Below are 230,686 nucleotides of genomic sequence, written 5' to 3' on the forward strand. Positions count from 1 at the left end.
GACGCGCAGCCCGGCGAGCCGGCGGAATTTCAGCCGCGCATCGACCACGCTTTCCATGTCCGACCCCATGCGCAGCGTGCCAACGGGGTGGAAGATGGTGGTGCCGATATCGCCGGCCGCCTTGGCGAGATCGTTGTCATTCTCGAAAGACGGGCCGGGCCGGTATTCCTGCGGCTTGAAGCGCGCGAAGGCCGGCTGGGCGACGATACGGCGCGTCAGCCGCATGGCGTCGATGGCCACCTGGCGGTCGCCTTCGGTGGAAAGATAGTTCGGGCGGATTTCCGGCTGCATGGCGAAATCCGGTCCTTTCACATGCACTGAGCCGCGGCTTTCCGGCCGCAGATTGCAGACACTTGCGGTAATGGCCGGAAAAGTGTGAACCGGATCGCCGAACTTGTCGAGTGAAACCGGCTGGACATGATATTCCAGATCGGCGGTTTCCTTTTCGGGCGAGGAACGGGTGAAAACGCCGAGCTGGCTCGGCGCCATCGACATCGGTCCGGAGCGTGTCAGCGCATATGCGAGGCCGATCCTCGCCTTGCCGAACAGGGTGGAGGCCCTTTCATTCAGCGTCAGGACGCCGGAGACCTTGTAGACCATGCGCAGTTGCAGATGGTCCTGCAGGTTCTCGCCCACACTCTGAACCTCCGCCACCGTGTCGATACCGGCCGCCTGCAACACATCGCCACGGCCGACGCCGGAAAGCTCCAGAATATGCGGCGAGCCGATGGCACCGGCGGACAGCACCGTCTCACGCCGGGCGCGTGCCTTTTTCAAAACGCCGTCATGGTGGAATTCGACGCCGGTGACACGGCCTTCTTCGATGATAAGACGCTTGACATGGGCCTTGGTCAGAACCGTCAGGTTCTTGCGGCCGAGCGCCGGTTTCAGGAAGGCTTTCGCCGTGTTCCAGCGCCAGCCGGCCCTCTGGTTGACATCGAAATAACCGGCGCCTTCATTGTCGCCCCGGTTGAAATCATCGGTTGCGGGAATGCCGGCCTCGCCCGCCGCCTTCTGGAAGGCGTCCAGCACATCCCAGCGCACACGGGCCTTTTCCACGCGCCATTCGCCGCCGGCGGAATGCATCTCGTTCTTGCCGCGATAAAAGTCTTCCGACTTCAGGAAATAGGGCAGGATATCGTTCCACCCCCAGCCCTCGCAGCCGAGCTGCCGCCACATATCGTAATCGCGCGCCTGGCCGCGCATATAGATCATGCCGTTGATGGAGGAGCAGCCGCCAAGCACCTTGCCGCGCGGATAGATCAGCGAGCGGCCGTTCAGCCCCGGCTCTTCCGCCGTCTTGAAACACCAGTCGGTTCGCGGATTGTTGATACAATAGAGATAACCGACCGGAATATGGATCCAGTGGTAATTATCGTTGCCGCCCGCTTCCAGAAGCAGCACGCGGTTGTTCGGGTCTTTCGAAAGGCGGTTGGCGAGAACGCATCCGGCACTCCCCGCTCCGATGACGATATAGTCATATTCGCCCATGCTCTTCTCCATGCGCCGCCCTTGCCGCACCGTCCCGGACGCGGAGGAGGCCTTGTCTGTGTTTTCAAAAATGTCTAGCTGCGGTGCTGAAAGCCGAGTTTTCTCCCGAGCCGCGACGCGTAAAATTCGCCGATCAGACCGCGCCGGAACACCAGAACGCAGGCCATGAATACGAGGCCGGTGATGATGGTGACCGGGAAATCCGATGTCGCGAGATAGTTCTGCAGGGTGACGACGAGACCGGCACCGAAGATCGGGCCGATCATGGTGCCGATGCCGCCGAGCAGCGTCATCAGGATCACTTCGCCGGACATCTGCCAGGTCACATCCGTCAGCGTCGCGAACTGGAAGACCAGCGCTTTGAGGCCACCCGCAAGACCGGCCAGCGTCGCCGACATCACGAAAGCGCCGAGCTTGTAGCGCTGCACGCTGTAGCCCAGCGAAATGGCGCGCTGCTCGTTTTCGCGGATCGATTTCAGGATCATGCCGAAGGGCGAATTGACGAAACGCCAGATGACAAGAAGCGCCAACACAAAGGCCGCCAGCACCGTGTAATAGATATTGAGCGGTGCATTGAGATCGAGAAGACCGAAGAGATGGCCGCGCGGCACGCCCTGCAAGCCGTCCTCACCATGGGTGAAGGGCGCCTGAAGGCAGAAGAAATAAAACATCTGCGACAGCGCCAGCGTGATCATGGCGAAATAGATGCCCTGGCGGCGGATGGCGAAGAAACCGATGACGAGACCGAGAAGGGCCGCACCCGCCATGCCGATGACAAGGCCGATCTCGGGGGTGACGCCCCATTCTTTAACGGAATAGGCGGTGAAATAGGCTGCACCGCCGAAAAACGCCGCATGGCCGAAGGACAGAAGGCCCGTGTAACCGATCAGCAGATTGAAGGCGCAGGCAAACAGCGCAAAGCACAGGAGCTTCATCAGAAAGATCGGATAGACGAACATCGGTGCGGCGATGAGAACGGCGAGACCCGCCAGTATGAGCACGGTCTTGATTGTTCCGGCAGTCGTCGAAACTTCCGTCTGCGGCATCGTGCCGGCAGTGGGGCTATGGGTGGCTTTGGACATATCAGGCGTCCTTTCCGAAAAGTCCGGCGGGGCGGATGAGCAGCACAAAGGCCATGATGACGAAGATGACGATGTTGGAGGCTTCCGGGTAGAACACCTTGGTCAAGCCTTCGGCCACGCCCAGCATGTAACCGGTGACGATGGCGCCCATGATCGACCCCATGCCGCCGACGACGACCACGGCAAAAACGACGATGATGAGGTTCGTGCCCATCAGCGGCGAGACCTGATAGATCGGCGCGGCGAGAACCCCGGTGAAACCGGCAAGGCCGGCACCCAGCGCGTAGGTCAGCGTCAGGAGAACAGGCACATTGATGCCAAAGGCCTGCACCAGCGTCGGGTTTTCGGTGGCAGCGCGCAGATAGGAGCCAAGCCGCGTCTTTTCGATCAGCGCCCAGGTGGCGATGCAGACGATGAGCGAAATGACGACGACGAAAGCGCGGTAATTCGGCAGGAACATGAAGCCGAGATTGGTGCCGCCGGCAAGCTCACGCGGCACCGAATAGGGCTGGCCGGCAGCGCCGTAAAGCCAGCGGAACGTGCCTTCCACCACAAGCGCCAGGCCGAAGGTGAAAAGCAGCCCGTAAAGCGGGTCGAGATCATAAAGCCGCGACAGCAGGAAGCGTTCGACGATCGCACCGAACAGCGCCACGACGAAAGGTGTGACGATGAGCGCCACCCAGAAATTGATGCCGAAATATTGCAGGCCAAGGAAGGCCACGAAAGCGCCGAGCATATATTGCGCGCCATGGGCAAAATTGATGACGCGCAGCAGGCCGAAAATGACGGCAAGGCCAAGCGACAGCAGCGCATAAAACGAGCCATTGATAAGGCCCACCAGCAATTGCCCGAGCAGTGCCTGAATTGGAACGCCGAAGATCATCGTCATCGTTAAACCCCCAGCACCATGTTGAGCTCGCCCATGCGGCCGGAAAGCTCGCTGACCGGAAAATTGCTGACCATCTGGCCGTGATCCATCAGGTAGAAACGGTCGGCGATGCGGCTCGCAAAACGGAAATTCTGTTCGACCAGAACAACGGTCATGCCGCGGCTCTTCAGCTTTTGCAGCACCTCGCCGATGCGCTGCACGATGACCGGAGCGAGCCCCTCGGTCGGTTCATCAAGCAGCAGCACCTTGACCCCGGTGCGCAGGATGCGCGCCATGGCGAGCATCTGCTGCTCGCCACCGGAAAGCTTGGTGCCGGGGCTGGTGCGGCGTTCGTAAAGATTGGGAAACAGCTCGTAGATTTCATCGAGCGTCATGCCGCCGGATGCGACGACGGGCGGCAGCTTCAGGTTTTCCTCGACGCTCAGCGTCGCGAAGATGCCGCGCTCTTCCGGCACGAAACCGATGCCGTATTTCGCCGTGCGATGCAGCGGCACCGGCATCAGATCCCTGCCGCCCAGCTTGATGACGCCCTTGCGGTTGCGGATGATGCCCATGATGGTGCGCAGCGTCGTGGTCTTGCCCACACCGTTGCGGCCGAGAATGGTGATGGTTTCGCCCTCGCCGACCGTCAGATCGACACCGTGCAGCGCCTGGCTCTCGCCATACCAGGATTTCAGGTTGGAGACTTCGAGCATTGCCGCCATATCAAGCCTCCTCCGTGCCCATATAGGCCGTGCGCACACGCGGATCGGCGGAGACAGTGGCATAATCGCCCTCCGCCAGAATTTCACCCCGTTGCAAGACCGTGACGTGGTGGCAGATATCGGCCACGACTTTCAGATTATGTTCGACCATCAGCACCGCGCGTGTCTTTGCCACCTCGCGGATGAGTTCGGCGACGTGGGAGACATCCTCACCGCCCATTCCGGCCATCGGCTCATCGAGCAGCAGAACCTTCGGATCGAGCGCCAGCGTGGTGGCGATTTCAAGCACACGCTTGCGGCCGTAAGAAAGATCGGCCGCAAGCGCATGTTTTTCCCGTGTCAGGCCAACCGTTGCGATCAACTCCTCGGCGCGGGCGTTCAGCCTGTCGAGCGAGGAGAGCGGCAGCCAGAATTGCGTTGCGAGGCCATTCGGCCGCTGCAACGCCACCCGCACGTTTTCCAGAACCGTCAGATGCGGAAACACCGCCGATATCTGGAAAGACCTGACGAGGCCCAGTCGCGCCACCTTGTCCGGCGGCGTCCTTGTTATGTCCGTTCCCATGAAGGTGATCGCCCCGCCTGTCGGCTGGAGAAACTTGGTCAACAGGTTGAAGACCGTGGTTTTGCCGGCGCCGTTCGGACCGATAAGCGCATGCACGCGGGCATGGTGGACGTCGAGATCGACGTTTTTCACGGCCGCGAATGCGCCGAAGGTCTTGGAGAGACCGCGCGCCGAAAGAACGACGCGAGGTTCGGCCTGCCCGGCAAGGGCGGGAGCGATCGTCATCAAGCTTTCCCCTTTTTATTCTTCTTTACTGCGTTACCAGCGGGCAACCGCTCTTTGCGGGGTCCATGAAGGCTTCCTTGCCGGGGATGGTGGCCAGAACCTTGTAATAATCCCACGGCTGCTTGCTCTCATCCGGCTTCTTCACTTCCATGAGATACATGTCGTGGATCATGCGACCGTTGGCGGCCACATGGCCGTCCTTCGAGAAGACGTCGTTGACCGGCATTTCCTTCATGGCCTTGGCGACGGCATCGGCATCATCCGTACCAGCCTTTTCGATGGCCTTCAGGTAATGCAGCACGGCGGAATAGGTGCCGGCATGAACCATGTTCGGCATGGCGCCGGTGCGTTCCTTGAAGCGTTCGCCGAACTTGCGCGATTCATCGTCGCGGTCCCAATAAAAACCTTCCGTCAGCGTCAACCCTTGAGCCGCCTCAAGACCGAGGCCGTGGACTTCGGCAAGCGTGAAGAGAAGCGCCGCGAGCCGCTGGCCGCCGGCGACGATGCCGAATTCGGCCGCCTGCTTGATGGCGTTGGAGGTGTCGAGACCGGCATTGGCAAGGCCGATGACCTTCGCGCCCGAGGACTGCGCCTGCAGCAGGAAGGAGGAATAATCCGTCGTGGCGAGCGGATGGCGCACGGAACCCAGAACCTTACCGCCATTGGACTTGACGAAATTGGCGGTATTTTCTTCCAGCGAATAACCGAAGGCATAGTCGGCGGTCAGGAAGAACCAGCTGTCGCCGCCCTGCTTGACGAGCGCGCCGCCGGTGCCGACAGCCAGCGAATAGGTGTCATAGGCCCAGTGGAAACCATAGGGGCTGCACTGCTTGCCGGTCAGTTCGGTGGTTGCCGCACCCGTATTGATGGTGATCTTCTTCTTGTCCTTCGACAGCGCCTGCACGGCAAGGCCGACCGACGACGAGGTCAGTTCCATGATCGAATCGACCTGTTCGGTATCGTACCATTGGCGGGCGATATTGGAGGCCACATCCGCCTTGTTCTGGTGGTCGGCGGTCACCACTTCCACCGGCGCATCGAGCACCTTGCCGCCGAAATCCTCGACCGCCATCTTCGCGGCTTCATAAGAGTATTTGCCGCCGAAATTGGCGTAGACGCCCGACTGGTCGTTCAGAATGCCGATCTTGACCTTGCCGTCCGAAATCTCGGCGGCATAGGCGGCGGTGCCAGCGGCCAGCGCCATGGCCGTGGATAAAACGATACTCTTGCGCATGACTTCTCCTCCCAGAGATGATTGCGAGCCTCAGATGGGTCTGTGCAACGGTGAACGAAACCGCCTGCGGGCTTCCATGCCATTGCACCTGAACGGTCACACCGCCCTCCTCAAAGCGATGCATCCTGAGCCTAGACTTCTCGAATTCGGCCGTTGACACAAGAGCGGGGCATCATCAAATTGCGAACAGGAACTGTTCATTTTTGAACAGAACTCTTGATGGGAGACAAATATGGCCACCCCCTTCACCTGGGACGACCTGCAATATTTTCTGGCCGTGGCCCGCACCGGACAGCTCTCATCGGCAGCCAGAAGCCTGCGCACCAGCCACGCCACCGTCTCCCGCCATATCGACCGGCTGGAATTTTCCCTGAAAACCAAGCTGTTCGAGCGAAACCCGCGCGGTTATGAACTGACGACGGTGGGACGGCGGCTGGTCGATACGGTCGAGCGCATCGAGGCGGAAGCCGAAAGGCTGCAATCGGATATTTCCGAAAGCGGCAGCCTGCTGCGCGGCGTGGTGCGGCTCAGCGCGCCTGAAGGTTTTTCCAATTTTTTCTTCGTGGAGAGGCTGAAAGACTTCGCCGTCACTCATCCCCATATCATGGTGGAGATGGTGACGATCCAGCAAATCATGGCGCTGTCCAAAAAGGAGGCGGATGTGGCGGTAACGCTCGATCCGCCAAAGGCCGGTCCCTACATCAATGAACAGATCATCGATTACACGCTGCATATCTATGCCTCGCGTTCCTATCTCGCCGGGCGGCCGAAAATCGTAAAACGCGAGGACCTGCTCGACCACTTCTTCATCGGCTACGTGCAGGACCTGATCTTTTCACCGGGCCTCGATTATATGCGTGACGTGCTGCCGGGTCTGCGGCCAAGTTTCCAGTCCTCGAGCATTTTTGCGCAGCTGACCGCAACGCTGAGCGGCAGGGGGCTGTGCATCTTGCCGAATTTCATCGCCGCCCGCTTTCCGGATCTGCAAATGGTGCTTCCCGGTGAAGTGGAGCTGCGGCGAGGCTATTGGCTGACGAGCCACCAGGACCTTGCCAACGTGCCGCGGGTGCGCTCGCTTATGGATTTCATTCTCACCACGGCCCGCGCCCACCAAAATCTCTTCGTGCTCGACAGAAAGACGACCGCCTGAGCGGCAGCGTTCACATTTCGGCGACACCGTGTCTACCGGTGGCGAATTGGAGAATGCGCTCAACTGCTTATATGACTGACAACAACGAAGCCGGTTTGTGAAGACCGGCATCCTCCGACATCTGGAAGGTCATCATGAAAAAGATCGGATTCCTGTCCTTCGGCCACTGGACGCCCTCGCCCCAGTCGCAGACCCGCTCGGCTGCGGACACGCTGCTGCAATCGATAGACCTCGCCGTCGCGGCGGAGGAGCTGGGGGCCGACGGCGCTTATTTCCGCGTGCACCATTTCGCCCGCCAGCTTGCCTCGCCCTTTCCACTGCTGGCCGCCGTTGGCGCGCGCACGAAAAAGATCGAGATCGGCACCGGCGTCATCGACATGCGTTATGAAAACCCGTTCTACATGGCGGAGGATGCCGGTTCGGCCGACCTCATCGCCGGCGGACGCCTGCAGCTCGGCATCAGCCGCGGCTCGCCGGAGCAGGTGATCGATGGCTGGCGTTATTTCGGTTACCGTCCGGCCGAGGGCCAGAGCGAAGAAGACATGGCGCGTCAGCACACCGAAGTCTTCCTCGAGCTTTTGAAGGGCGAAGGTTTCGCTGAACCGAATCCGCGCCCGATGTTCCCCAACCCGCCGGGCCTTTTGCGGCTGGAGCCGCATTCCGAAGGGCTGCGCGAGCGCATCTGGTGGGGTTCGAGTTCCAATGCAACGGCGGTGTGGGCGGCAAAGCTCGGCATGAATTTGCAAAGCTCCACCCTGAAGACGGATGAAACGGGCGAGCCTTTCCATGTTCAGCAGGCGCAGCAGATCCGCATCTTTCGGGAAGCATGGAAGGAAGCAGGCCACACCCGCGAGCCGCGTGTATCGGTCAGCCGCAGCATCTTCGCCCTCGTCAACGATCGCGACCGGTCCTATTTCGGTTACGGCAACGAAGGCGACGACAAGATCGGTTATATAGACGACAAGACACGCGCGATCTTCGGACGCAGCTATGCCGCCGAGCCGGAAAAACTGATCGAACAGCTGAAAACTGACGAGGCCATCGCCGAGGCTGATACGCTGCTCCTGACCGTGCCGAACCAGCTGGGCGTGGATTACAACGCCCATGTGATCGAGACGATCCTGAAGCAGGTGGCGCCGGCTCTCGGCTGGCGCTAAATTTGGAAAAATTGCATCATCCACACTCCGTCACCCCGGACTTGATCCGGGGTCCAGCGCGATCAAGTCCTTGATCGCAAAAGACTCTTTTCACGGCGCAGACGCGCCGTGGCTGGATGCCGGATCTAGTCCGGCATGACGGAGGACGGGCTTCCCTCCCTTAAAATCCGGGCTGTGTACCGCTGCTCATTTTACCGATTTGCCATAACGGGCGAAGCTTTCAGCCAATGGCGTCGTGCTGGCGCCGGGGCGCTCCGGGCGTTTGTAAACGCCATCCCGCACATGGATCGGCTCTTCGAAATGATCCTTGATCCAGGGAATATATTCGAGAATGGTCGAGGCCGGGTGCCAGTAGCTCAGATGCACATGCACCTGGCTCATCTCGCCGGCATGAGGCACCACGGGCAGGCGATGGGCGAGCGCGAGATCGGCGACCTGGATATATTCGGTGATGCCGCCAAGTCGGGTCACATCCGGCTGGACATAGGCCACCGCGCCGGCATCGATAAATGAGCGGAACGCATCCACCGTGTAAAGCTGCTCCCCGAGCGCAATCGGAATCGACGTATTGCGCGCCAGCCGCGCATGGCTCGTCACATCGTCATACCAGAGCGGCTCCTCGAACCAGTAGATATCCAGATCTTTCGCCGCCGCGCAGAAACGCCGGCATGTGGGTAAATCCCACTTGCCGTTGCCGTCGATGGCGATGCGGATGGAAGAACCGACACGCTTGCGCACGGCCGCAAGGCGGGCAATGTCGATATTCGGATCGTCATGCCCGACCTTGATTTTCAGCCGGGTGAACCCGTCTTCCTCCACCGCCCTTGTGCTGCCCGCGAGCAAATCCTCCAGCGTGAAGGAAAGCCAGCCAATATCGGTATTATAGGCCTCCACCGCCGCCGTGCGCGCGCCGCCGAGATAGTGCCAGAGCGGCACGCCCACCTTTTTCGCCTTCAGGTCCCAGAGCGCAACGTCAACTGCGGCCAGCGCCAGATGGGTGATGCCCGCCCTGCCGACCCATTGCAGCGCCGGATAACGGGCCAGTTTCGTCCACAGCCTCGAATGTTCCGATGCATCCTCCCCCAGAAGCAGGGGCGCGTAACAATCGCTGATGCAGGATGTGATCAGCCTGTCCGACGGCAGATGCGCGTGGGTGCCGGTAAAACCATAGCCCTCAAGGCCATCGCTGGTGGTGATCCTTGCACCAACGACGCCCCAATGGGTGATGCTGTGGGTGGAATCGGAAATGGACTCCGATGTCAGCGGCAGATGCAGGATGAAAGGTTCGACAGCGGTAATTTTCATGATCGGTCATTCCTCGATTGCTGATTGCTTGCGGGGAGGAATAGACGCCGCGTCCCCGCGACCACGGGCCGCGAAGATGGCTTTCGGGAAATTGCCAGACCGCCCTCCTCCAGCAGCCTGCTTCCGCTGACGGATAGAGCTAAAGGAAAAACGGCTCTTGTAAAATAAAAAATTTTTTATTTTTAATATTCGACCATTGCCAGTCCTTCGAAGCTGGGCAATGATGTCGCCATGAACTCGCTGGTCAAAGTCACGCTCGCCGAACAGGCGCATCAGGAACTGCGCGCACGCATCGTCAGCGGCAGATTGCGCGGCGGCGAACGCCTGCTGCCCAATGAGCTTGCGGCCGATCTCGGCATCAGCCCGACGCCGGTGAAGGAAGCCTGCCTGAAACTCGAGGCCGATGGGCTGGTAGTCAATTCCTCCCGGCGCGGCATGGTGGTGCGCGATTTCACCGTGGAGGACGTGGAGGAACTTTACGCCGCCAGAATGCTGCTCGAGAAAGGCGCGGTGGAAGTGGCTTTCGACGCCGGGCAACTGGATGGAGCGCTGCACGCGGAACTGCTGGAAAGCCTTGCGAAACATCGTAAATTCGCCAAAGGCTCGACGCTCGACGAATTGTCGAAAGCGCTTTTTTATGATCGCAGCTTCCATACGACCCTTGTGTCGGCAGCGCGCATTCCGGTCATTTCCGGCTCGCATGAGCGCATTCTCGACCAGACCCACACGGTTTTCGTCTCGATCCTTGGCGACTACGCCCGCTCGGTCGAGGAGCATCAGAATATCGCCGATGCCATCGCCGCCGGCAGCAAGGCCCAGATCGTCGATGCCCTGTGGCGGCATCTCGAGCGCAGCCGCCAGAATACGCTGCGCCAGGTCCGGCTGCTCAAAGAGGCCGGCGCCTGATCATTCCGCATATAAGGGGAGGAACTGCCATGATGCGCCACAAGCCGGACGCCGCAATGAGAGCGGCGCGAGCCACAACCGTCCCGTTCCACATGGGGATTTCGCATCGATGACAGACCGGCTTTCCGCTGCAACGCTGCCCCGCCTGCCGCAATCCGTCACGACACCCGCCTATGACCGCCAAAGCGTCACGCCCGGCATCGTGCACCTCGGCGTCGGGGCCTTTCATCGGGCGCATCAGGCGGTTTTCATCGACGATTGCCTTAATCGCGGCGAAACCCGATGGGGCATCGTCGCCGCATCGCTGCGCAGCCCGGATACGCGCGACGCCATCGAGCCGCAGGATAATCTCTACACCTTCTGCCTGCGGGACGGTGAGAGCGAGCGCCTGCGCATCATCGGTTCGATTCTCGAAACCATCGTCGCGCCGGAAGAGCCCGAACGGCTGGTGGAGCGGATGGCCGATCCGCGCGTCCTCATTGTCACCCTGACCGTAACGGAGAAGGGTTACCTGACCAATCTCGCCTCCCGCAGCCTGCTGCGCGATCATCCCGACATCGCCCATGACCTTGAAAACCCGGAGCGGCCGCGCTCCATCTTCGGCTTCATCCTTGCCGCCACACGGCTCAGGCGCAGGCAAGGTTCTCCGCCCCTGACGCTCCTGTCCTGCGACAACCTACCCGCCAACGGCCATGTGTTGCAAAAGCTTCTGCTGGAATTTGCAGAACTGGCCAATCCGGAACTGGCATCCTTCATCGAAAACAATATTGCCTGCCCCTGCTCGATGGTGGACCGGATCGTTCCCGCCACCACGGATGCGGACCGCGAGGCGATTTCGGCCGCACTCGGCCTCAGCGATGCCTGGCCGGTGGTGGCCGAACCCTATTTCCGTTTCGTCATTGAAGATCGTTTTCCGCATGGAAGGCCGACGCTCGAGAAATCGGGTGTGGAATTCGTCGGCAATGTCGAGCCATACGAGCATATGAAGCTCAGAATGCTGAACGGCTCCCACAGCGCCATCGCCGCCATCGGCCAGATTGCCGGCCTTGCGACGGTGGCGGATGCCTGGGGTGAAAAGCCCGTGCGCGATTTCGTCGACGCCTATTGGCGCGAGATCGAACGGACGCTCGACCCCGCCGTTAACGGGGCGGAATTCGCAGCCGGCCTGCGGGAGCGTTTCGCCAATCCCTCATTGCAGCACAAGACGATGCAGATCGCCTCCGATGCATCGCAGAAAGTGCCGCTGCGCATTCTCGCCCCGTTGCGCGAGCTGCTGGAGGAGAAGGCTGAAAGCCGGACGGTCATTTTCGCCGTCGCGCTCTGGATCAGGTCCTGCGCGGACAAGAATGAAAAGGGGCAGCCGATCACCATTCTCGATCCCGCTTTCAAGGAGTGGGATGCGCCGGATCAACTGGCAATGACGCCGGATGCGGTCGTCGACCATTTTCTGACTTTCGAACGCACATTTGGCAGCGACCTGCCCAGGAACGAAACCTTCGTCACAACCCTGAAAGCCGCCTATCGCGACATTCGGGAACAGGGCGCACTTGCGGCAATCGAGCGTTTCCTGAAGTCCTGAAAAAGAACAGGCCGGAAATCCGGCCTGTTCTTACCCTCGGTCGTCGGCCTTCAGGCTGTCGCTGCCAGCCGTGCCGCCTTGCGGCGTTCCACGCGGGCGCGGATGGCATCGACATCCGTGATCGGTGTCGCAGCGAAAAGCTGGCGGGTATAGGGGTGCTTCGGATCGGCGAAGAGTTCCTCGCGCGTGCCCTGCTCCACCGCTACGCCCTTCGAAATGACCATCACATCGTCAGCGATGTAACGCACCACAGAAAGATCGTGGCTGACGAAAACATAGGTCAGCTCGAATTCTTCCTGAAGGTCGGCGAGAAGGTTCAGCACCTGCGCCTGTACCGAAAGATCGAGCGCCGAGACCGGCTCGTCCAGCACCAGCAGCGCCGGGTTCAGCATCAGTGCCCGCGCAATGGCGATGCGCTGGCGCTGGCCGCCGGAGAACATGTGCGGATAACGGTTGAAATGCTCAGGACCGAGGCCGACCTTCACCAGCATGGCTTCGGCCCGCTCGCGGCGCTCGGAAGCCGGTATTTTGGTGTTGATGACCAGCGGTTCCATCAGCACGTCACCCACCTTCTGGCGTGGATTGAGGCTGCCATAGGGGTTCTGGAACACCATCTGCACTTTGGAACGCATCTCCGTATCGGGACGGCGTCTGGCGATATCGACCGGCTTGCCTTCGATCTTCAGTTCGCCGCCGGATGCCGGATCGATCAGCGCGATGATGCGGGCCAGCGTCGATTTACCGGAGCCGGATTCACCGACGATAGCGAGCGTCTTGCCGCGCTCGACGGCAAAGTCGATGCCCTTCAGGGCCTGCACCGTCTTGGCGCCGCCGAACAGGCCGCCGGGAACATGATAGTCGCGGGTAATGCCCTTGCCTTCGACAACGATACTCATTGAACGCCCTCCTTGCCGAAGAAATCGGAAACCGTGGGCAACCGGTCGCCGGTGGCATTTTCCGGCAGGGCCGAAAGCAGTGCCTTGGTATAGGGATGCTGCGGGGCCTCGAAGAGGCTCAAGACATCCGCCTCCTCCATTTTGCGGCCCTTATATTGCACGACGACGCGGTCTGCGGTTTCCGCCACCACGCCCATGTCATGGGTGATGAGGATCAGCGCCATGCCATATTCCGCCTGCAGGTTCATCAGCAGATCGAGGATCTGCTTCTGGATCGTGACGTCGAGCGCGGTGGTCGGCTCGTCGGCGATCAAGAGGCGCGGCTTGGAGGCGATCGCAATCGCGATCATCACACGCTGGCACTGGCCGCCCGACATCTGGTGCGGATAGGCCTTGAGCTTGGTTTCCGGCTCGGGAATACCGACAGCCCGGAACAGTTCCAGGGCGCGGGCACGCGCGGCAGCGCCGCTCATGCCGAGATTGAGGCGCAGAACCTCCTCGATCTGGAAACCGACCGTGAAGGACGGGTTGAGCGAGGCTACCGGCTCCTGGAAGATCATGGTGATCTCGCGGCCGATCACCCTGCGGCGTTCCTGCGGCGACATGGCCAAAAGGTTCTTGCCGTCGAAGGTCATCTCGTCGGCGGTGATCGTCGCCGTGTCGGGCAGAAGCCCCATGACGGCGAGCATCGATACCGACTTGCCGGAACCGGACTCGCCGACGATGGCCAGCACCTCGTGCTTGTCCACGGAAACATCGATGCCGTTGACGGCCGTGAAGGCGCCGGTGGCGGTGGCGAATTTGACGGTGAGGTTCTTGATTTTCAGCAGGCTCATCGCTCAGCTCCGCTTCAGTTTGGGATCGAGCGCATCGCGCAGGCCGTCACCCATGAGGTTGATGGCGAGCACCGAGATCAGGATCGTCAGGCCCGGAAGGGTCACGACCCACCAGGCGCGCAGGATGAATTCACGCGCTTCCGCCAGCATCGTGCCCCATTCGGAGGCGGGCGGCTGCGCGCCCATGCCGAGGAAGCCGAGAGCGGCGGCATCGAGAACCGCGGACGAGAAGGAAAGCGTCGCCTGAACGATCAGCGGCGCAAGGCAGTTCGGCAGGATGGTCTTGAACATCAGCCGGATATTGCCGGCGCCGGCCACGCGGGCGGCGGTGACATATTCGCGCCTGAGTTCGCTCATCACGGCAGCACGTGTCAGACGCGCGAAATGCGGCTGGTAGACGATGGCAATCGCGATCATGGCATTGGTGAGACCCGGCCCGAGGACCGCGACCAGAACCAGCGCCAGAAGCAGGGACGGAAACGCCAGAATGACGTCCATCACGCGCATGATGACGGTATCCACCCAGCCGCCGAAGAAGCCGGCGACGAGACCGATGACGATACCGCCGACAAGGGCGATGGAGACGACGACAACGCCGATGAACAGCGAATATTGCGCGCCGTAGATCAGGCGGGACAGCATGTCGCGGCCCACCGCATCGGTGCCGAAGAAGAAGCCGGCGCGGCCGCCTTCCTGCCAGACCGGCGGGACGAGCAGCGCATCGCGATATTGTTGTGTCGGATCATGCGGGGCAAGGATGGGCGCGAAGATCGCCACCAGCACAAGCAGGATGAAGACGGCAAGCCCGATGACGGCGCCGCGGTTCTGGCGGAAATAGAACCAGAAATCGGCAAGCATCCGGCGGCGGATGGCGGCGTCCGAAAGGCGGACGCCGGGGGTGGTGGTCACATCGGTCATTTGTGACGGATCCTCGGATTGATGAGGCCATAGGTCAGATCGACGAGCAGGTTGACGATCATCACCAGACCCGCGATCAGGAGCAGGCCGCTCTGCACGACCGGATAATCACGGCGCGAGATGGAATCGATCATCCACTTGCCGATACCCGGCCAGGAAAAGATGGTTTCGGTCAGGATGGCGCCCGCCATCAGCACGCCGATCTGCAGGCCGATGGTGGTGATGACCGGGATCATCGCGTTGCGCAGCGCATGGATACCGACGACGCGGGCGGACGACATGCCCTTGGCGCGGGCGGTGCGCACATAATCCTCACCCATGACTTCCAGCATGGCCGAGCGCGTCTGGCGCGCAATCACCGCCAGCGGAATGGTGGCGAGCACGACGGAGGGCAGGATGAGATGCGAAAAGGCCGACGCGAAGGCGCCCTTCTGGCCCGAAATCAGGCTGTCGATCAGCATGAAACCGGTGACGGAGGGGAAGAAATACATCAGCGAGATGCGACCCGACACCGGCGTCCATTGCAGGATGCCGGAGAACATGATGATGAGCAGCAGCCCCCACCAGAAGATCGGCATGGAGAAGCCGACGAGCGCGGTCGTCATGGAAATCTGGTCGAACCAGGAGCCGCGACGGATGGCGGCGATGACGCCGACCGGCACGCCGATCAAGGTTGCGATGATGATGGCGACGAGACCAAGCTCGACCGTCGCGGGGAAGAGCGACAGGAACTCGGTGAGAACCGGCTTCTTGGTGACCAGCGAATTGCCGAGATCGCCCTGAAGCAGCCGTCCGAGGAAATGAAGATATTGCTGCCAGATGGGCTGGCTGAAGCCGAGCTGTTCGGCAAGCTGCGCATGCCGTTCGGGTGAAATGCCGCGTTCGCCCGCCATCAGCAGCACGGGATCTCCCGGCAGGACGCGCACGAAGGAGAAGGCGACAAAGGTGATCCCGAGAAATGTCGGAACGAGGTAGAGAAGTTTGCCGAGAATGAACCGGATCATGGCTTTTTCCTGAAAAGACGCGCGGAAGAACAGGGTCCTTCCGCGCGTCCGTTGTTTGGGATTATTCCGCGATGTCGACGTTTTCGAAGGTGAAGTCGCCAAGCGGGCTCATGGTGAAGCCGGAAACCTTGGCGGACATCGGAACGAACTGCGTGGAATGCGCAAGCGTCGCCCACGGAGCCTGTTCCTTGAAGATCACCTGCGCCTGCTCGTAAAGCTTGGTGCGCTCGGCAACGTCAGTCGCCTGCTTCGCCTTGGAAATCAGCTCGGAGAACTCCTTGTTGCACCACTGCGCACGGTTCGTGCCGCCTTCACCTGCCGAAGCGCAGGAGAGCAGAACGCCCATGAAGTTGTCCGGGTCACCGTTGTCACCGGTCCAGCCGAGGATGACGGCGCCGTCGCGGTTCACTTCGGTCGACTTCTTGAGGTATTCACCCCATTCATAGGAGACGATCTCGGCCTTGACGCCAACCTTGGCGAAATCCGCCTGGATGAGTTCGGCGGTGCGGCGTGCGTTCGGCATGTAAGGACGCTGAACCGGCATCGCCCAGATCTTCATCGAAAGATCCTTGACGCCGGCAGCTTCGAGAGCCTTCTTGGCCGCTTCCGGATCGTACGCATCGTCCTTGATGCTTTCGTTATAGGACCACATGGTCGGCGGGATCGGGTTCTTGGCAACCTGACCGGCGCCCTGGAACACGGCGTCGATGATGGCCTGCTTGTTCATCGCCATGTTCAGCGCCTTGCGGACTTCCGGCTTGTCGAAAGGCGCAACGGTGGTGTTATAGGCGAAGTAAGCGACGTTCAGACCCGACTGTTCATCGAGCTTGAGGTTCTTATCGGCGCGGATGGCGGCAAGGTCAGCCGGTGCCGGGTAAGGCATCAGGTGGCATTCGCCGGCCTTCAGCTTCTGCAGACGAACGGCGGCGTCCGGCGTGATCGCGAAGATCAGGTCGTCGATCTTCGGTGCTTCACCCCAGTAGTCGGCGTTCTTCTGGTAGCGGATGACCGCGTCCTTCTGATAGGCGACGAACTTGAACGGGCCCGTGCCGATCGGCAGGTTGTTGAAGTCTTCCTTGGTGCCGGCCTTTTCCAGCGTATCGGCATATTCCTTCGACACGATGGAGGCGAAAGGCATGGCGATATTGGCGAGGAACGGCGCTTCCGGACGCGTCAGCACGAACTTGACGGTGTAATCGTCGACCTTGACGATTTCCTTGATCAGCGACGGCATTTCCATGGAGTTGAAATATTCGTAGGTGATGCCTGCGATATACTGGTTCCACGGGTTCTTCGCATCGCGCTGGCGGTCGTAGCTGAAGATCACGTCATCGGCGTTGAATTCGCGGCTCGGCGTGAACTTGTCGTTGGAGTGCCACTTCACGCCCTTGCGCAGGTGGAAGGTGTATTCCAGACCGTCGCTCGAAACTTCCCATTTTTCGGCAAGGCCGGGCTCAACTTCTGTCGTGCCCTTCTTGAACTCGGTCAGGCGGTTGTAGACCGGATGCGCGGAAGCGTCGAAGGTGCCGCCAGCGGTGTAGGGCGACGGATCGAAGCCTTCCGGCGATGCCTCGGAGCAATAAACGAAGGTCTTCGCCATGGCGGGCATGGCGGAAGTGATCGCAATCGCAGAGGCGATAAGCAAACTGCGGGTCAGCGTTTTCATCTGGTGGTCCTTTCCCTCTTTTTCTGAGTTCCTGCGGCCCCGTCCGGGGGCCTACCTCTTCTGGTCAGCAGCGACGCGGGAGCTCCCATGTCGCCGTTCGGTCCTTTGCCTCCCGACCAATTACCCGGCGACCGGTTGAAACAACCGGTCGAGGTTCTTCTCCGGTGGGCAGAACCAGCGTGGTCCCGCCTCCGTCATATAGGCTATATCCTCGAGACGGACGCCGCATTCGCCATAAACGCACAGCATCGGCTCGATGGAAAAACACATGCCCGGCTCCAGCGCCGTGGCATTTCCTGCAACGATATAGGGTTCTTCGTGAATATCCAGCCCAAGCCCGTGGCCGGTGCGGTGCGGCAGGCCGGGAAGCTGATAATCCGGGCCGAAACCGGCCGCTTTCAGGCTGTCGCGCGCGGCCCTGTCCACATCCGAGCAGGCAGCGCCGACCTTTGCTGCGGCAAAGGCCGCCGCCTGCGCGTCGCGCTCGGCGTTCCAGAGGAAACGCTGCCGTTCCGTCGGTTTGCCGAAGACGTAGGTGCGGGTGATATCGGAACGATAGCCGTGAAGAATGCCGCCGAGATCGACCAGCACCATATCGCCTTCGCTGAGCGTCTGCGCATTGGGCACGCCATGCGGATAGGCCGTCGCCTCGCCGAACTGCACCGCCACGAAAAGCGGCTTCAGGCCAAGGGCAATATGCGCCGCATTGACGAAATCAGCGACTTCCGTAGTGGAAACGCCGGGACGCAGCCCCTCGAACACGGCCTTCTGCACGCCGTAACTCGCGTCCATCGCCGTCTGGATGATGGCGATCTCGGCTGCGGATTTGACCTGCCGCTGGGCGACGATCATCGGCTGGGCGGAAATGATGCGCCCTTCAAGACGCTGCATGAGGGCCGATGCGAAGACAAAGGGGGTGGCGGGATCGATGGCGACAAGATGGCCGGGACAGGTCAGCGCCTCAATGCGCCTTGCCATCAGGTCGAAGGGGCTTTCATCCTCTTCCCAGACGGCAACCTCACCCGCAATGCGGATGAGCGTCTGAAGCTTCGGCTCCTCGAAGGTCGGGCTGACATAGACCGGTACGCCTTCCGCCGGCACCAGCGCGCCGTGAATACGCTCGGAAAGACCAAGCGACAGGCCGGTATAATAGGTCAGCGACGATGATGCATCGAGCCAGACCGCCTTGATATTTTGCTGGATCATTCGCGCCTGCAGGCCGCGTAGTCGCAACCTGAACTCGTCTTCAGCGATCGATGAAACCGCGATCGGCTGAAACCGCTTCAGCGCCTCTTGAAAGTCTGCCATTCTCTCCCCGCCGCTTTCGGGCCGCAGACACAGGCGTGCCGGCAACCTCCCAAGCGTTCTTTTGCCCATGCTTAAACACAGGGCGGGGGGTAAGCAATGGCCCGGCATGGCACGCCACCACAAAACTGTGCAAATTTATCTAGACATAACGAAAATGTGATCGACGCACGCCTGATTTCAACGCTCGTTGCCTTGACGCAGAAATTCAAAATCCCCCGGAAATCCAAGGGGGAGACTGCGGACCGTCTTCAGCACCGAGCCGGTGCGCTGAAAGTCGACAGCCAAAAATATTCAAGGAAAAGACGCCCAGAAAAGGAAAAAGCCTGCCGCGGGAGGAGGTGCGGCAGGCTTCAAACTTGATCGGTGATTGGGAGGAGGAGTACCACCGATCCACATCGAGCGACGCTGGGAGGAGGAGTGCGTCGCTTCGATGATTTGAATATAGCGGTATCCGTGATTTTTAACAGAGCAAGTCTCGCAATGCAGCATTGCATTTCTGCATAGCTCGAAAATTCCTGCCCGGTTTTTCAGCACTCCCAAAAATCGCGGGAAAATCAGCTTTCCCGATAGACCTGGAAACCGGCGAAGGACTGGTTGACCGGCATGAGTTCGAGGCTGTTGATGTTGATATGCTTGGGCTGCGAGGCAACCCAGTGGATGGTGTTGGCAATATCGTCCGCCGTGATCGGATTGACGCCCTTGTAGAGATTGTCCGAGGCTTCCTGATTGCCGCCGGTGCGCACCAGCGTAAATTCCGTTTCGCACATGCCGGGCTCGATGGATGTCACCCGCACACCCTTGCCATGCAGGTCGGAACGCAGGCCGAGCGAAAACTGCCGCAGGAACGCTTTGGTGCCGCCATATACATTGCCGCCCGTATAGGGGTAATGCGCGGCCACAGACGAGAGGTTGACGACAATACCCTTGCGCCCGATCAGCGTTGGCAGCAGATGGTGGGTGATGTTCAGGAGACCGGTGATGTTGGTGTCCACCATGATCTGCCAGTCTTTCAAGGGCACCTGCGGTGCGGGCGCAGTGCCGAGTGCGAGACCGGCATTGTTGACGAGAACGTCGATATCGCGGAAGCCTTCCGGCAATCCGGACAGCGCCTTGCCTGTCGCCTCCTCGTCGGTGATATCGAAGGCGAGGCCATGAAAGGCGGAACCGAGCTCAGCGGAAAGCGCCTCCAGCCGTTCGGCCCGCCGGCCCGTGCCGATGACCTTCCAGCCCTCCTTGACGAAGCGCCGCGCCGTGGCCTGTCCGAAGCCGGATGTCGCGCCGGTGATGAGGATGGTTCCGCTCATGATGATGCCTCCACTCTATTGGTTTTTTCAGGGTCAATCGGTGTCAGTAATTTTTCGGCCGCCGCCGCGAGACAGCGCCTGTAGGCCTCGAGATCCGTATACCAAGCCTCTTCGGGAGCATCGCCAACGATGATGACGCCGCCGCGCCGCAAAATCCCGCCATGCAGCATGAGATTGTCGACCATGTCGAAATTCTCGATCGACAGCCCGTCTGGCCCGCGATAACGGCCCGTTTCATCCAGGGTGGCGACGCCGTCATAATGCGACTTGATGCGGGTGAAGTGATTGGCCGCGACATTGGTATAGGCGAAAACCGGCTTGCCCAGCGCGCACATGAAGCCCAGCTCATAGCTGGTTCCCGTATCGGCGGCGATGCCGCGGAACGGCGTGAGATTGGCAATCACCGCATCCGCTTCCAGCATCATCCGCTCATCGACGGCATTGATATTGCAGCCGTGACCGACCCTGGTATCCGCCGGCGGAATTTGCAGATCGCCCGGCGAAAGCGGCGTGAAACCGGCTTCCCGCGCCAGCGAGGCCTTGAGATCGAGCATTTCGCGCGCGTTCGGGAGGAAGACTTCCGGTCCGGCGAGATAGATTTTCTTTGTCATCGGGAATTCATGCGATTTGTCAGGAAAGGATTTCCCGACCCTAACCCGGGGACTTTCGCAAAGGCAAGTGCCAAGGGCATGCGGCGTGACGCACTGGGCGAGCCGATAAAACGGTATCGTCCCGCCGCTCTTTCCGTTATAGCCGGAGCAGGAAACTGGAATTTCTGGAGCAGGACATGGCAGCACCCATCCGTTACCACGAAGGCGATATTTCCGCCGAAGATGCCGCGCGTTACACCGGCGCCATCGCAATCGATACGGAAACGCTGGGGCTGGTGCCGCGCCGCGACCGCCTCTGCGTCGTTCAGCTTTCGCCGGGCGACGGCACGGCGGACGTCATTCGCATCGCCGCCGGCCAGAGGCAAGCGCCGAACCTCGTGCGGATGCTTGCCGACCCCGCCCGCCAGAAGATCTTTCACTATGGCCGTTTCGATATCGCCGTTCTGTTCCACACATTCGGCGTGACGACCACGCCGGTCTTCTGCACCAAGATCGCCTCGCGGCTGACCCGCACCTATACGGACCGGCACGGGCTGAAGGATAACCTCAAGGAAATGCTGGAAGTCGATATTTCCAAGGCCCAGCAATCTTCCGACTGGGCGGCCGAGACCCTGTCGCCGGCGCAGCTCGAATATGCCGCCTCCGACGTGCTGCACCTGCACGCGCTACGCGACAAGCTGACAGGTCGTCTCGTGCGTGACGGCCGCCTCGAGCATGCCGACGCCTGTTTCGCCTTTCTGCCGACGCGCGCGAAGCTCGACCTCCTCGGCTGGGAAGAAACCGATATTTTCGCCCATAGCTGAGCGAGCTCGCATCTGCTTTAAGCACTGATTTACCAGAATTGCCTATTCTCGGCCGCAACTTTGGCGGCCGGGGACTTTGAGGGATGATTACTCCGCTACAGCAGACGGCGGGCATTGCAGTCAGCGACCTCATGCGCTCGATGGTCGAAACCATCGAGGAACGCCAGCGCGAAGAGCAGGAAAAGGCCAACGGCACCAAAAAGGACGATGCGGTCAAGACGAACCCGCAGCCGGACGAAAGCCAGCGCGCCGCCAATGAGAAGATAAGCGCCTATCTCTTCGGCGTCATGAAGCCGGATGCCGATGCCTTCGCCTCGCTTGTCTCCCGCTTTTCCTCCGCGCTGGGCATCACACAGGAAAAGGACGAATCGAGCTTTTCCTTCGCGCGAAGACTTCAGGATGCGCTGACCCTGACCGATAGTTTCGAAAAAACCGATGCGCAGGGGAAAGCCACGAAGATTTCCCTGAAATCCTTCGGCGTTTCCGAGGCTGAGGTCGTGGACGTGCTGAACAATGGCGTCAACAGCAAGACCGATCCGATGGCCGCCCTTGCCGCCCGCATCGCAAAGGGTGCAGGCCTCACAGGCACGGAAGAGGATTTCGGCGAGCAGATGTCGAAAGCCATCATGGCCGCGCGCGCGACCCTGCCGAAAAACGTCGACGATCTGGAAGAATCGACCGGCCTCAAACAACTCGGCGTCTCCGCCCGGCAGATGATCTCCGCCATCGCCAACCCCCATGGCGATGAGGCGCGCGCCGTGAAGGATGCCTTGGACGAACAGGCGCAGGGCACCCGCTTCATGACGCGTGAAACCCTGAAGGTCATCCAGCGTCTCGAAGATGTCGCCGATCCGAAAACCAGGGAAGAGTTGCAGGCCGAACGCGGCAAGGATCGTATCGGCGAAATCAACGATGCCGAGGTGAAGGCCGAGCGGGAACAGGATATCCAGGCGCGCGATGCGCAGGGCAAGCTTGAAGACGTGCAGGAGCTCCAGGACGTCGTGAAGGAGCATATCGATGCTTCCGGCGACGAAAAAACGGAAGGCGTCGATCCGCAGGCGCCGGCCGACACATCGTCGGAAACGGCCCTGATCACCGTGCTTGCGGCTGCGCCTGCTGAGCAAGCCGCCCCGGCGGAAAACGAAAATGAGCCGACGGAGACAGACGCGGTCACCGATCCGGCCGATGCGGAAGACGACGGCGAAAAACTGCTCGATGCGCAGGCGCTTGTCGAAGATACCCGCAACGCCATTTTGCCGATCTCGATCGACGACAATGGCCTTTATGAACTGCTGAAGAAAAAGGCGGCATGATTGCCGCTTCCGATCGTCGCTTGAGCGAAACATGATGTGAGTTCAGACATGACCTATATTTCCGGCCTATCCGGCAGCGCCGTTTACGACACAGAACCCAATGCGGCGCAGGCGCTGCTATCCATGGCCGCCCCGTCGCTCGTTCCGGATGACGCGGCCTTCACCGCGCCCGCTGAGGAAGACAGCCTCATCGACCCCGTCAACATTCAACCGGATCGAAATCTTCCCAAGGCAAGCTGGCTCGATGCCATGCCGCCGGGAGCTTTTGCGACGGCACCCAGCGATCCCGACCATATTTCCTCGGTCAATTCCGACGATAACGGCCTTTACCGCATGTTCATCGGCGTTTCGCCCTGACCGGACGCGCAATTCCTTGGTTAGCCAAATCTTAATATCTGCAAGTCAAGATTGAGCCTGATGATTCTGTATGCGCTGCAACCGGCATTGCGGTGAGAAGCGTATACGGCGCTCCCGCATGAGCGGGCGAGATGACACCTGTCCATCACCGGCGCGGCGATTTTTCAACATTCAAGCCAGAAGCGGATCACAGAGCCAATGGGGATTGGCCCTTTCGCAGCCAGCGGCGGTCACCGATAGAAACGGAGCGCAGCATGTTACCGCCTGTACCGAAAATTGCGGCAACCGATGCCGCCTATGGAACCACGGTTTCACTGACACCGCGCGAGCAGGTGAAACAGACTACGCCGCCGCAACCAAACACTCCCGCCCCTGAAAACAGCAGCCTTTTTGCCCGCGCGGCAATCGCCTCCCTTACCAGCGAATTTCAACTCTCGCGCAGCACCGCCGTTCTGGCGGAAGCGCTCGGCAAGCTGATGAACCTGCCCCGGCGGGACGGCGAAGCGATCGAAACCTATGTGACGCGGCTGACGGAGGCGCTCCGCACCCTGCCCGCGCCACAACGTCTGGCGCTGGAACAGCAGGTCGGCAAGGCCCTGCAGGGCCTGACCCTTTCAATGCTTGCCGAAATCCTGAAACAGCCGACCGGGCCGGATGCTGCCCGCCTCGCGCTGCTGATCGAGCTTTCCCGTTACAAGGGAACGGACCTTGCGGCAAAGGCGGTGGTTTCCTCCTATCAGCAGAACAATTCCTCCAATCCCGCCCCCACGCAATCGGCCCAGCCGAAACAGCAGAACGCGCCGGGCCAGAATGCGGAAGCTCGCCCGTCTCCGGCCGCGACAGCGCAGGCCGCAAATTCCGCCACCGTCAGCCGGCTTCTGCCTCTGCTCATTGGGCCTCTCGCCCTCAGTGGCGCAGCGATGAAAGCAACGGTGGCGGCGCTGACGGCGCAACTGGACCCCCGGCCCACGCTTTCCACTCCGCCTGCCGACACACATGATACGCCGACCGTTGCCGCAAAACCGGATGGAAGAGCCGAAAACACGGCACGTCCGCTTCCGCCACAAATCGGCAGCGTGATGAAGGAAGTGTCGGCCGAGGCCCGCCCGGCAAATCCGCCCCGCGCCGAAACCGGCGAAGCCCGCCCGGCCCTTCCGCATCGAGAGACGATGAAGCCGGAGCAGAAAGAAATCCGCACGGGCCTTACCCCGCCATCCGGTTTGTTCGCAGACGACGCCGAGACCGTGAACAGCCTGCTGCTTGCCGCCACCGCCGGCAAACTTCCGCTCAAGCCGACCGGCACGCACGAGCCTCCGCCCGCGCCGCAGGGGGTTGCGCAGCAACCGCCCGATGATCAGCCCGCCGAAAAATCGTCCCTCGCAACAGCCGCCGCCCGCCCCTCGGGTGAGGAAACGGAAACTGCGGCCCATCGCCCCGAAGCCCAGCCGCTGCCGCGGGCCATGCTGGACCCGGAAGCGAGGATGGCGATGCTGGAGCAATCGGCTTCGCAATCGTTGATCGCCGCGGCTCTGGTAAAAGACGGCACACCGCTGCCGCTCGTCGCCTATCCTCCGGCGGATGAGGACTATGAATCGGAAACGCCGCCGCGCGGAGGCGGCCCGTTTTCCGAGGATGAGGCAAACGACGAGGCCGAAGCCGGCGCTGATAATTCCGACGCTCAGGACGAAAAAGAAGAGCGCATCGCCGCCAATGACGGGATCGACACGCAGGAAAGCCCGACGACGGTGGCTTCCGATGACAGTGCGGAAAATTATTATCTGAAGATGAGCGGCATGCTCTGAGGAACGCGCCGCTGCCCGCGCGCCGGTGCAAGCTGGAACCAACAAAAAACCCGCCGGAAAATTCCGGCGGGTTCTTCATTTCAAAGGATCGAAGCGATTATTCGCCGCGGTTCTTCAGAGCCGCGCCGAGGATGTCGCCGAGCGAAGCGCCCGAGTCGGACGAACCGAACTGTGCGACGGCTTCCTTCTCTTCAGCGATTTCCAGAGCCTTGATCGAAAGCATGACCTTGCGGTCCTTCTTCGAGAAGTTGACGACGCGGGCGTCGACAACCTGGCCAACCGAGAAGCGCTCAGGGCGCTGCTCGTCGCGGTCACGGGAAAGGTCAGCGCGACGGATGAACGAGGTGAGGTCTTCGTGGTTGACGAGCTTCACTTCGATGCCGCCATCGTTGACGCCGATGACTTCAGCGGAAACGACTGCGTTCTTGCGCAGGTCGCCGGACGAAGCGGCTTCGCCGACAGCATCCTTGCCGAGCTGCTTGATGCCGAGCGAGATGCGTTCCTTCTCAACGTCAACGTCGAGAACGACAGCCTTGACGACGTCACCCTTGTTGTACTCTTCGATGACCTGCTCGCCCGGACGGTTCCAGTCGAGATCCGACAGGTGAACCATGCCGTCGACATCGCCTTCGAGGCCGATGAACAGACCGAATTCGGTCTTGTTCTTGACTTCGCCTTCGACTTCAGTGCCGGCCGGATGGCTGTAGGCAAATGCCTGCCACGGGTTTTCCAGCGTCTGCTTGAGGCCGAGCGAGATACGGCGCTTGGACGGATCGACTTCGAGAACGACAACGTCGACTTCCTGGCTCGTGGACAGGATCTTGCCGGGATGGACGTTCTTCTTGGTCCAGGACATTTCGGAGATGTGGATCAGGCCTTCGATGCCCGGCTCCAGCTCAACGAATGCACCGTAGTCGGTGATGTTCGTGACCGTACCGGAGATCTTCTTGCCAACCGGGTACTTGGCGGAGATGCCATCCCACGGATCGGACTCGAGCTGCTTCATGCCGAGCGAGATGCGGTGGGTTTCCTGGTTGATGCGGATGATCTGAACCTTGACCTGCTGGCCAATGTTGAGGATTTCCGAAGGATGGTTGACGCGGCGCCATGCCATGTCGGTGACGTGCAGCAGGCCGTCGATGCCGCCGAGGTCAACGAACGCACCGTAATCGGTGATGTTCTTGACGACGCCGTCAACAACCTGGCCTTCTTCGAGGTTCTGAACGATTTCAGAACGCTGCTCGGCACGCGACTCTTCGAGAACCGTACGGCGCGAAACAACGATGTTGCCGCGACGCTTGTCCATCTTGAGGATTTCGAAGGGCTGCGGGTTGTGCATCAGCGGGGTAACGTCGCGGATCGGACGGATGTCGACCTGCGAACGCGGAAGGAAGGCAACAGCGCCGTCCAGATCGACGGTGAAACCACCCTTGACCTGGTTGAAGATAACGCCTTCGACGCGCTCGCCAGCTTCGAACTTGGCTTCGAGCTTGACCCAGCTTTCTTCGCGGCGAGCCTTCTCGCGCGACAGAACGGCTTCGCCGAGGGCGTTTTCGATGCGCTCGACGTAGACTTCGACTTCGTCGCCGACCTTCAGCGTGCCGTCCTTGGACTTCGCGCCGAATTCCTTCAACGGTACGCGGCCTTCAACCTTGAGGCCGACGTCGACGATGGCAACGTCCTTCTCGATTGCCGTTACGATACCCTTGGCAACATAGCCTTCGGCAAGATCGTTGGAGGCAAAGGATTCTTCGAGAAGCGCTGCGAAATCTTCGCGCGTGGGGGTAGATACTGACATGAAATCTCCTGATTGCATCCGCGCTATGGCGAATACAAAAGCGCCGGTGGGCTAGTGTTGTTGATACCCGACCCCATGCCCGCCTTTTCAAAAGGCTTTCCGGCGCAAGGACATGTCTTCGGGCAATTCCGGACTAAACGCGGACCGAAATGAAGCGGTTCCGCGAAAAACCTATTTCCTCAGGGCGGCGTCGATGATCGCCCGCGCGGCCTGAAACGCCGCCTCTATACTCATTTCCGACGTATCTAGCAAGTGCGCGTCTTCAGCCGGCTTCAACGGGCTGTCGGCGCGGCCCATGTCGCGCTCGTCACGTTTTTTCACTTCAGCGAAAATGGCATCATAATCGCCGCTGCCGCCATTGGCCAGAATTTCATCGTAACGGCGTCGCGCCCGCACATCCGCAGAGGCCGTGACGTAAAGCTTCACCGGCGCCTCAGGGCACACCACCGTGCCGATGTCGCGGCCGTCGAGCACCGTGCCCGGTTCTTTCGAGGCAAAACGCTGCTGCGCCTTCACGAGCGCACGCCTCACCGGCGTCATCACCGCGATTTTGGATGCGGCCTCGCCAATATCGTGCCGGGAAAGAACGGTGCGATCGAGCCCCGCAAGATCGACTTCCAGCGCGATCTTCTCAGCCACGGCCTCATCATCGAGCGGCAGGCCGGCATCCAGAAGCGCCTTGGCGGTCGCCCTGTAGGTCAGCCCGGTATCGAGATGGTGGAAACCATAGGTCTCGGCAATCCTGCGCGACAGGGTTCCCTTGCCCGCCGCAGCCGGCCCGTCTATGGCGATCGTGAAGGTCATGAAGCTTTCCGCCTGTGCATTCGTCATTCATATAATAGAGTGCGCAACGCCTTCCTATTTATATCAGCATCCCCGCATAGGGGTTGCGCCGAGGCGGGCGACACCCGAAGTTTGTCTTTGACACGAAAGAGCGCAACGATTAAGGGGACCGGCTATAAATTTTACCGTCTATGCCGGTTTTACGGCGTACACACCGAAACTCATTCGACAATTTGAGGCTTAGACAGTGGCAAAAGCGGAACTTGGTACCAAGCGCACAGACCCCGATACCGGCAAGAAGTTCTACGATCTGAACCGCGATCCGGTCGTTTCTCCCTACACCGGCAAGTCCTGGCCGCTCTCCTTCTTCGAGGAAAGCACCGCCCAGGCGAAGATGGAGCAGGCTGAAGAAGAGGAAGTGGCGGAAGTCGATACCGAAAACACGGAAGTCGAACTCGTCTCGCTGGAAGATGCCGATGGCGACAACAACGGCGACGATATCCCCGATCTCGGCGACGACGATGACGTCGAAATCGATGACGACGACGACACCTTCCTCGAAACCGACGACGAAGATGACGACGACGACATGTCCGGCATCATCGGCGTATCGGGCGACGACGAAGAAGCTTGATTTTACTTGATAATTCGGCCCGACGACAAAAAAATGACGCCGGGCCGTTTTTTATGCTTGCACTCGTCGGAAAGCCGCAGTAGTAAGCCGCCACCGAACGGAACAACAACCGCTTCGGTTCCCGGAACCGGAAGAAATGCCGGAACCCTTATGGGGCTATAGCTCAGCTGGGAGAGCGCTTGCATGGCATGCAAGAGGTCAGCGGTTCGATCCCGCTTAGCTCCACCAAACCTTCCCAGACAAAAAATATCTTCCCTTCGGCCAGTCGCTCTCGCGCATCTTGCAAGCCGCTCGAGCCGATCGCCTATTGCAGCAACGCCCGCACATCCTGCCCGTTGATCCGGCACTCCACGGAACCGCCGGCACCACCTTCCTCCACCGTCCGACATTCCAGATATCTGCCGCGCAGCCGGTTCTCCAGTGCTTTGAAAGCGTTGAGGCCGCAGGCGTAACGGCGACCGTCGGCGCCGGTGCAGACGCGATTGCGTTCGACATCCTCCACACCGGCGAGACGGAATTCCTTACCCTTGAAGGTGAAGCGGCTGCTGGAAATCACGCGCAGGCGCTGGTCCGCATGCATTTTCAGCGGATAAAGATCGGGAGGCGTCGGAATGCGTTCGTAATTTTGGCTACGCGGATCGACCCGCACCGGTGAGGTCGTCCACAGCAGTTCCGTATTGGCAGCAAGGCCTGCTGGCGCCGGGGTTGCCTCGCCATTGACGAGCGAGGCGATGCGGATGCCGGCCATGCCGAGGCCAACGGCCAGGACGATCTGAAACAGCAAAATTGCGATCTGCCGGACCATGTCACCGCAACATCAAAACAATGAACGACATAAAATAAATCGGCCGTCTCGCTACGAAAGAGACCGGCCGCATGTCACATCAACAAAACCTTGCCTGCACTCACATCCCGCACCGTACCCATGGCCATGATCGGAATCCGGTCGCTGTCCAGGATTACCCGTCCCGTTGTCCGCAGCCAGCGAAAACCGCCTGCCTTGAGCTGAATGCGGTATTCCTGATCATAAAACACGCCATTTGTCAGCGAATTATAAACCGCCTTGGCGACACGCGCCCGCGAGCCGCTTTCGATCTGCGCGATGAAATGTTCGACGGGAATGCCGCAGGCGGCCTTATCGGGGGAAACTTCGCGCAGGTGAGCGGCCACGGCATCGAGATAAATCAGGTTTTGCCCGATGTTCCAGCTATAATAACCTACAAGTGTCTCTTCCAGCGATATATTCTCCAACATCGGCCTTCTACCCGTCTGAAATGCTTGTGCGGGTCTGTAACATACCAGACGATAGACGGCTAACCACAAGAATTCATCCTTTTGTCTGATGCGACGCGGTTTTGCGGTCGGCGGATTATCGACAGCCCTTTTCGGCCACCATGTTGGCGAAGCAACCTTCCTGTGCCAAAGAAGATTGATCTTGCGCCAACGACCAGAGGAGCCGCCGTGACCATCGGGCTTGCCCATGCCGAACTCATCGCCGTCGTCACCGCCATCACCACGGATGAGCCGCGGGTCATGACCGTTCGGGAAGGTGCAGCGCTTCCGTCGGGACCATTCGAATTCGGGCACAGAACGCTCCAGAGCGGCTTGCGGGAATGGATTCACGAACAGACCCATCACCCCGTCGGTTATCTCGAACAGCTCTATACTTTCGCCGATCGCGACCGCAATAACGACATTTTAGGCGGCAGAACCATCTCCATCGGTTATCTCGGGCTGGTTCGCGAACAGGAAGCCTCCGGCGGCAAACGCCCGCTCTGGCACGGCTGGTACGAATATTTCCCCTGGGAGGACCACCGCCAGGGACGCCCGGAAGTTCTGGACAGCATCATCGACAGGCTGCGCGCCTGGGCGGATTCCGATCCCGCCTCCAAAAGCCAGCGCCATTTGCGCGCCGATTTCACCTTCGGCCTCGATGGCGGCGGCTGGAACGAGGAATTGACCCTGCAGCGTTACGAGTTGCTCTATGAAGCCGGGCTGGTCGAGGAAGCGCAGGGCGAACCGCGGATTAATTTCGGCAGGCCGATGTTTGCCGATCACCGCCGCATCCTTGGCACCGGCATCGCGCGTCTGCGGGCCAAGATCAAATATCGCCCCGTGGTGTTCGAACTGATGGCCGACGCCTTCACGCTCCTGCAGCTACAGCGCGCCATCGAGGCGCTGGCCGGGCTGACCCTGCACAAGCAGAACTTCCGTCGGCTGATCGAACAGCAGCAGCTGGTGGAAGAGACCGGCGACATGGCGACCGAAACCGGCGGACGCCCGGCAAAGCTTTTCCGCTTCCGCCAGACCGTTCTCGATGAACGCGCCCTTTCCGGAACGAAACTGCCGCTCTCCCGCAATTGACATATGCTCACAATGAGAATATGTCTTTGCCCTAGATATACTCAAAAAGAGTATAAATGGGAGAGCACCGTGAACGAGCAGATTTCCGCCGCAAGCCTTTACGACCGCGTCGCCCGCGTCATTCCCAAGGCCGAATGGATGGGCTTTCAGGACGATGTGGAGGCGATCCTGGAGCTGAAGCGCAAGCGCAACGCCGTCATCCTCGCCCATAATTACCAGACGCCGGAAATCTTCCACGGCGTCGCCGATATTGTCGGCGACAGCCTCGCCCTTGCCCGCAAGGCAATGGAGGTGGAAGCGGATGTCATCGTTCTGGCCGGCGTCCATTTCATGGCCGAGACGGCAAAGCTGCTCAATCCGGAAAAAACCGTGCTCATTCCGGATATGGCCGCCGGTTGTTCGCTGGCCGATTCCATCACGCCCGAGGACATCGCGCTTTTGCGCAAGGCCTATCCCGGCGTTCCGGTCGTGACCTACGTGAACACGTCTGCGGCGGTGAAGGCGGCATCTGACATCTGCTGCACCTCCGGCAATGCCCGCCAGGTGGTGGAATCGCTCGGCGTACCGCGCGTGCTGATGTTGCCGGATGAATATCTGGCGAAGAACGTGGCGCGGGAAACCAATGTCGAGCTGATCGCCTGGCGCGGCCATTGCGAGGTGCATGAACTTTTCACCGCCGATGATATTCGCGAATTGCGCGAAAGCCATCCGGGCGTCACCGTGCTGGCGCATCCGGAATGTCCGCCCGATGTCGTCGAGGCTGCGGATTTTTCCGGCTCCACCGCCGTCATGTCGGATTATGTCGGCCGCGAGCGCCCCGCCCGCGTGGTGCTTTTGACGGAATGCTCGATGAGCGACAATGTCGCCGTGCATCACCCGGATGTCGAATTCATCCGCCCCTGCAATCTCTGCCCGCATATGAAGCGCATCACGCTTGGCAATATCCGCACGGCGCTGGAGGAAAACCGCCACGAAGTGACGGTCGACCCCGCCATCGCTGTCGCCGCCCGCCGCGCCGTGGAAAGGATGCTGGAAGTATGAGCGAACGCCTCCCGTCGCATACGGGCTGGACGGTCATTGTCGGCAGCGGCATTGCGGGCCTGATGGCGGCGCTGACGCTTGCGCCGCAGCCCGTGCTGCTTCTCACACGCGGCGTTCTCGGCGGCGAGACGTCCAGCGCCTGGGCGCAGGGCGGCATTGCCGCCAGCCTTGGTCCGGATGACCGCGCGGCCCTGCATCTTGCCGATACGCTCGCTGCGGGCGATGGCCTTTGCGATGAAGATCTGGCAGTTGAGATTATATCCGCCGCCCCCGCCGTCATCGATGCACTGGAGCGGGCGGGCGTTCGCTTCGACCGTGACGCCTCAGACAACTATGTGTTCGGGCTCGAAGCCGCCCATAGCCGACGACGCATTCTCCATGCCGAAGGCGACGGGTCGGGTGCGACGATTGTGAGGGCACTTGCAGCCGCCGTTCTTCGCACGCCGTCCATAACCGTTCTGGAAGGCACGGAAGTACGCCGCCTGCTGACGGAAGACGGCGTCATCGCCGGTCTCGCCTGCATCGGGCCAAAAGGCTGCTTCACTTTGCCGGCAAGCCAGGTCGTTCTCGCCACCGGCGGCCTCGGCGGGCTTTATGAAGCAACGACCAATCCCTCCGGCAATTTCGGGCAGGGCATCATGCTTGCCGCCCGCGCCGGCGCCATCCTCGCCGATATGGAATTCGTGCAATTCCATCCGACGGCGCTTTCCTCGCCCAGACGGCCGCTGGCGCTGGTGAGCGAGGCGGTGCGGGGCGAAGGCGCGCTGCTTCTCAATGAAAACGGCGAACGTTTCATGGCTGCCGTTCCGGGTGCGGAACTCGCCTCCCGCGATATTGTCGCCCGCGCCATCGACCGCGAAATCCTGCGCGGCGGCAAGGTCTTTCTCGATGCCCGCAAGGCGCTCGGCTCCGGCTTTTCCGCCCGCTTCCCCTCGATCGACCTGCTCTGCCGCGAAGCCGGGATAGACCCCGCCCGTGAGCTCGTTCCGGTGCGCCCGGCGGTGCATTACCATATGGGCGGCGTCGCCACCGATGGTAAAGGCCGAAGCTCGGTGCCGGGCCTTTGGGTTGCCGGCGAAACCGCCTGCACGGGTCTGCATGGCGCAAACCGGCTTGCCAGCAATTCCCTGCTGGAAGCGGCGGCCATGGGCATGCGCGCGGCAGAAGACATTGCCGGCAGGCAGGCATATGCGGGAAAACAGGCAGCGGATATCGCAACACTCCCCGTGCCTGATTTGCCGGCAGCCGACCTCTCCCCGGTTCGGCCCATCGTTTCCCGCCATCTCGGCATCGTAAGACATGCGGAAGGGCTGACGGGCGCGATCCGCGATCTTCTGCCACTGGCTGAGCGGAACGGGCCGGCATCCGATCCTGCCCTTGTCGCGCTGGCCATCGCCGTCTTTGCGGCGCTGCGCACGGAATCGCGCGGTGCGCATTTCCGCGACGATTTCCCTGAAAAACATGCGACGGCGACAAGGCGCAGGCTGAACCTCAGCGACGTCCTCACCATCGCCCATGAATTTTCCTCTTCCAGCCATTCTTCGGCCAGCCTCGCGCGGAGCGCCTGACATGACCCTTTCACCCCTGCCACGCCTCATCATCGAACCGCTCGTGCGCAACGCCCTTCTGGAAGACCTCGGCCTGGCGGGCGACATCACGTCCGCCGCCGTCATTCCCGCCGATCATCGCTCGGTCGTCGTCATGGCCGCGCGCGAACCGGGCGTTATTGCCGGTCTCGACGCGGTGGAACTTGCTTTCCAGCTCGTGGATCCGGCCATCGTGATGAAACGGCATGTGCAGGATGGGGCCGCCGTGACGCCCGGCGATATCATCGCGACGATCGAAGGCCCCTCGCGCGGCCTTCTGACGGCGGAGCGCACGGCGCTGAATTTCCTCGGCCACCTGTCGGGCATCGCTTCCGTCACTGCAAAAATCGTTGCCGCCATTGCCGGCACCAGGGCCTCGGTCGCCTGCACCCGCAAGACGACGCCGGGGCTGAGAGCGCTGGAAAAATATGCCGTGCGCGCCGGCGGCGGCACGAACCACCGTTTTGCGCTTTATGACGCTGTTCTCATCAAGGACAACCATATCGCCGTGGCCGGCGGCGTGCGCGACGCCATCCGCCGCGCCCGGCAGGGCGTGGGGCATCTCGTCAAGATCGAGGTGGAGGTCGATACGCTTGCGCAGTTGCGCGAGGTCATGGATGAGGGCGTCGATGCGGTCCTTCTCGACAATATGACGCCCGAACAGCTGCGCGAGGCGGTGGGGATCGTCGCCGGTCGCGCCATTACCGAAGCGTCGGGCCGCATCAATCCGCAGACGGCCGCAGCCATCGCCGCAACCGGCATCGATCTCATCTCCGTCGGCTGGCTGACCCACAGCGCGCCGGTTCTCGATATCGGCCTCGACTTTCAAGGCCAGAGCTAAAGAATATGCGGCGCATGGGTTCGCCGCACGGAACCAATCGGCCATATCGCCGTTATTGCTCCGCCTGAGGTCTATTCAAGGCGGGGGGATCAGTGCGCGCAAAAGCCTGTCCATATGCCTGCGGACCTCTCTCACAAAGGAAAGGCTTGTTATGGAAGACGCACAAGTTGGCTGGATTGCAGCAATCATCATCGGCGGCGTGGCCGGTTGGCTCGCCGAACAGTTCATGAAAAGCAATATGGGTCTTTTCATGAACATTATCCTCGGCATTGTCGGCGCCATCGTCGCCAATTTCCTTCTGGGGCTCGTGGGCATTTCGCTCGGAGGCTGGATTGGCTATCTCATCGCCGGTTTCATCGGCGCCTGCATTCTCATCGCCGTCGGGCGGGCATTTCGCCGCTAAGGAGAGGACACCATGAGCTTTTTCGACAAGATCAAGAACGCTATTTTCGGCAAGGCCGAGGCCGCACCGCAGACTTCGGCTCCGGCCGGCACGCCGGCACCCACGGCAAGCCCGGCCGCACCGGCCGCACCGGCAGCACCCGCTCCGACAGCCGCGGCTCCGGCTCCCACCGGCAATGTCGACGTCGCTTCGATCCTGGATGCGGCGGTCAAGCAGAACGGCCAGAAACTCGACTGGAAACATTCGATCGTCGACCTTCTGAAAGCGCTCAATCTGGACAGCAGCCTCAGCGCCAGAAAGGAACTGGCCGGCGAACTCGGCTATACCGGCGACACCTCGGATTCGGCGACCATGAACATCTGGCTGCACAAGGCTGTCATCAAGAAACTGTCCGAAAACGGCGGCAAGGTTCCAGCCGACCTTCTGGATTGAACCGATAAACGGGAGCGCCGCGATGGACGACTATTCCAGCCTTCGAGAGCAGATCGGCCAGGACCTCGACACCCTGCACAGGACCGAGAATCCGAAATCGATCTTCGAGATCGCCGACGACTATCTTCTGGGAAATCCAAATCTCAAGAGGGCCATCGTCGAAGACATCATCAAGGAAGAAGCGGACAAGCGCGGCATCGCGATCCACTGACGCCGCGCGTCGCGCGCACGGCTGTTGTACCCAAAAGGGCGGCATCCCAACCGGATGCCGCCCTTTTATATCTGGCGGAGTTGCATCATCCGCACTCCGTCACCCCGGACCAGATCCGGCATGACGGAAGAGAGGCTTCCGCCAAAGCCCTATTTATCCAGCTTCGCTTCGGCCTTTTTCGCGTTTTCTTCCATCAGCTCATACCACATGGCGTTCATGACGGCGAAGATGGCGGCGAGAGGCAGGCCGAGCAGCCAGGCGAAATACCACATGTTCGATCTCCTTCTTTCTCAATCAATAAGCATGACCGCTGTCGTCGCGGATCGCCTTTTCATCCACCTTGCCCCACAGCACGCGATAGACCCATGACGTATAGGCGACAATGATCGGGATGAAGATGAGGGCGACGACCAGCATGATGAACAGTGTCATATGGCTGGACGACGCATCCCATACCGTCAGGCTCGATTTCGGATCGACCGAAGACGGCAGGATGAAGGGAAACATCGTCAGCCCCACCGTTGAAATGATGCCGAAAATCGCGAGCGAGCTGGAAAGCAGCGCCAGCACTTCCCTGCGGGCCCGGAGCAAGACGAAAGCGACGAGCGGGAAGACAAGACCGAGCGCCGGCGCCAGCATCATCCAGGGATGCGCCGCATAATTGGCAAACCAGACACCGCCCGCAACCTCGACCGTCTTCGACAGCGGATTGGACGGACCGTCGGTCACGACCTCCGAGGTGAAGCGATAGCCATCGACACCGAGCCACAGAAAGACGCCGCCGAGCGCAAAAAGAACGGTGGTGGCAAGCGCCGCGATGCTGCCGAAACCGCGCGCGCGGGTCGCGACCGGACCATCCGTCTTCAGCACCAGCCATGCCGCACCGTGCATGATGAGCATGGCGACGGATACGAGGCCGCAGAGGATGGCGTAGGGGTTCAGAAGCTCGAACAGCGTCGTGCCATCGTAGAAAATCCTGAGGTCGTCATTGAGGTGGAAGGGAACGCCCTGCAGCACATTGCCGATGGCCACGCCGAAGATCAGCGCGGGAACGAAACCACCGATGAACAGGGCCCAGTCCCAGCCGGTGCGCCAGGCGGCGCTTTCACGCTTGGAGCGATATTTGAAACCGACCGGCCGCAGGATCAGCGCAAACAGGGTGGCGAACATCGCCAGGTAAAACCCTGAAAACGACACCGCATAAAGCGGCGGCCAGGCGGCGAAGATCGCACCGCCGCCGAGGATGAGCCAGACCTGATTGCCTTCCCAGACGGGGCCGATGGAATTGATGACGACACGCCGCTCGATATCCGTTTTCGCGACGAAGGGCAGGAGCGCGCCGGTGCCGAGATCGAAACCGCCGGTCACGGCAAAACCGATCAGCACCACGCCGAGCAGCAGCCACCAGATGACGCGGAGAATTTCGTAGTCGATGAGTTGGTGCAATATCATGATCGTTTACTCCGCAGCGACGAGTTTTTCAGGAACGAGCGGCGCTTCCGGCTCATGGTCCGGGTCCGGCCCCTTGCGGATCGCCTTCAGCATCAGCCCCATTTCGACGATGAACAGCACCGTGTAGATGGCGATGAAACACAGGAGCGTGATGAGGACCGTGGAGGCGCTGAGGCTGGAGACGGCCGCGGCCGTGGGCAGCACGCCTTCGATGATCCATGGCTGGCGGCCGAATTCGGCCACCACCCAGCCCATTTCCGCCGCGATCCACGGCAGGGGAATGGCGAAGACCGCCACTTTCAGCAGCAGCGGATAATGATCCAGCCGGCGGCGGGCCGAAAGATAAAAGAACGTCGCCGTCAGCAGGATGAAGAAGATGCCAAGGCCGACCATGATGCGGAACGACCAGAACAGGGTCGGCACATGCGGAATGGTATCCGCCGCCGCCTTGGCGATCTGCTCTTCATTCGCCTGGCGCGGATCGTCGACATATCGTTTCAGCAGCAGGGCATAACCGAGCTCATGGCCGAGTTCGGCAAAGGTGCCGCGCACCTCTTCGGGCAACTCCGCGCCCTTGCCGGTGGCGCGTATCTGCATCAGCGCGTCATAGGCCTTGATACCGTCACGGATGCGGGTCTTGGCCTGCTCAACCAGATCGTTGATGCCCGGAATTTGCGTGTCGAGCGAGCGGGTGCCGATGAGGCCCATCACCCACGGGATCTTCACGGCGAAATGCGTTTCGCGCGCTTCCTGATCGGGAAACCCGATGGCCGTGAAGGGGGCCGGCGCCGGCTCGGTTTCCCACATGGCCTCGATGGAGGCGAGTTTCATCTTCTGGTGTTCTGTGGAGAGATAGCCGCTTTCATCACCCAGCACGACGACCGACAGCGCGGACGCCAGACCGAAGGAGGCGGCAACCGTCATCGAGCGCTTGGCGAGATCGATATGACGGCCCTTCAGCACATACCAGGCCGAAACGCCGAGCACGAAGATGGAGGCCGTCACGTAACCCGCAGAAACCGTGTGAACGAACTTCGCCTGCGCCACCGGGTTGAACAGGACCTCGAAGAAGTCAGTCACTTCCATGCGCATGGTCTGGGGATTGAAGGCGGAGCCCGTGGGGTTCTGCATCCAGCCATTGGCGATCAATATCCATAGCGCCGAAAAATTCGAACCGAGCGCCACGCACCATGTCGCGACGAGATGGCCGAGTTTAGACAGCTTGTCCCAGCCGAAGAAAAACAGCCCGACGAAGGTGGCTTCCAGGAAGAAGGCCATCATGCCCTCGATGGCCAGCGGCGCGCCGAAAATATCGCCGACATAATGGCTGTAATAACTCCAGTTCATGCCGAACTGGAATTCCATGACGATGCCGGTGGAAACGCCGAGCACGAAGTTGATGCCGAACAACGTGCCCCAGAATTTCGTCATCTGCCGCCAGACCGTGCGGCCGGTCATGACATAGACCGTTTCCATGATGGCGATCACCACCGATAGTCCGATCGTCAGGGGAACGAACAGAAAGTGATATAAAGCCGTCACTGCAAATTGCAGGCGCGACAGCGCCACTATGTCGAGTTCCATAGTCCTATCCACCTTTTCCGGAAGGCCGGCCTTCCATTTCAAAGACGACGCCGGCTCTCAAAAAATCTCAGTCCGGGCGCAGTGTCTCCAGCACTACGCCGTATTCCGGGGTGCCGCTTTGACATTCATCAAATTGACGCCCCTCTTTCAGCACGATGATGCGATCGGCAAATTCCGCCTCGCGGCGATTATGGGTGATCATCACGACAGTCTTTCCCTCTGCCCTCGCAAACAGCCGGGTGAGCACGTCACGGGCGGTTTCGCCATCCAGCCCTTCCGTCACCTCGTCGAGAAGCCAGAGCGGCCGGTTAGCCAGCAGGAAACGGGCGAGCGCCAGCCGGCGCGACTGACCGCCGGAAAGCCCCTGGCCCGCCTCGCCCAGCCTTGTCTCCAGCCCGGCTGACAAAGATTTGACGTGTTCGGCAAGGCCTGCCGCCTCAAGCACGTCCCATAACTCGGCCCCGGTTGCGGCGGGTTTCGCCAGCCGCAGATTGTCGGCGATGCTGTCGCGGAAAAGCTGGCTTCGCTGCGTCATGAGAGTGGACGGCAAGGCGTTGACCGTGCCCGCAGCCGGCCGCAATTCACCCGCCAGAAGCTGGATGAGGCTTGTCTTGCCCGCACCGCTCTGGCCGATGATGGCAACCCGTTCCCCGGAGGCGATTGCAAGGTTGATATTCGTCAGGACAGGGTTGTCGTTCCCGTCCCGCTCCAGACGCACGTTTTTGAGCTCTGCCGCCATGCCGTTGACCGGCGAGACGGGACAGCGGCCCTCAGCCGTTGCTGAAAGACGCGGCGCGATGCGCCTTGCGGAAAACAGCGTGCGCCCAAGCTCCATCGCCCCACGACGAAGCGCCGTGAAAGGCTCCAGCGCGGCAAAACAGACGAGCAGCCCGAGCGCCGCGGCCGGCGCGCTCACCGCCCCCTGTTCCGCAAGCCAGGCCATGCCGAGAAGGGCTGCACTCAAAAGAACGGCCGCTGAAACCCCGAAGGAAAAACCGGCACTGGTTTCGATACGGTTCAGCGTATCATCGCAGGCAGAGAGGTAATCATCCGCCCGTTTCACCGCCGCGACCTGCGCGGAAAGGCGGCCGGTGGTCAAGAGCTCCGTCTGCCCGCTCACGAGGTCGGCCGTGCGGGCCCGAAGGGCTTCCAGCCCGATTGCCCGGCGGCGCGAGAATGTTTCTGCCTGCAAGGCGGCGCGAACCGAAATTCCAAGCCCCGCCGCGACGAGGAAAACCGCCGCCAGAATGCCCGCCAGAGGATGGAGAAAAGCAAGCCCGAGACCTGTCGCAATTGCGGCAAGGATCGCGACAGCGGCGGGAACCAGCACGCGCAGATAAAGCGAATCCAGTGCATCGATGTCCGCCGTCAGCCGGTTCAGCAGGCGCGCGGGCCTCGCCTCCAGGGATTTCGCGGCCTGCGGCGCGGCAAAGCCGCGAAACACCTTTTCCCGAAGGGCTGCAAGCACGGAAAGCGTGGCGTCATGGGTCGTCATGCGTTCGCCGTAACGGGCGGCGGTGCGCGCCAGCGCCAGAAGGCGAATGGCGGCCGAAGGCGCAAAGACATCGAAGGCATAGGCGGTTGCCGGCAGAAGACCGGCAATCGCCGTTGCGGTGATGAACCAGCCGGAAACACCGAGAAGACCGATGCCCGCCAGCACCGTCGTTACCGCCAGAGCCGCGCCCGCCATCAACATGCCGCGCCGTGCCGACCAGAACAGGCCGATAATGGGTTTCAATATCGCAAAACGTGCGATCATGGCTGCCCCCTCGAATGGATCTCCGTCATATCCACGATCCTGTCCATGCGCGCCGCAAGCACCGGATCATGGGTCGCGACGACCAATGTCCTGCCATTTGCCAGTTGCAACAGGTTATCCCTGACGAGAGCAGCCGTTTCCCGGTCGAGATGGGCTGTCGGCTCGTCGGCCAGAACAAGCTGCGTTGCGGGGTCAGCGAAAGCACGCGCAATGGCAAGCCGCACCGCCTCCCCGCCCGAGATTCCATATCCGCCATCGCCGATCTGCAGATGCCGGCGCGCATGTGACAAGCCCTCGAGCCCGGTGCAGCGCAGCGTCTCTTCCACCATGCCCTCAGTGACAACCGAACGGCCGAAGCGAATATTCGCCTTCAGCGAACCAGCAAAAAAGAACGGCTTCTGGCTGACCCAGCCAATCGTCCTGCGCAGCCCATCCGCCGTCGCATTATCGAGCTTGACGCCGCCGATCCTGATCGAGCCCTCTCCAGCCTCGGCCAGCCCGGCAATCAAGGAGAGTACAGTGGATTTGCCACAACCGGAAGGCCCAAGAATTGCTACCCGCTCACCCTGTTGAACGGTCAGGTTGAGATTTTGGATGACAGGTGGGTTGCTCGGATAAGCGAAGGAGAGATTAGCTATCTCCAGCAGGCCGGGCGTCGGGGCTGCGACAGACGCCCCGTCCACGCCCTCGCCCGCGATGGTCGCACCGCCGGCCGTCAATTTGCCGAGCGCATCGAGCGCCGCTTCACCGGCCGCGCGGTCGTGCCAGACGGCGGAGAGTTCCCGCAGCGGTTCGAAAAACGCCGGCGCCAGCAGCAGGATGAAGATGCCTTCGGCAAGCGTCAGCTTGTGGCCCCAGGCCCCGAAATCGAGAAAACCGAGCAGATGAAAACCGATATAGACGGCAGTCATGGCAACGCCGAGCGCTGCGAAAAGCTCCAGAACCGCCGAGGAGAGAAAGGCGATCCTGAGCACCGCCATCGTCCGCTTCTTCAGGTTCTGCGCATCGGCGCTGAGACGCTCCGCCGTCAGATCGACGGCTTTGAGCGTGCGGATTGTCTCCAGCCCGCGCAGGCGATCGAGCAGGAAGGCATTCATATTGCCCGTCTCGGCAAGCTGCTTCTCGCTGGCGGCCTTGGCCTGCCAGCCGATGAGCGCCATGAAAAGCGGGATGGTTGGCATGGCGAGCAGCAACACCAGCGCCGCAATCCAGGTAATGGGCAGGATCGCCAGCACAAAAACCAGCGGCACGACGGTCGCCTTCATCCGCGCCGGCTGGAAACGGGAAAGATAAGGCACCAGCGCTTCCGCCGCCTCGGCCACGACGCCTGCCGCCTCACCGGAGGCGGTGCGCGACAGATCGAGCGGGGAAACCTTCGCTACGGCCTGCAGCGCTTCCAGCCGCCGCTGCGACAACGCCGCGCGAGCGGCACGAAACGACAGCCGCGCCGCGATTTTTTCCAGCCATGCCTTGATGAGGCCGAGGATGAGAACCGCGGCCGCAGCCGGCACGATCGCCATCACCGGCGCGCCATCGGCAATTCTTCCGACTGAAAAGGCGAGCAGACCTGCCTGCGGCAACCAGAGCAAAGCCGCCAGCACATGCAGCAGGGCAACGGATCTCCCAACCGCCGGCGAGCGTGTCATTTTCGCCCGGCCGGCAGCCCTGTCGTGGGAGGTTTTGCGATTGCCGAAGAAGCGCCGACGCGTTGCACCGGGCAAGACTGTAACCGGCGCAGGACAGGCCGCCCCGTCACCATCGGCCCCCTGGCGGATTTCCACGGACATGCTCACGGCCGATCTCCTCACCCGTCCTTCTTCGCGCCACGGGGTCTGGCGAGGGAGACGATCTTGTCCTTGGCCTCCAGAAGCTTCGTGACCTTCGAACCGAGCGCCAGAAGCGAGGCCAACCTTTCCGTTTCCAACCGCTTCACATCGTCATACCAGCCGGTGAGTTGCTCGATCAGCGTTTTCATCTCGTCGATGCGCTTCTGCGCATGCCGCTCATCTTCGTTTTCCGGCGTTTCCATCAGAATTTCGCGCAGCACGCTGAGCGTTGGATCGATCTCGCGCTTCTTGCGCTCTTCGGCAAGGGTGCGGAGAATTTGCCAGACATCGTCAGGCGTCGTGAAAAAATCGCGCCGGTCGCCGGGAAAATGCTTGAGAATTGCAAGGTTCCACGCCTGCAACTCCTTCAGGCTCATAGACACGTTGGAACGGGAGATGCCGAGCGCCTCCACAATCTCGTCCGCACACAGAGGTTGCGGCGAAATATAAAGCAAAGCATAGACTTGGCCGACGGTGCGGTTGATGCCCCAGCGGCTGCCCATCTCACCGAAATGCAGCACGAAGGACTGAACGAGCGGGGACAGGCTGGTCGGCATTTTTACGTTTCCTGAATTTTCAGTAATTTCTGAAATTTCGATAACGCAAAAAACAGCAGGCGGCAAATCACCTTTTTGACCTGCGTCAAAATGTGCAAATGGGGCAGAGACGACGCCGGTAAAGACGGCCGTGGGTGCAGCCCCGAGCAAAATATGCGGCAGTCGTGTTAGGGGTATGAGCTGGGGCGTTTGCTGGCGTCCGTCACTTTCCCTCCGTCATTCCGGCCTTGAGCCGGAATCCAGCCAGCCCAAGTCCTTGGGCTGAAAGGACTCTCTCGCCGCGCAGACGCGCGTCTGCTGAATTCCGGCTCAAGGCCGGAATGACGTATCCAAAGCAGTTGATGATATCGATAACATCTTCAGGAGTCGCCACGGGCAAGAACCCGCCGAAAAAAATCTGCGGCGGGATGACCCGCCGCAGATCGAAACGTCGACACATTCGCGCGTAGAAACCTTGCTTACGAAAAAGCGATCTGCACCTTCATCGCACGGCTGCGGTCCGAGGCGAATTCGAAGGCCGAGATGGCGTCGGCGAGATCGACGGTCTGGGTGATGAACGGCTTGACGTCGATCAGGCCCTTGCGCATCAATTCCACACCGGTGGCGAATTCCTCGTGGAAGCGGAAAGAGCCGCGCAGATCCAGTTCCTTGGCGGTGATCGCCATCATCGGCAGGCTCATATCGCCGCCAAGACCGAGCTGGACGATGATGCCGCGCGGACGAAGCGCCGCAATACCGCCGGCAAGCGCCACGGCCGCACCCGAGCATTCATAGAGAACATCGAAGGTTCCCTTGTTCGCACCATAGCCGGCAAGTGCGTCGGGCTCATCCTTGCTGTTGATGACACGATCCGCACCCGCCTCACGCGCCTTGGCAAGCGTGAAATCGGAAAGATCGGTCGCGACGATCTCAGCCGCGCCGGCACGGCGGGCGGCCAGAATGGAGAGGATGCCGATCGGGCCGCAACCGGTGACGAGCACGCGTTTTCCCAGCAAATCGCCGGCGCGGCGCGTGGCATGCAGCGTCACCGCCAGCGGCTCCGCCATGGCGGCCTCGCCGGCGCTGAGCCCATCGGCCGGCACGCATTGCAGGGCGTCCGCCACCAGAACCTCGCGAAAAGCACCCTGAATATGCGGGAAAGGCATGGCGCTGCCATAAAAGCGCATGTTGAGGCACTGGTTGTGCAGGCCTTCCTGGCAGAAACGGCAGGTTCGGCATGGACGGGACGGCGAAACGGCAACCAGACCACCGACCTTCAGCCCTTCCACGCCCTCGCCCAGTTCTTCGATGATGGCGGAGACCTCATGGCCGAGCACCATGGGTTCACGAAGCCGCACCGCGCCGAAACCGCCATGGTTGTAATAATGCAGATCGCTGCCGCAAATTCCGCCCCGGACCAGACGAAGCCGCACTTCTCCCGGCCCCGGCGCTTCCTCCGGCCGCTCCTCGATGCGCACATCCTTTGCCCCATGGGCAACAATCGCTCTCATAAATATCTCCCGTTCGACATCGCACCTGAGCGGTGCGGCAAAATAATCCGCATCCCTGTCACCGCCGCCTGCCGCGCATTTGCACGTCGTGCGCCTCCCCAACCGCCCGATCCGTACCGATACCGGGCGTTTAAGCCTTGACATCCACGTCTGAAAGGGATGAATGTTATCGATAACATAAACCTGTATGAATGCAATGTCGAGAGACTGGAGGAAACAGTGGGCCTTAAATTGTTCGATCTTTCCGGCCGCCGCGCCCTGATCACGGGTTCGTCCCAGGGCATCGGCTTCGCGCTGGCGCAAGGGCTGGCGGAAGCGGGAGCGGAAGTGGTGCTGAACGGGCGCGACGAGGCGAAGCTGAAAGCCGCCGCCGCCGGCATCAAGGGCGCCAAAACGCTTGCCTTCGACGCCACCGATCATGAAGCGGTGCGCAAAGCCATCGACGGTTTCGAGGCGGAAGTCGGCCCCATCGATATTCTGGTCAACAATGCCGGCATGCAGCACCGCACGCCGCTTGAGGATTTTCCGGCGGATGCCTTCGAGCGCCTGCTGCAGACCAACATCGCCTCGGTGTTCCATGCCGGACAGGCGGCCGCGCGCCATATGATCAGCCGCGGCCGTGGCAAGATCATCAACATCGCCAGCGTTCAGACCGCCCTTGCCCGCCCCGGCATCGCGCCCTACACCGCCACCAAGGGCGCCGTCGGCAACCTGACGAAAGGCATGGCGACGGACTGGGCCAAATATGGCCTGCAATGCAACGCCATCGCACCCGGTTATTTCGATACGCCGCTCAACGCGGCCCTGGTGGCGGACGAGACCTTCTCGGCATGGCTTGAAAAGCGCACGCCCGCCGGTCGCTGGGGCAAGGTCGAAGAGCTTGTCGGCGCCTGCATCTTCCTGTCGTCCGATGCCTCGTCCTTCGTGAACGGGCATATTCTCTACGTCGACGGCGGCATCACCGCTTCGCTTTAAAAACACCGAAACCGGATGGCCGGCTGCGGCCGCCATCCGGTTTTGAACCGACGATACCACGACACTTTGGGAGGAGGCCGTGAACACCATGACCGAGAAGAACAAAGTCGCCCTGATCGGCGCCGGCGCCATGGGCGGGGCAATCGGCACACGGCTCATCGAGACCGGAAATCAGCTGACGGTTTTCGATCTGGATGCGGAAAAGGTGGCGGCGCTGACGAGCTTCGGCGCGCAAAGCGCGGGTACGGCGGCGGAAGCGGCTTCGGTTTCCGATGTGGTGATCCTCAGCCTCAATTCGCCGAAAATCGTCCGCATCGCCGTCTTCGGCAAGGATGGCGTCGCGGCGGGGGCGAAGCCCGGAACGCTCATCATCGACATGTCCTCCATCGACCCGGAAGCAACGAAGGAACTGGCGGCAGATGCTGCCGAAAAAGGCCTGCGCTGGGTGGACAGCCCGCTTTCGGGCGGCGCGCCCAAGGCGCTCATCGGGGAATTGACGCTGATGGCCGGCGGCAGCGAAACGGATGTGGCCGATGCGCATCGCGTGCTGCGGCATGTGGCCAGCAATTACACCCACATGGGACCCTGCGGCGCGGGGCAAACGACGAAACTCATCAACCAGGTTCTGTGCGGGCTGAACTTCCTTGCGGTGGCGGAAGCAACGCAGCTTGCGCTGGATGCCGGCGTCGATGCCGCCAAAATCCCGCAGGCGCTGAAGGGCGGCCGCGCCGACAGCGCCATCCTGCAGGAATACATGCCGCGTTATGTGGCCAAGGATTACCGCCGCACCGGCCGCATCGACAATATGGTGAAAGACCTCAACGGCGCGCAGGATCTCGCCCGGCGCACCAACACGGCCATGCCGCTGACGGCGGTTTGCGCCGAGGTGCACCGCATGCTGACGGCGGCCGGGCTGGGTGGGGAGGATCAGGCCGCGCTGATGGAGTTTTTCAGCGGCGCGAAACGGACCTTCCCGGACTGATTGCCCGACAGACATGGGATGGCAGGAGCCTGTTGATACAGCCCTTGCGGACCCTTAACGGCCATTGCGAAATTGTCCTTCACCGAAGATGATCGGGCGAATCGGCACGGCAGCCGCCCCGATTGCCGCAGACGCATGCATGCAAAGGACAATTTCCCGATGACACCCTCCACCACAGGCACGGGGATTGCCGGTCTGACCGTTTCTGGAAACGGTTTCATTGCCGAAATCGCTTACGAGGGCGCGACGCTTTTAAGCTGGCGGCCGGTCTCTGCCGATGGCGGCGAAGGCGAAAATCTTGTCGACGGATATTCGACGCCCGCCGAAATGCAATCGCAAAACGGCGTGAGAAACGGCATTCTCGCACCCTTCACCAATCGCATCCCGGATGGTCGGTTCAGCTTTGGCGGGCAGATGCACCGCCTTGAGCCGGTGCTTGCCCATGAAGCCCTCGTCTTCCATGGATTTGCCAGAGCCCTGCCCTTCGCGCTTGCGCAGTCTTTTGAGGAAAACGGCGCTCACATTCTCGTCTTCCGCGCCGAAATAGCGCCTGCGGATTTCAAGGGTTATCCCTACCGTCTCGCCATCGAGGTGGAATATCGTTTCGCCGGCCATGAGGTCACCATCGACATACGCGGCATCAATCGCGATGACCGACCCTTGCCTTTCGCCGCCGGCTGGCATCCCTATTTCCGCCTGCCCGGCACGACGCCTATCGACGATCTTCTCCTCACGCTGCCCTCGCGAACGGCGATTGAAACCGACGAGGACCTTATCCCCCTGCGCAACCCCCAGGGCGGGATAGTCAAACGGGACGACACCCGCTTTCTCCATGCGCCGCTGGCAGGCCATGTGCTTGATGTCTGCTTCACCGACCTCATCGCATCCGAAAACGGGCTTTACGAGACGAGGCTCGAAAACCGGCACGACGGTTCGAGCCTGACGGTATGGCAGGAGCGCGGGCACATGCATGTCTTCACCGGCGACACGCTCGCCCGCGACAGGCGACAATCCATCGCGCTCGAACCGGTGGAAACGCCGACCAACGCCTTCAACCAGCCGGAACTCGCGGATGCGATTGCGCTGCAACCGGGCGAGACGCGAAGCTTCCGCTTCGGTGTTCGTTTCGTGGCGGGGCGCTGATCAAGGCTCTAGATATGTGTCGTCGGCAGCGAAGACGATAGCTTCACCGTCTCCATGGAGATATAGGCGGACATGTCGTAAAGCTCGACGCGGCGCAGGATCTGTTTGTAGATCGTGTCGTAATATTCGACATTCGGCAGCACGAGTTTCAGAATATAGTCGAAATTGCCGGTCAGCCGGTGAACCTCGACAATTTCCGGTATGGTGCTGACGGCGGCATGGAACCGGTCCAGCCAGTCCTCCGCATGCAGGCCGGTTCTCACCAGCAGGAAAACCGTGGTCGGCAGGTTGATCTTGCGCCGGTCGAGCAGCGCCATCGTACCCGTCACATAACCTTCCGCCCGCAACCGCGTGATGCGCCGCGAACAGGCCGATAGCGACAGCGACACTTCCTCCGCAATGTCGGCAAGCGGCGTTTCAGCATTTTCCTGGAGAATCGCAAGGATTCGGCGGTCGCGATCGTCAATCATCGATAAAGAATGCACAGGTTAACGCAACAGCGCAAGAAGTTTGCGATATTTTGATAAATAGCGCCTCAATTTTGCATATATGCCGCGAAATCCCTGCAAAAACGCATGCCGTTTTCGCCCCGACGATGGCATTCTTATTTCCAATCAAACTTGATAAGGGAACTCTTATGAAACGGATCGGCCTGATCGGCGGCATGAGCTGGGAATCCACCGCAACCTATTACCGCATGATCAACGAGGCCGTGCGCGACAGCCGCGGCGGGCTGGTTTCGGCCGACATCGTCATGCATTCGCTCGATTTTTCCGAGGTCGTCGCCCTTCAGAAGGCCGACCGCTGGGATGAGGCCGGTGCGCTTCTGGGTGCGGCCGGCGCGCGCCTTGCCAATGCGGGCGCCGATTGCGTGCTGATCTGCACCAACACCATGCATCTGGTCGCGGACACCGTGGAGAAGATGTCCGGCGTGGCGTTGATCGACATCATCGATGAAACCGCCGCAGCCCTGAAGGCGGACGGACGCCGCAAGCCGCTGCTGCTCGCCACCCGCTACACGATGGAACACGGTTTCTACACCGACCGCATGCGTCGCCACGGTGTCGAGGTGGTCGTGCCCGATGCGGAAGACCGGGCTGCGATCCACGACATCATCTTCGGCGAACTTTGCCAGGGCGAAATCAAGTCCTGTTCGCGCGAGCGCTATCTCGCGGTCATCGAGAAGGCCCGCGCACTCGGTGTCGATTCCGTCATCCTCGGCTGCACCGAGATTTCGCTGCTGATCGATCCCGATGCCCTGCCGCTGCCGGGTTACGATTCGACCGCCATTCACGCGAAGGCCGCCGTCGGCTTCGCGCTCGGAAACAAGGCCCTGAACAGAGCCGCATGAATGTGCCGCCTCTTTGCCTATTCCGGTAAACCGGTCTGGCTCGACAGTCTGCTGATCGAGCCGGAAGCATCGCTGGTCAGCCAGTCCATGGCCGCGCGGGAAGCAAAGACCGTCGTCAATGGCGATGGCTGCGGCCTTGGCTGGTATGGCGAACGCGGAACGCCCGGCGTTTTTCGCGATACGAGGCCCGCCTGGTCGGACGCCAATCTGGCGGCGCTTTGCCACCAGCTCCGCTCGGGCATGTTCATGGCCCATGTCCGCTCCGCCACGTCGGGCGAAGTGTCCCGCGCCAACTGCCATCCCTTTGCGCATGGGCGATACCTGTTCATGCATAACGGCCAGATCGGCGGTTATGAGCAGATCAGGCGCGACATCGATTCCCTCATCCCCGACGATATCTATGCATCCCGGCGCGGCACCGGCGACAGCGAAGCGATCTTCCTCATCGCCGCCGGGCATGGCCTCGACACCGAGCCGGTTCGCGCCATTTCCACCGCGCTACGGCTTTGCCAGGAAAAGATGACGGCGGCAGGCGTGTCTTCCGCGCTGCGATTCAGCGCCGTCCTGATGGATGGCGATTGCCTGCATGCCTTCCGCTGGTCGAGCGACGACAAGCCGCCGACACTCTACTGGCGCGGGCTCGATGAGGGCATCGCATTGAGTTCCGAACCCTTTTCCTTCGATTGCGCACCCTGGTGCGCCGTTCCCCCCAATACCAGGGTGACAATCCGCGCCGGCGAGATGGCGATGGAACCTTTTCTCCTGCCGTAAACAGCACCATTGGCGACAATCGCAGCCGGTTTTTACGCCCGCGCCACCACGGGTCGGCGCGGCAGTGGCGCTGCCCTGTTTATTTTCCCTGTTTATTTTCATTGAATTTTCGCAACCGCGAAGGCTAGTGTGTGATCCGATAGTTCGAAACAGATTTCAGGACCGGTGAACCATTTCAGAAGTATTGCAGCCTCTTCCCCTTTTCCGCGCGATGCCCGGCATCGCAAGGACCAAGAAAATCCGCTGAAGAACGGCGCAGACAGGGCGATCAATGCCTTCGGCGATCCTTTGGACGCCGAGAAAAACACTTATTTTTCATTGCGCTAAGCTGTTCAATTTTCCGAAAAAATTGCTGTTGCCACGCCTCCATATCGATGCATAAACTGGCATCAGCAAAGGCAAACCGGATCGACCTCATCAGACCCTCTCCTCCCACCAAGGTGCTGACCGACCAATGATCAATAATCTTAACGCCGCCGATCTTCCCCGTCCCGCCCCGCGCAGTTCCAACCCGGAAATCATGGCGTCGGAAATCATCGAACGCCTCACCTACCGTATCGGCAAGGATGTCAAGGTTGCCAAGCCCCATGACTGGCTGACCGCAACCATCCTCGTCGTGCGCGACCGCATCATCGACAAGTGGATGGAATCCACCCGCAAGGCCTATGCCAACAATTCCAAGCGCGTTTATTACCTGTCGCTCGAATTCCTGATCGGCCGCCTGATGCGCGACGCCATCTCCAATATCGGCCTTATGCACGAAATCCGCGATGCCCTGTCTTCGCTCGGCGTCGATCTGGATGTCATCGCCGGGCTGGAGCCGGATGCGGCGCTCGGCAATGGCGGTCTCGGCCGGCTTGCGGCCTGTTTCATGGAATCCATGGCAACGGTCGACATTCCCGCCTATGGCTACGGCATCCGTTACGTGCACGGCCTCTTCCGCCAGCAGATGGCGGATGGCTGGCAGGTGGAACTGCCGGAAACCTGGCTGGCGCACGGCAACCCCTGGGAATTCGAGCGCCGCGAAAGCTCCTATGAAATCGGCTTCGGCGGCTCGGTGGAAACCATCGGCGGTTATGAAGATCCGCAGCGTTTCGTCTGGAAACCAGCCGAACGCGTGATCGCCATGGCTTACGATACGCCGGTCGTCGGCTGGCGCGGCACCCGCGTCAACACGCTGCGCCTGTGGTCGGCGCAGCCTATCGACCCCATTCTGCTGGCCGCCTTCAATGCCGGCGACCATATCGGCGCATTGCGGGAAAGCAACAAGGCGGAAAGCCTGACGCGGGTTCTCTATCCTGCGGACGCGACGCCCGCCGGTCAGGAACTGCGCCTCAGACAGGAGTTCTTCTTCTCCTCGGCCTCGCTGCAGGACATTCTGCGCCGCCATTTGCAGCAATATCCCGATTTCACCTCGCTGCCCGAGAAGGTCTCGATCCAGCTCAACGATACACATCCGGCCATTTCCATCGCCGAAATGATGCGTCTTCTGTGCGATGTGCACGGGCTGGAATTCGAGGAAGCGTGGAAGATCACGCAGGGCACGTTCTCCTATACCAACCACACACTTCTGCCGGAGGCGCTGGAAAGCTGGCCGGTGCCGCTGCTCGAGCGTCTTCTGCCAAGACATATGCAGATCGTCTATGCGATCAACGCCAATACGCTGGTCTACGCCCGCAAGGAAAAGAAGATGGCGGATCAACAGATCCGTTCGATCTCGCTGATCGATGAAGGCGGCGAGCGCCGCGTGCGCATGGGCAACCTCGCCTTTATCGGCTCGCATTCCATCAACGGCGTTTCCGCCCTTCATACAGACCTGATGAAGGAAACGGTCTTTGCCGACCTGCACAGCCTTTATCCTGACCGTATCAACAACAAGACCAATGGCATCACACCGCGCCGCTGGCTGATGCAGTGCAATCCGGGCCTCACCAGCCTGCTGCGCGAAGCAATCGGCGACGATTTCCTCGACGATGCGGAAAAGCTGACAGCGCTCGACCGTTTTGCCGACGATGCCGGTTTCCGCGAAAAATTCGCCGAGGTGAAGCGTCTGAACAAGGTGCGGCTTGCCAATACGGTGGCGCAGCGCATGGGCATCCGCGTCGATCCCTCGGCCATGTTCGACATCCAGATCAAGCGTATCCATGAATATAAGCGCCAGCTTCTGAACCTCGTGGAGACGGTCGCGCTTTATGACCAGATCCGTTCTCACCCGGAACTGGATTGGGTGCCGCGCGTTAAGTTCTTCGCAGGCAAGGCGGCGCCGAGTTATCACAACGCGAAGCTGATCATAAAGCTTGCCAACGATATTGCCCGGGTCATCAACAACGATCCGGCCGTGCGCGGGCTTCTGAAAGTGGTGTTTGTTCCGAACTATAACGTCTCGCTTGCGGAAATCATGGTTCCCGCCGCCGATCTTTCCGAACAGATATCGACGGCCGGGATGGAAGCTTCCGGCACCGGCAACATGAAATTCGCACTCAACGGCGCGCTCACCATCGGCACGCTCGATGGCGCCAATGTCGAAATGCGCGATCATGTCGGCGCGGAGAATATCGTCATCTTCGGAATGACGGCGGATGAAGTGGCCAAGGCGCGTGCCGAAGGCCACAATCCCCGCGCGATCATCGAAGGATCGGCGGAGCTGTCGCAGGCGCTGTCTTCCATCGCCTCCGGCGTCTTCTCGCCGGATGACCGCTCCCGTTTCGCCGGCCTGATCGACGGTATTTACAACAGCGACTGGTTCATGGTCGCCGCCGACTTCGACGCCTATGCCAATGCGCAGCGCGAGGTGGACGCGATCTGGAGCGATCCGGACAGCTGGTATGCCAAGACAGTGCGCAACACGGCGCGCATGGGCTGGTTCTCGTCCGACCGGACAATCCGCCAATATGCCACCGAGATCTGGAGAGCCTGATGAAAAAACCGCTCAATTCGGCCGAAGAGAAAAAGACTGGCGAAATCACGAAGGCTGAAATCGAGGCGATCAAGAGCGGTTTGCATTCCAATCCCTTTGCCCTTCTCGGCGTTCACGAAACGCCGGAAGGGTTTTCCGCCCGCTGTTTCATTCCGGGCGCCGAAGAGGTTTCCGTCCTGACGCTGGACGGAAATTTCGTGGGCGAATTGAAGCGGCTCGATCCGGACGGCTTTTTCGAAGGCCGGATCGATCTTTCGAAGCGCCAGCCGGTGCGGTATCGCGCCAGCCGCGACGATGCCGAATGGGCGGTGACCGACCCTTACAGTTTCGGCCCGGTTCTCGGCCCCATGGACGATTATTTCGTCCGCGAAGGATCGCATCTGCGGCTCTTCGACAGGATGGGCGCGCATCCGCTGAAGCTCGAGGGCGTCGAAGGCTTCCACTTCGCCGTCTGGGCTCCCAATGCGCGGCGCGTTTCCGTCGTCGGCGATTTCAACAATTGGGATGGCCGCCGGCATGTCATGCGGTTCCGCAAGGATACCGGCATCTGGGAAATCTTCGCGCCCGACGTCTATGCCGGCTGTGCCTACAAGTTCGAAATCCTCGGCGCAAACGGAGAGCTTCTGCCGTTGAAGGCAGACCCCTATGCACGCCGCGCCGAGTTGCGGCCGAAGAACGCCTCCGTTACCGCGCCGGAACTCACCCAGAAATGGGAAGATCAGGCTCACCGGGAACATTGGGCGCAGGTGGACCAGCGCCGCCAGCCGATCAGCATTTACGAGGTGCATGCCGGCTCCTGGCAGCGCCGCGAGGACGGCACGTTCCTGAGCTGGGACGAACTCGCCGCCCAGCTCATTCCCTATTGCACGGATATGGGCTTCACCCATATCGAGTTCCTGCCCATCACCGAACATCCCTATGACCCTTCCTGGGGTTACCAGACGACCGGGCTTTATGCGCCATCCGCCCGTTTCGGCGATCCGGAGGGCTTTGCGCGTTTCGTCAATGGCGCCCACAAGGTCGGCATCGGCATCCTGCTCGATTGGGTTCCGGCGCATTTTCCAACCGACGAGCACGGCTTGCGCTGGTTCGACGGCACGGCGCTTTACGAGCATGCCGATCCGCGCCAGGGTTTTCACCCCGACTGGAACACGGCCATCTATAATTTCGGCCGCATCGAGGTAATGTCCTACCTCATCAACAATGCGCTTTATTGGGCCGAGAAATTCCATCTCGACGGCCTGCGCGTCGATGCGGTCGCCTCGATGCTCTATCTCGATTATTCCCGCAAGGAAGGCGAGTGGATTCCCAACGAATATGGCGGGCGGGAAAATCTCGAATCCGTCCGCTTCCTGCAGAAGATGAATTCCCTCGTCTACGGCACCCATCCGGGCGTCATGACCATTGCCGAGGAATCCACCTCCTGGCCGAAAGTATCGCAGCCGGTCCACGAAGGCGGCCTCGGCTTCGGCTTCAAATGGAATATGGGCTTCATGCACGACACGCTGAGTTATTTCTCGCGCGAGCCGGTGCATCGCAAGTTCCACCATCAGGAGCTGACCTTCGGTCTGCTTTACGCCTTCAGCGAAAATTTCGTGCTGCCGCTTTCCCATGACGAGGTGGTGCACGGCAAGGGATCGCTGATCGCCAAGATGTCCGGCGACGACTGGCAGAAATTCGCCAATCTGCGGTCCTATTACGCCTTCATGTGGGGTTATCCCGGCAAGAAGCTGCTGTTCATGGGGCAGGAATTCGCACAATGGAGCGAATGGAGCGAAAAGGGCTCGCTCGACTGGAACCTGCGCCAATATCCGATGCATGAGGGCATGCGCCGCCTCGTGCGCGATCTCAACCTCACCTACCGTTCAAAACCCGCTTTGCACGCCCGCGACTGCGAACCGGAAGGTTTCCGCTGGCTTGTGGTGGATGATCACGACAATTCCGTCTTCGCCTGGCTGCGCATGGCGCCGGGTGAAAAACCGGTGGCGGTCATCTGCAATCTCACGCCGGTCTATCGGGAAAACTATTATGTGCCGCTTCCGCTTGCGGGGCGGTGGAGGGAGATTCTCAACACCGATGCCGAAATTTATGGCGGCAGCGGCAAGGGAAATGGCGGACGCGTTCAGGCGGTCGATGCCGGGGGAGACATCGGGACAATGCTCGTGCTGCCGCCACTCGCAACGATCATGCTCGAGCCGGAAAACTGACAGACAGAGAGGGAGGACACCATGTCGGAAAAAAGAGTTCAGCCTTTGGCACGCGATGCAATGGCCTATGTCCTCGCAGGCGGCAGAGGAAGCCGCCTGAAGGAATTGACGGACCGCCGGGCAAAACCCGCCGTCTATTTCGGCGGCAAGGCGCGCATCATCGATTTTGCGCTCTCCAACGCGCTCAATTCCGGCATTCGCCGCATCGGCGTCGCCACGCAATACAAGGCGCACTCGCTCATCCGCCACCTGCAGCGCGGCTGGGACTTCTTCCGTCCCGAGCGTAACGAAAGCTTCGATATTCTGCCGGCCTCCCAGCGCGTTTCCGAAACGCAATGGTATGAAGGCACGGCCGACGCCGTCTACCAGAACATCGACATCATCGAGCCCTATGCGCCGGAATATATGGTCATCCTCGCCGGCGATCATATCTACAAGATGGATTATGAATACATGCTGCAGCAGCATGTCGATTCCGGCGCCGACGTGACGATCGGCTGCCTTGAAGTGCCGCGCATGGAGGCGACCGGCTTCGGCGTGATGCATGTGAATGAAAAAGACGAGATCATCGATTTCATCGAAAAACCGGCCGATCCGCCGGGCATTCCCGGCAATCAAGGCTTCGCCCTCGCCTCGATGGGCATTTACGTCTTCCACACGAAATTTCTGATGGAAGCCCTGCGCCGCGACGCCGCCGACCCGACTTCCAGCCGCGACTTCGGCAAGGACATCATTCCCTATATCGTCGAGCACGGCAAAGCCGTCGCCCATCGCTTCGCCGATAGCTGCGTGCGCTCGGATTTCGAGCATGGCCCTTACTGGCGCGACGTCGGCACCATCGACGCCTATTGGCAGGCCAATATCGACCTGACGGATGTGGTGCCGGACCTCGACATCTACGACAAATCCTGGCCGATCTGGACCTATGCGGAAATTACTCCGCCGGCGAAATTCGTGCACGATGACGAGAACCGCCGCGGTTCGGCCGTGTCTTCGGTCGTCTCCGGCGATTGCATCATTTCCGGCGCCTCCCTGCAGCGCAGCCTGCTGTTTACCGGGGTGCGCGCTAATTCATACTCCCGCCTTGAGAATGCCGTAGTACTGCCGAGTGTGAAGATCGGGCGTCATGCCCAGCTCAGCAATGTCGTCATCGACCATGGCGTGGTCATTCCGGAAGGACTGATTGTAGGAGAAGACCCAGAACTGGATGCTAAACGTTTCCGCCGCACCGAAAACGGCATTTGCCTTATCACCCAATCGATGATCGACAAGCTGGACCTGTAGAGCCCATGAATGTCCTTTCGGTTTCATCCGAAATCTATCCCCTGATCAAGACCGGAGGGCTCGCCGACGTTGCCGGCGCGCTCCCCATCGCGCTGGAAGCCCATGGCGTCAAGACGCGCACATTGATACCCGGATATCCGGCGGTAAAAGCCGCCGTGACGGACCCCGTCAAATGTTTCGAATTTACCGATCTGCTCGGCGAAAAAGCCGATGTGCTCGAAGTGCGGCATGAGGGGCTCGACCTCCTCATTCTCGATGCGCCCGCCTATTACGAGCGCTCCGGCGGCCCCTATCTCGACCAGACCGGCAAGGATTACCCTGACAACTGGAAGCGTTTCGCGGCGCTGTCGCTGGCTGCCGCCCGCATTGCCGCCGGCGCGCTCCCCGGCTGGCGGCCGGATATGGTGCATGCCCATGACTGGCAGGCCGCCATGGCGCCGGTCTATATGCGTTATGCCGAAACGCCCGAGATTCCGAGCCTTCTCACCATCCACAACATTGCCTTTCAGGGCCAGTTCGGCGCGAATATCTTCAGTAAGCTTGCATTGCCCGCCCATGCCTTCGGCATGGAAGGCATCGAATATTACAACGATGTGAGCTTCCTGAAGGGCGGCCTGCAGACGGCAACGGCGCTCAGCACCGTCAGCCCGTCCTATGCCGAGGAAATCCTCACCCCGCAATTCGGCATGGGCCTGCACGGCGTCATCGGCAGCCGCGCCCATGTGCTGCACGGCATCGTCAACGGCATCGATGCCGATGTCTGGAACCCGGCGACGGACCATCTGATCCACGACAATTATTCGGCGGCCAATCTCAAGAACCGCGCGCTGAACAAGAAGGCTGTCGCCGAACATTTCCGCATCGACGATGATGACAGCCCGCTTTTCTGCATCATCTCCCGCCTCACCTGGCAAAAGGGCATCGACCTCATGGCGGAAGCCGTGGACGAGATCGTTTCCCTCGGTGGCCGCCTCGTGGTGCTTGGCGCGGGCGAAGTGGCGCTGGAAGGCGCGCTTCTGGCGGCCGCGTCCCGCCACCATGGCCGCGTCGGCGTTGCCGTGGGTTATAACGAGCCGCTGTCGCATCTGATGCAGGCGGGTTGCGATGCGATCATCATTCCCTCGCGTTTCGAACCCTGCGGGCTTACCCAGCTTTACGCGCTGCGTTATGGCTGCATTCCGGTCGTCGCCCGCACCGGCGGCCTTGCCGACACGGTGATCGACGCCAACCACGCCGCCATCGCCAATAAATCGGCGACCGGCGTGCAATTTTCACCCGTCACGCTCGATGGTCTGAAACAGGCGATCCGCCGGACCGTCCGTTATTACCACGACCCGAAACTATGGACACAAATGCAGAAACTCGGAATGAAATCCGATGTTTCCTGGGAAAAGAGCGCCGGTCTTTACGCCGCGCTTTACAGCCAGCTTATTTCGAAAGGCCATTGAAACAATGATCAAGACCGTTCAGACGAAGCCCTATCAGGACCAGAAGCCGGGCACATCCGGCCTGCGCAAGAAGGTGCCAGTCTTCGCCCAGGAAAATTACGCCGAGAACTTCATCCAGTCGATCTTCGACGCGCTTGAGGGCTTTCAGGGCCAGACGCTGGTGATCGGCGGCGACGGCCGTTATTATAATCGCGAAGTCATCCAGAAGGCGATCAAGATGGCCGCCGCCGCCGGTTTCGGCAAGGTTCTGGTCGGTCAGGGCGGCATTCTCTCCACGCCTGCCGCCTCCAACGTCATCCGCAAATACAAGGCCTTCGGCGGCATCGTGCTTTCCGCCAGCCACAATCCCGGTGGCCCGAACGAAGACTTCGGCATCAAATACAATATCGGCAATGGCGGCCCCGCACCGGAAAAGATCACCGATGCGATCTATGCCCGCTCGAAGGTCATCGACAGCTATAAAATCTCCGACGCCGCCGATATCGATCTCGATAAGGTGGGCAGCTTCAAGGTGGACGCCCTGACGGTCGAGGTGATCGACCCGGTTGCCGATTACGCCGCCCTGATGGAAGAGCTGTTCGATTTCGCCGCCATCCGTGCGCTGATCGCCGGCGGTTTCAAGGTCGTGGTCGACTCCATGAGCGCCGTCACCGGTCCCTATGCCGTGGAAATCATCGAAAAGCGCCTCGGCGCGCCGAAGGGCTCCGTCCGCAACGCAACGCCGCTGCCGGATTTCGGCGGCCATCACCCCGACCCGAACCTTGTCCATGCCAAGGAGCTTTATGACGACGTCATGAGCCCGGAAGGCCCCGATTTCGGCGCCGCTTCCGATGGCGATGGCGACCGCAACATGGTGGTCGGCAAGGGCATGTTCGTCACCCCGTCCGACAGCCTCGCCATCATCGCGGCCAATGCCAAACTGGCCCCCGGTTATGCCGCCGGCATTTCCGGCATCGCCCGCTCGATGCCGACCAGTGCGGCAGCCGACCGTGTTGCCGAAAAGCTCGGCCTTGGCATGTATGAAACGCCGACCGGCTGGAAATTCTTCGGCAATCTCATGGATGCCGGCAAGGTGACGATCTGCGGCGAAGAAAGCTTCGGCACCGGCTCCAACCATGTGCGCGAAAAGGACGGCCTGTGGGCCGTGCTCTACTGGCTGAACATCGTCGCCGCGCGCAAGGAAAGCGTGAAGGACATCGTCACAAAGCACTGGGCCGAATATGGCCGCAACTATTATTCCCGCCATGACTATGAGGAAGTGGATTCGGACGCCGCCAACACGCTGGTCGCAACCCTGCGCGAAAAACTCGCCACGCTTCCCGGCACCAGCTACGGCAATCTGCAGGTCGCGGCGGCGGATGATTTTGCCTATCACGATCCGGTCGATCAGTCGGTGAGCAAAAATCAGGGTATCCGTATCCTGTTCGAAGGCGGTTCGCGCATCGTGCTGCGCCTCTCCGGCACGGGTACTGCGGGCGCCACGCTTCGCCTCTATGTCGAGCGTTATGAGCCGGATGCGGCCCGTCACGGCATCGAAACGCAGGAGGCGCTTGCCGACCTGATTTCCGTTGCCGATACGATCGCCGGCATCAAGGCCCATACCGGCCGCAACGCACCGAGCGTTATTACGTAAGGGCTTGCCGCCCGCTCATGAGGGACGCACTGAAAGCGTCTCTCACTCGGCCTTGCCTCCCTTTCCATTCTGGAAGAGAAACACCATTTCCCGGAGAGACAGACCATGCAGACACCTTCCGTTTTCCCCAAAGGTGCAATCCAGACGGAAAACGGAACGGAATTCACGGTCTATTCCCGGCACGCCTCGCAGATCGATCTCTGCCTTTTCGATGCGAAGGGCGAAAAAGAAACGGCCCGTTTGCCGATGACGCGCGGTGAAGATGACGTTCACCGGTTGGCCGTCTCCGATGCCGGCCCTAGCACAAGATACGGCTTCCGCGCTCACGGCATTTACGCCCCCGAACACGGCCTCTGGTTCGATCCTGCGAAACTGCTGCTCGACCCCTATGCCACGGAGATCGACCGCCCCTTCCGGCACGATCCCGCGCTTTACGCCTTTGGTGCGGAGACTGGCGGGATCATGCCGAAGGCGATCCTTTCGCAGCATGAGCCGGTCCGGCGTCAACCGCCGCTTTTTGCCGAAGGCGGGCTGATTTACGAACTCGCCGTCAAATCCTTCACCCGGCTGCATCCTGAAGTGCCGGAAGAGATCAGGGGCACCGTTGCCGCCCTTGCCCATCCCGCCATTGTCGCGCACTTAAAAAAAATCGGCGTCGATGCGGTGGAATTGATGCCGATCACCGCCTGGATCGATGAGCGCCACCTGCCGCCGCTCGGCCTTTCCAATGCCTGGGGTTATAATCCCGTCGGCTTCATGGCGCTCGATCCGCGCCTCTGCCCCGGCGGCGTGCGGGAATTGCGGGATACGGTTGCGGCGCTGCATGCGCAAGGCATCGGCGTCATTCTCGATCTGGTCTTCAACCATACGGGCGAAAGCGATATCGAAGGTTCGATCCTGTCGCTGCGCGGCCTCGATAACCTCACCGCCTTCCGCCACCCGCCGGGAAAGCCGGGCGTGCTGGTCAACGATACCGGCACCGGCAACACGGTTGCCTGCGACCATCCCTATATTCGCCAGCTCATCGTCGATTCCCTCCGGCATTTCGTTCTGAATGCCGGGGTGGACGGCTTCCGCTTCGATCTCGCGCCCGTGCTCGGGCGAACGGCCAATGGCTTCGATATGGCAAGCGAAACGCTCGTGGCCATGCATTCGGACACCTTGCTTTACGACCGCCTGCTGATCGCCGAACCATGGGATATCGGCCCTGGCGGATATCAGCTCGGCAATTTCCCCGAAAGCTTTCTGGAGTGGAACGACCGCGCCCGCGACGATATGCGCCGCTTCTGGCGCGGCGACGCCGGCACCACCGGGGCGCTGGCCGACGCGCTTTCCGGGTCTTCGCCGATCTTTTCCCGCCATGGCCGGTCGAACAGCCGCAGCGTCAATTTTCTCGCCGCCCATGACGGTTTCACCCTGTTCGATCTCGTCAGCCACGAACACAAGCACAATGAGAAAAACGGCGAGAACAATCGCGACGGCCACAATGAAAACCACTCCTGGAACAATGGTTTCGAAGGCCGGACGGATGACCCTGCCATTGTCGCCGCCCGCATTGCGGATGTGAAGGCGCTGCTTTCCACCCTGTTCGTCAGCCGCGGCGTCTTGATGCTGACCGCCGGCGATGAGGGCGGCCGCAGCCAGCATGGCAACAACAACGCCTATTGTCAGGACAATGACATCACCTGGGTCGACTGGTCTTCGCTTGTCCCCGAACTGATCGATCACACCGCATTTCTCGCAGCGCTTCGCAAACGCTTCGGCGTCTTTTCCGAGACCGGCTTCTTTTCCGGCAGCGGCGATGTGACATGGCTTGCCCCGGGCGGGGAACCCATGACGGTTGCGGACTGGGAAAACCCGAATGGACCGGCCTTCGCCATGATGCTTTCAACATCGGACCGGGAAACGGGCGACGAGGTCGAGCTTGCGGTTCTCATCAATCGCGGTCGCGAAGTCGTTCCTTTCACGCTGCCCGGCAATGGCTGGCATGCGATCGGCACGGATTTCGGCAATCCCGCCTTCCTGCCAGCCCGCTCCGTGGTGTTTTATCTGCGCAGTTGATCCCTTCGCGTCGCCAGCCGTATAAGTCCCTGGAAACAATGCGGACGAGGTAACATGACAAAAGAAATTGCGCTGGCGGAGATGAAAAATCTGGTCGGCACGGAAATGGGCGTCTCCGACTGGATCACCGTCGATCAGACGATGATTGACGCTTTCGGAAAAGCGACGCTGGACGAACAGTTCATCCACACCGACCCGGAACGCGCCAAAGCGGAAAGCCCCTTTGGCGGCACCATCGCACATGGATTCCTGACGCTGTCTCTGCTTTCGGCGTTGAATTACGATGCCCTGCCCCGCATCCGCGAACAGACCATGGGCATCAATTACGGCTTCGATGCCGTTCGTTTCGTTACGCCGGTCAAAAGCGGTGCGCGGGTGCGCGGCCGCTTCACGCTGGCGGAGGCGCGTTTTCGCGGCGCGGCCATGTTGATGACGACCTATGACGTGACGGTGGACATCGAAAACGAGAAAAAGCCGGCGCTTACCGCCCGCTGGACCACCATCAGCCAGTTCAACCCGGAGGACAGGCCGGAAGACGCCTGAAACCGCAGCAAGGGAGAGACCGCATGCATGACGAAGCCGTAAGGAATGCGTTTCTCGTGCAGGCAAGAGCCTGCGACAGCCTCGGCTCGCCCTTTACCGCGCGGCTCTGCCGCGCCATGGCAGCAAGACTCGACCGCGATACCGAGGTGGGCGAGCGGATTTTATCCTGGCCCGGCGATGTCGGCCCCTCGGGCGATTCCGTTCCCCTGCGGCTGGCAGGCGCCCTGCATGCGCTCGCCATCGAGGAAAAGATCGCGCCGCTTGCCGATATCCCGCCGGAAGACGAAGAAGCGCTCTGGCAGGCCTGCGCCAGCGCCCTGCGGTTTCATTCCGCCTTCATCCTCGAAAGGTTGAAATCACCGCCGCAGACCAACGAGGTTCGCCGTTCCGCCGTTCTGCTGCCGGGCTTTCTTTCGATTGCGGCACTGACCGGCAAGCCGCTGGTGCTTTCCGAAGTCGGAGCGAGCGCTGGCCTCAACCTGCAATTCGACCGTTACCGATATCGCCTCGGCGACCTCACCTGGGGTGAACAATCCGATGTTTTCCTGTCACCGGAATGGCGCGGCGACACCCCGGCCCATGAGCGGATCGAAGTTATCGAGCGCGCCGGCTGCGATCTCAACCCGCTCGACCCGTCATCCGCCGAAGATCGCCTGCGGCTGATGTCCTATGTCTGGGCCGACCAGACAGACCGGCTGGAGCGAACCGCCGCCGCCCTGCGGATAGCGGTGGAGCATGGTCTGCATGTCGAAAAGGCAGACGCGGTCGACTGGCTGAAACGCCGCCTTGCCACGCAATATCCGGGTGCTGTCCACGTCGTCTATCACTCAGTCGCCTGGCAATATTTGCCCGATGGACTGAAACAGGCAGGCGAGGCTGTGATTGCCGAAGCTGGAACCCGCGCCACGCCGGATGCCCCGCTTGCCCGGCTGCAAATGGAGGCGGACGCGACACCGGGCAGCGCCGCCATTACCCTGCAGATCTGGCCGACCAGCGAGAAACAGGAAATCGGCCGAGCCGATTTCCATGGACGATGGGTGGAATGGCGGGGGTGGACAACAAATTAAGACGAATTGACTGCCCAAAACCAACTAGTACTTGTAAAATGAATACAACCATGCTCCTCTTCTCAATATCCTATCTAGAGGGGAATTTTAATTGCATACCAAACCCCTGAAAATCATAACTATTCTTATGTTTTGGACATCAATTGCGGCTCCAGCGACCGCCCAGCAACAAATGGGATCGCAAGCCGCCATGAATGCATGTGCAAATATTGCCACCTTGCTGCAAATTGGAGGACCGCAACTACAATCCGCATTTGGTCAGCAGGCACTATTTGCAATTTTTCAACAAACAGGCGGAACAGGTCGCTATCCCCCTCTAGTTCAACTTGGACCTGTTCATAATGTAATGATAGGCGGAGAAAACGTACTTCCGTTGGGCAGTTTTTTGACTTGCCGAACCGTTCATCAAAATGGATATGCGGATTGGCAACTTGCATTTTCTCAGATGACGCAAAGGTTTGAGAATTTTCAGTTCAATTCGGTGCCTGGCGGAAATCCGAATCCGACACCGAATCCGAATCCGGTACCCAATCCCAATCCGAACCCCGCGCCCAATCCGGTGCCCAAACCACCTTCGGATAATCAGGCCTGTCAAAAATTTCCCGAACTTTGCCCCTGAGGTGAACGCCATGATCACGAGACGCGGCCTTATTGTCGGATGCGGCGCAAGCCTCGCACTGCCCGGGATATGTCAGTGCCAGACATATAACGGATGCACGCTAACCGCCGCGGAGATTGCATCCGAAACGAACAACAAAACGATGGAGTTCTCCTATGTCGACGGCCAGACTCCAATCGCCACGTCTGGAGACAAAGACTTTGACTATGCGCTGGCACAGACTCTGAACTATCTCAGCAATCTTTTCGATGTCCTGCCCGGCTTCACTTATCTAGACGACGCGAAGGGAAAAAATGCCTATGCCAGTTCGGCCAACTATATGGGTCGCTCGGACGGCACGGTTCTCTTTGGCCTGCGTTTTCTTCAGGAATTCCTCAGTCAACCAGCCTACCCCGCCGCTTACATCGCAGCCGTATGTGCCCATGAATTTGGGCACATTGCACAATATAAGTATGGAATAGACGACCGGTTGCGTGGGCAGCCGACCGTAAAAAGAATAGAATTACATGCGGACTATCTAGCAGGATATTTCGCAGGCCGTCGCAAACTAGATAATACGAATTTTCCAGCAGCGGTTATCGCTCAGGCACAATTCAGCGTCGGAGATCACGCGGTTGATAATCCCGGGCATCACGGCACACCGGATGAACGCGGTAATGCCGTAAAAGCGGGTTTTCTAGCCAGTTATCATCAACGCCTAACATTCAAAGATGCGCTGGAAGCCGGCGTTGCATATGTCCAAACCCTCTAAGTTGAAACAGCATGCCTGATACTGGTTTGAAAACCCATATCACGCATGCAAGCCGATCTCTTTTCAAGGCGCGTGAAAAGTTCAAACCGCCACGTCCTCAGCCGCTTCCTGCAACAGCCCGCCGACATATTCCGCAAAGGAACGCCAGCATTCCACCCGGAACGTATCGTCCGCCGTGCGCAGCAGCACCACTTCCGCCTTGCCGAAAACGGTGCGTGAGCAAGCGCCGACCGGGAACTTTGCGAGAGAAAGATCCTGCGGGCAGCCGGCATTGAGTGCCGCTTCCGCACCGGCGCCGGAGACGATGACGGCCGTGTTGCGGTGGGAAATATCGGTTGCCGAAAACAGGCCGGAAACGCCGGCGAGAGCCGCCATCAGGTCGCTCTCGCCCTGATCGATCACCAGCCATTCATCCGGGCCGAGCCACAAAGCGGACCGCAGGCCCGAGGTGATGGAGCTCTTCGGGCGGGCAGGCAGGGCAAGACCGAGCGCTTGCGAAAGTGCCGGCAGGGCGCTTTCCCGGGCGCGCAGCGACAGCCGCGATGCGGAAGCCGCGGGCTTCAGCGAAACGAAGGGAGAGCCGCCGTGAAAATCCTCGAGCACGGATTTGCGTTTTGCGTGAAGTTTGTCAGCCATTGAGACGGGCTCCTTCCTTGTCGAGGAAGACCATGTCGGTCACTTCGACGGCAATGGTTTTATCGGCGAGCGGAATATAGAGCGTTTCGCCCATGCGCGCCCTGCCATCCGCCACCAGCGCGAAAGCGATGGAATGGCCAAGATTTTCCGACCAGTAGGCGGAGGTGACATGGCCGAGCATGGTCATGGGTTTCGGCTGGTTCGGATCGACAACGATCTGGCCGCCCTCGTCCGGAACGATCAGCCGGTCTTTCGTCTTAAGGCCAACAAGCTGTTTGCGGCCGGAGCGCGTGAGATCGGGGCGTTTCAGCCCGCGAATGCCGACGAAATCCGTCTTCTTCTTGGAAACGGCCCAGGCAAGCCCGGCATCGTCTGGCGTCACCGTGCCGTCCGTATCCTGGCCAACGATGATATAGCCCTTTTCCGCACGCAGGATATGCATGGTCTCGGTGCCATAAAGGCAGCCGCCCACGGCTTCCGCCCTTTCACGGATCGCCGACCAGACGGCTGCGCCGTAATCAGCCGGAACGTTGATTTCGAAACCCAGTTCGCCGGTGAATGACACGCGGAAGAGCCGCGTCGGCACACCGCAGAATGTGCCTTCGGCCACCGCCATGTGCGGGAAGGCCTCCGGCGAGAGATCAATGCCCTCGACGAAGGGCGCGATAACCTCGCGCGCTTTCGGCCCCTGCACGGCAATCACGGCCCATTGTTCGGTGGCCGAGGTGAGCCAGACATTGAGATCGGGGAATTCGGTCTGGAGATAATCTTCCATGTGTTGGAGAACGCGCGGCGCGCCACCCGTGGTCGTTGTCACATGGAAACGGTCTTCGGCAAGACGCCCGACAACGCCGTCGTCGTAAACGAAGCCGTCTTCGCGGGTCATGATGCCATAACGGCAACGGCCGGGTTTCAGCGTGTCCCAGGCATTGGTGTAGATGAGGTTCAGGAACTTCGCAGCATCCGGGCCGACCACTTCGATCTTGCCGAGCGTGGAGGCATCGAACACGCCAACGCTTGTCCGAACCGTCTTGCATTCGCGGTTGATCGCCTCATGCATGTCCTCGCCCGCCCGCGGGAAGAACCAGGCGCGCTTCCAGTTGCCGACATCCTCGAACACCGCACCGGCCGCAAGCTCTTCCTCGTGCATCGGCGTCTTGCGGGCCGGGTCGAACAGCGCACCGCGCGAATGGTTGATGAGCGTGCCGAAGGTAACCGGCGTATAGGGCTGGCGGAAGGTGGTGAGACCGACCTTGGGCAAATCCCGGCCAAGCGCTTCAGATGCGATGGCAAGGCCATGCATATTGGACATCTTGCCCTGATCGGACGCCATGCCATTGGTGGTGAAGCGCTTGATATGCTCGACGGAATGCATGCCTTCGCGCACGGCAAGGCGGATATCCTTGGCGCAGACATCGTGCTGGAAATCGATAAAGGCCTTGACGCCGGTGCCCTCACCCGCGCCTTCGGCCGCACCGATCATGCCGCCTGTCCAGGTCCTCGCATTCTCGCCGGAAAACTCCACGCCGCCGCCACCGGCAGCCGTAGCCTCGGCAATCAGCGCGGAAAGATCGTCCGTGCCATTGCAGGCGCCGATGGAGACACCGTTCTGCACATGGATATCCGGCAGGAAACGCTGGTTAGCCGCGTCAAACTTCAGCTTGCCGCGCGATTGCGAGAAGAGATGCACCGAAGGCGTCCAGCCGGCGGAAACGACAAGCGCATCGATGGCGATCTTGCGCTTGTTGGAGCCGCCATTGCGGCCGATGGTCATCGAGGAGACGCGCAGGCGGCCGGCGGTGTTGTAAACGCTGTGGCCCGCCAACACTTCGATGCCGAGCGCGCGCGCCTCATCCAGCAGGCGCTGATCCGGGTTCTCGCGGCAATCGACGATCGCGGCGATCTTCACCCCGGCCTGCTTCAGATCGAAGGCCGTCTCATAGGCCGAATCATGGGCGGTGTAGACCCCCACATTTTGGCCCACGGCGACGCCGTAGTGGTTGAGATAGGTGCGTGCGGCCGAGGCCAGCATGATGCCGGGACGGTCATTATTGGCAAAGACCATGTGGCGTTCGATCGCACCCGCCGCCAGCACGACCTTTTTGGCGCGCACCTGCCACAGCCGCTCGCGCGGCTGGTGTCTGGCGGGCGTGGCGAGATGATCGGTCACCCGCTCGGCCAGCGCCACGAAATTGTGGTTGTAATAACCAAAAGCGGTGGTGCGGGTCAGAACCCGCACATTGGGCAGGGACTTCAGTTCGGCAAAAACCTTCTGCGCCCATTCGTAACCGGGCAGGCCGTCGATGACAGTACCAGTGTCGAAACGCAGCGCGCCGCCGACTTCCGCATTTTCATCGACCAGAATGACGCTGGCGCCGGTTTTCGCGGCAGCAAGCGCCGCGGTCAGACCAGCGACGCCGGCGCCGGCCACCAGCACATCGCAATGGGCATAACGGCCGGAATAATGATCCGCATCCGGCTCGCTCGGCGCCTTGCCAAGACCGGCGGCGCGGCGGATCAGCGGTTCGTAAACCCTGTGCCAGACGGCCTTCGGCCACATGAAGGTTTTATAATAAAACCCGGCCGCGAACATCGGCGACAGGAGGTCGTTGATCGCGCTCAGATCGAAGGATAGCGACGGGAAACGGTTCTGCGAGGCGATGATCGCGCCGTCGAACACTTCCTGCACCGTGGCGCGCACATTGGGCTGCTTGCGCAGACTGTCGCGGGAAACGTCGATCAGCGCATTCGGCTCTTCCGGCCCGGCCGACAGGAAACCGCGCGGCCGGTGATATTTGAACGAGCGGCCGATCAGATGCACGCCATTGGCCAGAAGCGCGGAGGCGACCGTGTCCCCCTCCAGCGCCTGATAAATCTTGCCATCGAAGGTAAAGCGCGCGGTTCTGGCCGGGGTGAGACGACCGGCCCCCTTGATACGATAATCGCCGCTCATTGCCCGGCTCCCTTTTCTGCGGAAAGGACCGTCTCAGTATCGGGTTTCGGCTCACCCGCCTTGTAGGTCATCAGGAATTTGTCGCTGACCGAATCGCGGGCGGCGTTAAAGAAGCGGCCGCAGCCGTGAATGTGACGCCAGCGCTCGAAAACAAGGCCCTTGTCATTGTCGCGAATGAAGAAATATTCGGCGAAGGCCTCGTCGGAAATATCGGCGATGTTTTCCGGTCGGGCAATATGGGCTTCGCCCGCCCAGCGGAATTCCAGTTCGGAACGGTCTTCCCCGCAATAGGGGCAATGGATCAGAAGCATCGTCGCTCCACCTAGAGAGAATTTTCCGGAAGCGCTGTTCCGGCGGGTTGGTCACACAGCCGCTTTCCCATTGCTACGAAAGGGGAAAGCCGCTTTAAAAGCTGCTCGAAATTATCGAAAGGGCGTAGCGCCGAGGCCCGGCCCATATTGACGATGGCAACCGCCATCATGTCGGTGTCGATTGCGAAGGGGTAATCCTGCTCGCCATCCTCCTTCTCGCCGACAAAATAAACCATTTTGTTCGCGAGACTCGGAGCACAGAGAAGCAGGCCTTTTTCCGCCGTGAAGGGCCAGTCTTTCTCACCCTGCATCTTCGCAATCTTCTGGCTGCGAAAATCCCTGGCCTCGGGAATGACGCTGCCGACGGGCACGGCCACGGCCGCGCCTGATATGTTGATCGCAAGCATGGCCGCCGCCAGCATCAATGCGCCACCGCGGCAGCGGCAGCCTCATCGATAAGACGGCCGGTGCGGAATCGGTCGAGCGTCAGCCCCGCCGCCAGACGATGCGGTTCGCCGCGCGCGATGAGATGCGCGAAAAGATTGGCCGAACCCGGCGTCGCCTTGAAGCCGCCCGTGCCCCAGCCGCAATTGACGAAGAGGTTCGGCACCGGCGTCACGCTCTGGATCGCCGAGCGGTCGGGCGTGTTGTCGGTAATGCCGCCCCATTGCCGCATCATCTTGACGCGGCGGAAGATCGGGAACAGCTCGCAGATCGCGTCCAGCGTATGGGTGATGATCTGCAGGCCGCCGGTCTGGGAATAGGAGTTATATTGATCGGTGCCCGCGCCGATGACCAGCTCGCCCTTGTCGGATTGCGAAATATAGGCGTGGACCGTGTTGGACATCACGACGCAGGGGAAGATCGGCTTCAGCGGCTCCGAAACCAGCGCCTGCAGCGGGTTGGAATGCAGCGGAACGCGCACATCCGCCATTTTCATGATGACGGAGGAATGACCGGCGGCGGAAACGCCGATTTTCTTCGCACCGATGAAACCGCGATTGGTCTCCACACCCGTCACCGCCCCGTCCGGCCCACGGCGAATGCCCGTAACCTCGCAGTTCTGGATGATGTGCACGCCGCGATCGGAAGCCGCGCGGGCATAACCCCAGGCCACCGCGTCGTGGCGCGCCGTGCCGCCGCGGCGCTGGAGCGCTGCGCCATTGATCGGATACCGCGCATTGCCGGAAATATCGAGCGGCGGGCAATAGGCCTTCGCCTGCTCCGGCGTCAGCCACTCATTGTCGATGCCGTAAAGACGGTTGGCATTGATATGGCGGCTGAAGGACTGCCGGTCATGGATATTGTGCGACAGCATCATCACGCCGCGCGCCGAATACATGACGTTGTAATTGAGATCCTGGCTCAGGCCTTCCCAGAGTTTCAGGGAATGCTCGTAAATATCCATGCTCTCTTCATAGAGATAGTTGGAGCGGATGATGGTGGTGTTGCGGCCGGTATTGCCGCCGCCGAGCCAGCCTTTTTCCAGAACTGCGACATTGGTAATGCCGTGTTCCTTGGCAAGATAATAGGCAGCCCCGAGCCCATGGCCGCCGCCGCCGATGATGATGACATCGTAATCCTTGCGCGGCTCGGGCGAAGCCCATTGCGCATCCCACCCCTTATGACCCCTGAGCGCCTCACGCGCCACGGCAAAAACGGAATATTTGCGCATTCGCAATCTGCTCCTTAAGAACCGGCCAGAGGCCGGAAACATGGCTCCGGCCCCCATCATACACATGGCAAATCGGGATGGGAGGCAATATCCATTTTGCGACGCCGCAATGATTTTGTTTCGACATCGCAGGCGGAATTCCGGGCAAGCCGCATTTTGCTGGGTGATTATGCGCTACCGGCTGGACTTGCTGCAAATGATCTGTTATTGCACGTCACCAATCGCCCGGCTCGACAGCCGAACGAACGATTTTTTATTTGCGTGCGAATGCCTTATTCACATAGCAAATTAACCAAACCAAAGGAACGGGATTCACGTGCAGGTACTAGTCCGCGACAATAACGTTGATCAGGCGCTCCGCGCCCTGAAGAAAAAGATGCAGCGCGAAGGCATTTTCCGTGAAATGAAAATGCGCGATTACTACGAAAAGCCCTCCCAGAAGCGCGCTCGCGAAAAGGCTGAAGCCGTTCGCCGCGTTCGCAAGCTGGCACGCAAGCGTGCACAGCGCGAAGGTCTGGTTGCAGGCCCCCGCGCAGGCCGTTAATAGGCCGTCTTTTGGACGTTTTTGAATGCTTGTTGGGCGGGGGCGATCAATTCGCCGCCGCTCTTTGTGTTTGTGGCCGGAGAACGCTCTTGAAAACGACCGTGAGACCGGCCTGCGAGGGAACCCACACCGAATGATCGCTGTCGACGCCTGTGTTGTGAAAAACTCCGATGCCTCCACGCGCCGGGTGCCATTGAAAAACAACAGAGGGTTCCGCGCTTCTCTGGTCGTCTGTACCGTCCTTGCCGGTCTTTCCGGCTGCGCGACATCCAACCAGACCGAAGATGTATTCAGGATCGACCGTGCCCAGGGTTCGCAGGAAAACATCGCCTCGCTCACCTCGGTCATCAACGCCAATCCGCAGGATCCCGAAGGCTATAACGTCCGTGGCTCGGCTTACGGCCGCGCCGGCGATTCGCGCCGCGCCATCGAGGATTTCAACAAGGCGCTTCAGCTCAACCCGCGCTTTTATCAGGCCTATGCCAACCGCGCGCTGGTCTATCGCAACTCCGGGCAGCAGCAGCAGGCCCTGCAGGACTACAACGCCGCCCTGCAGATCAATCCGAGCTACGATGTGGCGCTGATCGGCCGTGGCAATCTTTACCGCCAGTCCGGCCGTGTGAACGAAGCCTTCAACGATTTCTCCCGCGCCATCGAGCTTGAAACCACCGACGGACGCGCCTGGCACAATCGCGGCCTGATCTACCAGCTGCGCAACCAGCATGCCCAGGCCATCGAGGACTTCTCCAAGGCAATCTCGCTGTCGTCAACCTCGCCGGAGCCCTATAACGGCCGCGGCCTTTCCTATGTCGCCTTGAACGACGATGAAAACGCCTTCGCCGATTTCAACCACGCCATTTCGCTGGATGGCAATGTGGCGGAATCCTGGGCCAACCAGGCGCTGGTCTATGAGCGTCGCGGCGAGATGGCCAAGGCCGCCAAGTCCTATGGCCATGCGGCCCGGCTCGACCCGAAATACAAGCCCGCACTCGATGGCGTTGCCCGCACACGCGGCGCCAGCGCTTCCTGATCAAACGGGCATGAACAAAAAAGCCGGCAGGTTTGACACCTGCCGGCTTTTTTATGGAAAACGCTGAGGCCTCAATGGCTGTCGCGGCGTGCCTCTGGCGTGGCATCGCCCGCCCACAATTCCGCCTGCACCGCGTTTTGAAATTCCATGACCTCACGCCGCATGGCGGCGTCCTCATAGCCAAGCGCCGTCAGACGGGCGGCCAGCTCGCGGCACTCCCTGCGCCAGAAATCATTCGCCTCCACACCATGCAGCCGGTCGAGCATGGTTGCACATCTTTTTACGTCGGCAATACGGTTCTTTGCCGGAAAGGCGATTACTTCTGAACTCGTTGTCACGCGGGCACCTTGCTCTTGCTGAGGAATCAATACCGACTTTTTAAAGGCGAGATGGTTAACGAAGTCTGCAGAGGGCGTAAGACAGCCGACAATGGCCGCAAGAGAACGATTTTACGCCTCTCAAAAGCAGGAAATCGCCTGGCAAGGCAGCCCCGTTTGGGGGAAGTCATCGATTACCGAGGAATTTACCAATCAAGATTACCGAAATTTCATGCCGCAACCGTTAGAAGAAGTATATGTGTGTTGAAACAGCACCGGTCTCATCGTATATTTCTTGCAAAGAAGAAAAATGCCGCAGCGCAGTCAAAAATGGAGAAATCGTTCTCGGGAGGAGAGCACCATGTATGCACCTCGTGTTTTTTTCAGCATGATCGGTGCATTGCTTACCTTTGCGGTTGCGACATATTTCATTCACGGCTCGTTCTATACGGCATTCATCCAGACCCTCATCTGCGCGGTCATTCTGCAAGTCGGTTATTTTATTGGGATTCTCGTCCTGGTCGCCCGGGAAAAGCGGCGGATGCGCGAAACCTTCGCGCGGGACCGTGGCGCCGAGGCAATGCAGGCGGACGCGGTAAAAAGCCCGCCGCCGCACGGTGCAAAACTGACCGATATGTGAGCCTTCACGCAGCTTCATTTATTGCGTCGCAAAAAAATCGCTTGCATCCATACCCGTGACACTTTCTGCTGGCCAAATCCTGACGGTTGGTCAAAGCAGAAGGACAATACATGGTGAGCGGTTCACAGCCCATTTGCGTCATCATCGCTGCGAAAAATGCATCCGAAACGATCGATATCGCCATACGTTCCGCCCTTGTGGAGCCGGAGGTCGGCGAAGTCGTGGTGATCGACGATGGTTCCACCGACACGACGAGCGATGTGGCGCATGCGGCGGATGACGGCACGGGCCGTCTGCGGGTCGTGCGATTCGAGGTCAATCGAGGCCCTTCGGCTGCGCGCAACCACGCCATCTCGATTTCATCGGCGCCGCTCATCAGCATTCTCGACGCAGACGACTTCTTTTTCCGGGGTCGTTTCGCCGCCATGCTGGCCGATGACGACTGGGATCTGGTGGCCGACAATATCGCCTTCATCCAGCAATCGGTCCCCGGCGCATCCTCCATGCAGCCGGCCCGCTTCGAGCCGCAGGCGCGGTTTCTCTCGCTCACGGAATTCGTGGAAGGCAATATTTCTAGGCCCGGCGTCGAACGCGGGGAAACCGGGTTTCTGAAGCCGGTCATACGCCGCGCTTTTCTCGACAAACATGCGCTGCGTTACGATGACGGCCTGCGGCTCGGTGAAGATTACGAGCTTTACGTGCGGGCGCTGGCCGCCGGCGCGCGTTACAAGGTCATCCGCCATTGCGGTTACGGCGCGATCGTGCGCGGCAACTCGCTGAGCGGCCGCCATCGCACCGAAGATCTTCGCCGCTTATATGAGGCGGACAAGGCCATTCTCGCCGGCTGCCGGCTTTCGGCAGAGGAAACGGCGATCCTGCGCGAACATGAAAAACACATCCGCGCCAAATTCGAGCTTCGCCATTTTCTCGATGCGAAAAAGCAGAAGGGCATGGGCGGCGCGCTGAGCCATGCCCTTGCGCGGCTCCCCGCCCTGCCCGCCATCACGCGCGGCATCTGGAGCGACAAGACCGCCCGGTTCCGTAAATCGCCGCCGGTGCGGGATGTGCGTTATCTGCTGGACGGTACGCCGGTTTCATAAGGGCAGATCCACTGCCGCAAGAACCGCGACAAGTCCGCCTTTCCCGCTTCCGTCATGCCGGTCCCCGGAACAAGCCCGAGGATGATCCGGCATCCAGCCACGGCGCGTCTGCGCCGTGCAAGAGTCTTTCGCGATCAATGACTTGATCGCGCTGGACCCCGGATCAAGTCCGGGGTGACGGCCTGCGGATTCTCTGCTTTTGCCAAACGCATAGGTGCCGCTGCACTTTATCCGCGGCGCGAAAGGAAGCACCGCCGCAGACTATGTTAGACCCTCAGAGATAATCCCGCTTCACCGTTTCCAGAACGGCGGCAAAGCGCTCCTTGCGCTCTTCCAGCCGGCCATCCGGGCTGAGACGCGGCTCCGCGCGGCTTGCCTGCCAGAGCGCCAGCGTGGAAGGCGCGGCCAGCACCTGCTTGGCCAATTTGCGCAACGACCGGGATTGCGTTTCCTGCGGCCGCACCAGCACGTCACCCTCATGCGCCGCGCCCTCATGCGCCGGAACGGAACCCGTCTCGGCAATGACGGGGCCGGGCGGCGGCGGGAAGCTCATGCCCCAGAAGCGCGAGCCCTTTTTCGCCGCCTCGGCGCGGGTCGAAACCGGCACATAGCGCGGCTGATAGTCGACACCCACGCTGCCGGCCCAGTCGCTCCATTTGAAGCTGTTGATCGAAGGCGAGGTACTGACCGCGACCCATGGCACGCGGAAGGCATCGGCAAGGATTGCGCCGTGCATGGATTCGGCCACGATGAATTCCGATTGGGCGATGGCGCGGATCACCGCTTTCGCCTCGCCGCGCGGGTCGAGATAGGTCAGCCCCGCCGGTTCGCAAACGGTTTCCCACATGCCGAATTCCGCCGATTCCCAGTGCGGAACGAAGGTCTTCTTGTAGAGCTTCGGCAGGCCTTTGAAATCAGGCATCTCGGTGACCATGACGGCCGGGTCGACAATGCCCTTTTCGGGCGCGAGCCCCAGCTTGGCGGCGGTTTTTTCGCCGCGCACGCAGCGAATATCCCAGAACTCGGTGCTGGTATCCGGCACCGCGCCATAACCATAACCGCTGCCGATCACCAGCTTGCGCTGCTTTGCGGGCAAAAGAACATCGTTCAGCACGGTGCCGACGCCGACGAGCATGACGTCGTCATGCACATCGCGCAGGCCCGGAAGCAGAAAATCCCACAGCCACAGGTTGAGATCGTCACCGAAATTTCCGTGATGAGATTCCCAGTGGTAAGGTTTCATGAGGTCACTCCTGGGTGAAAAAACATATAAATTCTTGCGGGCGAGAATTCGCTCATCTGGAGCGGACGATTTTTCCAGCACCGAGTTCAAACGCGGCGCGCAGCAGTGCCGGATCGCGCATCGCCCATTTCAGGAGCAGCCCGAATTCTGGCGCCTTGCGCCGTTTCAGATTGCCCGCCTGGCTCCACAGCGCCTGTTTGCGCGCCGTGTTTTTATAGGAAGCGATGGAGGCGACATCGTCCGGCCGGCGTGAAAAACGCCCTTCCAAAGTGTCGAGCGCCACCCAGGTATTGAACTGCTGGCGCAGGAACTCCGGCGAGGTATTGTCGATGCTGTGGAAGATATTGACCCCCATGCCGCGCATCGCGCCGGCGTCGTCACAGAGAAGCGTGCGCTTCGATGCGAGGATGGAATCGCAGAAAAACAGCACATCTTCCGCCGCCAGACGAAGCGCCGGGTCAAAGCGGATTTTCTCAAAAAGAGGACGGCCGATCACCATGCAGGAGAGATGCAGGAAGCTCCAGTTGCGCAGCATCACACTTGCCAGATCCGGCAGTTCGATCACCAGCGGCTTCTCGGAAAGCCGTGCCGCACCCTCATTCTTCTCCAGCTCGGAAATGGCGAAATGGTAATAAAATTCGTCACTTGCCTGCATGGATGCCCAGTAGCACTCGCCGCCATAGGTCTGAAGCGCAAAGGCCGCATTCTGCAGATGATCGGGTGTCCAGATATCGTCGGAATCAAGAAAGGCGACATAGTCGGTGCCGTCAGGCACATTGTCCAGACCGGTGTTGCGGGCGCCGCCCGGGCCGGCATTGGCCTGTTTAATGACGAGAATCCGGTCTTTCTCCCCCTGCGAAAGTTCCGCAAGTTCCTGATCGATCGGGTATGGCGATTCGTCATCGACGATGACAAGATCGAAATCCTGGTAAGTCTGCGCAAAAACCGATGCGAGTGCACGTCCCAAGACACCGTGCTGCTTTTGGTAGTAGGGAATGACGACAGTAAATCTTGCCATTGTTTCGCCCCTTGCGTTGATCAAGAAGTGTCGGGCCCGATCCTAAAAGCGGCCCCGATGGTATCGGCAACTCCCAACCGGCTTTCCTCCCGCCGGCCTCCAGAAACAGGATGCTTGTATGCCCCCAGCGCCAAATGTAAAGACCATCACCACGAATGTCGGCTGGAGCGTTTTATCAAAAACAGGGACATTCGGGCTTAAATTTGTCACGGTCCCAATTCTCGCAAGACTACTTTCCCCGGAGGAATTCGGGGTGGTGGCGGTAGGACTAACGGTTGTACAGTTCCTGACGATGATCGCCGGCGCGGGGCTGACCTCTGCCCTCATCGTCGAAAAGGAAGAGGATATGGAAACGATCCATACCGTCTTCTGGGCCAATCTCGCCATCTCCTGCACCATGGCCGCCGTCCTCTACATCTTCGCGGAATTTTTCGGCGGGCTGCTGGGCGCGGTGGAAAGCGCTTACCTGCTGCGCATCATGGCCTTCCTCATTCCGCTGCAGCTTGCCGGCGATGTCGCCTATTCGCTGCTCGCCCGGCGCATGAATTTCAGCAAGGACGCGCTTTGGAGCATGGCGTCGGAAAGCATTGCGGCCATCGTCGCCGTCGCGCTCGCCTTCATGGGCTTCGGCGTCTGGGCGCTGATCATCCAGCTTTTTGCCGCAGCCCTCATCCGGCTTGTCGGGCTTTATGCCGTTTCGCGCTATTGCCCGCGCTTCGTCATGAAACCGCGCCGGCTGGTGCCGCTTCTCGGCTTCAGTTCGGGGCTGATGGGCTCGGAAATCGCCAATTTCGTTACCTTTCAGTCGCCGATGGTGGTCATTGCCCGACACCTGGGTCTGGCGGATGCCGGCGCCTATTCCGCCTCCAACCGCTTTGCCAGCATTCCCAATCAGGTGGTTCTGTCGGCCGTCATGGGTGTCCTGTTTCCCGCCTTCAGCCGCATGATGGACGATCCGCAGCGCCGGCGCGATGCGCTGATGTTCAGTACGCAGGTGCTGACCGTGCTCCTGGCGCCGATGATGTTCGGCCTCTGGGCCGTGGCGGAGCCGGCCATGCTTGTCATCTTCGGGCAGAACTGGGCCTATGCCTGGCCGGTCCTCGGTCTGCTCGCCCTGTCGAAGGCCATTCTGACGCCATGCAGCACCTTCATCCCCTATCTGAAGGGGGCAGGTTACGGCCGCGTGCTGTTCTGGTCGGCAACGATCCGCGCCATCGTCACCACCGTCGCGGTCTGGCTTGCCGCGCTTTATGGCACCCTGATCGACGCGATGGTGTGGCTCTGCATCGTCAATGCGGTAACGCTGGTCGCCTATTCATGGGCCGTATTCAAGGCAAGCGACACGCCATTTTTCCGTGGCCTCTATGTCAGCAGCCGGCCGATGATCGCGGCGCTGGTGATGGCCGTTTCGGTGCGTTATCTGCTTCACCTTCTGGCTGAGCGCGTTCCCAATGCCACGCTTCAGGTCCTCATCGGCGCTGCCGTCGGCGGGCTCATCTATGCGGTGCTGATCCTGCTGACCGAACGGGCGCTGCTGGGGAAAATCCTGGGGATGGTAAAGTCGCGGCGGATGCGCGACGCCGCAACCCAGGGTTAGGAAATTCATAAAAAAACGCGCCTCATTTCCGCCGTGAACCGGCTTTTCCGCGGTGATTTCATTCGCCGCGGCAAGGGCGTGCAGGCACGCTTTTTGCAGCGCAACATCACGACAAATGACAATTTCGCACGCTTCAGCGATTTTTAACGATGCGGGAATTTGTATAAAATAAAGCAATTCCAATTGGTTGATTTTTTATAGCCGCCGGAATGGCGTTAACGCCAGACATTCACCCGCAAAATCTAATCTTGTGTTTTTCCCGCGTCGCCACATTTTATCCCAAAGTCGAAACCAGACTTTCCAGTGCGGGCTTAAGTTCGCTCTGGTTGCAACGCGGCGTGGGTGGACGCCGCCCAATAGGGGTGACTGATGTGACTGTCGATCAGAACCTATCCTCCCGTATCAATTTGATGCGCATATTGCTGATCTCCGGGATCGTGTTCGTCCATGTGCCGCACGATGCCGAAACCAGCCCTTTTCTCGGCCTTTACGGCTTCTTCGACTGGCTGCGGGTTTTTCTGGGCGATGCGCTGTTTCGCATCGGCGTGCCCTGTCTCAGCGCCATTTCCGGTTACCTGCTGTTTCGCCGCGGCATGAGCGGTTTCGATTATCCGGCGACGATCCGCTCCAAGTCGAAAACCGTGCTGCTGCCTTTCCTTCTGTGGAATGGCGCGCTGTTTGCGGCCGTATTGCTGATCCAGCTCTTCGATGTCGGCGTGGGATATTTCCCCGATCTGTGGAACGCCAGCCCGCGTGAAATCATCAGCCATGGAACGGCGCTTGAGGAGCTGCCGGTGAATGTGCCGCTTTATTTCCTGCGCGACCTCTTCGTCTGCATCCTGCTGTCGCCGGTGCTCGCCTTTCTGATGCGCCGTTTCGCCCTGCCGACGCTCGCCATCCTGCTTTTCATCACCGCCATGCCTGACCTGACGATTTTCATCGTCCAGAAGAAATCCATTCTTTTCAGCTTCTCGCTCGGCATTGCGCTCGCGCTCCACCGCGTCGACGTCAAGGCGCTCGACCCCTATGCCGTGCCGATCATGGCGCTGACCTTCGCCGCCTCTGCCATATTGGCGACAGGACTTTATTTCACTGGCCCGGAATTCACCTTCTGGCTCAACATGTCGCGCAATCTGCTTGCCGTCTTCGGCGCGCTCGGTTTCTGGGCGTCTTCCGCCCTGTTGATCCGCAGCCGGCTTGGCCAGCGGCTTGCCGAAACCGGAAGCCTGAGCTTCTGGATTTTCTGCGCCCATTATCCGCTGCTCGTCATCATGTGGATGGTGTGGAACAAGGGCGGGCCGGATTTCTACCCTGCTTTTTATATCAGCGCGACGCTTTCCGCCTTCGTCATTCTGGTGATCAGCAATGCCCAGACCCGCAAATACCTGCCGGCCGTCTATGCCGTGCTGACCGGAAGCCGCAGCGGCAAAGGCAAGACGAAGGCCGATTTTGCGGCAAAACGGGCCGCCATGATCGGCCCACCGACATCCGAAACGCTTTATTCGCAACGACAGAGGTGAACCAATGACAACATTTGTCACCCGCGTTCAGACACGCATTCTTCTCGCCGCGGCCCTTCTGGCCGCCCCCTTTGCGACGCCCGGCCAGGCACAGGAAGGCAATGGCGCATCCTTCATCGAGAACTTCGATTCCATGGACAGAAGCTTCTGGTACGTGTCCGACGGCTGGAACAATGGCGCGCATCAGAACTGCACCTGGTCGAAGAAACTGGCGACGGTGGAAAACGGCCAGCTGACACTCGGTTTCGAAGAAGCCAAGGCCGGAGACCGCAAATTCGCCTGTGGTGAAATCCAGACCAAGGGGCGCTATCGCTACGGCACCTATGAAGCACGCATGAAGGCCGCCACCGGCTCGGGCCTCAACTCCGCCTTCTTCACCTATATCGGCCCGACCGACAAGAAGCCGCACGATGAAATCGACTTCGAGGTTCTGGGCAAGAACACCGGCAAGGTGCAGCTCAACCAGTATATTTCCGCCAAGGGCGGCAATGAGAAGCTGGTGCCGGTGGAAGGCGGAGCCGATGCCGGCTTCAACGATTACGCCTTCGTCTGGGAACCGCAGCGCCTGCGTTATTACGTCAACGGCAAGCTCGTCCATGAAGTGACGGACGAGTCGAAAATTCCTCAGAATGCCCAGAAGATTTTCTTCAGCCTGTGGGGCACCGACACGCTGAAGGACTGGATGGGCGCCTTTTCCTATGCCGGCGCAACGCAAATGATCGTTGACCGGTTTGCCTTCACGGCGCTCGGCGACAAATGCCAGTTCCCGGAATCCATTGCCTGCGCCCTCAACTGATTTTTTTGAACCAAACCGTCATCCGCGGCGTCTCTGACGCATGAACCAACCGGACCCTTGCATGACCCATGTTCTATATCTCGCGCATGATCTGTCGGACCCCGCCATTCGTCGGCGGGTGCTGACCCTGCTTGCGGGTGGGGCGCGGGTGAAACTGGCGGGCTTCCGGCGCGGACAGAACCGGCTGGCAGAGATTGAAGGCGTCGTACCCGTCGTGCTCGGGGAAACCGCCGACCGGCAGTTTCTGCAGCGCATGGCGGCGGTGGCGAAAGCCAGCCTCTCGCTGGGCAAGACCCTGAACGGTATCCCCGCCCCTGATGTCATTCTTGCCAGAAATCTGGAAATGCTCGCTCTGGCAAAACGGGCCATGTCGATCTATGCCGGGCAGCCGGCGCTGGTTTATGAATGTCTCGACATTCACCGCCTGCTTCTCAATACGGGCAAGCCCGGACAGCTGCTGAATGCCGCCCAGCGTTATTTCGCACGCGACGCCAAGCTGCTTATCACCAGCTCTCCGGCCTTCGTGGAGCATTATTTCAAGCCCGTGTCAGGCCTGGACCTTCCCGTCCTGTTGCAGGAAAACAAGGTGCTGGCGCTCGACGCCACCGTTGCCGCCACGCCGCAGCCACGCGCACCCGCCCCCGGCGAACCGTGGAAAATTGGCTGGTTCGGCGCGCTTCGCTGCCGCAAGTCGCTGGAAATCCTCGCCGAATTTGCCCGTCGAATGGAGGGCAAGGTCGAAATCATCCTGCGCGGCCGGCCGGCCTATTCGGAATTTGCCGATTTCGACGGCTTCGTGGCTGCCGCTCCGCATGTCCATTTCCATGGGCCTTACAAGAACCCCGAAGACCTTGCCGCGATCTATAACGAGGTGCAGTTCACCTGGGCGATCGACTTTTTCGAGGAAGGCCAGAATTCCAGCTGGCTGTTGCCCAACAGGCTTTACGAAGGCTGCCTTTATGGCACCCTGCCGATTGCGCTGGCCGGCACGGAAACCGCACGCTTCATCGAAAAGCGCGATATCGGCTTCGTCCTGCAAAATGCCGGCGCTGAGGATCTCACCGCGCTGTTTAACTGGATGAACCCGCAAACCTATGCGGACGCCTTCAACACCCTCTCGGCGCTCGACAGGAAACAATGGCTGACGGACCGCGACGATTGCCGTCAGCTGGTGCAGCACTTGTCCTCTCTCGCCAAATCCGCTTCCGGCCATGCCCGCGAAGCGCAGTTTTCACCCGTGTAGTGCGTAGGGGGCAAATCATGGAAGGTCTTGGTCATTCCGGCATCAGAACGCTGATCGTCATTCCCTGCCTCAATGAGGCGAAGACAATCGAGGGGCTGCTTGTCAAATTCACCGGTGCGATGCAGGGGCGTCTCTTCCGCATCGTGGTTGCCGATGGCGGCAGCACGGATGGAACCCGCGATATCGTTTCCGCCTTTGCGGCGACGGATGACCGCGTGACGCTTCTTCCCAATCCGAAGCGCATCCAGAGCGCCGGCATCAACCTTGCCGTCGCCACCTTCGGCGAGGATTTCGATTACCTCGTCCGCATCGACGCCCATGGCGATTATCCCGATGATTATTGCCAGCGGCTGATCGAGGATGCGGAGCGCATCGGTGCGGATTCCGTCGTCGTCGCCATGGATACGGTCGGCCACGGTCTGTTTCAAAAGGCGACGGCCATCGCCCAGAATTCCAAGCTCGGCAATGGCGGCTCCAAGCACCGCGAAGGCGCGAAAGGCCACTGGATCGACCATGGCCACCACGCGCTGATGCGGATCGCCGCTTTCGACGCGGTCGGCGGTTATGATGAGAGCTTCAGCCATAATGAGGATGCCGAACTGGATTTCCGGCTGCGCAAATCCGGTTTCCGCATCTGGATGACCGACAAGACCCGCATGACCTATTATCCGCGCGCGAGCGTCATGCCGCTGTTCAGGCAATATCTCGCCTATGGCCGCGGCCGGGCGAAGAACCTCCTGAAACATCGCTCCATCCCGAAAATCCGCCAGATGATCCCGCTCGCCGTGCTGCCGGTTTTCATCCTCGCGCTGCTGTCGCTTGTGCATTGGGCGGCACTTATTCCGCTCGGCCTCTGGATCGCCGCATGTGTGGGTTATGGCTTGTGGATGGCAATAGGTCAGAAAAACCCATACGGCCCGCTCGCCGCCTTTTCGGCAATGGTGATGCATCTGGCCTGGTCCACCGGCTTCTGGCTGGAACTCCTGAAATTCCGGGGAAGAAAGGCTGTTTCATGACCGACAACACCGTCACCCGCACCGATGATTCGAGAACCGTAGATATCGGCATCTGCACCTACAGACGCCCCGCACTCGTCGCCACACTTCTGTCACTCTTCGAGCTGGACGTGCCGGAAGGCGTGAAAGTTCGGCTGATCGTTGCGGATAATGACGAGGAGCCGAGCGCCAAGGCCAGTGTGGACCGCCTGCGCGAAACAGCACCATTCGAGATTACCTATGTGCATTGCCCGAAATCGAATATTTCGATTGCCCGCAATGCCTGCCTGTCAGAATGCAGGGCGGATTATCTGGCCTTCATCGACGATGACGAGACCGCCCCGCCGCACTGGCTCTCCGCCCTTCTGGAAAAGGCCGACGAGACAGGTGCGGAAGCCGTTCTCGGGCCTGTGACGGCGGTTTACCGGGACAATGCGCCGGGCTGGATGAAACGCGGCGATTTCCACTCGACCGTTCCGGTCTGGGTCAATGGCGAGATCATCACCGGCTATACCTGCAACACATTGCTCAAGATGGATGCGCCCTCGGTGAAGGGCCGGCGCTTCGCGCTGGCGCTCGGCCAGAGCGGCGGCGAAGACACCCATTTCTTCTCGCATCTTCACGCCGCCGGTGGGCGTATCGTCTTTGCGGAAGATGCCATGCTGTCCGAACCGGTGCCGGAAAATCGTGCAAGCTTCATGTGGCTTGCCAAACGCCGCTTCCGCTCCGGCCAGACCCACGGCCGCGTGCTGGCGGACAGGAAACCCGGTATACGCCGCGTGGTGCAGGTGATGAAAGCGGGATCGAAAGTGCTGTATTGCGCCGTCTTCGCCGCCTTGAACGGTTTCAACGCCGTGCGCCGCAACCGTTATGCGCTGCGCGGTGCATTGCATATGGGCTCGATGAGCGGCGCTTTCGGCGTGCGTGAAATCCGCCAGTATGGCGCGGTGGAGGCAACCTAATGGAAAACCTTGCCTTGCCGCCCGATATCAGCTTCGTCATCGCCGCCTATAATGCCGCCGATACGATTGAAGCCGCCATTCAAAGCGCGCTCGACCAACAGGGTGTGACGCTGGAAGTGATCGTCGTCGACGACCGCTCCGCAGATGACACCATTGCGCTCGTGGAAGGTATCGCCGCCATCGATCCGCGCGTCCGCCTGCTTGCTCTTGCCGAAAATCTCGGTCCTGGCGGTGCGCGCAATGCCGGCATCGAAGCCGCGACAGGACGCTGGATCGCCGTGCTCGATTCCGACGATGTCATTCGCCCGGAACGCTCCGCCTGCATGATGTGCCGGGCGGAAGCCGCCAACGCGGCGATTGCGGTCGATAATCTCGATGTCGTCTATACCGACGGCAGGCCGATGGAGACGATGTTTCCGGAAGAATTTCTGGAGGAACGGCCGGTTCTCACGCTGGAGGACTTCATTTCCTCCAACATTCTTTTCCGCGCCACCTTCAATTTCGGCTATATGAAACCGATGTTCCGGCGCGATTTCCTCAATGTCGAGGGACTGCGCTTCCGCGAGGATATCCGCATCGGCGAGGATTATATCCTGCTCGCCTCGGCGCTCGCCGCCGGCGGCCTCTGCGTCATCGAACCGAAGCCGGGTTATGTCTACAATATCCGCGAAGGCTCGATTTCGCGCGTGCTCGAACTTCATCACGTCGAAGCGATGATGCGGGCGGATCAGGAATTCCTGAGCCATTACACATTGCTGCCCGCCGCCATGGATGCGCAGCAGGCGAGAGCCCGCAGCCTGCGGCTGGCGCATAATTTTTTGACATTGGTGGAAAACATCAAGAGCCGTTCGGTACTCGGCGCCTTGAAGACCACGATAAGGGATCCTGCCGTACTGGGGCACTTAAGAATGCCCATTGCAGTACGGCTGAGGAGGCTGCGGGACGCGATGTTTGCGCCCCCGGCAAATACTGGGGTGAAAAGACAGATTTCGTGAAATTTGCGCGTGGACGAAATCTGCGCGGGGACTGGGGACAGATCAAACCTTGATGAAGGAGAACGCGATGGACCTGAACAAAACTGTCAGAAAAGCCGTCATTCCCGTAGCTGGCAACGGCACGCGGTTTTTGCCCGCCACCAAGGCGATGCCGAAGGAAATGCTGACGATTGTCGACCGTCCGGTCGTGCAGTATGCCGTTGACGAGGCCATGCAGGCCGGTATCGAACACATTATTTTCGTGACGAGCCGCAACAAGACCGCCATCGAAGACTATTTCGACAGCGCGCCGGAACTCATCAACACGCTCACCCGCTCCGGCAAGACCGTGCAGGTATTGCAGCTTGAAAAGATGCTGCCGGTTGCCGGCACTGTCAGCTATACGCGCCAGCAGGTGCCGCTCGGTCTCGGCCACGCCGTTTGGTGCGCGCGTGAACTGGTGGGCAAGGAACCTTTCGCGCTGCTTCTGCCTGACATGGTTTCCTACGGCGCACGCGGCTGCATCGCTGGCCTGATGGAGCTTTATGACGAAGTTGGCGGCAATATTCTCGGTGTCGAGGAATGCCTGCCGGAAGAAGTGTCGTCCTATGGCGTCGTCGGCGTCGGCCAGAAGGTCAATCATGGCTTCGCCGTCACCGAAATGGTCGAAAAGCCGGAACCATCCAAGGCGCCTTCGAATTATTACCTGAATGGCCGTTATATCCTGCAGCCGGAAATCTTCGATATTCTCGCCAAGCAGGAGCGCGGCGCGGGCAATGAAATCCAGCTGACCGACGGCATGAAGCGGCTTGCCGAAAAGCAGTCTTTCCATGCGCAGAAATATAGCGGTCGCACCTTCGACTGCGGCAGCAAGCAGGGCTTCATCGCCGCCAACGTCGCCTTCTCGCTGCTGCGCGCCGACATGGAAGCCCAGGTTCTCGCTTCGGTGAAGGAACTGGTTGCGAACCACGAAAGCCGCGTCCAGGCGGCCTGACTTTAATCGCGCCGCCGGGGAGGCGGCCGGCGCACCAATAACGGGGGGCGGGAAGGCGAGTATTGTTCGGCTTCCCGCGTACCATTTTAATTCACAAGGTAGGTCCATGCACCACAAGACCTTTAAATCCAATATCGGTTTTCCGGAGTCCGGCAAGGATTCGGACACGTTCATCGACCTCGACCGCCTGTGGGCCGCCGTGGTGCGTCGCGCCAATGTCATTGCCGCCTCCGTCATTGCCGCCGTGGTTCTGGCCGGCCTTTATCTGGTGCTTGCGACCCCCGTTTACACCGCAATGACGCAGGTGCTCCTGGATGAAAGCCTTTCCCGTTATGCGGAAGAGGAATCGCCGGTGCCCGCCGCGCAGATCGTCGACAACCGCATCGCCAGCGCCGTGGAAATTTTGAAATCCAAGGAAATGGCGCTGACCGTGGTCGACAAGGCCAGGCTCGATGAGAACGACACCATCGTCAATCCGCCGATGTCGCCGGTCGAACTCGTCAAATCCTCCGTGCGCGGCATTCTCGATCTCGTCCTGCCGGGCGATCCGCCGGTCTCCGAAGCCGCAATCCGCGCCGGACGCCGCGAAAAGGCCGCCGCCGTTCTGCAGCAGTCGCTGACGGTGGAACGTGTCGGCCGCAGCTCGGTCATCGCCATTTCCACCCGCTCGACCGACCGCCAGCTTGCCGCGCAGATCGCCAAGACCTATGCGCAGGCTTATCTTACCGAACAGCTGAACGCCAATTTCGACGCCAGCGAGCGCGCCTCCGTCTGGTTGCAGGAACGTATGACGGACCTGAACCAGCGCGCCCAGGCGGCTGAACTGGCGGTGCAGAAATTCAAGTCGGACAACAACATCGTCTCCTCGCGCGGCGAGCTGATGTCCGAAGGCCAGCTTGCCGACCTGAACGGCCAGCTTATCGCCGCGCAGGCCGATGCCGCGACGGCCTCTGCCCGTTACAACCAGTATAAATCGATCATCGACCGGGGACCGGATGCGGCCGTGGACAATGCCGTCGTTTCGGCCCGCGATACCGATAATTCGGTCATTCAGGATCTGCGCAAACGCTACATCACCATTTCCGACCGGCAGCAGGGCATCGTCCAGCAATTCGGCGCCGACCATCCGCAGGCGGTTGCGCTGGACGCCGAGAAGAAAGAGGTTTCGCGGCAGATCTATCAGGAACTGCAGCAGCTTACCGGCAGCCTGAAGAACGAATACGACGTCACAAATTCCCGCGTTCAGTCGCTGCGCGACAATATCGACCGGGTGGCAGGCCGCAATTCCGAAGCCAACATCACCATGGTGCAGCTGCGCGAACTCGAGCAGCGGGCGACGGCGCTGCGCACCCTCTACCAGTCCTATCTCGGCCGCTTCGAGGAGGCTTCCCAGAAGCAGTCGCTGCCCATCGCCAAGGCGCGCATCATCTCCGAAGCGGGCCTGCCGACATCGCCTTCCAGCCCGAAAAAGACCATGACCATGGCGCTTTCGGTCGTTCTTGGCCTGATGCTCGGCGGCGGTATCGCAGCGCTTCTCGAATTCCGGGATCGTTTCTTCCACACCGGCAATGACGTGCGTGACAATCTGCGCATGCGTTTTCTCGGTTACCTGCCCTTCATCGGTGAAAGGGGCGTGGAAAACGCCAAGGCGGGCAACAGCGCCGCCACCCCCGGCGGCGAGAACGCCACGCTTGACGAAAGCGGACAGGTCTCGTTCCAGAAAATGCTGCGCCTTGCCGTCGACAGCCCGCGCTCCAGCTTTGCGGAAACGCTGCGCAACGTGAAACTCACGGCAGATGTCGTCATTCAGGAACGCCAGTGCCGGGTCATCGGCGTCATTTCCTGCCTGCCGAACGAAGGCAAGTCGGTCGTGGCGCTCAATCTCGCCGGACTGATCGCCTCCACCGGCAAGCGCACGCTGGTGGTGGATGCAGATATCCGCAATCCCGGCCTCAGCCGCATGCTGACGACACGGCAATCCGCCGGTCTGGTGGAGGTCGTCCTCGACGAAATCCCTTGGACGCAGGCGGTGAAGGTGGATACGCGCACGAAAATGGGCATCCTGCCGGTTTCAACCAGCAACCAGTTCGCCCATTCGAGCGAGCTGCTGTCTTCCTCCGGCATGCGCAAATTCATCGACTCCGCTCGCGAGGCCTGCGATTACATCATCGTCGACCTTGCACCGGTGGTTCCCGTCATCGACGCCAAGGCCTTTGCGCCGCAGGTGGACGGTTTCGTCTTCGTCACCGAATGGGGCAAGACGCCGATCCAGATGGTGCAGAACCTGATGGCCAACGAACCGCAGATCGCCAACAAGACGCTCGGCATCGTGCTGAACAAGACCGACATGACGGAATTGCAGCGTTATGCCGGCCCCGGCGGTTCGGAGCATTATCACGAGAAATTCTCGGCCTATTACGGCGATGCGAAGCCCCCGGTAAAGGAAGATGCGTAATGGTGGAGATTTAACAGGCCGGTTGCATCCACACTCCGTCACCCCCGGCCCCGGAGCCGGGGTCCAGCCAGCCCAAGTCCTTGGGCTGAAAAGAAGTCTTGACGCCGCGCAGACGCGCGGCGGCTGGATGCCGGATCTAGTCCGGCATGACGGAAGAATCACAAATTGCCCCATTCCACCCATGGCATTACCCGCCGAAATTGCGCATTGATGGCGTGAAGCTAAAATCGCAAGCAGGATCAGTCCCATGCCATCACCCATCGCCTTTGTTTCACGGATGAATGCGGAAACGGAAACCGTCTGGAAACAGGTGCTGCGCGCCGCCATGCCGCAGGAGGACATCCTCTCCTTCTCCGAATTGACGGACGAGCAGCGACGGGCAGTGGACTTTGCCATCGTCGCCAATCCCGATCCCGCCGATATCGCCGCTCTTCAGGGCCTCAAATGGATCCACAGCCTGTGGGCGGGGGTCGAGCGGCTGGTGCTGGAGCTGGGCGACAAGGCTCCCCCCATCGTTCGGCTGAAGGACCCGGAGCTTTCGCGCGTGATGGCCGAAGCCGTGCTGGCATGGACCTACTACCTGCAGCGCGACATGCCCGCCTATCGCGAAAACCAAAAAAAGGCACTCTGGCAGGAGCTGGACTACCGCCACCCCGACGAGATGACCGTCGGTCTCCTCGGCCTCGGGGCGCTCGGCACGGCTGCGGCGGAGCGCCTCATCCATGCGGGTTTCAACGTCGCCGGCTGGAGCCGCTCGGCCAAGGCGATAGAGGGCGTGGAAACGCTGACCGGTGACGACGGGCTGCAGGCATTGCTGGAAAAGAGTGACATCCTGGTCTGCCTCGTGCCGCTTACCGATGCGACGCGCGGTCTTCTCGATGCCGACCGTCTCACCGCAATGAAACAGGGCGCGGCGCTCATCAATTTCGCCCGCGGCGCGGTCATCGTCGCCGATGACCTGATTGCGGCGCTTGATTCCGGCAGGCTTTCGCATGCCGTTCTCGATGTCTTCGAGCAGGAGCCGTTGCCCGCCGCTTCCGCCTTCTGGCAACACCCAAAAGTTACGGTTCTGCCGCATATTTCCGCGCCGACAAGCCGGGAAAGTTCGGCCCGGATCGTCGCCGGCAATGTCCGCACATGGCGGGAAACGGGCGGGCTGCCGGAGACGGTCGACATGGCCCGCGGTTACTGAGGCGGCGGCAAGGCGGCCTATTCGGCCGCCACCGACTTGCCCGTATGGGCCTGTTCAACGGCGGAGACGATCTGCTGTTCGTCATAGGGTTTGGTCAAGAGAACCGCGCTTGCCGGCGCTCCTTCCGGCAAATGGCTGTCTCCCGTCGCAAACACAATGGCAAGCCCCGGCTTGCGGCGCAGGGCCTCCACCGCCAGTTCGCCGCCCTTCATGTCGGGCAGGCCGATATCGGTGACGAGAACGTCGATCTGATCCGCTTCGATAGCCTTCAGCGCCTGCGCCGCATTTCCGGCTTCGACGACGGCAAAGCCGCTCTCCGACAGCATCTCCGTCGAATTCATCCGGATCAACTCGTCATCCTCGACCAGAAGAACGCGTATGGACCGGTTTTGATTTTCGGCTGCCCTGACCGGCTCGGAAAGTTTCGAAGAACCCGGCGCCGATGTCGGCCGCGCTCTCGACAACGAAACCTGCTTGCGGTTGGCGATAACGTGGCGAATGCGCCGCGCCAGCGCTTCGCGCGTATAGGGTTTGGAAAGCAGCTCAACCCCGGCATCCAGCTTGCCGCCATGCACGATGGAGTTTTCGGTGTAACCCGAGGTGAAGAGAACGGCGAGATTGGGCAGCCGTTCCTGCGCGCGGCGCGCCATTTCCCGGCTTTTCAACGGTCCGGGCATCACCACGTCGGTGAAGATGACATCGATCGGAATGCCGCTTTCCACCACCGTCAAACCGGCCTGTGCATCACGGGCGGTCAGCACGCGGTAACCGAGATCGCTCAAGGTCTCGACGACGGTGTTGCGCACTTCCTCGTCATCTTCCACCACAAGAATGGTTTCCGTGCCGCCCTCCACGGGGCCGGTCGGCATCACCACTTCCCTGTCCTCATCCGCGGCGGAGCGCGGCAGATACATCTTCACCGTCGTGCCCTGCCCCACCTCGCTATAGATGTTGACGTGCCCGCTGGACTGTTTCGCAAAACCATAAACCATCGAAAGCCCGAGGCCGGTGCCCTTGCCTTCCGGTTTTGTCGAGAAGAACGGCTCGAAGACCTTTTCGAGAATCTCCGGCGACATGCCCGAACCCGTATCGGTGACGGCGAGCATCACATATTGCCCCGCCGAAACTTCCGAGTGCTTGCGGGCATAATCGCGGTCGAGAACCGCATTTCCGACCTCGATGGTCAGCTTGCCCTGCCCTTCCATGGCGTCGCGCGCATTGATGGCCAGATTGAGAAGAGCGTTTTCCACCTGGTTGGGGTCAGCATAGGTGTTCCAGAGACCACCCGAGGTGATGACCTCCACCTCGATCGCCTCGCCGAGCGAGCGGCGAAGCAGATCGTCCATGCCGGTTACGAAACGGGCGATATTGATGACACGCGGCTCCAGCGCCTGGCGGCGGCCGAAGGCCAGAAGCTGGCTGGCCAGCTTTGCGCCGCGATGAACGCCGGCAAGCGCGTTTTCCAGCCGCCGCTCCGCACGTTCATTGCCGATCACATCCTTTGACAGCAATTGCAGATTGCCGGCGATCACCTGTAGCAGATTGTTGAAATCATGCGCCACGCCGCCGGTGAGCTGGCCGATGGATTCCATTTTCTGCGCCTGCTGCAGCGCCTTTTCGGTCTGGCGGCGCTCGGCCATTTCCGCCTCGACACGCGCCTCGAGGCTCTCGTTCAATTGCCGAAGCTGCTCTTCCGCCCGGATGCGGTGGCGAATTTCGCGCTCGAGATTGCTCGCATGTTCCTTAAGGGTGTTTTCGGCCCGCCGCTGTTCGGTGACGTCCGTATGGACGCCGACCCATTCGGCAATGGCGCCGGCCTTGTCGAAAATCGGCACACCACGGATCGCGAACGTGCGGTAAACGCCGTCATGGCGGCGCACCCGATGTTCCCAGATATAGGTCGACTTTTCCGCGACCGCCTTGTTCCAGCTGTCGACAGACCCCTGCCTGTCGTCGGGATGGACCGCATCCGCCCAGCCAAAACCCCGATATTCTTCCGGAGTCTGGCCCGTCAAAGCGCTCCAGGCGGGTTGTTCGCCCAGCATCATTCCTTCGGCGCTGTTGGTCCACAGCACGCCGTGCACGGCATCCACCGCAGCACGGAAACGATTGTTGCTGATGAGGATTTCCCGCTCCGAGCGCTTGCGCTCCTCGATATCGATAATCAGCACATAAATGCCGTCGATGGAGCCATCTGCAATGTAACGCGGAACATAGCGGATTTCGGCGGCGCGCGTGCTGCCGTCCGGTCTGCTGATCACGGTATCCGAAACGATCTTCTCGCCGTTGAGTGCGCGGTCGAGATAGGCCCTGCGGGCCTCGAAAAACGCCTCGCCGACGATTTCGGGAACGCTGCGGCCGATCACGTCCTCGGCGCGGCGGCCGAACCATTCCAGATAGCCGTCATTGGCGAATTTATAAACGTAATCACGGTCGACATATCCGACCAGAATGGGCAGGGCATTGGTAAGCCGGCTCAGTTCCTTGCGGCTCTGCTCCAGCGCCTCCACGGCCTTCACCTTGTCGGTATTTTCAAGCACGGTGCATAAAACGCCGTCTACGGTGCCGCCCTCATTATAGATCGGCGTGTAGAACAGATCGAAGATTACCTCTTCCGGCAGGCCATGCCGCATCAGCGTCATCGGCTGGTCGCGATAGGCCATGACCTCACCGCGAAAACCGGCTTCGAGAATGCGGCTGTTCCAGTCCCATATTTCCGGCCAGATGCCGGGCACGGTTCCGCCCAGCGCCTGCGGGTGATAATTGCCGGCGATCTCCGCATAGCTGTCATTGTAGATCATCACATGATCCCTGCCCCACATCAGCACCTGCGGAATGGGGGAATTGACGACGGAATTGGCTTTTTGCCTCAGATTTTGCGGCCATTCGCAAATAGGACCGAGCGATGTCTTCGACCAGTCGAAGCGGCGCACAAGCTCACCCGTTTCACCGCCACCGATCGGCCATACCGGCGCAGCACCAAGATTGGTCATTCAACATCACCACAAAAACCGAGAGAAAATCTCCCGTAATACAGAACAGGATAAAAGTCCAAGAAAACAGAAACTTCCGCTTATTGTTCCCAAGCTTTTCAGAAAATTGAAAAAGTTCCATCACGGCGTAAATGTCGCAAGGCGAGTGCTAAACCATCAGACATTTCAGGACCTTCGTGCGAGAAATTTCTCCAATATATCCCTGCGACCCCGCCTTCGTTTGACAATTGGCATCCTCAATACGCCAGAAATTGCCGCAAACGGGATGGCGACAAAGGAATTATTAAGCCTCAATAAGGGTGCTGGCGGTCGCGGTGCCGTCAGCGCCCGGGTCTTCGCCACACCGCGACCAGAGGGAACAACAATGAAAATACTTTTGGGTGCCACAATTCTTTCCGCCGGCTTCGCCTTTTCAGGCGGCGCAGCCTATGCTGCCGACTGCGGAAACGTGACAATCGCCAGCATGAACTGGCAATCCGCCGAAGTTGCCGCGAACCTGGACAAGTTCATTCTTGAAAAGGGCTATGGGTGCTCCGCCGAAATCGTGACCGGCGACACCGTGCCGACTTTGACCTCCATGGCCGAAAAAGGCCAGCCGGATATCGCGCCTGAGGCCTGGGTCAGCCTGCAGCCGGAAATCGTCAAGCAGGGTCTGGAAGGCGGCAAAGTGGTCGCGGCCGCAAAAATCCTTTCCGATGGCGCTGTTCAGGGCTGGTGGATTCCGAAATACCTCGCCGAGGCAAACCCCGATCTCAAGACCATTCCGGATCTCTTCAAACACCCCGAACTCTTCCCCTCGCCGGAAGACAAGTCCAAGGGCGCCGTGTTCAACGGCCCGCAGGGCTGGGGCGGCACTGTCGTCACCGCGCAGCTTTTCAAGGCTTTCGGCGGCGAAAAGGCGGGCTTCACCCTCGTCGACACCGGCTCCGCCGCAGGTCTCGACGGTTCCATCGCCAAGGCTTACGAAGCCAAGCAGCCATGGGTCGGCTATTATTGGGCGCCCACCTCGCTGCTCGGCAAATACGAGATGGTAAAGCTCGAATTCGGCACCAATTATGACGCGGCCGAATGGAAGCGTTGCACCTCGGTTGCCGATTGTCCGGACCCGAAGCCTAACGCATGGCAGGTGGACGACGTGCAGACGCTGGTCAGCAAGTCCTTTGCCGACCGTGCCGGCCCCGCCATGGACTATCTGAACAAGCGCGCCTGGAGCAACGCGACCGTCAACAAGCTGATCGCCTGGATGACAGATAACCAGGCGACCGGCGAAGATGGCGCCAAGCAGTTCCTGAAGGAAAACGAAGCTCTCTGGAAGGGCTGGGTTTCTCCCGAGGTCGCGGAAAAGGTCAAGGCCGCCCTTTAACAGCCGGTCCTTACATATCTGCCCGGCAACCGGCGTCCGCCAGCGGCGACGCCGCGCCCGCATCGGCCCTGGAATGCCTCCCGGCTTTCCGGTGACGATGCGCCGGTTCAACAGAGCGTTCCGCCCTGCATCCAGAAGGATGCGCGGCGCTCTGACGATTTTACTCCCGGAGCGCGGAGGACATCGATCCCCGCCTCCGGTTCGTCATGGAGAACAGGATATGGAATGGCTTTTCAAATTTCCGACCATGAATGACGATGCTCTGCGCGCGCTGAAAAAAGTCATCGACGAGGGGTTCCGGGCTTTCACCCGAACCTATGGCGGCGCAATCGAGGGGTTGTTTACCCCCCTTCAGAGCTTCCTCATCTGGGCGGAAAGGCTTTTGATCGGCGCACCCTGGCCGGTCGTTATTCTTATTGTCGGCGCGCTTGCCTGGTTCGGCAGCCGCAGCGCCACCATTGTTGCGCTCTGTTGCGGCATTCTCTTCGCCATCGGCTGGTTCGGCATGTGGGAAGACACGATGAAGACGGTCTCGATGATCTTCGTCTGCGCCGTGCTGTCCATCGTCGTCGGCCTGCCCATCGGCATTGCCATGGCACGCTCCAACCGCCTGCAGAGCGTGGTCAATCCGGTTCTCGACGTGATGCAGACGATGCCGAGTTTCGTCTACCTCATTCCCGTCGTCATGCTGCTCGGCATCGGCCGCGTGCCCGGTGTCATCGCCGTCGTCATCTATGCCATTCCGCCGATGATCCGGCTTACCAACCTCGGCATCCGCATGGTCGACCGCGACGTGCTGGAGGCCGCCGACGCCTTCGGCTCTTCCAAGCGCCAGAAGCTTTTCAAGGTGCAGCTGCCGCTCGCACTGCCCACCATCATGGCCGGCATAAACCAGACCATCATGATGGCGCTCGCCATGGTCGTCATTGCCTCCATGATCGGCGTTCAGGGCCTCGGTCAGCCGGTGCTGAAGGCCATCGCCAACCAGTATTTCACGCTCGGCGTGTTCAACGGGCTTGCCATCGTCGGCATCGCCATCATCTTCGACCGCATCAGCCAGGCCTATGGCCTTCGCCTGCAAAAACACCGGGAAGTGGCGCATGGCTAGTCAATCGATCGAAATTCGCAGCCTCTACAAGATTTTCGGCCCCAAGGCGGGAGACTATGTCGAACCCGTCAAGGCCGGCATGTCCAAGGCGGATCTCAACGCCAAACATGGTCATGTGCTCGGCCTGCGTGATATCAACATCACCATGCCGGGCGGGCAGATCACCGTTATCATGGGCCTTTCCGGCTCGGGCAAATCGACGCTGATCCGCCACGTCAACCGGCTGATCGACCCGACAGCCGGCGAAATCCTCTATGGCGGCACCGATGTTTGTCGCCTCAACGAAGCGGATCTGCTGGAATTCCGCCGCCACAAGACGGCGATGGTGTTCCAGAAATTCGGGCTGCTGCCGCACCGCAACGTGCTGCAAAACGTCGTCTATGGCCTCGAGGTGCAGGGCGTCGACAAACGCGAGCGCGAAGAAAGGGCAGAGGTCTGGATCAGGCGCGTGGGGCTGGAAGGTTTCTCCAACCATTATCCCAACCAGCTCTCCGGCGGCATGCAGCAGCGCGTCGGCCTCGCCCGCGCGCTCACCAACAATGCCGAAATCCTTTTGATGGACGAAGCTTATTCGGCGCTCGATCCACTCATCCGCGTCGACATGCAGACGGTGCTGCTGGAACTGCAGAAGGAACTGAAGAAAACCGTGGTCTTCATCACCCACGATCTCGACGAAGCGCTGCGGCTCGGCGACAAGATCGCCATCCTGCGCGATGGCGAAATCATCCAGCAGGGCACGGCGGCCGAAATCGTCATGTCGCCCGCCGACAGCTATATCGAGGCCTTCGTGGAAGAGGTCAATCGCGGCCGCGTCATTCGCCTTGGCGCCGTGGTGCAGCCGGAATTTGCCGGCCAGTCCCGCCTTCAGCTCGATGCGGACATGACGGTTGAAGAGGGCCTGCGCGCCCTCGTCCGGGAAAATGTCGGCAGCGCCACGGTCGTCGGAGAAAACGGCAAGGCGCTTGGTGCAATCACCACCGATGCCATCATGCGCTGCCTCGTCCGAACCGCACATGGTGAGGAAGCAGGCACGGCTGAACGTTTGTCAGGCTGAGCCTTCAAGCCACGCGGCCATGCCCTTTGCGGCGGCCTTGCCGGTGGCGAAACAGGCGGTCAGGAGATAACCGCCGGTGGGCGCTTCCCAATCCAGCATTTCCCCGGCAGCAAATATGCCGGGGAGCTTTTCCAGCATGTAGTTTTCATCAAGGCCGCCCCACGCGATACCGCCGGCGGACGAAATTGCCTCGGCAATCGGCCTCGTCCGCAAAATCGGTATCTCCGCATGTTTTATTCTCGCGGCGACGAATTCATCCGGCATGGCCGCGATATCGGGAAAGATTTCCCGCAGAAGCCCGACCTTCACAGCCGATAAGCCGGCCGCCTTGCGCATGCGGTTTGCAAAGCTCTCTTTCCGTCCGAGTTTCGCCAGATCGCGGCTGAGGCGTTCGACCGTACGTCCCGGCGCAAGATCGATTGCGAGCGATACTTTGCCCACCTCCTCCAGCCGGTCGCGCAGCGCGGCGGAATGGGCATAGATCACGCTGCCCTCAATACCATGTTTCGTGATCACGAATTCGCCCTGAAAGGCTCCGGCTGGCGAAATGGTGATGGTGGATTTCACCGCTTCACCGGCAAAACGCGCGCGGAAGATATCGCTCCAGTCAGCGTCGAAACCGCAATTGGCGGGGCGGAACGGGGAAAGCGCCACGCCTTTCTCCGCCAGCGCCGGAACCCATGCGGCATCGGAGCCGAGACGCGGCCAGCTTGCGCCACCGAGCGCCAGAAGAACGGCATCGGCCTTGATGATGATCTCGCCCTCCGGTGTCGCGAAAACCAGGTGCTCGCCGGAAAAACCCGTCCAGCGATGCCGCGTCCTGATGGTCACCCCCTGCGCCTCCAGCCGGGCGAGCCATGCCCGGAGCAACGGCGAAGCCTTCATGACGGTGGGAAACACCCGGCCCGAAGTGCCGACGAAAGTTTCCTGCCCCAGCCCCTGCGCCCAGTCGCGCAGCATATCCGGCGTGAAATCATCGAGAGCGGCGCGCAGCCTCGGTTCCGCCTCGCCGAACCGGTGACGGAAGCTGTCGTAATCTTCGGCATGGGTGATGTTGAGGCCGGATTTTCCGGCCATCAGCAATTTGCGCGCCACGGTCGGCATGGCCTCGAACACCGTCACGACATGGCCTGCGGCCGAAAGCATCTCGGCCGCCATCAGCCCCGCCGGTCCGCCGCCGATAATCGCGACCTGCCTCGCCTTTGCCAAAACCCTCTCCATCGCCATCTTCGCCGTTCCGAGCCTTATACCGATTTCCGCATGCGAATATATGCGATATTGAAACGCCCATGTTCACGCTCGACCGACCCGTCACCTTTTCGCAGGATATCAAGAAAAGCCGCTTCATCGCCTTTGCCGCGCCGGTGACGGGCGAAGAGGATGCGAAAAACTTTCTTGCGGCGCATTCCGATCCGGATGCCAACCATAATTGCTGGGCCTGGCGAAGCGGCCAGACCTATCGTTTCAGCGATGACGGCGAGCCTTCGGGCACGGCCGGGAAACCGATCCTTCAGGCCATCGACGGTCAGGCGCTGGACAATGTCGCCGTTCTCGTCATCCGCTGGTTCGGCGGCATCCTGCTCGGCAGCGGCGGGCTGATGCGCGCCTATGGCGGCACGGCAGCCGCCTGCCTGCGGCTTGGCGAGACGTCACCGGTCATCGCTTATGTCAGCGCGACGCTGAGCTGCCCTTTCTCCGATCTGGCGCTTGTGAAATCACGCCTTTCCGCCACCCAGAACCTGCGTCTGGAAAGGGAGGATTTCACCGGCACCGGCGCGGATATGCTGCTCTCGGTTCCGGCCGAGGAAGCCGAACGGCTCACCCGTCTTCTCAGCGACCTGACCAGTGGGCGCGTCAATTTGCATATTCCCGACTAGAGTTTTTTCGCTTTTCTTCGAATCGCGAAAAAACTCTAACTCTTTGCTTTGGCGCATTTCCGGACGGAAAACCGGGGTCCACTTTTCCTGGAAATGCTCTAGCGCCTGTCCGAATGCGCAATTCGTGCTAAGGAAGCGACATGTCTCCAGAGCTTTCCAACCCCAACTACAATCCGCCACTCGAACCCTGGCTCACCATCGTGCACCGCGACGACGATCTTCTGGTGCTCGACAAGCCAAGCGGGCTTTTATCGGTGCCGGGGCGCGATCCGGCGCTTTCGGACAGCCTGATGACGCGTGTGCAGAAACAGTTTCCGAAAGCGCTGATGATCAACCGGCTGGACAAGGACACCTCCGGCATCGTGCTGATGTCCTTGAACCGCAAGGCGCATGCGGCGATTGCATCGCAGTTCGAAAACCGCCAGACGCGCAAATCCTATGTCGCCATTGTCTGGGGAGAGGTTGCCGGAGAAGCGGGGGAAGTGGACCTGCCGCTCGCCATCGATCCGGAAAACAAGCCTCGCCACCGGGTCGACCACGAGAACGGCAAGCCGGCGCAGAGCCTTTGGCGGGTGCTGGAACGATTGCCGCTTCCGGCAACGCGGCTTGCGCTGACCCCGCTTACCGGCCGTACCCACCAATTGCGGGTGCATATGAAGGCGCTCGGCCACCCCATTCTCGGCGATGAATTTTATGCCGAAGGCGAAGCGCTCGCCGCTGCGCCGCGCCTGATGCTACATGCGCAGGAGGTCGGGTTCCGCCATCCCGATGGCCGTGACGTCACCTATACCGTCCCCTGCCCCTTCTGAGGTCCAAGATGAAGGAACAAAACGAAAGCTTCGTGGTGGATTTTGTCGGCGGCGCGGTCGGGCACCGTTTCCGCTCCGGCGAAGGGCGCGGGCAGGCCCTGCCGAAAGCTGCGGGTTTCACCAAAGGCCGCACGCCAAAGATCGTTGATGCCACGGCCGGGCTCGGGCGGGATGCCTTTCTGCTTGCCTCACTCGGCGCGGAGGTGACCCTCATCGAACGCTCGCCGGACATGCATGCTCACCTTGCCGATGGCATTCGCCGTGCACTGGCAGCAGGCGGCACTTATGCCGAGGCGGCAGCGCGCATGACGCTGCTCCACGGTGACTCCCGATATCTCCTGAAGGAGCTTTCACCGGAGGTGGTGATTGTCGACCCCATGCATCCGCCGCGCCACAACACGGCGCTGGTGAAAAAGGAGATGCGGGTGCTGAGAGAACTGGTTGGTGCCGACCCGGATCAGGTGGAGTTGATGGAGGCTGCGCTGGAGAATGCGACGAAGCGGGTGGTTCTGAAATGGCCCCTGAGAGCCGAGCCGATGCCCGGCATCCGCAAGCCTTCGCATCAGATAATGGGGAAGAACACCCGTTATGATGTCTTCATGATCTTCGGAAAATCTCTCGACGACGGGGAATGATCAGCGGAAGGTCGGCTTGCGCTGCGCATTCATCAAAAGCTCATGCCGCGAGGCGAACTCGCCGAACAGTTTTCGGAGCCGTGTCTCCTCGGCCTTGTCCAGCCGGTAACGCCGGCAGAATTCCGCAACGTTGAGGATCGGTTTGGTTCTGTTCCCGTCAATGGTCTTGTTGTCGATGATCTGCATGGCGCCCTCCGTATAACAGAGGCCAAACGTCGCTTGCGCCTTGCGGTTCCTTATGAATTCGCATGGATGAGAAAAGAGCGTGCCGCCTGCACACGGAGTGATCAAGTTTTCTTGAAACTATCGCAGGAAACGAAATCCTCCCCAAATGGTTCTCTGCCTGATGTAAACCATGGAAGGGAGACCCATGTTCCATAACAACCGATTTCTGAGTTCGACGATCCTGTGTGCACTGCTCGCCGTGCCGCTCGCCGGTATCGCACAGGCCCAGACCCCGGCCGCCGAAACGAAACGGCCGAATGCGCCGGATCAGAAACCGGCTTTTGAGGGCCAGACCCGCGCGCCGCAGGCCGCCACCCAGCCACGCGTCGAAAAAACCGTGATCGCGGACGGCCTGCCGCATCTGTGGTCGATGGAGTTTCTGCCCGATGGCCGCATGATCGTTGCAGCCAAGGAAGGCGCCATCCATATCGTCGCCGACGGCAAGGCCGGCCCGGAGATCGCCGGCGTGCCGGAGGTGGCGTCCGATGGGCAGGGCGGACTTCTCGACATCGCGCTGGCTCCCGATTTCGAAACATCGCGCACCATCTTCTTCTCCTTCTCCGAACCGCGCGATGGCGGCAACGGCACATCGGTAGCCTCGGCAAAACTGACCGAGGAGGGAGGCGCGGCAAAGCTGGACAATGTCTCGGTGATTTTCCGCCAGACGCCGACCTATGACGGCGACAAACATTTCGGCTCCCGCCTCGTTTTCGGGCCGAACAACGAGCTTTATGTCACTGTCGGCGAACGTTCGGATTCGAAGCCGCGCGTGCAGGCGCAGGATCTGTCGAGCGGGCTCGGCAAGGTCTTCCGCATCGATGCGCAGGGCAAGGCCTTTGAAGGCAATCCTTTCGCCAGCCAGCAGAACGCCCTCCCCGAAATCTGGAGCTATGGCCACCGCAACCTGCAGGCCGCGGCACTCGATGGTGAGGGCAGGCTCTGGACCGTGGAACACGGCCCGAAGGGCGGCGATGAGCTGAATATGCCGAAAGCCGGCCTGAACTACGGCTGGCCGGTCATCACCTATGGCGTCGAATATAGCGGAAGGTCGGTTGGCGAAGGTGTTACCGCAAAAGAAGGCATGGAACAGCCGGTCTATTATTGGGACCCGGTCATCGGCCCCTCCGGCATGGCCTATTATGATGGCGACCAAATCCCCGAATGGAAGGGCGCTTTCATCGTCGGCGGTCTGGTAAGCCAGGGTCTCGTCATCCTGCATATCGATGGCGACAAGGTTGTCACCGAAAGCCGGTTGCCGCTGGAAGCGCGCATTCGCGACGTGAAGGTCGGTCCGGATGGCGCGATCTATGCCGTGACCGAAGAGCGCGGCGGGAACTCGCAGATTCTGCGCATCGCCAAGGCTGGCTGATTAAAAAAGCCGGCTGAGAAAACTCGCGATTGGAGCGACAGGCCGCCGGAACGAAGGCGGCCTGTTTTTCGTTTGCCGCAGCGTGAAACCTGCCGGAAAAAACCATGCCACAACCGCCCACCCGCCTTCTTGCCAAAATCGGACTTGCCTATGTCAACGATCAGGAGCCGGGTATTTCCCGCGAGAAACGCGGGCGCGGTTTCTGTTACCGTCTGCCGGGAGGCGAACTTCTCTCCGACAGCGTCGAACTGAAGCGCATCAAATCGCTCGGTGTGCCGCCCGCCTATAAGGACGTGTGGATATGCATCGACCCCGCCGGCCATCTGCAGGCTACGGGTTTCGATGCCCGCGGGCGAAAACAGTATCGGTATCATCCCGGCTGGCATGCGCTCCGGGGCGAGACGAAATTCTTCCAGCTCAAAAGCTTCGGCAAGGCGCTGCCCGCCATCCGCCGCCGCGCCATCGCCGATATCGAAAAACAGGATCATGGGCCGGAAATGACGCTCGCAGCACTCACGCTGCTGCTCGATGCCGCCTATCTGCGCGTCGGCAATCGCTCCTATCTCGAAACCAACGGCACCTATGGTGCAACGACATTGCTCAAGCGGCATGTCTCCTTCGGCGAAACCATCGAGTTGCGGTTTGCCGCCAAGGGCGGGCAGAAGGTGAAACGGCAATTGCGCCACCCGCGCCTGCAGAAAATCCTCGAGGAAATCGCCGATCTGCCCGGCAAGGAACTCTTCGTCTGGCAGGACAGCGAAAACCGGGTGCATTCGGTCGATTCCAGCGATCTCAACGCCTACCTCGCCCGTATCGGCGGGCAAGGCATTTCCGCCAAGACCTTCCGCACCTGGGGCGGAACTTTGGCGGCCTTCTGCAACGCGATGGAACATGTGGCGGCGGGCGACAAGCCGAGCATAAAGGGCATGTGCCAGGCAGCGGCGACGGAGCTTTCCAACACGCCCGCCATCTGCCGCAAGAGCTATGTGCACCCGGCCGTCCTCGATATCGCCGCGGAAGAGAAAGCGCAGAAAAAACTTGGCCGCATCCTGAAGGTCGGGGCAAAGCCCGTCTCCGGCCTCAGGGCCGATGAAAGACGGCTGCTTGCCTTCCTGCCCTGAGGATCAGCGGCCGCCCGCCCATTCCGCCAGCTCCCGCTCGGCTCTTTCCAGCGCGCTGTAATTCAACAGCTTGCGCAGGAAAGCGACGGTAACGGCGCGGGTTCTGAGATTATACCGGCCTTCCGCCTCGTCGTCGCCGGCCGCCTGATGCACGTTCAGCTTCTCATAGAGGCTTTGCAGCCGGTTCTGCACGCTGCGCAGCGACAGGTTGCGGCGGCGGGCAATCGCCTTGTCGGTGAGGCCGAGCGCGACATCGACAAGGATTTCATATTCGGAATCGGTAAAGCCATGGGCCTTGCCGAGGCTCTTTTCCTGCAGGCCGCGCACTTCCCGGTCGATCACGCATTGCGCCTCGATGAAGATGCTGCGCAGCGCCAGCCGCAGGCGGTCATCCGACGCCGATTTCAGCACGTAGCCATAGGCCGCCCCCTCCGGCACGATGCGGGAGACACCGCGCACATAGGCCTCGTCGGAATAATTGGACCAGAACAGGATGCGGGTATCGGGCCTTTCCTTCCAGATGGTGCGCGCCGCCTCGATGCCGTTGCGCTCATTCATCTGCAGATCCATGACGATATGGGCGGCCCGGTTTTCCCGCGCGAGCTTTTCGCCGGTTCTGCCATTGGCCGCTTCCAGCACCTTGTCGCATTCCGGCAGCGCGGCGCGCACCGCCTCGTTCAGATAGGCGCGGTGCAGCGCATCGTCTTCGACGATCAGCACATCCATGTCACAACTCCTCCCGCCGGTCGAAAGCGCCTGCCGGCAAGGTGACGGTGATGCGGGTTCCCGCTCCCGTGCCATTGCCGCCAATATCGAATCTCGCCGAAATCAGCCTCGCCCGCGTCTTCATATTGCCGATGCCGAGGCCACCGGAGGCCCCGCCTTCGCCGCCGCCGCTGCCGTCGTCGCTAACCGTCACCCGCAAGCCGCTGTCGATTGCGGTCAGTTTCACGGCAATCTCTTCGGGCTGGGCATGGCGAATGGCGTTATTGACCGCCTCCTGCACGATGCGGAACAGCGAGATGGCCACCGTCTTGTCGAGCTTTTCCACCAGCCCATCCGTCTCATCCGTCACCGACCAGTCGATTGCCGATCCGCTGTCGCGCACGGAGCGGTCCACATAGGTTTCGATGGCTTCAACGACGCCGAACAATTGCAGGATCGAGGGTTTCGCTTCCTCGATGATCTCGCGCAAATCCTGCATGCAATGCTGCAGGCTGCGCACCACCGGCTCCAGCATCTCGCCTGACAGGTCGGGGGTATGGCTCATGCGCTCGATGCGCCGCGCCAGCCGCGTCAGGTCCGCCAGCGTCTGGTCGTGCAGATCCATGCCGATGCGCTGCCGCTCGGCCTCCAGCGCCTCGGTCAATTGCAGCGCGCCTAAACGCAGGCCCTCCTCGCGGGCATTGGCGCGCGCCTCCTCGATGGCGGAGCGTTTGGCCTGCTCGGCGGCGCGGATGGCGTAGAAATAGGGCGCCAGCAAATCGGCGACCGCGCGTGCATTCGCCACATCCTCCATCGTATAGGCGTCCGACCGGTGCGAGGAACAACTCAGCGCGCCGATGATATCGCCATGCACCTTCATCGGCACATGCAGCCGGCTATGCAGGTTGAGTTCGATGATCGGGCTCGAAAACGACCCTTCGAAATGAAAGCGCGGATCGGAACAGGCGTCGCCGCTCAAGAGGTATTCCACCTCGCCTGACAGCAGCGAACGGATCGGACTGCCGGTCAGAAGGGCGGGCGGCTGCCGGCTCCAGGCACTGACGAGACCGCTCTCATAGGCGATGTGATATTTGTCATCCAGCTGCTTGATGCAGACATCCATATGGTCATGCGGGATGATGTGGCTGATCTCGGTGGCGACCGCCTGGATGATGGCATTAAATTCGAGCTGCCCGGCAAGCAGCCGCGAAATGCCCATATAATGATGAAAAAGAGCGCTTTTCGGCGTATCCAGCATGTGCGGACGCCCTCCCAAGCGCCTGCCTTCGACCATCGCGGCGAAGATTCAACCCCTTGGGCGCCGCATCACCCATTCTGCGCCCGGCAGTGGCGTTTCGTCCTGCGGGTTCCCGCAAGCTTTCTGCGGAAATCCGCAGGAAGATTGCCGCGATCCGCCTATACAAGCCAAATCTTCTTGGTCATTCTCGCTTCTACTGGGGAAAGGAGCTCCAGTGCAAAGGAATTCCACCTGCCGCCGAGGAGATTTGCGGCGTGCGAGAATTCCGGGCTCGAAAAGGGCAAGCCACGAGGGAGGAAATCAAATGGCTTTCAGGAAGATGCTTCTGGCATCGGCCGCTGTCGTATGCGCAGCTCTGCCGATCACCGCTCATGCCGACACGTCGGCCAAAAAAATCGCGCTTTCAAACAATTATGCCGGCAATTCATGGCGTCAGGCGATGCTGACGAGCTGGGACAAGATCACCAAGCAGGCGGTTGCCGACAAGCAGGTCGCCGCCGCTGACGCCTTCACGACAGCCGAAAACCAGGCGACCGAACAGGCCGCGCAGATCCAGAACCTCATTCTTCAGGGTTACGACGCCATCGTCATCAACGCCGCTTCGCCGACTGCGCTTAACGGCGCGGTGAAGGAAGCCTGCGATGCCGGCATCACCGTCGTATCCTTCGACGGCATCGTCACCGAGCCCTGCGCATGGCGTATCGCGGTGGACTTCAAGGCGATGGGCGAAAGCCAGATCGACTATCTGGCCAAGGCCATGCCGAAGGGTGGCAATCTGCTCGAAATTCGGGGTCTGGCCGGCGTTTCAGTGGATGACGAAATCCATGCCGGCATTGCCGCCGGTGTCGCCAAGAACCCACAGTTCAAGATCGTCGGTTCCGTTAATGGCGACTGGGCGCAGGATGTGGCGCAGCGCGCCGTCGCCGGCATTCTGCCGAGCCTTCCCGAAGTCGCGGCCGTCGTGACGCAGGGCGGCGACGGTTATGGCGCGGCGCAGGCTTTTGCCGCCGCCAAGCGCCCGACGCCCACCATCGTCATGGGCAACCGCGAAGACGAGCTGCAATGGTGGAAACAGCAGAAGGACGCAAGCGGTTACGAGACCATGTCCGTCTCCATCGCTCCCGGCGTCTCGACGCTCGCTTTCTGGGTGGCGCAGCAGATCCTCGACGGCAAGGATGTGAAGAAGGACCTGACCGTGCCCTTCCTGCGCATCGATCAGGCCAATCTCGAGGAAAACCTGAAGACGACCCAGAAGGGCGGCGTGGCGAATGTGGAATATTCGCAGGAAGATGCTGAGAAGGCCATCGCATCGGCAAAATAGGCCGGATCGGCCCAGAGCCTGACTATTGCGGCGCTCCCGGAACGGGTGCCGCAATAGCCACACATTATCCGATTTTCACATCACTGGCGTAATTGCTCATGAATGACATCATCGAGGCGGAAGAGGTCGTCGCTGCGCGCGGCGTGAAGGTCGTGTTCGGCGCGGTAAGGGCGCTGGATGGGGCCGATCTCGTCATCCGCACGGGGGAATGCCTCGGGCTCGTCGGCCATAACGGCGCGGGAAAGTCCACCATCGTCAATGTCATCAATGGCGGGCTGACGCCGCATGAGGGTTCCGTTTCCTATGGCGGCAACGAAAGCCGCCACGGCATTGCCGCCGCGCGCGCGAACGGCGTTCGCTGCGTGTTTCAGGAACTGTCGCTCTGCCCGAACCTGACGATCGGCGAAAATGTCCGCATCATGCATGCCGCCACGGGTGGGCGAAACTGGCGCGGCCGTGCGCTGACGACGATCCGCCAGACACTGGACGAGATTTTTCCCGGCCACGGCATCGATTGCGAGCTGACCATCGCTGAACTTTCCATCGCCGAACGGCAGATGGTGGAAATCGCCATCAATTTCTGCCGCATACCACACGCGCCGAGACTGGTGATCCTCGATGAGCCCACCTCTTCGCTGGATGCCGGTCTTGCCGAGCAGTTGATGGATTACGTCCGCCGTTTCGTGCGTGAGGGCGGCGCGGTTCTGCTGATCTCGCATATTCTCGGAGAAATTCTTTCGACGGCCACCCGTATCGTGGTGATGAAGGATGGCCGGGTGGTTGCCGACCGGAAGGCCGCCGACTTCACCACCCGCTCGCTGGTTGAGGCCATGGGCAGCGTCGTCAAGGAACAGGACAGGCGGCGGGGCGAAAGCCGCAAGGCAGGCGAAAAAGTGCTCTCCATGCCGGCGCGGCGTGGTGAAGGCCTCGCCTTTGAGGCCTTTCGCGGCGAGATCGTCGGCCTTGCCGGTCTCGGCGGCCATGGCCAGACCGAAGCGCTTCTCGATCTTTATCTCGCGCAGAACAGCAGCTGGCTGCCCGCGCGCAAGACCGATATCGCCTTCGTGGCGGGCGATCGCAGCCTGAACGGCACTTTTCCGCTGTGGAGCATCCTCAAAAACCTGTCCATCGCCTCGCTCAGGGATATTTCAGCCGCAGGCATGGTGGACAGGGGCAGGGAAACCGAGCTTGGGACGCAATGGAAAAAGCGCATCGAAATCCGCACGCCCGACATGAGCAACAAGATCCTTTCGCTCTCCGGCGGCAACCAGCAGAAGGTGCTTTTCGCCCGCGCGCTCGCCACCACCGCCAGCACCGTCTTGATGGACGACCCGATGCGTGGCGTCGATATCGGCACCAAACAGGAGGTCTATGACATCTTGAGAACCGAAGCCTCCCACGGCCGCACCTTCATCTGGTACTCCACCGAAATGGACGAAATCCGCCTTTGCGACCGGGTCTATGTGTTCCGCGACGGCGCCATCCAGGCGGAACTCATCGGCGACGATATTACCGAGCAGAATGTGCTGGCGGCCTCCTTTGCCGGAGAAGACCACGCATGAAACTCTCGGCAAACGCGCTCCGCCTCATCATTCCTGCCGCCTCGCTCGCCTTCCTGCTTGCCGCCGTCTTCTACATGCAGCCGCGCGCCATGAGCTATACCGGCATGAACCTGCTGTTCAATCTGGCCGTGCCGATTGCGCTCGCCACCATTGCGCAGATGCTAATCATGTCGGTCAACGATCTCGATCTGTCGATGGGCACCTTCGTCAGTTTCTGCGCCTGTGTGACCGCCACTTTCCTGCAAACCACGCCCATCCTCGGAATTGCGATCTTTGCCGGTGCGATTGCGGTCTATGCATTGCTTGGCGCCATCATCCATATCCGCGCCCTGCCCTCCATCGTCGTCACGCTCGGCATGAGCTTCGTCTGGGGCGGCCTCGCCGTCCTCATTCTTCCCTCGCCCGGCGGCCAGGCCCCCGCCTTCATCCGGGCGCTGATGACGGCAAAACCGCCTTTCGTGCCGATCGCCATCGTCGCCAGCATCCTGATCGCGGTCGTCGCTCACTATATCGTCATGCGCTCTTCCTTCGGCGTGCTGATGCGAGGCGTCGGCGGCAATTTCCGCTCGGTCGAACGCTCCGGCTGGTCGGTCGTCGGCATTCGCGCCGCTACCTTTGCGCTCGCCGGTTTCTTCGCGGTGCTGTCCGGTATCGCGCTCGTCGGGCTGACGACATCGGCCGACGCCAATATCGCGCTGCGTTACACGCTGCTCTCGATTGCCGGCGTCATTCTCGGCGGCGGCGAATTCGTCGGCGGCCGGGTATCGCCCATCGGCGCGGTCATCGGCGCGCTGACGCTGACGCTTGCCGGTTCGTTTCTCTCCTTCATGCGCATTTCACCCGACTGGCAGATCGGCGCGCAGGGGGCGATCCTCATCATCGTGCTGGCGCTGCGCATCCTGCTCAACCGTCTTGAAAAGCGGGAGAAAAACCAATGAACGGGCTGTCTTCCCTCACCAGAAAACCATGGATCTGGTCCTTTGCCGCAACGATTGCGGTCTGGATCGTCACCGTGCTCTTCACCGGCGGCGCAAGCTCTTTCGGCCTGTCGCATGCCGCACTCACCTTCGCGGCCTTTTCGGTCATCGTCGGCATCGGCCAGATGTTCGTCATCACGCTCGGACCGGGCAATATCGACCTCTGCGTACCCGCCACGATGACGCTGTCAGGCACGCTGGCGCTCAAATTCATGGATGTGTCGGACGGTCTCATCCTGCCCGGACTGCTGATCGCCATCCTGATCGGCATCGCCATCGGCATCGGCAATTATGCGCTGATCAAGCTCCTGCGCATCCCGCCGATCATCGCGACGCTCTCCATGAGCTTCATCGTGCAATCCATCGCCATCTGGTCGAACCGCGGCCTGCGCATCAAGCCGCCGGAAACATTGGCCACATTCGCCACGTCAAGTTTCTTCGGCATTCCGAACGTCGCCCTCGTGGCCCTGCTGCTTTCCGTCATCGCCTGGCTGCTGCTCGACCGCTCGTTTTACGGACGCTGGATTTCCGCCATCGGCCAGAGCACCTTTGCCGCCCGCATGACCGGCATTCCGGTGGATGGCACACGTTTCGTCACCTATGTGCTCTGCGCGGTGCTTGCTGCCATCGCGGGTTATCTGCTCGCCAGCTTCTCCGGCGGTGCTGCGCTCAACATGGGCTCGGAATATCTGCTGATGTCCATCGCCGTCGTCGTCATCGGCGGAACGGCGGTGGCGGGCGGCGATTCCAACGTTCCCGGCATCTGGGGCGCTTCGCTCTTCATGTTCCTGGTGGTTTCGATGCTGAATACCTATGGTTTCGGCGCCGGCATCCGCCTCATCCTCACCGGCCTCATCATCATCTCCGTCATTCTTCTGGCAAGCGGCCCCAAGGCCACGCGCTGAACCCATAACGACAAGCCCCCAAGCGGACCACGCTCATGACCACAGACAAGACCTCCCCTTACGAAATCCACGACGACCGCTTCCGCCATCTGATCGTCGGCAATGCCGAATTGGAAGAGCTTTATTCCGGTTGCCGCTGGGCCGAAGGCCCGGTGTGGTTTGCCGATCTCAACTGCCTGCTGTTCAGCGATATTCCCAATGAGCGCATGCTGCGCTGGGTGCCGGATGGTGGGATATCGGTGTTCCGCCAGCCCTCCAATTTCACCAACGGCAACACGCGCGACCGGCAGGGGCGGCTCGTTTCCTGCGAACATGGCGGCCGCCGCGTCACCCGCACCGAAGTCGACGGCTCCATCACGGTGCTTGCCGACAGCTACGGCGGCAAGCGGCTGAACTCACCCAATGACGTGGTGGTGAAATCCGATGGCAGCGTCTGGTTCACCGATCCCACCTACGGCATTCTTTCGGACTACGAGGGCTACAAGGCCGAGCCGGAACAGAAGACGCGCAATGTCTACCGGCTCGATCCCGCAACCGGAAAGATCGAGATCGTGATTGACGACTTCGTGCAGCCGAACGGGCTTGCGTTTTCGCCTGATGAAACGAAGCTTTACGTCGCCGACAGTTCCTACAGCCATGATGTCTCCCGCCCGCGCCATATCCGCGTCTTCGACGTGGTGGACGGCGCGAAGCTCACCACCGGCCGGGAATTCTGCAATCTCGACAATGGCCTGCCGGACGGCTTCCGTCTGGATACGGCCGGCAACCTGTGGACCAGCGCCGGCGATGGCGTTCACTGCTTTTCCCCCGAAGGTACGCTCCTCGGCAAGATCAAGGTGCCGCAGACGGTCGCGAACCTCACTTTCGGCGGCCCGAAAAAGAACCGCCTGTTCATCACCGCGACGAAGTCGCTCTATTCGGTCTATGTCGCCGCAACCGGCGCGCAAACGCCTTGAGCTACTGAAAAACCGGAGGAAACGGGCCGGGAGGGAACTGGCAAGACGGGTTCACCGCGCTATAAAAGCGGAATGAACGACGATTCCAGCCCCTTCCTGACCGACGACATGGCCGTGGACGACGCACCGGCCGTTGAGCCCACCAGCCGCATGCTTTCCTGGGCCCGCAATTCCGCTCTTTACCGGCTGGAACAGCGCATGATGACGGAAAAGCAGCTGCGCGACGCCATCATGCGCAAGGCGCGGGAAAAATTCGAGGATATCAGCCCGGCGCAGGTCAGGGCGCTCGGCGAATTTGCCGTAACCTTCGCTTATGGCATCAAGGCGCTCGATGACACGGCCTATGCGGAAATCGCCGTGCGGAGCGGCCAGCGCAGCGGCAAATCGAAACGTGGGCTCGCGCAGAAACTTCAGATCAAGGGCATTGCCCGGGAAACGGCTGCGGTCGCGTTGCAGGAGACCAATGATCTCGTCGCGGCCGTCATCTTCGCCCGTAAGCGCGCCTTCGGGCCGTTTCGCCGTGTCGAACTGGACGAGAAGCGCAAGGCCAAGGAATTTTCCGCCTTCGCCCGCAACGGCTTCAGTTTCGAGATCGGCGCGAAGGTGATGGAGATGACCTTCGAAGAAGCGGAAGAGATTATCGCTGAAGCACCGCTCTGACCGCTATTGCGGCATGGGATGCGTTTTCAGATAGGCGATCAGATCCGCAATATCGGTTTCGCTCCACAGCCCGAAAAAGCGCATCGCATTTCCCGGTATCGCCTTTTTCGGGCTGGCGATGAATTTTTGCAGTTCAGCCTCCGACCACACCCGGCCAGCCGCGCCGGCATCCTTGAGCGCCTGAGAATAGTGGCCGTAATCGGCCACGGAAGCCATCGGCCTGCCGACGACACCCATCAGATGAGGCCCCATGCGGGTGCGTGGCGTATCGGCGCTGTGGCAAGTGGAACAGCGACTGAAGACCTTCTCCCCATGGGCCGCATCGCCCTCGGCAAAAGCGGCTGTCGCCAAAAGGAAAGAACAGGCGGTCACTGCCGCCACACTTCTGAAAATGGAAATCATGGCCCGGATAATACAACGCCCTCTCCGTCTGACAACGAAGAGGGCGTTTTTTGACATGCGACAGAATGCCCGGCCGGGGCCGGGCACTTTGCCGATCAGTTCATGGCCGTGAGCGTCACGGAGGTGCCGGTGGCGGCGAGGTTGAGGCCAACCTGACCCGTCACGCTGACCGTCTGCAGCTGGATGGAGCCGGACGTGCCGCCAACGAGAACGTTGGTGCCGACGCCGAGACCGACGGTGACTTCAGCCGTTGCGCCCTGATAAAGGCCGCCGAGCGAACCGCGGTGGTAACCGGCGGTCGGGGCGAAAACGGCCCAGACCAGACGGCCCTGCGTGGTGAAACCGAGGTCGACACCCATCTTGCGGATGGCGCCGGTGTAATGGTCGGTGCGACGGGCGCCCATGGTGGACTGGAAGGTGCAATCCAGTTCCTTGGCCGAGCCGAGAACGTAACCGACGCCGCCGCCGATATCGCAGGTGAGGTAACCGATCTTGACGCCGTTGCGATCGTCCTGCTCCTGCGGAGCCGGCTCATATCTTGCAAGGTCGGCAGCGAGGGCGGATGCGGTTCCGCCGAGGCCCATCGTCAATGCGGCAAAAGTTACGGCAACAGCCTTTTTCATCTGATTTTCTCCTGTTTTATTCCTACCCGCAGCAGCCCTTCTTGCCCTCTCCGGATATTGAATTCCGCACTGTTAACGTTTGTTCCCTGAAATCGATCCAAAACAACTTAATTGGAGGCGATGAAAGCGGACCGGTTAACAATGTCTGATGGCGGTAGGATGCCATTAAGACATTGTTAGGGCGGGAAATGCGTGCGGAATCGCCATCAACAGCCAGCGTTGCCGGCCGTTGTTTTGCTGCAACAACCTCAAAGCGGCAGGGCGACGGGAAAGCCGGTGGCGGCATGGGTCATGACATCCATGCGAACGCCATAGATGCGCTGCAGCGTCTCCGGCGTCATGATCTCCTGCGGCGTTCCCCGCGCGATAAGCTGGCCGGAATGAAGCGCGACGATCTCATCGCAGAAGCGCGCCGCCATGTTGACGTCGTGCAGCACGACGATGACGCCGAGACCCTTTTCGCGCGACAATCTCTGCACCAGCGAAAGCACCTCGATCTGGTGCGCCATGTCGAGTGCGGAGATGGGTTCGTCGAGAAGCAGGCTTTCGGCGTTCTGGGCCACCAGCATGGCGAGCCACACGCGCTGGCGCTCACCGCCGGAAAGCGTATCCACCAGCCGGTCGCGGAAGGCGACGGTGTCGGTGAGTTCGATGGCTTCGTCCACCTTCTCCTGATCCGCTTTGGTGAACTGCCCAAGCGCGCCGTGCCAGGGATAACGGCCGAGCGCCACCAGTTCCTTGGCCAGCATGCCGGAGGCGGCCGGCGTATATTGCGGCAGATAGGCGAGCTTTCGCGCAAATTCACGATTGCCCCAGGCGCCGAGAGCCTTCCCTTCGAATGAGACCCTGCCCGCCGTCGGCTCCTGAATCCGTGCGAGAATCTTGAGCAGCGTGGATTTTCCCGAACCGTTATGGCCGATCAGGCCGATGGTCTTGCCGGTCGCAAAACTGGCCGTCAGCGGCTGCAGCAATGTCCTGCCCGGCACCTCCATCGTCACGCCGTCGAGAGAAAAAAGCGGAATATCGTCATAATCGACGGCAAGTGCTGCCTGACCCATGGTTCTCATCTCCGTACATCGTTCAAAAAATTCATCATCGCCTGCCTGAAAGCCAGATCAGATAGGGCGCGCCGGCAAGCGCCGCAAAAAGCCCGAGCGGCAGCTCATAGGGAAAGGTGACTGTCCGTGCGCCAAGATCGGAAAGCGCCATCAGCACCGCGCCGAACAGGAAGGAGGCGAAGAGATGATCGCGCGGCGTGGTGAAACCGGCGCGAAGCGCAATATGCGGCGCCATCAATCCGACGAAACTCAAGGGACCGACGAGCAGCGAGGCGGCCCCGGTGGCAATGCCCGCCACCGCGATGACGGCGATGCGGGCCGGGCCGAGCGGCAGGCCGAGGGAGAGCGGCACATCGCGTCCGAGCGGCAGGATCGTCAGCCAGCGCGTGACCGATAGCGCGCCCGCCAGCAGCACGATGGAAAGAATGGCGAGAAAGATCGCCGAAGCCGGCGTCGCCGTCGAACCCGAGCCGCTGAGCCAGGCGAGGATCTGCCATGCCCGCTGGTCGCCAATGGCAAGCAGCGCCGAGAGAACGGCCGAGCAGAGCGAACTGATGGCAATGCCCGCGAGCAGGATTTTTTCCGGCGCGAGGTGCCGGCGCATGGAAAACAGCAGGACGAGGATCATGACAGCCGCAGAGCCGATGCCGGCGCCGCAAAACAGTTCGAAAAGACCGGCGGCCGGAAAAATCGTGATGGCGGCGGCAAAACCGAGGCCGGCACCGCCGCTGACGCCGATCACTTCCGGGCTTGCCATGGGATTGCCGGTAAGTCGCTGGAGAAGCGCCCCCGCCATGGCCAGAAGACCGCCTGCGGCCACGGCCGCCACCAGCCGCGGCCAGCGGAAGGGCAGCAGGCTTTGCAGATCGTCGGCCTTCAGCATCGTCCAGCCATCGGGCCCCTTGCCGATGGCGAGCGCTGCAAAAACCAGCCCCGCCATGACCGCCAGTACCGGCAGCAGGGCCGTAAGCCGGCGTCTTGTCGCCAGCTCGACGCCTTCACCGCGATGCACATCGGTCGGCCGAATTTTCGGCAGCAGCCACAGAAGCAGCGGGCCGCCGATCAGGGCCGTTACCGCGCCGGTCGGGAAAACTTCGGCCGTCGTGCTTGCCAGAAGCTGCACGAGACCGTCGCAGAACCACAGCAGCAGACCGCCCAGAAGCGGGGAAACCAGGAGCACCGAAGACGAACGCCGCACACCGAGCGCCCGGGTGAGCGCAGGTGCTGCAAGGCCGATGAAGCTGACGAGACCGACCGCCGAAGCAACGAAGGCGGCCAGCATGACCGCGACGGCGGCAACCGCCAGCCTGATCGAAAACAGCGAGACGCCGAGCGATCGCGCACCGGCATCGCCGAGACCGAGGACCGTCAGCGGCTTTATCAGCAGGCCGGTCAGAACGAGCCCGGCAACAAGCTGAAACGCGAGGGACAAGGCGTTCGACCAGTCCTGCTGGCTGAGCGAGCCGCCGTTCCAGACGACCAGCGACATCAGATATTCGCCCTGCGCCAAGGTCAGCGCGGCGGAAACAGACGCGGCGGTGATGCCGACCAGCAGCCCCGACACCACCATGGTCACCGGCTCGAAGGAGCGTCGCCAGCCGAGAAGAAACACGATGCCGGCCGCACCGGCAGCGCCAACGAGCGCAACAAAAGCGCGGTTGCCATCCAGCACCGACGGAAAGAACAGGGTGGCGATGACGATGGCCAGTTGCGCGCCGGCCGAGATGCCGAGCGTCGAAGGGTCGGCAATCGGATTGCGCAGCAATTGCTGGAACAACGCGCCCGACAGGCCGAGCATCGCCCCCGCCAGAATGGCGACCGCCACGCGCGGCATCAGGCTGAAGGCGAAAATCACCTGATCCATCGACATGGTGGCGGCATCGAACGGCAGGCCGGGCCATGCACCGAAAGGCAGCCGCAGCAGCCCGGCATGCAGGGACAGCCCGCAGGCCAGAACGAACAGCAGCCCGAAGAAAAGCTGGAGAGGCCGCGCCGTCACAGGGCTTCTCCCTGCGCCGAGAGCGCTTCGGTCAGAAGCCGCGCAAAGCGCATGCCGGCGGTGATGCCGCCATAGGGGCCGACATTGCCGAGCGTGACCACCCGGTTTTCCCGCACGGCAGGCATCGCGCGCCATATGGCGCTGCTGCGCAGGGTTTCCCGCGCCTCGACCGGAATATCGGAGACGATGACGATGCGCGCATCGGGCGAAGCGGCGAGGTTTTCAAGCGGCACCGGGGCCGCGAAGGTGAATTGCGAACGATCCACCCAGGCATTGGCGAGCCCCAGCCGGCCAAGAACATCCCCGAACATGCTATCCGCACCGAAAGCGCGAAAATGCCGGGCGTCGCCGATATTGATCACATAGGTCGGCCGCGCCGCAAAACCGGCAAGGCGGGTCCGCATGGCTTGCAGCGCCGCTTCCGTTTCGCCCAGAACCCTGCGCGCCTCATCGGCCCTGCCGAGCTTTTCGCCAAGGGCGGAGACCGCCGCCAGCGCCTTTGCGAAAGGCGGTTCGCCCTTCACGTAAAAGGGCAGCGAGAAGACCGGGGCAATCGCTTCCAGCCTGCCGGTATAACGGGTGTAGAAGGGCGAAATCAGAATGAGATCGGGCCGGGTCAGTTGCAGAAGCTCGAAATTCGGCGCACCGCGCAGGCCGAGATCGGCGACGGTTGCAGGGATTTCCGGCTCGACCGCGTCCACCCGGAACTGGATGAGCTCGGTCGCCGCCACCGGCATGACGCCGAGCGCAACGGCGGTTTCCAGCATGGCCCAGTCGATGGCGGCAAGGCGTGGCGTGACCGCCGCCTGCGCCTTGCCAGCAAGAGCCGAAGCAGCGAGCAGGCCTAAAAATTCCCGCCGCCCCCAAATGGGGGACATCCATCGATCCTTGCGCGTCATGCCCCTGCTGCTTCACTTTGATATGGCGTCACCAACGATAGGTCAGCTTGCCCATAACCGTTCTTCCGTCACCGTAATAGCATCCGAAAGTGGAGCAACTAGAAATATATTCTTTATCAGTCAAGTTTTGCACCAGAAGCGAGGCGCGGTAGCCGTTCTTCTCGTAATGCACGCCGAGATCGAGCAGGGCGAGGCCCTTCATCTCGAAGGTATTGGCAGCATCGCCATAGCGTTTTCCGACATAACGCACGCCGCCGCCGATGCCGAAACCCTCAAGGGCGGTATCTTCCGGGAAAGTGTAATCCAGCCAGAGGCTTGCGGCGTGCCGGGGCGTGCTGTCCAGCTCCTTGCCGTTATTCACGCGGCCGGAGACCTCGCTGTCCATGTAGGTATAGGCCGCGCGCAGGTCGAGCCCGTCGGCAAGGCTTGCGACGCCTTCAAGCTCGAGGCCTTTCACATGCGCCTCGTCCATCTGCTGCGTCACGCCGCCCACGGTCGTCGTGACGTTTTTCTGTGTCAGATCGTAGACCGCGGCGGAAAAGAAACCGTCGAAACCCTCGGGCTGGTATTTGACGCCCGCTTCCCATTGTTCGCCGGTGGTCGGTTTCGGCGCATCGCCGACAGCCGGCTGCGGCACCGGCTCGAAGGAGGTCGCGTAGCTGACATAGGGCGCGATGCCGCCATCGAACAGATAGCTGACGCCGACGCGGCCGGTCAGCTTGTGATCGTCCTTGTCGAGCGAGCGGTAGGTGGTGCCGTTGAAGGTCGTGCCGCTGGTGCTTGCCCAATCCTGCCGCAGGCCGGCGGTGACGCGCCAGTTCTCGAAGGCCATCTCGTCCTGCGCATAAAGGCCGATCTGGGAAATATCCGTCTTCACATCTGCATAAAGCGTGCGCGAGGTGAGGCTGATCGGCCCGCCATAGACCGGATTGACGGGATTGAGCGGCGTCGCGGCCCAGAATTCGGTTTTGACGTTATTGTCGAAATAACGGTAGTCCAGCCCCACAAGCAGGGTGTGGTCGATCGGCCCCGTGGAGAACTCCGCCTGCAGGCTGTTGTCGATGTTGAAGGTGTTCAGCAACTCGTCCTGGAACGTCGCATTGCGGCGGATAAGATTGCCGATCATGCCGCCGCTGGTCGAGGACATGCCGAGCGCGCGATAGGACCAGTCGAAATTGGAATAGCGCGCATTCTGCCGGAAGGTGAAGGTCTCGTCGAAACGGTGCTCGAATTCATAGCCGATATTGGTGAATTTGCGGCTCGACGTATCGAAGGACGGATCGCCGACATAAAAGCTGCGGTCCAGCATATTGCCGGGTCTGAGATAGGTCAGCGCCGACGGCAGGCCGGAGGGCGAACTCGGATTGTCGTGCTGATAGGAGGCAAGAACCGTCAGCTTCGTATCCTCGTCCGGCTGCCAGGTGAGCGCCGGTGCGATGAAATAACGGTCGTTCTGCAAGTTGTCCGTCTGGGCATGGGCGTTGCGCGCAAGGCCGGTCAGGCGATAGGCGAAACTGTCGCTATCCGCCACCGGGCCGCCAATATCGAACATCGACTGGTAATAGTCGAAGCTGCCGATCTGCACACCGACTTCGCCGAACCGTTCGAAGGTCGGCCGCTTGCTGATGAGATTGATGAGGCCGCCGGGATTGCCCTGACCGAAAAGAACGGAAGCAGGCCCGCGAATGACTTCCACGCGCTCCAGGCCGTAGACCTCATAGGAGGGCGCACCGGCGGTACGCATCAGCCGCAGACCGTTCAGGAACTGCAACTGGTTTCCCTGGAACCCGCGAATGCGCGGCGCATCGAAACGCGGATCCGCCCCAAACGGCTGCGCGACGACACCCGGAACATAATTCAACGCCTCGCTGAGATTGCGAACGTTCTGAGCATCCATCTGGTCCTTGGTGATGACGGATACGGATTGCGGCGTCTCGATCAGGGATCGCCCCGTCTTGGTGGCGCTGGCGCTGGTTTTCGCCACATAGCCCTTCACGGGCGCCTTGGGATCCTGATTTTTGGCGCCCTCCACGGTGATGGTCTGCAGCACCGTCGTACCGGCCTCCTGCGCAAGGGCGGAAGCCGGGGCAAAAAAGGCCACATAAGCGATGACGGCGCAACCGCCAGCCAGAATGGAAATGTGTTTGGTTTTTCCCTGCACCCCAAGACCCTTCATCACCCGCGCCACCATAAGGCGGTATTTTTCTGGAGAATTTAAGTCATCTTATTACGCAAGGGACGAATTGTGATCCAATAAGCGCAGCCGGTTTTTTTCAGAACTATTGATTATGAAAACTCACAGCGATAATAGCCTGGAATTATTCAAATCTGCGGGGAAAGGCGTAACGATGGGCAGGAAACCGGCAAGCCGGGCAGAAACATTCGAATTGCGCCACCTGCGCTATTTCACCACGCTGGTGGATGAGCGCAATTTCGAGCGCGCCGCCGCCCGCCTCGGCATTGCCCAGCCGGGCTTGAGCCAGCAGATCATGGCGCTCGAACAGATTGTCGGCATGCCGCTTCTCGACCGGACGCGCCGTTCGGTGAAGCTGACCACGCCCGGCCAGCTTCTCTACGAGGACGCCCGGAAAATCCTCGCCAATGCCGAGGCGACGCTTGCGGCGCTCAAACGCGTCGACCGCGGCGAAACCGGGCGCATCTCCATCGGTTATGTCGCCTCGGCCGCCTATTCCGGCCTGATGACCCGGTCCATCGCCAGTTTCCGCGCTTCCCATCCCGATGTGGAGCTGCAACTGATCGAGATGGAGATGCGGCTGCAACTGGCCAAGATTGCCGACGGCAATCTGGACTTCGCCTTCATCCGCCCGCCCGCGCCCGTTCCGGAAGGTGTGACAACCCATGTGGTGCTGCGCGAACCGCTGATGGCTGCACTTCCCGAAAACCATCCCCTGGCCTTTGCGCTGCAGGTCGATGTGAAAAACCTTGCCGGCGAGACCTTCATTACCCCGCGGCAGCCGCCGGATGTCGGTTTTCACTACAATACGATAGAGGCCTGCAATGAAGCCGGGTTCCAGCCGGCGATCACGCCGGAAGGCAGGGACTACACCACGATTGCCAGCATGGTGGCCATCGGCCTCGGCGTCGCGCTGGTGCCGCGCTCGCTTAATTGCCTGAGGTTGCCCGGCGTGCGCTATGTGCCGCTTGCCGCCAGTTCCACGACCTCGGACCTCGCCATCGCCCACCGGAAAACGGAAGCCTCTCCCGCCGTCAGGGCCTTCATTCTCCATATGCGCAATTGAAGCGGCAGCACCCGCCCGCCTGCCGATCCCGTGGACGAAAAATCCGTCATCACCCGTCTGCGCCGCATCGACGGCAACAGGCGGGGGCGGCGTAACCGCATGGGATTGCGAAAAGAATGACGCTCTCGCGGGCCGGCCGAAAACAGGAGCGAAATCCTGTCCGGATATTTCCTGTCCCCGCTTTTCCCCGTGGCTGCAGCGCACTCCATAATCGTGGCAGATTTCGATTTACGGGAGACAGCAATGGCTGAGACTTACGAACACCACGCCGCCGGCCTCGAATCCCCGGCGTCCCACGCTTTCGATGTCGTTCCGGACGATACGAGCCCGCTTCCTTCCCCCACCCGCGCCATCTATGTGGGCAATGGCGGCCATCTCTGCCTGACCCTGCTTTCCGGGGCGACGGTGACCTTCCAGAACCTGCCCGCAGGCAGCCTGCTGCCGGTCAGGGCCACGCGCATATTTGCAACGCGCACCACCGCCACAGGCATGGTGGGCCTCAATTAAGGGCTCTATCGTCTCGACGATCTGAAACACCCCCGCCAAACGGCCACCACGGAGTGTGACACTTTCATGACAAGCTTTCAGGTTGATGTCAGCAAAATGACGCATCCGCCATTGATCGGCCCATGCGGCAGCCTGGACGACGGCGTTTTCGCCCCGTCTCCGTTGCCGCCGGCCTACTGGAAATCTGGTGGATCTGACAGTGGCTCTTTTTACCGCGAAAGCGACGGGAACAGTAACATATCGTCCGGAAATCGGCAGCGTGCCGCTCAGCCTGCTGACGGCGGCCTATCTGCTGTTTTTCACGAACCGGACATTCTGGTCGAAGGTTCACACCTATCTTTCCGCCTATCCGGTTGCCATCGTCGCGCTTTATGCCGCCATGGCCGCCCTGCTCGGCGCCATGATCATCATTTTTTCCGCCAAATATCTCATCAAGCCGTTTTTGATCTTCCTGGTCTTCGCGGCGGCGGCCGCTTCCTGGTTCATGGATCGCTACGGCATCGTCATCGACAGCGACATGATCCGCAACGCCATGGAGACGACGCAGGCGGAAGCCGGCAATCTGATCACGCCCGGCTTTCTCTGGCACATGGCGATCTACGGACTGGTGCCGTCCCTCCTCATCGCCGCCGTGCGTGTGCGTCACCGCCCGATCCTCGACAAGCTTTTGTGGAACACGATCAGCATCCTGATCTGTCTTTCCATCGCCGGCATCATCAGCTTCGCCAATTCCAAGACCTTCACCACCGCCGTGCGCCAGCACAAGGATATCGTCAAAAGCGTCAATCCATTGTCGCCGATCATGTCGGCCATTCATTATTTCACGCTGGCGGGGAAGGAAGTCGATATTCAGGTCAGCGCGGTCGGCGGGGATGCAAAGGTCCTGCCTTCATTGGGCGGCGTCCGCAAACCCCGCATCACCGTCATCGTGGCGGGCGAGACCGCGCGGGCCGCGAACTTTTCCCTGAACGGCTATGGGCGCGATACCAATCCCGAACTCGCAAAACGCGGCGTGATCTATTTTCCGAACACGACCAGCTGCGGCACCGCGACGGCGATTTCCATTCCCTGCATGTTCTCGAAGTTCCCGCGCTCGCAATATAGCCACAAAAAGGCGCTCGCCAATGAAAACGTCATGGATGTTCTCGTCCATGCCGGGGTCAGCGCGACATGGCTGGACAACAATACCGGCAGCAAGAACGTGGCCGACCGCATTCCCTATTTCGACCTGCCCTCCACCAATGACAGCCGCTTCTGCACCGGCGGGGAATGCCGCGACGATATCTTCTTCGACAAGCTCGACTCCTGGCTCAACAACGTCACCAGGGACAGCGTCATCGTGCTGCACCAGATGGGCAGCCACGGGCCGACCTATTATCTGCGCTATACCGACGAATTCCGCAAATTCACCCCGGATTGCCGCACGGCCGAGCTTGGCAACTGCTCCGACGCGGAGATCGTCAACTCCTACGACAACACGCTTCTTTATACCGACCATTTCCTCTCGACCGTCATCGACAAGCTGAAGGCCCGCTCCGACAGGCTGGCGACGGGCATGATCTATGCGTCCGATCACGGCGAGTCGCTTGGCGAGAACGGCGTCTACCTGCATGGCGCGCCCTATCTGCTGGCGCCCGACCAGCAGACCCATGTGCCGTTTCTGGTCTGGTTCGACGACGACTTTGCGAAATCCATGGGGCTCAACAAAGCCTGCCTCACAAAAACCGCGGCGGAGGGCGGACGCTCGCACGACAATTATTTCCACAGCATCCTTGGCATGATGAACGTCTCCACTTCGGTCTACGATCCCTCGCTCGATGTATTCGGCGGCTGCACCCAGCGCCAGAACAGCTGAAACACCGTGCTTGACGCTTATCCGGAGAAAGAGATACGCAGGACGAAGCGATAGAGGGAGCTGTCTTGCGGGTTCTGCTTGTTGAAGACGATCATGTGCTGGGCGAAGCGCTGCGGGACCATGTCGCGGCGGCGGGTCATGCTGTCGACTGGTTCAAGACGCTGGGCGACGCCATGGCGGCGACGCTGACGATGGGTTACGGCCTCATCCTGCTCGACATGCGCTTGCCGGATGGCGAGGGCATCACCCTTCTGCAAAGCCTGCGCCAGCGCGATGACGCAACGCCGGTGATCATTCTGACCGCCCATGACCAGGTCTCCGACCGGATCGCCGGGCTGAACGCCGGTGCGGACGATTATCTGGTCAAGCCTTTCGATCTCAACGAGCTTTCGGCCCGCATGCTGGCGGTCTCGCGCCGTTACGAAGGGCGTTCCGCTCCCGTCATCCGCCTGCCCGGCATCGAGATCAACCAGGTGGCGCGCAATATCACGGTCGATGGAACGGCGCAGACGCTGAGCGCCCGGGAATGGGCCGTGCTGGAAAAACTCGTCGAACATCCCGGCGCGGTCGTCTCGAAAGCGCAATTGCACGACACGCTTTACGAATTCGGCGCGGAAATAGAAAGCAACACGGTCGAGGTCTATATCAGCCGGCTGCGCAAGAAAATCGGCCATGACCGCGTCGAAACCGTGCGCGGCGTCGGCTACACCATCCGATAGTCAGAATTACAAGCAGGCAGAAATGGCCAGACCGACCAGCATGACCCGCAAGCTCGTGACGGCGCTGACCAGCGTTGTCGCCATATCCTGGCTTCTCGCCTGCGGGCTGGGCGTCATGGTGATGCAGGACGAGTTCGCCGAAATTTTCGACGCCGGCGTTGAGGAAACCGCCGAAAGACTGCTGCCGCTGCTGGTGGACGACCTCCGGGAAAACAACACCGCGCCTGCCGCGCAAAAGCTCAACCAGACGTCGGAACGGGCGGAATATCTGACCTATCAGGTCCGCGACCGGGAAGGACAGGTGGTGCTGCATTCGCATGACAGCTCGACGGAGCCTTTCGAGGTCTCGCTCGAACCCGGTTTTTCTGAAACCGCGACCCAGCGCATCTTTACGGTTGCGACGCCGGACGGCAATTATTTCCTGCAGGTCGCCGATGCCTTCGCCAATCGCCGCGAGGCGATCGAAGAGGCGGGCACCGCGCTGCTGCTTCCCGTTCTCATCCTCATTCCCGCCAGCATTTTCGCCGTCATTGTCGTGGTGCGCAGAACGCTGCGACCGATACAGACCCTGCGCGACGACATCGGCAAAAAGGACGGCGGCAATCTCGCGCCGCTGCCGACGCAACCCTTTCCGGGCGAGCTCCATCCCATTGCCCGTTCGGTCAATCTGCTGCTCGGACGATTGCGGTCGGCAATCGAGGCGGAACGGGAATTCACCGCCAACAGCGCCCATGAATTGCGCACGCCGATTGCCGGCGCGCTGGCGCAGGCGCAGCGGCTGCATGCCGACATTCCGCCGGAACTTGCGCCGCGCGTGGAAAACATCGAAAAATCGCTGCAGCATCTCGCCCACCTGGCCGAAAAACTGCTTCAGATGTCGCGCGCGGAAGCGAGGATCGGGGTCACCGACACGGCGAACGATCTCATCCCCGTTCTCGAACTGGTTATCGACGACATGATGAGAACGGCCATCGGCTCATCCCGCATCCGCTTCACCAATCGTTGTGAAGGCGGCCTCTCCTGCAGGATCGGCGCGGATGCCTTCGGCATCGTCGTCCGTAACCTCCTCGAAAACGCGCTGATCCACAGCCCGGCGGAAAGCCCGGTGCAGGTCCTCGCCGAAGCGGACGGCACGATCCGCGTCGTCAATTCCGGGGTAGCGGTCGACGCGGCGCTCCTGCCCAAGCTGACGACACGTTTTACCAGGGGCCAGACCACGGCGGACGGAACCGGACTTGGCCTTGCCATCGTCAAGAGCCTAGTGGAGCAGGCCGGCGGAGAGCTGGTGCTTTCCTCGCCGGCGCCGGGCCGGCAGGACGGTTTTGAGGCCCGCATCGTCCTTCCCGCCGAAACCGCCTGAATGCCGAAAAGAAAAAGCCCCGTCGGAAGGACGGGGCTTTTGCCGATCTGGATGACGGTCGCTCAATCCTCGTGGATATGGCTGTGATCGCGCGTGTCGCGCATTTTCACATAAACCACCAGCGACAGGGCGATCATGATCGTCACATACCAGAAGAACCAGTTTTCGTGGCCGATCTGCTTGAACTTCAGGGCCACGAATTCCGCCGTTCCGCCGAATATGGTGTTCGCCAGCGCATAGGGCAGAGCCACGCCGAGCGCGCGGATATGGGCGGGGAACATTTCCGCCTTCACCACCGCATTGATGGAAGTATAACCGGTGACGATCAACAGGCCGACCAGCACGAGGGCGAAAGCCATGATGGGATCGGTCGTCGTCGAAAGCGTGCTGAAGATCGCATAGGTGAACAGCGTTCCGAGAATGCCGAAGCCCACCATCAGCGGCTTGCGGCCGATCCTGTCGGACAGCGCACCCGCAATCGGCTGGCACAGCATGAAGACGAAGAGCGCCGCCGTGGTGATTTCCGTGGCGCTTTCCTTGCTGAAACCGGAGGTGTTGACGAGGAATTTCTGCAGATAGGTCGTATAGGCATAAAAGGCGAGCGTGCCGCCTGATGTGAGCGCCATGACCATCAGCGCTTCCCTTGGATAGTGCTTGAACAGCGCCCATCCGCTGGACTTCGGCTTGTCGGCAGCGCCGGTCTTGGCATTTTCGAAGGACTGCGTCTCGACAAGGCCGCGGCGGATATAAAACACCGCAATCGCCAGAAGGCCGCCAATGAAGAAGGGAATGCGCCAGCCCCAGGAGCCGAGCTGTTCCGGCGTCAGGACCCGCTGCAGCACCAGAAGCACCGCCAGCGCCAGAAGCTGACCGGAAATAAGCGTCACATACTGGAAGCTGGAAAAGAAACCGCGGCGGTTCTTGCCGGCCATTTCGCTGAGATAGGTTGCGCTGGCGCCATATTCGCCGCCGACGCTGATGCCCTGCAGAAGTCTTGCGAAAACCAGAATGGCCGGCGCGGCAATGCCGATCGCCTCATGGCCGGGCGTAATCGCGATCAGCAGCGAACCGAGACACATCAGCGTGACGGACAAGGTGAGACCGGCCTTGCGGCCCTTGCGGTCGGCATAGGTGCCCATGAACCAGGCCCCGATGGGCCGCATCAGAAATCCGACGGCGAAAACGGCGGCTGCACTCAGGAGCTCGGCGGTCTGGTTTCCGGAAGGGAAAAACACCGGCGCGAAATAAAGGGTGAAGGCCGAATAGACGTACCAGTCGTACCATTCGACGAGGTTGCCCGCCGATCCGCCGATAATGGATTTCAAACGGGTTTTCTGGTCCGGCGCGGTGGCGGGACCATTTGCCATAATATTCACGGGTAAACTCCAATTCATCTTCGTCTGGAGATGGAAGGGCGAACGGAAGGTGTGATAATTTGTCGCTCTCGGTGGGGGTATATACCCGTCATGTTGCAGTGCGCAAGTTTATACCGCATCGCGATATTGCCGAAAATCCAGCCATGGCGACTGAAGCCCTGCCGATTCCCGGCCTTCCGCCACCTTTTTTCAGCGGATTTTCGGGTGGAAACCTCAAAAGTAAAACCGCCCGACTGTGATCCGCCTTGTAAGCCGCCCGCGCTCAAACTAAAAAATATCAATGATTTACGATATATCGGACGTCCAGATCGAAAAGCTCCTCATTGCCGCCGCCCGTGCCGGCGAGACGCTGGCGCGGCTGGACGAGCGGATCGACAGGTCACCGATGAAACACGGCTTCATCGAAAGACAGGATTTCACCGATGCGATTTCCTCCATGTGGGTGGATGGCGAACTCGTTCACATGGAAGATCTGGTGCTGCATGACGCGCATATGGATGTGCGCGCGCCAACCCATGAAATGACGGCGGCGCACCGGATTCTCCGCTCGAGACGGCTGATCTTTTCCAATGCACCCGGCTGGGCCTTTACCGCACCGGGCCTTTCAAGGCTACGCGGCAGGGCGGCACTTGCCGAAGAGCCAGCGCCTCCCAGACAAGCGCCCGATCACTCCCGCGATGAAGACACCGACGCGGAGGAGGAGGAAACATCGCTGGATGGCGCTTTTTCCGAGCTGGATGCGCTTCTGGCGCGAAGCGCCGCAACGCTCGATGCGATCACCACCGGCAGCGCGCTTCCGCCAATGCACAGGGAGGAAAGCCATGCGATCATCAACGAACCCGACTGGGACGAGGATGAGCGGCTGAAAGAATGGTGGGACGTCCATGCGCGGACGGAGGAACTGCCGGCGATTCTTCGCACCGCCATCCTGCTCGACGCCTGGAACATGATCGAGGTGCTGCAACGCAGCCCCTGGCTCGGCCGGCTTCTGGCCTCCGCCTTTCTGCGCGACGGCGCCGTCACGCCAGATCACCTGCCGGCCCTCAGCGCCGGTCTTCGCGCGGTCCCGCGGGAGCGTCGGCACGCCCGCAACCAGACGCAGCGCGTTCTCGCACTTCTCGACAGCTTTTACGAAGCGGCACAGGCCAGCATGAAGGAACATGACCGGCTGACCCATGCGCGTGAACGCATGATGCGCAAGCTGGCAGGCCGGCGTTCCTCCTCGCGCCTGCCGGAGCTCGTGGAGCTTGTCGTCTCCCGACCGGTGGTTTCGGCGGCGATGATCGTCAAGGAACTCGGCACCACGCCGCAGGGCGCGATAGGGCTCGCCAACCAGCTGGAACTGCGGGAAGTGACGGGTCGTGGCCGGTTTCGCGCCTGGGGCATGCTGTAGCAAAAGCCGCCCCGCCCCTCGCAAGAGCCCCGAAAAACGGCGGTATCTCGGCCTTTTTCCGGCAAAGACGTGCCGCAGGAATGCAGCGATCACGAATCTTAACAAAATTTAACTATTGCGTAGGTCGGTGAAGCCGCTATGTTCCTCGCTGCGTTGCAGCACCGATTTTCTTCTCCGGCAACGCGGTCGCATTCGGCCCCGGCAACTTTTCTTTGCCGCCCGCATTTAAGTGTCCATTCTGAGGGAGATGCAATAATGACAATTTCAATCTCACAACCCGATTCCGATCACGAAACCGATGCTCCTTTTGCCAAAAAGGTTCTCACCGCGCGCAATCTCGCCGGATATACGGTCGAACAGCTTGCCGTGACCTGCGGCCTGACGACCAGCGAAATACGCGCGCTCGAAGACGGCACGGACAGCGATCCGCTGCGCATCAGACGCGTTGCCGCAGCACTTCATATTCCTGTCGAAACCGTTATCTGATCCACCTTAGCGATCATCAAAAATCTCAGCGCCGCCGGGGACGATGTTCCCGGGAACATCCGGGCGGCGCGCGCGGCCCGATGCCGTCAGTCCCTTCCGGAACATTTTCCGCGCCCCTCTCTTAACATTTTCGTTATCCGGCACCACATGGGGTTCACGAGCGACCATGTTCGGCCGAGTGCGACATGTGCCCCGCTTGTGCGAGAGCAGCAACAACCTCCGGAACCCTGCCATGACACTAAGTCTCGACACCGAAGAACGGGTTTCTTCAGCACTGGATGAATTGTGGCCAGCGGAAAAGACGGAAATTCTCGACTGGCTGATCACCGGCACCAAGGACGAACGCTTTATCGACGAGATATTCGTCGAGCTCTGCAACAGGCTGCGGGCGAGCGGAATTTCCGTGGCGCGGGGCGTGCTCGCTTTCCGCATTCGCCATCCGCAATGGCTTGGCGCGCGCATTCTGTGGAAAGCCGGCCTGTCCTCCGCCGAAATCGCCACCTATGGCTATGGGTCTGAAAATACGCCCGAATATCTGAACAGCCCAATCAACGACATTCATCAGGGCGCCACCGAAGTCCGCCACCGGCTGAACGGAGAGGACATCGATGAGCCCGGCTATACGATCTACGAAGACCTGCGGGCCGAGGGTCTGACGGATTATTGCGCATGGCCGATCGAGCACACTTTCGGCAAGCGCCATGTCGCCACCTTCTCCAGCGACCGGCCCGGCGGTTTTTCCGACAGCGAAATCCTCGCCTTGAAAAACCTGCTTCCGGCGCTCGCGCTCGTCAGCGAGATACGCCTGAAAAACCGCATGACGCGCACCCTTCTGGAAACCTATGTGGGGCCGCATGCCGGCGAAAAAATCCTCAATGGCGCCACCACGCGCGGCAGCGGCATGACGGTGGGTGCGGCGATCCTGATCTGCGACCTGCGCAATTTCACCCATATTTCCGACCTTTGGCCGCGTGACGATGTCATCGAGCTTCTCAACGGTTATTTCGACGCCATGTGCGATCCCATCGAGGAATTCGGCGGCGAAATCCTGAAATTCATGGGCGACGGGCTGCTGGCGATTTTCCCGCTGAGCGACCCGCAGGCCTGCGAAAACCTGCTGAAAGCCATCGCCAGTGCGCAGAAGAGCCTGGTTGCGCTGAATGAAATCAATTGCCGCAAGGGCCACGATCCCCTGGGTTACGGCATCGGCGTGCATGTCGGCGATGTCATGTATGGCAATATCGGCTCGAAAACCCGCCTCGATTTCACCGTCATCGGCCCCGCCGTCAATATCGCCTCGCGGCTGGAAACGCTGACGAAGGAGACCGGGCGCAATGTGCTTTTCTCCGAAGAATTCGTGCGCATGGCCGGATATCAGGAAAAGCTGGAAAATCTCGGTCCATGGCTGCTGCGCGGCCTCGAAACCCCGGTCGAAGTATACGCCCTGCCCCACAATGCGGCCCTGACAGCCTCGGCTGATTGATTATCGCGAGGGGCTTTTAACGACACCCGCCATCCGCGCCGCATGACCTTCCCGAAGAGCGATTTCGGCCGTCTGGATCATCGTCAAAACGCTTGACACGTCTGCGATGTCGATCTAGCAAAATGGAACATATATTCCATATCGAAACATTGCTTGCATTCATATTCTGTCTTTCCGGGAGTGAGGGGCGGGTGTGAGAAACCGGAGGAAAGATGGTTACGAAATTGGCACTGCTCGGCGCTGGACGGATCGGCAAGGTCCACGCCAAGGCGATCACCACCGACAGCCGCGCGCAGCTGGTGGCCGTTGTGGACGCCATGGCCGGTGCTGCGGAAGCAATCGCCCGCGAGGCGCAGTGCAAGGTCAGCACGATCGATGAGGTTCTGGCCGACAAGACGATCGACGCCGTCATCATCTGCACCCCGACCAACACCCATGCCGACCTGATCGAGCGTTTCGCCCGCGCCGGCAAGGCGATCTTCTGCGAAAAGCCCGTCGATCTCGATGTCGCCCGCGCGGAAGCCTGCGCCAAGGTGGTCGAGGAAACCGGCGCGAAGGTGATGCTCGGTTTCAACCGCCGTTTCGACCCGCATTTTCAGGCCGTTCACAAGGCCATCGACGATGGCCGCATCGGCAAGGTGGAAATGGTGACCATCACCAGCCGCGACCCCGGCCCGCCGCCGGCCGAATATATCAAGGTCTCCGGCGGCATTTTCCGCGACATGACCATTCATGATTTCGATATGGCCCGTTTCCTGCTCGGCGAGGAAGTGGAAAGCGTGTTCGCAACCGGTTCCGTTCTTGTCAATCCGGAGATCGGCGCACTGGGTGATTTTGACAGCGCCAGCATCATCCTGACGACGAAAAGCGGCAGGCAGGCGATCATTTCAAATTCCCGCCGCGCGACCTATGGTTACGACCAGCGCATCGAAGTCCACGGTTCGCTCGGTTCGGCAGCGGCCGAAAACCAGCGCCCGGTTTCCATCGAAATCGCCAATGCGGATGGCTACACCCGCCCGCCGCTGCATGATTTCTTCATGACGCGGTACACGGCGGCCTATGCCGCGGAAATCACCGCCTTCATCGACAGCATCGAAAACAATGTCGCGCCGTCGCCCTCCATCAAGGACGGTCTGATCGCGCTGAAACTGGCCGACGCCGCGCTGAAATCCGCGACCTCGAAGGTGGCCGTGAAGATCGGCTAAGGGCCTTAAGCGCGACGCTAAGCGTCTTGCTGAACCTTCTGTCCGCCGCGCAATTGTTGACGGCGGACAGCCGTGCCTGTCCCAAAGCCCTCGGCAGCGGGCCAATATCATCAAGGCTTTACGTCGACTCGACGCGCGTCGCACCTTTCAGATTCCACAAGTCGCGCCTCTAAGATTCCATAAGTAGGTCGGCACACCCCACCGCCCTCATTCCTGTGCTTGTCACAGGAATCCAGCCGACGCGTGTCTACGCGGCGAGAAAAACTCCTTTCAGCCCAAGGACTTGGGCTGGCTGGATCCCTGTGACAGGCACAGGGATGAGGAGAGAATGCAGCAAAAGCAGGTTCCAACAATCGGCCCTTGAAAACCTAGCTTCCGCACTTGCATGGCAGCTATTCGGAAAATAAGGTTGTCTGACAAGGTACGGCCGTAACATATGGCTGCTACCCACCTCATTCACCCCGAATACTCTTTTGCCGGCGGCAGCCGGATAGCGGTTTTTTCATGCCATCACCCAGGACCGGCTTTCTTTATGCGCTTGTCGCTTTCACGATCTTTGCGGCGCAGGATGGCATATCGAAACATCTGGGCAGCGCCTATCCGCCGGTTTTCATCGCCATGCTGCGATACTGGGCCTTTGCCGTCTTCGTACTTTTGATGGCCGCAAGGTCGGCGGGCGGCATTCGGGGCGCCGTCATGGCCAACCGTCCCTGGCTGCAGATCGGCCGCGGCGTGCTTCTCGCGGTACAGATCGTCATTTCGATCTTCTCCTTCGCCGTCGTCGGGCTGGCGCACAGCCATTCCATCCTTGCCTCCGCACCGCTGATCGTTGCGGCGCTGTCCATGCCTTTGCTGGGAGAACATGTGGGCTGGCGGCGCTGGAGCGCCATTTTTGTCGGCTTCATCGGCGTTCTCGTCATCCTCAAGCCGGAGGGCGACGGTTTCGACAACCGGCTGATAATCACCTTCGTGGCCACCTTCATGCTGGCGCTCTACAGCGTCCTGACCCGCCTCGGCAGCAAAAGCGATTCGGCGATGACAAGCTTTTTCTACACCGGCGTGGCCGGTGCGGCGGCCCTGACGCTGGTCGGTCCATTTTATTGGGTCAGCATCGAGCCGCAGGATTTGGGCTGGATGCTGGCGCTGTGCATTACCGGCATGAGCGGCCATTATTGCCTGATAAAGGCGTTCGAACTGGCGGATGCAGCCTCCGTGCAGCCCTTTTCCTATTATCAGCTGGTGCTCGTCTCCATCATCGGCGTCACCATCTATGGCGAAGTGGTGACGTCCAACATGGTCATGGGTGCGGCGATCGTAATTGCCGCCGGCCTCTTCACCATCTGGCGGGAGCATGTGGTTGCCCGCAAGAACCGCCGGGAGACGAAATAGGCAGCCAGCGCTGGAAATGCCCTAGACGAGCGCCGCCTCACACCGCAGCAGCATCCCGAACAGATCACGCGGCTCATCCGGATCGGCCAGCAGATCGAGCTCGGTATAAAGCCCGGTGGATGGCAGTTTCGAGCGCACGTAACGCAGCGCCGAAAAATCTTCCGTCGCGAAACCGACGCTGTCGAACAGCGTGATCTGCCGGTCGCTTGCCCGCCCCTGCTTTTCACCGGTTATGACCTGCCAAAGCTCGTTGACGGGATAATCCGCCGGCAATTGCTGGATTTCGCCTTCAATGCGCGTCTGGGGCGGATATTCGACGAAAATATCGGATCGAAGCAGAATATCGCGGTGCAACTCCGTCTTGCCGGGGCAATCGCCGCCAACGGCATTGATGTGAATGCCAGGCCCAACCATGTTGTCGGTCAGGATCGTCGCATATTGCTTGTCGGCGGTGACGGTGGTGATGATATCCGCCCCTTCGACCGCTTCCTGTGCGCTCTCACAGATCTTGATGGCAAAACCCTGCCCGGCGAGATTGCGGGCGCATTTTTCGCTGGCGGACGGGTCGATATCGAATAGCCGCAGCGTGTCTATGCCAAGAATCGCCTTGAAGGCGCGCGCCTGGAATTCGCTCTGGGCGCCATTGCCGATGATGGCCATGGAGCGGGAATTCCTGCGGGCGAGATATTTTGCAGCGACGGCGGAGGTAGCGGCGGTGCGCAGCGCCGTCAGGATGGTCATCTCGGTCAGAAGCAGCGGATAACCGTTGCCGACATCGGAAAGCACACCGAAAGCCGTCACCGTCTGGCGGCCTTCCTTCATGTTCTTCGGATGGCCGTTGACATATTTGAAGCCGTAAAGCGTGCCATCGCTGGTGGGCATCAGTTCAATGACGCCTTCCTTCGAATGCGAGGCGATGCGCGGCGTCTTGTCGAAGCTTTCCCAGCGGCGAAAATCCTCTTCCACCGCATCGGCAAGCTCACGCAGGAACGTGTCGATGCCCACGCGCAGCACAAGTTTCATCATGTGATCGACGCTGACGAAGGGCACGATATTGAGGTTCGGTATCACGGTCATCGCATCACCCCTTTCAGCCGGCCCGTGTCGGGCGGTCCATGACCCGCTTGCCCATCAGGCTGGCGGCGAGATCCACCATCAGCGTCGCGGTTCTGCCGCGCTCGTCGAGAAACGGGTTGAGCTCCACCAGATCGAGACTGCAGACCAGCCCGCTATCATGCAGCATTTCCATGACCAGATGCGCCTCGCGGAACGTAGCACCTCCCGGAACCGTGGTGCCGACGGCCGGCGCGATGGACGGCTCGAGAAAATCGACATCGAGGCTGACGTGCAAAAGCCCGTTTGCCGCCTGAACCCGCGCCAGAAACGCCCGCAGCAGAACGGCGACGCCATGCTCGTCTATCGAGCGCATGTCGTGCACGGTGATGCCGCTCTTTTCCAGTGCGGCCCTCTCGGCCGGATCCACGCTGCGGATGCCGATCATGCCGATATTGTCTTCCGGAACCGCATGGGAAAGCGGCGGGAAATAACCGGCAAATCCCTCTCGCCCACTGAAATAGGCGACCGGCGTGCCGTGCAGATTGCCGCTGCGCGTCGTCTCAAGCGTATGGTAATCGGTATGGGCATCGAGCCAGAGCACGAAAAACGGCCGGCCGTTCTCGGCCACCCGGCGCGCCATGCCGGCGACCGTCCCCGCGGAAATCGCATGGTCGCCGCCGAGAAAGATCGGCACGGCATCCGCGCTTTCACGATAGGCAGCCTCCGTCAGCGCCTCGGTCCAGGCCACGGTTTCAGACAGATGATGCACGGCGGGATTGGGATGGTTAAATTCGCGGAAGGTCGCCGGCGTCACATTGCCGGTATCGACAACGCGATGCCCCAGCTCTTCGAGGGCATGCGCAAGCCCCGCGACGCGATAGGCGCTCGGGCCCATTTCGCATCCCAATTGCCCGGCCCCGATCTGCAGCGGCGCACCGATCAACCTGATTTCCATTCCCGTCCTCGCTTTCCTGCCAACAAGCCCAGTTCAACACAGTGATCTGGCGAAATGAACATCAAATATTGGCAATATTATTGAAATAAGCTATCGATCTGGTAAAATTGATTTATCGAATTGGTCATCATGGATAATCTCGACGAACGGCTCATCACCCTTTTGCGACACAATGGCAGGCGCAGCATTTCCGATCTCGCAATCGAGACGGAAACCTCGCGCGCCACGGTGCGCTCACGCATCGAAAGAATGGAAAATGATGGCACGATCATCGGTTACACCGTCATCCTGCGCGCCGATGCGGTTGAGGCGGCGATCCGCGGCATCATGATGATCGAGATCGAAGGCCATGTGACGGACCGCGTCATCCGCACCCTTGGCGGCTTTCCGGAAATATCGGAAATCCACAGCACCAACGGCCGCTGGGATCTTATCGTGGAACTCAACGCCGCCACGCTCAGCGATTTCGACGCGGTACTCCGCCGCATCCGCCTGGTGCCTGGCATCACCGGCAGCGAGACCAGCCTTTTGCTCTCCACCCCACGCTCCACCCGGGCACGGCTCTGAACCGGGGAGCAAAACGCAAAACAGGGATAAAACGCATTTTTCGATTTTTTCGACTTGCGCCCCGGAATAAATCATCTATATGACGACCCACCAAAGCGAACGCGCCACGCGCTTTCAAGCTTTTGGGGAATAGTTCAATGGTAGAACAGCGGACTCTGACTCCGTCGATCTTGGTTCGAATCCAGGTTCCCCAGCCAAATTTCTCCAAATGAAATCAGCTTCTTGAGTTTTGAATATTGCACGGCGTCGCGACGTTCCGTGCCTGGCATCGTTCACCCGCGATAAACCACCGCTCCACCCGTCATGCCCGCGCCAGCCGCTGTCAAAAGCAGGGTTTCGCCTTCCGCGAGAGGCCTTTCGGCATTGGTGACGGAGAGCGAAAGCGGAATGGTGGCGGCGGAGGAATTGCCGAAGCTTTCTATGGTGCGCACCGTCTTTTGCCTGTCAATGCCGAGATTGCCGCAGACGGCGTCGAACATGCGGGCATTGGCCTGGTGGGGCACGAAACGGTCGATATCGGCTGCCGTCGTTCCGGCTTCAGGCAGCACCCTTTGCGAGGTCTCGGTCATCAGCGTCACGGCACGGGAGAAGACTTCGCGACCGTCACGCATCGTCATCAGCGCCTCCTCAGTGGATGTATCGGCAGAGAAGGGCTGGCTGCTGCCTCCCGCCGCTATCTGGATCAGATCGTAACCGCCGCCATCCGCAACGAGATCGGCCGACAAAAGCCCGCGTTGCGCCTCGCGGCAAGGCTTGAGTACGACGGCGCCGGCGGCATCGGCGAACAGGACCGCGCTTGCCCTTTCCGCCGGATTGATACGACGGCTCAATATATTGGCAGCAACGATGAGGACAGAGCGGCCGTGGGTGCGGACAAAGCCATCCGCAAGGGTGAGCGCATAAAGAAAGCCGGAACAGGCCCCGGCGAGATCGATCGCGCCGGATCGGGCAAGGCCCAGCCTGTGGGCGAGCAGCGGCGCCGAGGGTGGCAGAAGATGATCCGGCGTGGAAGTCGCAAGCAGCGTCAATGCGATGTCGTCGGAGGCGATTTCCGCATCTTCCAGCGCCATGTGGCCGGCTCTCGCCGCAAGGCCGCTCAGAGTGTCGCCCTCTTGCGCCCAATAACGCGTGCGGATGCCGGTGCGCCGCTCGATCCAGCCGGCTTCCAGCCCGAGGCTGGCCTCTATCTCGGCATTGTCGACACATCGTGACGGAACGGCATGACCAAAACCGGCCATGCGGGAAGAGCGGGTCTGCATTGTCAGGACTTTCGGAGATGGTTCTGGAACAGGCTGAGCATGGCCGCACCCCGTTTTCACGCGATGCCGAGCGCGCGCGATTTTAGCGAAGCGGTTTCAGTGACGATCCCGGCCACTTCATCGATGGCGTCAAAGGCGCTGGCCAGATCTTCCGCCGTCGAACAATAGGGCGGCATCAGGTAAAGCACATTGCCGAGCGGGCGGATGACGAACCCGCGCTCGCGGAACAATTGCCGCATGCGCGGCCCCGCCTCGGCGAGATACCCGCCGGCGGGCACCACGAGATCGAGGGCCGCGATGGTCCCCATTTGCCGGATGCCGCTGAAACGCCGGTCATCGGCAAATCGCCGGAGATTGTCGCTCAGCACCTGTTGCAATTGCCTGATGCGTTGAAGTACGGGTTCATCCCGCCAGACCTGAAGATTGGCTACGGCCGCAGCACAGGCAATCGGATTGGCCGTATAGGAACTGGAATGGAAAAAGGTCTTGCGGCGATCCGTTGAAAAATGCGCGTCGAAAATCTCCGCGCTGCACAGCGTTGCCGCCAGCGGCAGGGAGCCGCCGGTCAGGCCCTTGGAGGTGCAGAGAATATCCGGCGAAATGCCGGCCTGTTCGCAGGCGAACATGGTTCCGGTTCTGCCCCAGCCCGTCATCACCTCGTCTGCAATGACGAGGCAGCCATGGCGTTCGGCGATCTGTTTCATCCCGGCCAGAACATCCGCGCCGTAAGTTCTCATGCCGCCGGCCCCAAGCACCAGCGGCTCAACCAGCAGGGCGGCAATACGGCCTGAACGGCAGAAGCACTCGAACATGTCCAGCGTGTGCTGTTCGCTGCCCGCTTCTGGAAAAGCCAGCCGGTCGACGCCGAAGAGCAGCGGTTCGTAAGCGGCATTGAAGACACCGCGCTCACCGGTCGACATGGTGCCGATGGTGTCGCCGTGATAGCCGTGCTCCATCACCACGATACGGTCGCGCTTTTCTCCGCGATTGTGGAAATATCCCAGCGCCATTTTCAGCGCCACCTCAACCGCCGTCGAGCCGCTATCGGAATAAAACACGTGGCTTAGCCCGGCGGGCGCAAGCTCGATCAGCCCGCGCGCCAGCGTTTCGGCGGGTTCATGGGAGAACTCGGCGAAAATGACCTGGTCGAAGGCCTCTGTCGCGGCGCGGATGGCCGCCATGATCGCGGGATGCCGGTGTCCGTGGGTGATGACCCACCAGGAGGAAATAGCGTCGAACAGGCGATTGCCGTCCTCATCGACGAGAAATGCGCCTTCCGCTGACACGACGCGTTTCATCCGCGGTTCCAGCCCATGCTGGGTGAAGGGATGCCAGACAGGGGAACGGCTCATGCCGGCGCCTCCAGAAAATCAGCAAGATTGAAGTGTCGGGCAAACGCCCGATGCAGCGCCTCCGATGTCATCTCCGGCAGGCGCGGCAGACGGCCGAGCGGGCGAACGGCGCCGAGATTGGCAATGACGCGCTCATTTTCCCGGTTCTCGTCGCCGATGAAGACCACGCCCTGCACGGGAATGGCGCGGTGCCGCAACGCCTCGAGCGAGAGCAGCGTGTGGTTGATGGTGCCGAGAGACGTTCTTGCGCACAGCACAAGCGGAATTTGCCAGCGGGCGAAGATATCGGCGAAGAGCACCGTATCCGTCAGCGGCACCAGAAGCCCGCCCGCCCCCTCGATCACCAGCGGTCCATCCGTTTGCGGCGGCAGCAGCGGCGTGGGGTCGATCGTTACATTCTCGAGGCGGGCCGACAGATGCGGCGAAGCCGGCATTTTCAGGCGATAGGCCTCCGGCAGAATGCGCCCGCGCGGCACGCCACCCAGCCGTTCCACCGTCTCGCTGTCCGTTTCTTCCTCCAGCCCGGATTGCACGGGTTTCCAGTAACACGCCTGCAGGGCGTGGGTCAGCGCTGCGGAAATAACCGTCTTGCCAATGCCCGTATCGGTGCCGGAGATGACAAAACGAGGGCTCATCTCCGCTCCTGCGCCAAGGAAAGGGCAAGCAGCCCGATCATATCGGCGATCTGGCTCTCATCCACATTGAGCGTGATGGCGATGCGCAGGCGCGCCGTGCCCTCCGGCACCGTTGGCGGGCGGATCGCGCGTACATCGAAACCGCCCTCCCGCAGATGCGCGGCGATACGAAGCGAACGGGCATTGTCGCCGATCATCACCGGTAATATCTGCGAGCCGCTGGGCTCAACGCCGAGCCGGGAGCGAAGCTCCTCGCCGGCAAAGTTTACCAGCTCCGCCAACCGCAGGCGTCGCCACGGCTCATCGGCAACGATGCGCAGGGCTTCCCGCACCGCCGCCGCCATCAGCGGCGAAGGCGCGGTCGAATAGATGAAACCGCGGGCGCGGTTGACGAGGTAATCGGCAAGCACCGCCGGCAGGCTCAAAAGCGCGCCTGAAAGACCGAGCGCCTTGCCGCAGGTGTGCAACGCCACCACATTGCCCCGGCCTTCCAGCTCCGCGGCAAGGCCACGCCCGCCGGGCCCGAACACGCCGGTGGCATGGGCCTCATCGACGACAATGAAGCCTCCGTGTTTCCCGGCAAGATCAGCCAGGGCCGAAAGGGGCGCACGGTCGCCATCCATGGAATAAAGGCTTTCGACGGCGATCCACGGTCGGCCCCGGCCACCCTCCTGCCGCCAGCGGATTATTTCCCGTTCGAATGCCTCGACCTGATTATGCGGCACGGCGATCGCCTTCGCCTTGCCGGCCGCGATCCCGTCATGGACGCTGGCATGGATCAGGGCGTCGTGAAGAACGAGGTCTTCGCGCAGCGGCAATGTGGAGAAAAGCGCGACATTGGCGGCAAAACCGCTGCCGAAATAGATCGCTTTTTCCGCACTGAAAAGCGCCGCCGCTTCCGCTTCCAGCGCCTCATGTTCGCGGTGGTTGCCGCGCAGCAGCCGCGAGCCGCCGGCCCCTGCCGGCACGCCCTTCCCGATGGCGTCGGCAAATGCCGCCTTCAGCCGGGCTGAATCGGCAAGGCCGAGATAGTCATTGGAGGTGAAATCGATCCCCTGTTGAGGAGCGAGCGCGCGCAGCCGCGATTTGCGCTCCAGGCCGGCAAGCTTCGCCTCATAGGGGGAGAACGCCGCGAGGTTCACCGGCACCCTCCCGGCTCCCCAGACTGCAACTCAGTTGGCTGCAGTTCCATCGGCTTCAGCCCCAGACGGCGGAAAAGCGCCGTATCGTGGTCCTCACCCGGATTATCCGCCGTCAGCAGCGTCTCGCCGATGAAGATGGAATTGGCGCCGGCCAGGAAACAGAGCGCCTGCGTCTCATCGCTCATCTCCGTGCGCCCGGCCGAAAGCCTTACATGCGAACGCGGCATGAGGATGCGCGCCAGCGCGATGGTGCGGATGAAATCGATCGGATCGACGGGATCGGCCTTGGCAAGCTTCGAGCCGGGGATCGGGATCAGCATGTTGATCGGCACGCTTTCCGGCGGCACCGGCAGGTTGGCGAGCGTCACCAGCATCGAGATCCGGTCTTCCACCGTTTCCCCCATGCCGAGAATGCCGCCGGCGCAGACCTTGATGCCGGCATCGCGGACATTGGCGAGCGTTTCCAGCCGGTCCTCGAAGGTGCGGGTGGTGATGATCTGCGAATAGAACCGCTCGGAAGTGTCGACGTTGTGGTTGTAGTAGTCAAGACCGGCATCGGCCAGCCGTTCGGATTGCTCCGGCGTCAACATGCCGAGCGTCATGCAGGTTTCCATGCCGAGCGCCTTCACGCCCTCGACCATGGCCACCACGGCCTCCATGTCGCGCTCCTTGGGATTGCGCCAGGCAGCACCCATGCAATAACGCGTCGCGCCGCCTTCCTTCGCCTTGCGCGCTTCAGTCAGCACCCGCTCCACTTCCATGAGCTTGGAGGCCTTGAGGCCGGTGGGGTTGCGGGCGGACTGGCTGCAATAACCGCAATCCTCCGGGCAGCCGCCGGTCTTGATGGATAAAAGCCGGCTCATCTGGATGGCATTGGGATCGAAATGACAGCGATGCACCTGCTGGGCGCGGAACAGAAGATCGTTAAAAGGTGAATTATAGATAATTTTGGCTTCTTCGAGTGACAAGCCGTCGCCGAAACCCGTAATCGGCGCTGGATTTCTGTCGATTTGCGTGACGATCTGGTCCATCTGTCGATCTTTCCCTCAAAATAAATAGATAGAAGTTCTTTTTATCTATTTTTTTCGAACCGCTTTTTGCAAGCATTTTTTTCGAGAAAATTTTGTCGGCAGGAGAGATGGCGGCATATGCGGGGATCGGAATCGCCAGCTTTCGATGCTGAAATTCATTGAATACGCACGTGCTCATGGAAAAGATCGGGCCGGCCCATGGCGTGAAAAGTCCGCACTTGCTAAGGGTGAGGCATGATCACACTTCGTCCCTCCGAGAGCCGCGACGCTTCCCGCATCCTCGACATATGGAGCAAAGCAGTCGACGCCACCCACGGGTTCCTTCTGCCGGCGGATCGCGTCGCAATCGGGCAGGAAGTCGAAGCTTTTCTGCCGCAGGCGCCGCTCACGCTGGCGGTCGATATTGCTGACCGCCCCCTCGGTTTCATGTTTCTGTATGAGGGGCATATGGAGGCGCTTTTCATCGATCCTGACCATCATGGCCAGGGAATCGGCAAGGTTCTGGTTCAGCGGGCGCTTGCGCTCCACCCCGCCTTGACCACGGACGTCAACGAACAGAATGCCGGGGCCATGGGTTTTTATCGCCGGCTGGGATTCGAACCGACCGGACGCTCCGCCCTCGACGGACAGGGTCGACCCTATCCGCTCGTTCATCTTCGATTTCGCGCAACGGAAAAATAGGCCGCCGGGATCGTCGGGGAGGATCAAGCCACGAACACCATAGTCCGCTTCGCAACCGACGATTTTCTGCCCGAACACCGCTTCGATCAATGGCGCGAAGTGCGTGGCAAAAGCCTGTTTGGCGTGACGATCGAGCTTGCGCGGGACCTTCGCCACAGCTTCCGGGGTTCGTTTCAGGCGCGCGCCGTCGCCGGCGCCGTGGTGACCGAGATGCGCGCCTCCTCTTACCGGGTGAACCGCACCGAAGCCGATATTGCCCGCATTGCCGGCGACAGCCTCTGCATCGGCCTGCAGGTCAGGGGCTCCGGCTTTCTGCATGCCGGCAAAAATCAGGTTCACGCGGTTGGCGGCGGCGATATCACCATCAACTATTCCGACTTGCCCTATGACGCGATACCGGGAAACGAGGCGGATTTTCACTACAGGATGCTGAAGATCCCCGTGGATTACGAGGTCATGCTCGGTCAGGCCACCGATGACCTGTTTGCGACGCGTTATGCGGAAAACAACAGTTTCTCCCTGCCCTTCCGGGCCCTTTTCAACGCGCTGAACGCCGACCCCGGCAGGCTCATCGACCCCGCCCGTGATGTCACGCATATCGCCCGGCTCGCCATGACGGCGCGCGGGCGGCTTTCGTCCGCCATGCCGGAGGTGCGCGCCGCGCTCAGGACCGGGCTCTGTTATGCGGCACAGGACATCATGATACGGAAAAAATCCCGGCAGAACCTCACCCCTGCCGCCGTAGCAAGGGAACTGGGCATTTCGCTTCGGCAATTGCATGTGGTTTTCGAGGGTGCCGAACTGTCGTTTTCCCGCACGCTCTCCTCCATGCGGATCGAGGAGGCGAGGCGGCGGCTGCTGGCATTCCCTGCCTTGCCGGTCACGCAGATCGCCTATGGCTGCGGCTTCGACAGCCTCGCTACTTTCTACAGGATATTTGCCGGCACCTACGGCATGACGCCCGGCGACGCCCGCGCGGCAGATATGCCGCCGGCTTAAAATTTCACCTCTGCGCGCAATGAGAAGACGCGCAATTTCAGCTCCTGTAAGGCCGATTGGATCATCCCATCCCGGAGCGCGGCCCATGACCAATTTTTTCGACTTTGCGATCTCCCGGCTGCCAGCCGCGACAGGCGATTGCCGCAGGCCAGCGCCCGGCGAAATAGAGGCGATGCTGCAAAAAGAGTCCTACCCGGCGGCGCTGCGTCTGCTGGCGGGAAGCTTCATCGCCCTTTACGAAGGCTCGCCCGAGATGACCGCACTTTTTGCGACACGCCAGAGCCGGCTTCTGTGTCACGCGCTTCTGGCGCTCTATTTTCAGAAATGCGGCGCCTGTGAAACAGGAGAGGGAGAAGCCGTGCTGACGCGGGAAGATTTCGGCCATCTGGCGCTCCGGCATGGGCTCGCCAGCCATAGTGTCGCTTATGCCTTCTTCAAGGAGGCGCTGAAACGCGGAATGACACGCCCGGCAGACCGGTCCAGCGACGGGCCGGACAATGGGCCCGGCAATGGGCTCGGCAAAGGGATCGTGCCTTCAGCCCCGGCGCTGGCGATGCTTGCGCAATGGTACGACGTGCATTTTCAGGCGCTGGATCTGCTCGACGAGGGCTTCAGGGCATCGCGTTTCATCAAGCGGTCGGAGGCCATGCTTCCCCATATCCACCCCCGCGTATCGCAGGCGTTTCTGTCCCATCCGGAGGTGCGCTGCCCCGGCCCGCTTTCCATCATCTTCAACTGGTTCGATGCGGGCGGACTGCTGATGGACCGCCTTATTGCCGGCATCGACTGGGAAAGGCCGACCGAACAGGGCAGGCGCCTGACCGATGTGGAAACCGTGACGCAACTGGCGACATCCCTCTCCCTGTCCCGTATCCACATCGGCCGCAAGCTTGCGGCGGCCGAACTGATCGGCGGCATCGGCTGGAGCGGACGACGCGGCCGTTCCGCGCTCTGGATCTCGCAGGGTTTTTACGAGGAATATGCCCGCATGCAGGCCCGCAAGCTCCTTATTCTCGATGAAGCCTTCATCGACTTCGTGTGAGGTGCGGGCAGGCTGCAGGCCCCTGCCATTCCGCTTGCCGGCCCTGCTCCGCGTGAATGCGACATAACGGCTTTCGTCGATGGTTATGAGGGATATCCATTGACAAATCACAGGACTACAGCTTTTCTACGGAACATGCGTGAGATGTTGCGAGCATCGAAATTGCTGGCCCTGTTGTTTAGACTGGTGATGATACTGTCACTGGCTGGCTATAGCGTTTCCACCGTCAATGCCGCAATGCATCCCGCCGAAGCCGGCGGAATGCAGCACGATCAGTCCGCCACGATGGATCACGGCGCGACGATGGACCATGGCGCCTCAGCCATGATGTCCGACAGTCACGATCACAACGATATGGCCGAACAGGACGGCGGCGTCAAAAAACCCGTCAAGCCGCAATGCTGCGGCGATTTCTGTCTCGGCATGGCGGTTCTGATCGGCCACGACACCATTGGCAGACCTGTCGTCAACAGCATCCGTTCCTTCCTCGACGACAGCAAGGCGCTGGGCCAGACCCCGCTCCTTCACCGCCCCCCGAATATCTGAACAGGCAAAGCCCGCCTTTGGGCAATGACCGTGCGTGAGCGGCTTTAGCGCCGCCGCGCCGTTGCATCTCCTGTTCGGAAAATACCCATGAACCCGATTTACATTGTGGTTGCGGCGCCCCTGCTTCTGGGCGGCTGCACAGCCACATCCATGATGAACGACGCCGCCTCCTATGACGACGCGGCAAACCCTTCGCTCGGCGCGGCCCCCATCCGCTATCAGACCCCGGTCGCGGGTTACACGCACCGCGCGCCGGCGGACCCGAAGCCCTGGCGTAACCAGAACGATGCGCAGGCTCCGAAAGGAGACGCATCATGACGATACTTACCTTCAAACTCGCAGCGAAACTCGCGGCCACCCTTTGCCTGCCGTTTCTTCTCGGCGGCTGTGTCACGGCCGCCCAATATGCGTCGCGTGACGCCGGTTTCACAAATGTTTCGGCCAGGACATCCGAGGCGACAGGCAAGCAGACGGTCTGGGTGCAGAACCGGACCGAGGCGCAGGCGACGCAGGCCCGCGTCAAATCGCTGATGGCCGCCGGCAAAAGTCTCGATGTCGAGACGGCGGTGCAGGTTGCGCTCCTGAACAACAAGGGTCTTCAGGCAGCCTATGCCGATCTCGGCGAATCCGCCGCCACCGCATGGCAATCGACCATGCTGGTCAATCCGCGGGTCGGCATCGGGCTGACGGGGATCGGCACCCCGGGGCTCAGGGCCTATCAGGCGATAGAGGGTGTCGTCGTCACCAATATTCTGGCGCTGGCTACGCTCAAGAAAAATGTCGAGATCGCCGATACCGGCTTCCGCAAGGCGCAGCTTGGCGCCGCGCTGAAGACGCTGCAACTGGCGGCCGATACCCGCCGAGCCTGGATTACCGCGGTAGCGGCATGGGAAAATGTCGGCCAGCTGGCGCAGGCACAGACCGCGGCGGATGCCGCCTCGGAACTTGCCGTGAAGCTTGGCGAGGCGGGTTCGCTCAACAAGGAGGGCCAGGCCCGCGAGCAGGTCTTTTACGCCGAGTTGACCGGCCAGATCGCTAGGGCGCGGCTTGAGGCCCGTCTTGCCAAGGAGGAACTGACCCGGCTGATGGGACTGTGGGGAGCGGATATCGAATATACCATTCCCAACCGCCTGCCCCCGCTTCCGAAGGCGCTTACCAAACGGGACATGATCGAGGCCGAAGCGCTGCAGCGCCGCGTGGATCTGCAGATGGCGAGGCTCGATCTGGAGGCGACCGCCCGGTCGTTCACGCTCACGGAAGCCACCCGATACGTGACCGATCTCGAAATCCGTTCCGGCTTCGAGACCGAACGCGAGCTGGAAGACGGCGAAATCCACAAGCAGACCACCGGCAATGCCGAGCTGGAATTCGTCATTCCGATCTTCGATTCCGGTCAGGCACGCATGCGGGAATCCGAACTCGCCTATATGCGCGCGGCGAACCTGCTGGCGGAAAAGGCGGTCAATGTCCGCTCGGAAGCCCGCTCCGCCTATCAGGCCTATCGTTCGAACTACGATATCGCCCGGCATTACCGCAACAGCGTGGTGCCGCTGCGCACCAAGATCGAGGAGCAGTCGCTGCTGACCTATAACGGCATGATCACCAATACCTTCGAGCTTCTGGCCGACAGCCGGGAAAAGGTCAATTCAAGCCTGCTCGCCATCAATGCGAAACGTGACTTCTGGCTCGCCGAGGCCAGCCTCGCTCCCGCCATTTACGGTGGCGGCACGGGTGCTGCGGCAGGCGCGGAGACCGAGGTTGCCGCCGCTGGCGGCGGCGGTGGCGGACACTGAGAAAGGAAACGACCATGTTTAACAGAAGAAACTTTCTGGGTGTCGGCGCTGCAATGGTCTCCTCGGCGGCCTGGGCGAAAACATCCAACACCAGCCTGCCGGAAGCGGCAGTGATGGAAACGGCTGCGACCCAGGCCCCGATCAAGCCCACCACCGGCCCGGACTACAACCCCGTCGTCACCCTCAACGGCTGGACCCTGCCCTTCCGGATGAACAACGGCGTCAAGGAATTCCACCTTGTCGCCGAGCCGGTGGAACGCGAAATGGCGGAGGGCATGACCGCCCGCCTCTGGGGTTATAACGGCCAGTCGCCCGGTCCGACCATCGAGGCCGTCGAAGGCGACCGGGTACGTATTTTCGTCACCAACAAGCTGCCGGAACATACGACGATCCACTGGCATGGCATGATCCTGCCGTCCGGCATGGATGGTGTGGGCGGGTTGTCGCAACCGCATATCCCGGTTGGCAAAACCTTCGTCTACGAGTTCGACCTCGTGAAATCCGGCACCTTCATGTACCACCCGCATTCGGACGAGATGGTGCAGATGGCGATGGGCATGATGGGCTTCTTCGTGATCCATCCGAAGGACCCGGCCTTCATGCCGGTGGACCGCGACTTCGTGTTCCTCATCAACGCCTTCGACATCGATCCAGGCTCCTATGTGCCGAAGATCATGACCATGACCGACTTCAATCTGTGGTCATGGAACAGCCGGGTGTTTCCGGGCATCGATCCGCTGGTGGTTTCCAGGGACGACCGGGTGCGCGTGCGCGTCGGCAACCTCACCATGACCAACCATCCGATCCACATGCACGGTTACGATTTCGAAGTGACCTGCACGGACGGCGGCTGGGTGCGGCCCGAGGCGCGCTGGCCGGAGGTGAGCATCGACATCCCCGTGGGTGCGATGCGGGCCTATGAATTCGACGCAAAATATGTCGGCGACTGGGCGATCCATTGCCACAAGTCGCACCACACGATGAATGCGATGGGACATGACGTCCCGACCTTCATCGGCGTCGACAAGAAGAGCGTCGCAGAGAAAATCCGCAAGGTGCGGCCGGAATATATGCCGATGGGCACCGCCGGCATGGCCGATATGGGCGCGATGGAAATGGAAATCCCTGAGAATACCGTACCCATGATGACGGGTTGGGGTCCGCACGGCCCAATCGAGATGGGCGGCATGTTCTCCGTGGTGAAGGTTCGCGAAGGCATCTCCGCGGGCGATTACTCAGATCCCGGCTGGTACGAAAACCCGCCCGGAACCCAGGCCTGGGAATGGACCGGCGAGTTGCCGGATACGACCAAGACCAATGACCCCAAAACGCAGATCACGCCGAAACCGATGAAACACGGCTGATCGTGCAGACCCAACCCCACAAGAACCCCACCAAAATCAAGGAAATATGGAATGACCAAACTGAAACTTGCACTGCTTCTTGCCGCTCTCGCCACGCCCGCCCTTGCATCGGGCACCCACGGCGGCGGCCATGAAGCGATGGCGATCGGTGAACCGGGCGACAAGGCCAAGGTGACCCAGACCATTCAGGTGACGATGAAGGAAACGCCTGACGGCAAGATGCTGTTCACCCCCGCCAAGTTCGACTTCAAGAAAGGCAAGACGGTTCGCTTTGTCGTCAAGAATGTCGGCGAACTGGACCATGAGTTCATTCTCGACGAACAGAAGGCCAATCTGGAGCACAAGGCCGCCATGGAGAAGGCTCCGGAGATGGAGCACGACAATCCGAACGCGATCAGCCTCGCGCCCGGCGAAAGCGGCGAAATCATCTGGAAATTCACCAATGACGGCATGTTCGAATTCGCCTGCCTGAAACCCGGGCATTACGAGGCCGGCATGCGCGGCGATCTCAAAGTTTCTGCAAAGTAACCCGGCAACAAAGGAATCTGACCATGAAGACCATCGTTAAAATCACCGTCGCAGCAGCACTCCTGCTCACCGCTCCCCTCAGCGCCTTCGCAGAGGAATTCACCAAGGGAACGGTAAAGAAGGTCGATGCCGCAGCCAGGAAGGTCACCATCATCCATGAAGAACTGAAGAACCTCGACATGCCGGCCATGACGATGGTGTTCCGCATCAAGGACGATGCGATCCTCGCCAAGCTCAAGGAAGGCGCCAATATCGAGTTCGTCGCCGAACGCGCCGACGGCAAGCTGGTCGTCGCCCAGGTGAAATAAGGCCTCCGGTCACTCGGCAGGAAACAGCAAGGGCAGCGGCTTTCCGCTGCCCTTTTGATATTGGGCGGATGGGATTCCCCTCGGCTTTATTGTTCCGCAAATGGCCTTGTTTCCGCGGCGGACCGCGTCCCGTCGGCCCTGCGCGAGAAGGCGGCGTCTATCGCCTGCCGGTTGTTCATGAACGGCCGCTGGAGCAGAAGAAACACTGCGAGCATCAAGGGCCATGCAATCAGGACATCGGAGAGGAAGTGAGCGCCCATTGCCACCCTGTTCAGGGAGACAATCACGATAAATGGCGCCAATATCGCGATGCCGATCAGGCGAAATTTCTCTGGCAGGAGAATGGTGAAGGCCAGAAGGGCGGCTGCGGAAGCGCTTTCACCGGAAGGAAAAGAGCAATTTCGGGCGCAGCCACCGTCAAGGGAAAGAACCGGTGTAAACAACAGGTCTCCCCCGAACTCACCAAGATGGCGCGGTCTTGCCCTGCCAAACGCATTTTTCAGTATATGAACCGAGGCGCCCGGTCCCAGAGCAAAAAAGACGCCAATAAGCAGCAGCTTGTGCGGTGGAAAAACCCGGGGCAGGCCGCCAGAAAATGGCATGAGGACAAGCATGCACACCAGCCCGGACAATAAAACCGGCGGAAGCATGCGGTTCAGATTTCGGACGGAAATCAGGAACTCATCCTCGCCAAGGTGGAAACGGTCCGTCCAGAATTGCCGGCTCACCTCAAGATCGATATCCGACCTGATCGTGAAGACGATCATCATCGCAAGAGCGACCAGAAGAGCCAGCAGGGAGGAACTGCCGGAGGCACGTAAAAAAGCCTGACGAGCAACATGAATGGCGCCTGCGCGAAATTTCGACCTCTGGGTCCAATTCCGCTTTTTCCGGTCGGTTTTGCTGGCGAGAGGCTGGTGCATGGCCAGTTCTCTTCCGCAGAAATGTCAAGGCTTTGCGGAGAAAGAGACAAGACTGCAAGGAAAGCGGTACCGATAGTGTTTATTCGGGGACGGAGGCTCTTGCCCGATGTTTCGCATCCGCTTAGCGTCCCGGCGTTACCACGGCTTACAGAAGCAGATTTGCGGATCGAGTATGGACAAAGGGCTTATTCTGATCGTCGAAGACGACCCCGATATTATTCAAATTCTGGACGCCTATCTCATTCGCGAAGGATACAGAACCGTCAGGGCGAGCGACGGAGAAATAGCGCTGACGCATTTCTCCATGTTGAGACCGGATCTGGTTCTCCTCGACATTCGCCTGCCGAAGTTCGATGGCATCGAGGTGTTGAACCGCATTCGGCGGGAACGGGATACGCCTGTCATCATGGTCACTTCTCTTGCGGAGGATATGGACAAGCTGACCGGCCTTCGCCTTGGCGCTGACGATTACATCGTCAAACCTTTCAATCCCCACGAATTGATGGCCCGGGTGAATGCCGTGCTGAAACGCACGCGACAGCCTGCCGCCGGTGGGGTCCTGCGCTTCGGGGCCATCGAAGTGGACACCGAAGCCTATGTCGCGGCCGTGTGGGGCGATGGGGGACGGACCGTTCTGCCCCTGACGCTGAGCGAGTTCAGGATACTCGCCCATATGACGCGCCGCCCCACCCACGCCTTTCAGCGCGCCGATATTCTGGATGCCTGCCTGCCGGAAAGCGATGCGCTGGCGCGCACCATCGATACGCACATCGCCAATCTGCGCAAGAAACTGGCGGATCATGGCGCCTGCGGTTATCTGGTCTCGGTGCGCAGCGTCGGTTATCGGCTGGCCGGGGAGCAGAAACCATGAAGCTCCGGCGACTGCGCCTGCGCACGATGACGGCGATCACGATCACCACGATGCTCATCTTTGCCGTTGCATTGGTCTATTTCGGCGTTTCCTGGTATGCGGACAATATTGAAGAACGCATCATCGCCCAGCTTTCGCCCGATGCCTCCAAGGCCTTCTCGGATATCGACCGGGGCGTGATGCCGGATCAGCGCCAGCTTCAGGCCCTTGTCGAGGTTTTGCCGGGCCTGGAAGATGAGGCGGATAACGAGCTCATCAAATCCGTGTTCGTCTTCGGATTGCTCGCCGTCTTCCTGTGCAGCTTGCTCGGTTACTTCATCTCGCGGCGCATTGCGGCACCTCTCGGCGAACTTGCCGATGCGGCGCGGCGCATGGCGACCGGCGACTTTAGCGGAGGCGCGAAGATCAAGGCGAGCCCCATCGCCGAAGTCGCATTTCTTGTCGACAGTTTCGAGAGCCTGACGCGGGAGCTTCAGATGATGGAGCGCCGGCTGAAGTTCAACACGATGGCGGTGGCCCACGAATTGCGCACCCCGCTGACGATCCTGCAGGGCCGTTTGCACGGCATCGTGGATGACGTCTTCCCCCTCGACAAGCAGGCCATTCGTCACCTCATCGTCCATGTGGAGGGGCTGGCGCGTCTTGTCGATGATTTGCGCACACTTTCCCTGGCGGAAACCAACAGCCTGGTCAAAGACACGCAGCCGCTTGATCTTGCCGCCGAATGCGCGGCCGTGGCCGAAGCGGCACGGCCGCTGATGGATGAGGCCGGCATCGATATCGACATGTCGCTGGAGCCCGCTCCCATTTGCGGCGACCGCCAACGTCTTCGGCAGCTGCTATTGATCCTGATGGACAATGTGCGCCGCTATGCGGCGAGCGGCAAGTTTCTGCGCTGTTCGACCGGGCTTCAGGACGGGCGGCCCTTCGTCACGATCGAGGACAAGGGACCGGGCTTTCCCCCCGGCGTCGAGGCGCACGGCATCGAACTCTTTTGGCGGATGGAACCGTCACGCGCGCGCAAAACCGGTGGGACGGGGCTCGGCCTGTCGATTGCCCGCGCAATCGCACGGGCGCATGACAGCGATCTGCAGATAAAGACACGACCGGACGGCGGAACCATCGTGACGGTTCTCTTCGCGCAAACGCCCTGAAAGATTTCCGCGGGCAATTCGTTGCGGCAACGAACCGGTCTTCATGGAAGACAGGCTGTTTCTCGACAGAATCTCGACAATTCCGGCGCATGCCCCGGCTGAACGCTCAATTTCTGCCGGAAGCCCGTGTATGTCGCGCATTCAAGATGCTGCCGTTCTGGCAGAGAAACGCCCGGTCACCGATGAGGTGGTCCAGACGGTTTCGGAAACACCTCATTTTTTGCTGTTCCGGAGAATTATGACCTTTGCCGGACGTGCCCATTGGAAGCGGGCAGTCCTTTTCTGGATGCGTTTTGCAGCCAATCCATTGGTCACCTTTCGGTGGTGGTGGTTTCTGGTCCGGTTTTCAGCGGAGCGAGAATTACCGCTCCCGCATGACGACCTTCTCCAAAAACCGCTGTCGAAATTTCTGATCAATAAAGTTTCCCGGAAGAGACGGCTGGCTTTTCTCATGGACAATTTCGCAATTGCGGACCGGCATTTTCCCAGAAGCACCATGGCCGGGCTGTGGGCGGGAAAAACCATGGACATGGGCACCGTTCGCGGCCGGAACGATGAATATCGGTGCATCCTGGCGTTGGCGGATCGTTGCGGCGGCCGGCACGAGGGCGCTTTGGCTGTCAGGCTCGTGCGCGACCATGACAACGCCGTTTTGTGGACGGCGACTTTTACTTTTCTCGAAGGATGCGAAACGCAGCACCACACGATTGTCGTTGGAGGCATGCAGGGTCCGCGCGCCGCAAAAGAGCAAATGGTGTCGGTGACGCGCGATCTCTCGGGACTTCGCCCCAAGGAAGCAGCGCTGATGGTTCTGCAAGGTCTCGCCTGCGAGGGTGCGCTCAGCTACTTCGCTGTCGCCCAATCCAGACACCCCATCCGCTACCGTCGCGCCCGGCGGCAAAAAATGATGGTTTCAGACATCGATGCCTTCTGGCGGGAACGCTCCGGCGAACCAGACAAGACATTCGGTTTCAAAGTGCCATTCTCCAGCCTTGAGGGGAGAGACAAGCGCAGCCACATGAAATTGTCTTTTTTCAACCTCGGCGAACGCTTCCGCGAGGATAAGGCAACAGAAAACGCCTAGCGATATCGCGGAGAAAGTCTTGCGGGGAAGGGTCGGGAGGCTCCGCCCATACCCATATTTTCGCGCCGCGTCGTGGTGCGAAAGTTACAGCTAATAAATATGATAAAAAAAATCATCTTTATCGGCTCGGCCGTCTTGCTGCGCGCGGATGGCCGGTGTTATCCAGAGACCATGCAGCAAATTGACAGCCCGGATCTTCTGGACGCGTTTTTGAATGTGAAGAGCAAGCTTGCCGCGGCGATCTATCACCGCGTGCGTTGCCACGCGACCACCTTCGATCTCGTGCAGGACACGTTCCTGCGATTGTGGGAGCGGCGGAAGCTGCTGGGCCTCACCGGCGATCTTTGCGGTTATGTCATCATCACCGGCAGAAACCTTGCCATAGACCATGAGCGGCGCAAGCGCATCGCCCCGGTCTTTACCGGCATCGAACATCTTGCTTTCGTCGCCGATCCCTCGCCCACGCAGGAAACCTGCATGATCGGGCGGCAGGAGCTGGAACGCCTGCAAATTCTCGTCGATGCCCTGCCGCCGCGATGCCGGGACGTGTTTCTGCTTTCGCGCATCGAAGGCCTGACCTTCGTGGAAATCGGCCAGCGGCTACATATTTCGCCGAAAACCGCTTTCGGCCATATGGTCGCCGCTCTTGAAAAGCTGAAGTCCGGCATGACGCCGCCGGGCGAGAGATGAAGGTGGCCGCGGGCAAGGATGCGACCGCGGAGACGCCGGCCGGCCGCGAAACCGCAGCCCAGGGTGACGAAGCGGCAATAGCGCATGCGGCGGCAAGCTGGTTTGCGCATTTTCTGGAACCCGGCGCCACCGCAGCCGACGAAAGCGAATTCCGGCGCTGGATCGAGGCGGATGAGCGGCATGCACGCGCCTATGCCGATATCGAGCGCATATGGCTCGGCGCCGGCATGGCGCCGCAGCTTGCACAGGCGCAGCCGCTTGGCCGCCGTCGGTTGCTGAAAAACGGCGCGGCGGGACTTCTGCTGATCGGCGGTGTCGGAGCCGCGGCGTGGCAGGCGACACGCCCGGCGGGTGACTATGAAACCGCGATTGGCGAGACCCGCAGCATCGCACTTTCCGACGGCTCGACCGTCGAGCTTTCCACATCGAGCGCCATTTCCGTGAATTTCACCCCCCAACGGCGGCAGATCACGCTGCTGTCGGGTGAGGCGTTCTTCCGGGTTGCGCCGGATCGCAACCGGCCATTTTCCGTGATTACGGAAGACCTGGTGACCACGGCGCTCGGCACCGCCTTTTCCGTCTGTCGCGCGGGTTCATCCGTCTCTGTTTCGGTGGCCGAACATGCCGTCGAGGTGGTCGCCAGACAGTCGCGGCAGGCGGTGGAGGCCGGTTACAGCATCTCCTACCGGGACGGTGTTCTCTCGTCACCCGAAGCAACCGATATCGAAACGCGGCTTGCCTGGCGGCAGGGCAAGCTGGTCTTCATCTCGACGCCCCTCAAAGAGGTCGTCGCGCGACTGGAGCAATGGCGTCGCGGCCGCATGATCGTTCTGGGCGATGCGCTCGGCAGACAGCCGGTGACGATGATCGTCGATGTCAGACGCCGGGAAAAGATCGGGCAGATCCTCGAAGAAGGCCTGCCCGTCACGGTCACCGATTATTCCCCCTGGCTGTCGGTCATCCGCCAGCGCTAGAGCATGTCAAGGAAAAGCGGCGCGCGGTTCCGTCCGGAAACGCAAAAACACTCCAGGGGCATTGCCTGCACACGCGCTTAAAAAAATTTTGTCCGGGGACCGAGGTTTTGCGCAAACGGAATCGTACTCGTGTTTTGAGGCCGTCATTGCGGCAACAGGAGCAGGGGAAGGTATATTACCGTGTCTAAGCGTAAAAATCATTTCAGCCACCGTCATTCAGCAACCGGATCATTTCGTATACTGCTTCTCGCCACCGTCGCCGGCCTTGCCCTGACCGGCCCTCTGCCGGCGGCCGCACAGACGGCAACGCAGGCAAGCGCGCTGCAATTTTCAATCGCGCCGCAGCCGCTCTCGAGCGCGCTGGTGCGTTATTCCTCCATCACCGGTGTCGATGTCGTGTTCAACGGCGAAATTCCGGCGACGGTGAGGACGGCGGGTGTCACAGGCGCGTTCAGCCGCAAGGATGCCCTCACGCGCCTGCTTGCCGGCACCGGCCTTTCCTACACCTTCACCAGCGCCAACACCGTGCGGCTCAGCAACCCTGGCGCCGCAGCAGCGCCGGTTGCGGGCTCCACCCTGCTCCAGCCCATCGAACTGACGGGCAACAGGGGCGGCGGTGACAACGCCACCATGGCGGCCAAGAACAGCTCCGGCGCCACCAAGCTCGATACGCCGCTCATCGAGACGCCCCGCTCGGTAGCGGTCGTCACCAAAAAGGAGATGCAGCAGCGCGGCGTGCAGGACATCATCGAAGCCGTGCGCTACTCCGCCGGCGTCACCACCGGCACCGCCGCCGGCTTCGACCCGCGCTTCGACCAGATCTATATTCGCGGTTACGACGCCACCACCATGGGCGATTACAAGGACGGGCTGCGTCAGCCCTATTTGAACTACGGCATGTTCCGCACCGATCCCTATTCGCTGGAGCGTGTGGAAATCGTCCGTGGCCCGATCTCGGTGCTTTATGGCGCAGGCACGCCCGCCGGCATCGTCAACAAGACGTCGAAGCTCGCAAACGGCACGCGCATTCGCGAGGTTGAGGCGCTTTACGGCACGGAAACCCGCAAGCAGGCCGCCTTCGATATCGGCGACACGATAGACAGTGACGGCACATTGTCATATCGCGTGGTCGGACTGGCGCGCGCCGGCGACACCAATTTCGATATTGCCGACGACCGCTATTTCCTTCAGCCGTCCTTTACCTGGAAGCCGTCCGACCAGACCAGCCTCACCGTTTACGGGCTCATCCAGTCCACCGAAACCGACGCTTCGGTCGCGGCACTGACCGATCCCGCAGGCAATGTCCTGCGGCTGCGTGGAAGCGATCCCGACTACGACTATCAGAAGATCCGCCAGCAGCAGGTGGGCTATAATTTCGAGCACGAATTCAACGATACCCTGACCTTCAGGCAGAATCTGCGTTATTCGCATATGGATCTGCGCAGCCGTTATCTCGGCGTATCGAGCTGGACCGGCACCGTCGCCCATCGCGATCCCTGGGCGATCCGCGACGACATGAAGGCCTTCCAGGCCGACAACCAGCTTGAATGGAGCTTCGACACCGGCCCCGTTTCCCATACGCTGCTGACCGGCCTCGATTACAGCAATGTGAAATCTTCATTCGCCTATGGTTACGCATCCGGCGGCTCCGCCTTCGACTTCGATATCGCCAATCCGCGCTACGGTTTCTCGGGACCTACGCCCGCCTATAGCGCCTATCAGTCGGAAGCCGATCTGCGGCAGGTCGGGCTTTATGCCCTCGACCAGATGGAGATCGACAAATGGCGTTTCACCCTCGGCGGACGGCAGACCTGGGTGGACCAGACCCGGCAGGGCCCTGTGACCGAAGACGTGCAGAAGGACGCCTTCACCGTTCAGGCAGGCGCGCTCTATGCCTTTGACAACGGCGTTTCGCCCTTCTTCAGCTACGCCACCTCCTTCGATCCGGTTACCAAGCTTTCCGCCACCGGCGAAACACTGAAGCCCACCGAAGGAGAACAGTTCGAACTGGGCGTGAAATATCAGCCGCCCGGAACCGACATCATGCTTTCGGCGGTCGCCTATCATCTGGCGGAAAAGAACAAGCCCGTGGCTATCGATCCCGCCGGACTGATATTCCGCTCGCTCGGCGAGGTGACCAACAAGGGCTTCGAACTGGAGGCGAAGGCCAATATCGCCACCGGCTGGGATGTGATCGCCGCCTATAGCTACACCCATTCCAGGATCACGGCGGGTGACGATGCCGGCAATACGCCTTCCTCCGTGCCGACCCATGCGGCCTCTCTCTGGGCGAACTATACCTTCCAGGAAGATACGCCTCTCCATGGCCTCTCGGCCGGAGCGGGCCTGCGCTATGTCGGTGAAAGCTATACCAGCACCAAAAACATCGCGAAGAACGATGCCGCAATCCATCTCGACGCCGCTCTTTCCTACGATTTCGGCGCGCTCGACAAGGATTATGACGGCCTCGTCGCCTCCTTCAACGTCCGCAACATCGCCGACGACCGCAATGTCGCCTGCACGGACGGTTATTGCTATCTCGGTCAGGGCAGGAACATCACGGCGTCCCTGAAATATCACTGGTAACCGTGGCGACCGCAGGCGGCAACCCGGCGGCGGGGCGCATGGCGAAGACCATGGCGCCCTGCCCGCAATCGGCGCATGAAAGGCTGCCGGACTTCGCGTCCGTCGGCTCTTTCGGCTATTGCACGGACAAGTTCCTGCTTGCACCGTCCTGCGGTGCGGAGGTTCTGCCCTGCCGGCAGCTTGCCTGCGAAGATGTTTTTTGCGACTTGATGACCCGCCACCACGCCGCCCATCCGGACGCCGACCCGAGAGCCACGGCATCGCTCTGGACACTTTATTACTTCAGCCTGCTGACCATCACGCCCACCGTCTGCCGTCTCGTTCACGGCCGCCGCCTGCCTCTGGCTCTCGGCGATCTGAGCGTGATCATCGATCCGGAAAACGCCCTGCCGGTCGCATTCCTGCTCCCCCATGCCGGCGATCAGGCCGGCAAGGCATCCGCGCCCGAAGATCTGCATGGGCTTTTGCGCGATCACCTCGCGGCACTCATTCCCTCCATCGCCAGGGCTGCGAAACTTGCTCCCAAATTGCTGTGGAACAATGCCGCCGTCTATCTGTCGTGGATCATCGGGGAAATCGAGGCGCAGGCCGATCCGGCGCTCGCACGCGCCTGCCGGGCGGTTATCGATGATCCCCTGTGGCCGGATGGCAGCCGCAATCCCATGTCCGGCATGGTGGTCAAGGGCAACAGGCGCGTGTGCTGCCTGCGATACATGATCCCCACCATTGGCGGATGCGGCGCAAGCTGTCCCCTGCCCTGCGGACAAAACCGGGACACGCACGATGCCTGACCATTCGCCCACTCGCCGGCTGCTGATGGCCACGGCACTGACCCTGCCATGGCAGAGCGGGGTGAAAGCGGCGATGCCGAAGGGTGGCATCGTCTCGCTCGATTACGGGCTTGCCTCCACCCTGCTCGCGCTCGGCACCGCGCCGGCGGCCATCGCCGCACGCGCGGACTGGGACACATGGATGGTGGAGCCTGCCATGCCGGAAGGCGTGGCCGACCTCGGCTTGACCGCCGAAATCAATTTCGAAGTGCTGGCGAGGCTGAAGCCCGACATCATCCTGTCGACGCCTTTCCTTGCCTCGCTTACCCCGAAATTACAGTCGATCGCTCCGGTGATGGAATTTCCCATCTATACACCGGAGAGCGACGCCCTGACGGCGTCCTACGCCGCGACCCGCAAGCTTGCCGCGGCCCTCAACAGGGAACAGCGGGGAGAGGATTTCCTCTCACGGGCCGAAGCCTGCTTTGCCGATTGCCGCCGCCGGCTTGAAAAATTGCGGCCGCCGCCGGTCGCCGTCATCAATTTCATGGATGAGCGCCATGCGCGGGTCTATGGCGGCCCCGGTCTTTATCAGGGCGCCATGGAAAAGATCGGTCTTGCCAATGCCTGGCCGGAAAAGACCAATTATTGGGGGTTCGAAACCATCGCGCTGGAGGCGCTGGCCGTCCTTTCGGCGGATGCCCGGCTCATCGCCTTCGAACCGCTGACGCCGCCCGACATTCTCTCGCGGCTCGATCAAAGCCCGCTCTGGAGCAATCTGCCCTTCGTCCGGGCGGGCCGGGTCTCCACCCTTCCCGGCGTGCTGATGTTCGGCATGGTGCAGGAAGCCATGCGGTTTGCCCGTCTGGTGACCGAGCATCTGGAAAGCCACGCCTGATGCCGCCGGTCCTCTTGCGCCTCCTCACCCCCGCAGGTGTTGCCGCCAGCCTCTTCCTCCTCGGCGCCATCTTTGCCGTCAGCGATATCTGGCCGGATTTGCATCGATTGAGCGGCGGCGGTGCGCAATATGATGTTGAGCGGCTCATGCTGCTCTATTCCACCCTGCCGCGCATGGCGATGGCGCTTCTGGCGGGTGCTGCACTGGCGCTGGCCGGCGCATTGTTGCAGCAGGCCTTGCGCAACCCCCTCGCCTCGCCCTCGACGCTCGGCATTTCAGCGGGCGCCAATCTTGCCGTTGCCGCAACCATGTTCGCCTTTCCCACTCTGGAAGGCATCAGCCGCGATGTGGTGGCGATGGCGGGCAGCGCATTGGCCGCCCTTGCAGTGTTTTCCATCGGCGCAAGACGCGGATTTTCACCGCTGTCGCTCGTCCTCGCCGGTCTGATGATCGGCATCTGGTGCGCCGCCGCCTCGGCCATTCTCGTCCTCCTCAACGAACGGTATCTGAGCGGCCTGTTCATTTGGGGTGCGGGGTCGCTGTCTCTGCAAAGCTGGGCCGTTCCCGTCACCCTCTTTCCGAAAATTCTGGTCCTGGCCGCTCTTGCCGGGCTGATCATGCGGCCTTTATCGCTGATGGAACTGGGGGATGTCAGCGCCGGAGCGCTCGGCCTTTCCGTCGTGCGGCTGCGGGTTCTTGCGGTATCGATCGCGGTCTCCTTGGCCGCGCTTGTCACCAGCGCCGTCGGCGTCATCGGTTTCGTCGGCCTTGTCGCACCCGCCATAGCGCGGCTTGCGGGTGCCCGCCGCATCGCCCAGCAAATCCTCTGGTCGCCGCTCATCGGCGCAGGGCTGCTGCTTCTGACGGACGAAATCGTCAAACGCCTTTCGGATATCACCGGCGGGCTGATACCGACCGGCGCCATGACGGCCCTGTTCGGCGCGCCGCTGGTGCTGTTTCTGCTGCCCCGCCTGAAAGCCATGCAGAGGGAATTGCCCGCTCCACCGCCGGGCATCGTCAAACAGCGTCGCCTTTCCCCCATCATGGTCCTGTCTTTCGTTGGCCTGCTGGCTGCGGGCGTAACGGCCGCCATTCTTTTCGGCCGTGCGCCGGATGGAAGCTGGGGTTTGCTGCCTGTCGGTGAATGGACCGAAATCCTGCCCTATCGCTGGCCACGGGCCGTCGCGGCCTTCGCAGCCGGGAGCCTGCTTGGCGCAGCCGGTACCATTCTCCAGCGTCTGACCGGCAACGAGATAGCAAGCCCGGAAGTGCTTGGCGTTTCAGCCGGTGCAACGCTGGGCATGGCCGTCGCGCTTTTCGCCTTCACCGCTTCCGGGCCGATGCTGCAACTGGGTTTTGCGAGCGCCGGCGCTGCCGCGGTTCTTTTCGCCATCCTGTCGCTTGGCCTCAGGTCAGGCTTCACGCCCGAGCGTGTTCTTCTGACCGGCGTGGTGCTGACGGCCATGCTTGACGCCGTGATCGGCGTGCTGGCGGCCGGCGGCGACCCGCGCGCCATGATGATCATTCGCTGGATGGGAGGCTCGACCTATCTCGTCGATGGTTTCACCGCCCGGATCGCGGTCGCCTGCGCGGTGGTTTTCGCAACCATGGCCATTCTGGCGCACCGGTGGCTTACCCTGCTGCCGCTCGGCGCGGGCGCGGCGCGGGAACTCGGCGTCCATGTTCCGTCGGCACGGGCTGCACTGTTCATTCTCGCGGCCGCCATGACGGCGGCGGCGACGCTCATCATCGGCCCCTTGAGTTTTGCCGGGCTGATGGGGCCGCACCTTGCCCGTGAAATCGGATTTCGCCGCGCCGGCCCGCATCTCATCGCGGCGGCACTCGCCGCCGGCTGCCTGATGGTGCTTGCCGACTGGGTGGGGCGAATGGCAGCCTTTCCCTACCAATTGCCCGCCGGCCTGGTTTCCGCTCTCGTCGGCGCACCGCTGCTCATGGTCCTGCTGGGGCGGAGGAAATAGCCTTCCCTTTGCGACCGTCGCCTAACCTTGGGCAGGCTTTCGCGCCGGGCCGAAGATCATGAAGCTGATGGCGGCGAGCAGCCAGACGCTGATGCCGGCATAGAGCATGACGAGGCCGAAGCCATCCGCAAGCGCCCGATGGACAAGTTCTTCCGAAACGCCCCGCGCCGAGGCGCCGGCAGTTCCCGCCGCGATCTTTTCCGCCAGCGACTGCAATTCATGCACATCCGCACCGGACGGCTGGTTCGCCCGAAGCGAAGCCCGGACGCCCTCGACCAGAATAAAGCCCATGATCGGGATGTTGATGGCGAGCGAAATCATCCGTGCGCTCATGTCGATGCCCGAGGCCATGCCGGAACGGGCGGGGGAAACCGCTCCCGTGGTGGTGTTGGTAACAGGCGTATTGGTCAGCCCGAGCCCGATACCGGCGAGGATGCAGCCGGGCAGCATGGTGAGCCAGCTCGCATTTTCGACGCCGCTTCCCAATTTCATCAGCATGAAACCAAGGCCGATGGTGAACAGCCCGGCCGGAATGACGAGGCGCGGCTGGTAGCGCAGCGACAGGCGCTCCGCCAGCGGCGGCATCACCAGCGCCGGCAGCGTATAGGCAAGCAGGCCGAGGCCGGCGGTGACGCTGTCATAACCGAGGCCCGCCTGAAACCAGATCGGCAAATAGATCATGAACGGCCAGAAGCTGATATTCATCGCCGCAGAACCGATGATCGCCCCGGAAAAAGGCCGGATGCGAAACACGGAGAAGTCGAACATCGGTCTTGAACTAAGCTTTTCAGCAATCACGAAGGCAATGAAGCTCGCAGCCGCGACGCCAAGGATCAGAAGCGCCGCCGGGCCCACAAAACCGAGCGCGGGTCCCTGCGTGATGAAAAAGGCAAGGCAAAAAACGGCGACCGAAAGGGTGACCATGCCGGCAAGATCGAGACGCGCCGCTTCCGGATCGCGGGATTCTCCGACGCCGCCGGCGGCAAGCAGCCATGTTCCCGCGCCAAGCACGACGTGAACGAGGAACACCCATTCCCAGCTCCACAGCGCAACGATGGCGCCGCCGATGATCGGGCCGAAACCCAGCCCCACGCCAGAGACGATGCCCCACCAGCCGAACGCCATGCCGCGTTCGCGGGCCGTGCGGAACTGATGCGACAGGATGGCGATCTGGCACACCAGCATCGCCCCGCCGCTCAGCCCCTGCAGGAAACGGGCGCCGATCAGCACCGAGACATTTTCCGTCATTCCGCAGGCCAGAGAGGAAAGCGCGAAAGCGACGATGCTGGCGATAAAGACACGTTTGCGGCCGAAGCGATCCGCCAGCGCCCCCGTCGCCATCAGCACCATCGTCACGCCGATGGTATAGGCATTCATGATCCACTGAAGCTGGCGGAAATCCGCATGCAGCACCTGTTCGAGTGTTGGCAGGATCGCCGGAACGCTGGAGATTTCCAGTCCGAACATCAGGGCGGAGAGACAAACGGCAGCGAGCGCCATGGCGCTTCTGCTGCCCGCTGGGGCGGTAACGGCAAGGGTCATTCTTCAGCCTTTCATGGGTCGGTTCGCCACTGCGAAAACCGATCTTTGGAGGAGGCACGCTAGACAAAGCTTGACCATAACTGAATTGGATGATTGGCTATTTCAGAGACAACAAATTGGAATAATCGCTATGAGCACGCTGGATGTGGAGGCCGTCGAGGCCTTTGTCACCATCGCCGATATGCAAAGCTTCACCCGTGCTGCCGAAGCGCTCGGCACCACCCAGGGCGCCATCAGCGTCAAGCTCAAACGGCTGGAAGACAGGCTCGGCCAGCGGCTGCTCGAACGCACGCCGCGCTCGGTGCGGCTTTCAGCGCAGGGCGCGGTATTTCTGGCGCCCGCCCGCGAGTTTCTCGCCGCGCATGACCGGGCGCTGGCGGGTCTTTCCTCCCCACGCCGCCGCTTCGGCCTTGGCATCGCCGCCCATGTGGCGGGACCGGAGGTTCCGACCCTGCTTGCACGTCTCAACGACCACGACCCCGGACTTACGATTGAAGTCCGCATGGATCATTCCCGATCCCTGCTTGATGCCTTCGACCGTGGGGAGATCGATGCGGCAATCATCCGGCGCGAGGACGACCGGCGCGACGGCGAGGTGCTCGGGCCGGAACATTTCGGCTGGTATGCAACCCCGCAATTCGAACACCGTCAGGGTGAACCGCTGCGGCTGGCGGCGCTCTCGCCCGCCTGTGGCGTGCGCGACATCGCCACCCGCGCCCTGGATGCGGCCGCGATTGCGTGGACGGAGGTGTTTCTTGGCGGCACATCGTCGATGGTGACGGCAGCCGTCTCGGCCGGGCTTGCGGTTTCCGCCTTCTCCTCCCGTCTCGCACCGCCCGGCACAGTGGAGGTCAGCCAGCGTTTTGGCCTGCCGCCCCTGCCCTCCACGGAAATCATCATGTTTTCCACCCTGACAGACAGCAGATCCCGGGAGGCCTTACGCACGCTCGCCGCCGCCTTTCGCGAACATCGGCCGGGTTAGTGGCGCAATTCCGCCTGACACTGGCTAAACGCCGAACGCTTCCGGCGTCAGTTTTCCGCTCCTCAGGAGATGTTGCAGCGTATAGGAAACCGAAAGCGCATCATCGAGCGCATCGTGCCCCTGCAATGGCGGATGCTCGACGCCGTAATAATCGGCCAGCCTGTTGCTTGGCGTTTTTGCCAGGTCCTCCACCGACATTCCCGCTGCAAGCAGAAGTTTGACGGCATTGTCGAAACGCCCGGCAGGGATGGGTGGCTGTATGCCGGCGACATAACAGCTGATCGCTACCATATTCAGCTCGTCCTTACCCCATGACCAGCATTGGGCACCTTCCGAGAAACTGTCGAAGCTTGAAAGGGCCTCCTGCAAGGGAACGCCTTCCGTTTCGATGATCTCCCCGGTGATCCCCGTCAGTCGGGTGAAGAACGGATCGATCACATATCTTCCGCCATGACGGTCGACCGGACATATATAGACCTTATAGGTCCCCAGAAGCGGAAAATCGCCCTCCAGCCCAAGCCTGACGGCGCCAATCTGCGCAATGACCGGATCGGGATCATGAGCCGCACACCAAAACCTGCGCTGGGAACCTTCCAGGCAGAGGAACTCGCAGTCGAATATGATTGCTTTTTTCATGAACCAACCTCTCAATTCGCGCGGGCCACATCTTGAAAGCACAAATGAAGTGCTTTATATATTTCACATGAGCACGAAACTTTTGTCCAACGTTGTCCTGGCACTGAATCTCTCGGAGGGGAACCGCTCTTCTCTGGAAGAGACGCTCCTTGCCTATCGGCGAGCGATGGCGATCCTTGACCGGACTGAAGGCGCCAATCTCGTAGCCTTGCATGCGGCAGCTTATGAAGAGATCAGGGTCAAGACCAGCCTTCCTTCCCGCATGGTGACGCTGGCTCTGCGCGACCATAGCCAGCGCGATCCGCAAGAGCCGGTGCGGGACATTCCGCTCGACAGCAAGCTCTTTTCGGTCAAGGGGCCGGACACGGTAAGCATCGCCACCCTCTCGGGCCGCGTCGTGGTGCCCTATACCGTCCGTGGCTATCACGACGGCTGGAATGACTTTTCAGAAGCGCGCCTCGTGTTCGAGGGCGAAACCATCAGCATCCATGCCGGAATAAAAACCGGCTTTCAACCGAACAAGGAGGCTTCGATGAACAATGAAGGTATTCTTGGGCGACTCGGGCGTGTCATCGCCGGCGTCATGAACAACGCTGTCGATGCGGCGGAGGCGTCCAATCCGGTTGCGGTAGCGCAGCAGGCAGTGCGGGAAATCGCTCAGATCGCCGATGAGGCCCGATCCGCGCTTGGCGTGGCGGTCGCAGCCGGCCATCGCCTGAAAGCAAAGGCCGCCGATCTCGACGAAGAAATTCGTGACCTCGACGACAAGATCAGGATCGGACTTGAAAACGGCCGCGAGGATTTGGCCCGTGCGGCAACCGGGCTGCAGATTGATCTGGAAGCGCAGCGGGAAGCGCTGAACAAGGCGATTCTCGAGAACGCTGCCGAAATTGCCGAGGCGGAAACCACATTGCGCAGCATCGCCTCCGCAAAGGCGGATGCGCAAAAGCGGCTTGAGGACGCCAAGCGCGCCGAACGCATCGCACCGGCAACCGATACGACCCCATCCCAGCGCAACGACCGCCGTCTGGCTGACGCGCTCGACGCCATCGAAAGAGTAACCGGCACCCCCGCCAAGCCCAATAACGGAGCGGCGGAGGTAGAAGAACTCGGCCGGATGCAGCGCCAGAGCGCCATCGAAGCACGGCTCAAGGCATTTCGTGAGGGGCAGCGCTGATGGAGAGCATTGTCCAGCCATGCACTGCTCCCTTCTGGATCGCCTTGCTGACGGTCTTCGGCCTTGGCATCGTCGAACTCGTCTCGGTTCTTCTTGGTGTATCGGCTTCGGGACTGCTTGACGACAACTTCAGTTACCACGCACCCGGCGATACCGAGGCGGGGTTACTCGGCAGCTGGATGTCCTGGCTTAATGCGGGCGGCGTGCCGCTTCTTGTTCTGGCAGTCATCCTGCTCTCGGCTTTTTCCGTCGCCGGGTTCTTCATTCAGGGGATCGCGTCCGCAACGCCGCTCGGGCCATTGCCGCCCTATCTGGCCATGACCGGCGCCATTGCCGCCGCCCTGCCGGCCACGCGGTCACTCAGCCGCGCCGTTGCGAAGGTCATTCCACGCGATGAGACAAACGCGCTCGAGCAGACCGATTTTCTGGGACTTGTGGGCACTGTCACCATCGGGCCTCTCGATCAGGGCAAGCCCGGCACCGTGCGGGTCAAGGACCGGCACGAGAATATTCACTTCCTGCGCGCACAGGCAGCATCCGGTCACACGATCGATACGGGTGCGCAGGTATTGATCGTCGACGGTGCGGATGGGCTTTTTCAGGCCATTCCCGCGCCGCCGGATCTGGAAATTCACCATAGCGGGCATCATAGGGGCTAACTCACCATGGATTTCTTTTCTCTGGGCCTGATTGCGGGGGCCATCGTCACGGCCATCGTCGTCATCGGCATCATCATGACATCGCTCTACACGCGGTCGACACGCGACAAAGCCTATGTAAGGACCGGCCTCGGCGGTAAGAAAGTCGTTCTCGATGGCGGCGCCATCATCCTGCCGATCTTCCATTCCTATTCCTGGGTCTCTCTCAGCACATTGCGACTGGAAGTGAAAAGATCAGAACATGAATCCCTGATCACCAAGGATCGCATGCGGGCCGACATCACCGCCGAATTTTACGTGCGGGTTAAACCCGATGCAGAAAACATCGCACTTGCCGCCCAGACACTCGGTGACCGGACAAATGATGCCGATGCGCTGAAGTCACTGGTCGAAGCGAAATTTGTCGACGGTTTGCGCTCGGTTGCTGCCACCATGTCGCTGCGCGATCTTCAGGAGCAGCGCGCCGAATTCGTCAAGTCCGTGCAGGCGGCTGTCGCGCACGATCTGCAGTCCAACGGTCTGGAACTGGAATCGGTCTCGCTGACACGCCTCGATCAAACCGACATCAAGCACTTCAATCCCAACAACTCGTTCGACGCGGAAGGCCTGACGGCGCTCACCCGGATCACCGAAGAGCGTAAACGCGAACGCAACCAGATCGTCCGCGACAACGAAGTCGAAATTGCCACGAAGGACCGCGAAGCGGTGCTGCGGCGCTTGACCATCGAACGCGAACAGCGCGATGCGGAGCTGACGCAGGAGCGCGATATCGCCAACAAGACGGCGGAAACGCGGGCGGAAGCGGCAAGGGCCGAACAGGCGGCCCGCCTCAACGAGGAAACGGCAAAGCTCGATACGGAGCGCGGCATCGCCGAACGGGATGCTCAAGCCCGCCAGGCGCGTGAAACTGCCCGCATCGAAGCCGAGCGCGGTATTGCCGAACGCGAGGCGGAAGCGCGCAAAATCACCGAAACGGCGCGAATCGAAGCCGCTATCGCCGTGGCGCAGAAGGTGGAGCAGGAACAGGCTGCCCGCGCCAAGGCGGACGAAGCCAAGGCTTCCGCCATCACTGCGGAAGAACAGGTGGCAACAGCCCGCGAAGTGGAAATCGCCGAACGCGCCAAGCGCATCGCCGTGATCGACGCCCGCAAGGCGGCAGAGCAGGAAGCGACGGCCATCACGGTAAAGGCAGAAGCCGAACGGCAAGCCGCCGAAAACCTGGCTGCTGCCACCAAGATCGGTGCCGAAGCCGAGGCACAGGCCGCGAAAATCCGTGCCGAAGGCGTCATCGCGCTCGGCGATGCAGAGGCGCAGGCGGAACGCGCAAAGAACGATGCACGCAATGCCCTATCGGGCGACATCATCGCATTCGAACTCGCCCGTGCTAGGATCGCCATCATTCCCGAAGCACTTTCCGAGGCGATGAAGCCCATCGAGAAAATCTCCGATATCCGCATCTTCAGCGCCGGTAATCTGGCGGGCGCCCTCGGTGGCGGCGGCGACGCCAAAAACGGCAATGGCCTCGGCGATCTTTCGAGCCAGCTTCTCAGCTTCACTGCGCAAAAGCCGGTTCTTGACGAAATCCTTGCACAGGCCGGCTTCAAGGGTACGGACCCGACACAGGCTTTGTTGGCTGCATCAATCGCGAACGCCACGGATCAGCCGACGCAGGGAAAACAGCAACCTAAAGAGACGTAAAAGTCCTATTCTCTCCGACAACACGCGCGGTCAGCCTGAAGGCGGCCGCGCTTTTCATTTGCTCCGCAGCATGCGGCACCACAAGCACCGATGGCTCCGGTCAGGCCTCTGCGTGAAAACGCACCGGCATACGCCTAGGCAGACTGAAGCAGGCTGCTCTCCAGCGTCTTAAACGACGTGACATCCTGGCGCGCCAGCGAAACAACCCACGCGCCCTGCAGCCCGATCACCAGTCTTTCGGCATCGGTCTGCGGATCGTGACTGCCCAGGCGCCTTGCCTGAGCTACAATCCTTGCGGTCCAGTCATTGAGCACATCCGCACCGATCTGGCGCAAATCGGGCTTTTCATCGCCGGCCTGAATGATGCTGAGCACCGGGCAACCCATGATGCGGCCATTTTCCTGCGAGAGGCGGGCTATCGCACGGGATAACGTCACCGAGCCCGAAGCGAAGCTCTCCGCGTCCTCGAAACTCGCGTCGATCAGCTCTGCCACCTTCCGGCCCGCCCATCGCGTCGCCTCGGCGGCGAGCTGCTCCTTGCCGCCGGGAAAATGATAATAGAGAGAGCCTTTCGGCAGGCCCGTCTCCGCGAGAATTTCAGCCAGCCCCACACCCGCATAACCGCGCCGCCGAAACAGCGCGGAGGTGGCCCGTATCAGAGCGTGGCGGTTCTTGCTTTCGTCCATTCGCCTGTTTTAAGCGCTGTAGACCGGTTGGTCCAGAGATGTTATTAGACCAAACGGTCCAGGAGGAGGAAGGGATGGATGACTGATATTGCAGAGAGCCGGGAGATCGACATTGTTTCGGAAGGGCACAGGCTCGCCGGCCGGTTCTTTCCGCCCAGGGGGCCAGCCCGCGCGCATCTTGTCCTTCATGGCGCAACGGGTGTTCCGGCGCGCTATTATCGCGCCTTCGCCACATGGGCGGCCGGTCAGGGCGTCGGTGTCCTGACTTATGATTATCGCGATTTCGGCGCATCCCGACAGCGCCCCGTCCGCGAAAGCCGGGCCACGATGGCCGACTGGGGAATTGCCGACCAGACGGCCGCCGAGGCCGCACTTTGCCAGATAGCACCGGAAGGCCCCCTCTGGCTGCTCGGCCATTCCCTCGGCGGGCTGACGTTTCCTTTTCGACGCCATGACGAACGGCTCGAGCGTGTCATCACCATCGGCTCGGGCTTTGCCCATGTCAGCGACCATCCATGGACCTATCGGCCCACGGTCATCGCCTTCTGGTATCTGCTCGGGCCTGTCAGCACGACACTCGCGGGCTATCTTCCCGGCCGAAGGCTGCTGCTGGGTGCGGATCTGCCCGCCGGAATCTACTGGCAATGGCGGCGCTGGTGCACGAGCCGGGATTTCTTCCGGCGCGATATCGGCAAATCACTGCCAGAACCGGATTTTTCCGCCACCCGCTTCGATCTGCGCATGATGACGATGGCAGACGATGTGGTGGTGCCGCCCGCCGCCGTCTGGCGTTATGCCGACGTTTTCCCGCAGGGAAGCGTCAACCGCAGAACCCTGCGCCCGGAAGAATTCGGCCTCACCTCGCTGCGCCATATCGAGGTCATGTCAGAGCGTGCAGCACCGGCATGGCCGGCGATATTGGGGCTGGAAGAGCCGGCATAAACCGGGCGCGGCTCCGCCTCGACCGCAAATTTCCCCCTCTGCTTGTCGACAATTCCGGACGGAAAAATTAGCATCACGCGAAACGCCGCAGCGGAGCAATCATGTCACTTCCCCAGAAAATCGGTTTTATCGGAACAGGAGCCATCACCGATGCAATGGTAAGAGGCCTGCTCGCCAGGCCTGCCGCCGTGCCGCATGTCATGGTGTCCCAGCGCAGTGCCGATATCTCGGCGAGGCTTGCCGCCGATTTCCCGCAGGTGATCGTCTCCAGCGACAATCAGGCAATCGTCGATGGCTGCGATACCGTCATGCTGGCTATCCGGCCGCAGATCGCTGAAGAAGTCATCCGGCCGCTCCGGTTCCGGGAGGGGCAGAAGATCGTCAGCGTCGTTGCCGCAACCGGCCGCGAGGCGCTTCTGGACTGGATCGGCGCGGATGTGCGTCTCAGCCAGGCGATCCCGTTGCCCTTCGTCGCCCGGCGCAAGGGCGTCACCGCCATTTATCCTGCCGATACGGATACGGCTGCTATCTTCAACGTGCTCGGCAATGCGGTGGAATGCGAAACCAAGGCGGAATACGATCTTCTGGCCGCCGCCAGCGCTTTGATGGCCACCTATTTCGGCATCATGCAAACGACGACGGAATGGCTTTCCGAGAACGGTCTGCCGGAAGAAAAGGGCCGGGCCTATCTCGCGCCCCTCTTTGCCGGCCTTTCCGAGGTGGCCCTGCTCGCCGGCAGCAGGACGGATTTCATCGATCTCAGCCGTGAATTCGCCACCAAGGGCGGGCTCAACGAGCAGGTGCTGCTGGATTTCGACGGCAAGGGCGGATCAGGGGCGCTGAAAGATGCGCTGAGCCGTGTGCTGGCGCGGATCACGCAATAATCGGACAATCGCGTGGCAACAACGAAAAAGGGGCCTTTTCGGCCCCTTTCCGTTTTACGCCTTCCCCGGACGGTTGATTGTGAGGAAGTGCCGCACCACCGGCTTTTCCAGCCCGGAATGATAAGCCAGCACCTTGCCCTGCAAATCCGCATCCGCGTGGGAAACCCGCTTGTGCTGGCGCAGATGCTCGGCCCAGGATTCCACCATGAACCATTCGACGATCTTCTGCGGATCGGCAGAGTCCTCCGTCACGCCCCAGCCATAGGCGCCATCGCGCCGGCGTTCCTGCGAAAGCTCGTCCAGTGCATGCAGGAAAGCGGAGCGGTGATGCTTTTCGACATTATATTCGATGAGGATCAGAACCGGGCCGCGATCATGGGCCACCGGCTCGGCAACGAGCGGTTCGGGCCAATGGTTGGACGGCACCATATCCGCATCGCCGGCCGGCAGTTTCAGGCGGTGCATGACGAGACCGGCAATGAAAAGGCCTGCCGCACCGATGAGCAGCGTGCCCGGCACGCCCGCCGCTTCACCCACCGCGCCCCAGCCGATGCTGCCCGCTGTCATCGCGCCGTTGAAGACGGTGAGATAGACGGCGAGACCGCGGCCGCGCACCCAGTTCGGCAAGATCGCCTGGGCTGCGCCATTCAGCGTCGTCAGCGCCGTGATCCAGGCGCCGCCGAGAAACAGCAGGATGACGATGGCAAGCCACTTTGGCGGCGCGAAGGACAGCCCGGCCATGACGAGCGCAGTCGTGAGAGCCGCACCCAGCAGCAGGGCATCGGCATCGAAACGGTCGCGCAGCTTCGGCATGAGCAGCGCACCGCCGATGGCACCGGCCCCGACAGCACCGAGCAGGATACCGTAGAAGCTCGCATCTCCGCCGAGCAATTGCCGGGCGACCAGAGGCAACAGCGCCCAGACGGCACTGGCGAATGCAAAGAAGATCGCAGCCCGCAACAGGACGACATGCAGCGGCCGGCTGGCGCGGGTGTAACGAAGGCCCGCCCGGAATGCGCCGAAGAAACCTTCCGCCAAAGCATCATTGGCGTTCTTTGCCCGCGGCCACCATAAAAGGGCGGCGATGACCACGAAATAGCTTGCAACATCGGCGCCATAGGTAAAGGCCGCCCCGAAGGCCGCAAGCAGGATGCCGCCGGCGGCCGGGCCGATGGAACGGGCGATGTTGATGCCGAGCGAGTTCAGCGCCACGGCGCTCTTGATATCCTCACGCTTCACCAGTTCCGGCACGATGGCCTGCCAGGTCGGCCCCATCAGCGCAGCGCCGATGCCGCCGAGGAAAGTAAGCCCGATCAGCGCGCTGACGGACAACAGGCCGGTATGGGAAAGAACCATGAGGGTGACGCTGACGGAGGCCAGCAGAAGCTGCACGGCGATCAGGAACTTGCGGCGGTCGAGAATATCGGTCAGCACGCCGGCCGGGATCGCCAGAAGAAAGATCGGCAGGGTTCCGGCCGCCTGAACCATGGCGACGGCCGCCGGCGAGGCCGAAAGATCGGTCATCAGCCATGAACTGGCGACATCGCGCATGAAACTGCCGGTATTGCCAAGCACCGTCGCCGCCCAGAGGACCGCGAAAACCGGTTGCGCAAGGGGAGCAAAGCTGCTCGCGGAGGATTTTGCGGCACTCATTTGCCTGTTCCTTTCGTGAGATCGATTGCGGCGACGATGATGAAAGCACCGGCAAGGCCAAGATGCTCGAAGAAGGCGTTGGTGGCCATCATGCGGTCCATGCCGGGCGCCATTTCCCAGAAGCGCAGAGCGATGAAGGTGGCCAGAAGCGTGAAGCCTGCAAGTGCCAGCGCACCGGCCCAGCGCAGGAAGCCCGACACCACCAGAGCGGAGGCGGTAAGCTCGAACAGGATGACGACAACAGCGAATGCGACCGCCGGCTGAAGGCCAAAATGGTTCATCTCGGCAATCGCGCCAGGGAAGTCGAAGATCTTGGTCAGCGGCCCCTGAATATAGGCCGAGCAGAGCGCCAGAAGCGCCAGGGTTTTTGTGGCGGGTGCGGCAACGATATCCGCGAGAAGCCCGCGAAGGCGAAGGGTTGAAGATGGCTCGGTCATTTTTTGCTCCTGCGATCTGGCCGGTCGGTTCGAGCGGCGCTGCATTCATCTGATGGAGCGATATTGGCGCAAAGGATTATCGCCAACAATTGCATCAATAGTTTCGATATAATTGCGTAATTTGCAATATACCTATTCCCGGGCCCACCGGGCAGCGGCGATCCGCTGCCCGGTGGATTTTCTGCTGGCCGGGCTCAGACTGCCCAGCAGGAGCAGCCCAGCGCTCCGAAGAAGCCCTTCAGATCGGCAATCGGCAATTTCGACGTCCATGCGCCGGCATGGTCGTGGCCGTGCACACCGCAATCATTGGCGCAGCCGCAGGAGGAGATCGCAGCCCGTCTGAGCGAATTCTTTCCAGCGCCCTGCGGCTCACCCCAGGCGGCATAACCGCCGAAGGTGCGCACAGGCGACCAGCCGGGCATCGCCGGCGGAATATTGCTTTCATCCAGTGCCTTGAAGTCACCGGCGCCATAGACGACCTTGCCGCCCACCATCGTCAGTTCCGAGGTAAGGAAGGAGATTTCATCCTCCGCGCAGGAGAAATAATCCTTGTCCGGCACCACGAGATCGGCGAACTGGCCTTTTTCGATGCGGCCCTTCTTGCCTTCCTCATTCGAGAACCAGGTGACTTTTTCGGTCCACATGCGCAGCGCCGTCTCGCGGTCGAGGCAATTGGCGCGCGGATAAAGCTGCATGCCGCCGACCGTCTTGCCTGTCACCATCCAGAACAGCGACACCCACGGATTATAGGAGGCGACGCGCGTCGCATCCGTTCCGGCCGAAACGTTCACACCCTTTTCCAGCATCCGCGCAATCGGCGGTGTGGCTTCCGCCACGCCCTGGCCGTAACGCTCGACGAAATATTCGCCCTGATAGGCCATGCGGTGCTGGGTGGCGATGCCGCCGCCAAGGGCGGCAATGCGGTCGATGGAGCGGTCGGAGATGGTTTCGGCATGGTCGAAGAACCAGTTCAAGCCTTCCAGCGGAATGTCCCGGTTGACCTTTTCGAAGACATCCAGCGCCCGCGAAATCGTCTCATCATAGGTGGCGTGCAGACGCCAGGGCCAGCGGTTTTCCGCCAGAATCCGGACGACATCTTCGAGCTCGCCTTCCATTTCCGGCGGCATGTCCGGTCGCGGCTGGCGGAAATCTTCGAAATCGGCGGCGGAAAAGACCAGCATTTCGCCTGCGCCATTGTGCCGGAAATAGTCGTTGCCCTGCTTGTATTTGACCGATGACGTCCAGTTGAGGAAATCCTCCTTCTCCTGTTTCGGCTTCTGCGTGAAGAGGTTGTAGGCCAGCCGAACCGTCATCTGATTCTCATCCGACAGCTTCTGGATCACCTCGTAATCGTCAGGATAATTCTGGAAGCCGCCGCCCGCATCGATCACGCCGGTCACGCCCAGCCGGTTCAGCTCACGCATGAAATGGCGGGTGGAATTGACCTGATAATCGAGCGGCAGCTTCGGCCCCTTGGCAAGCGTCGAATAAAGGATGCCGGCATTCGGCTTGGCGAGCAGCAGGCCGGTCGGATTGCCGTTCGCATCGCGGGTGATTTCGCCGCCGGGCGGGTTCGGCGTATCCTTGGTGTAGCCGACGGCGCGCAGCGCCGCGCCGTTCAGCAGCGCCCGGTCGTAAAGATGCAGCAGGAAGACCGGCGTATCCGGCGCCACCGCATTGATCTCCTCGATGGTCGGCAGGCGCTTTTCGACGAATTGATGCTCGGTGAAGCCGCCAACGACCCGCACCCATTGCGGGGCGGGCGTGATCGCCACCTGACGCTTCAGCATGTCCATGGCGTCTGCCAGCGAGCGCACGCCGTCCCAGCGCAGTTCCATGTTGAAGTTCAGGCCGCCGCGCACGACGTGGGTGTGGTTGTCGATCAGGCCAGGCAGAACCCGCTTGCCCTTGAGGTTGATGATCTTCGTGTCCGGCCCTGCAAGGGCCACGACCTCGGCGTCGCTTCCCACCTCCAGGAACAGGCCGTCCTTGATGGCGACTGCCGTTGCGTTCGGATTGCCGCGATCGAGCGTCGTGACGCGGCCGTTGTGAAGGATCGTATCTGGATGCATGGAAGAACCTCCGGTCTTGATGGGATCAGCGGCCTTAGCCGGTGAAAACAGATTCGGAAAGGCAAGGCTCGAGGCCGCGCCAAGAAAGGTGCGTCGTGTGGGCATCAGCTTCTCTCCCGCTCGGTCGGCTGTTTAACTTCGGCGAGACCCGTGGTTTCAGCGCCACCCTTCGGCATATGACCGAACATGTGCGGCTTGATCTGGTTGATCCACGAAACGACGGCCGGTTCCTTGCCGGCAATCGTCTTCGCGAAAGGAATGATCTGCTCTCCAACCAGGATGCCGAGCAGGCCGACGAGAGCGATGACGGGCGGTGCGGGAGAACGCACATTGAGCAGGCTGTAGACAATACCGACCAGCAGGCCGGTGCCGAGGGACAGAAGATAGACTTTCATGGGAACCTCCTCGATGGGTGAAAGCCGCACCGGGCTGGATGGCGATCCTGCCGGTGCGGCGCGGTTGAAAGCTTATTTCTTGGCCGGGTTGGGGCCGATGCGCTTGCCATGCCTGACGCGCTCTTCGCCGCCATGGACGTGGGTGACGGCATAGTCGATGCCCATGCCGTAGGCGCCGGAATGTTCCTTCACCAGCGAGGTGACGGCGTCATAGGTTTCCTTGCGCGCCCAGTCGCGCTGCCATTCGAGCAGCACCTGCTGCCAGGTGACGGGAATGATGCCGGCCTGCACCATGCGGTCCATGGCATATTTGTGCGCATCGACGGAGGTACCGCCGGAGGCGTCCGCCACCATGTAGATCTCGTAATCTGCGACATCGTGGAGCGCGGAGAGCGCAAAGGTGGTGTTGCACACTTCCGTCCACAGGCCGGAGACGACGATCTTCTTGCGGCCGGCCGCCGCATTCTTCGCCAGCGCATCGCGGACATTCTGGTCATCCCAGGAATTCATAGAGGTGCGCTCGAGAATGTCGTTTTCCGGGAAGACCGCGAGCAGTTCCGGAAAGGTGTTGCCGGAGAAGCTTTCCGTTTCGACCGTGGTGATGGTCGTCGGGATATTGAAGATCTTTGCCGCCTTGGCGAGGCCGACGACATTGTTCTTAAGGGTCTGGCGGTCGATCGACTGCACACCGAAAGCCATCTGCGGCTGCTGGTCGATGAAGATGAGCTGGCTGTTAGCGGGGGTAAGGACTTCGAGCTTGGACATTTTCAGTTCTCCGTTCAGGTGGTGGTTGCCGATCTGCGGCGGTGGAAATTGAGAAGGCTTCGCCGGCCGGCCGCCCGGCAGGGGCAGCCGTCTTGAAAAGCGAGGATCTATCTTGGTCAGTGGATGCGGATCAGGGACCCGCTTTATGCCGCAAGCGGAGCGAGATTCGCCTCGATCTGATTGCGGAAAGGCTCGTAGCGGTTCGGCAGCTTGAGCGCTTCGCCCAGATGCGCGGTATCCTCGTCGCGGTCGAAACCGGGTTCATTGGTGGCGATCTCGAACAGGATGCCGCCCGGCGTGCGGAAATAGATCGCCCAGAAATAATCGCGGTCGATGACGGGGGTGACCTGATAACCCGTATCCATCAGCGCCTTGCGCACTTCCAGCTGCTTTTCGCGGTTTTCGACTGCGAAGGCGATATGGTGGACCGAGCCTGCTCCCGACCGGGCAAAGGGTGTCTTGGGCAGGGCCGCAAGATCGATCGTATCTGCCCCGTTGCCGCCGGGGATGACGAAGCGCGTCACGTTGCCTTCAACTTCAGTCCGCTCATAACCCATGAAACGCAGCAGTTCTTCGGTTGCGGCCGTATCGTGCAGATTGAACCGTGCGCCGGTGAAACCGCGTATGGCGTTGTCTTCGGAAATTCCCTCGGCCAGCCAGGCGGCACGGGCGTCATCGCCTGTTTCGATCAGAGCAAGACCATCGCCATCGGGACCGGTGAAGCGCAGGCGATTGGCGCCGAAGACCGTGTCGGCCTGAATGCCGGCGGCGCCTTTGGCAAGGAGACGCTCTTTCCAGAAACCCAGCGAACCCTTCGGGATGGAAAACTGCGTCTCGCCCACTTCGCCGACGCCGGGACGGCCGGCCATCATGTTGGCGAAGGGAAAATAGGTCATGACCGTGCCGGGCGTTCCCTTTTCGTCACCGTAATAAAGGTGATAGACGCTGGGTTCGTCGAAGTTGACGGTCTTTTTAACCCGGCGCAGGCCGAGCGTATCGGTGAAGAAACTGTTGTTCTGCCGCGCATCCGACGCCATGGAGGTGACGTGGTGCAGGCCCTTGATATCCTTGATCATCGTCGGCGCCTTTCGTTGTTGGTGTGCCCGTTTCGATGGACAAAGATGTAGCCCGCTTGATTGCATCGCGGAATTGCAATATTTCTCTCGAGTGAATTGCGATTTTTGAAATAATAAAGATGAACGACCATAAAGCTCTCAAAACCTTTCTGATGGCGGCCGAAAAGCGCAACTTCGCGCAGGTGGCCCGCGAACTGGGCATGACCGCAGCTGCCGTCACCCGGGCCATTGCCGCACTTGAATGCGATCTCGGTGTGCAATTATTTGTCCGCACCACCCGACAGGTGTCGTTGACGACGGACGGAGCCATCTTTGCCGCGCAGATCCAGCCGGCGGTCGAGGCACTGGAGAATGCCCGGCGCGATGTCCGCAACGCCCACAAGGCAGATGAAGGGCGTCTGAGGATCAGCGCGCCGACATGGCTCGGCAAGACGGTGCTGCCGCCGATCCTGTCCGGTTTCCGGGAACTCTATCCGAAAATGTGCTTCGAGATCTCGCTGTCGGATGGTCTCGTCAACATCGTGGATGACGACTACGATCTGGCGATCCGTATATCGTCGGCCCCATCGGACAAATTCACAATCTGGCGCAAGATCAGGGCCGTGCCGAGAATATTGGTGGCGGCCCCGGGCAGCCGGTTTACGCAGATGGAACATCCCGGCGAACTGACCCCTGATGATTGCCTTGCCTATAGCGGCGAAAGCCGGAGGGAGAACTGGGTCCTGTCGGATGGCGGATCGAGCATCGCCATCTCCGCGGGACGCGCCTTCAGCGCCAATAATGGCGAGGTTCTGGCCGATATGGCGGCGGGGGGTGCAGGTGTGGCCATGTTGCCGGGATTCCATATCGCCGAACACATCCGCAGCGGCCGGCTCGTTCATGTCCTGCCCGGCTGGGCGCCGCAGGAACTCTGGTTGACGCTCTATTATCCGCCCTATCAGAAACTGCCGCCCCGCATTGCGACCTTCTCGAAATTCTTCGAAGAGCAGCTACCGGCGCATATGGTAATGCTGGACTAGAGCCTACAAACCGCAACGCCGCCGACGCGCACGAGCGCGCCGGCATGCTGCGTGACGTAAATGTAGCGGCAGCAAGAGCTGGCAATGGCCCGGGCTGCCGTGACATTTTTATGGTCGGCTTCTACGCCAGATGCTGGTTGAAGAAGGCGGCGATCCGGTCGAACGGGATCTTGTCGGCGCGGTCATACAGGTCCGTATGGTTGGCATCGGGAATGATCACGAGTTCTTTTGGTTCGGCAGCCGCCGCGAAAGCGGTCTCGCTGAAATAGCGGGAATGCGCTTTCTCCCCATGGACGAACATCACCGGGCGCGGCGATATTTCGGCGATATAGGTCAGGATCGGCATATTCATGAACGACAGGGGTGTCGTCTGCGTCCAGGCATTGCCGGAGTTGACGGCACGCGCATGGTAACCGCGCGGCGTCCGGTAATAGTCGTGATAGTCAATCAGGAACTGCGCTTCGCCACCCTTGAGATCGTTATAAGGCAGCTGATAGGCGGGGCTTCCCTTTTCCGCATCCTGCCAGCGCTGCCGGCTCATTTGCTCCAGCGCCTGCGTGCGCTGTTCGAGGGTAACGCTGTCGTTGTAACCTTTGGACATCACCCGCGTCATGTCATACATGGTGCTGGCCACGACTGCCTTCACGCGCTTGTCCACCGCGACCGCATTCAGCGCCATGCCGCCCCAGCCGCAGATGCCGATGACACCGATGCGTTCGCGATCCACATAGGATTGCAGCCCGATATAGTCCACCGCGGCACTGAAGTCCTCGGTGTTGATATCCGGAGAGGCGACGTTTCGGGGCTCACCGCCGCTTTCTCCGGTATAGGACGGATCGAACGCCAGCGCGGCAAATCCGCGCTCCGCCATGGTCTGTGCATAAAGGCCGGACGACTGTTCCTTCACGGCGCCAAAGGGGCCGCTGATGACAAGAGCGGCCAAAGGCGCAGTTCCGCGGTTCTTTGGCAGGTAGAGGTCACCTGCGAGAGTGATGCCGTAGCGGTTCCTGAACGAGACCTTCTGGTGGTCGACATTGTCACTCTTCGGGAAGACCTTGTCCCACGTGGAGGTTTGGGCGAAGGCCTGTGTCGTACCCGCCATCGGCGCCATGCCCATTGCGGCGACGGCGAGGCCGGTTGCCTTCATCAGGTTGCGCCTGCCGGTATTGCAGGTTTCATCAGTTTCGATTGGCTTGCTCATGCTGGGAACTCCTGTGGTTCGGTTCATTGGACGCGTTCGATACGCAGCGGAAATTCCCCGGGGATATGGAGCGCTTCATAACCTTCATCGAAGCGTCCCAGCCGGATGAGGCCGGGATGCCTGTAGTCGGTATAGAACATCGCGAGATTGCCCCAGGGCATGTAATAACAAAGGTCGTAAGGCCGCTCGTTGTTGAACGGACCATGGCCTTCGACTGTCAGCTTTCGAGGGAGATAGGCGATCTTCTCGTTGGAGCCGAAGTCGGCGATCTTGAGATCGAGCGGAAGCATGGATGCAAAATCGCGCGCCGACGGATTGTCGTAGAGCGTCGCCATCATCGTGTTTTCTCCGAAAGTCAGCTTGATCTTCAAGTCGCTCCGCTCCTGATTGTTAGGGCTGCTTTTGCTGAAAGCCCGCCGGGGCAAGATGATCGCGGCGGCCAGCGCCAGCAGGGTACGTCTGGAGGAACAGGTGAGGCGAACATTCATGATGGCCTCCGCGCCAGCCGCCAGGCGGCAAAAGAGGCAAGCGAGGAACCGCAGAGCAGCAATGCGCTCAAGGTGAAGGCGGACCACCAGCCGAAACTGTCGAATAAAATGCCGCCGACAGAGGCCCCCGCCGTGATCGCCAGTTGAATGACCGCAACCTGCAGCCCGCCGCCGGCCTCTGCATCGTCGGGCAGAATGCGGCTCAGCCAGGTGCCCCAGCCGACCGGCGCGGCGGTTCCAAGAAAACCCCAGCCGACAAGCGCGGCGACAACAGGAAGTTTCGTATCACCAAAGACGACCATGAAGAGCGCGATACCGGCCATCATCAACGGAATGATCACAAGAATGCTGAAAAGACGGCGCTGCAGCAGCCGGCCGATGACCCATGTTCCAACCGTTCCGGCCAATCCCATGATCAGTAGAAGCAGTGACAGCACGGTGATTTCGACGCTCGTGACCTGCTCGAGAAAGGGTCGCAGATAGGTGAAAAGTGCGAACTGACCCATGAATAACAGCAGGATCGCGATCATGCCCGCTGCCACGGCTGGACGTCCAAGCAGCCTGAAAACATTCGCGGATGCACGGTCGCGCCGAGGCGGGAGTTCCGGCAGGACGATCCATTGCCACAGGAGCGCAAGCAGGCCGATCGGCACGACAAGAAAGAAGGCGCCGCGCCAGCCGATATAGGCGCCCAGCAGGCTGCCGAGCGGGGCGGAAACCGTTGCCGCAACCGCATTGCCGGCATTCAGCAGGGCAAGCGCCTTCGGCACCTGGGCATGGGAGACAAGACGCATGACGATGGCGGTGGACATCGACCAGAAGCCGCCGATAGAAATGCCGAGCAAGGCGCGGCCAAGCATCAGAACCGGGAAAGACGGTGCAAGGGTGACCACTATGCCGGACAGCATCAGCAGCACCGTCAGGCCGAGCACGACAACGCGCCGGTCGAACCGCCGGGTCAGGCCGGCAATGAACAGGCTGGTGATGACCGCAAAGATGCCGGAGACGGAGATCGCCTGCCCCGTATTGCCTTCCGAAACCCCGAGATCGGCGGCGATCGGCGTCAGCAGGCTGACGGGCATGAATTCCGAAGCGATCAATACGAAAGCGCAGAGCGTCATGCAAAGCACGGCGCTCCATGCCGCGCGTCTGCTGCCCATCTCTTCGTCATAGGTAAGAGCCATTCGCACTAAAATCCCGGTTTCTTTCGATGGCGGGAAGATATTGCCGGACGACTTTACGGACAATCCGTGCTAATCCGCATGGACTTATCGAAATTCAATATTAATCAGGGGATTCTGATGCAGCGAGAGGACATGAAGGATCTCCTCTGGTTCATGGAGGTTGCCAAGGAGCGGAGCTTCACAAAGGCTGCGGCGACGCTTGGAACATCACAGTCGACATTGAGCTACACCATCAAGCAGCTGGAAGCCCGGCTGGGCGTGCGCCTGCTGACGCGGACGACCCGCAGCGTGGCCACGACGGAAGCCGGCGAGCGCCTGTTTCTGTCCATCGCTCCGCGATTTCAGGGCATCGAGGCGGACCTGGCGGACCTCGTCGCCTTTCGCGAAAAACCCTCAGGCACCGTGCGCCTGACGCTGTCCGATCACGCCCTTCAAACGACCGTCTGGCCAAAGCTGAGCCGCGTGCTCACCAACTATCCTGATATCCATGTCGAACTCTATAGCGACAACGGCATGCGCAATATTGTCGAGGAACGCTTCGATGCCGGCGTGCGACTGGGCGAGAGCGTCGACAGGGACATGATTGCCGTCAGGATCGGTCCGGACTGGCGTCTCCGGGCCGTGGCTTCGCCGGACTACTTCGCCAGACACGGCATCCCTGCCATACCCCAGGATCTGGTCGGCCATGTCTGCATCAATACGCGTCAGGCCACCTGGGGCGGATTTTACAGCTGGGAGTTTGAAAAGGACGGGCGAGAACTGCGGGTCAGAGTTGACGGGCAACTCAGCTTCAATTCCTCGATCTCCCAGATCGACGCCGCGATGAAAGGCTACGGGATTGCATATGTTCCGGAAGACCTTGTCGAGGAGCACATAACCGAAGGGAAATTGCAGGCGGTTCTGGACAATTGGAGCGCGCCCTTCACCGGCTATCACCTCTATTACCCCAGCAGGCGTCAGATGTCTCCGGCGATGAAGGTGATCATCGACGCCCTGCGCCATCATGCCTGATACAGGGGATTGAAGTCTGACGAGGACAACCGCGTCAGACCAAAACAGCCCCGTCATTCGTGGCGGGTCAGCGCGCTTTGGACACCCATTTTCTGGAATCTCCCCAATCGGCACATCGCCAATTCGTCGCGTGACGCGCGCCTGTCCGTCCAAAGCATTGCCGTGGCCCGGAAACCGGAAATAACAGCTTCCGCTTCAAAAAAACCAACTACACGGCACCCGAAATAAAGGCGACAAAGCAAAGCATTGTTCGATTCTGGCAGCCGTTACATAGGCGGATCAGCTACCGCCAAGAATCACGGGACGGTTTTAGACGAAAATAACGATCAAACCCTTGCGCTTTCACCCCATCAAACGGATACTACTTAGCCGCGAGCGGTCGCGTCTGATTGCCCGCAGTGGAAGCTGATCGAATCGATAGTTAGCTTTGTAATTTTATACTCCATAAGACTCTAAGATACGCAAACATCAAGAATAAAATGCACCGCCTCCAAATATTAACTAGGCTTTAAATGTTGGCCTGATATGACACGCACGTCGCGAAAATCTTAAGCGACGGAAATTATTAAGCGGCATTCGCACAAGCTAGCGTGGAAAATCCGGGCCCCCTTCTCCGGCTCGAATTGCATGATGCGTTTCCAGCGCAGGTTCACATGAGCCATGTTCTCCACAATTTCGCTTTATTTGCGGATGTCGGACCGCTGTCATCACGGGCAGTGTCTGGCAGCAGATAGGCGTGACCAGTCGCCATCCGGTAAAGGACACGTTCATGACGTCTATTCTCTCCTCACTGTCTGCTGTGCAGATTTCCAAGCTTTCCACCTCCACGATCGCCAGCCTAACCTCGGAAGACGTGAATGCGCTGGACAGCACCAAGATCAAGGCCCTCTCGTCGTCTCAGATCGCTTCTTTGAGCACAGATAACCTTGCTCTTTTCAGCTCTGAAGATCTCCGGGCCATTTCGGTCAGCGCCTTCAAGGGCTTGACGCTGACCCAGATCGCAAAGCTGAGCTCCGCTCAGATCAGCGGCCTGTCGGCGTCTCAGGTTACGGCGCTTTATACCAGCCAGATCGACGCCCTCTCGACCGACCAGATCAAGGCTCTCAACTCGGCTCAGGTCGCCGGTCTCAGCTCCGCACAGGTTGCAACCCTGAACAGCAGCGAACTGGCGCTGTTCTCGACCGACGAAATCAAGGCGATCAGCGCCAACGCCATCGCCGGCCTGTCCGCAGCCGCGCTCGCTGCTCTCAGCACCGAAAACGCCGCCGCCCTGACAAAGTCTCAGATCGCCGCCCTGTCTTCGACGCAGCTTAACGCCCTGTCTTCCGACAGCCTTGCCACCTTCTCCGCCGACGAGATCAAGGCCATCAGCACCAAGCTCCTCGCCGGCCTCGATGTCACCAAGCTGAGCACCGGTAACGTCGCCGCCCTGAGCAGAACGCAGATTTCGGCGCTTTCCTCGGCACAGTTCGCAGCTCTGTCGACGGACCAGATCAAGGCCCTCAACTCCGATCAGGTCGCCGGCCTCAGCTCCGCTCAGGTCGCAACCCTCAGCAGCAGCGAGCTGGCACTGTTTTCGACCGACGAAATCAAGGCCATCAGCGCCAATGCTGTCGCTGGCCTTTCCCTGGCTGGTCTCGGCACTGAAAACGCCGCTGCACTGACCAAGACGCAGATCGCCGGCCTGTCTTCGACACAGCTGAACGCCCTGTCCTCCGAGAGCCTTGCCACTTTCTCGACCGATGAAATCAAGGCCATCAGCACCAAGGCGCTTGCCGGCCTCGACGTCACCAAGCTGAGCACCGGAAACATTGCCGCCCTGAGCAGAGCGCAGGCAGCGGCGCTGTCCTCGGCACAGTTCGCAGCCCTGTCGACGGATCAGATCAAGGCCCTCAACTCCGATCAGGTCGCCGGCCTCAGCTCCGCTCAGGTTGCGACCCTCAGCAGCAGCGAGCTGGCACTCTTCTCGACCGACGAAATCAAGGCGATCAGCGCTAACGGCATTGCCGGCCTTTCCGCCGCTGCACTCGCTGCTCTCAGCACCGAAAACGCTGCGGCGCTGACAAAAACGCAGATCGCCGGTCTGTCTTCGACACAGCTCAACGCCCTGACTTCCGATAGCCTTGCCACCTTCTCGACCGACGAGATCAAGGCCATCAGCGCCAGAGCCCTTGCCGGCCTCGACGCCAGCAAGCTGAGCACCGGCAACGTCGCCGCCCTGAGCAGAACACAGGCAGCGGCACTGTCCTCGGCACAGTTCGCAGCCCTGTCGACCGACCAGATCAAGGCCCTCAACTCTGATCAGGTCGCCGGCCTCAGCTCCGCGCAGGTCGCGACCCTCAGCAGCAGCGAACTGGCTCTGTTCTCGACCGATGAAATCAAGGCGATCAGCGCTAACGCCGTTGCCGGCCTTTCCGCAGCAGCGCTCGCTGCTCTCAGCACCGACAATGCCGCTGCACTGACCAAGACGCAGATTGCCGGCCTGTCTTCGGCACAGCTCAACGCCCTGACTTCCGATAGCCTTGCCACCTTCTCGACCGATGAAATCAAGGCGATCAGCACCAAGGCCCTTGCCGGCCTCGATGTCACCAAGCTGAGCACCGGCAACGTCGCCGCCCTGAGCAAAACGCAGATCACTGCACTCTCCTCGGCACAGTTCGCAGCGCTGTCGACCGACCAGATCAAGGCCCTCGGCTCGGAGCAGGTCTCCGGTCTTAGCTCCGCTCAGGTCGCGACCCTGAGCAGCGCTGAACTGGCTCTGTTCTCGACCGACGAAATCAAGGCGATCAGCGCCAATGCTGTCGCCGGCCTTTCCTTGGCTGGTCTTGGCACTGAAAATGCTGCCGCGCTGACCAAGACGCAGATCGCCGGCCTGTCTTCGACGCAGCTTAACGCTCTGTCTTCCGACAGCCTTGCCACCTTCTCGACCGACGAGATCAAGGCCATCAGCACCAAGGCGCTTGCTGGCCTCGACGTCACCAAGCTGAGCACCGGCAACGTCGCCGCCCTAAGCAAAGCACAGGCGGCAGCGCTCTCCTCTGCACAGTTCGCAGCCCTGTCGACCGATCAGATCAAGGCCCTCGGCTCCGAACAGGTCTCCGGTCTCAGCTCCGCTCAGATTGCGACCCTGAGCAGCGCCGAACTGGCTCTGTTCTCGACCGATGAGATCAAGGCCATCAGCGCCAACGCCATCTCCGGTCTTACCCTGGCCGGTCTCGGCACTGAAAACGCCGCCGCTCTGACCAAGACGCAGATCGCCGGCCTGTCTTCGACGCAGCTTAACGCTCTGTCCTCCGACAGCCTTGCCACCTTCTCGACCGATGAGATCAAGGCCATCAGCACCAAGGCTCTCGCCGGCATCGACGCCACCAAGCTGAGCACCGGCAACGTCGCCGCCCTCAGCAAAGCACAGGCGGCAGCGCTCTCCTCGGCACAGTTCGCGGCCCTGTCGACCGACCAGATCAAGGCCCTCAACTCCGATCAGGTCTCCGGCCTCAGCTCCGCGCAGGTCGCAACCCTGAACAGCACTGAACTGGGCCTCTTCTCGACCGACGAGATCAAGGCCATCAGCGCCAATGCCATCGCAGGCCTTTCCACCGCTGCCATCGCTGGTCTCAGCAGCAGCCAGGCCGGTGCGCTCTCGGCCCAGCAGCTGAAGGTCATGAACGATGCACAGGTCGAGGCGGTCATCAAAGCCTACAAGGCAGTATAAGCCTTAAACGACCCGACAAAACCTACGACGCGGCTCAGGCCGCGTCGTAACATTTTAATTGCAGAATGCCCCAGAGGACATTCAGTATCTGTCATGGCAAAAATATCCGTCATCATCCCGGCCTACAACATGGCCAGTCTTATCGGCGAGACACTCGACAGTGTTCTGCGCAATGAAACCGAGATGGATATCGTCGTCGTCGACGATGCCTCCACCGACAATACCTGCGACATCGTCGAGCAATACATCGCGCGGCACGCCAATATAAGGCTGATGCGCAGCGAGACGAACACCGGGCCGGGTGTCGCCCGCAACAGGGCGCTGGCGACCATCGACAGCGAATATTGCCTGTTTCACGACGCTGACGACCTCCTGCACGACGGAGCTGTCGATACCGTTCTGCCTTTGATGGATGAGACGAATATCGATGTCGCCGCATTCAGATATAGCGTGTTGAGAACGGCAGATGGCCCCGCCGGCGAAATGGCGCCTATCGACAAGAATATCTGGGATAGCGTCCTCGGCAGCCGCGACAGCGCAATGATCGACCTCGACTCGACCGCGCAATTCCTGGTGACGATCAATTACCCATGGAACAAGATACTGCGGACATCTTTCATTCGCCGGACAAGCTGGCGCTTCTCCACCGCGCGGATCAACGAAGATATCCTGCCGCACTGGGCGGCCTATATGAATGCCGGACGGTTTCTGGCCATTAACAGCAGCCTGACAACACACCGTCTCGTCCCGGGGCGGGAGCAGCATACGAGCACGTTCGACGAGCGCCGGCTTGAGATGTTCGCAGCGCTGAAAGACATCGAGAAGCTTTTCCTGGACAATCCGATCTTCAGGGCAAAATATTACCCGATCTTCATCGTCTTCAAGGCGGGTTTGCTGGAATGGGCGGCCAAGCAGATGCGGCAGGACCTGCACGGTCTTTTCCGCGAATATGTCGCACATTCATATCAATACTTCACGGATGAAGACTTCGACAGTGTCTATCGGATCAACCCGTCAATCGCGCTGGCGAGCTACAGGATGAAATACTCTCATCGCTAGACATGAGAGTGATCCTTACTGCCGCATGACAGCATCAATCTCCCGGAAGCCGGCGCCTGACCGGGAGGAAACTTCGCCCGGCCACACCACAGGCTGATCCGGGCAAGCAACCCCGCCTCAAACACATCCAGCCACAGGCAAGTTACCTGCGATAGCTAAGGACGGCCCATCAACAGGCTGTTCTTATCTTCGACCCTTTGTCGCTTGCCGCAGGATGTCATGACCGCCAATCCCGTCTCACCTTCAAACGACGCCGCCGCTCCCAGCGCCCTTGATCTTGCGCGGAACCAGCGGATGAGTCTCATGGATCTGCTGAGCGTAACCGAGGCGCTCAGTGCTGCCGGTCAACGGGCCGCGGCTGCGGAACTCTACAAGACCTGGGTTGCGTTCAACGACAACAATCCCGTCATTCATCTCGCCTATTTCAACTATGCCGTCGCGCTCAGCCAGCTTGGCGACCGCGCGGGCGCCGTCCAGGCTTTCCGCGCCTGTTTGAAGGCCAATCCGCAATTCGCTCCCGGTTACATCAATCTCGGTCGTGTCCTCGAAGATAGCGGGTTGATCGGCCAGGCCGTGGAACAATGGTCGCAGTATGCCGAAATGACGAAGCACCTCGACGCCGAAGCGATTGGCCATCGGCACATGGCCCTGCAGAACATCGGCCGCGTTCTCGAAGGCGCCGGAAAGCTCGAGGATGCTGAAACCGCCTTGCTGCAGGCGTTCGAGCTGCGGCCGGAATTGCCGGAGGCAGGTCAGCACTGGGTGTCGTTGCGGCAGCGCCAGTGCAAGTGGCCGGTGCTTGCTCCTTCAAACCACGTCCCTGCGCGCAAGATGCTCGATGCGATGTCCTCGCTGACGCTGAGCTGCTACGCCGACGATCCGATGTTCCAGCTGGCCAAGGCATATCGCTACAGCAAAACGGTGGTCGGCACGCGGCCGGACCTCAGCCGTTTTCCGCGGAGATCGCCGAAGCTGAAGTCCGGAACCGGTGAGCGGCTGCGCGTCGGTTACCTCTCGTCGGATCTTCGCGATCATGCCGTGGGCTTCGCTCTCTGCGAGGTTCTGGAGTTGCATGACAGGGACAGCCTTGAGGTCTTCGCCTATTATTGCGGTAACGTCCGCAACACCGACAGCACGCAGGAGCGGATCAAGGCAGCAGTCCATTGCTGGCGGGATATCCACGGCCTGGACGATGCCGCTGCGGCATCGCAGATCATCTCCGACGAAATCGATATTCTGATCGACGTGAACGGCTACACCAAGGACGCGCGCACGAAGATTTTCGCCTATCGCCCCGCGCCGGTCATCGTCAGTTTCTGCGGTTACCCCGGATCGATGGGAAGCCCGTTCCATCAGTACCTGATTTCGGACGGTTACATGATCCCGCCGGAGAACGACATCTATTACTCCGAGAAGGTCCTGCGCATCGCCTGTGACCAGCCGCTCGACCGCAAGCGGCCCATCGCCGCCCGGCCAAGCCGAGCCGAGGTGGGGCTGCCGGAGGATGCGTTCGTCTATGCCAGCTTCAACGGCATGCAGAAGATTACCGAAAGCTGCTTTGCGCGATGGATGACGATCCTGTCGCAGACGCCGGGCAGCCTGTTGTGGCTGCTGGCGGGCGATGAAGACGTCAATCAGCACCTGCAGGCCATCGCCGAAAAAAGCGGCATCTCACCTGACCGGCTCGTCTTTGCGCCGAAGGTTCCGAACCCGCAGCACATCGCCCGTATCGGCGTTGCCGATCTGTTTCTGGACACATTCCCCTATGGCGCACACTCCACGGCCGCGGACGCCATAACATCCGGCCTGCCCGTCCTTACCATGCCCGGCAAGACATTTGCGGCGCGCTTCTGCGGCAGCATCGTCACCGCAGCGGGTGTTCCGGAAATGATTTGCTCTTCGCCGGAAGACTATGTCGCCCGCGCCATCGGTTTCGAACGCGACCGGAAGAAGCTTCTGGAGGTCAGAGAATCGATCGCCCGGCAGCGGGATACCAGCGTATTGCGGGATATTCCCGCCCTGGCGCGCCGTCTGGAAGAGCTGTTCTGGCAAATGCAGGGCGAATGCGAACGCGGCGAGACGCCAGTGCCGGATCTCAGCAATCTCGATCTTTATTATGAGCTGGGCGCGGAAGCCGTGTTCGAGAACGTAGAGTTCGAAGACGAGCAGAGCTATCGCAATCGCTATCTCAAGAAACTCGCTCAATGGCACGACTATTCGCCAATTCGCTATGACAATCGCCTCTGGCGGAAACCGGATAACTGAGCACGGGATAGTCTCGACCGGCCGGGGCATGCGCTGCACGGCACCTCTTCGATGCAAATCTCGACCGCCCACTGGGCGACATATGAACGGGACTGATCACCAATGTTCGCGGACGAAAGAATTGTGATTGTGGGCGCCGGGCTTTCCGGCGCGGTCATCGGCCGGGAGCTGGCGCAGGCAGGCCACAGGGTCGATATCGTCGATGCGCGCGATCACATTGCCGGCAATTGCCACACCGAACGCGACGGTGAGACCGGCGTTATGGTGCATGTTTACGGCCCGCATATTTTCCACACCGACGACAGGGAAGTCTGGGACTATGTGAACGGCTTTCAGACGTTCATGCCTTACAAGAACCGGGTCAAAACGACGAGCGGCGAGCGCGTCTATTCGCTGCCGGTCAATCTGCACACGATCAACCAGTTCTTCGGCAAGAATTTCCGGCCCGATGAAGCCAGAGCCTTCATCGAGGAAAAGGCCGACAAGTCGATTACCGATCCACAGACCTTCGAGGAGCAGGCGCTGCGCTTCGTCGGCCGCGATCTCTATGAGGCCTTCTTCAAGGGATACACCGAGAAACAATGGGGCTGCTCGCCGACGGAACTGCCAGCCTCGATCCTGAAACGCCTGCCCGTGCGCTTCAACTATGACGACAACTACTTCTTCCACAAATATCAGGGCATGCCGGAAACCGGCTATACGGACATGATCGAACGCATCCTCGATCATCCCAATATCAGCGTCAAACTTGGCACACATTTCCAGCGCGCCGAAGCGCCGGCCTCTGCACACGTCTTCTATTCCGGTCCGCTCGACGGCTATTTCGACTTCGAATTCGGCCGTCTGGCGTACCGGACGCTCAATTTCGAACGCTTCACCTATGACGGCGACTACCAGGGCTGTGCGGTGATGAATTATGGCGACGTTTCGGTGCCCTTTACCCGCATCACCGAACACAAGCACTTTTCTCCGTGGGAAGACCATGCCGGCTCCGTCTGCTACCGGGAGTTCTCCCATGAATGCGGCCCGCAGGACATTCCCTATTATCCCATCCGGCTGGTCGAGGACAAAGAACAGCTCGCCGAATATGTGGCGCGCGCCGAACGGGAAGCATCGGTAACCTTTGTCGGGCGGCTCGGGACCTATCGTTATCTCGACATGGATGCGACCATTCGCGAGGCGCTCGACACCGCCCGCCTCTATCTCGCCCGGCGAGCGGAGGGCGCTCCCATGCCGGCATTCCTGCATTCGCCCGTCTGAGACGGGCCTGTCCGTTCTCTTCCATCAAAACAGGCAATTAACGCTCCAGCGGCTGAAGCGTAACAACTTCAGGTTCAGGCAAGCCCGATTGCGTACTCAACATTTGAAAAATGGTGGACCTGCGTAACCGACCCCCTTCCGGGGCTTTAGCAGAAAATCCACCTGTTGGGCCTGGACTTTAGGATTTTTCAGACATGACGTCGATCATTTCTTCCCTGAACGTCAATCAGATCAGATATCTTTCGACAGAGGCGGTCGCAGCCTGGACAACCGACGACGTGGCGTCGCTTTCCACAACGCAGATCAAAGCGCTCTCGTCGGCCCAGATCGCGGCACTGGATGTGGAGGATGTCAAAGTCCTCAACTCACAACAGTTGAGCGCCATTTCGCAGGGCGCCATCGTTGGCCTGACGCTGGATCAGCTTAACATTCTCGATCAATACGCCATCAAAAGCCTGAATTCGAGCCAGATTTCTGCGCTTACCACCACCCAGCTCCATGCCCTGACGACGGAACAGGCGGAAGCTTTGACCTCATCTCAGGTGCGCGCCCTCAATGCGACGCAGATTGCCGCGCTGAGCGCTGAAGATATAGCGACGTTCTCAACCGCCGATATCGCAGCGCTCACGAGCAAAGCCATGCCGGGCCTGAGCACAGAGGTGATCGCAGGGCTTACCCCCGAGCAGATCGCGGCCCTGAGCACGAGCGCCGTTGCGAGCCTGACGACCGACCAGATCACGGTCCTGAGCCCGGAACAGGCCGAAGCCCTGTCGCCGGCGCAGGTCAAAGTGCTGAGCTCTATGCAACTCGCTGCTCTCGGCACGGACGATATAGCGACATTCTCGACCGCCGACATCGCGGCGATTACCGTCAAGGCCATGCCGGGCCTCAGCACCGAGGCAATCGCAGCGTTTAGCCCGGATCGGATCGCCGCCCTCAGCGCAAGCACGATTGCCGGTCTGACGATCGACCAGATCGAAACCCTGAGCACCGCCCAGATCGCCGCATTGACGACGGCGCAGATTGCCGCACTCAAGACGACGCACATCGCCGCCTTAAGCACCAGCCAGGTCGAAGCCCTGTCGCCGGAACAGGTGAGGTCGCTGAGCGCGGCACAATTCGTGGCTCTCAGCGCGGAGGACATCGCGACATTCTCAACCGCCGATATAGCGGAGATCACCGGCAAAGCCATGCCCCGTCTGGGTACGGAGACGATCAGCACGCTTACCAAAGAGCAGATCGCCGCATTGACCACGGCCCAGATGAACGCCCTTGGCGTAGCGCAATTTCAGGCCTTGAGCGCCGGTCAGATCGAGGCCCTGTCAACCGCTCAGATTGCCGCCCTCAGCACCGGCGTGGTCGCAAACCTAATAGCCGACCAGATCGAAGCCTTCAGCACCCAGCAGGTAGAGGCCCTGTCCTCGGCACAGGTGAAGTTGCTGAGCTCGATCCAGCTTGCGGCCCTGAGCGCGGAGGACATAGCAACATTCTCGACCGCCGATATCGCGGCGATCACGAGCAAAGCCGTGTCCGGCCTGAGTGCTGACGCAATCGCAGCGCTTTCCACCGCCCAGATCGCCGCCCTGACCACCAGCGCCATTGCCGGCCTGACGGCCGATCAGATCGAAGTTCTGAGCACAGAGCAGGTCGAGGCGCTGTCTCCGGCGCAGGTGAAGTCCCTCAGTTCAGCGCAGCTCGCAGCCCTGAGCACCGAGGATCTAGCGACATTCTCGACCGCCGATATCGCAGCGATCACGAATAAGGCCATGTCGGGCTTGAACACCGATGTTATCGCGGCCTTCACCACCGCTCAGATCGGCGCCCTCACCACCAGCGCCATTGCCGGCCTCACCTCCGATCAGATCGAAGCCCTGAGCGGCAATCAGGTCAGTCTTCTATCGACCGCGCAGATCAAGGCGTTGAGCCCGGTTCAGGTCGCCGCCCTGGGCAACGACGTGGCCGCCCTGTCCACCAGCCAAACGGCCATGTTGAGCACATCGGGCATCAAGGGCCTGACCAGCGATCAGATTGCGGCCCTCAGCATCGATCAATTCGCGGCCCTGACCACGGCCCAGATCGCGGCTTTCGGCTCGGGACAGATTGCGGCATTGAGCACGGACAATATCGCATCGCTTTCCGTGGCCCAGCTTGCGGCAATGAGCACCTCCGGCATCCTGGGGCTTTCGACCGGCCAGATCGCCGCCCTCAGCACCGATCAGGTTTCCAGGCTGTCGACCAAGCAGATGGCGCGGTTGAGCTCGGCACAAGTTGCCACCCTCGGCACGGACGACATAGCCGCTCTTTCGACAGCCCAGATCGCCTCCCTGAGCGCCGCGGGCATTACGGGATTAAGCGCGCAGCAGCTGGCGACCCTCACCACCAGCCAGGCCGAAGCCTTAACGAGCGCGCAGATCGTCAATCTCGGCTCCACACAGATTTCGCAGCTGGGGACGGACGATCTGGCGAAATTCACGACCAAGGACATCGCCGCGATCACTTCCAGCGCAATCGCAGGACTGACGGCAGAGACCATCGCCTCCCTGACGACAGCCCAGATTGCCGCCCTGAATGTACAAAGCATCGGCGCGTTGAGCACCGCGCAGATCGCCGCCTTGAGTATCGCCCAGGTCGAGGCCTTGACCACCGCCCAGGTCGGCGCTCTCAGCTCGAAACAGATCGCCGCCTTGAGCGCGGACGACATTGCGACATTCTCGACCAAGGATATCGCCGCGATCAGTTCCAGTGCGATCGCTGGATTGTCGGCAGAGACCATCGCCTCCCTGACGACAGCGCAGATTGCCGCCCTGAACGTGCAAAGCATCGGTGCGTTGAACACCGCGCAGATCGCCGCCCTGAGCACCGCACAGGTCGAGGCCTTGACCAGCGCCCAGGTCGGCGCGCTCAGCTCGACGCAGGTAGCGGCCCTGAGCGCGGAGGATATGGCGACGTTCTCGACCAAGGACATTGCCGCCCTCGGTTCGAATGCGATCCCGGGCTTGTCCACGCAAACCATAGCGTCGCTGACGACAGCGCAGATCGCAGCGCTGAGTACGGCTGGCGTTAGTGGGCTGAGCACCGGGCAGGTCGCAGCGCTTACTGGCGATCAGGTGGACGCCCTGACCAGTACCCAAATCGCGGCGCTCACCTCAAAACAGGTTGCGGCCCTGAGCGTGGCTGACATCGCCTCGCTTTCGGCAGCCCAGATAGCCTCCCTCAGCACGGCGGGCATAACGGGCCTGACCACTGACCAGATCGCGGCCCTCGATACCGCGCAGGTCGAGGCTTTGACCGATACTCAGGTCGGTGCTCTCAGCTCGAAACAGATTGCAGTCTTGGGTACGGACGACATGGCAACGTTCTCGACCAAGGACATTGCCGCGATCAGTTCAAATGCCATCCCGGGCTTGTCAACGGAGACCATCGCGTCGCTGACCACGGCCCAGGTCGCAGCCTTGAGTGCGGCTGGCGTTGGAGGGCTGAACACCGGGCAGGTCGCCGTCCTGACGAGCGATCAAGTCGACGCCCTGATCAGTATCCAGGTCGGCGCCCTCACCTCCAGACAGGTTGCCGCCCTCAGCGTGGCCAGCATCGCCTCGCTTTCGGCAACCCAGATAGCCGCCCTCAGCACGGCGGGCATAGCAGGCCTGACCACCGATCAGATCGCCGCTCTCAACACCGCACAGGTCGAGGCCTTCACCAGTGCTCAGATCGGTGTCCTCAGCGCAAAACAAATTGCGGCCCTCAGCGCCGGTGGCCTTGATACATTCACTGCCGCCGAGCTGGCTGTCATCAGCTCGAGTGCGATCTCGGGCCTGTCGACAGCGGCAATCGCTTCGCTGACGACGGCGCAGATCGCCGCCCTGGGCGCAGCGGCAATACCCGGCCTGACCACCGCCCAGATCGCGGCCCTCGGCACCGGTCAGGTGGATGCCCTCACCAGCGCCCAGATCGCCGCCCTCACCTCCAAGCAGGTTGCGGCTCTGAGCGTCGCGAGTATCGCCTCGCTCTCGGCAGCCCAGATCGCCGCCCTCAGCACGGCGGGCACGGCGGGCCTGACCACCGATCAGATCACGGCCCTCGACACCGTTCAGGTCGAGGCCCTGACCGGCAGTCAGATCGGCACTCTCAGTTCGAAACAGATCGCGGCCCTCAGCGCCGGCAATCTCGATACATTCACTGCCGCCGAGCTGGCCGCCATCAGTTCGAATGCGGTCTCGGGCCTGTCGACAGCGACCATCGCTTCGTTGACGACCGCTCAGATCGCCGCGCTCGGCGCGGCGGCAATACCGGGCCTGACGACCGATCAGATCGCGGCTCTCGGCACCGGTCAGGTGAGCGCGCTGACCAATGCGCAGATCAGCGCCCTCACTTCCAAACAGGTTGCGGCCCTGAATACGGCCGACATCGCCTCCCTTTCCGTCAGCCAGATAGCGGCTCTGGACGCCAAGGCGATTGCAGGCCTTGGCAGCGCACAGACCGGTGCGTTGAGCATTGAACAGGTCCAGACATTATCCACCCGGCAGATAGCATCGCTGAACTCGGATGCGCTCAAGGGCCTGTCCGCGGAGATGCTGGAAACCTTCTCGACGGAGGAACTCGCGGCTATCGGTTCAAGCGCGATAAAGGGACTGTCCACGGACTTTATCGCCGCTCTTTCCACCGCCGAGGTTGCGGCCCTGAGCACGGCTGGCGTCGCCGGATTGACCGGCGATCAGATCAATGCCCTCGGCAAGGACCAGATCGAAGCACTCTCCACCAGCCAGATCGCCGCATTGAGTTCGGCCGGACTTGCGGGATTGACGGCGGATGATCTGGATACATTCTCGACCGGGGAACTCGCCGCCATCAGTTCGACGGCGATCAAGGGACTGTCCGCCACCGTCGTGGCCTCCCTGTCTTCTCAGGAGATCACCGCTTTGACGACGGGCCAGGTGGCTGCGCTGAGCTACGGTCAGGTCGCGGCGATGGGGTCCGCGCAAATCGGAGCGCTGTCACTGTCACAGGTCAGCGTCCTCAACGCGCTGCAGGCAGCCGCGCTTGGCGGCGACGACCTGACGGCATTTTCCACCGAGCAGATCATCAGCCTGAGTTCGAGCGCGATCTCGGGATTGGGCACCGGTACGCTCGCTGCCCTGACGGCCTCCCAGGCGGCAGCCTTCACGCCAGGCCAGGTCGCCGCCATGACATCGGCGCAGGTTACGGCCTTGAACAGCGCCAAGACCACCAACAGCTCTGTCCAGGATATCGCCTCCCTGATCTCAACCACCGATGAGACGACTTCGACCCAGGACAGCGCGACCAGCACATCAGTGGCGGCTTCGAGTGAAACGCAGGAGACGTCTGACGTCGCTGCAACCATTTTGTCCTACCTGGACGTCTGACGTTAACCCTGCGAATAGAGGGACGTAACCGGGCCGGGATAGCTGCCATCGCCTGATGGCAGCCGCTATTTCGCCGGCTCATCAACCATGCATCGGTTTGCGTTCAGACCGGGGCCGGGCTGCTCGTCGCTGGCGCGAGGCTCCGTGCGATCTCTCCGGCAACGAAGATCGCGTGCTCGGTAACCTGGGGCAGGCCCATCAGCTCACCAAAGGTTCCGCGCGCCAGCGGACCGCCGATCAGCAGCGTTTCAATGGCCTGGCCGCGGCTGTCGATGGCGCGGGATCGCTCGTCGCAGTGGATGCCCAGCCCCGTCGGGCAAAAGGTCAAAAGCCCCGCCTGCTCCAGACCGGAAAGAAAAGCCTGCGATTTCAGAATTCCACCATGGGCGGGACCGGTCGTCACGACGATAGCATCGACGTCGAGCCGCGCGATGTCCCTTTTGCCACGAAACCGCAGATCGACATGCAACGAACCGTCTTCGCCAGCCTGCGCGGACACAAGCGACCCGGCGACGATCTGTAACCGGCCCGAAATTATGGCCTCATCCAGAAGTCTCTCCACCTGCGGCGCGATCCTGAACCGGTGCGCGTCCCAGAAGGGCCGCAGCCACCGCACCACCCTGCGCTTTTCGATCAGGGGAAGGTTCCGCCATATGTCGCGTCCCTGCAGGCGAACGGCGTCCAGAACGCCATGCCAGCTCGCACCGCCCGCCTGCGACACTCGCACAGCCTCTCGAATCCGCCGCAATAGTTCCGACGCGCGTCTGGAGGGCGGATCGACAAAATCGCCGTAGGGTTCCTGCGGCAAGGCCGGATGGCCACGCGACCGCAAGCCGCGGCGCGACAGCGAAACGACCCGCGCATGATGGCCGCGCCGGTGGAGCGCGGCAAAGGCATCAGCCGCGGTCAAGCCATTGCCGACGATCAGAATGCGGTCACCCGCGGCGATATTTTCCAGCGCGGCGTCCGCATTCAAGTCCGCCACCAGTTTCGGATGACCGGCAAGCGGTTTAAACACCTGCGGAAGCGCCGGCGGCGGATGGCTGGTCGCAACCACCACGATGTCCGCGAAATGGCTATCACCGTCCGCAGTTTGCAGCTCCCAGCCATCCGCATGGCGGGCCACATGTTTCACCGTGCTGCGCCTGTGCTCAACAATGCCCGCATCCAGCAAAGGCGCGATCTCGGCCGCGACATAGGCGCCGAAGACCCTGCGTTGCGGATAGGCCTGCCCGTCGGGCAAAACCGCTGCTGCATCGCCCGCCAGGGCGTTCGATGTGTCGAGATAATGGAGGAAATTATCCGGATCATCAGGATAAAGCGTCATGCGGCCGGCCGGTACGTTGATCCGGTTGGCCGGCTCCGGCGTGGAATAGGCAAGCCCCGCACCCAACGCCTCTCTCGGCTCGAACACGACGATCCGCACATTTTCGAACGGCCCAGCGGCCCGATGGAGATGAAGGGCAATCGCTGCCCCGCTAAATCCACCGCCTATGATGGCGACAATGGCATTATTCCGGCTCACTGACATTTCAACTCACGCGATCTCGGCGGCTCACGGACCGAATAACGTCCGATTTTAGCAGCCGGGATGAAAAATTCACAGCGATGCGTGTCAGGCCGCGCAAGTTCGAGTGCATGCGTCCCGTCCGGTTCGGCTGCGGCACTTTCGGCGGATGAGCGGCGACGGCCGCTCCACCTGTTCTGCCTGCGTTATTCGGCTGCAATCGCCGCGCTTTCCTCGGCCTCTTCGAGTGCGCGCACCAGCGGAATGACGTGCTTGCCGAAATACTCGACCTCCTCCTGGAAGTGCAGGAAACCGAGTAGGATAAGATCGGCGCCGGCGCGCTTCAGGCGCACGATGCGCTCCGCCACCTGTTGGGGGGTGCCGATGAGGTTTGAGCGGAAACCGTCATTATACTGAACGAGATCCTCGAAGCTGGATTTCGCCCAGTTACCCTCTCCTTCCGGGGAGGCCTTACCGGCATTCTTCACTTCATGGCCAAAAGCGTTGACCGCTTCCGGATTGGCCTTCTCGATGATTTCGGCAAGCACGGCCTTTGCCTCTTCCTCCGTCTCACGCACGATGGCGAAGGCATTTACACCGACCTTGACCGAATGATTGTTCTCAGCCGCCTTGGCACGAATGTCATCGACCTGCCTTGCGATCTCTTCCGGGGTGTTACCATTGGTGAAATACCAGTCGGAAACGCGGGCCGCCATATCGCGGGCTGCGCGCGAAGAACCGCCCTGAAAGATTTCAGGCTGCGGATCGATCGGCTTCGGCTTCAGGGAATAATTGTTGAAGCGATAGAAATCGCCGCGGAAGGTGAAGCTGTCTTCCGTCCAGATGCCGCGCAATGCACGGATGAACTCCTCCGAGCGGCGATAGCGCTCGTCGTGGTCGAGCCACGGTTCGCCGATGGCATGGAACTCGCCGCGAAACCAGCCGCTGACAATGTTGACCGCAACGCGGCCATTGGTGAGGTGGTTAATCGTGGCGATCTGTTTTGCAGCGAGCGCCGGGTTCCACGGCCCTGGCAGAATGGCGGCGATGACCTTCAGCGTCTTTGTCGACTCCAGCAGGGAATGGCTGAAAGAGACGGATTCATGCTGGAACTCGGCACCGTAACCGGCCGTGAATCGAATCTGGCTCAGCGCATAATCGAAGCCGCTCGCTTCCGCGATCTGCGCGAGCTTGCGGTTATAGTCGATGGTCCAGCTGGTGCGTTGTTCAATGTTGGAGATGACGAGGCCACCGGAAACATTCGGAACCCAATAGGCGAATTTAACGGGCTCGGCGGTGCGTGCGGTCATGATAAATTCCTCTCTTGCAATCTCAGTTGGCAGCCGCTTCGCGTGAAACGACGGAAAGGGTCGGATGGTGATCGCCGCCGCCAAGCGCTTTGGCGGGTAAAAGCTCGAACAGATCGGCAACGGCGCGCTCAATGCGCGCTTCGACGGCCGGGTTTGAAAGCGTGTATCCGGTAAAATCCGCCTCGACGGCATAAACCGTGGTCGGCACGGTAACAGCGCCGAAGAAGCCAAACAGCGGACGGAACTGGTGTTCCAGCATCAGGCCATGCAACGGCGAGCCGCCGGTCGCGGCAAGGATCACGCGTCGACCCTGCAGGGCACGGAAATCGACAAGATCGAATAAATGCTTGAGCGCGCCCGTATAGGACGCGCGATAGACCGGCGAACCGACGACGAGCACATCGGCAGCCTCGACGGCATCGATGATCCTACGCCCGGCCTCGTCGAGCTGGTCTGCGCGCAATGCCCGAAATAGAACCGGCGCGGCATCGGCAAGATCGATGAGGTCGGTTTCAACCTTCGCCGTCCGCCCGATCGCCGCAACAATTCGTTCAACGACATGCGCCGTGCGGGATGGCCGCTTCACACTACCGGAAATGCCAAGGATCTTCATATCCATTCGCCCTTCTTTTGTGTGTATTTTCTATGTTTTTAATAGGCTATCAAAGACGCTCATTCCAAAAGCCGTATATTTTGAGAAATGCTTTCGCGTATTTGGGCCAAAGCGTCGACTGTTTCACACGGGGTAAGGCGGTCGCTGCAAGTGCCGAAGCGGAAAGCCGCTCATGCCCTCAACGGGCATATACCGCCCAAAAGCAGGACACCGGGGATCTCCGATCCCCGGTGTCGATATTTAGAGCGATGCTTTCAGCGCCTCAACCGAGCGTGCCGTAAAGGCAGGGCAAGGATCAAAACTCCTCCCAGTTGTCGGGGGCGGTATTCAACGCGGCATTACCTGAAAACGCCGCCCTTATCCTGCCGCCAAGCGCACGCGCGGGAGACGCTGCAGGCCTGTCGGCAACCGATGCCGTGCGCACGGGCGCGGAGGCCTCGCCATAACCGCCTTCGGACAGTTTGAACTGCGCGATCAGCCCGTTGAGCGAAGACGCCTCGCGCGCAAGCCCGTGGCTGGCGGCGGTGCTTTCCTCCACCATGGCGGCGTTCTTCTGGGTGTCCTGATCCATCTGGTTCACGGCCGTGTTGATCTGCTGAAGACCGGAGGACTGCTCCTGTGCCGATTCCGCAATGGCGGCAACGTGCCGGTTGATTTCCTGCACCTCCGTCACGATCAGTTCCAGCGCCTTGCCGGTTTCACCAACCAGCTGCACGCCCTGCTGAACCTGACCGTTGGATGTCGTGATCAGGTTCTTGATCTCCTTGGCCGCACCGGCAGAGCGCTGCGCCAGTTCGCGAACCTCCTGCGCGACAACGGCAAAGCCCTTGCCCGCCTCACCCGCACGGGCAGCTTCCACGCCGGCATTCAGCGCCAGAAGGTTCGTCTGGAACGCGATCTCGTCGATCACGCCGATGATGTTGGAAATCTCATTGGCGGATGTCGCGATCTGCTCCATTGCAGCGACGGCCTGCTGCACCACCTCTCCGGATTTTTCAGCGCCGACTTTTGCACGGCCGACGAGGTGACCCGCTTCCTGCGCCCGCTTCGTGGCGTCCTTCACCGTCGTGGTGATCTCTTCCAGCGCAGCCGCAGTCTCCTCAACGGCGGCCGCCTGCTGCTCCGTGCGTCTCGCCAGATCATCCGCTGCAGACCTTATCTCGTTGGCGCCGGCGTCGATGCCGCGCGCGTTCTGCGCCACCTGGCTCAAGGTCGACTGCAACTGTTCCGCAGCCCGGTTGAAATCGCCGCGGATACCGTCAAGACCGGAAACGAACGGCTGAACGATCCGGTAAGTAACGTCGCCCTGGGCGATCTTCGAAAGGGCCGTGGCAAGATTGTCGACGGCAAACTGTACGTCGGCAGCTTCCCTGGCCTTCTGCTTCTCGCGCTCGATCCGGTCCTTTTCGGAAGTCGACCGGTTGGCCTCCGTTTCATTCTCAAGCCGGAGGCGTTCGATTGCGCTTTCGCGAAACGCCTGAACCGCAGCAGCCATCTGGCCGACTTCATCCCTGCGATCCATTCCGGAAATTTCGCTGGCCGTATCACCGGCCGCCAGCGATTCCATGCGCGCACGAAGCCGCGCAATCGGAGTGGTGATACCCCGGGAGGAAATGAGCAGGCCAAGTGCGATCACGGCCAGCGAAACGAGCGCGAGCGTAATCAGACCCGTCCAGATCGTCGTATTGGTGCTGGCTGTAAGGCGTTCTCTCCCCTCATTCATCACCTGGATGAGCTGTTCATTGCCGGCGCTGATCTTTGGCGAGACTTCGGCAATTTTCCGAAGCACGTTGAGCGCCATCTGCTGCGCTTCGGCGCGTTGCCCTGCCTGCATGAGGGCGATGACCTGATTGCCGATCTCCTCGACTTCGACAACACCCTTGAGGATATCGCGGGCGGCATCCGTGCGCGCCGGCACCAGCTCCATGATCTTGTTCTGGCGTTCCTCGAGCTGCTTACGGTCGGCTCTGAAGGTTTTGACGGCAGCTTCGAAATCAGCGCTGGCCGGCTCGTTAAGGCTGGCGCGAAGCATCTGCATGCCGAGTGCATTGAGGTTCCCGCTGGTTCTGGCGTTCAGAACCGCAGCAAGGGCCTCATGGCCGATGAAATCGCTATAGACGCTGTCGGTACCTTTATATTGCAGGCTGACGTAGCTTATTCCGGAAAGCGACATCAGGCTCATCAGAGAGATGACAAAAACGACCTTCGTTTTTATCTTGGTATTGTTCAGGAAAGACATGAATGGCCTCAAGGCAAGCACTCCTCCAGTCGCCCTCTCGGGAGGCCGGGGAATATATAATGAAACATCGCGGGTAGCTGTTGCCCCTCCTCATAGGGCGACAAGCGGATGCCTTTTTCGAGCCGCCGCCGGGCGGGTCGTCATGGGTCCGCTTGTTCTACCGGCTCCGCCGATGAAACCTTGGAACCTGCGTATTTTAGATTTCACAAAATCACTAAATGAAGTGTTACCCGGGATAGGCAAGTGCTGACAATTCGCCGCGCCGCAGACCGGTTCGAGCATCGTTTTCAAGCCTGTAAGCTACGCGACAGCGGCCGTGCCCACTCGGGCAATCAGGCTATCGTGCCTGCAATGGGCCGGGACTGGATCGTTCGGCCCGATAAAACGAAGCTGCAGATGAAGATGCAACCGCGCCTGCAAACGCTCAAACAGCCGCTTGCAGGCGGAAGCGTTCCTGTCTTCCTCGCCGGTCAGTTTGCCGACGAGGCGCATGAACCAGCCGTCATAGGCCTGCACATAAAGGAACCATCGTGTCGGGTCCGGCGCACCGGGCGGTGTGTCGCGGCAGAGCCAGATGGCGTGCGCATGCTGAAACAGCGGACGAAGCGTGCCTTGCAGCAAGGTGAGTTCGGATGCTTCCAACCCGTGAGGATGGAGACCGGCATCGTTGGAGGCGGATCGGACGGCATCTTCGCTCGTCCACAGGCGGTCGGCGCTCTGCCGATGCTGTTCTGCCGCCGGCCTGTCTCCCACCCGCAGGCAGAGTTCGCAGAGGTGGCGATGGAGCCGATACCTGGAGAAAGAGGGATTCCGGCCGATACGGTGCCACAAGGACATCGCTCCGTGTATGTCTCCGGTTTTCTCCATATCCTCTGCCCGTAGCTGTAAAAGCGTCGTCTCTTCAGGCGAATACCGCAATCCTTCCGCAATCGCCTCGGCGCGAAGCATGCCTGACGGATCGAATTTCTCTGAAAGCAGCGCCAGTTGCAGCCAGTCCTGCTCGTCGAACATCTGTTGTTCGCGACGCTGCAGGAGCCTTGAGAAGTCGCTGCGCTGACGGCTATGCCAGTCTTTTGCGTCCTGCCAGCCTCGTGCGGCATTGTCGCGCCAGTCTGCATCAAGCCGTGCCGCGATGCCGGGGGCTTCCTCCCCCAACCATTCGGCGGCGGCGGAAGTCTCTTCGAGACGCCAGGGCAGATGATCGGGAAGCGGGCCTGCCGGATCAAACCCCGTTGCGGCAATGCGCTCCGACAAAACGGGATGGGTGCTATGACTATCCGGTTTCTGGCAGAGGTCTTCATGCAGCCAGACGGCCGCCTGCGCGCCATCTCGCGGGCGGCTGTTCTCCGGCTCCGCCAACATCAGGGCAAAGGGTCGCGCCTTGGCGATGTCATCTTTGTCTGCCCCAGCAAACATATCCGGCCAGAATTGGCTGGACAGGGCTCTTTGCCGCCATGTGAGAGCGATTTCCGTCTCAAATGCGATGTCGGCGCCGCAGACCGTGATCGCCCGCGCATCGGCAACCGCCTCGCAGCGACGGGAAAACTCCAGCGTCTCGCGCATCATGCGCGGTACATACCAGGCAAGAAACAATCTGAGCGGCGCGGTGACCAGCCGATGATTGCGCTCATGCAATTTACCGAGTGCTGCCCAGCGCTGGCGAGCCACATGGGCCCAGCGCGCAAAATGACCGTGCAACCGGGAAATATGGGCGTATTCATGCGCGATGACGGTCGCGGCCTGCCGTTGCGTCAACAGGGCGAGAAGCGGCAGACCGAGAACCAGAACATGCCTCGGCTGGCCGCCGCGGGAGCCTGTCTGATAGATGGACGCGTTAAGCTCGGCATTGATATAGACGGCCGTGAAGGCTGGCGCATCGCAGGCGAGGCGCAGCCGTTCAAGCGCTTCGGCAAGGACGGGAACCCTGTCGGGCTGCAGCAATATTCCATCCGAAACCGGTGGGGGCGGTACTGCCGCATAGGCTCGCAGGACCATCAGCCCGTAAAAGACCCATGACAGCGCCGGCAAGGCAAGAAGCACCAGCAGAAGCCACGAAGACACCAGCAACACAAGCAAAAGAGGCGACAGGATCAGCGCAAGGCCGCAGGCCAACAAGAATATGTCGCCAAAGGCAAGCCAGGCCAGGGCTCGCCATCTGCCTTCGCGCGGTGACTGGAGGGGGCTTGCCATGCCGACGCTTATTTCGGTGGAAGATGGTCGCTTGAAAGTTTCTTGCCGAGGAAGAAGGCCTTCAACGCCCGCCCGGCCATCTGCAATCCGCTCGATCCATAAACTTGCGTTTCCATCCACTCCAGTGACGAATGATCGGGGAAGAGTTCCTTGTAACGGTCGAACCATTGCATGGCGATAAACTCGCTTTTGGGAACGCCATCGCCGTATTTATAGGCGAGAACGACCTGGCCATATGCCTCTCCGGCAATGTGGTCGTCATGATAGTCGATGAGGGATTTCATATTGGCGACGGCCTGCTGTTTTTCCTCCGCAGTGCCGTGCCGGCGATCAACGCTCGCCAGTCGGATGAGGGACATATCCACGCCGCCTTCCATCGCGCCACGGTAATATTCCTGAACCCGTTCGAAATTTTCCCGGAGCGACAGATCGAGATTGTCGACATTTTCCAGCCGCCAGGCATAGTTATAAAGCGCGACCGGCTCACCCTCCTCGACCGCCTGCTGAAGCCAGCGACCCGCTTCGTCGCCGTCGAGCAGTTGCGGGTCTGTATCGGGCCGGAATCCCGTTGCGATATCATACATGCTTGCCGCGGCCGAATAGACGCGCCGTTCAGCGAATGCGCGGGTCAACCAGGCCGACTCCTGCTGGAATCCTCCATCCCAGATCATCCGGCAGGCATGCATCGGCGTGAACTCATCGGGCTCGTAGAGCGGTTCGAGTTGCGCGACCCGGTCGACCAGCTGCGTGGCGATGGCCGGGTTCGCCTCTATTCCCCACATGCCGAACTGCCAGGCGAATGCCGCCATGGTCAGCATGGTCGGCTCATCAAAACGGCGGACGGCCGTCTGCAACACATTTGCATAGGCGCCGTCGTGATCCTCGAAATGCTGGATCAGCATCAGATTGGTGAAGTCCCGGAACGGGCCGTCAATGGCCGGATAGGTTCCCGGCGCCTTGCAGTAACGGATGGATTCGACATGGCGCTGGTGCGCCAGTTTTTCGTCCTGGAGAGAATAATGGGTGAAATTGGCGTATTTTCCGAGGGAAACGAAACGCAGGCGATCCGTGAGATCCCGCGCCAGCCAATTCTTGAAAATCCTCTCCCGGGCAGCAATTTCGCGGGTATCGCCGGGTTCGGGATAATCGGGAATGGTCAATGCATCCTGCACCCCGGGCCAGCGCACGGAATTGCGCTCCTGTTCGCTCAGTGCGGAACATAAGGGGCCTTTGGCGAATTTTTCGACCTCGCCATCATCGCCACCCCATCGCGGGCTCAAATATTGCGCGTAAGAAACCAGGATTTCCGGCCACCGGGGCCGAAGCGAAAGGCAGTAGCGCAGCCAGTAATAGCCGGGATTTTCGGCGTCCCCCTGCTGCAGGGGCGGAAGCGAGGCAGGAAGCGTCGCCGTTATGATACCGGGCGGCGTCAATCCGTGTCTGGCAAGGCGGGCGCATGCGGCTTCGTAAAGCTCCGGTTCCAATTCATCGCGCGCTGCCGTCTTTTCAACGGGCGTACCCAGAAACAGCCCATCGACGAAATCCGGCTGACCGAGATACTGGCTCATCTCCATCATGGTTTCCGCGGCAAGAGCAGGCCGCGCGGAAAGGGCCATCGCCTTCAGCAAATGCTCTGCCGCAATTATGCAGGCCATGTGGGCGGCGGCCCACTGGTCTTCCCCAACATCCGATGCCCAGCTCGCCGTTCGGATGTCGCAGGCCCGGCGGAAATAATAGTGACCGGCGACCTGCCTTGCATGGTACGAAGCCGGGTATGCCTGCCTCCAGCCATCGAGCAGTTCCAGTCTGAGGGCCGCGTCGACGCTGGCGCTGTCGAACAGGCCCGTGTCGGTCGAAAGATGGATATAGCGATCGTCCGCCAGATCGTCGGACTGCCACCATGCCGTCTCAAGCGCCGCGAGTATACGCTCCACCTCGTCGAAGCGCCGTTCAAGCATCGCCTTCCGCAACTCATCCCGCTGACGGAATCTCACCCATTGCGGGCCATCCAGTGGCAGGGGAGACGAAATTGTGACTGTTTTCATGAATGGCTCCTCAGCGGATACGTCCTTCCTTGGAGCATCAAAAAGCCCCTTGTGTCGAGATATCTGAGGAGACTTTTCCCGGCACTTTTACAAATCTCACCGCCAGGAACACAACACCGACCAGGCACTCAATCAGCAAAAGCCAAAAGCCCCACGCCTCGCTTTGCAGCTCGCTCCAGGAGATCACGCATCGAATTGAACGCGGCCAGCGCGTGTTCGTTACCTTCAAGAATATATTCGTTTGTGAGGAGGATATTCAGCAATATCCCGACCTGCACGGGTTCAAGCAGCCTATCTTCGAAGTAGCTGAGGTCGGCGCCAGCCTGCCGGCCCTTATCGAATAAAGCCGCAAGCAAACGGTGCGCATCAAGATCGATGGAACCGGCGAGCTCGAGGCCGCCGGGGTCCGCAGGCATCAATTTGGTGTCTAACTCGGCGTAGTAGATGTCCAGCATGTGCAATTTGTCCAACGAATGAAGGATTTGGACGTCGCCATTTCGCTTGCAAGGCTCAGCCAGCTAAAAAGGGGCGATCACGGACCGCCCCAAAGGAAATAGTCTTGTTTCAGTCCGCTTACGCGGGGCGCTCCTCGCCTGCATTGGGTCGCCAGGTAATCAACCTCTTCTCCGCAAAATCCAGAATGAGGTCAATAACAAGAACGAAGACCGCCAGAATGATGATGCCTGCGAAAACACCGACCGCATCGAAGTTGCCTTCCGAGCGGGCGATCAGGTAGCCCAGGCCGGCGGAAGCTCCCAGATATTCGCCGATGATTGCGCCGACCACTGCAAATCCGACGGACGTGCGCAGCGACGACACAATCCAGCTCGCCGCAGCCGGGAAATAGACGTGACGCAGCAGGTCCGAGCGCTTGGCGCCCAGAATGCGGGTATTGGAAAGCACGACCGGGTTCACTTCGCGCACGCCCTGCATGGCATTGAAGAAAGTGACGAAGAAGACGAGCGTAACCGCAAGCGCAACCTTCGACCACAGGCCAAGACCGAGCCAGAGCACGAAGATCGGGGCCAGAACGACACGCGGAATGGCGTTCACGGCCTTGATGAACGGATCGAGCACCCGCGCGACGAAGGGGCTGAGGCCCAGCCAGACGCCGGCGCCGACGCCGAGACCTGTACCGATGAGATAGCCCAGCACCGTTTCGCTCAGCGTGATGCCGACATGCTTGTAAAAACCGGCATCGGCAACCCAGTCAATCACCTGTTTGACGATGTCATAGGGTGCCGGAAAGAAGAAGCGGTCAATGGCGCCCGAGGTGACACCGAGCTGCCACCCGCCCAAAAGCACGACCAGAAGAGCGACCTGGATGGTACGAACATTAACGGCTTGCATAGCTTTTCTCCACTTCGCCACGCAGGGACGCCCATATATCGCGATAGAGCGTCATGAATTTTGGATCGAGTTTGATTTCCGCGACGTTGCGGGGCCGCTCGAGATCGACAGGAAAGCTCTCGATGACGCGGCTCTTCGGGCCGGCAGCGAGAACGACGACGCGGTCTCCGAGCGCAATCGCCTCTTCCAGATCATGGGTGATCATGACCACCGCACGGCGGGCCTCCTGCCACAGGCGCAGCAACTCGTTCTGCATGAGGTGGCGGGTGTGGATATCCAATGCGGAGAAGGGTTCGTCCATCAGGATGACCTTCGGCTCGGTGATGAGCGCCTGCGCCATCTGCACGCGTTTGCGCTGTCCGCCGGAGAGCTGGTGCGGAAAGCGGTCTCCGAAGCCCTTCAGGCCAACCTTTTCAAGCCAGGCCTGAACCTTGGCGCGCCGCTCATTTTCGGGAACGCCGCGGAACATCAAACCAAGCTCGACATTCTGAAACGCTGTCTTCCAGGGAAGAAGCGCGTCCTGCTGGAACAGATATCCGATATTGTTCTGTACGCCCTTGACGAGCGAACCGTCGATGGAAACCCTGCCCTGCGCTGGCTTCAACAGGCCCGCAATCGCGTTGAGAATGGTGGACTTTCCGCATCCCGTCGGCCCGACGATGGAGAGAAACTCGCCATCGCCGACCTTGAGATTTACGTTTTGCACGGCAACAAACGAACCGAACGCCATGGTCACGTCGTCGATTGCCACCATCGGCTGGGGCTTGAGTTCCGTCACGGGTTCTAGCTTTCTGGCTGGCGAAGACATGGCGGCCTCTCAGTTTGCGGCCTTCGAGGCCGCAGCCTCGACGAACTTGTTGGTGTAGGTGGTGTTGAGATCGATCGTCGCCTTGGCCACCGCATCATTGAAGCTTTTCAGAACGGCCAGCGGCGTTTCGAGATCGGCAGGCTCAAACTTGCCGTCTTCGGAGAAGATCGCCTTGGCTGCTTCGACAGCCTTGATATAGGTCTGCTTGTCGCCGGACACGAAATCATCGGGAAGCTTTGCGACAATTTCTTCCGCAGAATGCTGCTTCATCCAGTGCAGCGCCCGAACCGTCGCATTGGTGACCTTCTGGATCACTTCGGGATTGGCATCGATATAGTCCTGCGTGGCGTAAAGGACCGAGGTGGGATAGATGCCGCCATAGACATCCCTTGCGCCCTGATCGCTGCGGGCATCGATGAGGATCTTGCCCAGCCCGCGCTCCACGACGATGGTTGCGGCAGGGTCGTAATTGACGAGCAGATCGATCTTGCCCTGCTGCAGGGCTGCAACGGCCGCAGCGCCCGAACCGACGCCGATGATGGAGATGTCGTTGTCGCTGAGATTATGCTGCTTCATGTAGTAGCGAATGAAGAAGTCCGAAGAGGAGCCGGGCGACGTGATGCCGACCTTCTTGCCCTTGATCGTCTCGGGCTTGGCCGGATCGAAATCCGTGTCGTTCTTGCCGGCGAGAACCAGGCCCGAGTTACGGGCAAGCTGCACGAAGCCGACCACGTGCTTGTTCTGCGACTGCATCTGGATCGTATGATCGTAGAACCCGACGGCAACGTCCGTGGAACCGGCAACAAGCGCCTGCAGAACCTTCGATCCGCCCTGGGCAAAGTTCTCGGTCGTTACATCAAGGCCCTCCTCCTTGTAGAAGCCGAGGCTCGCCGCCACGGGGAAAGGCAGGTTGTTGAGGTTGTACGAGCCAACGCTCATCCTGACGGATTCGGCATTGGCAGATGCCGCCAGCGCACAGAGCGCCGCGGTTGCAAGCAGATATTTACGCATAAGGGTCTCCTCCCGGTTTGACTATATTTTGCGCCACTATGGCCGCGTCTAGGCTGCGTCTTCAATCGCAGCGGTTGGTTTGGCGAAGGCGAAGCCTTCGAAAAGCCTGCGCGCCGTTCTTACGAGGCCGGCCGTTATTGCGCCGTTTCGCATCTCCAGCTGCACGTCGAGGCAGCCGGCGGGATGTTCGATGCGGATCTGGGCCGGCACCGAAAGGCCTCCGGCCACATCATAAGCGATGGAGCCTTTGGTGACAGCCGCGGTTGCGATTCCAACGGCGCCGGTCGTCGCCAGTGCAGGATGACACTCGTTGGGCATGAAATACCGCACCGAAAGAGTGCCGCCTCTGCGGGCCGGTGCAACGAGCACCGGTTTCGGAATGACCATGTCTTTCACATCACCCATTCCCATCAACTTTCCGGCCTCGATGCGGATGCGGGTCATCCGTGCGATGAGATCCTTGTGAGCGCTCAGGGTTTGCGGATCCTCGTAGCCCGTCACGCCAAGATCGGCTGCGCGGATGAGAACCATCGGAATGGCGCAGTCTATGGCCGTTATGTTGACGCCATCGATCAGATCGACCGGCTTTCCGGTGGGCAGCAGCTTGCCGGTTTTCGCACCCGCCGCATCCATGAATGTCAATGCGATGGGCGCCGCCAGACCCGGAACACCGTCGATCGAGGCGTCGCCGAGATAAATAACCTCGCGGCCGCGTGTCGGAACCTTCGCCTCGATCAGCTTGCCGGTATTCACGTTATGGATTCGCACAAGAGTATCGTTGCCCTGGGCTTCGACAAGCCCCGCTTCGATGGCAAAGGGGCCGACGGCGGCCAGCATGTTTCCGCAGTTTGGCGAATAGTCGACATACTGCCTGTCGGTCCGAACCTGCGCGAACAGATAATCGATGTCTGCGCCCCTGACGGTGGAAGGGCCGATAATCGCAACTTTGGACGTGACCGGATTGCCCCCGCCAATGCCGTCGATCTGAAGCGGATGGCCAGACCCCATGATGGAAAGAAGGGCCGCGTCCCGATCTGCTCGATCACGGGGAAGATCGGATGCGAGAAAGAACGGTCCACGCGACGTTCCACCGCGCATCAGCACACAGGGTATCTTCAGCAGATCGTTCATGGGTTGCCTCAATATTGCATTTGGCGGATCAATGCGTCGCGTTGTTGCAATATGCGCAAAAGAGTCTAATCTGTTAAATGCAATGTTTTGGAGCTTTATTGCGATATGAGCATCAATTGTGAAATTCTGGATTTGCGAGCGTTTCAAGCGGTGGTTGAACTAGCCAGTTTCCACAGGGCCGCCGAGGCGCTGCATATCTCGCAACCGGCGCTCACCCGCCGTATCCAGAAACTGGAGCAGGCGATAGGCGCGCCACTTCTTGAAAGAACGACGCGCCACGTCGCACCCACCGCCATGGGGCAGGAAGTCATGCCGCTCGTCCGGCGCATGCTCGAGGAATTTGACGGATCGCTTTTTGCCATGAAGGACGGTGCGCAACGGCGCGGGCTTATCACCATGGCCTGCGTTCCCACCGCCGCCTTTTACTTTCTTCCCACCGTCATCAAGACCTTCAGCCAGCAATACCCCCATATAAGGCTGCGGATCAGGGATTTGACAGCCAATGAGGGTCTGCAGGCGGTCGCCAGGGGCGAGGTGGAATTTGGCATCAATCTGATGGGCAATTCCGATCCCGAGCTTTCATTCGAGCCGCTCATCGATGACCCCTTCGTGCTGGCAATGAGGAAAGACCATCCTCTGGCAGCTTTCGAGACAATCGAGTGGGACCAGCTGGAGGCCTATCCGCTGGTTGTCGTGGACCGTTCAAGCGGCAACAGGACGCTTCTCGACAGCGCGCTTGCGCGACACAATCTAAAATTGAACTGGTTTTATGAGGTGACACATCTCAACACGTCGCTCGGTCTCGTAGAAGCCGGACTTGGGATTTCCGTCCTGCCGCGATTGGCGACGCCGCAGGACGATCACCCATTCCTTATCACCCGACCGATCGTCAACCCGGTGGTCTCCCGTACGATCGGCATCGTGCAAAGGCGAAGCAGCGCTCTTTCCCCAGCCGCTGAAAAATTTGTGAGGATGCTGCTCGAGACCTGGAAAACACAGTGATCGCTTGAGGAAAATGCTGCTACGGCCGGCAGGTCGCGAGCCGCAGATGCCCGGTAAACAGCTCGGACTTGCAGGTTCGCTCGAATGAAAAAACCTGCACCCGGAGCCTACGCACGGGCCTCGATATCCAGCACCAGCTTTTTCAGCAGCGCCGCGAGGTTATCGCGCTCCTCCGGAGTGAGCCCCTGCAGGAAACTCAATTCGCTTTTCATGTCCTGGCGAAACGCCTTTTCCGCCAGCTCGATGCCCGCCGGCATGAGGCACACAACGACACTGCGCCCATCGAGCGTCGATTTTCTGCGCTCGATGAGGCCGGCCTTTTCCAATCGATCAAGTCGGTGCGTCAGGCCGCCCGAGGAGAGCATCAGCGTCGTGTACATTTCCGTCGGCGTCAGCTGGTAGGGCGGTCCAGACCGGCGCAATGTGGCTATAACATCGAACTCGCCGCGGTCGAGACCGAAGCCGGCAAACGTCTCTTCGATTGACGGCGCCAGAAGGTTGCTGAGCCGTTTGGCGCGCCCGAAGACAGCCATCGGCTCCGTATCGATATCAGGCAGTTCCCGCGCCCATTGGCCACGGAGACGGTCGACATGATCTTCCCTGCCAGCTTCCATCGCCCGATCCGTCGTCGTGTCCGGCATCGCCTGCTTCATCTCATCACCCCTTCACCACTTCGAAAACCATATACGGCTTTGCCTGCTCCGTGAATATATCTTTGCGAGAAGATAGATAACTTGACAGGAAGATAAATTGCGCATATATCTTCTCGCGAAGATAGTTTTGTCTCAGGGAGGAGACCAGATGTTTTCCATCCGTCGTCATCAGGAACCGAACCCCGGCCAGAGCCGGACGGTGCGTTATGAAGGATGCGAATACGGAAGCGCCGTATCCATCTTTGTCGTCAATGCCGACCCGGGTCGCGGCCCTGATCTGCATGTTCACCCCTATGCCGAAACCTGGGTGGTGCGCAAAGGCGAGGCCGAGTTCACAATCGGCGATCAGCGGGCGCGCGGTTCGTCGGGCGACATCGTCGTCGGGCCTGCCAATATCCCCCACCGCTTCGAAAATATCGGCACCGACCGGCTGGAGATAATCTGCATCCATCCGAGCGAGACCTTTCAGCAGACCTTCCTGTAACCCCGTTCCACCATGAGGAGAAAGACAATGGCCAAAATGATTTTCCTGAACCTGCCGGTGAAAGACCTGACCGTTTCGACTGCCTTCTATGAGGCGATCGGCTGCGTGAAGAATGAAGAGTTTTCCAACGAAGACGCAAGCTCGATGGTGTGGTCGGAGACCATCACCTTCCAGCTTCTGCGGCACGACTACTACAAGACCTTCACCGCCAAACCGATCGCCGATGCCCGTACAACGAACGGCATGCTGATCGCCCTTTCGCGCGACAGCCGCGAAGAGGTCGACGCCATGGTTGGCGCCGCGGCAAAAGCAGGTGGGCAGGCGGATGTCCGTGAACCGCAGGATCTGGGTTTCATGTATCTCCGCACCTTCGCCGATCCCGATGGCCACGAATTTGAACCCGCTTACATGGATTTGAGCAATGCGGGCTGACGTCATCATCCACGCGCGTGACGAGGGGTTGTTCCCATGAGAACAGCCTTACGTTACAAGCTCGTCCTTGGCTTTCTCGCAATCCTGCCGCTTACGGGATATGCAAACGAGAACTCGATGACGGCCCGGCAGATGCGGGAGGATCTGTCGGCGCTTAAACAGCAATGGGCGCCCCTCGATAAAAGCTTCAGCCCGGATCAACGGCAGGCATTCGAGCGCCACGTCAACTTTATCGAAAGCGAGGTTGATCGCTTGAGCCCGGAAGCTTTCGCAATGGAGATCATGCGGTCTGTCGCGATTGCCCGAAACGGCCATACGAACGCCAATATCGGCGCTTTTCTGGGCGACGACCTGCCCATTCGCCTGTGGTGGTTTGCCGACGGCCTTTATGTTGTAAAGGCCCATCCGGACTATGCGCATCTGCTCGGTGCGCGCATAGAAAAGATCGGCTCGCTCACGGCAGCGGAAACGGAAAACCGGCTCAAGCCTTATCTTGCGGGCACAGATCAGAGAATCCACTTTCTCAGTCCCGGTTATCTGGTGACGCCGAGGGTGCTCCGGCATATAGGCGCCATTGACGACACCGCGAAAACACCGCTGACGCTGAATCTGGGGTCCGGAACGCTGGAGACGGTGTATTTGCCTGTTGTAACGAAAGACCCGGGCGATGAACGCAGCACCGGGCTGAACAGGGGCTATTCGGTTCTCGTTCCGGATGCGGAAAGGACGCCGGGACGCTGGCCGCATGTGCTTGACCAGCTAAAAGAAAGTCCTCGCTTATACAGCAAACGGAGCGATGTAACCGCGTCTTTTCTCGATGACGGAAGAACCACGCTCTACATTCGAAACGATACGGCGCGGAGTGTCGACGATAAGCCGCTCGTCGAAAAATTCGGCGGCATCATTCACAAAGACATCCTGCCTTTCCAGCCGAGGCACATCGTCGTCGATCTCCGTTTCAACAACGGCGGCGATTTCTTCAACAGCATTCTCTTCGCACAGGCACTGCCCCGCCTTCTCCCTGATCAGGGGCGGATTTCTGTCCTTGTGGGACGCGCGACGTTCTCCGCAGGCATCGTCACCGCAGCCTTGATAAAGGGAAGCGGAGGCGAGCGGGTATCTCTGATCGGCGAAAAAATGGGGGATAGCGGCAGGTTCTGGGCGGAAGGCGATAAAATAACACTGCCAAACTCAGGGATAAGCGTCCGCTACAGCTCCGAATTCGAAGACTACGAGCAAGGCTGCAGCGATGTCCGAACCTGCTACTGGGCGACCGTCGCATTTGGGCCCCGCAACATCTCTCTTTCACCCGACATCTCTGTTGGTCTCAGCTTCGACGATTATAAGCGCGGTCGGGATCCCGTGCTGGAAAAGGCACTGGAGCCTGCACGATAGGTAGCCGCCGACACATTGATAACGTAAACCGCCTCCCGATATGTCAGGCGGCGTTGCGCGCCCACGAGACGAAGAAAGCGCCGGCTCGCGCCTCTGTCGGGCGGGCCACGAACGCCAACATCGCAAGGCGCGCGCGCCGATAAAAAGTTCGCCCGGGAGAAGGAACGCAGTTGTCCCATTCGGGCGTCAGGCGAAACCGCCCGACGCCAGTCGTCCAGGGACATCTGCTATGCCTGGATCAAATCCGCGCACCGCCCGTCGCATCAATCATCTGTCCGGTCGTCCAGCGGGCGTCGTTCGAGGCAAGGAATGTGATGACGTCCGCAATATCGTCGGCGCGTCCGACACGCGAGAAGACTGACAGGGCTTCGGCGCCTGCGCGGGCCTCCGGCGCTGCCAGCCATCCGGCGTTCATGTCGGTTTCAGTGACACCCGGCAGCACCGAATTGACCGTAATTCCGCGCCGGCCGAATTCCGGGGCAAGCGCCAGCGTCAATGTCTCAAGCGCCCCCTTGGACGCCGCATAGGCGGGATGCGTCGGCGCCGCGATGCGCGTGAAGCCGGTCGAGACGTTGATGATACGGCCATTGTCGCGGAGATGATCAGCAACGGCCTGAATGAGAAAGAATGGCGCCTTGAAGTTGATCGTCATCAACTCGTCGAACGCCGCTTCCGTTGTTTCTTTTAATGGTGTCGCCGGGGCAATGCCCGCATTATTGACGAGAATATCAAGCGATGGCGAGCCGGTGAAAGCGACCGTGGCTTCCCTGAACTGCTCCCACAAGCTGTCTGTCGCCGCTTTCCCAGACCGCAGATCGGCATTGAGAGCGACCGCCTTCGAACCGAGAGCCTCGATCTCGCGGATCGTTGCCTTTGCCGCATCGGGGTTCGCACCATAATGAACGCCGATAAGACCTGCACCCTCTTTCGCAAACGCCAGGGCCGCGGCACGGCCGATGCCGCGTGAACTGCCCGTTATGAGGGCGACTTTGTTCGATAGTCTCTGAGACATGGATCACTCCGTTGCGATTTAACTAGCGATCGTTATAATAAAATTCGGCCATGATCTGTCAATGTTTTTATAGTGATCGATATAAAAATGTCTGAAATGACGCGAAAACAACGCGGTAGACCGCGCCTGCTTGATCGGAATGCCGGGCTCGACGTCGCAGCCCGGCTGTTCTGGGAACACGGCTATGAGGGAACCTCGATAGCGGACCTCACCCATGCGATGGGCATCACCCCGCCGTCCCTCTACGCGACCTTCGGTTCGAAGGAAGAATTATTCCGGCTGGCGCTTGATCATAGCATTGCGCAGCAAAGCGAACGCCGCGCCGAAGTGCTGCAGGCGCAAATACCCGCTTACGAGGCGCTCGCCTCTTACCTTTACGATATTGCTGAAGGACATACCCAGCCCGACAAGCCGCGAGGATGCATCGTTTCCACTGCCGTTCTCCAGCATTCGGAAGCAAACGCCTCTGTCGCCCGCACAACGGCAGGATTGCGCGAGGCGGCAATACAGATTCTCAAGACGCGGTTCGACCGCGCCGTCAGCGAGGGCGAACTACCCACGCAAACCGACACGGATACGCTCGCCCGCTTTTACGGCGCCGTCATTCAGGGCATGTCCGCGCAGGCTTGCGATGGCGCATGCAGGGCTAGGTTAAAGGCTTTGGTCGACGTCGCGCTGACAGCCTGGCCCGGAAAGCGTGGGGCCGCTGGCCCTTAAGGTTGAATCGCAACCTCTTGAGGGTGTCGTCCGAGGACCGGAGACGGCAAAACGGCATTCGACCAGGAAAGCGGGCTGATGGCGAGACGGACCCCTGCCGGCAAAATCTTGGCGAGATTCATTTTCTTCTCCACCTCGCAGAACCTGCGACTTTCACTTTCACGGGGGTAAAACCTATCAAAATTCCATTATGTTACGCCCCTTCCCTTCCGACAGTACGTGCGTGCGAAAAACCCGCCTGAATTGGCTGAACCTATCAAAGCCCAGCGAGTTGGCGACACGGACGACGGTGGATGGAGACACGGCGCATTCGCTGGCGAGGGAACCGATCGTACCAAAGGCGACGATATGCGGACGAGCCAGAATGGTTCGCGCGACATGGTCCTGCTGCTCCGACAATCGCAGGCTCCCCGTTACGATCAGACCCTTCATGTCCTGAATGCTGGTTGGCGTTTTAAAGGTCTGCCGCGTACGCATGGAGCCTGCTCCTTGTCGATCTGAAGGCACGCCGGCAAGCCACCGCGCCTTAGGGTTCAATTCAGGGCGACCGGCTGCTTCCGGGATACCGATTGAATAGCGGCAAGGGCGACCGCCAGTGCGTTGCGTGCATCCTGGCCCGTCGGCCCTTCACTCATCCCCCACTGACGGACGGCGGTTATGAAAGAGGCAAGTTGCGCCGTGTAGCCATGGACAAAGTGATCGGTATCCCGACGCCAGGTCTCATTCGAGACACCGCGCCCATCGAACAGCGTCATGCTTGAACGACGCACATCGCCCATCGTCACCATGCCGGCCGATCCAAAAACCTCGCCGCGAATGTCATAGCCGTAGAGCGCTGAAAAATTGGCCTCCGCAACGGCTATGGAGCCGTTGTCGAAACGGATATTGACCACCGCCGTATCCAGAAAGCCTTCACCTTTTGCGTCAGGGCGAACGAGCGCATCCGCCATGGCGAAGACTTCGACGGGTCTGGCGCCGGGGTTCAGCCATAACAGCGTGTCGAAATCGTGGATGAGGGTCTCGTAGAAAATCGTCCAGAGCGGAATACGGCCGGGGTCTGCGGCGAATGGGCCGGGATCACGCGTCAGCGAGCGGATGAGCTGCGGCGCACCGACCTTGCCGACATCGATCGCGGCCCGGCCTTCCGCAAAGGCCTGATCCCACCGGCGGTTGAAGCCCACCTGAAGGGGAACGCCCGCCGAGCGTGTCGCGGCAATCGCCCGATCGGCATCTTCCAGCGTCAGCGCCATCGGCTTTTCGCAGAAAATCGCTTTTCCCGCCTCGGCAGCCTGAACAAGAACATTGGTATGGAAACGGGCCGGCGTTGCGATGATGACGGCGTCGAGACCGGGATGTGCAAGCAATGCGGCAATGTCGGTATAGGCGGCGTCGACGCCGAGTTTTTCCGCAAGACCTGCTGCCGTACCCGGTGCGGGATCGGCAATGGCGACGAGTTCGGCATCCACCAGTCGCCGGGCGACGGTTTCACCGTGGAAAGAGCCGATGCGGCCGGCGCCGATGAGGCCGACATTGACGGGTTTTGTCTTGGGCATGGGGATCGTCCTGTTGGGTTTATGGTGTCAGATTGTGAATGCAGCGCGGAAAGCCGAAAGCGCTGCGTCGGCATCGCCGGATGCCCAGGCCTCCATGCCGACCGGCCCGGCATAGCCCATCGCTTTCAGCGCCCGGGCAATGCCGTTCCAGTTGACTTCACCCGTACCGGGCTCGCAGCGACCGGGCACGTCGGCAACCTGAATCTCCCCTATCCACGGCAGGGCCTTGCGGCAGAGTTCGATCAGGTTTCCTTCACCGATCTGGGCGTGGTAAAGATCGAGATTGAGGCGCAGACGCGGGTGGTCGATGCTGGAAACCAGCGCCAGCGCATCTTCCGCGCGCGCAAACGGTACGCCGGGATGATCGACGGGAAGGTTGAGGTTCTCCAGGGTGAAAACCACATCCTCTTCTTCCGCGAGGTCAACGATACGGCAAAGCGTGTCGCGCGCCTTGAGCCACATGACGCCCGTGACCACCTCGACAGGCTGCACCGGCAACCCGCGATCTCCAAGGCCCGTACCATGCAGGTTCAGTCGCTGAACGCCAAGGCGTTTGCCCACCCGGGCGGTCTGGCGGGCCGTGCTGAGCAGCTCCTCCGCGCCCTCGTCGTCCGTAAGCCGGCCGGTGAGATAGCCGTTCATGATGGTGAAGGTCGCGCCGGTCGCTTCAAGTCTGCTGATGTCATGTTCCGGCCAGTTCCACAGGCCGACACCGAAGCCCAGATCCTTGAGCCGGGAAGCGCGCCATTCGATCGGCTTGTCACGCCACAACATCTCGGCGCAGGCCGCCAGTGGGAAGGAAGTCGCAGAAGCGCTCATGGGTAATACCTTGCTGATGAGTATGAGGGATCGTGGCGCGGCGCGATCGCGCCGAACCGGATATTCGTTCGGGAATGTCTAGTCAGATGGTTCCGCCCAGCTCCTCGGAGATGGACTGCAACTCCTTGCCGCCTGCCATCAGGTTCTGCAGATCGTCGATGCCAATTTCACTCTTCGAATATGTTCCGAGGGTCTTGCCGCGATTCAGCGCCGTGAACCGGTTGCCGACGGCATAGGCGTGGCGGACATTATGCGTGATGAAAATGACGCCGAGCCCGTTATTGCGGACCTGGTTGATATATTTGAGAACCATCGAGGTCTGCGCGACGCCGAGCGCCGACGTCGGCTCATCGAGGATGAGCACCTTCGCCCCGAAATAAACAGCGCGCGCGATGGCGACACATTGCCGTTCACCGCCCGACAAAGTGCCCACCGCCTGATCCGGCTCGCGCACATCGATGCCGATCTTGCGCATCTCCTCACGCGTGACCCTGTCGGCAAAATCCATGTCCATGCTCTTGAAGGGGCCGAAACCCTTCAGAGGTTCGCGGCCCATGAAAAAGTTCCGCGTCACCGACATCAGGGGGATCATCGCAAGATCCTGATAGACGGTCGCGATGCCGGTATCGAGCGCATTCCGCGGACCGTCGAATATGCGTGGCTGGCCTTCGACGAGGAATTCTCCCGATGTCGGCTTGAACACGCCGGACAGGGTGTTGATGAGAGTGGACTTGCCGGCGCCATTGTCTCCGAGAAGGCAGAGAACCTCGCCGGCGTTGACACTCAGCGATACGCCGTTGAGCGCGATGATGGAGCCGAAATATTTGACGAGGTTCCTTACCTCGACGATTGGCGTCTGAGATGTGCTCATCAGCGTTCTCCCGTGACGCGTTTGCGGATCACATTGTTGAAAATGACGGCCGTCAGCAGCATGCCGCCTAGGAACACGAGGTACCAATCCTGATCTATCGACGTGTAGGTGAGGCCGATCAACACCATGCCGAAGACAATCGAGCCGAAGAACGCGCCGATCGCCGAACCGTAACCGCCTGTCAGAAGGCAGCCGCCGATGACGGCCGCGATGATGGCCTCGAATTCCTTCTGAAACCCACGGCGGGCATCCGTGGAGCCGGCATCCAGCACGGTGAGGATCGCTACGAGTGTGGCGCACATCGCCGTTATGATGAACAGGGTGGTTTTCACGCGCGCCACTGGCACGCCCGACTTGCGCGCCGCACGCGGGTCACCGCCGGCGGCAAATATCCAGTTGCCGAAACGCGTCCGTAAAAGCACCCATGTAGCGAGCAGGGCGATCAGGACGAACCACAGGATCTCCACCGGAATACCGGGAACCTTCGGTGTTCCATTTGGAAATGTCTCGATGATGCCCCGGCTGCCGAGCCAGGAGAACAGGCCGGTAAAGGCCTCGCCGGAAAAAATCGGGGCAAGCGGGCTGTCGGCGGCGGCTTCCTTCATGCCGCGAAGCTGTGTCGCTCCGCCGCTTGCCCATTTAAGGCCAACCAGCGTGAGGCCACGCAGAATGAAGAGGAATGCGAGCGTGACGATGAACGAGGGAAGACCCGTTCGCATCGTGAGCTGGGCATTCGTAACGCCGATGACCACGGCAAATCCGAGCGCAATCAGGATCGCCACACTGAGCGGAAGATTGAGAACCACCAGCGCCGTGCCAAACACGAGACCGGCAAAGGCGACCATTGATCCGATCGACAGATCAAATTCACCGCCGATCATCAATAAAGCGGCGCCGATGGCAAGAATGCCGAGCTGGGCGGCCGGAGCCATGAAATTGACCACGCCGGCCAGCGTGAACATGGCGGGATTGGCGGTGAAGAAAAAGAAGATGGTGACGAGCACCAGCCCGGCGACAGCGCCGAGTTCCGGACGCCGCAGGAGCGCGGTCATCATCGAAACCTTTTTTAGCCGCTCGTCGGATCGGGTCGACGACCCGTTCTGTTCGTTGGCCAGCGTCATGGGTTCGTTCCTCAGATTGGGTGTCATCTTTGCGCGCAACGGCGTTCGGCCGAAAAGGTCGCGCATCGAGGTGAAGGTTGCGTTCGGGGTGGCTCCCGCTTTGGCGGGAGCCACGCTTCCATCCGGCCTAGCGGATGCCCTGGGAGGATTTTTCGATGACTGCGGCCGCCGTGTCCTTCTCGACGAAGCTTGGGCCGGAGGCAACGTTGCCCGCCGGAATGGTGCCGTAACGCGCGTTCAACGCAAGAAATGTCACCGGTAGATAACCTTGCAGGAAGGGTTGCTGATCAACCGCAAACAGTGCCTTCCCGTCCGCGACAGCCTTCAGAAAACCCGCCGACAGATCGTATGATGCAACCTTGACCTTGTCGCCGACACCCAGCTTTTCGACAACCGCAACCGCGCGTTCGCCGACCAGCGGCGCAGAAAGACCGAGAACAACATCCACCGAGGGATCGGAGGTAAGCGCCGCCTGAATCTTGGCCTCGATTTCTGCCGGGTCGGCCGTCGTCGGCAACACCGTTACCTTGCCGCCTTCAAAACCCTTTTCCGTTCCGGCGCAGCGCTGGTCCAGAGCCGCATTGCCCACCTCCTGGTTGACGCAAAGAACGTGCTTCAAACCGAAAGACTTCAGTTTCTCCCCAACCTTGACACCGGCAGGCAGTTCATCCTGACCGACGTGCAGCCTGATGCCGAGCTTTTCCGTGGCCGAGATGCCGGAATTCATCGAGATGACCGGAATGCCCGCGGCAACTGCTTTTTCAATCGCCGGACCAAGGGCATCTGGATCCGGGTTGGAAATCACTATCCCCGCCGGGGTCTGGTTTGCGGCCGCATCGATGAGTTGACCCATCGCGACCATGTCGAAGGTTTCGGGCGCGCGATAATCGACCCGGACATTACTGTCCTTGCCCGCCTGCATCATGCCATTTTTGACAATAGACCAGAAAGGATCGGACGCCTGACCGTGGGTGACCGCGATGATGGTCAACTGATCCTGCGCCTTGGCCGCCGCAGAGCATGACACGGCTATTCCGGCGACGAGTGCGCCATGGGCGAGTTTCCTGAGAATAGATTTCATGTGGTTCCTCCTCCTTGTACCGGCCCACTCCTCAGACCGGTAAAATACTCATGCTACCGGGTGCAAATATCTTGCTACCGGGTGCAAGCAGGTGCATCATAGCTGCGGATGGGTTAAAAGCAAGCGTTCATTTCATCGAAATCCGAAATGGAATGTTCGTTCTATTTTGGTCGGAGGCACTATGCGCAAGCGGGAAACTACCAGGAGAGCGACGGCGAAGGAGGTGGCGACCGCAGCCGGCGTCTCTAAATGGACCGTTATCCGGGCCTTCACACCCGGCGCGTCGATCACCGAGGAGAGCAAACGGCGCGTGCTGGAATCGGCGGCCGCCCTGAATTACTCGCCGAACCTTCTTGCCCGGAGCCTTGCCACCAATCTGACCCATCAGGTCGCCGTCTTCGTTGATGACTTCGCCAATCCCCAGAAACTGCCGTTTCTTGAAACACTGACGGAGCGTCTGCAGGCCGCCGGCCTCGTTGCCATGCTCATCAACATCAATAACCACTTCGATCACGTGCACGCCCTGCTGCATGCCGACCAGCGTCAGGTTGACGCCATCATTCTTTTTGGCACCGCATTTCGCGATGAAACGCTGACGGACCACCAGCTCGGCCACGGAATGCCGCCCATGTTCGTTCTGGCACGCGATAGCCAGATCGACGGCGTGCCCGCCGTCGTATGTGACGCCGAGCTGGCGCTGAGAGACATCGTCAACCATTTATACGAACGGGGATATCGAAAGCCCGGCTTCATGAGCGGCGCGACGGCGCTTTCGACAGCGCTCAGGCGCCGGCAGTACTTTACGGATTTCTGGGCGGAAAAAGGCGTTGGTGAGATCGAACTGCTATCTGCCGAAAAATACAGCGCCGCAGCGGGAGCAGCATCCGTCCGCGAATATCTCTCGCATACTGCACCTTCCGAACGCGTCGATGTCCTTATGTGTGAGAACGATATCCTGGCTTTCGGCGCCATGGATGAAATTCGCGGAAACTTCGGGCTGAGAGTGCCTGAGGAGATGGCCATCGTCGGATTCGACAATTATGAACTCGGAGGTTCACCCGCATACGGCCTCACCACATATGAACAACCGCGCCACGAGATGGTCGAGGCCATCATCGGAATGATCACCGGAGCCATTGAAGCCGAAACAGTCACCTTGCCCGGTAAGATGATTGTCCGAAATTCCACGTGACAACAAAAAACCCCGTGGCTAGTGCCACGGGGTTTTGAGATTTGGTTGCGGGGGCATGCAACCACCTTTACTTGCGATCATCCCAACCGCTCCAGGCTCTGCTAAAATCTCTTCCTGCCGGCGACCGTAGTGGCTTGTTTCGCACTGCTGCGTAGAAAACTGGTGATGTATACTCATAGAGTGAAAGCAGAGTAAACTCTCACCCAAAGGGTCCACTGGCACTTACGACAACGGCTATCCACAACCATCCGAGTGGGGTTACTTATCGGTAATCTGTTCTCATTCCCAAGGCGCTGGCCGATTTATCAGTGCGACTATCTCTGGAACCGATGCAGCCGGTTCAGATAAAGCCAAGCAAAAATCCGAAAACCCTTCAGGAGTCATGACAATCAAACGCCCACTTATCACGTCGTTTGGGAATCGTAGAACGGAGGTGTGTGCAACCTCCGTCAGCGACCGACCGCATTGGTCGGCTGCGGGACTGGGCATCCAGGCTTGGCCACATCAGAGCCTTCGGTGTTGAGGGTACCGGTTCCTATAGAGCTGGTTTGTCCCGGGAGCTGTTGGCTCATGGACATACAGTTCTCGATGTGATGCGTCCTAACCGACAACTCCGCTACCTTCACGGCAAATCAGACAGCCTCGACGCTGAAAGCGCGGCACGATCGGTTCTGAACGGGCAAGCAACAGCTCTGGCAAAGGCACCAACTGGATCATCGGAAATGATCCGGCACATTAAAGTCGCCTCGGACAGTGCTATAAAGGCTAAGTCGCAGGCGATGATCACTTTGCGAACGTTAATAATAAATGCGCCGTCCGACCTGCGTGATGCGCTCGACCAGATCAAAGGGCCAATCGCCTTAATCCGCCACATAGCCGTGTTTCGACCCGGCGAGATCCTCTCGCCGAACTCGTCGGCGAAAGCTACCATGCGAGCCATCGCCCGTCGTTGGTTGATGCTGCACGAAGAAATCGCAGAGCACGAACGTGAACTCGACCGCATGGTCACCGACAGAGCTCCTGCATTGATGATGTCGTTCGGCATCTCGACGATGACAGTCGCCGAGATGTTCATCCTGATCGGCGACAATCCCGAGCGCATCAAATCTGAAGCTGCCTTGGCAAAAATGTGCGGCGTCTGGCCAATTCCGGCATCCAGTGGCAAGACAAACCGAATGCGGCTCAATCGAGGTGGAAATCGCCAGGCAAATGCCGCCATGTATCGTGTTGCGGTCGTTCGAATGCGTGATGACGACAGAACCAAAACATACGCGGCGCGTCGAACCGCGGAAGGCAAGACCAAGCGAGAAATCGTTCGATGCATAAAGCGATATATCATCAGGGAGATATACCGATATCTCTGCACGCCATCCGCTTCCCAGCTTTCTGGATCTTAACAGAAATAGGAGCATCAACGCTCTCGCCGAAAGGATCAACGGTCTCTACAAGGCCGAAGTCATCCATCGACCGGGACCGTGGCGCAACTTCGAAGCCGTGGAGTTCGAGACGCTCGAATGGGTCGATTGGTTCAACAACCGCCGCCTTCTGGAGCCCATCGGAAACATTCCGCCCGCCGAGGCTGAAGAACGGTACTACACTATGCTGGACCTGCCAGCCATGGCCGCATAACTTAACCTAACAGGTCTCCGGCAGACCCGGTGCGGTTCAAATGCAGTTTCTGCATGAACGAAGAATAGGAAATACCGGGCCACAACCATTAAGGTAAAATTAACCAAAAATTAACGGCCAGACGGCTAACAATTTTCCCGTGCGAGATGTTCTTTCTACAATCTCTTGCAGCCATGAATGCCTTTCAAATAACTCTTTTTTGGATAGTCTTAGATGTCCGTCATCTCTCGCATTGTAGCAGTCAAGAGAAAAGGTCACGTCGAGGCGCCCGCAAAACGAGCTAATTCTACTCACCATCAAGGCGTCAGTATGAAACGGCAGGCAAGTGCTCGACAGCGCTTGGGAATTCTTATCGGCGCCTTCGTTGTGATGTTTGCTGTAATTGGTGGCAGATTGGTTCAATACGGGATTGCCAACCCGGTCGTAACTGGCTCGATCCCTCCTCAAAATGCAGTAGCGTCACGCCCAGATATTGTTGACCGCAATGGCGAACTCTTGGCCACCGACCTGAACATGGTTTCACTGTATGCGGATCCTCGCAAAATTGTTGATCCTGATGAAGTGGTGGAAAAGTTAGCCGCCGTTATTCCAAACCTTGACTGGGGCGACACATATAAAAAACTTCGTTCGAAGACCGGGTTTCAGTGGCTGCGCCGCCAGCTAACCCCGCGGCAGCAGGCTGACATCCTTGCGCTCGGCATTCCGGGTGTAGGTTTTCGCCCAGAAAAACGCCGCTTCTATCCTGGCGGGGTCATCGCGTCCCATATCGTTGGCCATGTAAATATCGATAACCAGGGCCTCGCCGGTATTGAGCGATACCTTGATCAACAGGGTTTTTCTGATTTACGTGCAACCGGGATGACCAGCGACGTGCCGCTGGAGCCCGTCAAGTTGTCGATCGACGTTCGGGTGCAGAGTATAGTCCGAGACATCGTCCACGATGCCATGACGAATTACAAGGCCGAGGCCGCCGGCGCCGTTATTATCGACGTGGAGACGGGCGAAGTGCTCGCAATGGCCTCGGTCCCAGACTACGACCCCAATCAGCCATCACGTACCCTTGCCGATGGCAGTGTTGACAAGGAATATGAAAAGGGTTGGTTCAATCGGATCAGCAACGCCACCTTTGAAATGGGATCGACCTTTAAGAGCTTTACGCTCGCGATGGGCTTGGACGAGGGAAAAATCAATCTCAATTCGGTTGTAGACGCCTCCAAGCCAATACGTATGGGCGGCTTCACGATCAAGGACTTCAAAGGCAAGAATCGTCCCCTGTCCATTCCCGAAGTCTTCCAGTATTCGTCGAATATCGGCACAGCGGCTGTCGCTGACCGTGTGGGCATTGAAGGTCATCAGCAATTCCTGACGAAGCTCGGCCTTCTGAACAAAGTTGAAACGGAAATGCCTGGCGTAGCTACTCCAACGCAGCCGCGTGTCTGGAAGAAGATCAATTCCGTCACGATCTCTTTCGGGCACGGTGTTGCCACGACCCCACTCCAAACCGCTGTAGCGGCGGCTGCGCTGATGAATGGTGGTGACCTTATCCCGCCGACCTTTCTTACCCGTTCAAAAGAACAGGCGGATGCAATTAAGAGGAAGGTCATAAAAGACCAGACCAGCGCGGATATGCGGTATCTCTACAATTGGAATGGTCTGAAAGGGTCGGGCCGAAGCGCTCAGGTTGAAGGCTTCCATGTAGGAGGCAAGACCGGAACGGCAGATAAAGTCATCAACGGTCGCTACGCCAAAGACATAAATTTCAACGCCTTTGTCGCAGCTTTCCCGATGGACAAGCCCAGATACGTGGCACTATCGATCATCGATGCGCCAATATCCGGCGAACATGGGGGCCGCACGGCAGCCTCCACAGCCGCTCCCATGATGAAGCAGATAATTAGTAGGACGGCCGCGCTTTTGGGCGTTACGCCAAGGTTCGGCGCTCCGGATGCCCAGAGCTTACTTGTGAATTACTGACGGCCAGAGACAAATGCTGGTGAGCCTCCACTCGAGCAATACGCTCTAGCTCAGTGGCAAGAAGGCTTGTCCCTGCCAAACTTAGCACAGATTCCGGGTGGAACTGCATCGAGGAAAAGAACTCGCCTCGCAGAGCGTGAACTTGACCGGTTGTTACATCGCGAGCCACATTTACTGACATGCCCGCCGTGCAGAAGGAATCAAACGAACTTCGAGCTGCGAACGTATTGTAAAATCCCACGACTGCGCTGTGTCCGAAGTAGTCGATCTCTCGCTGCACACCTTGGTTTGGGTGCGGTAATCTCTCGACTTTCAATCCCATATAGGTGGCCAAAATCTGATGGCTGAGGCAGACCGCCAGGAAAGGGGTTTTGTCTGCGAAGCACCTGGCCAAAACCTTCTTTAAGTTGACCACACGTGGATCTCGGTCGTCCAATGGATTTCCTGGACCTGGCCCCAACAGCACAAGGTCGGATTGCGCGTAGTCATCTCTCCATTGACTAACCGGAAGCAGCCGCGGTTCCAAGCCCAGGGCCTGCAGTTGGTGAGCCAACATTCTTGTGAAATCGTCTTCCGCATCAAGAACAAGAATTCGCTTCCGCACCAAACCCGTGGACTGCAATCTGGTACCGCCAGACAGCCAAAAGCTCGCTACTCGATTATTCCTCTCTCGCAGCGCAGCTTGTATCCGCGCGTCATCACCGATCGTATTTCTTGCCGCACCGAGGAAGGCATTGAGCAAACCATTCGCTTTTGCCGTCGTCTCCGCAGCCTCAGCCATCGGATCGGAGTGACGAACGATAGTTGACCCGACCGAAATCTTCAGACGTCCGCCGGGAGCGATATCGGCGGTTCTGATCAAAATTGCCGAGTCCAACGCTTCTTCGCCAGTCTCATCGACGCCCAGCAGGGCGGTAACGCCAGCATAATAACCTCGTCCCTTCGGCTCATACTTGGCGATCACTCTGCATGCGTTCTTGATCGGACTGCCGGTGACAGTGGGCGCTAGCAAAGTGTCGCGCAAAAGCGTTGATGCGCCGGCTCGTGTCTTACCCTCGATGTAGTACTCCGTGTGAGCGACCTTAGACATCTCCTTGAAATATGGGCCCTTGAGACGTCCCCCAGTTTCACAGAAGCGACCAAACATCTTCAGCTCTTCATCCGCGACCATGAAAAGCTCGTCCGTTTCTTTCGGATCGTTGAGGAAGTCGAGGGCTTGATCGACCTGCGGGCCGCTTGCTGGATAGCGGTAGGTTCCGCTGATCGGGTTCATCGTTGCGACACCGCCGCTCAGAGTTATTTGCTGTTCTGGACTTGCTCCAATAAAAGCCCGGCCTTCGAGCCAAATCATAAATGTCCAGTACGCTCCCGACTCCTTCGCCAGAAGCTCACTGAATAGCGAAAGCGCGTGAGCTTTGGAAAAGCCCTCGATCTCCGCGTAGAGGGAGCGCGATAGGACGAAATTTGATCCTTCCCCTCGGCCGATCTCGTCATTAATGATTTTCTGAGCTGTCGCGGCGTAGGCTTCATCGCTGAGGTCGAAGCCTATTCCACGAAGCTCCACCGGAACTTTTGGTATGTGCGCTACGGTTTCGGCGACGGACAGCACCTCGTGTTGCGAGATTTCAATTGCCTGCAGCGCTTCGCCGTCATCTTGATAGTCGAACCCTACCTCGTGGATCTGTCTGTAGGGGATCATGACCAAGTACTTGAGCAGAGAACCACTGATCGACACATTTGAGGTTACGGAGATATCCTCCAGTTTAGAGAAAGCGACGGCGCGACCTGATACTACATCCACCGACAGGTTCGTACCCGCTGACTTCCGTCTGGCAATCAAAGCGAAAGCTGGGCTCGAGCTTGTGACAATAAGCTTTTCTAAAAGTGTCGACTGCATGTTCAACCTTTCTGTGAAATCATTCACCCAGCATTTGAGTTGAATTCCTGCGCAACCGGCGCTGGCTGAATGGGCGTAATCGGCCCCGATCCGTTAGCCCACGAAATCAAGTTGTCTATTACGAGCTGCCACATTGCTTCGCGTGTCCGGGTTGTGGCGGAGGCAACGTGCGGCTGGAGCACCACGTTTTCCAAGGTAAAGAAGGCAGGATTGATTGCTGGTTCGTGAGCGAACACATCAAGTCCTGCTCCTTTGATCGATCCACTGCTCAATGCTGCGAGCAGCGCATCCTCGCAAACTACGCTCCCGCGTGAGATATTGATTACGTAACCATGCTCGCCGACGGCATGAAGTATGGAAGCGTCTACGAGTCTATCGGTAGAAGGGCCGCCAGGTATTGCCAGGACAAGAACATCCACTTCTCTCGCAATCGCGTGGAGTGAGCTCTGATAAAGAAAAGGCAACTCTGGCTGGGGGTTGCGCGCATGATATGATATTTCGACGTTAAATGCCGCTAGTCGGCGGGCCAGTGCCTTTCCGATTGCACCCATGCCGACAATGCCAACCTTCTTACCCTGTAAGCTTTCACCACTCAGCGGATACGATCTCGAAGACCAGAGACCTTGTCGCACGAACGCGTCGGCAGCTGGTATTTGGCGCAGCGCAGCGATCAAAAGACCAACGGCGAAGTCAGCTACATCTTCGGCGTGAACGTTGGGCGTGTTGGTGACCGTGATTCCGCGTTTCCAAGCAGCCTTGATGTCAATTCTGTCATAACCAGTTCCGAACCCAACAATCACCTTCACAGCTGGCATCTGGTCTAGTAAATCGGCATTTATGATTCTGTTACCCGCACTGTCAGACCCCGAAATAATGGCGCGGCTTTCATGATCGGGCGACAGGTGAGTGGTCAAGACAAACTGGCTACAAAGTCTCTCCTCTACCCAACCTGGGATATTGTCAGCTACAAAAACTCGTATGTTCCCCTGCGTCATGCAAACCGCTCCGCCGAGTAAGGCGAGGGATCTGTAAAAGGTGTCAGACCCTTGACCATTTGCGCCAGCAAGCGTCCGGATGCTGCTGCAAGCGTCAGACCGTGATGGGCATGTCCAAATGCGAACCATAATCCACGCCGATGTTGGCACTCCCCGATCACAGGCAGCATGTCAGGTAAGCAGGGCCGGCTTCCAACCCACGGAACTGTCTCTATCTGCTGCCCAAGAGGAAAGAATTTCCTCGCCAATGGTATTACACGGGCGAGCTGCACGCCCGATGCGGGAGCGTCACGGGAAGCAAACTCTACGCCGGTATTAAGGCGGATCCCTTCGTCCATAGGAGTAAGGCTGTATCCGCCGTCGGCATCCGAAGTAGAATGGTGAAGCTGCGCACCCGGTTGTGCGCTGAAGTGCACCGCGTAACCGCGTTTTACGAAGAGAGGGATTTTGATCCCGAATTTTCGTAAAAGGTCGTCCGACCAGGGCCCTAAGCAAACCACGACCTTATCGGCTGTAACCGCGTCATTCTCTGTGAGGACAGAGTATTTTCCGTCAGAATCGACCGTCAACGTTTTCGCATCCGCCCTGACGAAACGGCCGCCGTTTTTGAGAAAAAGCCTGAAGTAGGCATCACTCAGTTTTAGCGGACTGGAGAGACTAAGCTGATCAACGAGACGAACCGCCCCGACCGTTTTAGCAAGTAGGTCGGGTTCAAGACTGAATACATCCGTGGGGGATAGAATGTCTGCGCTAACCCCGCGACTTTTGAGGAGACCGATCTTTGCAGCATATTCCCTGAACGACGCCTCATTTGTAAAAACCCGTGTCCAGCCCTTGGGACTGAATTGATCAGACGCGCCGGCCAGTTCGGCCAATTCCATATGTGCATCGACACTCGCCGCGAACAATGGAATATTCGCTATCATCGTTCGTCGTGCGGATGCCGGTGCGCTCTTTTGCCAATATTTCACCAATGAGGGGGCGAGTTGCCACAGCGCTGAGGTTTGGTAGACGCAATCGCGCCGACGGTTTGAGGCGTATCCCAAGATCGACCGGAAATCTCTTGGAAAAAGGATAGGCGAAAAGCCGTCCGGCTGGATCAGACCTGCATTGCCGAATGAAGTCTCACGGCCGGGAGAAGGTGCCCGATCGACCAATGTCACGTGAAAGCCTTCGCGTTGGAGCTGAAGCGCATTGCATAGCCCAACAATTCCTGCCCCAAGCACTGCTATTTCAGTCTTTTCGCTCATGACGCCCTCGAACGTGATGGACCCGACAACTGCAAGATCTCGTCTTCAGGCAGCGGATGCCGCCAACCATTTGGCTGCACGCTTTTCGCTCAGGAATGACCGGAGGGTTTCGGTCGCAGGCCTCCCATCATAGAGAATCTGGTAAACGCACTCGGCAAGTGGCATCTCGATGTCAGCATTTTCAGCGAGCTTCTTGCTGGCAAATACGGCGTTCACACCTTCGGCGGTTTCGTTTGCCGCTTCCAACGCCGCGAGAAGATCAGGAAGCTTCGCTCCATTTGCGATATCGACCCCGATCATATGATTCCGGGAATGCTTGCTCGTCGAGGAAAGGAACACCTCTCCTATATCGGCAAGACCGCCCGAGCTGTCAGGCCTCGCGCCCAACCTTCTCGCTAGCGCCTGGATTTCGGAAAGTCCGAGAGAGACAATGTAGGATCGCGCGTTATCTCCAAGGTTGATAGCCAGCCCGGCCGCGATCGCCACGATGTTTTTGACGACGCTCAACGCCTCGATCCCTTTCAGATCGGTGCTACCGAAAACCTTGAGCGAGTTACTTTCGAGGTGGTCGCGACCTGCTTTAATGGTGTTGACATCCCTAGCTGCCACCAAAATAGCAGTTGGCGCATCTTCCATTATATCTGTTGTGATGTTTGGACCTGATATGATCCCCACTTTATCGCTTTTCAGCTCATCAATTATGACGCCCGACATGAACCGATATGTCGCGATCTCCACGCCTTTCGTAGCGGACAGCATTACCGAGCCGCGGTCGAAGCTGGCGCTGGCGAGTCGAGCTGTCTCCGCTACTCTCTCAGACTTCACCGCCATAATGACCAAGCCGGCTTCGTTTAGAGCCCTCTCGATGTTTTCGGTCGCGGATAGGCTATTAGGGAGTGTATAGGATGTGAAATGCTGTGGGTGTCGGTGCTCTTGATTAATTGAGGCTACGACTTCCGGCCTTTTCGACCACATCACCGTAGGGAAACCGTTTTTGGAAATGCGCGTCGCAAGCGCGGTCGCCATAGTGCCGTCCCCGAGGACAACTGCATGCTGTTTCATGAAAATACCTGCCCGCTGCCCCCAGCTCCTGTCAGGAGTTAGGTGGCTAAGCGCCTATTTTTTTGGAGCCAATGAGATCACCCCGCAGGGGTGATCTCAGCGCAAATCAAGCAACGTCAAACTGCAACCGGTTGTCCTGAAATTCCGGCTGCTTATTGCTATAGACATCGTAGTAGGCACGAAGTTTGCGTCTCAACCATTCATTGTCGGACATGCAAACAAGAACATCCGGCGGCGGGGTTATGGAGCTGTGCAGGTCGTTGATAGCATCTTGATATTTTGTCGTCAGAAGATCAGCAATGCGTGAGGGCCAACGGGTGGAAACACGCCATTCTGCTTCGAACCCGACAGCCAGGGCATGCTCGACGGCGGTCGCAATGATCGCTTCTCTCCGTCCACTCTGAATAGGCGCCCTGACCGGAGCGAAAGAGTCGAACAGTGGGTCATGCTTTCCATCGATAAGCGCTTCCGCTACCCTATCGGCTAGGAAGGGCGACTGATGGAAGCCGTCTCGGTAGGTTCCTGTGAGCATCCAGATGCGGCTATCCGGAACGGCGCCGATGAGCGGAAAGCCATCGACCGGAACAGGTCTGTTCCCGACGTTCACAGCCAGCACTCCACTGGTGCCGAACCCCGCGTGCATCTGCCGCATTGCTCGTTCAAGCAGAGCATGTAGATCTGGCACATGGGCAAAAACCTGAGGTTTCTCCTGAATCTTATTGGTTGCCCCAACGTAGATTCCATCTTCGCGAGGTACCGCATGAAGACCGCACGCGAACGCGCGATTAGGTGTCCGTATGACGCTGGGTGGTGACGGGACGACGCCGTGGCTCAAGACAACAGACGCGCCGTAGCCGCTCGTGACTGGAGGTACGTACGGCGCAACATCTGGCAGCGCTGAAGCCAGCAACTCATGGCTGAGCGCACCAGCCGCCAACACAATGTGCTCGCCAACGACGCTTTTCCCCCCAGCCAACTCGACGGATGCGGCAGAAGTGGGTCCGTTTGAAACCACGTTTTCGACCATGCCGTCGATAATTGTACCACCGGCATTTAGGAACGCCTTTTCAAGCGTTCTCATGTAAATTGGGGTGATGATTGAATGCTCATCGGGAATGTGAAGCCCTTGGAAAGGGCGATTCCCGCCCTGGGCGGTAACCCACGGAACTTCGTGCCCTTCAAGTTGCTGAAAATTACGGCCGTATTGCGCAAGGGCTTCGCGAATTGCCACGAAATTCTCTGTATCGACAGCGTCTGTACCGCCGCCATTCAAAATGATCGTCGTGCCATCCTTTCGGCGAAGGGCGTGGTTTTCGCCAGCCATCTTGGCAATCTCTTCGCACCAGCCGTCCCATACATCTGTAGCTGAGATATCGAGCTCGAGCTTTTGCCTTCCGTGCGAGCTTGAAAGGAGGTCACGCGTTACTTCTCCGAAGGTGCCGTTCATTGCGCCGGCGGCTTGTGAGGCACTGAACCTTCTCGTCGAGGGGCCGACAAGCGCTACGCGTTGCCCCTTCTGGGACAAACGGAAACCGAGCGCCATTCCCAAAGCGCCGTTTCCGACGATAACCGTATCAAAAATTACCACGTCTTTCATAAGCTGCAGAACTCCCGTCAATATCGCTAAAAAAAGCTGCTCCGATCCGGCGGCAAGCGCACAGACAGGCTATCGTGAAGTCGAATTTGCCCTCGTCGATGTAGCGACGAAGCTCATTTCTCACGCTCTGATTGGTCGTGGCCCCCTTTTACTTTCGCTCACTACTCAACATAATTGGACGAAATATTTGTGACGCGCAAGCCGGTTTTTACTACTTAAAATTGATGATTAGATTTTGTGAATTGCCAACCGGCAAAAAATAAAAATGATGGCAGAACAACCAGAGCGGTTGGCAAGGGAAGTAATCTCAGCTCACGAAGCATACGTGATCTTCGCTCGCCCCAGCGTCATATGACGAATGAAATATCCGCATATTATTAGATTTTATCAATACGTTACAGGAATTATGCCGCATGGTTTTGATTACACAGGATGCAAGACGCGCCGCGCAGGGTATTCGAGATATTGCAAACCGCTTCGGGATGGGCGACCTCGTATTTGATACCAAAAGTAGCAACGACGATCTGTCCAGGATACTAGCCACGTTTCCGGTGTCCACAAAGCAGGGTTTAATATCGTTTCGCGAAAATAACGCCGATAGATACCTCTGCGAAGCGCTGCTCTTTGCTGAGACATCAGGCACGACTGGCAAGCCTCTTCAGATCCCCCGGACTTATCTAGATCTCGTCAATGGGGTCCGGAATTATGCTACTGCCTACCTTCGATATCTACGACCAGGCCGTGACCGCGTTGCGTTCGTCCATCCATCATTACTCAGCCCGTTGCGAGATATCACGGTACGAACATTACAGGATCACAACATCGGGATCATGACGGTTTTCCCAATACCGGGCCAATACACTTATGACAGGATCCACGCAGCTCTGGCGAATAACAAAGTCACGACGCTGATGAGTTCCCCGTCGAGCATCCATCAGATCCTGTATAATTTCCATCTCAATGACCTCGCTCTACCTGCATCTGTAGAGCGTATCTTTGTGACCGGCGAATATTTCAGCCGTGCTCAGTCCAACAACATCAAACGCCTCATTGGGCGGGCGATAGAGATCATACCCATTGTTTATGGGGCCAACGAAATCGGAATGATGATGTACGGCGATAGTGATCTGAACTACCGCGGCTTCATCGACGATTTCGTGTTCGAGAGCCTTCCGATCGAAAACTATTCTGAATTCGTCGACACTCTCGAACAAGGCGCGCATCTCGGTGAACTGCTCGTGACGAGCCTCACGCCTTCATCAATGCCTATCATTCGTTACGCGACGAAGGACGTGTTTGTATTCAAACCGCAATCGGACGGGTCATGGTGCTTTGCCCATGTCGGCCGCAATGAGAGCCTACCGCTCAATCTGCGAACTCGGAACTCTATCGATGCGGCGATGTATTCGCTTCCAGAGCCGATCTATCATTATCGCCTCAAGTCCTCAGCCGATGCAGCACTGATAACGGTTCAAGTTCTACAGTCAGGGGAAACATCTATGCCCTCATCCATCATCGAAGATGCGGTGTCTGAGATTATCCCGGGCCGAACAGTCCATTTTGACGAACATTACGACGGTGGCTTCAGGCCCGGAGAGTGCATCTCCAAGATCAGCCGCTTCGCCGTCGCCGCATAGTCAGTCGCTGTCGCTATGGTAGCGACGATCGAGACGTTTGGAGGATTTGAATGACCAGTCGTTCTGACAAAATGCATCTCGGCGCATTTCTTTATCTCACAGGCCACCACCTTGCAGCTTGGCGCCATCCCAATACCTGGGCAGGAGACCGATTTTCCCACTACGCCGATTTCGCAAGAAAAGCCGAAGCTGCGAAATTCGATACCCTCTTCATCGCAGATATTGCTGCTGTAAGATTGGATAAGCCGGATGCTTCAGCCCACTCAGCACACAGTGGCATATCGCATTTCGAGCCACTAACTCTCCTGTCGGCGCTCGCTGTTGTGACCGATCGCATCGGGCTTATAGGGACGGGTTCAACCTCCTTCAACGATCCTTACAACCTCGCACGCCAATTCGCTTCGCTCGACCATTTGAGCAATGGCCGCGTTGGCTGGAATGCTGTTACGTCCTCAGATCCTAACGCCGCACCAAACTTCGGTCATGCCCAACATATCGGACACGCGGACCGGTACCAACGTGCAGAAGAATTCGCCGACGTAGTTCTGAAGCTCTGGGATAGCTTCGAAGATGACGCCTTCATGCGCGATCGTGTAACAGGCCACTATTTCGACGTGCAAAAGATGCACCCGGCAAATCATAAGGGACAGCACTTCTCAGTCGCCGGCCCTTTGAATATTCCGAGGTCTGAGCAAGGGCGGCCCGTTGTCGTGCAGGCAGGCTCGTCAGATGCTGGTAAAAACCTTGCTGCGAGGACTGCTGAAGTCGTGTTCACCGTCCAATCGAATATCGAGACGGCGAAAGCCTTCTATCACGATCTCAAACAGAGGGTGACCACATATGGTCGCGATCCGGATCAGGTTAAAATTCTGCCTGGATTGATGGCGATCGTCGGCGCAACCCGTGAAGAAGCGTATGCGAAATATGCAGAACTGCAATCGCTCATCCTTCCTGTTGTCGGATTGAGCCTGTTGGAAGGTTTGGCCGGCCGTACCGTCAAATTATCCGATTATCCACTGGACGGTCCCCTCCCAGAACTGCCACCTACCTCTTACCAAAAGAGCAGACAGGCTGTTGTCCTGGAGATGGCTCGCAATGAAAATCTTACGATAAGAGAACTTTACCTTCGCTTGGCTGGATCACGAGGACACCTCACGGTGATTGGAACGGCTGAAGATGTAGCTGACGAAATGCAGGCTTGGTTCGAAAGCCGGGCGGCTGATGGTTTCAATGTTATGCCGGCGACAATTCCCGGAGGTCTGGATGACTTCGCTGCAATGGTAATCCCGGAGCTTCAGCGGCGAGGACTATTTAGGCTGCAATATACGGGTCGGACTTTGCGAGATCATCTCGAACTCAGTTATCCTACGTCTCAGAAAACGAATGCTCGACTATCGGCGTAGTCGGCTGTTAAGTCCTCCTTTCCCGTCTAAACGTACGATTTCGTGGTAATATCGTTCTCACCCGACGGGGATCTGGCATTCTTCACTACATGGTGCCCTACCGGGAGGACATCCAGACGCTCGTTTCCGTTGAAGGCCATCGCTGGGCAACCGAAGACAGCTCGGAAACTGCCAAGAACGGGTTCGGACTCGATCACAACGAAACCCGGTCATGGCATGGCTGGCATCGCCATGTCTCCCTCGTCATGCTTTGCCTTCGCCATGATGGCGGTGATCCGGTACCGCGCCAATGACGCGACACCCAAAAAAAGACCGCGGATGCCGACCATCAGGATTTGATCTGCTGGTCCAGTCAGGAAGTCCGGCGCATAGCCATCAGACTCGCCCAGCGTCGCATAAACCCCGCTCACATCGTCGCGTGGTCATGCTGGAGATGCGCCCATCAGGCGGCCGCTCGGCGAGCTCATCTTAAAGTAAAATACAAATGTAATGCTAGGACATCGCGCATCTCCTTGATGGACGGATAGAGCATGTTCAGGAATAGCTGACCATTGTCATAGTATCGAGCGGCGCGACGGGTGTTTTCGACCTTTTAAGGTTTTCGCGGCCTAAC

Annotated in this window: 204 protein-coding genes, 2 tRNA genes and 2 pseudogenes (2 of these 208 only partly in view); 116 read left to right on the plus strand and 92 right to left on the minus strand. The window is 60.3% G+C overall.

From position 1 onward, the window contains the following. The 6 genes from ACIK7D_RS19705 to ACIK7D_RS19730 all read right to left on the minus strand — a co-directional run. Positions 1 to 1,491: the 5' portion of a GMC family oxidoreductase gene (locus ACIK7D_RS19705; protein WP_400157153.1), read on the minus strand. It extends 105 nt beyond the left edge of the window; the window shows 1,491 of its 1,596 coding nt (coding positions 1-1,491); the start codon lies at positions 1,489 to 1,491; the stop codon falls past the left edge of the window. 74 nt (positions 1,492 to 1,565) lie between these two features. After that, the gene (locus ACIK7D_RS19710; RefSeq protein ID WP_400157154.1) at positions 1,566 to 2,573 is read right to left on the minus strand and encodes a branched-chain amino acid ABC transporter permease; all 1,008 of its coding nucleotides are present in this window, start codon (positions 2,571 to 2,573) and stop codon (positions 1,566 to 1,568) included. A gap of 1 nt (position 2,574) precedes the next feature. Further along, the gene (locus ACIK7D_RS19715; protein WP_003522496.1) at positions 2,575 to 3,462 is read right to left on the minus strand and encodes a branched-chain amino acid ABC transporter permease; all 888 of its coding nucleotides are present in this window, start codon (positions 3,460 to 3,462) and stop codon (positions 2,575 to 2,577) included. Between the two features lie 2 nt (positions 3,463 to 3,464). Next, entirely contained in the window at positions 3,465 to 4,166 is a 702-nt protein-coding gene (locus ACIK7D_RS19720) for an ABC transporter ATP-binding protein (RefSeq protein ID WP_400157155.1), read from the minus strand. A 1-nt stretch (position 4,167) separates the two neighbouring features. Further along, positions 4,168 to 4,953, minus strand: coding sequence for an ABC transporter ATP-binding protein (locus tag ACIK7D_RS19725; protein WP_127757866.1), 786 nt, complete (start codon positions 4,951 to 4,953; stop codon positions 4,168 to 4,170). Between the two features lie 25 nt (positions 4,954 to 4,978). Then, positions 4,979 to 6,187 (minus strand): ABC transporter substrate-binding protein, encoded by a 1,209-nt coding sequence (locus ACIK7D_RS19730; protein WP_059756891.1) that lies wholly within the window; start codon positions 6,185 to 6,187, stop codon positions 4,979 to 4,981. Positions 6,188 to 6,419: 232 nt separating this feature from the next. On the opposite strand from ACIK7D_RS19730, the gene ACIK7D_RS19735 reads away from it, so the two are divergent. Both ACIK7D_RS19735 and ACIK7D_RS19740 read left to right on the plus strand, forming a co-directional pair. Further along, on the plus strand, positions 6,420 to 7,337 hold the full coding sequence (locus ACIK7D_RS19735; RefSeq protein ID WP_080820005.1) for a LysR family transcriptional regulator: 918 nt from the start codon (positions 6,420 to 6,422) through the stop codon (positions 7,335 to 7,337). A gap of 134 nt (positions 7,338 to 7,471) precedes the next feature. Beyond that, complete coding sequence (locus tag ACIK7D_RS19740) at positions 7,472 to 8,494, plus strand: LLM class flavin-dependent oxidoreductase (RefSeq protein WP_400157156.1); 1,023 nt, start codon at positions 7,472 to 7,474, stop codon at positions 8,492 to 8,494. A gap of 186 nt (positions 8,495 to 8,680) precedes the next feature. Here ACIK7D_RS19740 and ACIK7D_RS19745 read toward each other — a convergent pair whose 3' ends face one another. Further along, positions 8,681 to 9,799 carry a mandelate racemase/muconate lactonizing enzyme family protein gene (locus tag ACIK7D_RS19745; protein WP_400157157.1) on the minus strand — a complete coding sequence of 373 codons (1,119 nt, stop codon included), beginning with the start codon at positions 9,797 to 9,799 and terminating at the stop codon, positions 8,681 to 8,683. Between the two features lie 231 nt (positions 9,800 to 10,030). On the opposite strand from ACIK7D_RS19745, the gene ACIK7D_RS19750 reads away from it, so the two are divergent. Together ACIK7D_RS19750 and ACIK7D_RS19755 are read left to right on the plus strand one after the other, a co-directional pair. Beyond that, positions 10,031 to 10,705, plus strand: coding sequence for a GntR family transcriptional regulator (locus tag ACIK7D_RS19750; RefSeq protein WP_137005306.1), 675 nt, complete (start codon positions 10,031 to 10,033; stop codon positions 10,703 to 10,705). Between the two features lie 109 nt (positions 10,706 to 10,814). Next, a complete protein-coding gene (locus tag ACIK7D_RS19755) occupies positions 10,815 to 12,284 on the plus strand; it encodes a mannitol dehydrogenase family protein (RefSeq protein WP_400157158.1) in 1,470 nt (489 codons plus the stop codon). Positions 12,285 to 12,334: 50 nt separating this feature from the next. On the opposite strand, the gene ACIK7D_RS19760 is transcribed toward ACIK7D_RS19755, so the two are convergent. From ACIK7D_RS19760 to ACIK7D_RS19795, 8 genes are all read right to left on the minus strand, one after another. Continuing rightward, positions 12,335 to 13,180 carry an ATP-binding cassette domain-containing protein gene (locus tag ACIK7D_RS19760; RefSeq protein WP_080819997.1) on the minus strand — a complete coding sequence of 282 codons (846 nt, stop codon included), beginning with the start codon at positions 13,178 to 13,180 and terminating at the stop codon, positions 12,335 to 12,337. Then, positions 13,177 to 14,016 carry an ABC transporter ATP-binding protein gene (locus tag ACIK7D_RS19765; protein WP_003522485.1) on the minus strand — a complete coding sequence of 280 codons (840 nt, stop codon included), beginning with the start codon at positions 14,014 to 14,016 and terminating at the stop codon, positions 13,177 to 13,179. The genes ACIK7D_RS19760 and ACIK7D_RS19765 overlap by 4 nt, the downstream gene beginning before the upstream one ends. Before the next feature lie 3 nt (positions 14,017 to 14,019). Continuing rightward, the gene (locus tag ACIK7D_RS19770; protein WP_003522484.1) at positions 14,020 to 14,934 is read right to left on the minus strand and encodes an ABC transporter permease subunit; all 915 of its coding nucleotides are present in this window, start codon (positions 14,932 to 14,934) and stop codon (positions 14,020 to 14,022) included. After that, positions 14,931 to 15,938: an ABC transporter permease subunit gene (locus tag ACIK7D_RS19775; RefSeq protein WP_003522483.1), complete on the minus strand. Its 1,008-nt coding sequence runs from the start codon at positions 15,936 to 15,938 to the stop codon at positions 14,931 to 14,933. The genes ACIK7D_RS19770 and ACIK7D_RS19775 overlap by 4 nt, the downstream gene beginning before the upstream one ends. Before the next feature lie 61 nt (positions 15,939 to 15,999). Next, on the minus strand, positions 16,000 to 17,604 hold the full coding sequence (locus ACIK7D_RS19780; protein ID WP_400157159.1) for an ABC transporter substrate-binding protein: 1,605 nt from the start codon (positions 17,602 to 17,604) through the stop codon (positions 16,000 to 16,002). Positions 17,605 to 17,724: 120 nt separating this feature from the next. Beyond that, positions 17,725 to 18,912 carry a Xaa-Pro peptidase family protein gene (locus ACIK7D_RS19785; protein ID WP_269313030.1) on the minus strand — a complete coding sequence of 396 codons (1,188 nt, stop codon included), beginning with the start codon at positions 18,910 to 18,912 and terminating at the stop codon, positions 17,725 to 17,727. Between the two features lie 554 nt (positions 18,913 to 19,466). Continuing rightward, positions 19,467 to 20,216, minus strand: a complete 750-nt coding sequence (locus ACIK7D_RS19790; protein WP_174058452.1) for an SDR family oxidoreductase — start codon at positions 20,214 to 20,216, stop codon at positions 19,467 to 19,469. Beyond that, a complete protein-coding gene (locus tag ACIK7D_RS19795) occupies positions 20,213 to 20,827 on the minus strand; it encodes a nucleoside 2-deoxyribosyltransferase (RefSeq protein ID WP_400157160.1) in 615 nt (204 codons plus the stop codon). Before ACIK7D_RS19795 ends, ACIK7D_RS19790 begins: the two co-directional genes overlap by 4 nt. Before the next feature lie 176 nt (positions 20,828 to 21,003). On the opposite strand from ACIK7D_RS19795, the gene ACIK7D_RS19800 reads away from it, so the two are divergent. From ACIK7D_RS19800 to ACIK7D_RS19815, 4 genes are all read left to right on the plus strand, one after another. Continuing rightward, complete coding sequence (locus ACIK7D_RS19800; RefSeq protein WP_174022528.1) at positions 21,004 to 21,630, plus strand: ribonuclease D; 627 nt, start codon at positions 21,004 to 21,006, stop codon at positions 21,628 to 21,630. A gap of 83 nt (positions 21,631 to 21,713) precedes the next feature. Next, positions 21,714 to 22,943: a hypothetical protein gene (locus ACIK7D_RS19805; RefSeq protein WP_400157161.1), complete on the plus strand. Its 1,230-nt coding sequence runs from the start codon at positions 21,714 to 21,716 to the stop codon at positions 22,941 to 22,943. A gap of 48 nt (positions 22,944 to 22,991) precedes the next feature. Further along, entirely contained in the window at positions 22,992 to 23,300 is a 309-nt protein-coding gene (locus ACIK7D_RS19810; RefSeq protein WP_400157162.1) for a hypothetical protein, read from the plus strand. A gap of 254 nt (positions 23,301 to 23,554) precedes the next feature. After that, positions 23,555 to 25,102, plus strand: coding sequence for a hypothetical protein (locus tag ACIK7D_RS19815; protein WP_400157163.1), 1,548 nt, complete (start codon positions 23,555 to 23,557; stop codon positions 25,100 to 25,102). A gap of 97 nt (positions 25,103 to 25,199) precedes the next feature. Here ACIK7D_RS19815 and rpsA read toward each other — a convergent pair whose 3' ends face one another. Further along, positions 25,200 to 26,900: a 30S ribosomal protein S1 gene (gene rpsA, locus ACIK7D_RS19820; RefSeq protein ID WP_003522474.1), complete on the minus strand. Its 1,701-nt coding sequence runs from the start codon at positions 26,898 to 26,900 to the stop codon at positions 25,200 to 25,202. A 171-nt stretch (positions 26,901 to 27,071) separates the two neighbouring features. Then, on the minus strand, positions 27,072 to 27,731 hold the full coding sequence (gene cmk / locus ACIK7D_RS19825) for a (d)CMP kinase (protein ID WP_400157164.1): 660 nt from the start codon (positions 27,729 to 27,731) through the stop codon (positions 27,072 to 27,074). A gap of 199 nt (positions 27,732 to 27,930) precedes the next feature. Between cmk and ACIK7D_RS19830 the strand changes: the two genes are divergently transcribed. Both ACIK7D_RS19830 and ACIK7D_RS19835 read left to right on the plus strand, forming a co-directional pair. Next, positions 27,931 to 28,317, plus strand: a complete 387-nt coding sequence (locus tag ACIK7D_RS19830) for a TIGR02300 family protein (protein WP_003522472.1) — start codon at positions 27,931 to 27,933, stop codon at positions 28,315 to 28,317. 152 nt (positions 28,318 to 28,469) lie between these two features. Continuing rightward, a tRNA-Ala gene (locus ACIK7D_RS19835) sits at positions 28,470 to 28,545 on the plus strand. 76 nt (positions 28,546 to 28,621) lie between these two features. Here the strand turns inward: ACIK7D_RS19835 and ACIK7D_RS19840 are convergent. Continuing rightward, complete coding sequence (locus ACIK7D_RS19840; protein WP_400157165.1) at positions 28,622 to 29,122, minus strand: thermonuclease family protein; 501 nt, start codon at positions 29,120 to 29,122, stop codon at positions 28,622 to 28,624. A gap of 74 nt (positions 29,123 to 29,196) precedes the next feature. Then, positions 29,197 to 29,799 (minus strand): PAS domain-containing protein, encoded by a 603-nt coding sequence (locus ACIK7D_RS19845; RefSeq protein ID WP_262531973.1) that lies wholly within the window; start codon positions 29,797 to 29,799, stop codon positions 29,197 to 29,199. Between ACIK7D_RS19845 and ACIK7D_RS19850 the strand changes: the two genes are divergently transcribed. The 7 genes from ACIK7D_RS19850 to ACIK7D_RS19880 all read left to right on the plus strand — a co-directional run bounded on the left by ACIK7D_RS19850 (position 29,779) and on the right by ACIK7D_RS19880 (position 35,195). After that, complete coding sequence (locus tag ACIK7D_RS19850) at positions 29,779 to 30,681, plus strand: NrtR DNA-binding winged helix domain-containing protein (protein ID WP_400157166.1); 903 nt, start codon at positions 29,779 to 29,781, stop codon at positions 30,679 to 30,681. The two genes, ACIK7D_RS19845 and ACIK7D_RS19850, sit on opposite strands and share 21 nt — an antisense overlap. A gap of 69 nt (positions 30,682 to 30,750) precedes the next feature. Further along, positions 30,751 to 31,722, plus strand: a complete 972-nt coding sequence (gene nadA, locus ACIK7D_RS19855) for a quinolinate synthase NadA (protein WP_059756932.1) — start codon at positions 30,751 to 30,753, stop codon at positions 31,720 to 31,722. Next, complete coding sequence (locus ACIK7D_RS19860; protein WP_400157167.1) at positions 31,719 to 33,290, plus strand: L-aspartate oxidase; 1,572 nt, start codon at positions 31,719 to 31,721, stop codon at positions 33,288 to 33,290. Before nadA ends, ACIK7D_RS19860 begins: the two co-directional genes overlap by 4 nt. Before the next feature lies 1 nt (position 33,291). Beyond that, positions 33,292 to 34,149 carry a carboxylating nicotinate-nucleotide diphosphorylase gene (nadC, locus tag ACIK7D_RS19865; protein ID WP_400157168.1) on the plus strand — a complete coding sequence of 286 codons (858 nt, stop codon included), beginning with the start codon at positions 33,292 to 33,294 and terminating at the stop codon, positions 34,147 to 34,149. A 151-nt stretch (positions 34,150 to 34,300) separates the two neighbouring features. Further along, positions 34,301 to 34,552, plus strand: a complete 252-nt coding sequence (locus ACIK7D_RS19870) for a GlsB/YeaQ/YmgE family stress response membrane protein (RefSeq protein WP_003522465.1) — start codon at positions 34,301 to 34,303, stop codon at positions 34,550 to 34,552. 12 nt (positions 34,553 to 34,564) lie between these two features. Then, positions 34,565 to 34,984 (plus strand): DUF3597 domain-containing protein, encoded by a 420-nt coding sequence (locus ACIK7D_RS19875; protein WP_262531969.1) that lies wholly within the window; start codon positions 34,565 to 34,567, stop codon positions 34,982 to 34,984. A 22-nt stretch (positions 34,985 to 35,006) separates the two neighbouring features. Further along, entirely contained in the window at positions 35,007 to 35,195 is a 189-nt protein-coding gene (locus tag ACIK7D_RS19880) for a hypothetical protein (RefSeq protein WP_003522463.1), read from the plus strand. A 149-nt stretch (positions 35,196 to 35,344) separates the two neighbouring features. Here the strand turns inward: ACIK7D_RS19880 and cydX are convergent, their stop codons facing one another. The 7 genes from cydX to ACIK7D_RS19915 form a co-directional block, all read right to left on the minus strand. Next, a complete protein-coding gene (gene cydX, locus ACIK7D_RS19885) occupies positions 35,345 to 35,467 on the minus strand; it encodes a cytochrome bd-I oxidase subunit CydX (RefSeq protein ID WP_003508602.1) in 123 nt (40 codons plus the stop codon). Positions 35,468 to 35,489: 22 nt separating this feature from the next. Then, complete coding sequence (gene cydB, locus ACIK7D_RS19890; RefSeq protein WP_400157169.1) at positions 35,490 to 36,647, minus strand: cytochrome d ubiquinol oxidase subunit II; 1,158 nt, start codon at positions 36,645 to 36,647, stop codon at positions 35,490 to 35,492. Positions 36,648 to 36,653: 6 nt separating this feature from the next. After that, a complete protein-coding gene (locus ACIK7D_RS19895) occupies positions 36,654 to 38,231 on the minus strand; it encodes a cytochrome ubiquinol oxidase subunit I (protein WP_400157170.1) in 1,578 nt (525 codons plus the stop codon). A gap of 67 nt (positions 38,232 to 38,298) precedes the next feature. Further along, positions 38,299 to 39,990 carry a thiol reductant ABC exporter subunit CydC gene (gene cydC, locus ACIK7D_RS19900; protein WP_400157171.1) on the minus strand — a complete coding sequence of 564 codons (1,692 nt, stop codon included), beginning with the start codon at positions 39,988 to 39,990 and terminating at the stop codon, positions 38,299 to 38,301. Continuing rightward, positions 39,987 to 41,777: a thiol reductant ABC exporter subunit CydD gene (gene cydD, locus ACIK7D_RS19905; RefSeq protein ID WP_400157277.1), complete on the minus strand. Its 1,791-nt coding sequence runs from the start codon at positions 41,775 to 41,777 to the stop codon at positions 39,987 to 39,989. Before cydD ends, cydC begins: the two co-directional genes overlap by 4 nt. A gap of 17 nt (positions 41,778 to 41,794) precedes the next feature. Then, a complete protein-coding gene (locus tag ACIK7D_RS19910) occupies positions 41,795 to 42,373 on the minus strand; it encodes a GbsR/MarR family transcriptional regulator (RefSeq protein WP_003522458.1) in 579 nt (192 codons plus the stop codon). A 458-nt stretch (positions 42,374 to 42,831) separates the two neighbouring features. Beyond that, a complete protein-coding gene (locus ACIK7D_RS19915; RefSeq protein WP_400157172.1) occupies positions 42,832 to 43,863 on the minus strand; it encodes an L-idonate 5-dehydrogenase in 1,032 nt (343 codons plus the stop codon). A gap of 219 nt (positions 43,864 to 44,082) precedes the next feature. Here ACIK7D_RS19915 and ACIK7D_RS19920 point away from each other — a divergent pair, with 219 nt between their 5' ends. The 3 genes from ACIK7D_RS19920 (at position 44,083) to ACIK7D_RS19930 (ending at position 46,963) form a co-directional block, all read left to right on the plus strand. After that, positions 44,083 to 44,838: an SDR family oxidoreductase gene (locus ACIK7D_RS19920; protein WP_003522158.1), complete on the plus strand. Its 756-nt coding sequence runs from the start codon at positions 44,083 to 44,085 to the stop codon at positions 44,836 to 44,838. A gap of 88 nt (positions 44,839 to 44,926) precedes the next feature. Beyond that, positions 44,927 to 45,820, plus strand: coding sequence for an NAD(P)-dependent oxidoreductase (locus tag ACIK7D_RS19925; protein WP_400157278.1), 894 nt, complete (start codon positions 44,927 to 44,929; stop codon positions 45,818 to 45,820). A gap of 159 nt (positions 45,821 to 45,979) precedes the next feature. Next, complete coding sequence (locus ACIK7D_RS19930) at positions 45,980 to 46,963, plus strand: aldose 1-epimerase (protein ID WP_400157173.1); 984 nt, start codon at positions 45,980 to 45,982, stop codon at positions 46,961 to 46,963. Between the two features lie 8 nt (positions 46,964 to 46,971). Here ACIK7D_RS19930 and ACIK7D_RS19935 read toward each other — a convergent pair whose 3' ends face one another. Continuing rightward, complete coding sequence (locus tag ACIK7D_RS19935; protein ID WP_003522155.1) at positions 46,972 to 47,433, minus strand: Lrp/AsnC family transcriptional regulator; 462 nt, start codon at positions 47,431 to 47,433, stop codon at positions 46,972 to 46,974. Positions 47,434 to 47,600: 167 nt separating this feature from the next. Between ACIK7D_RS19935 and ACIK7D_RS19940 the strand changes: the two genes are divergently transcribed. The 13 genes from ACIK7D_RS19940 (at position 47,601) to ACIK7D_RS20000 (ending at position 63,615) form a co-directional block, all read left to right on the plus strand. Then, positions 47,601 to 48,314 (plus strand): aspartate/glutamate racemase family protein, encoded by a 714-nt coding sequence (locus ACIK7D_RS19940; RefSeq protein WP_035223929.1) that lies wholly within the window; start codon positions 47,601 to 47,603, stop codon positions 48,312 to 48,314. Next, entirely contained in the window at positions 48,315 to 49,085 is a 771-nt protein-coding gene (locus ACIK7D_RS19945) for a class II glutamine amidotransferase (protein WP_080819960.1), read from the plus strand. Between the two features lie 165 nt (positions 49,086 to 49,250). Beyond that, positions 49,251 to 49,412, plus strand: coding sequence for a hypothetical protein (locus tag ACIK7D_RS19950; RefSeq protein ID WP_164865505.1), 162 nt, complete (start codon positions 49,251 to 49,253; stop codon positions 49,410 to 49,412). Between the two features lie 127 nt (positions 49,413 to 49,539). Next, positions 49,540 to 52,002: a glycogen/starch/alpha-glucan phosphorylase gene (locus ACIK7D_RS19955; protein ID WP_080819958.1), complete on the plus strand. Its 2,463-nt coding sequence runs from the start codon at positions 49,540 to 49,542 to the stop codon at positions 52,000 to 52,002. Beyond that, complete coding sequence (glgB, locus tag ACIK7D_RS19960) at positions 52,002 to 54,209, plus strand: 1,4-alpha-glucan branching protein GlgB (RefSeq protein WP_080819957.1); 2,208 nt, start codon at positions 52,002 to 52,004, stop codon at positions 54,207 to 54,209. The genes ACIK7D_RS19955 and glgB overlap by 1 nt, the downstream gene beginning before the upstream one ends. A 21-nt stretch (positions 54,210 to 54,230) precedes the next feature. Next, the gene (glgC, locus tag ACIK7D_RS19965) at positions 54,231 to 55,493 is read left to right on the plus strand and encodes a glucose-1-phosphate adenylyltransferase (RefSeq protein WP_400157174.1); all 1,263 of its coding nucleotides are present in this window, start codon (positions 54,231 to 54,233) and stop codon (positions 55,491 to 55,493) included. Between the two features lie 5 nt (positions 55,494 to 55,498). Continuing rightward, complete coding sequence (gene glgA / locus ACIK7D_RS19970; RefSeq protein ID WP_127757841.1) at positions 55,499 to 56,941, plus strand: glycogen synthase GlgA; 1,443 nt, start codon at positions 55,499 to 55,501, stop codon at positions 56,939 to 56,941. Between the two features lie 4 nt (positions 56,942 to 56,945). Further along, positions 56,946 to 58,574 (plus strand): alpha-D-glucose phosphate-specific phosphoglucomutase, encoded by a 1,629-nt coding sequence (locus ACIK7D_RS19975; protein WP_400157175.1) that lies wholly within the window; start codon positions 56,946 to 56,948, stop codon positions 58,572 to 58,574. A gap of 105 nt (positions 58,575 to 58,679) precedes the next feature. Continuing rightward, positions 58,680 to 60,635, plus strand: coding sequence for a glycogen debranching protein GlgX (gene glgX, locus ACIK7D_RS19980; protein WP_400157176.1), 1,956 nt, complete (start codon positions 58,680 to 58,682; stop codon positions 60,633 to 60,635). Positions 60,636 to 60,689: 54 nt separating this feature from the next. Further along, the gene (locus tag ACIK7D_RS19985) at positions 60,690 to 61,178 is read left to right on the plus strand and encodes a MaoC family dehydratase (protein WP_020809754.1); all 489 of its coding nucleotides are present in this window, start codon (positions 60,690 to 60,692) and stop codon (positions 61,176 to 61,178) included. Positions 61,179 to 61,201: 23 nt separating this feature from the next. Further along, positions 61,202 to 62,245: a DUF2332 domain-containing protein gene (locus ACIK7D_RS19990; protein ID WP_400157177.1), complete on the plus strand. Its 1,044-nt coding sequence runs from the start codon at positions 61,202 to 61,204 to the stop codon at positions 62,243 to 62,245. A gap of 91 nt (positions 62,246 to 62,336) precedes the next feature. Beyond that, complete coding sequence (locus tag ACIK7D_RS19995; RefSeq protein ID WP_400157178.1) at positions 62,337 to 62,864, plus strand: hypothetical protein; 528 nt, start codon at positions 62,337 to 62,339, stop codon at positions 62,862 to 62,864. A 10-nt stretch (positions 62,865 to 62,874) separates the two neighbouring features. After that, a complete protein-coding gene (locus ACIK7D_RS20000) occupies positions 62,875 to 63,615 on the plus strand; it encodes a metalloprotease (RefSeq protein ID WP_269313050.1) in 741 nt (246 codons plus the stop codon). A gap of 81 nt (positions 63,616 to 63,696) precedes the next feature. Here ACIK7D_RS20000 and ACIK7D_RS20005 read toward each other — a convergent pair whose 3' ends face one another. From ACIK7D_RS20005 to ACIK7D_RS20025, 5 genes are read right to left on the minus strand one after another with little or no spacing between them, the layout of a single operon-like run. Continuing rightward, positions 63,697 to 64,251, minus strand: coding sequence for a sarcosine oxidase subunit gamma (locus ACIK7D_RS20005; protein ID WP_400157179.1), 555 nt, complete (start codon positions 64,249 to 64,251; stop codon positions 63,697 to 63,699). Continuing rightward, complete coding sequence (locus ACIK7D_RS20010; protein WP_400157180.1) at positions 64,244 to 67,204, minus strand: sarcosine oxidase subunit alpha; 2,961 nt, start codon at positions 67,202 to 67,204, stop codon at positions 64,244 to 64,246. Before ACIK7D_RS20010 ends, ACIK7D_RS20005 begins: the two co-directional genes overlap by 8 nt. Continuing rightward, a complete protein-coding gene (locus ACIK7D_RS20015; RefSeq protein ID WP_003508553.1) occupies positions 67,201 to 67,515 on the minus strand; it encodes a sarcosine oxidase subunit delta in 315 nt (104 codons plus the stop codon). Before ACIK7D_RS20015 ends, ACIK7D_RS20010 begins: the two co-directional genes overlap by 4 nt. 11 nt (positions 67,516 to 67,526) lie before the next feature. After that, the gene (locus ACIK7D_RS20020) at positions 67,527 to 67,937 is read right to left on the minus strand and encodes a hypothetical protein (RefSeq protein ID WP_162936901.1); all 411 of its coding nucleotides are present in this window, start codon (positions 67,935 to 67,937) and stop codon (positions 67,527 to 67,529) included. Continuing rightward, entirely contained in the window at positions 67,937 to 69,190 is a 1,254-nt protein-coding gene (locus ACIK7D_RS20025; RefSeq protein WP_003522141.1) for a sarcosine oxidase subunit beta family protein, read from the minus strand. Before ACIK7D_RS20025 ends, ACIK7D_RS20020 begins: the two co-directional genes overlap by 1 nt. A gap of 316 nt (positions 69,191 to 69,506) precedes the next feature. Between ACIK7D_RS20025 and rpsU the strand changes: the two genes are divergently transcribed. Then, positions 69,507 to 69,734: a 30S ribosomal protein S21 gene (gene rpsU / locus ACIK7D_RS20030; protein ID WP_003508541.1), complete on the plus strand. Its 228-nt coding sequence runs from the start codon at positions 69,507 to 69,509 to the stop codon at positions 69,732 to 69,734. Positions 69,735 to 69,867: 133 nt separating this feature from the next. Continuing rightward, positions 69,868 to 70,764 (plus strand): tetratricopeptide repeat protein, encoded by an 897-nt coding sequence (locus tag ACIK7D_RS20035; protein ID WP_080819947.1) that lies wholly within the window; start codon positions 69,868 to 69,870, stop codon positions 70,762 to 70,764. Between the two features lie 71 nt (positions 70,765 to 70,835). Here the strand turns inward: ACIK7D_RS20035 and ACIK7D_RS20040 are convergent, their stop codons facing one another. Then, positions 70,836 to 71,102, minus strand: coding sequence for a DUF6074 family protein (locus ACIK7D_RS20040; RefSeq protein ID WP_077984785.1), 267 nt, complete (start codon positions 71,100 to 71,102; stop codon positions 70,836 to 70,838). 340 nt (positions 71,103 to 71,442) lie between these two features. On the opposite strand from ACIK7D_RS20040, the gene ACIK7D_RS20045 reads away from it, so the two are divergent. Further along, positions 71,443 to 71,721 (plus strand): exopolysaccharide production repressor protein, encoded by a 279-nt coding sequence (locus ACIK7D_RS20045; protein WP_080819945.1) that lies wholly within the window; start codon positions 71,443 to 71,445, stop codon positions 71,719 to 71,721. A 110-nt stretch (positions 71,722 to 71,831) separates the two neighbouring features. Further along, positions 71,832 to 72,821: a glycosyltransferase family 2 protein gene (locus ACIK7D_RS20050; RefSeq protein ID WP_142781002.1), complete on the plus strand. Its 990-nt coding sequence runs from the start codon at positions 71,832 to 71,834 to the stop codon at positions 72,819 to 72,821. Between the two features lie 274 nt (positions 72,822 to 73,095). On the opposite strand, the gene ACIK7D_RS20055 is transcribed toward ACIK7D_RS20050, so the two are convergent. Next, positions 73,096 to 74,064: a polysaccharide pyruvyl transferase family protein gene (locus tag ACIK7D_RS20055; RefSeq protein ID WP_400157181.1), complete on the minus strand. Its 969-nt coding sequence runs from the start codon at positions 74,062 to 74,064 to the stop codon at positions 73,096 to 73,098. A gap of 52 nt (positions 74,065 to 74,116) precedes the next feature. Beyond that, positions 74,117 to 75,082 carry a glycosyltransferase family A protein gene (locus tag ACIK7D_RS20060; protein WP_059755880.1) on the minus strand — a complete coding sequence of 322 codons (966 nt, stop codon included), beginning with the start codon at positions 75,080 to 75,082 and terminating at the stop codon, positions 74,117 to 74,119. A 118-nt stretch (positions 75,083 to 75,200) separates the two neighbouring features. On the opposite strand from ACIK7D_RS20060, the gene ACIK7D_RS20065 reads away from it, so the two are divergent. The 10 genes from ACIK7D_RS20065 to ACIK7D_RS20110 all read left to right on the plus strand — a co-directional run bounded on the left by ACIK7D_RS20065 (position 75,201) and on the right by ACIK7D_RS20110 (position 87,810). Beyond that, complete coding sequence (locus ACIK7D_RS20065) at positions 75,201 to 76,679, plus strand: lipopolysaccharide biosynthesis protein (protein WP_400157182.1); 1,479 nt, start codon at positions 75,201 to 75,203, stop codon at positions 76,677 to 76,679. Between the two features lie 371 nt (positions 76,680 to 77,050). Next, positions 77,051 to 78,199 (plus strand): acyltransferase, encoded by a 1,149-nt coding sequence (locus tag ACIK7D_RS20070; protein ID WP_400157183.1) that lies wholly within the window; start codon positions 77,051 to 77,053, stop codon positions 78,197 to 78,199. 4 nt (positions 78,200 to 78,203) lie between these two features. After that, positions 78,204 to 78,995, plus strand: coding sequence for a glycoside hydrolase family 16 protein (locus ACIK7D_RS20075; RefSeq protein WP_400157184.1), 792 nt, complete (start codon positions 78,204 to 78,206; stop codon positions 78,993 to 78,995). A 61-nt stretch (positions 78,996 to 79,056) separates the two neighbouring features. Continuing rightward, a complete protein-coding gene (locus ACIK7D_RS20080) occupies positions 79,057 to 80,238 on the plus strand; it encodes a glycosyl transferase family 1 (protein ID WP_400157185.1) in 1,182 nt (393 codons plus the stop codon). Between the two features lie 17 nt (positions 80,239 to 80,255). Then, positions 80,256 to 81,254 carry a glycosyltransferase family 2 protein gene (locus ACIK7D_RS20085; RefSeq protein ID WP_400157186.1) on the plus strand — a complete coding sequence of 333 codons (999 nt, stop codon included), beginning with the start codon at positions 80,256 to 80,258 and terminating at the stop codon, positions 81,252 to 81,254. Continuing rightward, positions 81,251 to 82,195, plus strand: coding sequence for a glycosyltransferase (locus ACIK7D_RS20090; protein WP_400157187.1), 945 nt, complete (start codon positions 81,251 to 81,253; stop codon positions 82,193 to 82,195). Before ACIK7D_RS20085 ends, ACIK7D_RS20090 begins: the two co-directional genes overlap by 4 nt. Beyond that, entirely contained in the window at positions 82,195 to 83,190 is a 996-nt protein-coding gene (locus ACIK7D_RS20095; RefSeq protein WP_400157188.1) for a glycosyltransferase family 2 protein, read from the plus strand. The genes ACIK7D_RS20090 and ACIK7D_RS20095 overlap by 1 nt, the downstream gene beginning before the upstream one ends. A gap of 67 nt (positions 83,191 to 83,257) precedes the next feature. Continuing rightward, complete coding sequence (locus ACIK7D_RS20100; protein ID WP_026363575.1) at positions 83,258 to 84,163, plus strand: UTP--glucose-1-phosphate uridylyltransferase; 906 nt, start codon at positions 83,258 to 83,260, stop codon at positions 84,161 to 84,163. Positions 84,164 to 84,269: 106 nt separating this feature from the next. Beyond that, a complete protein-coding gene (locus ACIK7D_RS20105) occupies positions 84,270 to 86,618 on the plus strand; it encodes a polysaccharide biosynthesis tyrosine autokinase (RefSeq protein ID WP_080819926.1) in 2,349 nt (782 codons plus the stop codon). A 247-nt stretch (positions 86,619 to 86,865) separates the two neighbouring features. Continuing rightward, entirely contained in the window at positions 86,866 to 87,810 is a 945-nt protein-coding gene (locus ACIK7D_RS20110) for a 2-hydroxyacid dehydrogenase (protein WP_400157189.1), read from the plus strand. Between the two features lie 17 nt (positions 87,811 to 87,827). Here ACIK7D_RS20110 and ACIK7D_RS20115 read toward each other — a convergent pair whose 3' ends face one another. Next, entirely contained in the window at positions 87,828 to 90,803 is a 2,976-nt protein-coding gene (locus tag ACIK7D_RS20115) for a PAS domain-containing protein (protein ID WP_400157190.1), read from the minus strand. A 364-nt stretch (positions 90,804 to 91,167) separates the two neighbouring features. Here ACIK7D_RS20115 and ACIK7D_RS20120 point away from each other — a divergent pair, with 364 nt between their 5' ends. From ACIK7D_RS20120 to ACIK7D_RS20130, 3 genes are all read left to right on the plus strand, one after another. Beyond that, positions 91,168 to 92,166, plus strand: coding sequence for an ABC transporter substrate-binding protein (locus ACIK7D_RS20120; protein WP_127758323.1), 999 nt, complete (start codon positions 91,168 to 91,170; stop codon positions 92,164 to 92,166). A 220-nt stretch (positions 92,167 to 92,386) separates the two neighbouring features. Beyond that, positions 92,387 to 93,274 (plus strand): ABC transporter permease, encoded by an 888-nt coding sequence (locus tag ACIK7D_RS20125; protein ID WP_400157191.1) that lies wholly within the window; start codon positions 92,387 to 92,389, stop codon positions 93,272 to 93,274. After that, positions 93,267 to 94,328 (plus strand): glycine betaine/L-proline ABC transporter ATP-binding protein, encoded by a 1,062-nt coding sequence (locus ACIK7D_RS20130; RefSeq protein ID WP_400157192.1) that lies wholly within the window; start codon positions 93,267 to 93,269, stop codon positions 94,326 to 94,328. Before ACIK7D_RS20125 ends, ACIK7D_RS20130 begins: the two co-directional genes overlap by 8 nt. Here the strand turns inward: ACIK7D_RS20130 and ACIK7D_RS20135 are convergent. After that, positions 94,320 to 95,549 (minus strand): TIGR03862 family flavoprotein, encoded by a 1,230-nt coding sequence (locus ACIK7D_RS20135; protein ID WP_400157193.1) that lies wholly within the window; start codon positions 95,547 to 95,549, stop codon positions 94,320 to 94,322. The genes ACIK7D_RS20130 and ACIK7D_RS20135 overlap by 9 nt on opposite strands. Positions 95,550 to 95,617: 68 nt before the next feature. On the opposite strand from ACIK7D_RS20135, the gene ACIK7D_RS20140 reads away from it, so the two are divergent. The 3 genes from ACIK7D_RS20140 (at position 95,618) to ACIK7D_RS20150 (ending at position 97,649) form a co-directional block, all read left to right on the plus strand. Next, on the plus strand, positions 95,618 to 96,205 hold the full coding sequence (locus ACIK7D_RS20140) for a YigZ family protein (protein WP_080857664.1): 588 nt from the start codon (positions 95,618 to 95,620) through the stop codon (positions 96,203 to 96,205). A gap of 140 nt (positions 96,206 to 96,345) precedes the next feature. Then, entirely contained in the window at positions 96,346 to 97,014 is a 669-nt protein-coding gene (locus tag ACIK7D_RS20145) for a pseudouridine synthase (protein ID WP_400157194.1), read from the plus strand. 8 nt (positions 97,015 to 97,022) lie between these two features. After that, the gene (locus tag ACIK7D_RS20150; RefSeq protein WP_400157195.1) at positions 97,023 to 97,649 is read left to right on the plus strand and encodes a class I SAM-dependent methyltransferase; all 627 of its coding nucleotides are present in this window, start codon (positions 97,023 to 97,025) and stop codon (positions 97,647 to 97,649) included. On the opposite strand, the gene ACIK7D_RS20155 is transcribed toward ACIK7D_RS20150, so the two are convergent. After that, positions 97,650 to 97,835, minus strand: a complete 186-nt coding sequence (locus ACIK7D_RS20155; protein WP_149743367.1) for a hypothetical protein — start codon at positions 97,833 to 97,835, stop codon at positions 97,650 to 97,652. 184 nt (positions 97,836 to 98,019) lie between these two features. Here ACIK7D_RS20155 and ACIK7D_RS20160 point away from each other — a divergent pair, with 184 nt between their 5' ends. Beyond that, positions 98,020 to 99,243, plus strand: coding sequence for a PQQ-dependent sugar dehydrogenase (locus ACIK7D_RS20160; RefSeq protein WP_400157196.1), 1,224 nt, complete (start codon positions 98,020 to 98,022; stop codon positions 99,241 to 99,243). Between the two features lie 104 nt (positions 99,244 to 99,347). Then, positions 99,348 to 100,364, plus strand: coding sequence for a DNA topoisomerase IB (locus ACIK7D_RS20165; RefSeq protein ID WP_400157197.1), 1,017 nt, complete (start codon positions 99,348 to 99,350; stop codon positions 100,362 to 100,364). A gap of 3 nt (positions 100,365 to 100,367) precedes the next feature. On the opposite strand, the gene ACIK7D_RS20170 is transcribed toward ACIK7D_RS20165, so the two are convergent. Both ACIK7D_RS20170 and ACIK7D_RS20175 read right to left on the minus strand, forming a co-directional pair. Beyond that, positions 100,368 to 101,090 (minus strand): response regulator transcription factor, encoded by a 723-nt coding sequence (locus ACIK7D_RS20170; RefSeq protein ID WP_135398672.1) that lies wholly within the window; start codon positions 101,088 to 101,090, stop codon positions 100,368 to 100,370. Position 101,091: 1 nt separating this feature from the next. Beyond that, positions 101,092 to 102,327 (minus strand): GAF domain-containing sensor histidine kinase, encoded by a 1,236-nt coding sequence (locus ACIK7D_RS20175; RefSeq protein ID WP_400157198.1) that lies wholly within the window; start codon positions 102,325 to 102,327, stop codon positions 101,092 to 101,094. Positions 102,328 to 102,631: 304 nt separating this feature from the next. Between ACIK7D_RS20175 and ACIK7D_RS20180 the strand changes: the two genes are divergently transcribed. The 6 genes from ACIK7D_RS20180 to recX all read left to right on the plus strand — a co-directional run bounded on the left by ACIK7D_RS20180 (position 102,632) and on the right by recX (position 108,708). Next, a complete protein-coding gene (locus tag ACIK7D_RS20180) occupies positions 102,632 to 103,648 on the plus strand; it encodes an ABC transporter substrate-binding protein (protein WP_400157199.1) in 1,017 nt (338 codons plus the stop codon). A 98-nt stretch (positions 103,649 to 103,746) separates the two neighbouring features. After that, a complete protein-coding gene (locus tag ACIK7D_RS20185; RefSeq protein WP_127758331.1) occupies positions 103,747 to 105,210 on the plus strand; it encodes an ATP-binding cassette domain-containing protein in 1,464 nt (487 codons plus the stop codon). Continuing rightward, a complete protein-coding gene (locus ACIK7D_RS20190; RefSeq protein WP_080838912.1) occupies positions 105,207 to 106,148 on the plus strand; it encodes an ABC transporter permease in 942 nt (313 codons plus the stop codon). Before ACIK7D_RS20185 ends, ACIK7D_RS20190 begins: the two co-directional genes overlap by 4 nt. Further along, on the plus strand, positions 106,145 to 107,092 hold the full coding sequence (locus ACIK7D_RS20195) for an ABC transporter permease (protein ID WP_400157200.1): 948 nt from the start codon (positions 106,145 to 106,147) through the stop codon (positions 107,090 to 107,092). Before ACIK7D_RS20190 ends, ACIK7D_RS20195 begins: the two co-directional genes overlap by 4 nt. 35 nt (positions 107,093 to 107,127) lie before the next feature. Continuing rightward, positions 107,128 to 108,048 (plus strand): SMP-30/gluconolactonase/LRE family protein, encoded by a 921-nt coding sequence (locus ACIK7D_RS20200; protein WP_400157201.1) that lies wholly within the window; start codon positions 107,128 to 107,130, stop codon positions 108,046 to 108,048. Positions 108,049 to 108,120: 72 nt separating this feature from the next. Further along, complete coding sequence (gene recX / locus ACIK7D_RS20205; protein ID WP_400157202.1) at positions 108,121 to 108,708, plus strand: recombination regulator RecX; 588 nt, start codon at positions 108,121 to 108,123, stop codon at positions 108,706 to 108,708. Positions 108,709 to 108,711: 3 nt separating this feature from the next. Here recX and ACIK7D_RS20210 read toward each other — a convergent pair whose 3' ends face one another. The 6 genes from ACIK7D_RS20210 to ACIK7D_RS20235 all read right to left on the minus strand — a co-directional run bounded on the left by ACIK7D_RS20210 (position 108,712) and on the right by ACIK7D_RS20235 (position 115,880). Beyond that, complete coding sequence (locus ACIK7D_RS20210) at positions 108,712 to 109,110, minus strand: c-type cytochrome (RefSeq protein WP_400157203.1); 399 nt, start codon at positions 109,108 to 109,110, stop codon at positions 108,712 to 108,714. Between the two features lie 95 nt (positions 109,111 to 109,205). Further along, positions 109,206 to 109,733 carry a DUF992 domain-containing protein gene (locus ACIK7D_RS20215; RefSeq protein WP_003522107.1) on the minus strand — a complete coding sequence of 176 codons (528 nt, stop codon included), beginning with the start codon at positions 109,731 to 109,733 and terminating at the stop codon, positions 109,206 to 109,208. Positions 109,734 to 109,981: 248 nt separating this feature from the next. After that, on the minus strand, positions 109,982 to 110,791 hold the full coding sequence (locus ACIK7D_RS20220) for an ATP-binding cassette domain-containing protein (protein WP_035263594.1): 810 nt from the start codon (positions 110,789 to 110,791) through the stop codon (positions 109,982 to 109,984). A gap of 34 nt (positions 110,792 to 110,825) precedes the next feature. Next, a complete protein-coding gene (fhuB, locus tag ACIK7D_RS20225; protein WP_400157204.1) occupies positions 110,826 to 112,790 on the minus strand; it encodes a Fe(3+)-hydroxamate ABC transporter permease FhuB in 1,965 nt (654 codons plus the stop codon). Next, positions 112,787 to 113,689 carry an iron-siderophore ABC transporter substrate-binding protein gene (locus ACIK7D_RS20230; RefSeq protein WP_400157205.1) on the minus strand — a complete coding sequence of 301 codons (903 nt, stop codon included), beginning with the start codon at positions 113,687 to 113,689 and terminating at the stop codon, positions 112,787 to 112,789. Before ACIK7D_RS20230 ends, fhuB (ACIK7D_RS20225) begins: the two co-directional genes overlap by 4 nt. A 28-nt stretch (positions 113,690 to 113,717) precedes the next feature. Beyond that, positions 113,718 to 115,880: a TonB-dependent siderophore receptor gene (locus ACIK7D_RS20235; protein ID WP_400157206.1), complete on the minus strand. Its 2,163-nt coding sequence runs from the start codon at positions 115,878 to 115,880 to the stop codon at positions 113,718 to 113,720. A gap of 157 nt (positions 115,881 to 116,037) precedes the next feature. On the opposite strand from ACIK7D_RS20235, the gene ACIK7D_RS20240 reads away from it, so the two are divergent. The 5 genes from ACIK7D_RS20240 (at position 116,038) to ACIK7D_RS20260 (ending at position 121,390) form a co-directional block, all read left to right on the plus strand. Then, complete coding sequence (locus ACIK7D_RS20240; RefSeq protein ID WP_400157207.1) at positions 116,038 to 116,949, plus strand: LysR family transcriptional regulator; 912 nt, start codon at positions 116,038 to 116,040, stop codon at positions 116,947 to 116,949. A gap of 243 nt (positions 116,950 to 117,192) precedes the next feature. After that, the gene (locus ACIK7D_RS20245) at positions 117,193 to 117,456 is read left to right on the plus strand and encodes a hypothetical protein (protein ID WP_127758339.1); all 264 of its coding nucleotides are present in this window, start codon (positions 117,193 to 117,195) and stop codon (positions 117,454 to 117,456) included. Between the two features lie 187 nt (positions 117,457 to 117,643). Next, complete coding sequence (locus ACIK7D_RS20250) at positions 117,644 to 119,311, plus strand: phosphoethanolamine transferase (protein WP_127758340.1); 1,668 nt, start codon at positions 117,644 to 117,646, stop codon at positions 119,309 to 119,311. A gap of 65 nt (positions 119,312 to 119,376) precedes the next feature. Further along, complete coding sequence (locus tag ACIK7D_RS20255) at positions 119,377 to 120,030, plus strand: response regulator transcription factor (protein ID WP_020010073.1); 654 nt, start codon at positions 119,377 to 119,379, stop codon at positions 120,028 to 120,030. 22 nt (positions 120,031 to 120,052) lie between these two features. Beyond that, entirely contained in the window at positions 120,053 to 121,390 is a 1,338-nt protein-coding gene (locus ACIK7D_RS20260) for a sensor histidine kinase (RefSeq protein ID WP_400157208.1), read from the plus strand. Between the two features lie 62 nt (positions 121,391 to 121,452). Here the strand turns inward: ACIK7D_RS20260 and ACIK7D_RS20265 are convergent, their stop codons facing one another. Then, entirely contained in the window at positions 121,453 to 122,757 is a 1,305-nt protein-coding gene (locus tag ACIK7D_RS20265) for an MFS transporter (RefSeq protein WP_174022633.1), read from the minus strand. A 289-nt stretch (positions 122,758 to 123,046) separates the two neighbouring features. Between ACIK7D_RS20265 and ACIK7D_RS20270 the strand changes: the two genes are divergently transcribed. From ACIK7D_RS20270 to ACIK7D_RS20290, 5 genes are all read left to right on the plus strand, one after another. Next, positions 123,047 to 124,159: an RHE_PE00001 family protein gene (locus tag ACIK7D_RS20270; protein ID WP_400157209.1), complete on the plus strand. Its 1,113-nt coding sequence runs from the start codon at positions 123,047 to 123,049 to the stop codon at positions 124,157 to 124,159. Positions 124,160 to 124,414: 255 nt separating this feature from the next. Next, positions 124,415 to 124,645, plus strand: a complete 231-nt coding sequence (locus tag ACIK7D_RS20275; protein WP_003522093.1) for a helix-turn-helix domain-containing protein — start codon at positions 124,415 to 124,417, stop codon at positions 124,643 to 124,645. A gap of 232 nt (positions 124,646 to 124,877) precedes the next feature. Continuing rightward, positions 124,878 to 126,128, plus strand: coding sequence for an adenylate/guanylate cyclase domain-containing protein (locus tag ACIK7D_RS20280; protein WP_035239147.1), 1,251 nt, complete (start codon positions 124,878 to 124,880; stop codon positions 126,126 to 126,128). A gap of 212 nt (positions 126,129 to 126,340) precedes the next feature. Further along, entirely contained in the window at positions 126,341 to 127,333 is a 993-nt protein-coding gene (iolG, locus tag ACIK7D_RS20285) for an inositol 2-dehydrogenase (protein ID WP_400157210.1), read from the plus strand. 504 nt (positions 127,334 to 127,837) lie between these two features. Then, positions 127,838 to 128,722, plus strand: coding sequence for a DMT family transporter (locus ACIK7D_RS20290; protein ID WP_400157211.1), 885 nt, complete (start codon positions 127,838 to 127,840; stop codon positions 128,720 to 128,722). A 21-nt stretch (positions 128,723 to 128,743) separates the two neighbouring features. Here the strand turns inward: ACIK7D_RS20290 and ACIK7D_RS20295 are convergent, their stop codons facing one another. Beyond that, positions 128,744 to 129,799 (minus strand): ornithine cyclodeaminase, encoded by a 1,056-nt coding sequence (locus ACIK7D_RS20295; protein ID WP_174022577.1) that lies wholly within the window; start codon positions 129,797 to 129,799, stop codon positions 128,744 to 128,746. Positions 129,800 to 129,812: 13 nt separating this feature from the next. Continuing rightward, a complete protein-coding gene (gene rocF, locus ACIK7D_RS20300; RefSeq protein WP_400157212.1) occupies positions 129,813 to 130,733 on the minus strand; it encodes an arginase in 921 nt (306 codons plus the stop codon). 129 nt (positions 130,734 to 130,862) lie between these two features. On the opposite strand from rocF, the gene ACIK7D_RS20305 reads away from it, so the two are divergent. Together ACIK7D_RS20305 and ACIK7D_RS20310 are read left to right on the plus strand one after the other, a co-directional pair. Then, positions 130,863 to 131,300: an Lrp/AsnC family transcriptional regulator gene (locus ACIK7D_RS20305; protein WP_003508428.1), complete on the plus strand. Its 438-nt coding sequence runs from the start codon at positions 130,863 to 130,865 to the stop codon at positions 131,298 to 131,300. 123 nt (positions 131,301 to 131,423) lie between these two features. Continuing rightward, positions 131,424 to 131,497: transfer RNA gene (locus ACIK7D_RS20310), tRNA-Gln, on the plus strand. 75 nt (positions 131,498 to 131,572) lie between these two features. Here ACIK7D_RS20310 and ACIK7D_RS20315 read toward each other — a convergent pair. From ACIK7D_RS20315 to bioB, 5 genes are read right to left on the minus strand one after another with little or no spacing between them, the layout of a single operon-like run. Continuing rightward, positions 131,573 to 132,559, minus strand: coding sequence for a beta-ketoacyl-ACP synthase III (locus tag ACIK7D_RS20315; protein WP_400157213.1), 987 nt, complete (start codon positions 132,557 to 132,559; stop codon positions 131,573 to 131,575). A gap of 56 nt (positions 132,560 to 132,615) precedes the next feature. After that, positions 132,616 to 133,911, minus strand: coding sequence for an adenosylmethionine--8-amino-7-oxononanoate transaminase (locus ACIK7D_RS20320; RefSeq protein WP_400157214.1), 1,296 nt, complete (start codon positions 133,909 to 133,911; stop codon positions 132,616 to 132,618). After that, on the minus strand, positions 133,908 to 134,546 hold the full coding sequence (gene bioD / locus ACIK7D_RS20325) for a dethiobiotin synthase (protein WP_400157215.1): 639 nt from the start codon (positions 134,544 to 134,546) through the stop codon (positions 133,908 to 133,910). The genes ACIK7D_RS20320 and bioD overlap by 4 nt, the downstream gene beginning before the upstream one ends. Next, the gene (locus ACIK7D_RS20330) at positions 134,543 to 135,688 is read right to left on the minus strand and encodes an 8-amino-7-oxononanoate synthase (RefSeq protein ID WP_400157216.1); all 1,146 of its coding nucleotides are present in this window, start codon (positions 135,686 to 135,688) and stop codon (positions 134,543 to 134,545) included. The genes bioD and ACIK7D_RS20330 overlap by 4 nt, the downstream gene beginning before the upstream one ends. Next, on the minus strand, positions 135,685 to 136,719 hold the full coding sequence (bioB, locus tag ACIK7D_RS20335; protein ID WP_400157217.1) for a biotin synthase BioB: 1,035 nt from the start codon (positions 136,717 to 136,719) through the stop codon (positions 135,685 to 135,687). Before bioB ends, ACIK7D_RS20330 begins: the two co-directional genes overlap by 4 nt. Before the next feature lie 234 nt (positions 136,720 to 136,953). On the opposite strand from bioB, the gene ACIK7D_RS20340 reads away from it, so the two are divergent. From ACIK7D_RS20340 to ACIK7D_RS20380, 9 genes are all read left to right on the plus strand, one after another. Beyond that, entirely contained in the window at positions 136,954 to 137,400 is a 447-nt protein-coding gene (locus ACIK7D_RS20340) for an acetyltransferase (protein WP_400157218.1), read from the plus strand. A 99-nt stretch (positions 137,401 to 137,499) separates the two neighbouring features. Continuing rightward, the gene (locus ACIK7D_RS20345; RefSeq protein ID WP_400157219.1) at positions 137,500 to 138,399 is read left to right on the plus strand and encodes an AraC family transcriptional regulator; all 900 of its coding nucleotides are present in this window, start codon (positions 137,500 to 137,502) and stop codon (positions 138,397 to 138,399) included. 85 nt (positions 138,400 to 138,484) lie between these two features. Then, positions 138,485 to 139,441: a hypothetical protein gene (locus ACIK7D_RS20350; protein WP_400157220.1), complete on the plus strand. Its 957-nt coding sequence runs from the start codon at positions 138,485 to 138,487 to the stop codon at positions 139,439 to 139,441. A 135-nt stretch (positions 139,442 to 139,576) separates the two neighbouring features. Continuing rightward, positions 139,577 to 139,987 (plus strand): hypothetical protein, encoded by a 411-nt coding sequence (locus ACIK7D_RS20355; RefSeq protein WP_400157221.1) that lies wholly within the window; start codon positions 139,577 to 139,579, stop codon positions 139,985 to 139,987. Between the two features lie 87 nt (positions 139,988 to 140,074). After that, complete coding sequence (locus ACIK7D_RS20360; protein ID WP_125146140.1) at positions 140,075 to 140,305, plus strand: hypothetical protein; 231 nt, start codon at positions 140,075 to 140,077, stop codon at positions 140,303 to 140,305. Continuing rightward, positions 140,302 to 141,780: a TolC family protein gene (locus ACIK7D_RS20365; protein ID WP_400157222.1), complete on the plus strand. Its 1,479-nt coding sequence runs from the start codon at positions 140,302 to 140,304 to the stop codon at positions 141,778 to 141,780. Before ACIK7D_RS20360 ends, ACIK7D_RS20365 begins: the two co-directional genes overlap by 4 nt. Positions 141,781 to 141,794: 14 nt before the next feature. Further along, entirely contained in the window at positions 141,795 to 143,144 is a 1,350-nt protein-coding gene (locus ACIK7D_RS20370; RefSeq protein WP_400157223.1) for a multicopper oxidase family protein, read from the plus strand. 51 nt (positions 143,145 to 143,195) lie between these two features. Then, positions 143,196 to 143,672, plus strand: coding sequence for a plastocyanin/azurin family copper-binding protein (locus tag ACIK7D_RS20375; RefSeq protein ID WP_137453451.1), 477 nt, complete (start codon positions 143,196 to 143,198; stop codon positions 143,670 to 143,672). A gap of 23 nt (positions 143,673 to 143,695) precedes the next feature. Continuing rightward, entirely contained in the window at positions 143,696 to 143,980 is a 285-nt protein-coding gene (locus ACIK7D_RS20380; protein WP_400157224.1) for a copper-binding protein, read from the plus strand. A gap of 86 nt (positions 143,981 to 144,066) precedes the next feature. Here ACIK7D_RS20380 and ACIK7D_RS20385 read toward each other — a convergent pair whose 3' ends face one another. Then, on the minus strand, positions 144,067 to 144,903 hold the full coding sequence (locus ACIK7D_RS20385; protein ID WP_400157225.1) for a phosphatase PAP2 family protein: 837 nt from the start codon (positions 144,901 to 144,903) through the stop codon (positions 144,067 to 144,069). Positions 144,904 to 145,075: 172 nt separating this feature from the next. Here ACIK7D_RS20385 and ACIK7D_RS20390 point away from each other — a divergent pair, with 172 nt between their 5' ends. From ACIK7D_RS20390 to fhuB (ACIK7D_RS20430), 9 genes are all read left to right on the plus strand, one after another. Next, entirely contained in the window at positions 145,076 to 145,774 is a 699-nt protein-coding gene (locus ACIK7D_RS20390) for a response regulator (protein ID WP_400157226.1), read from the plus strand. Continuing rightward, complete coding sequence (locus tag ACIK7D_RS20395; protein WP_127758141.1) at positions 145,771 to 146,928, plus strand: ATP-binding protein; 1,158 nt, start codon at positions 145,771 to 145,773, stop codon at positions 146,926 to 146,928. Before ACIK7D_RS20390 ends, ACIK7D_RS20395 begins: the two co-directional genes overlap by 4 nt. 130 nt (positions 146,929 to 147,058) lie before the next feature. Then, entirely contained in the window at positions 147,059 to 148,012 is a 954-nt protein-coding gene (locus ACIK7D_RS20400) for a DUF535 family protein (protein ID WP_400157227.1), read from the plus strand. A gap of 171 nt (positions 148,013 to 148,183) precedes the next feature. Further along, positions 148,184 to 148,702, plus strand: coding sequence for an RNA polymerase sigma factor (locus ACIK7D_RS20405; protein WP_400157228.1), 519 nt, complete (start codon positions 148,184 to 148,186; stop codon positions 148,700 to 148,702). Further along, positions 148,699 to 149,676, plus strand: coding sequence for a FecR domain-containing protein (locus ACIK7D_RS20410; RefSeq protein ID WP_080819819.1), 978 nt, complete (start codon positions 148,699 to 148,701; stop codon positions 149,674 to 149,676). The genes ACIK7D_RS20405 and ACIK7D_RS20410 overlap by 4 nt, the downstream gene beginning before the upstream one ends. Positions 149,677 to 149,856: 180 nt before the next feature. After that, positions 149,857 to 152,262, plus strand: a complete 2,406-nt coding sequence (locus tag ACIK7D_RS20415; RefSeq protein ID WP_400157229.1) for a TonB-dependent siderophore receptor — start codon at positions 149,857 to 149,859, stop codon at positions 152,260 to 152,262. A 38-nt stretch (positions 152,263 to 152,300) separates the two neighbouring features. Further along, positions 152,301 to 153,053 carry a siderophore-iron reductase FhuF gene (gene fhuF / locus ACIK7D_RS20420; RefSeq protein WP_245483039.1) on the plus strand — a complete coding sequence of 251 codons (753 nt, stop codon included), beginning with the start codon at positions 152,301 to 152,303 and terminating at the stop codon, positions 153,051 to 153,053. Next, on the plus strand, positions 153,046 to 153,930 hold the full coding sequence (locus ACIK7D_RS20425; protein ID WP_400157230.1) for an iron-siderophore ABC transporter substrate-binding protein: 885 nt from the start codon (positions 153,046 to 153,048) through the stop codon (positions 153,928 to 153,930). The genes fhuF and ACIK7D_RS20425 overlap by 8 nt, the downstream gene beginning before the upstream one ends. After that, on the plus strand, positions 153,930 to 155,909 hold the full coding sequence (fhuB, locus tag ACIK7D_RS20430) for a Fe(3+)-hydroxamate ABC transporter permease FhuB (protein ID WP_400157231.1): 1,980 nt from the start codon (positions 153,930 to 153,932) through the stop codon (positions 155,907 to 155,909). Before ACIK7D_RS20425 ends, fhuB (ACIK7D_RS20430) begins: the two co-directional genes overlap by 1 nt. Before the next feature lie 21 nt (positions 155,910 to 155,930). Here the strand turns inward: fhuB (ACIK7D_RS20430) and ACIK7D_RS20435 are convergent, their stop codons facing one another. Further along, a complete protein-coding gene (locus tag ACIK7D_RS20435; RefSeq protein WP_400157232.1) occupies positions 155,931 to 157,451 on the minus strand; it encodes an MFS transporter in 1,521 nt (506 codons plus the stop codon). 130 nt (positions 157,452 to 157,581) lie between these two features. On the opposite strand from ACIK7D_RS20435, the gene ACIK7D_RS20440 reads away from it, so the two are divergent. Further along, complete coding sequence (locus ACIK7D_RS20440) at positions 157,582 to 158,433, plus strand: LysR family transcriptional regulator (protein WP_162936893.1); 852 nt, start codon at positions 157,582 to 157,584, stop codon at positions 158,431 to 158,433. Between the two features lie 24 nt (positions 158,434 to 158,457). Here the strand turns inward: ACIK7D_RS20440 and ACIK7D_RS20445 are convergent, their stop codons facing one another. Then, positions 158,458 to 159,069 (minus strand): 3'-5' exonuclease, encoded by a 612-nt coding sequence (locus tag ACIK7D_RS20445; protein WP_400157233.1) that lies wholly within the window; start codon positions 159,067 to 159,069, stop codon positions 158,458 to 158,460. An 82-nt stretch (positions 159,070 to 159,151) separates the two neighbouring features. Here ACIK7D_RS20445 and ACIK7D_RS20450 point away from each other — a divergent pair, with 82 nt between their 5' ends. From ACIK7D_RS20450 to ACIK7D_RS20460, 3 genes are read left to right on the plus strand one after another with little or no spacing between them, the layout of a single operon-like run. Further along, a complete protein-coding gene (locus ACIK7D_RS20450) occupies positions 159,152 to 160,246 on the plus strand; it encodes a PspA/IM30 family protein (protein ID WP_135398740.1) in 1,095 nt (364 codons plus the stop codon). Next, entirely contained in the window at positions 160,246 to 160,905 is a 660-nt protein-coding gene (locus ACIK7D_RS20455) for an OB-fold-containig protein (RefSeq protein WP_400157234.1), read from the plus strand. The genes ACIK7D_RS20450 and ACIK7D_RS20455 overlap by 1 nt, the downstream gene beginning before the upstream one ends. Before the next feature lie 6 nt (positions 160,906 to 160,911). Beyond that, complete coding sequence (locus ACIK7D_RS20460; RefSeq protein ID WP_127758131.1) at positions 160,912 to 162,603, plus strand: flotillin family protein; 1,692 nt, start codon at positions 160,912 to 160,914, stop codon at positions 162,601 to 162,603. 134 nt (positions 162,604 to 162,737) lie between these two features. Here the strand turns inward: ACIK7D_RS20460 and ACIK7D_RS20465 are convergent, their stop codons facing one another. Next, a complete protein-coding gene (locus tag ACIK7D_RS20465; RefSeq protein ID WP_080819798.1) occupies positions 162,738 to 163,289 on the minus strand; it encodes a TetR/AcrR family transcriptional regulator in 552 nt (183 codons plus the stop codon). A 78-nt stretch (positions 163,290 to 163,367) separates the two neighbouring features. Between ACIK7D_RS20465 and ACIK7D_RS20470 the strand changes: the two genes are divergently transcribed. Together ACIK7D_RS20470 and ACIK7D_RS20475 are read left to right on the plus strand one after the other, a co-directional pair. Then, positions 163,368 to 164,231, plus strand: a complete 864-nt coding sequence (locus tag ACIK7D_RS20470) for an alpha/beta fold hydrolase (protein WP_400157235.1) — start codon at positions 163,368 to 163,370, stop codon at positions 164,229 to 164,231. Between the two features lie 101 nt (positions 164,232 to 164,332). After that, positions 164,333 to 165,115 carry a pyrroline-5-carboxylate reductase gene (locus ACIK7D_RS20475; RefSeq protein ID WP_400157236.1) on the plus strand — a complete coding sequence of 261 codons (783 nt, stop codon included), beginning with the start codon at positions 164,333 to 164,335 and terminating at the stop codon, positions 165,113 to 165,115. Between the two features lie 54 nt (positions 165,116 to 165,169). Here ACIK7D_RS20475 and ACIK7D_RS20480 read toward each other — a convergent pair whose 3' ends face one another. From ACIK7D_RS20480 to ACIK7D_RS20505, 6 genes are all read right to left on the minus strand, one after another. Beyond that, positions 165,170 to 166,768 (minus strand): MFS transporter, encoded by a 1,599-nt coding sequence (locus ACIK7D_RS20480; protein WP_127758127.1) that lies wholly within the window; start codon positions 166,766 to 166,768, stop codon positions 165,170 to 165,172. Then, entirely contained in the window at positions 166,765 to 167,205 is a 441-nt protein-coding gene (locus tag ACIK7D_RS20485) for a DoxX family protein (RefSeq protein WP_127758126.1), read from the minus strand. Before ACIK7D_RS20485 ends, ACIK7D_RS20480 begins: the two co-directional genes overlap by 4 nt. Positions 167,206 to 167,399: 194 nt before the next feature. Beyond that, entirely contained in the window at positions 167,400 to 169,382 is a 1,983-nt protein-coding gene (locus ACIK7D_RS20490; protein ID WP_400157237.1) for an amidohydrolase family protein, read from the minus strand. Beyond that, a complete protein-coding gene (locus tag ACIK7D_RS20495) occupies positions 169,382 to 169,672 on the minus strand; it encodes a XapX domain-containing protein (protein WP_127758124.1) in 291 nt (96 codons plus the stop codon). Before ACIK7D_RS20495 ends, ACIK7D_RS20490 begins: the two co-directional genes overlap by 1 nt. A gap of 72 nt (positions 169,673 to 169,744) precedes the next feature. Further along, positions 169,745 to 170,437 (minus strand): hydrolase, encoded by a 693-nt coding sequence (locus tag ACIK7D_RS20500; protein WP_127758123.1) that lies wholly within the window; start codon positions 170,435 to 170,437, stop codon positions 169,745 to 169,747. A 143-nt stretch (positions 170,438 to 170,580) separates the two neighbouring features. Next, the gene (locus ACIK7D_RS20505) at positions 170,581 to 171,513 is read right to left on the minus strand and encodes a VOC family protein (protein ID WP_400157238.1); all 933 of its coding nucleotides are present in this window, start codon (positions 171,511 to 171,513) and stop codon (positions 170,581 to 170,583) included. A gap of 119 nt (positions 171,514 to 171,632) precedes the next feature. Here ACIK7D_RS20505 and ACIK7D_RS20510 point away from each other — a divergent pair, with 119 nt between their 5' ends. Beyond that, positions 171,633 to 172,532, plus strand: a complete 900-nt coding sequence (locus ACIK7D_RS20510) for a LysR family transcriptional regulator (RefSeq protein WP_127758122.1) — start codon at positions 171,633 to 171,635, stop codon at positions 172,530 to 172,532. A 121-nt stretch (positions 172,533 to 172,653) separates the two neighbouring features. Here ACIK7D_RS20510 and ACIK7D_RS20515 read toward each other — a convergent pair whose 3' ends face one another. The 3 genes from ACIK7D_RS20515 to ACIK7D_RS20525 are packed head-to-tail and all read right to left on the minus strand — an operon-like array spanning position 172,654 to position 175,405. Then, positions 172,654 to 173,733: an alpha/beta hydrolase gene (locus ACIK7D_RS20515; RefSeq protein ID WP_400157239.1), complete on the minus strand. Its 1,080-nt coding sequence runs from the start codon at positions 173,731 to 173,733 to the stop codon at positions 172,654 to 172,656. A gap of 23 nt (positions 173,734 to 173,756) precedes the next feature. Beyond that, on the minus strand, positions 173,757 to 174,221 hold the full coding sequence (locus ACIK7D_RS20520) for a cyclophilin-like fold protein (RefSeq protein WP_400157240.1): 465 nt from the start codon (positions 174,219 to 174,221) through the stop codon (positions 173,757 to 173,759). Next, positions 174,218 to 175,405, minus strand: coding sequence for an MFS transporter (locus tag ACIK7D_RS20525; RefSeq protein WP_400157241.1), 1,188 nt, complete (start codon positions 175,403 to 175,405; stop codon positions 174,218 to 174,220). Before ACIK7D_RS20525 ends, ACIK7D_RS20520 begins: the two co-directional genes overlap by 4 nt. Before the next feature lie 117 nt (positions 175,406 to 175,522). On the opposite strand from ACIK7D_RS20525, the gene ACIK7D_RS20530 reads away from it, so the two are divergent. The 6 genes from ACIK7D_RS20530 (at position 175,523) to ACIK7D_RS20555 (ending at position 190,093) form a co-directional block, all read left to right on the plus strand. Beyond that, entirely contained in the window at positions 175,523 to 176,416 is an 894-nt protein-coding gene (locus ACIK7D_RS20530) for a LysR family transcriptional regulator (protein ID WP_137453471.1), read from the plus strand. A gap of 769 nt (positions 176,417 to 177,185) precedes the next feature. Further along, positions 177,186 to 180,128 (plus strand): ice nucleation-like protein, encoded by a 2,943-nt coding sequence (locus ACIK7D_RS20535; RefSeq protein ID WP_127758117.1) that lies wholly within the window; start codon positions 177,186 to 177,188, stop codon positions 180,126 to 180,128. Between the two features lie 93 nt (positions 180,129 to 180,221). Beyond that, positions 180,222 to 181,187, plus strand: coding sequence for a glycosyltransferase family 2 protein (locus ACIK7D_RS20540; RefSeq protein WP_400157242.1), 966 nt, complete (start codon positions 180,222 to 180,224; stop codon positions 181,185 to 181,187). 303 nt (positions 181,188 to 181,490) lie between these two features. Next, entirely contained in the window at positions 181,491 to 183,452 is a 1,962-nt protein-coding gene (locus ACIK7D_RS20545; RefSeq protein ID WP_400157243.1) for a glycosyl transferase, read from the plus strand. Between the two features lie 102 nt (positions 183,453 to 183,554). Next, positions 183,555 to 184,712, plus strand: a complete 1,158-nt coding sequence (glf, locus tag ACIK7D_RS20550) for a UDP-galactopyranose mutase (protein WP_400157244.1) — start codon at positions 183,555 to 183,557, stop codon at positions 184,710 to 184,712. 194 nt (positions 184,713 to 184,906) lie between these two features. After that, on the plus strand, positions 184,907 to 190,093 hold the full coding sequence (locus ACIK7D_RS20555) for a beta strand repeat-containing protein (RefSeq protein WP_400157245.1): 5,187 nt from the start codon (positions 184,907 to 184,909) through the stop codon (positions 190,091 to 190,093). Positions 190,094 to 190,196: 103 nt separating this feature from the next. On the opposite strand, the gene ACIK7D_RS20560 is transcribed toward ACIK7D_RS20555, so the two are convergent. From ACIK7D_RS20560 to ACIK7D_RS20610, 11 genes are all read right to left on the minus strand, one after another. Further along, on the minus strand, positions 190,197 to 191,624 hold the full coding sequence (locus tag ACIK7D_RS20560) for an FAD/NAD(P)-binding protein (RefSeq protein ID WP_400157246.1): 1,428 nt from the start codon (positions 191,622 to 191,624) through the stop codon (positions 190,197 to 190,199). Between the two features lie 182 nt (positions 191,625 to 191,806). Next, on the minus strand, positions 191,807 to 192,910 hold the full coding sequence (gene sfnG, locus ACIK7D_RS20565; RefSeq protein ID WP_142780941.1) for a dimethylsulfone monooxygenase SfnG: 1,104 nt from the start codon (positions 192,908 to 192,910) through the stop codon (positions 191,807 to 191,809). Positions 192,911 to 192,932: 22 nt separating this feature from the next. Beyond that, positions 192,933 to 193,523: an FMN reductase gene (gene msuE / locus ACIK7D_RS20570; protein WP_137454134.1), complete on the minus strand. Its 591-nt coding sequence runs from the start codon at positions 193,521 to 193,523 to the stop codon at positions 192,933 to 192,935. 295 nt (positions 193,524 to 193,818) lie between these two features. Beyond that, positions 193,819 to 195,762 (minus strand): methyl-accepting chemotaxis protein, encoded by a 1,944-nt coding sequence (locus ACIK7D_RS20575; protein ID WP_080819762.1) that lies wholly within the window; start codon positions 195,760 to 195,762, stop codon positions 193,819 to 193,821. A gap of 300 nt (positions 195,763 to 196,062) precedes the next feature. After that, a complete protein-coding gene (locus ACIK7D_RS20580) occupies positions 196,063 to 197,952 on the minus strand; it encodes a M48 family metallopeptidase (RefSeq protein ID WP_400157247.1) in 1,890 nt (629 codons plus the stop codon). 8 nt (positions 197,953 to 197,960) lie between these two features. Next, positions 197,961 to 199,997 carry a DUF4034 domain-containing protein gene (locus ACIK7D_RS20585; RefSeq protein WP_400157248.1) on the minus strand — a complete coding sequence of 679 codons (2,037 nt, stop codon included), beginning with the start codon at positions 199,995 to 199,997 and terminating at the stop codon, positions 197,961 to 197,963. Positions 199,998 to 200,125: 128 nt separating this feature from the next. Then, on the minus strand, positions 200,126 to 200,452 hold the full coding sequence (locus ACIK7D_RS20590) for a hypothetical protein (protein WP_400157249.1): 327 nt from the start codon (positions 200,450 to 200,452) through the stop codon (positions 200,126 to 200,128). A 118-nt stretch (positions 200,453 to 200,570) separates the two neighbouring features. Beyond that, a complete protein-coding gene (locus tag ACIK7D_RS20595; protein WP_400157250.1) occupies positions 200,571 to 201,347 on the minus strand; it encodes an ABC transporter permease in 777 nt (258 codons plus the stop codon). Continuing rightward, a complete protein-coding gene (locus ACIK7D_RS20600; protein WP_137453482.1) occupies positions 201,334 to 202,155 on the minus strand; it encodes an ABC transporter ATP-binding protein in 822 nt (273 codons plus the stop codon). The genes ACIK7D_RS20595 and ACIK7D_RS20600 overlap by 14 nt, the downstream gene beginning before the upstream one ends. A gap of 9 nt (positions 202,156 to 202,164) precedes the next feature. Continuing rightward, positions 202,165 to 203,166, minus strand: coding sequence for an ABC transporter substrate-binding protein (locus ACIK7D_RS20605; RefSeq protein WP_164865539.1), 1,002 nt, complete (start codon positions 203,164 to 203,166; stop codon positions 202,165 to 202,167). Between the two features lie 48 nt (positions 203,167 to 203,214). After that, the gene (locus tag ACIK7D_RS20610; protein WP_400157251.1) at positions 203,215 to 204,297 is read right to left on the minus strand and encodes a 4-oxalomesaconate tautomerase; all 1,083 of its coding nucleotides are present in this window, start codon (positions 204,295 to 204,297) and stop codon (positions 203,215 to 203,217) included. 105 nt (positions 204,298 to 204,402) lie between these two features. On the opposite strand from ACIK7D_RS20610, the gene ACIK7D_RS20615 reads away from it, so the two are divergent. Next, positions 204,403 to 205,299, plus strand: coding sequence for a LysR family transcriptional regulator (locus ACIK7D_RS20615; RefSeq protein ID WP_003510199.1), 897 nt, complete (start codon positions 204,403 to 204,405; stop codon positions 205,297 to 205,299). A 107-nt stretch (positions 205,300 to 205,406) separates the two neighbouring features. On the opposite strand, the gene ACIK7D_RS20620 is transcribed toward ACIK7D_RS20615, so the two are convergent. Continuing rightward, the gene (locus tag ACIK7D_RS20620) at positions 205,407 to 205,952 is read right to left on the minus strand and encodes a MarR family winged helix-turn-helix transcriptional regulator (RefSeq protein WP_400157252.1); all 546 of its coding nucleotides are present in this window, start codon (positions 205,950 to 205,952) and stop codon (positions 205,407 to 205,409) included. A 148-nt stretch (positions 205,953 to 206,100) separates the two neighbouring features. Between ACIK7D_RS20620 and ACIK7D_RS20625 the strand changes: the two genes are divergently transcribed. Genes ACIK7D_RS20625 through ACIK7D_RS20635 form a run of 3 tightly spaced genes read left to right on the plus strand, consistent with a single transcriptional unit; the run spans position 206,101 to position 208,263 of the window. Next, complete coding sequence (locus tag ACIK7D_RS20625; protein WP_080819752.1) at positions 206,101 to 206,436, plus strand: cupin domain-containing protein; 336 nt, start codon at positions 206,101 to 206,103, stop codon at positions 206,434 to 206,436. Between the two features lie 27 nt (positions 206,437 to 206,463). Then, the gene (locus ACIK7D_RS20630; RefSeq protein ID WP_174022623.1) at positions 206,464 to 206,868 is read left to right on the plus strand and encodes a VOC family protein; all 405 of its coding nucleotides are present in this window, start codon (positions 206,464 to 206,466) and stop codon (positions 206,866 to 206,868) included. 36 nt (positions 206,869 to 206,904) lie between these two features. After that, entirely contained in the window at positions 206,905 to 208,263 is a 1,359-nt protein-coding gene (locus ACIK7D_RS20635; protein WP_400157253.1) for a peptidase S41, read from the plus strand. Positions 208,264 to 208,501: 238 nt separating this feature from the next. On the opposite strand, the gene ACIK7D_RS20640 is transcribed toward ACIK7D_RS20635, so the two are convergent. Further along, entirely contained in the window at positions 208,502 to 209,275 is a 774-nt protein-coding gene (locus tag ACIK7D_RS20640) for an SDR family NAD(P)-dependent oxidoreductase (protein WP_400157254.1), read from the minus strand. A gap of 87 nt (positions 209,276 to 209,362) precedes the next feature. On the opposite strand from ACIK7D_RS20640, the gene ACIK7D_RS20645 reads away from it, so the two are divergent. Further along, positions 209,363 to 209,992 (plus strand): TetR/AcrR family transcriptional regulator, encoded by a 630-nt coding sequence (locus tag ACIK7D_RS20645; RefSeq protein ID WP_400157255.1) that lies wholly within the window; start codon positions 209,363 to 209,365, stop codon positions 209,990 to 209,992. A 177-nt stretch (positions 209,993 to 210,169) separates the two neighbouring features. On the opposite strand, the gene ACIK7D_RS20650 is transcribed toward ACIK7D_RS20645, so the two are convergent. From ACIK7D_RS20650 to ACIK7D_RS20675, 6 genes are all read right to left on the minus strand, one after another. After that, on the minus strand, positions 210,170 to 210,469 hold the full coding sequence (locus tag ACIK7D_RS20650) for a MurR/RpiR family transcriptional regulator (protein WP_400157256.1): 300 nt from the start codon (positions 210,467 to 210,469) through the stop codon (positions 210,170 to 210,172). 56 nt (positions 210,470 to 210,525) lie between these two features. Continuing rightward, positions 210,526 to 211,545 carry a Gfo/Idh/MocA family oxidoreductase gene (locus ACIK7D_RS20655; RefSeq protein WP_400157257.1) on the minus strand — a complete coding sequence of 340 codons (1,020 nt, stop codon included), beginning with the start codon at positions 211,543 to 211,545 and terminating at the stop codon, positions 210,526 to 210,528. Between the two features lie 27 nt (positions 211,546 to 211,572). Then, on the minus strand, positions 211,573 to 212,364 hold the full coding sequence (locus ACIK7D_RS20660; protein ID WP_400157258.1) for a TIM barrel protein: 792 nt from the start codon (positions 212,362 to 212,364) through the stop codon (positions 211,573 to 211,575). Positions 212,365 to 212,446: 82 nt separating this feature from the next. Beyond that, positions 212,447 to 213,235: an ATP-binding cassette domain-containing protein gene (locus ACIK7D_RS20665; RefSeq protein WP_400157259.1), complete on the minus strand. Its 789-nt coding sequence runs from the start codon at positions 213,233 to 213,235 to the stop codon at positions 212,447 to 212,449. Next, entirely contained in the window at positions 213,235 to 214,356 is a 1,122-nt protein-coding gene (locus ACIK7D_RS20670; RefSeq protein WP_137453489.1) for an ABC transporter permease, read from the minus strand. The genes ACIK7D_RS20665 and ACIK7D_RS20670 overlap by 1 nt, the downstream gene beginning before the upstream one ends. A 127-nt stretch (positions 214,357 to 214,483) precedes the next feature. Beyond that, entirely contained in the window at positions 214,484 to 215,437 is a 954-nt protein-coding gene (locus ACIK7D_RS20675) for a sugar ABC transporter substrate-binding protein (protein ID WP_400157260.1), read from the minus strand. A gap of 181 nt (positions 215,438 to 215,618) precedes the next feature. Between ACIK7D_RS20675 and ACIK7D_RS20680 the strand changes: the two genes are divergently transcribed. The 4 genes and pseudogenes from ACIK7D_RS20680 to ACIK7D_RS20695 all read left to right on the plus strand — a co-directional run bounded on the left by ACIK7D_RS20680 (position 215,619) and on the right by ACIK7D_RS20695 (position 220,232). After that, a complete protein-coding gene (locus ACIK7D_RS20680) occupies positions 215,619 to 216,629 on the plus strand; it encodes a LacI family DNA-binding transcriptional regulator (RefSeq protein WP_400157279.1) in 1,011 nt (336 codons plus the stop codon). A gap of 722 nt (positions 216,630 to 217,351) precedes the next feature. Then, on the plus strand, positions 217,352 to 218,026 hold the full coding sequence (locus tag ACIK7D_RS20685; RefSeq protein ID WP_197926857.1) for a transposase: 675 nt from the start codon (positions 217,352 to 217,354) through the stop codon (positions 218,024 to 218,026). 16 nt (positions 218,027 to 218,042) lie between these two features. Further along, a pseudogene (locus ACIK7D_RS20690) lies at positions 218,043 to 218,258 on the plus strand (integrase core domain-containing protein); the annotation flags it as partial. Between the two features lie 213 nt (positions 218,259 to 218,471). Continuing rightward, positions 218,472 to 220,232, plus strand: coding sequence for a peptidoglycan D,D-transpeptidase FtsI family protein (locus tag ACIK7D_RS20695; protein ID WP_400157261.1), 1,761 nt, complete (start codon positions 218,472 to 218,474; stop codon positions 220,230 to 220,232). On the opposite strand, the gene ACIK7D_RS20700 is transcribed toward ACIK7D_RS20695, so the two are convergent. The 5 genes from ACIK7D_RS20700 to ACIK7D_RS20720 form a co-directional block, all read right to left on the minus strand. Beyond that, positions 220,180 to 222,129, minus strand: coding sequence for an anthranilate synthase family protein (locus tag ACIK7D_RS20700; RefSeq protein ID WP_234899658.1), 1,950 nt, complete (start codon positions 222,127 to 222,129; stop codon positions 220,180 to 220,182). The genes ACIK7D_RS20695 and ACIK7D_RS20700 overlap by 53 nt on opposite strands. A gap of 23 nt (positions 222,130 to 222,152) precedes the next feature. Further along, a complete protein-coding gene (locus ACIK7D_RS20705; RefSeq protein ID WP_400157262.1) occupies positions 222,153 to 223,124 on the minus strand; it encodes a 2-hydroxyacid dehydrogenase in 972 nt (323 codons plus the stop codon). After that, positions 223,121 to 224,374, minus strand: a complete 1,254-nt coding sequence (locus ACIK7D_RS20710; protein WP_112556443.1) for an FAD-binding oxidoreductase — start codon at positions 224,372 to 224,374, stop codon at positions 223,121 to 223,123. Before ACIK7D_RS20710 ends, ACIK7D_RS20705 begins: the two co-directional genes overlap by 4 nt. A 45-nt stretch (positions 224,375 to 224,419) precedes the next feature. After that, the gene (locus ACIK7D_RS20715) at positions 224,420 to 225,436 is read right to left on the minus strand and encodes an NAD(P)H-dependent glycerol-3-phosphate dehydrogenase (protein ID WP_112556445.1); all 1,017 of its coding nucleotides are present in this window, start codon (positions 225,434 to 225,436) and stop codon (positions 224,420 to 224,422) included. A 106-nt stretch (positions 225,437 to 225,542) separates the two neighbouring features. Then, positions 225,543 to 227,033: an FAD-binding oxidoreductase gene (locus ACIK7D_RS20720; RefSeq protein ID WP_162719283.1), complete on the minus strand. Its 1,491-nt coding sequence runs from the start codon at positions 227,031 to 227,033 to the stop codon at positions 225,543 to 225,545. Positions 227,034 to 227,446: 413 nt separating this feature from the next. Here ACIK7D_RS20720 and ACIK7D_RS20725 point away from each other — a divergent pair, with 413 nt between their 5' ends. The 3 genes and pseudogenes from ACIK7D_RS20725 to ACIK7D_RS20735 form a co-directional block, all read left to right on the plus strand. After that, complete coding sequence (locus ACIK7D_RS20725) at positions 227,447 to 228,670, plus strand: hypothetical protein (protein WP_112556449.1); 1,224 nt, start codon at positions 227,447 to 227,449, stop codon at positions 228,668 to 228,670. A gap of 50 nt (positions 228,671 to 228,720) precedes the next feature. Then, positions 228,721 to 230,073: an LLM class flavin-dependent oxidoreductase gene (locus ACIK7D_RS20730; protein ID WP_400157263.1), complete on the plus strand. Its 1,353-nt coding sequence runs from the start codon at positions 228,721 to 228,723 to the stop codon at positions 230,071 to 230,073. Between the two features lie 63 nt (positions 230,074 to 230,136). After that, positions 230,137 to 230,412 (plus strand): annotated as a pseudogene (locus ACIK7D_RS20735) (IS701 family transposase); the annotation flags it as partial. Positions 230,413 to 230,665: 253 nt separating this feature from the next. Here the strand turns inward: ACIK7D_RS20735 and ACIK7D_RS20740 are convergent. Beyond that, positions 230,666 to 230,686, minus strand: the 3' end of a protein-coding gene (locus ACIK7D_RS20740) for a DUF411 domain-containing protein (protein ID WP_112556455.1). It continues 441 nt past the right edge of the window; only the last 21 of its 462 coding nucleotides appear in the window; its start codon lies beyond the right edge, outside the window; the stop codon is at positions 230,666 to 230,668.

This window comes from Agrobacterium sp. P15N1-A, from assembly GCF_044626815.1.
In the GTDB taxonomy this organism is placed as follows: Bacteria; Pseudomonadota; Alphaproteobacteria; order Rhizobiales; family Rhizobiaceae; genus Agrobacterium; species Agrobacterium leguminum.

Bases quoted from the DNA above. Each gene is read 5' to 3' on its own strand.
- ACIK7D_RS19710 (WP_400157154.1), bottom strand. From the start codon at position 2,573: ATGTCCAAAGCCACCCATAGCCCCACTGCCGGCACGATGCCGCAGACG.
- ACIK7D_RS19715 (WP_003522496.1), bottom strand. From the start codon at position 3,462: ATGACGATGATCTTCGGCGTTCCAATTCAGGCACTGCTCGGGCAATTG.
- ACIK7D_RS19720 (WP_400157155.1), bottom strand. From the start codon at position 4,166: ATGGCGGCAATGCTCGAAGTCTCCAACCTGAAATCCTGGTATGGCGAG.
- ACIK7D_RS19725 (WP_127757866.1), bottom strand. From the start codon at position 4,953: ATGACGATCGCTCCCGCCCTTGCCGGGCAGGCCGAACCTCGCGTCGTT.
- ACIK7D_RS19730 (WP_059756891.1), bottom strand. From the start codon at position 6,187: ATGCGCAAGAGTATCGTTTTATCCACGGCCATGGCGCTGGCCGCTGGC.
- ACIK7D_RS19735 (WP_080820005.1), top strand. From the start codon at position 6,420: ATGGCCACCCCCTTCACCTGGGACGACCTGCAATATTTTCTGGCCGTG.
- ACIK7D_RS19740 (WP_400157156.1), top strand. From the start codon at position 7,472: ATGAAAAAGATCGGATTCCTGTCCTTCGGCCACTGGACGCCCTCGCCC.
- ACIK7D_RS19745 (WP_400157157.1), bottom strand. From the start codon at position 9,799: ATGAAAATTACCGCTGTCGAACCTTTCATCCTGCATCTGCCGCTGACA.
- ACIK7D_RS19750 (WP_137005306.1), top strand. From the start codon at position 10,031: ATGAACTCGCTGGTCAAAGTCACGCTCGCCGAACAGGCGCATCAGGAA.
- ACIK7D_RS19755 (WP_400157158.1), top strand. From the start codon at position 10,815: ATGACAGACCGGCTTTCCGCTGCAACGCTGCCCCGCCTGCCGCAATCC.
- ACIK7D_RS19760 (WP_080819997.1), bottom strand. From the start codon at position 13,180: ATGAGTATCGTTGTCGAAGGCAAGGGCATTACCCGCGACTATCATGTT.
- ACIK7D_RS19765 (WP_003522485.1), bottom strand. From the start codon at position 14,016: ATGAGCCTGCTGAAAATCAAGAACCTCACCGTCAAATTCGCCACCGCC.
- ACIK7D_RS19770 (WP_003522484.1), bottom strand. From the start codon at position 14,934: ATGACCGATGTGACCACCACCCCCGGCGTCCGCCTTTCGGACGCCGCC.
- ACIK7D_RS19775 (WP_003522483.1), bottom strand. From the start codon at position 15,938: ATGATCCGGTTCATTCTCGGCAAACTTCTCTACCTCGTTCCGACATTT.
- ACIK7D_RS19780 (WP_400157159.1), bottom strand. From the start codon at position 17,604: ATGAAAACGCTGACCCGCAGTTTGCTTATCGCCTCTGCGATTGCGATC.
- ACIK7D_RS19785 (WP_269313030.1), bottom strand. From the start codon at position 18,912: ATGGCAGACTTTCAAGAGGCGCTGAAGCGGTTTCAGCCGATCGCGGTT.
- ACIK7D_RS19790 (WP_174058452.1), bottom strand. From the start codon at position 20,216: ATGAGCGGAACCATCCTCATCACCGGCGCGACATCCGGCTTCGGACAG.
- ACIK7D_RS19795 (WP_400157160.1), bottom strand. From the start codon at position 20,827: ATGACAAAGAAAATCTATCTCGCCGGACCGGAAGTCTTCCTCCCGAAC.
- ACIK7D_RS19800 (WP_174022528.1), top strand. From the start codon at position 21,004: ATGGCAGCACCCATCCGTTACCACGAAGGCGATATTTCCGCCGAAGAT.
- ACIK7D_RS19805 (WP_400157161.1), top strand. From the start codon at position 21,714: ATGATTACTCCGCTACAGCAGACGGCGGGCATTGCAGTCAGCGACCTC.
- ACIK7D_RS19810 (WP_400157162.1), top strand. From the start codon at position 22,992: ATGACCTATATTTCCGGCCTATCCGGCAGCGCCGTTTACGACACAGAA.
- ACIK7D_RS19815 (WP_400157163.1), top strand. From the start codon at position 23,555: ATGTTACCGCCTGTACCGAAAATTGCGGCAACCGATGCCGCCTATGGA.
- rpsA (WP_003522474.1), bottom strand. From the start codon at position 26,900: ATGTCAGTATCTACCCCCACGCGCGAAGATTTCGCAGCGCTTCTCGAA.
- cmk (WP_400157164.1), bottom strand. From the start codon at position 27,731: ATGACGAATGCACAGGCGGAAAGCTTCATGACCTTCACGATCGCCATA.
- ACIK7D_RS19840 (WP_400157165.1), bottom strand. From the start codon at position 29,122: ATGGTCCGGCAGATCGCAATTTTGCTGTTTCAGATCGTCCTGGCCGTT.
- ACIK7D_RS19845 (WP_262531973.1), bottom strand. From the start codon at position 29,799: ATGGGCAAGCCCGATGGTCACGGCGGCTCCTCTGGTCGTTGGCGCAAG.
- ACIK7D_RS19860 (WP_400157167.1), top strand. From the start codon at position 31,719: ATGAGCGAACGCCTCCCGTCGCATACGGGCTGGACGGTCATTGTCGGC.
- nadC (WP_400157168.1), top strand. From the start codon at position 33,292: ATGACCCTTTCACCCCTGCCACGCCTCATCATCGAACCGCTCGTGCGC.
- ACIK7D_RS19870 (WP_003522465.1), top strand. From the start codon at position 34,301: ATGGAAGACGCACAAGTTGGCTGGATTGCAGCAATCATCATCGGCGGC.
- ACIK7D_RS19875 (WP_262531969.1), top strand. From the start codon at position 34,565: ATGAGCTTTTTCGACAAGATCAAGAACGCTATTTTCGGCAAGGCCGAG.
- ACIK7D_RS19880 (WP_003522463.1), top strand. From the start codon at position 35,007: ATGGACGACTATTCCAGCCTTCGAGAGCAGATCGGCCAGGACCTCGAC.
- cydX (WP_003508602.1), bottom strand. From the start codon at position 35,467: ATGTGGTATTTCGCCTGGCTGCTCGGCCTGCCTCTCGCCGCCATCTTC.
- cydB (WP_400157169.1), bottom strand. From the start codon at position 36,647: ATGATATTGCACCAACTCATCGACTACGAAATTCTCCGCGTCATCTGG.
- ACIK7D_RS19895 (WP_400157170.1), bottom strand. From the start codon at position 38,231: ATGGAACTCGACATAGTGGCGCTGTCGCGCCTGCAATTTGCAGTGACG.
- cydC (WP_400157171.1), bottom strand. From the start codon at position 39,990: ATGATCGCACGTTTTGCGATATTGAAACCCATTATCGGCCTGTTCTGG.
- cydD (WP_400157277.1), bottom strand. From the start codon at position 41,777: ATGTCCGTGGAAATCCGCCAGGGGGCCGATGGTGACGGGGCGGCCTGT.
- ACIK7D_RS19910 (WP_003522458.1), bottom strand. From the start codon at position 42,373: ATGCCGACCAGCCTGTCCCCGCTCGTTCAGTCCTTCGTGCTGCATTTC.
- ACIK7D_RS19915 (WP_400157172.1), bottom strand. From the start codon at position 43,863: ATGAGAGCGATTGTTGCCCATGGGGCAAAGGATGTGCGCATCGAGGAG.
- ACIK7D_RS19925 (WP_400157278.1), top strand. From the start codon at position 44,927: ATGACCGAGAAGAACAAAGTCGCCCTGATCGGCGCCGGCGCCATGGGC.
- ACIK7D_RS19930 (WP_400157173.1), top strand. From the start codon at position 45,980: ATGACACCCTCCACCACAGGCACGGGGATTGCCGGTCTGACCGTTTCT.
- ACIK7D_RS19935 (WP_003522155.1), bottom strand. From the start codon at position 47,433: ATGATTGACGATCGCGACCGCCGAATCCTTGCGATTCTCCAGGAAAAT.
- ACIK7D_RS19940 (WP_035223929.1), top strand. From the start codon at position 47,601: ATGAAACGGATCGGCCTGATCGGCGGCATGAGCTGGGAATCCACCGCA.
- ACIK7D_RS19945 (WP_080819960.1), top strand. From the start codon at position 48,315: ATGTGCCGCCTCTTTGCCTATTCCGGTAAACCGGTCTGGCTCGACAGT.
- ACIK7D_RS19955 (WP_080819958.1), top strand. From the start codon at position 49,540: ATGATCAATAATCTTAACGCCGCCGATCTTCCCCGTCCCGCCCCGCGC.
- glgB (WP_080819957.1), top strand. From the start codon at position 52,002: ATGAAAAAACCGCTCAATTCGGCCGAAGAGAAAAAGACTGGCGAAATC.
- glgC (WP_400157174.1), top strand. From the start codon at position 54,231: ATGTCGGAAAAAAGAGTTCAGCCTTTGGCACGCGATGCAATGGCCTAT.
- glgA (WP_127757841.1), top strand. From the start codon at position 55,499: ATGAATGTCCTTTCGGTTTCATCCGAAATCTATCCCCTGATCAAGACC.
- ACIK7D_RS19975 (WP_400157175.1), top strand. From the start codon at position 56,946: ATGATCAAGACCGTTCAGACGAAGCCCTATCAGGACCAGAAGCCGGGC.
- glgX (WP_400157176.1), top strand. From the start codon at position 58,680: ATGCAGACACCTTCCGTTTTCCCCAAAGGTGCAATCCAGACGGAAAAC.
- ACIK7D_RS19985 (WP_020809754.1), top strand. From the start codon at position 60,690: ATGACAAAAGAAATTGCGCTGGCGGAGATGAAAAATCTGGTCGGCACG.
- ACIK7D_RS19990 (WP_400157177.1), top strand. From the start codon at position 61,202: ATGCATGACGAAGCCGTAAGGAATGCGTTTCTCGTGCAGGCAAGAGCC.
- ACIK7D_RS20000 (WP_269313050.1), top strand. From the start codon at position 62,875: ATGATCACGAGACGCGGCCTTATTGTCGGATGCGGCGCAAGCCTCGCA.
- ACIK7D_RS20005 (WP_400157179.1), bottom strand. From the start codon at position 64,251: ATGGCTGACAAACTTCACGCAAAACGCAAATCCGTGCTCGAGGATTTT.
- ACIK7D_RS20010 (WP_400157180.1), bottom strand. From the start codon at position 67,204: ATGAGCGGCGATTATCGTATCAAGGGGGCCGGTCGTCTCACCCCGGCC.
- ACIK7D_RS20015 (WP_003508553.1), bottom strand. From the start codon at position 67,515: ATGCTTCTGATCCATTGCCCCTATTGCGGGGAAGACCGTTCCGAACTG.
- ACIK7D_RS20020 (WP_162936901.1), bottom strand. From the start codon at position 67,937: ATGCTGGCGGCGGCCATGCTTGCGATCAACATATCAGGCGCGGCCGTG.
- ACIK7D_RS20025 (WP_003522141.1), bottom strand. From the start codon at position 69,190: ATGCGCAAATATTCCGTTTTTGCCGTGGCGCGTGAGGCGCTCAGGGGT.
- ACIK7D_RS20035 (WP_080819947.1), top strand. From the start codon at position 69,868: ATGATCGCTGTCGACGCCTGTGTTGTGAAAAACTCCGATGCCTCCACG.
- ACIK7D_RS20045 (WP_080819945.1), top strand. From the start codon at position 71,443: ATGTATGCACCTCGTGTTTTTTTCAGCATGATCGGTGCATTGCTTACC.
- ACIK7D_RS20050 (WP_142781002.1), top strand. From the start codon at position 71,832: ATGGTGAGCGGTTCACAGCCCATTTGCGTCATCATCGCTGCGAAAAAT.
- ACIK7D_RS20055 (WP_400157181.1), bottom strand. From the start codon at position 74,064: ATGAAACCTTACCACTGGGAATCTCATCACGGAAATTTCGGTGACGAT.
- ACIK7D_RS20060 (WP_059755880.1), bottom strand. From the start codon at position 75,082: ATGGCAAGATTTACTGTCGTCATTCCCTACTACCAAAAGCAGCACGGT.
- ACIK7D_RS20065 (WP_400157182.1), top strand. From the start codon at position 75,201: ATGCCCCCAGCGCCAAATGTAAAGACCATCACCACGAATGTCGGCTGG.
- ACIK7D_RS20075 (WP_400157184.1), top strand. From the start codon at position 78,204: ATGACAACATTTGTCACCCGCGTTCAGACACGCATTCTTCTCGCCGCG.
- ACIK7D_RS20080 (WP_400157185.1), top strand. From the start codon at position 79,057: ATGACCCATGTTCTATATCTCGCGCATGATCTGTCGGACCCCGCCATT.
- ACIK7D_RS20085 (WP_400157186.1), top strand. From the start codon at position 80,256: ATGGAAGGTCTTGGTCATTCCGGCATCAGAACGCTGATCGTCATTCCC.
- ACIK7D_RS20090 (WP_400157187.1), top strand. From the start codon at position 81,251: ATGACCGACAACACCGTCACCCGCACCGATGATTCGAGAACCGTAGAT.
- ACIK7D_RS20095 (WP_400157188.1), top strand. From the start codon at position 82,195: ATGGAAAACCTTGCCTTGCCGCCCGATATCAGCTTCGTCATCGCCGCC.
- ACIK7D_RS20100 (WP_026363575.1), top strand. From the start codon at position 83,258: ATGGACCTGAACAAAACTGTCAGAAAAGCCGTCATTCCCGTAGCTGGC.
- ACIK7D_RS20105 (WP_080819926.1), top strand. From the start codon at position 84,270: ATGCACCACAAGACCTTTAAATCCAATATCGGTTTTCCGGAGTCCGGC.
- ACIK7D_RS20110 (WP_400157189.1), top strand. From the start codon at position 86,866: ATGCCATCACCCATCGCCTTTGTTTCACGGATGAATGCGGAAACGGAA.
- ACIK7D_RS20115 (WP_400157190.1), bottom strand. From the start codon at position 90,803: ATGACCAATCTTGGTGCTGCGCCGGTATGGCCGATCGGTGGCGGTGAA.
- ACIK7D_RS20120 (WP_127758323.1), top strand. From the start codon at position 91,168: ATGAAAATACTTTTGGGTGCCACAATTCTTTCCGCCGGCTTCGCCTTT.
- ACIK7D_RS20125 (WP_400157191.1), top strand. From the start codon at position 92,387: ATGGAATGGCTTTTCAAATTTCCGACCATGAATGACGATGCTCTGCGC.
- ACIK7D_RS20130 (WP_400157192.1), top strand. From the start codon at position 93,267: ATGGCTAGTCAATCGATCGAAATTCGCAGCCTCTACAAGATTTTCGGC.
- ACIK7D_RS20135 (WP_400157193.1), bottom strand. From the start codon at position 95,549: ATGGAGAGGGTTTTGGCAAAGGCGAGGCAGGTCGCGATTATCGGCGGC.
- ACIK7D_RS20140 (WP_080857664.1), top strand. From the start codon at position 95,618: ATGTTCACGCTCGACCGACCCGTCACCTTTTCGCAGGATATCAAGAAA.
- ACIK7D_RS20145 (WP_400157194.1), top strand. From the start codon at position 96,346: ATGTCTCCAGAGCTTTCCAACCCCAACTACAATCCGCCACTCGAACCC.
- ACIK7D_RS20150 (WP_400157195.1), top strand. From the start codon at position 97,023: ATGAAGGAACAAAACGAAAGCTTCGTGGTGGATTTTGTCGGCGGCGCG.
- ACIK7D_RS20155 (WP_149743367.1), bottom strand. From the start codon at position 97,835: ATGCAGATCATCGACAACAAGACCATTGACGGGAACAGAACCAAACCG.
- ACIK7D_RS20160 (WP_400157196.1), top strand. From the start codon at position 98,020: ATGTTCCATAACAACCGATTTCTGAGTTCGACGATCCTGTGTGCACTG.
- ACIK7D_RS20165 (WP_400157197.1), top strand. From the start codon at position 99,348: ATGCCACAACCGCCCACCCGCCTTCTTGCCAAAATCGGACTTGCCTAT.
- ACIK7D_RS20170 (WP_135398672.1), bottom strand. From the start codon at position 101,090: ATGGATGTGCTGATCGTCGAAGACGATGCGCTGCACCGCGCCTATCTG.
- ACIK7D_RS20175 (WP_400157198.1), bottom strand. From the start codon at position 102,327: ATGCTGGATACGCCGAAAAGCGCTCTTTTTCATCATTATATGGGCATT.
- ACIK7D_RS20180 (WP_400157199.1), top strand. From the start codon at position 102,632: ATGGCTTTCAGGAAGATGCTTCTGGCATCGGCCGCTGTCGTATGCGCA.
- ACIK7D_RS20185 (WP_127758331.1), top strand. From the start codon at position 103,747: ATGAATGACATCATCGAGGCGGAAGAGGTCGTCGCTGCGCGCGGCGTG.
- ACIK7D_RS20190 (WP_080838912.1), top strand. From the start codon at position 105,207: ATGAAACTCTCGGCAAACGCGCTCCGCCTCATCATTCCTGCCGCCTCG.
- ACIK7D_RS20195 (WP_400157200.1), top strand. From the start codon at position 106,145: ATGAACGGGCTGTCTTCCCTCACCAGAAAACCATGGATCTGGTCCTTT.
- ACIK7D_RS20200 (WP_400157201.1), top strand. From the start codon at position 107,128: ATGACCACAGACAAGACCTCCCCTTACGAAATCCACGACGACCGCTTC.
- recX (WP_400157202.1), top strand. From the start codon at position 108,121: ATGAACGACGATTCCAGCCCCTTCCTGACCGACGACATGGCCGTGGAC.
- ACIK7D_RS20210 (WP_400157203.1), bottom strand. From the start codon at position 109,110: ATGATTTCCATTTTCAGAAGTGTGGCGGCAGTGACCGCCTGTTCTTTC.
- ACIK7D_RS20215 (WP_003522107.1), bottom strand. From the start codon at position 109,733: ATGAAAAAGGCTGTTGCCGTAACTTTTGCCGCATTGACGATGGGCCTC.
- ACIK7D_RS20220 (WP_035263594.1), bottom strand. From the start codon at position 110,791: ATGGGTCAGGCAGCACTTGCCGTCGATTATGACGATATTCCGCTTTTT.
- ACIK7D_RS20230 (WP_400157205.1), bottom strand. From the start codon at position 113,689: ATGACGCGCAAGGATCGATGGATGTCCCCCATTTGGGGGCGGCGGGAA.
- ACIK7D_RS20235 (WP_400157206.1), bottom strand. From the start codon at position 115,880: ATGGTGGCGCGGGTGATGAAGGGTCTTGGGGTGCAGGGAAAAACCAAA.
- ACIK7D_RS20240 (WP_400157207.1), top strand. From the start codon at position 116,038: ATGGGCAGGAAACCGGCAAGCCGGGCAGAAACATTCGAATTGCGCCAC.
- ACIK7D_RS20245 (WP_127758339.1), top strand. From the start codon at position 117,193: ATGGCTGAGACTTACGAACACCACGCCGCCGGCCTCGAATCCCCGGCG.
- ACIK7D_RS20260 (WP_400157208.1), top strand. From the start codon at position 120,053: ATGGCCAGACCGACCAGCATGACCCGCAAGCTCGTGACGGCGCTGACC.
- ACIK7D_RS20265 (WP_174022633.1), bottom strand. From the start codon at position 122,757: ATGGCAAATGGTCCCGCCACCGCGCCGGACCAGAAAACCCGTTTGAAA.
- ACIK7D_RS20270 (WP_400157209.1), top strand. From the start codon at position 123,047: ATGATTTACGATATATCGGACGTCCAGATCGAAAAGCTCCTCATTGCC.
- ACIK7D_RS20275 (WP_003522093.1), top strand. From the start codon at position 124,415: ATGACAATTTCAATCTCACAACCCGATTCCGATCACGAAACCGATGCT.
- ACIK7D_RS20280 (WP_035239147.1), top strand. From the start codon at position 124,878: ATGACACTAAGTCTCGACACCGAAGAACGGGTTTCTTCAGCACTGGAT.
- iolG (WP_400157210.1), top strand. From the start codon at position 126,341: ATGGTTACGAAATTGGCACTGCTCGGCGCTGGACGGATCGGCAAGGTC.
- ACIK7D_RS20290 (WP_400157211.1), top strand. From the start codon at position 127,838: ATGCCATCACCCAGGACCGGCTTTCTTTATGCGCTTGTCGCTTTCACG.
- ACIK7D_RS20295 (WP_174022577.1), bottom strand. From the start codon at position 129,799: ATGACCGTGATACCGAACCTCAATATCGTGCCCTTCGTCAGCGTCGAT.
- rocF (WP_400157212.1), bottom strand. From the start codon at position 130,733: ATGGAAATCAGGTTGATCGGTGCGCCGCTGCAGATCGGGGCCGGGCAA.
- ACIK7D_RS20305 (WP_003508428.1), top strand. From the start codon at position 130,863: ATGGATAATCTCGACGAACGGCTCATCACCCTTTTGCGACACAATGGC.
- ACIK7D_RS20315 (WP_400157213.1), bottom strand. From the start codon at position 132,559: ATGCAGACCCGCTCTTCCCGCATGGCCGGTTTTGGTCATGCCGTTCCG.
- ACIK7D_RS20320 (WP_400157214.1), bottom strand. From the start codon at position 133,911: ATGAGCCGTTCCCCTGTCTGGCATCCCTTCACCCAGCATGGGCTGGAA.
- bioD (WP_400157215.1), bottom strand. From the start codon at position 134,546: ATGAGCCCTCGTTTTGTCATCTCCGGCACCGATACGGGCATTGGCAAG.
- bioB (WP_400157217.1), bottom strand. From the start codon at position 136,719: ATGGACCAGATCGTCACGCAAATCGACAGAAATCCAGCGCCGATTACG.
- ACIK7D_RS20340 (WP_400157218.1), top strand. From the start codon at position 136,954: ATGATCACACTTCGTCCCTCCGAGAGCCGCGACGCTTCCCGCATCCTC.
- ACIK7D_RS20350 (WP_400157220.1), top strand. From the start codon at position 138,485: ATGACCAATTTTTTCGACTTTGCGATCTCCCGGCTGCCAGCCGCGACA.
- ACIK7D_RS20355 (WP_400157221.1), top strand. From the start codon at position 139,577: ATGCGTGAGATGTTGCGAGCATCGAAATTGCTGGCCCTGTTGTTTAGA.
- ACIK7D_RS20360 (WP_125146140.1), top strand. From the start codon at position 140,075: ATGAACCCGATTTACATTGTGGTTGCGGCGCCCCTGCTTCTGGGCGGC.
- ACIK7D_RS20365 (WP_400157222.1), top strand. From the start codon at position 140,302: ATGACGATACTTACCTTCAAACTCGCAGCGAAACTCGCGGCCACCCTT.
- ACIK7D_RS20370 (WP_400157223.1), top strand. From the start codon at position 141,795: ATGTTTAACAGAAGAAACTTTCTGGGTGTCGGCGCTGCAATGGTCTCC.
- ACIK7D_RS20375 (WP_137453451.1), top strand. From the start codon at position 143,196: ATGACCAAACTGAAACTTGCACTGCTTCTTGCCGCTCTCGCCACGCCC.
- ACIK7D_RS20380 (WP_400157224.1), top strand. From the start codon at position 143,696: ATGAAGACCATCGTTAAAATCACCGTCGCAGCAGCACTCCTGCTCACC.
- ACIK7D_RS20385 (WP_400157225.1), bottom strand. From the start codon at position 144,903: ATGCACCAGCCTCTCGCCAGCAAAACCGACCGGAAAAAGCGGAATTGG.
- ACIK7D_RS20390 (WP_400157226.1), top strand. From the start codon at position 145,076: ATGGACAAAGGGCTTATTCTGATCGTCGAAGACGACCCCGATATTATT.
- ACIK7D_RS20395 (WP_127758141.1), top strand. From the start codon at position 145,771: ATGAAGCTCCGGCGACTGCGCCTGCGCACGATGACGGCGATCACGATC.
- ACIK7D_RS20400 (WP_400157227.1), top strand. From the start codon at position 147,059: ATGTCGCGCATTCAAGATGCTGCCGTTCTGGCAGAGAAACGCCCGGTC.
- ACIK7D_RS20405 (WP_400157228.1), top strand. From the start codon at position 148,184: ATGCAGCAAATTGACAGCCCGGATCTTCTGGACGCGTTTTTGAATGTG.
- ACIK7D_RS20410 (WP_080819819.1), top strand. From the start codon at position 148,699: ATGAAGGTGGCCGCGGGCAAGGATGCGACCGCGGAGACGCCGGCCGGC.
- fhuF (WP_245483039.1), top strand. From the start codon at position 152,301: ATGGCGAAGACCATGGCGCCCTGCCCGCAATCGGCGCATGAAAGGCTG.
- ACIK7D_RS20425 (WP_400157230.1), top strand. From the start codon at position 153,046: ATGCCTGACCATTCGCCCACTCGCCGGCTGCTGATGGCCACGGCACTG.
- fhuB (WP_400157231.1), top strand. From the start codon at position 153,930: ATGCCGCCGGTCCTCTTGCGCCTCCTCACCCCCGCAGGTGTTGCCGCC.
- ACIK7D_RS20435 (WP_400157232.1), bottom strand. From the start codon at position 157,451: ATGACCCTTGCCGTTACCGCCCCAGCGGGCAGCAGAAGCGCCATGGCG.
- ACIK7D_RS20440 (WP_162936893.1), top strand. From the start codon at position 157,582: ATGAGCACGCTGGATGTGGAGGCCGTCGAGGCCTTTGTCACCATCGCC.
- ACIK7D_RS20445 (WP_400157233.1), bottom strand. From the start codon at position 159,069: ATGAAAAAAGCAATCATATTCGACTGCGAGTTCCTCTGCCTGGAAGGT.
- ACIK7D_RS20455 (WP_400157234.1), top strand. From the start codon at position 160,246: ATGGAGAGCATTGTCCAGCCATGCACTGCTCCCTTCTGGATCGCCTTG.
- ACIK7D_RS20460 (WP_127758131.1), top strand. From the start codon at position 160,912: ATGGATTTCTTTTCTCTGGGCCTGATTGCGGGGGCCATCGTCACGGCC.
- ACIK7D_RS20465 (WP_080819798.1), bottom strand. From the start codon at position 163,289: ATGGACGAAAGCAAGAACCGCCACGCTCTGATACGGGCCACCTCCGCG.
- ACIK7D_RS20470 (WP_400157235.1), top strand. From the start codon at position 163,368: ATGACTGATATTGCAGAGAGCCGGGAGATCGACATTGTTTCGGAAGGG.
- ACIK7D_RS20475 (WP_400157236.1), top strand. From the start codon at position 164,333: ATGTCACTTCCCCAGAAAATCGGTTTTATCGGAACAGGAGCCATCACC.
- ACIK7D_RS20480 (WP_127758127.1), bottom strand. From the start codon at position 166,768: ATGAGTGCCGCAAAATCCTCCGCGAGCAGCTTTGCTCCCCTTGCGCAA.
- ACIK7D_RS20485 (WP_127758126.1), bottom strand. From the start codon at position 167,205: ATGACCGAGCCATCTTCAACCCTTCGCCTTCGCGGGCTTCTCGCGGAT.
- ACIK7D_RS20490 (WP_400157237.1), bottom strand. From the start codon at position 169,382: ATGCCCACACGACGCACCTTTCTTGGCGCGGCCTCGAGCCTTGCCTTT.
- ACIK7D_RS20495 (WP_127758124.1), bottom strand. From the start codon at position 169,672: ATGAAAGTCTATCTTCTGTCCCTCGGCACCGGCCTGCTGGTCGGTATT.
- ACIK7D_RS20500 (WP_127758123.1), bottom strand. From the start codon at position 170,437: ATGTCCAAGCTCGAAGTCCTTACCCCCGCTAACAGCCAGCTCATCTTC.
- ACIK7D_RS20505 (WP_400157238.1), bottom strand. From the start codon at position 171,513: ATGATCAAGGATATCAAGGGCCTGCACCACGTCACCTCCATGGCGTCG.
- ACIK7D_RS20510 (WP_127758122.1), top strand. From the start codon at position 171,633: ATGAACGACCATAAAGCTCTCAAAACCTTTCTGATGGCGGCCGAAAAG.
- ACIK7D_RS20515 (WP_400157239.1), bottom strand. From the start codon at position 173,733: ATGAGCAAGCCAATCGAAACTGATGAAACCTGCAATACCGGCAGGCGC.
- ACIK7D_RS20520 (WP_400157240.1), bottom strand. From the start codon at position 174,221: ATGAATGTTCGCCTCACCTGTTCCTCCAGACGTACCCTGCTGGCGCTG.
- ACIK7D_RS20525 (WP_400157241.1), bottom strand. From the start codon at position 175,405: ATGGCTCTTACCTATGACGAAGAGATGGGCAGCAGACGCGCGGCATGG.
- ACIK7D_RS20530 (WP_137453471.1), top strand. From the start codon at position 175,523: ATGCAGCGAGAGGACATGAAGGATCTCCTCTGGTTCATGGAGGTTGCC.
- ACIK7D_RS20535 (WP_127758117.1), top strand. From the start codon at position 177,186: ATGACGTCTATTCTCTCCTCACTGTCTGCTGTGCAGATTTCCAAGCTT.
- ACIK7D_RS20540 (WP_400157242.1), top strand. From the start codon at position 180,222: ATGGCAAAAATATCCGTCATCATCCCGGCCTACAACATGGCCAGTCTT.
- ACIK7D_RS20545 (WP_400157243.1), top strand. From the start codon at position 181,491: ATGGATCTGCTGAGCGTAACCGAGGCGCTCAGTGCTGCCGGTCAACGG.
- glf (WP_400157244.1), top strand. From the start codon at position 183,555: ATGTTCGCGGACGAAAGAATTGTGATTGTGGGCGCCGGGCTTTCCGGC.
- ACIK7D_RS20555 (WP_400157245.1), top strand. From the start codon at position 184,907: ATGACGTCGATCATTTCTTCCCTGAACGTCAATCAGATCAGATATCTT.
- ACIK7D_RS20560 (WP_400157246.1), bottom strand. From the start codon at position 191,624: ATGTCAGTGAGCCGGAATAATGCCATTGTCGCCATCATAGGCGGTGGA.
- sfnG (WP_142780941.1), bottom strand. From the start codon at position 192,910: ATGACCGCACGCACCGCCGAGCCCGTTAAATTCGCCTATTGGGTTCCG.
- msuE (WP_137454134.1), bottom strand. From the start codon at position 193,523: ATGAAGATCCTTGGCATTTCCGGTAGTGTGAAGCGGCCATCCCGCACG.
- ACIK7D_RS20575 (WP_080819762.1), bottom strand. From the start codon at position 195,762: ATGTCTTTCCTGAACAATACCAAGATAAAAACGAAGGTCGTTTTTGTC.
- ACIK7D_RS20580 (WP_400157247.1), bottom strand. From the start codon at position 197,952: ATGGCAAGCCCCCTCCAGTCACCGCGCGAAGGCAGATGGCGAGCCCTG.
- ACIK7D_RS20585 (WP_400157248.1), bottom strand. From the start codon at position 199,997: ATGAAAACAGTCACAATTTCGTCTCCCCTGCCACTGGATGGCCCGCAA.
- ACIK7D_RS20590 (WP_400157249.1), bottom strand. From the start codon at position 200,452: ATGCTGGACATCTACTACGCCGAGTTAGACACCAAATTGATGCCTGCG.
- ACIK7D_RS20595 (WP_400157250.1), bottom strand. From the start codon at position 201,347: ATGCAAGCCGTTAATGTTCGTACCATCCAGGTCGCTCTTCTGGTCGTG.
- ACIK7D_RS20600 (WP_137453482.1), bottom strand. From the start codon at position 202,155: ATGTCTTCGCCAGCCAGAAAGCTAGAACCCGTGACGGAACTCAAGCCC.
- ACIK7D_RS20605 (WP_164865539.1), bottom strand. From the start codon at position 203,166: ATGCGTAAATATCTGCTTGCAACCGCGGCGCTCTGTGCGCTGGCGGCA.
- ACIK7D_RS20610 (WP_400157251.1), bottom strand. From the start codon at position 204,297: ATGAACGATCTGCTGAAGATACCCTGTGTGCTGATGCGCGGTGGAACG.
- ACIK7D_RS20615 (WP_003510199.1), top strand. From the start codon at position 204,403: ATGAGCATCAATTGTGAAATTCTGGATTTGCGAGCGTTTCAAGCGGTG.
- ACIK7D_RS20620 (WP_400157252.1), bottom strand. From the start codon at position 205,952: ATGAAGCAGGCGATGCCGGACACGACGACGGATCGGGCGATGGAAGCT.
- ACIK7D_RS20625 (WP_080819752.1), top strand. From the start codon at position 206,101: ATGTTTTCCATCCGTCGTCATCAGGAACCGAACCCCGGCCAGAGCCGG.
- ACIK7D_RS20630 (WP_174022623.1), top strand. From the start codon at position 206,464: ATGGCCAAAATGATTTTCCTGAACCTGCCGGTGAAAGACCTGACCGTT.
- ACIK7D_RS20635 (WP_400157253.1), top strand. From the start codon at position 206,905: ATGAGAACAGCCTTACGTTACAAGCTCGTCCTTGGCTTTCTCGCAATC.
- ACIK7D_RS20640 (WP_400157254.1), bottom strand. From the start codon at position 209,275: ATGTCTCAGAGACTATCGAACAAAGTCGCCCTCATAACGGGCAGTTCA.
- ACIK7D_RS20645 (WP_400157255.1), top strand. From the start codon at position 209,363: ATGTCTGAAATGACGCGAAAACAACGCGGTAGACCGCGCCTGCTTGAT.
- ACIK7D_RS20650 (WP_400157256.1), bottom strand. From the start codon at position 210,469: ATGCGTACGCGGCAGACCTTTAAAACGCCAACCAGCATTCAGGACATG.
- ACIK7D_RS20655 (WP_400157257.1), bottom strand. From the start codon at position 211,545: ATGCCCAAGACAAAACCCGTCAATGTCGGCCTCATCGGCGCCGGCCGC.
- ACIK7D_RS20660 (WP_400157258.1), bottom strand. From the start codon at position 212,364: ATGAGCGCTTCTGCGACTTCCTTCCCACTGGCGGCCTGCGCCGAGATG.
- ACIK7D_RS20665 (WP_400157259.1), bottom strand. From the start codon at position 213,235: ATGAGCACATCTCAGACGCCAATCGTCGAGGTAAGGAACCTCGTCAAA.
- ACIK7D_RS20670 (WP_137453489.1), bottom strand. From the start codon at position 214,356: ATGACGCTGGCCAACGAACAGAACGGGTCGTCGACCCGATCCGACGAG.
- ACIK7D_RS20675 (WP_400157260.1), bottom strand. From the start codon at position 215,437: ATGAAATCTATTCTCAGGAAACTCGCCCATGGCGCACTCGTCGCCGGA.
- ACIK7D_RS20680 (WP_400157279.1), top strand. From the start codon at position 215,619: ATGCGCAAGCGGGAAACTACCAGGAGAGCGACGGCGAAGGAGGTGGCG.
- ACIK7D_RS20685 (WP_197926857.1), top strand. From the start codon at position 217,352: ATGATCCGGCACATTAAAGTCGCCTCGGACAGTGCTATAAAGGCTAAG.
- ACIK7D_RS20695 (WP_400157261.1), top strand. From the start codon at position 218,472: ATGTCCGTCATCTCTCGCATTGTAGCAGTCAAGAGAAAAGGTCACGTC.
- ACIK7D_RS20700 (WP_234899658.1), bottom strand. From the start codon at position 222,129: ATGCAGTCGACACTTTTAGAAAAGCTTATTGTCACAAGCTCGAGCCCA.
- ACIK7D_RS20705 (WP_400157262.1), bottom strand. From the start codon at position 223,124: ATGACGCAGGGGAACATACGAGTTTTTGTAGCTGACAATATCCCAGGT.
- ACIK7D_RS20710 (WP_112556443.1), bottom strand. From the start codon at position 224,374: ATGAGCGAAAAGACTGAAATAGCAGTGCTTGGGGCAGGAATTGTTGGG.
- ACIK7D_RS20715 (WP_112556445.1), bottom strand. From the start codon at position 225,436: ATGAAACAGCATGCAGTTGTCCTCGGGGACGGCACTATGGCGACCGCG.
- ACIK7D_RS20720 (WP_162719283.1), bottom strand. From the start codon at position 227,033: ATGAAAGACGTGGTAATTTTTGATACGGTTATCGTCGGAAACGGCGCT.
- ACIK7D_RS20725 (WP_112556449.1), top strand. From the start codon at position 227,447: ATGGTTTTGATTACACAGGATGCAAGACGCGCCGCGCAGGGTATTCGA.
- ACIK7D_RS20730 (WP_400157263.1), top strand. From the start codon at position 228,721: ATGACCAGTCGTTCTGACAAAATGCATCTCGGCGCATTTCTTTATCTC.